Below are 230,686 nucleotides of genomic sequence, written 5' to 3'. Positions count from 1 at the left end.
GTGAACCGATCTACGAGGAAATTCCTCAAGGGTTGCATGATCCCAACGAAACTCTCTGGAATGACAACGATGTACGTCGTTATGCTTACTGGTCGGTTTTTGCCGGTTCATTCGGACATACATACGGTCACAATTCCATTATGCAGTTTATCCGTCCGGGTGTGGGTGGTGCTTACGGAGCCAAGAAACCTTGGTACGAAGCGTTGAACGATCCCGGCTTTAACCAGATGAAATACATCAAGAACCTGATGCTTAGCTTCCCGTTCTTCGATCGTGTACCCGATCAGAGCATCATTGCCGGAACCAATGGAGAACGTTACGATCGTGCCATTGCTACGCGTGGCAACGACTACCTGATGGTGTACAGCTACACCGGTCGCCCCATGCAGATTGACTTGAGCAAAATCAGCGGTGCCCGCAAAAATGTGTGGTGGTACGCAGCCAAAACAGGTAAGTTGGAGTATGTAGGCGAGTTCGACAGCAAGGTGGTTAACTTCCAACACGACAGCGGATACATCAGTGGCAACGATCAGGTGCTCATTGCTGTAGATGCTTCAAAAGATTATGTGCAGAAGGGGTGGACTGAGTTGCCCGATGCACAGCAAAAATGGAATAAATAAATTCTTGCTATCATGCATAACAACAAATTGATATACGCATTCCTGTTTGCCTTGTTGCTGCCTTTGGCAGCCTGGGCAAAGGTGGATGTCACCTACCTGCGCACTGAGCAGATGGTGAATCCCATGGGAATAGATGCAGAAACGCCTCGCCTTAGCTGGCGACTGGTGTCGGCCGAACGCAATGTGATGCAAACTGCTTACCACGTTCTGGTGGCTTCTTCGTTAGAGAAGCTCAACAAGAACGAGGGTGATTTATGGGATTCGGGTAAGGTAAACTCCGATGCATCCATTTGGGTCTCTTATGCGGGCAAGGCGTTGAAAAGCAACGTCAGATGCTATTGGAAGGTAAAAAGCTACACTACTCGTGGCGAAACGGGTTGGAGCGAACCGGCTCATTGGAGCATGGGACTGCTTTCCGAGAACAACTGGAAAGGTCGCTGGATTGGTTATGACGGTACGTTCCCCTGGGATAGCGACACGCAATGGAGTCGTCTCAGTGCACGTTACCTTCGCAAGGAGTTCAAGCTGGGTAAAACGGTGAAGCAAGCTACCGTTCACATCTCCGGTTTGGGGTTGTACGAGCTGTACATCAACGGGCACAAGGTGGGCGATCAGGTGTTGGCTCCTGCACCTACCGACTACCGCAAAACGGTTTTGTATAACAGCTTTGATGTAACATCTTTGCTTCAGTCTGAAAATGCGGTGGGAGTTACCTTGGGTAACGGACGCTTCTACACCATGCGTCAAAACTACAAACCTTATAAGATTCCTAACTTCGGTTATCCCAAGATGAGGTTGAACCTCATTGTGGAATACGCAGACGGAACCTCGGAAACCATTGCGAGCGATCCGTCGTGGAAACTCACTGCCGAGGGTCCCATACGCAGTAACAACGAATACGACGGTGAAGAGTATGATGCCCGTAAGGAACTAAAGGGCTGGGCTACTTATGGTTACAACGATGCTGCTTGGGTGTCTGCACAACGTGTGGGCTTGCCTATGGGAACACTTCGTGCTGCCATGTCGCCCAACATGAAAGTGGTTGACACACTGAAACCTGTATCTATCACCCAAGTGGGCAAGAAGTATATTCTTGATATGGGGCAGAACATGGTAGGATGGATCCGCCTCAAAGTGAAAGGTAATGCAGGCGATTCTATTCGTTTGCGCTTTGCCGAATTGTTGCAGAAAGACGGCGAACTGTATGTAGCCAACCTTCGTGATGCGCGCGTTACCGATACCTATATTGTGCGTGGCGATGAAGCAGGTTGTACATGGGCTCCTCGCTTTGTATACCACGGCTTCCGCTACGTGGAGGTGACGGGTTACTCCCATGCTACCGTGAATGATTTTGTGGGCGAGGTGGTGAACGACGAGATGGAAACCATCGGCTCTTTCACTACATCGAACAGCACGCTGAACCAGATATACCGCAACGCTTTCTGGGGCATACGCGGTAACTACAAAGGAATGCCGGTTGACTGTCCGCAACGCAACGAGCGCCAACCTTGGTTGGGCGACAGAACCACCGGTTCATTGGGTGAGAGCTTCCTGATGGAAAACGGTCCGCTTTATGCCAAATGGATGGACGACATCCGCGAGGCACAGCGTGAAGACGGTTGCATACCCGATGTGGCTCCTGCTTTCTGGAACTATTATTCGGATAACATGACTTGGCCGGCAGCCCTGCTATTATCGTCGGATATGCTCTACACTCAGTTTGGCAACCTCAAACCCATTGTGAAGAACTACGCAGCCATGAAGCTGTGGCTGGAGCACATGCGCAAGGAGTACATGACGGAAGAGTATATTGTTACCAAAGATACCTATGGCGACTGGTGTGTGCCACCCGAAGGACTGGACATGATTCACAGCCGCGATCCGAAACGTCAAACCGATGGTAAGCTCATCTCTACCGCTTACTATTATAAGATGCTGCAACTAATGAAACGCTTTGCCACGTTGCAAGGTTTCACCAAAGATGTAGCTGAGTTTGATGCACTGGCAACTAACATAAAGACTGCATTCAACAAGCATTTCCTTACGGTTAAAAAGGGAACTTCTAAAGTACCGGGACATACGCTGTATCCGGACAGCATTTACTACGGAAACAATACGGTAACGGCCAATCTTTTGCCTCTGGCATTCGAGCTGGTTCCGCATGAGTATGTAGAAGAAGTGGCAAAGAATGTAGTGACGACCATCATTACCACTAACAACGGGCAAATCAGCACCGGCGTAATTGGTGTGCAATGGCTCATGCGCGAGCTCAGCAAAATGGGACGTGCCGATATTGCTTATCTGTTGGCTACCAACAAGAAATATCCTAGTTGGGGTTACATGGTTGAGAACGGTGCTACTACCATTTGGGAATTATGGAATGGCAACACAGCCAATCCGCAGATGAACAGCGGCAACCACGTCATGTTGTTGGGCGACCTGATGGTGTGGTGCTACGAAAACCTGGCGGGCATCCGTTCCGACAAGCAACAGGTAGCATTCAAACACATCGTGCTTCGTCCGGATTTTGAGATTCAGGAGCTTAGCAAGGTCGATGCATCCTACATCACACCCTATGGAAAAGTGGTCAGCAAATGGAGCAAAACTCCCACTCACTTAGAATGGGATGTGGAGATTCCGGCTAATACCACAGCAGAAGTGCACTTACCCAATGGTAAGGTGGAACAAATTGGTTCGGGTACTTACCATTATAGTGTGCAAATTCCCACACGAAGCAAGGCTATCTTGTCGGATGAGTTTTTGTACGAGCAAGCATCATTCCCCGAATGTCACGGAGCAACCATCGTGGAGACTCCTCAAGGAGATTTAGTCGCTTCTTTCTTTGGCGGAACCAAAGAGCGCAATCCCGATTGTTGCATCTGGGTATGCCGCAAGGAGAAGGGAAGTGACAAGTGGACAGCCCCTCAAATGGCTGCCGATGGTGTGTTTAGTCCCACTTTCCGCAAAGCATGTTGGAATCCGGTGCTGTTTCAGGTGCCCGGAGGCGACTTATTGCTGTTCTTTAAAATAGGTCTCAAAGTATCCGACTGGAGTGGCTGGTTGGTTCGTTCTAAAGACGGTGGTAAAACATGGAGTAAGCGTGAACCGCTTCCCGAAGGTTTCCTGGGCCCGATAAAGAACAAGCCCGAATTTGTGAATGGGCGCATCATCTGTCCGTCGAGCACGGAGGGCAGTGGCGGTTGGCAGGTTCACTTTGAAATCTCCGACGACCTGGGCAAAACATGGAAAATGGTTGGCCCCATCGGAGCGACTGAAGCACTACCCACTTTGCTGCAAGGCAAAGCCAGTGGTCCCGAAGACATGGAAGCAGGTGAGAACTTCGAACAGAAAAAGCATGTGGTGCAAGCCATTCAACCCAGCATACTGAAGCACAAAAACGGCAAGCTGCAAGTACTTTGCCGTACACGTAACGGGAAAGTCGCTACGGCCTGGAGCAGTGATAACGGTGACACCTGGTCACCACTGGAACTGACTTCGGTACCCAATAATAATTCCGGTACAGATGCCGTAACATTGAAAGACGGTCGCCATCTACTTATATATAACAACTTCGGTACGTTGCCCGGCACACCGAAAGGCGTGCGCACACCGCTTAGCGTGGCCGTATCTAAAGATGGTAAGAACTGGAAAGAAGTGTTGGTGCTGGAAGACAGTCCCATTAGCCAGTACTCGTACCCGTCTATCATACAAGGTAGTGACGGCAAGGTACATGCCATTTATACGTGGCGCAGGCAGCGCATAAAATATCAATTGATTGACCCTAAAAAGTTTTAAGATAACATTCGGATAACAGAATAATGAAGAAGATACAACTCCTTTTTTTACTGTCGGCTTTTGCAGCAATAACTACTGCACAAAATAAGGGGCTGACGGATATGAGCAACAGTCGCTTTGCCAAAATGCACAACACTGAACTGGGTGCTGTGCGGTGGACAAATGGCTTCTGGGGCGACCGCTTTGCGGTGTGCAAAGATACCATGTTGCTCAGTATGTGGAACACTTGGAACAACCCCGATGTGTCACATGGTTTCCGTAACTTTGAAATAGCAGCAGGTACTTGTCCCGGCGAACACTGGGGACCTCCCTTTCACGATGGCGATTTCTATAAATGGCTGGAGGGTGTGGCATCTGTTTATGCAGTCACCAAAGACCCCAAGCTCAATACCTTAATGGATAAAGCCATTGCACAAATAACTTTGGCACAACGTGAAGACGGTTACATTCATACCCCCGTCATCATTGAGGAACGCAACAAAGGCATCGATTCACATAAGAAACACGATCATACCGTGATTGGTACCAAGGTAGGAGCCGAGGATGAGAAAGGTGCTTTTGCCAACCGCTTGAACTTTGAAACCTATAACCTGGGGCATCTGATGATGGCAGGTATTACCCATTACCGTGCTACCGGAAAGAAAACCCTGTTTGATGTAGCGGTGAAGGCTACCGATTTCCTTTGTCATTTTTATGAAACAGCATCGGCAGAACTGGCGCGCAACGCCATCTGTCCGTCGCACTACATGGGAGTTGTTGAGATGTATCGTGCCACCGGCAATCCTCGTTACCTCGATCTTTCGCAGAACCTCATTGAGATTCGTGGAATGGTGGAGCACGGAACCGATGACAACCAAGACCGTGTGCCCTTCAGTCAGCAGAAACAAGCCATGGGGCATGCTGTTCGTGCCAACTACCTCTACGCAGGAGTTGCCGACGTATATGCTGAAACAGGTGATAAGCTGCTGATGGAAAACCTGCAAAGCATCTGGAAAGACATTGTGACTCGAAAAATGTACGTTACCGGAGCTTGTGGAGCCCTTTATGACGGCACTTCACCCGATGGAACCTGCTACGAGCCCGATAGCATACAGAAGGTACACCAAAGCTACGGTCGTCCGTTTCAATTGCCCAACAGTACCGCTCACAACGAAACCTGTGCCAACATTGGTAATATGCTCTTCAACTGGCGCATGCTGCAAACTACCGGTGAAGCCAAGTATGCCGAAATAGTAGAGACCTGTTTGTATAACAGCGTGCTTAGCGGAGTCAGTTTGGATGGCAAGCGCTACTTCTATACCAACCCGTTGCGCATCAGCAACGATCTTCCTTATACCCTTCGCTGGCCGAAGGAACGTATGGAATACATCAGCTGTTTCTGTTGCCCTCCCAATACGTTGCGCACCGTTTGTCAGGCACAAAACTACGCTTACACGGTGAGCAAAGAAGGCATCTGGTGCAACCTTTACGGAGGCAGTGAGCTGGAAACAGCTCTGGCCGACGGCAGCAAGGTAAAACTCACACAAGTAACAGACTATCCGTGGGATGGTGCCGTGTTGCTCACCATCGAACAAGCTCCAAAGAAGAAAGCCTTCTCACTTTACCTGCGTGTACCTGAATGGTGCGACCATGCTACACTCAAGGTGAATGGTGAGGTAGTGAAAACCAATCTCTCAGCCGATAGCTTTGCCGAGGTAAACCGTATTTGGAAGAAAGGCGATAAAGTAGAGTTTGTGATGGACATGACCGTGAAGTTGCTTGAGTCGAACCCCTTGGTGGAAGAAACCCGTAACCAAACTGTAGTGAAACGTGGACCGCTGGTTTACTGCCTCGAAAGCATCGATATTGAAGGCGGTCAGCCTATCGACGATGTGCTTATTCCTGCCGATATACAGTTAACACCGAAGAAGATCACCATCGACGGCAGTCCGATAGTAGCCTTGGAGGGAACAGCCCGTTTGCTACCCCGCAATTCATGGAAAGATACCCTTTACCGTGAAGTGTCGCAAACCAGCAAACCGGTAAACATCCGTCTGATTCCTTACTACGCATGGGGAAACAGAGGCAAGGCCGAAATGACTGTCTGGATGCCTTTGGTACGCAAATAACTTGTCAATGTAACCATACAATATGAACCGAAACATACCATCTCTTTGTGTCATACTCTTGCTGATGATCTCAGCAAGAGTATGCGCTTTTGATATCTGGGTATCTCCTGCGGGCAGTGACCGTGCAGCAGGTACGCAGACAGCCCCTAAGAAAACGCTTACGGCAGCCCTTCGTCAGGCACGTGAGCTGAGACGTACACAGCCCGATGCCGTGAAAGGTGGCATCACCATCTACCTTGCACCGGGTGAACATGCCCTTTACGAGCCGGTATTTATCCGTCCCGAAGACAGCGGCAAACCCGATTCACCCACCGTCATTACTACGACAGGTACTTCCGTTGCAGCAACGAATGCTGCCGTGCAAACCTCTCAGGCTATATTGAGCGGAGGCGTATCGGTGAGTGGTTGGAAAAAGAGCAAAGGCAAGCTTTGGGTAGCCGATGCACCTATGTTTAACGGAACACCTCTTACGTTTCGCCAATTATGGGTAAACGGACAAAAGGCTGTTCGCGCCCGTGATGTAGCCAATTTTGAGAAGATGCACCGCATCATCAACAACGACCCCATCAACGAAATACTCTGGGTACCCTCCCAGGCAGTGGCAAGCATTCGCAAAGCCCCTTTTGCCGAGATGGTACTGCACCAGATGTGGTGTGTGGCCAACCTGCGCATCAAATCGATTGAAATTCATGGTGACTCTGCCGCTGTGCGCTTTCACAACCCCGAAAGTCGCATACAGTTTGAACACCCGTGGCCACGCCCCATGGTAACAACAGACGGTCATAATTCGGCTTTCTACCTAACCAATGCCATTGAACTGCTCGACAGTCCCGGAGAGTGGTATCACGACATTCGTTCGCACAAACTTTATTACTATCCCCGTCAGGGAGAAGACATAGCGAAGGCAACAGCCGTGGTGCCCGCAGTGGAAACGTTGGTGCAGGTAGAAGGTACGCTCGACAGACCCGTGCAGCACGTTACGTTCAGAAACGTATCGTTTCAGTACACCACTTGGACGCGTCCGTCAGAAAAGGGACACGTACCCTTGCAAGCAGGTATGTACCTCACCGACGGCTATCAGATAACTCCCAAAATGGTTCGCAATTACCAGAACCACCTGCTCGATAACCAAGGGTGGCTGGGTCGTCCAGCTGCTGCTGTGCAAGTGAATGGAGCACAAGAAATCAGCTTTCTGAACTGTAGCTTCGAACACCTTGGCTCCACGGGAGTAGACTATGTGTACGGTGTGAAAGGCGGCAAAGTAGAAGGGTGTTTGTTTCGTGACATTGCAGGTAATGGCCTGTTGGCTGGCAGTTTTTCACCGGCATCGCACGAAACCCACCTGCCTTACGACCCTGCCGATGCACGCGAGCTGTGCAGCTACCAAACCATCAGCAACAACTTTTTCACTGAAGTAGCCAATGAAGACTGGGGCTGTCTGGCTATCTGTGCCGGTTACGTGCGCGACATCAACATAGAGCACAACGAAATAAGCGAAGTTCCCTATAGCGGCATCAGTCTGGGGTGGGGATGGACCCAAACCGTGAACTGCATGCGCAATAACCGCGTGCATGCCAACCTCATTCACCATTACGCCAAACACATGTATGATGTGGCAGGCATCTATACGCTAGGTTCGCAACCCAAATCGTACGTAACGGAAAACTGCGTGCACAGCATCTACAAACCCGGTTATGTGCACGATCCCAACCACTGGTTTTACCTCTACACCGATGAAGGTTCCTCTTTCATCACCGTGAAGGACAACTGGACGGAAGGTGATAAGTACCTCAAAAACGCCAACGGTCCGGGTAACGAATGGATCAATAACGGCCCGCAGGTAAACGACAGCATTAAGAACCGTGCCGGCTTGTTGCCCGCTTACCAATACTTAAAGAAATAAACTTTTAAACCCCGATAATAGAATGAAAAGACATCTGATAAGCTTGTTGCTTCTACTGGTTTGTTCCACTCCGCTGCTGGCACAAACATGGATCTGGTATCCCGGTGATTACGAGCTGTGGCTCGGCAACAACATGAACAACCGTCGCACAGAACGAGGAGCTTTCTTCCCGCCGTTCTGGAAGATGGATAGCCATTATGTGTTGGTTGAGTTCAGTAAAAAACTCGACCTGGCTCAACCCGAAGAGATAGAAATAGCTGCCGAGGGACGCTATAACGTGAAGCTCGACGGAAAGTTACAGTTTGGCTCACCCGCTAAACTATTGCTCCCTGCCGGAAAGCACAACCTCAACATCAAAGTGCACAACCAAAGCACACCACCGACCCTGTTTGTAAAGGGCACTACGGTGAACAGTGATGCTACATGGAAAGTAACCTTCGAAGACAAAGAATGGATTGATGAGAGTGGAAAAGCCAGCGATACATCGGCTACCGTTTACCTCGATGCAGGCTGCTGGAACTTCAATGACCCCACGGAATTGCCATCCGCCTACCGCCTTCCCGTTGAAACAAAACCAGCCGCCACACGCAAACACATTCAGGGAGGTGAGCTGATCGATTTCGGTAAAGAAACTTTCGGTTACATCACGCTTCACGCCCTTCAGGGAAGCGGCACAGTGAACATCTACTACGGGGAGAGTCCCGAAGAAGCACAAGATACCGCCTATTGCGAAACACTCGATCGCCTGCGCGTACACAACGGCGTGGTGACCGACCTTGCCACGTCACACAGTCGTGCAGCACAAAGCAGCTATACCGTAGAGGGCAGCAAAGCCTTCCGTTACGTGTACATCACCCGTAGCGAAGGGGCTAACTACCGTACGGTAGACATGCAATATGAGTACATGCCCGAAGAATACCGGGGCAGCTTCCGTTGCAACGACGAAGAAATAAACCGCATCTGGGATGTAGGCGCATACACCATGCACCTCACCACCCGCGAGTTCTTCATTGACGGCATCAAGCGCGACAGATGGGTTTGGAGTGGCGATGCCATACAAAGCTACCTGATGAATTACTACCTCTTCTTCGACAATGAGGCGGTGAAACGCACCATTTGGTTGTTGCGCGGCAAAGACCCCGTGACCAGTCACACCAATACCATTATGGACTACACCTTCTTCTGGTTCCTGAGTATATACGACTACTACATGTACACAGGCGACAAGCACTTCCTGACCCAAGTGTACCCCCGCATGCAAACCCTGATGGATTACGTGTTAGGCCGTACCAATGCCTCGGGCATGGTTGAAGGCATGACAGGCGATTGGGTGTTTGTTGACTGGGCAGACGGTTACATGGATAAGAAAGGCGAGCTTTCTTTTGAACAGGTATTGTTCTGCAAAAGCCTCGAAACCATGTCGCTTTGTGCCCGTTTGGTGAACGATGGCGAGGGAGAGCATAAATACAACGGACTGGCAACCGCCTTGCGTGCCAAGTTAGAACCCGCTTTCTGGAATGAAGCCAAGAAAGCGCTGGTGCACAACCGTGTGAACGGAGCACAGAGCGAAGCCGTTACCCGTTACGCCAACATGTTTGCCGTGTTCTTCAACTACCTCAGCGCCGATAAGCAGCAAGCCATTAAGCACTCCGTGCTGTTGAATGACAGTGTGATGAAGATTACCACTCCCTACATGCGTTTTTATGAACTGGAAGCCCTTTGTGCTCTGGGTGAACAAGATGCCGTAATGAAGGAGATGAAAGCCTATTGGGGCGGTATGCTGCGCGAAGGAGCCACCTCTTTCTGGGAGAAATACAATCCCGATGACAAAGGTGCTCAACACCTGGCTATGTACGGACGTCCCTACGGCAAAAGCCTTTGCCACGCGTGGGGAGCCAGTCCCATTTACCTGCTGGGTAAATACTACCTGGGTGTTCGTCCCGTTCGTGAAGGCTACAAAGAGTTTTCCATCACCCCCGTGCTGGGCGGATTGAAGTGGATGGAAGGCGATGTTCCTACACCCGGTGGTAACATTCACGTTTACATGGATGCCCGCACCATTAAAGTGTCAGCCCCCCAAGGTAGTGGCTACCTGTACTTCAGTAGCAAGCGCAAGCCCAAAGCCAGTGTCGGTAAAGTAGAAGAGGTTTCGAAAGGCAACTACCGTCTGTTAGTTCAGTCAGGTAAAGAAATTGTGGTGAAGTATTAATTTTTCTGCTCGGATATAGTTAATGATATAAAAATTATATTTACTTTAGCCCCGTTATTATGAAGAATATACAAGTAGAGTCCAGAAACTACTATTTCTTAATTAAACGGGGCGTATCCGAAAAGCCTATGAGTAGGAACTAAAAAAACACACAATGAGAAAAACCTGTGCATTATTACTATCTGGAATCATTATTTTGGGTTCCAGTTGTGCTTCTATCGTTTCAAAAAGTAAGTATCCTATTACCATTAACAGTCGTCCGTCCGACGCTAAAATTACGATCACAGACAAAAAGGGAGTTACTGTCTTCTCGGGGCTTACTCCAGCCATGTTAAAATTAGATGCCGGTGCCGGTTTCTTCTCAAAAGCCCGCTATCAGGTTACATTTGAGAAAGACGGCTATGTATCTAGAACTGTACCGGTTAACTTTAAGCTAGACGGTTGGTACTTTGGTAACATTTTATTTGGCGGTCTGATTGGTTTGTTAATTGTCGACCCTGCTACCGGTGCCATGTATAAGATTGACACTGAGTTTTTGGACGAAACTTTAGAAAAGGAAAATGGAGGTGTTTCTGCTAAAGCAAATGAATTGCGCATTTTAGACATTAATGACATTCCTGCCGAATGGAAAGAAAAATTAGTAGCGATTAACTAACGAAAATCACTGCAAAGTATATCCGGCCTCACCCGATGAACCAAGCGTTCACTGGTGGGGCCGGACTATTTTATATAATCTATTTCATAGCTGTGCTAAATGCCTTAGGACGAGCTACGGTTTCCCTATACACCTTACCGAAAGCATCTGTAACGGTGACAGAAATGTTAGAATCAGGCTTAGAAGCCTTCACCACAAAAATATGATTCTTGAGATACTCCTCCATCATGCTGGCGGGGAATTTGTTGATCCACACTGTAGCCGGAATATCGTTCGTGATGGTGTAAAGCGGATCCTCGGTCAGCTCACGGGTAACGGTAAGCGGTTGTCCGTTTTCAGTCACCTCCACCTTCCATTTCGGTTCCCATCCCCAAACATGAATGTACACCAAGTTATCCGGCAGTTGGCGAAAATCAACCCGCTGCGGGTAATGACTTAAAAACGTTGCCACCTCCTTGGAATCCCTGTAATAACGACGCACCTCGTTCATGTCGAACACCCGGAACTGCTTTTGCGCACCATCTTCAATGCTGTTGTAATACCAGCTAAGGTTGCTACCCTGTACGTTGAATACCGCATAACCTGCCGGTCCGCCATCGGGACCCAACGCCTGCAATAAATTGCTACCGGTACGCCACCACGAGCCGCACACAGCACCAATGTTATGTTCCACCACATTCTTATACCTCACCGTATTGTTTCTGTGCGTGTGCCCGCTTAAATAATGCACCTCCTTGAAATCACGGAAACAATCTGTAATCTCCTCACTGTACTCCGGTTTGCTTAGCCAGCTCACCACTTCGGGAGATATACCCTCGTACCGATACGTAGCCGCATGCATAGCCACTACAACAGGCGTATTCTTATCCTTCACCAAAGCCAAGTCTTTCTTCAGCCAGTCGCGCTGCTCCTCAGACACCCGGGTGATGTAATTGCGCTTTCCTACCAATCCGTCGACCACCTTCCCGTTGGACTCGTTGAGATAGATGATGTTATCGAGCACCACATAGTGTACCTTACCCAGATTAAACGAATAATACGTAGGTCCCAGCGCCTTTTTGTACTTCGCAGCCGACATAAAATCTGTTGAGTCCGAAAAAGCCGTTCCCCCGTCGTGATCGTGATTACCTATCACACTAAACATCGGAGTAGGATACCTTACCACCTCCATTGTTTTGCGGTAATCGGCAATGTCATACCCCTTGAGATACCAGTAACGCTCAAAGCTCAAATCACCCAGACTGAGCGTGTACACCTTCTGTCCGGCCAACTGCTTCACCGTGTTGTTGATGCTCGGCATGAAACTCATGCACAGCTGTTCCTTGTCGTTATATACTCCGGCCAGATGCAAATCCGTGATGGCCAGCACCACATGATTGACATTATTTACCCGGCTCAACTTAAAATCATGCTGCTCCGCCTGCGTTACAGGCTTGTTGAGGCTCGTCCAGAATTTAGGCACCACACCCTCAGTAGGAACCTCGTAACCACCCGGAATACTTATAAACACATACCCGTGACGCTTGTGTGAGTTCAGCTCATAACGCCCGTCGACACCGGTTGTAGTCACCTCATATCCATCAGAAACAGGCACACCTGCCAGCGGCTTACCGTCTGCCGTAACCGTTCCGAAAATGTTTGCTTTTTGCGCATGCAGAGCCAAAGAGCCCATCAACCACACGCCAATCAAAAGAGTTTTAATTACTTTCATATTATGCTTGTTAGTTACTTTACCAATAGGTTCCGCAAAAGTAGACAAGCCATGTTACAAAGTGTTTTCTTTGGGGTTACAACTCTTCTTCCTCTCCGACTTCAAGCGGCCGCTTTTCTTCAGAGCCTCTGCAATGATCCATTGCAGTTGCCCGTTTGTGCTTCTGAACTCATCGGCAGCCCATTTTTCGAGCGCGTTCATGGTTTCCGTATCCACCCTCAGCACAAAACTTTTGATTGAAGACTCCTTCTTTGCCACTTTCCCTCCTTATCTTTTAATGATTCAGCGTACCGGTATTCACAACAGGCTGAGCCGCTTCATCGGCACAAAGCACCACCAGCAGATTGCTTACCATGGCCGCCTTCTTCTCTTCATCGAGCTCCACAACCTGATCGGCAGATAACTTATCGAGTGCCATTTTGACCATGGATACAGCCCCTTCCACAATCTTTTCCCGAGCCGATATGATAGCCGAAGCCTGTTGGCGACGCAACATCACAGCAGCAATTTCGGGCGCATAAGCCAGGTAATTGATACGCGCTTCGAGTACCTCGATGCCCGCCATTGACAAACGCTCGTTGAGTTTCAACACCAGCTCCTCATTGATTTCATCGCCACCGCCGCGAAGCGTCAGCTCGGCCGCATCCGTTTCACTGTCGTCGTATGCATACAGTCCCGCTACCTGACGCAGTGCCGCATCACTCTGTATTCTTACAAACTCTTCGAACGCATTCATTCGTCCGGCTACGGTAGCACTTACCTGATTGGGTTTGGCAGAATTATCGGCCATCGTTTGCGAATCAATCTCAAACATCGCCTTGTAAGAATCCCTCAACTTCCACACCAGCACCAAACCAATCAAAATGGGGTTGCCAATCTTGTCATTCACCTTGATGGGCGCCACGTCGAGGTTGCGTGCGCGGAACGATAGCTTCTTCTTGTTCATAAACGGATTCACCCAGAAGAACCCGGTAGAAGTAAACGTACCTTCGTACTTACCGAAGAAAACCATCACGCGCGCCTCATTAGGCTCCTGCGAGAAGTAACCCGGAGTAATCAGAATAAAGAGTATGGAGAGTAAAACAGTTGCCGCAATGGTTACAGCGCTCTCTGAACCAAATACCAGGAAACTTGATACTACGAGCGCCGGAATGACCAACAAATTGAGAAACAGCATGAGGAATCCGTTCACTAACATGCCTTGATACTGAAATTCTTTTGTATTCATAAGAAATTGATTTTAGTTATTCGTAATGATATTATTTTGATATCACAATATAACGAAGAATAATTCAGATTATCAATAGGTTAGGACTTTGATTTAAGTATAATTAACGGAGAAGTGATTTGTTTAGCCTGAAGATAAACGTTTGGCGACTTATTGTATTAACAGTTAAGTAACGTAAATGAAATATATATTTTATATTTTTGCATTTCGTTATTTCACCTAAACAATACAGAATGATAAAATTTAAACTTTGGAGTAGTGTATTTTTGCTCTTCCTGTTTGCTTGTAATCAAGAAGATAATCAGCCGATTGATAACTCAGGCCAGGCAACAGCAATTCACTTCACCTCTACCGTCAAAGGCGTTGCCCTCACTCGCGCCAATGGAGCTTCGTGGACGGTTAATGATTCCATCGGCGTATACATGAAAAAAAGCGGAGAATCTCTTTCCGCCGGTTCAATTGTCAATTCAGCTGCCAACCTTCTTTATACTACTAAGAATGGTGACGGAAATTTCGTCACGGCAGGAACCGATTTGTATTATCCGGAAGACCAAAGTCAGGTCGACTTCATTGCCTACTATCCGCAACGAACTTTAAGTGACCCATACGTTTATCCGGTCAACGTAACCGATCAGACCGACCTGGAGGCAATTGACTTGCTATACTCCAATAACCTGACCGGAATCACTAGCCGTTCCAATGCGGTAAACTTAGCATTTACCCACCAACTTTCACGTTTAATCCTGAATGTTAAGGGTACGGACAACAGCAAACTTACCGGTTTGAAACTCAAACTATCCGGTTTAAAGACCAAAGCAGCTTTCTCCCTGGCCGATGCCACGCTAACGCCCGATCAGACAGCTACAGACACCATTGTGATGCACACCAGCGTAGCAGCCGTAACAAGCACTACCGGCATTGCGCAAGCCATCTTGATACCCGAAAGCTCCATTAGCAAGATTACCCTGACTGTGGAACTGAACGGCACGAAGAAACACTATGATCTTTCGCTGACCTCTCTTGACAGAGGAACAGAATATTCGTATAACCTCAATATCACCGGTGGTGACACCAGCATAGATCCGCAGGCATCCTACAAACGCTGGACCGAAACCCCGCTGATTACCGAAAGCATGATCAATGACCCCGATTTGCTATACGTCAACCACGACATGCCCAACTCAATGGTCGATCCCGTATCAGGAAAAGAGATGCGTAACTACAGCATGCTGTACAGCAAAAGCAATAAAATAGCCTATTGGGTGGCCTATCCGCTTTTCCCGGCTTGTACCGGCAGTTCAGGGCGTACAGATGCCTGGGCTTACGACCCCAATATTGCAGAAACCTATCAAGCCAATCTATCCAGTGGCTTTGGCGGAAACGGCTATGACCGCGGACACCAAATACCTAGTGCCGACCGTACGTGCGATGTTGCGACCAACCGCACTACTTTCTACTACAGCAACATGACCCCTCAGATAGGAGTGGGGCTTAACCAAACCATCTGGGCTTCGCTGGAAACGAAAGTGCGTTCATGGATGAGTGGAACAGACACGCTATACGTGGTAACGGGTGCCATACCTCCAACCGGTACTGTAACGCAGATGAAAGGAATGACCGTGCCCGCTTATTATTTCAAGGCACTTGCCCGAAGAATAAACGGAAGCTTTACCACCATCGCTTTCAAATTTGACAATAAAGTGTACTCGGGCAATAACTATATGGAAGAAGCTATTTCGGTTCAAGACCTGGAAACAGTTACGGGATATACTTTCTTCCCTACCATTGATTCCTCTGTTAAAGCAACACTGGATACATCCAAATGGAATTAATCTTATAAAAACTATAATAGTACAAAACAGACGTTTAACATTAAAAACTTAGTAAAATGAAATTTAGAACTTTAGTTTATTTCTCTGCTTTAGTTGCTACAATCTTGTCAGGTTGCTCCAGTGACGACAAAGACTTACCAGATACCAAACAAGCGGTATCGTTCAGCACAACTATTTCATCGAATACCCGTGCTGCTAATGACGCATGGACTACCGGAGACAAAGTAGGTGTTTACATGATCCCCGAAGGAGGCACACTGGCTACAGCATTGGCTTCAAATAAAAAGTATACGGCATCTGCAACCGGCGAACTGACTTACGATGCTGAAGATCAGGCCATCTACTTCCCGTCAGACGGTAGTAAGGTGAACTTCATGGCATACTATCCTTACACAGCAACCATCAGCAACAACCAGATAGCTGTTGATGTAACGAACCAAACTTCTCAGGAAGCCATTGATTTATTATACGCAACTACAACTACCGGTTTTAACAATGCATCCGGCAAAGTTGATTTGAACTTTACCCATCAGTTAGCACGTATCGTTTTGAATATCACCAAAGCCTCTAATGTTACGTTGACTAATTTTGCAGTAAAGTTAGTAGGAACCGAAACCAAAGCAGCATTTGATTTGGCAACAGGTACCCTGACTACAACAGCCGGCAACGTGGCTTCTATAGCCTACAAGCTAACAGATAAGGGCAATGATCAGTATCAGGCAGAAGCCATTGTATTGCCTAGCAGCAAATTGGCTGACGATGTAGTTATTGAATTTACCATTGGTACACAAACCTTTAAAAGGAGTTTGTCAGTTACTTCACTCAATGCCGGTAGCAGCTATAGTTACCCTGTGAATATCTCAGACAAAGATGGCAAACCTGTAGTAGTTGTTGGTCAGGCCACCATTACCAACTGGGTAACCGTTCCCGGTAGCGATATCAACATTGATTTAGGAGAAACAACAACTCCCACAGATCCTTCAGAAGGTACTGAAACAACTATCTTTACCGAAACCTTCGGTGCTACGGTTGAGAAGGTAGATGGCTACTGGCCCGGTGTTAACCAGTTTACCGGTTGGGATAATCAAACTTTCACGTTCACTGATAATTATTTGTCGGCTGCATATAGCAATGCCAGTGTTCGTTCTACCTCAACAATGGATAATCACGTGTGGTTTGCAGCTACCAAAAACTCGGGTTTACAAATATCCGGTTTCAACACTACCGGTTACACCAACCTGAAGCTTTCTTATAGCATAACTGCTAATGTTAAATCGGTTGATCAAAATGTAATTCAGGTAAAATGTGGAAGCACGGTTATGACTGTTCCCAGCGTAGCAATACCAACAGCAAATGTCTATCAAACAGTTGAACTAAGCAATGTGCCTGAGAATATAACTTCTATCGAGTTTATTTCTACGGCAGAAACCAATACAGCAGGTTATCGCGTTGATAACGTAAAGCTGGTAGGAACCAAATAACATAAGCGCACAGCTTATCATAACGAAACTAGGGGAATTGGCAATGGCCGATTCCCCTAGTTTCGTTATGATAAGTACCTCATACTTTTGTATTAATCGCGGAGGTTATTCGTTCGCTTCTCCTTATTCGTATTTCTCGTTCTAATGATGTCCGACAACTCTTCTTCAGTGAACTCACTCTGAGGTTTCTTGAAGTAATAGTAATAACCCGTAGAGTCGAGCAGCACAAACTCCCATCCCTCATTTGCGAGGTAGTTAATGAACTCAATGTCCGTGCGGAATTTTAGAATATCACCTTTTTCGTTCATGATAGGTGTTCCTTTTCCGTCATCATAGTTGCAATGTATGATGCAATACCTTTTTGAGTTATACTCCGCCCGGGCGTAGACGTACTTTTTAGCTTGCGAAAACACCAGAATAGGCAAGCATAGCATAGTTAGCACTAGTAATAATTTTCTCATCTTTTTTGTTGTTTAGTTAATAATGTATTGTTTCATCAGAATTGAAATAGCTTTTCAAAGATATAATAATATCTCTATATTTCGGTTACTTACTCATTGTTAATTTATCAATCAGGTTTTGATAGATGAAAAGTGGTAGAAATGAACGAATAAAAAATACTAATTTCGTGCTAAAGTCCGAGGTATATCTCAATCTTGTGCTATGGCTGTTGGCAGCTTTATAAATCGTTTCAGCATCCAGTTTAGGAGAATATCCGTTTCTGTAACTTTTCATTAAATAACTATGCCACTTTGGAAATTTAGTATTGTATTCGCGAGGATATTCCTTATCGGGCAATGTCATTACAGCATTGTAGATATTTGTTTTAACCATTCCCGGCTCTACAATTTTCACTTTTACATTGAAAGATTTTAGTTCATAATACAAGCTCTCGCTAAACCCTTCTATTGCCCATTTTGATGTATGATAGATTGATTGATAGGGAAAGGTAACACGTCCCGCTATAGAAGACACATTGACAATTGTACCTCCTTTATTTTGCCTGAAATGCTTTAAAATAAACTTGCTGGTATATACAACTCCTTTGATATTTGTATCAATAATATCCTCCAGCTCTTCATCTGTGGTTACCTCAAGCGGATTGGTGGTATATATTCCGGCATTATTAACGAGAACATCAATTCTCGAAAAATCATTTATAACTTCAGCAATGCAAGCAGCTATAGCTGCTTTATCTTTTACGTTTAGAATATATGTTTTTATATTCTTATTCTGGGCAAACATATTTATGTTTCCCGCATTCCTCATTGTAGCAGCTACATTCCAACCATTGTTGGCAAATAAAATAGCCGTTTCTTTTCCTATACCGCTTGATGCGCCTGTAATTAATACTGTTTTCATCTTTTTTATTTTTCGGCAAATATAGGTAAGATGAAACCCACTAGCCCCTAACAAATGTTAGTTAATTCTTTTTTCTTATGCGGCTTAGCGATTCAGGCTGTATGCCAATGTAAGAAGCAATATATTTTACGGGTACATTCTGAATGATTTCCGGATAGCACTTCAGAAGTTTACTATATCTCATTTGTGCGGTTAAAGACAATTGATCGATGATACGTTCTTCCTTTTCAATCAGGAAACTTTCCATGAGTTTCCTGCCAAAGCTTTGCCATTTGGGACTAGTTGAATATAAATATTCCAAATCAGAGTGAGTAATACACAGCAAATCACAATCGGTTATGGTGTGCAAGTCTTCTTCCGATTTCTGTCCCAGGAAAAAGCTATTTAAAGACGTTGCAAAATGAAGAGGAGTATATAAATGAATAATTAGTTCTTCGCCCGATTCTATTATTTTGGAGTATTTCAGGTAGCCTTCATTGATAAAAAAGGCTCTGTAGCTGTGTTGTCCGGTTTCAATTAACGACACACCTTTGCTCACTTTTTGGCATTTAAATAAAGATTGAACTAAATCAATGTCAGATGAATCCAAAGGAATGAAGTCCGCTATTGTATCAATAAGCTTTGAGTGCATGGTAATACGTGTTTGATTGCAATAAATCGCAAATGAATTTACAGATACAACACATGCTCACCGTCTTTGATGTATTGGGTGAGTGATTCTCTGTTTGTACTTGCGTGTCGTTGGCTACCAGCTTCACGGAGGCTCCCCACAGAATTATATTGATGTGTTCCCACCAACTTTTGTTCACGGAGTTAATGGCGTACATTGACAACATGTTGAATACCGTGTCTCTGTTATCTGTTGTCCACAGAATGTTTAATTTGTTATTCATATTCCTGACTTGTTTAATGTTTTGTGGTATTACCCTTCAAAGGTATAAAAAATACCTCATAAACACGAAGTGAACCGAATTTATCTCAAACATTTGGTGGAAATTGACAGAATAGGCTATTTGAAATTGGTGGAAATTGACAAAAGGTGCTATTTAAATTTGGTGGGACCAAAGGAAATGCTTAATATTGCGCTACGAAACAAAAGTAATGGAGGATAATATGATCTATTTTAAACGAAAAATGTATGAACGCATGCTTCAGTGGAAAAAGGAGCGTGATGGTGCAACAGCGTTACTTATACAAGGAGCCAGACGCATTGGTAAGTCTACATTGGCAGAGGAATTTGCCCGTAACGAGTATACATCCTTCATGCTTATTGATTTTTCTATTGCGCCGGCCGAGGTTCATGACCTTTTTAAAGATGTGTCCGATCTTGATTATATTTTTCTGAGACTACAACTTATTTATCGGGTGCAGCTGATAGAACGCCAGTCTGTGATTATCTTTGATGAAGTTCAGAAAGCACCTTTGGCTCGACAGGCAATTAAACATTTGGTAAAAGACCACCGATACGATTATATTGAAACCGGTTCACTAATCTCAGTATATAAAAGCACTGTAGATATAGTGATTCCAAGTGAGGAGACAAAGGTTGATATGTTTCCTATGGATTATGAAGAGTTCAAATGGGCCATAGGCGATACCGCAACCATACCATTACTTCGCACAGCATTTGAAAAGAAAATATCTTTGGGCGATGCCGTTCACCGCAGAATGATGCGTGATTTTCGTTTGTATATGCTTGTTGGTGGAATGCCACAGGCTGTTGCAGAATATATAAAAACGAATAATTTGAGTGCTGTAGATCAGGTTAAGCGTGATATTATTTCTCTGTACGAGGAAGATTTCAGAAAAATAGATGCTTCAGGGCGGGCAACTGCAATGTTTGATGCCATACCTGCACAACTTAGCAAAAATGCGTCCCGATATAAAGTCTCTGCTGCTATACCGGGTGAGAGACAAGATAGGGTGATCAGCCTTGTGCAGGCGCTAGAAGATTCTATGACAACTAACATTGCTTATCACTCCACAGACCCTAATGTGGGCTTGGCGCTTACAAAAGATAACGAGAAATATAAAATTTACGCAGGCGATACAGGCCTTTTTATAACACTTGCATTTAAAGATAAAGATTTTACGGAAAACATCATATACAATAAATTGCTGAATGATAAACTCAGAGCAAATTTAGGCTATGTATATGAGAATGTTGTGGCTCAAATGCTTCGGGCTACAGGCAAACAACTATATTATCATACTATTCCAATAGCTGAAGGGAAAAAGTATTATGAGATTGATTTCCTGATTTCTGAATCAAACAAGGTGTCACCCATTGAAGTGAAATCATCCGGATACAAAACTCACTCATCATTGGATGCCTTTTGTGACAAGTTCTCGGATAGAATTCAAAACAAATTCCTTATATATACCAAGGACTTGAAACGAGAAAATGGAGTCAATTATATCCCTGTGTATATGACTTTGTTTTTGTAGACTAAATATCACAATATAATTAGCATAACAGCCATTTCCATACCGGAATGACCTCAATTGTTTTACCGTTTATTTCTAGCACGCGCTCTGTATCACGAGTAATAATCAGCAGTTTCTTGCATTCCAATACTTCGGTAATTTTCAGTAAGGCTTTTACTTCCCTGTCAAACGTTCCATCGTTATTGTCGAGATTGTAACATACCTGAATGGCTGTGTAATCATCGGGAATGTAGAAGTCAACTTCAATACTTTGATTATAGAAATAAACAGCATCATTTCGTCCATATTTACGAAGTAGGTTTACAGCTACCATGTTCTCCAACAAGGAAGTGTTTCCATCCAATAAAAAGAGGTTCAGAATGCCGTTATCCGTGAAATAGTACTTTGGTGAAGTTTCCTTATCGACCAATTTCCCCGCTATATTTTGCACAGGGTTGATAAGCCAGGCATCTTTGGCGTATTCCATATAATTAATAACGGTCTGCGTTCCTACCTTTGCTCCGGTCGAAGATACGATATTCGCTATACGGGTAAAGGACAATGGTTGTTTTACGCTTTCCGCCAGTTTCTTGAACATAATGCGCAATGCAAAGGTGTTATCTACCGTATGACGAGCCGCAATATCTCCCAGATAGATTTTCTGATAAACACTAGTCAGGTAATCCCGTTTTGTGGCAAATTCTGCTCCTTCCGGGAATCCACCAAAGTAGAAATAATCGTTGAACTTTCGTAATATTTCGGCTTTGCCTTCCGTAGATAGGAGATGCTTTGTTGTTGCCGGAACATTGTTTGCCGTCAAAAACTCTTTGAAAGAATACGGATAAACATCAATAGGAATATAACGCCCTCCCAAAGTTGTTTGTATATCCTGGCTTAACATTTTAGCATTGCTTCCAGTGATATAAACTCGATGTCTAGTATCAGCCATACGACGGGCAAATTTTTCCCATCCGGGAACGTTTTGCACCTCATCCAAAAACAGGATAGGTCTCTTGCCGTACATTTCTAAATGAACTTCTAATAGTAGATTCAAAACCTCCGCTTTCATTCCAGTAAGGCGTTCATCTTCAAAATTGATATAAAGCATTTCATCCCACTGTACGCCTTGTGCAAGTAACTGTTGCATCCGTTGGTATAAGAGATACGATTTTCCTGCTCGCCGGATACCAACAAAGACGTAGTTCCCAAACTCCTCAAAAGTGAAATCCCGTGAGATTACCTTATATTTTGGGACTTCCAGCTGATTGTCAGCGATAACCGTTTTCAGAATATTTTTATCCATATCTTCCTGTTTTTATTCTGTCAATAGCGCAAATATAGCATGCTTTTATTTTATCTACAAAACAAAAATAGGAATTTTTTGTTTTGTAAGCAGAATAAAAGTTTTTCTATATCTAAAGTAGATATGTCTTATCTTAAAGAGTCGTTTACCCTATGGAAAAGGACTTTAGTATGTTGCGCATGATATAATAATCAAAGAGCAACAATACACATGATGTCAACACGAAGTCATTTAGCACAAATACCTGTGTTATATGTACATATATTCCAAGCAAAACAATGATTAGCATGATATAATTTAGCAATTTCTTTTTTAGAAATTTGGAGTTGAAATTATAAAGAGCAATAAAAATGACAACCGATAATAGTGAACATAGCAACGCTGTGACGTTGAAATAATTACATAGAGAATCTAAGGTACTTTCCGGTTTCTTCTGATTTAAAGCATTAAAAACAAAGGAAAAGAACTGCACGCTAAGAACAATAACAGCAATTGTGTTGATAACTATTTTCATTCAGATAGTATTATCTTGATCCTATTCTACAAATTTGGTTGCAATATTATATTGATGTGTTTCCACCAACCTTTGCTCACGGAGTTAGTGACGTACATTGACAACATGTTCAATGCTGTGTCTTTGTCTATTTATTCTTTTTAGCAGTTAAGTAATTAATGAAAGCGCTACACGATATAATCATAAACGTAGCTTCAGCAGCTCCGGGTACGTGCGTATCATCCATAAGAGCATGCCGAATTCCGGTTGTTTTATCACAGGTGTATCCGTATAGTTTTTCGAATGCTTGTCTAAGCACTGATGGTAATTCTATGCCTTTTTGGGCTAACATATTAAATTTTAGATCTTTTTCTCCTGTTGTTTCACGTATAAATGCCTCTACAGCTGATATAGATTCTTTAATGGAGTTGCGATAGTCACCTTCCGGCCTTTGAGCTAATAGTTCCAAAGCTTTGTTTAGATGGAAACGTACACTATCATTTTCATTGGTTAATGCAACTTCGATAGCTTTAATCTCTTCTTCTGAGGTTAGTGGTATAATCTTGTTCTCAACAATCCTATAAGCATAATTAAGGCGTTCAAATTCATGGTTAATACCATCGCATAAACTCTTTGTATATTCCTTAGCTACAATATTTGCTGTACTAATAAAAAATTCTAAGTAATCTAATTTTCTATACCATTCATTTTTCTTTTCTTTGATATAAATCTCTGATAATATTGTTTCTTCTCCATAATCATAAAGGAAGTCTGTTGTAATTTTATTTAAATAGTACGTCCATATTGCTCTTTCTATTTCAATGAAAGGATTGGGAAATACTCTACCAGATATATTCTCATTCCAAGCTTCTAACTTATTGATGATCGCATTCTCTATTTCGGGAGTGATGGTTTCCTTGATTATTACGTCGGATACTTTTACATACCCGTTTCTTTCTGAAAATAGTGCCATAATATTATGATGATTAATGTTATTACAAAGAACTATCAAAGTGAACTTTTATTGGTTTATCGTCAAAATCAAAATCATTTCCTTTAATAGCTGTGATTTTATGTTCGGTGATTCTTGTGGCTCCGTTGCTTCGGTATATATTTACAATAATATCAATGCATTTTTGACTAGGTTCAATATTTGACAATTTGATTAACTCATTTCCAGCTTTTGTCAATGAGTATATTTTGATACCTCTTTGCATTATTGTATTTTTATTCCCTTCTATCTTTATTGCTTTATCTCCTAATCTAAATGAATAAGATTTTTCTTCTTTATTGGTTTCAGGATTGATTGCGAGTTCTTCATGAGGCGCAATTAAACCTGCATCGATGAGTAGTAAATAATCTGTAATTGTGATCATTCTATCTTCAGCACATAAACAGTCATCAATACAATAAGGTGCATTTCTGATAAAAGCTTCTGCTTCTTCTTTAGAAATATTCCTTAATACTTCTAGCGTTCTGAGAGAAAATGATTTAGGCTGTTTTATTTCGCCCGCTAAAATTTTCGCCCACAAATTTTGCATCTCTTCATCTGAAATATCTTCAACAATATTAAAGAAACGAGTGGCCCAGTCTTGATCAACTTTCTCAGAACTAACCTCTTCTTGATCAGTGAATTCATTGAATGCCTTTTGTGATACCTGCAAGATGTTATCTAATTTTTTATGTGCTTGGGCATATATAAATCTATCAATTGCATTATCATCTCCTTGTTTTATTGTGTTTTCAGCTTTAGCCATTAATAGACGCTTGTAGCATTCAGCATCTGCGTTTCTCTTTATGCCGGCAGCTGTTATACCTGCTGCGTTTAAGATTAATTCTCCCAGTTTGGCTATACCGTTGGTGTTAATACTTACGTCTACTAAACTTCCCATGTAGTATTTAGATTTATTATTAATAAATTATTCTAATCTTGGTGAATCTTTTTTGTGAGCTGATGTATTGAAACTGTATATTCTTTTTGCTCATCATAATTGTTTCCTCAAAGGTATAAAAAATATGAATGATAATATAATTAAAGAATCTTTTTCTTACGCAATACATTTTATCTCCTCCTTCTTTTCCTCTTCTTTTTCAAAATGATTTGCGACTCCGGATATTTTTCCAGCTCATCATCATCTACCACCATGAAAACGAGATTTTTATCCTCGCTGATTACTTTTGAAATAATGCGTGCCAATTTGTGTAAAATGAAGTCGTATTTCATTTCACTGAGGCAGCAATTTATATTTTTATGAATAGTTTTGAGGCTGGGAGATACTCCTTTCTGGGTTTTGCGTATTGATTTACTACTAGTTCCGCACCTTAGTTCTATCTCGCGCATGGAGAGTGAAGCGTGTTTTGAAAGCCTATATATTAGGTACAATGCTACATTTACCGTGTTGTTATAAAGCCTAGTCTCGAGATCTTGTTTCTTGTTCTTTTTTCTGTTAGTCATTATTATATAATTGGTTGTTTGCTGCAAAAATAATTTTTTAAAAAATGATAAGTGCCGGACTTTTGTCCGGCACTTATATGAAAATAACTTCTTTTCTTTGCGCCAATGAAAATAATTAAATCCTTTAAACATGAAAAATAGTCAATATTTCCTTCACGATTGCTGCGCGCGTAACAATGCCAAGATGCTTTCCCTTACTGCCGACAAAGGTTTGGAAGGCTACGGAGCCTACTGGGTGCTGTTGGAATATCTTCGCGAGCAAAGCGATTACTACATGCCACTGTCTTTGTTACCATCTTTGGCCAAACAATTGGGCAAATTCACTCAATGGGTGGAAGAAATAGTTTGTAATTACGGCTTATTTGTACTGACGGACGACGGACGCTTCACCTCTCAGGGCTTGCAGCAACGAATGAAGCCGTTGGAAAATAAGAGAAAGGCACGTGATGCCAAAGCGGAAAAAGAAGCCCTCAAATTGGCTGCCCAACAAGCGGGCAATGGTACCCCGCCAACAGCAAGCCGGAGAACACGTGGGTCATCTAACCCCGTTCGCCCCGTTGTTGCAAAACCGGTGGGTGAGGCTGACTGCTTTTCGGAAACCAGCGAGGCTGTTTCACCAAACGGGGAAACGGCTTCTCAACCAACCTGCGAAACTGTTTCGCCAACTCAACAAATGGTTCCACCAACTTATGAAGCCGTTCCTCAAACCCGTGAAACCGTTGCACCAACCAGCAAGGCTGTTCCTCAAACTGAAGAAACGGCTCTTCCGCCAACTAACGAAACGGTTCAGCCAACAACACAAGAATCGGTTTCGCCAACTGAAAAAACAGTTCCGCCAACCGAAAAAACGATGCCCCAAGAACCCGTTAACAACAACACAAATTCATCGTTTTCTGCTGCACAAAAAACAGAAACAAACGAAAAAAACAGTGCAAAAAACGTCGAAAATACGCCTTTGCAACTAGCTGATAATGAGCGTGTTGCAAAGGCATCTCTAGAAGAGGATAGAATAGTAGAGAAAAGGATAGTAGAAATTAAGAGAAAAGAAAAAGAAGCTACCGCTTCTGAAAAAGAAAGCAGCAGCAGCGGCAGCCAATCTTCTTCTTGGGAGGGTTGGCTGAACGAAGCGCTAGGGGAGCGTTCGTGGCTGGAGCTTCAGGCGATGCATTCGGGTTTGGGTGGTGCTTTCCTGCCGTATCTGGAAGTTATTTCCAAGACATTCAGGGAGCACGTACTCAGGCAGGGAACGGAGGTTACGATCTGTTCGCTGCGCGATGTGAAGTCGTACTTCAGCAACTACATTCGTCAGGGCAGCATCACGAACAAGCACTTGCGAGAGGTGATTGAAAAGGCCGCTGCCACGGATGTTTACCGCTTTGAGCAGCTGGTCGACGGACAGCGAACGTACTGCGGATTGACCATTCCCGAGGGAGCGCCGCCTCGTCCGGCCGTGACTTCGGTGTGGGATGAAAGAAAGCTCTGCTGGGAATATTAGCTTGCCTGCACGACAACAAATTGCTCGGGGCAATCCACCCAACTGCTCGGGGCAATTGCTTCCATTGCTCGGGGCAGATTTCAAATTGCTCGGGGCAATGGGCAGCATGGGCGAAAACATCGCTCAAACCTTTGTGAATTTAAATTTTAATACAGTAATTATGTTTGACTTTAGTAAACTCGGAATTGATGTAAATGGCCGCACAAGCGGAAAAATGAAAGTAAAATGTCCGTTTTGCCATGACAGGCGGACGAATAAACGCGACAAATCGCTCAGTGTAAATCTCGGTACAGGGCTGTATCATTGCCATTATTGTGGCACCAGTGGCAAGGCGGAAGATTTCAGTAACCGTTTCAAAATTAACAATACTTACGGTTACAACAGCGGTGCAAGTCGTGTGCCTAAGAGCCCGTGGGGTGGGCAAGTGCCGCCCCCTGCCAATAGGGTGCCGAAGAAGCAACCCACGTTTACCAGCAGACCCATTCCCGGAACGCTGCTCGTGGCTGCCAAGGCTACGGATGAAGTCGCCCCGAAAGCCCCGCTTACTCCGCCTTTTGAGGTGGCTGAAGGTACTGTTACAGGGCTTCTCAATGAGGCAGTGGCACCCGCTAACTTCGGAGCGCTGCCCGTTTCCGGTCATGCAACCGATGAAGCCCCTGTGAACGCCCCGTTAACTCCACCCTTTGCGGTGACTCAGGCTACCGATGCTGCGCCTCCCAATGGGGCGGAAACACCCGCTAACCCCGATGCAGCAAGAGATGCCGCCCTTCACTGGCTGATGCACGATCGGGGCATTCCTGCCCAGGCGGTGGCTTACATGAAAATCAGCAGTTCGCAGGAACTCATGCCGCAAACGGGCAAGAAAGAGAACTGCATCTGTTTCAATTATTTTGAAGAAAACGAGCTGATTAACACCAAATATCGCGACGGGCGCAAGAATTTCAAACTGATCACCGGTGCCGAACTCATTCCGTACAACATCGACGGCATCGCGGGCACCCCGCAGTGCATCATCACCGAAGGCGAAATCGACCTGCTCTCGTTCCTCGCCATCGACCGCACGGATGTGGTGAGCGTGCCCAACGGTGCCGGCAGCAACCTCACGTGGCTGGATCGTTTTGTGGAGACGCATTTCGAAGACAAGGAGGTGATTTTCCTGGCTGTGGATGCCGATGAAAAAGGCCGACAGCTGCAACAGGAACTTTTGCGTCGGTTGGGGTTGGAACGATGTCGCATTGTCAACTTTGGCGAGGGCTGCAAGGATGCCAACGAGCACCTGCTGAAGTTTGGTGTCGATTCGCTGGCACAGGCTTTGGAGGATGCCCCCGAGGTGCCTCTCGAAGATGTGTACACCGCACACGATGTGAGTGATGAGCTGCTGGCATTTTTTAACAACGGATTTGAGCAGGGTGCGCCTACCGGACTCACGGCACTCGACAACTTCATCACTTTCGAAACCAAGCGCCTTTGTGTGGTGACGGGTGTACCGGGACAAGGAAAATCCGAGTTTGTTGATGAAATGGTGCTTCGTCTCTGCCTGCATCACAGTTGGAAAATTGGTTACTTCAGTCCCGAAAACGTGCCGCTGGTGTACCACCTCCGCAAGCTGTTCGAGAAGGTGAGCGGCAAGCGCTTCTCGCCCCAGTGCACCGGTCCCGAGCTGTATCGCAGGGTGCAAAACTTCATGGGCAACAACGTGTGTCACATCATTCCCAAAGCCGATTTCTGTGTAGATACGGTACTCGAGAAAGCCCGTCAGCTGGTGCGTCGCAAAGGCATCCGCATCCTCGTGATCGACCCCTACAACCGCATGGAGCACCAGATTCCGCCCGGCATGAGCGAAACGCAGTACATCGACAACTTTCTTGACAAGCTCACCAACTTTGCCGTGCTCAACGACTGCCTCGTAATTCTGGTGGCGCACCCCCGCAAGATGAACCGCGATGCCCGCACGGGCAGCCCCGATCGCCCCACGCTGTACGACATCAACGGCTCGGCCGCCTTCTTCAACAAGTGCGACTTCGGCTTGGTGGTGGAGCGCATGCCCGATGTGGTGCACATCTACGTGGAGAAGGTGAAGTTCCGCAACCTCGGTCAGCCCGGCATGGTGCCGCTGGTGTTCAACCCAACCAACGGCCGCTACAGCCTGTGCGATGAAGACCCCACGGCCGGTAGCCCGGAGATGCGCGTCACTAACGTAAAGTTTAACACCGATTGTTGGCTGCCCAAAGAGGAAGATCAAGAATTATTTTGGGAAGGAAATGAATAAACATTGTTTTCAGTTCAACTGTTTTTCCTACTTTTGTAGGGATCCGTAATGTTATATCTAACTTGAAAATCGAAGTTGATCTATACTGATGCTGACTATAATGAGTGCTGCTTAATCACCTAGTTTACAAAAATAATATCGCATTAACCTTGCAAATTTAGTTTTCAATCGTAAATTTGCAAAAAACAAGATGCGTATGATAGAAAGAATATTAAAAACTAAGCTGTTAGAGATGGCAGCAAAGTACCCTATTGTGACCGTAACCGGTCCAAGACAGTCGGGCAAATCTACGTTATTGAAGGCATCATTTCCTGACTATCAGTATGTATCACTTGAAGACCCTGATATGAGATTGTTTGCAACCGATGATCCGAGAGGATTTCTTGCAACCTATCCGGACAAGACTATTATAGATGAGGTACAACGCGTTCCGTCTCTATTTTCATATATTCAGACTCACTCGGATAAAGAAAATAAGGAGGGAATGTATATGCTTGCAGGCTCGCATAACTTTCTTCTTATGGAGAATGTAAATCAATCTTTAGCAGGGAGGACAGCCGTGCTAAAGCTACTTCCATTTTCTCACCATGAGATGAGTTTGGGTAACATCCTTCCAACAGCAGTCGATGAAGAGATATTCAAAGGTGCCTACCCTCGTATTTACGACAAAGATATTGCCCCGGTAGACTACTACCCATATTATATTCAGACTTACGTTGAAAGAGACGTGCGTTTGATGAAAAACATTGGTGATTTAAGTAAATTTATTCGATTCATAAAACTCTGTGCCGGACGCATTGGTCAACTTCTAAATCTGTCATCATTGGCGAATGAGTGTGGCATTGCAGTTTCAACGATTTCCACGTGGATTTCGATTTTGGAGGCAAGTTATATTTGTTACTTGCTCAAACCAGACCATAATAACTATGCCAAACGGTTGGTAAAAACTCCAAAGCTATATTTTTACGATACAGGATTAGCCTGCTCACTTTTAGATATCCGAAGCCCTGAACAAGTTTCCACGCACTTCTTACGTGGTGGCTTATTTGAAAACCTTGTGATTAATGAGTTTATCAAAGAGGCATACAATAAAGGTGAAGAGCCAAATCTAACTTTTTGGAGAGATAGCACAGGAAATGAAGTTGATTTGTTACGCACAATGGAAGGTAAACAATACGCCTATGAAATTAAATCGGGAGCGACATACTCCTCCGATTTTTTCAAAGGAATCTCCAAGTGGGCAAAATTATCAGGTGCAACGCCTGAACAATGTTTTGCTATCTACACTGGAGATAAGAACATGAAAACTTCTCAAGGAGAGGTGTTTTGCTTTTATCAGTTTGCACAAACATTGGGTTTGAAATGTAAATCATAGCATCCGCAGAAAAAGGGTGGATGCTATGATTTGAAAAGGATGTATGGCAATTATGAAGTTCATTCATCTTTTTGCTGCTTCCATTATACGAATCATTTCTTCTGAAAACTTTAATAAGAACTTTTTTAATGGCTTTATTTCGATAGTTAGTTCAAAAGTTTTGGTGCTTTTAGTACGAGGGGGAAAGTCTTTGAATTCAATACTACCTATTTCTTCGTTTTCATTTTTTAATATCGTAAAGTTATGATGAGCAATAGAGTTTCTCAAATGACGGGTTACATTTTGTAGGTTTTTGGGCTCATCAACTAAACTTTTACTTTTGCATATAGATATCTTGGAAGGATCTATACCCCATTGTACTGAACTGATTTCTTCTTGCGGAATTCTGACATGCCATTTACTTTGTGGTAGGATTAAAAGTCCTACGCAGCAGTTTAGAAGTAGTGTAACCTCATATTTTTCTTCTTGGTTAGGTACTACCTCAAGCTTATCATATTGTTCTAATAAACTCTTGGTTCTCTCAATGAATTGAAATTCTTGCTCTTTAAAAAAGCTCATATAATTAAAAATTAAGATTAATATTTAGGCAAATATATTCATAAATGGATAGTGGGTACAAGTGTTTTATGGAAAAAGAATTTTATTTGAAATAAATAACCTCTCTCCAACAACTTGCTTAACATCTATTAGGTCGAAAAAATCGACTAAATTATCGACCTAATAAATGTTAATGAATAAATCAGCCTCTCCTCAAGGCTCCCCCAACGCCCCAACAATCAGCTTCACCTGAGCGGGCGTATATCGGCGGGCATTGGCAGCCAGTCCCGCTTGTTGCAGGGCGGTGCCCAGTCCGGGAAACCGACCGATCCAATCGTTAAACGAGGCCAGCGCACTGCGCGGATGCAGGTGTGGCAGGTACAGAGCCGCCAGCTCGCCTTTGCCGTAGCTGCGGATAAGAAATGCGGGTTCTTCAGTAGTGGTTATCATCTTCTTTATTTTCCTGTAAATGTACAAAAAATACTCTATGAAAACAAACTAGCTGCCCATTTTTTCCATGCAAAAAGGCACTGTAAACGAAGATAACGGAAGATAACACACTGTAAATCAGTCTAACTCATGCTATCTCATACGGCACCAGCTCCATGCACTACCTTCGCCGATGTAGTATTAATCTTAAAACAAAAAATTATGTCAGTAAGTGTAGTGCGCTATCAGCGCAAAAAACGCATTGGCGATGCCAGCTCGCCAAACATCTATGTGTTGAAACAAAAGCCTGGCACATCCAAGGTTCACACCATCGAGATGATTGCCAGCGACATCGAAACCATCGGTTCGCTCTCGCAGGAAGACGTAACCCACGTGATGAAGGCCTTTGTGCGACGCATGAAGAAGGTGCTCGTGGAGGGCAACCGGGTGAAGGTTGACGGACTGGGCACGTTTTACATCACCTTGAAATGTCCCGGGGTAGAGACGGAGAAAGATTGCGTGGTGAAGAACATCGCCAAGGTGAACCTCCGCTTCATGGTCGACAACGGTTTGCGGTTGGCCAACAGCTCTACCGCTACCACCCGAAGCGGTGATAACAACATCGACTTTGTGATTGACTCCGGCACTGCAGGAACGGGCGGCACAACGCCACCTGACCCCACCAATCCGGGCGGTGATGAAGATGATCCAAACGGATAAGCTGAGTTTTAACGTTAACAATGAATCATAATGAAGAAGATTGTAGAACAATTACTGGAGTGCCTTTTGGCACTCCTGCCGTTCTTCAAAAAGAAGAACGCCAAGGAAGTGAAGGAATTCAGTGACCTGATAACCGGTCAGTACGAGTTCCTGGTAACCCAGCTCGAAAAGGTGCTGAAAGATTACTTTGAGCTGAGCGCACGGGTAAAGGAGATGCACACTGAGATGTTTGGTCTGAAGGAACAACTGGCCCGTTCACTGAGCGAGCAATGTACCGTTCGCGAATGTTTATCCAGACAGTAGGGGGTATGCGAGCCATCAACCTGATTGTGGTGCACTGCTCTGCCACGCGTGAGGATCGTGATTTCACGGAACAGGATTTGGATGCCGCTCACCGGGCACGTGGTTTTCAGGGTGCGGGCTACCACTTTTACATCCGCAAAGACGGTCGCATTGTAAACACGCGTGCGGTGGAGCTTCCGGGAGCACATGCCCGAGGGCACAACACGGCCAGCATTGGTGTTTGCTACGAAGGCGGACTGGATGCCGAGGGTCGTGCCAAAGACACGCGCACGGCTGCTCAGAAGGAGTCGCTTACGACTCTGCTGCACGAGTTGCAGCGTGATTATCCGGGTAGTGTGGTGTGTGGTCATCGGGACTTGAGTCCGGACCTGAACGGCAACGGCCGCATTGAACCGCACGAATGGATGAAGGAGTGTCCTAGTTATTCAGTCAACGACGAACGGTGCTAGTTGAGCCAATAAGAAAGGGCTGTCCGTAACAAGACAGCCCTTTGTTGATTGAAAGATATAGAGTGATTTAGAAACCCGGATTTTGAGGTGTTATCCCCAAATCGGTGGTTTGGTCCTCAGCAGGTGGAATAGGGAAACGATAGAAACGACCGTTAATATTATCCACCTTGGCATGTAGGTGTTTGTGTATGCGGTTGTAAAAATCTACTCGAGTTGGGTCAGCCGGTATATTGTTATATTTTACGCTGCCGAAATGCTCTCTGTGAGCACTGCCGTAGTTGTCATTATAGTACACATATTGAGGCACTTTGGTGAGGATAGAGCTTATTAATGTGCGCCAGCGTACCAAATTGAGCCAGTGTTTCTGTTCAAAGGCCAGCTCGTTGCTCCACTCTTCCCAAATGGCCTCTTCGGTTATTTTTGTCAGCTTATAACTTTCTCCTCCGGCTCTGTTGCGTAAAGCATTGATGGCAGCCAATCCTTTGTCGCCCGTGTTGGTGTACCATTGTGCTTCTGCCTTGATGAGGTAGATTTCGGCCAAACGGAAGTCGATGTGGTCAATGCTGTTGGGTTGGCTTGACAAGGCGTAAATGATGCCGTTCTCTCTTTTGCTGGCGTGTATCCATTTGCCCGGACGAACAATGGAGAGAGGCCAAGTCAGCGTGTCGATACCTTTACCTACAGCCGATTGATCAACGTACTTCACGTACGACACGGTTTTACGGGTGTCATTATCGGGCAATAAGTTCTCTAGTGATATGTCAGCGTATTGGATGTGTGGCTCTGCACGCTCGTCACCCGGCCAAGTGTATCCGCAGTGTGTTTGGTGATTGCCTTGCGCATCGCCTTGTCCGTCACCAAAATGCTGAATGGAGAAGATGACTTCGGAATTATTCTCTTTATCCACTCCCCAAATGTCATTGAAGTTATCCTGCAACTGATAGTTTCCACTATTTAACACAGCATTGGCATATTCAATGGCTTTGGCGTATTTGGCAGCGTCAACGGCCGGTTTAATTGGGTCTACTCTTGAGGTTTTGATCGCTTCCACCTCGGCTTGGCTTAAGGGCTTAGCACCCCAGGTGAGATAGAGTTTAGCCAATACAGCGTCAACTGCGTGTTTGGATGGGATGTCTGCACGGCGTCCGTTCCCATCTTTTCCGTAATCTTGGCTAAGTGCGGCGCGGGCTTCGGTCAAATCTTTCACGGCTTGAGCATACACGTCGTCGATGCTGCGACGAACCGTTTTTTCTTCGGTACTCGGGTTAATGGCAGTAGTAATGATGGGTACTTCACCGAAGAATTGTACCAATTGAAAATAATTGTAACCACGTATGAATTTGGCACGCCCTATGAGGTCGTTTTTGCCCGGTACGTTTCCTTCACTGGCTTCGCTAATCTTTGCAATGGCGGTGTTGGCAGCCGCAATACTTTGGTAGAGTCTGTTGAATACCTTGACCGGGTACCAAAGGTCTTTACGGGTTTTTAACTGAGAGATATACGATCCGCCGCCTCCGGGCTCATCGCCGGCATCTTCGAAACAGACAGTGGTTTCAGTAGAGCTGTCGAGCAAGAAGCTGTATGACGAGCTTAAGGTCTGTAGGGGGCCGTACTGTGCGTTGACCAGTGCTGTGGCTTCGCTGGTGGAAGTAGGCACGGGAATGTTGTCTGTACTACCCGGATCGGTACTTGGATCACTGTTGTTATCTGAACATCCTACAATAAATGAGGATACAGATAGGGCCAGAAGGCCCCTCAAAAGAAGCTTTTTCATTGCTTGAAATTTTAAATTAAAAACTATAGAAATTGAAAACTTATGCTTAGAATGTAAGTCCGAATCCTCCCGAGAAACTACGTGCCATGGGGTACATGCCTGTGTCAACACCGCCGCTTACTTCGGGGTCGTAACCTTTGTAGCGGGTGATGGTGAGCAGGTTTTGTGCGGAGGCGAAGAGGCGCAACTTGAATGCTTGTTGTCCGCAGCGCACGGGGAGGGTGTAGCCTGCTGACAGGTTACGTAATTTGAGAAAGGAACCATCTTCAATAAAGCGGCTATAGACATAGGTAGATGAAACAACTTCGCCTAGAGCGGGGGTGGAGGTATGGTTGGTGGTAGTCCAGGCGTTAAGTAGCTCGGCCGAACGGTTGCGTCCGCGGCTGGCTCCTTCGCTCTCTACCAGATGACGGCGTAGTTTGTTATACACTTCATTGCCTTGTGAACCTTGCAGGGAGACGAAAAAGTCCCATCTTCCCAGGGTGAGTGAGCTTGAAATGCCGTAAATAAAGTCGGGCTGAGTGGAGCCGATAATGGTACGGTCATCGTTGGGGTTAATCTCTCCGTCTCCATCAATGTCACGCAATATGATTTTACCGGTTTCGGGATTCACTCCGTCGTAAATGTATCCGTAGAATGAGCCCACTGATTCGCCTACACGGAGTATCTGGCCGTAATCTGCCTGCAGAAGTCCTTTGGTAAGGTTCTTGTCCCAATCACCCATATCGGTCACGGTATTGATGTTCTTGGCAAAGTTGGCTGAAAAGGTCCACACCGTGTTTTTGCTGCGAATGACGTCTCCCGAAATCGACAATTCTACTCCTTTATTGGTCACGTTACCAATGTTAAACACTTGTTCGTCGTTGTTCTGACTTAGCGGAACGATGCGTTTAAGCAGCAGGTCGTTGGTTTTCTTGTGATAGATGTCGGCGGTCAACGTGAAACGGTCACCGAAGAGTCCGGCGTCAATACCTAAATTCCACTCGGTGGTGGTTTCCCACTTCAGGTTGTCATTGCCGGAGTTACTGTATATAACAGCTTGTTCGTTGCCATAGCGTCCGGCATTAAGAAGTGCGGCAAAGTCGCTGAACCCGATCTCCTGATTACCTGCCGAACCGAAAGTGGCGCGTACTTTGAATGTGTTTTTGCTCTTGAAGAACTCTTCATCACTCACGTTCCATGACACACCCACCGATGGAAAGTATCCCCATGAATGGCGAGCAGAGAAACGCGACGATTTGTCGGCACGAAAGGTACCGGTGAGGTTATATCGGTTTTTCAGCGTGTAGTTAACGCGTGTGATTAGTGAGTGTAAACTACCCGTTTCTTTTCGAGAGGTAACGTCACGTTCGGTTGGGCTGCTAAATCCGATGTTGTCGAAATTCTCCAGTTTAACGACATTGGTTAAAGCTAGTGTGGTGGTGGTTTTCTGTTGGGTGTATCCGCCCAGGAGGTCGATGAAGTGATCTTTCCCCAGTTGGCGGGTATAGGTAACCAGCAGGTCGCCTTGCTGCACGTCTGTGCGTCTGTTGCCGATAGAGCCTCTACCTTGTATGTCTTCATTGATGCCCAGGGAACTGCTGGGAGGTGCAAAGAAGTTCTGGGTAATATAGTTCACATCAGTACCGGCACTTAGTCGCAGCGATAAGCCTTTGACTTGCGGCACATTGTAGGTGGCATAGAAATTACCCAATAATGTAGATCCGATAGTTTCTCCCTTCATTTGGTTGAGGTCGGCTACGGGGTTAGCAGCAGTGCCATAGTAGTTTAGTTCACTCATCTCGAAAGGGTTGTAGTGATTGTAGTTACCATTCTCTAGCTTAACAGGAAGAACCGGAGGCATAAAGAGCGCATATACCAGTGAGTTCGTAATGCCGCTTTTGAACGGGCTCGATGAGCCTGCACCCCAGTCGCTGGCGGTCATGGCATTCAGTGCATCTTGGTTATTGCGTGCTGCGGTGGCCGTAACACCTACGGTTAGGTTGTCTGACAACTGGCGGTCCAAATTAAGTCGGATGCTGCTACGCTTGAAACCGGTGCCAATAACAAGACCTTTCTGGTCGGTAAAACTGCCCGATAGGGCGTAACGTGTACGATCATCACCACCACTAATAGAGATGTCATGCGTTTGTCGCGTACCGGTTTGCAGAACAGCATCTTGCCAGTCGGTATCAGTATCGGCAGCAATACCTTTGCCGGCACGCTCACTGTCGAATGTGCCCCATGCACCACTGTTGAATAATCCGTCGCGATCTATGGTGCGAAACTCTTTAGCATTGAGTAGCTTTAGCTTTTTGGCATTGATGTCTATCCCCAGGGTGTATTGGTAATGTACCGTGTTCTTGCCTCTTTTTCCTTTCTTGGTGGTAACAAGTACCACACCGTTTGAACCACGGCTACCATAAATGGCTTTGGCCGACACGTCTTTGAGTACCTCAATGCTTTCTATATCTTGCGGGTTAATGCCTGCCAAAGGGTTAAGTTGTCCTTCAATGTTACCGGCTCCGGCGGTAGTGGCTCCTCGCTCACTGAAATGAATAAATCCGTCAATCACATAAAGGGGTTCGTTGCTGGCGTATACAGAGTTTCCTCCACGAATGCGGATGGTAGATCCTTCACCCGGCTGCCCTGAGTTTTGTGTAACCTGCACACCCGGTATGGCGCCTGCCAGCAGTCCGTCAACAGATAGAGTGGGTTGCTCAAGTACCGATTGGTGTACCGATGACACCGAACCGGTAAGCTCTTTGCGACGCTGGGTGCCGTAGCCCACCACAACGACTTCGTTGAGCAGTTGGGCGTCTTCACTCAATAACACTTGAATACTTTTATTGGCTGATGATACAATCGCTTCTTTGCTGCGATAACCCACAAAACTAACTTGCAATGTAGCGGGAAGTTGTCCTTGAAGCTTGAATGAAAACTCACCATTGATGCCGGTGAGTGTGCCGTTTGTTGTGTTCTTTTCTACTAATGTGGCTCCTGTTATCGGTTCACCGGTTTTTTCATCTATAACATAGCCTTTGATTACAGACTGTGCATGTATAGCCCCAATGGTTGTGCCAGATAATAAGATAGTAATAAGAATAATCAAATGTTTCATTTTATAGGTATTTAAGTTTGTGAAATGACGGTGTATTTTTATCTGCTAATTTTGATAATGCAAAGATAGAGGCTTGTTTTAGGCACTACAATACCGTTAATGAGTTATATTTAATACCTTTTTTATGGTATATTATTTAAATTTTTTAGTTTGAGTTTTACTTTTTATATAACAAAAAAGCAGCGAAACTGACCGGTTAAGGTGGTTTCGCTGCTTTTTTTGTTAGATAATTGAAGGCGACTTAGCAATCTATCAGATTAAAATACTATTTTTGTTATCTATAACTAAGAGGAAGCAAAATGAAATCGTTAGAAGTCAAGAAGTACAAGAATTTTGAGCACCTGACATTGAATGATTTGGCCAACATCAATTTGATTGTTGGAAAAAACAACGTGGGTAAATCTGCTCTGCTTGAGGCAGTATCTATATTTGCGTCAAACGGAGATTTGGAGCAAGTAAAAGCTGTGTTGGCAAGTCGGGGAGAAGGTGTTGGCTTTTCGTCTTCGGTTGAGAAATCGGCTGAAAAAGAGATGGAACGATTTCTTTCTTTGTACCATCAATGGAATGTACCGGATTTTTTAAATCATCCCATTGAAATATCTGCTAACGAGAAGTTATCCGGTCGTAAAACAAAATTTTCTATGCGCTTAGCCGGGTATATCAAGAGTCTAGAAACAGATTCGCAAGGTTTTGAAAGACCGTATAAATTGCTGGAAGATAATAATGAGGCGATGTTTGAAAATCCCGATATACACATTGGGTTGTTGTTGAACTATGACGAACGTAAAACGTTTTATATGTTTAACGGGGAACGCAAAAGAAATCCGGCTGAGGGATCGAACGCTTTTGAATACGTGCGCACGAATCAAATCATGGGAGATAAGAACCCCAAATTGTATGATAAGATAGCGCTAACTCCGAATGAAAAGTATATTATTAAGGCTCTCCAAATTATTGAACCGCAAATTGAAAATATCAATTTCTTAAAAGATGACAAGGCACCCGGCCAATCGGATGAACGTGTGCCGTTTGTAGTCTTTAATAATTCTTCAAAACGATATCGGCTTAGCGCAATGGGTGATGGTATCAATCGAATTCTGACTATTATATTGGCCATGTTGAATTGCGAAAACGGAGTTTTATTGATTGACGAATTTGAGAATGGATTGCATTACTCTGTTCAGTATCAACTATGGAAGGTCATAAATGATCTTTCAACGAAACTAAATGTACAAGTGTTTGCAACGACTCACAGTATGGACACGCTTCGAAGCCTGTCTGAATTGATCAATGACTATCCAATAGAAGAAATGCAAGACAAGGTGGCTTGTTATTACTTGCAAAGAACCCAAACAAATGAAATAAAAGGTTATCGTTACAGTGCCGATAATTTTGAGTTTTTGATCAATAAAGGGGAGGATATTAGATGAGTAAGGTTTGCATCTTTATTGAGAGTGATAAGGAAACTACAAATGAAGGGCATTTTGTTCGTCACATGGCTAAACTGGTTTATGCCGGTGATTCAAAAGAAATAGAAATAGTCGGAACAGGTGGATATACAAACTTAGATCAGTTTGCTGTTCAGATGCAAAGAAATACAGATAATGGCATAAAGAATTTAGTGATTTTTGATGCTGACTTTCCCAAAGAGGGTGGATTTGAGAAGAGAAAAGCTGAACTGTTGAGTGTAAAAGCGGAGAAGGGAGTAGACTTTGAATTGTTTCTTTTCCCCAATAATAAAGATGACGGAACATTTGAGCATCTTTTGGAGCATCTTGCAACAGAAGAGCACAAAGGTTTGCTGGAATGTTTTGAGGGTTACGAAAGCTGTATAAGAGGCCGGAATAATCCTAAGTATATATCTCCTGATCAGAAGGCTAAAATGTATGCTTATGTCAGTACACAAACAGATCCGAAATATATAAAAATGTTCAAAAAAGGCGATTGGCGTTTTAACCAAACAGATTTGTGGAATTTAGATGTTGACTACTTAACACCCTTGAAAGACTTTCTTTCTTCAAATTTGGAGTAAGCGTTACCACATACTATTCAATATAACAAAAGCAGCGAAACTGACCGGTTAAGGTGGGTTCGCTGCTTTTATTGTTTAAAATGTATCCTTTATTTTTTAAGGGTCTCAAAAATCTTCTTCATCCAGGGTTGTTCTTTGGGTTGATAGGAGAGCTCCTTTTTCAGTTCCTCTACCTTGGTTATGCGGTGAGCGGTAAGCGGGTGCGTGCTCAGTATCTGGGGCATGAAACCCGATGATTCCTTCTGCAAATGCAGCAAGAGCTTGGTCATGCCGTTGGGGTCAATGTGGTTGGCAATGAGTAGCTCCACAGCACCACGGTCGGCCTCGGTTTCAAACTCGCGTGAGTAAGTGAGGCTGCTTAGTGTGTGCACGTTCTGGCTGATGACGCCCATGATGCCGTTCACATCACTCAGCACGGCGGAGAGGAAGAGGTAGCCCGATAGGTCGCGCGCCAGCATCTTCATGGAGTGGCGGTGGTTTACGTGCATGGCTTCGTGTGCCAGTACACCGGCCAGTTCCTCGTAGCTGTCCATGGCATCAAGCAATCCGGAGTACACCACAATTTCACCGTTGGGCAGCGCGTAGGCATTCACCACACTGGAGTTGACCAAGGTAAAGCGCAGCGGGCGGCTGTTGCCGAAATTCATCAGTGCGGCAAACTGCTGTAGCTGTACGGTCTTTACGCTGTCAACCTCTTCCGGACTGATGTACTTCATGATGTACATGTCGCCCAGGCGGTTGTCATAACTTTCGGGTAGCATGTTCACGGTTTTCTCGGCCATCCACGGCAGTACAAAAATATTGCACACGATAATCAGGGCAATGATTCCCACTGCAATGAGGCAGTGTATCTTCCAACCCAGATCGATAAGGCGGTGGTAGATGTCACTGTGTCCGTAGCGCCGGCGTAAACGCTTCAGCGCCTTCACAAAAGCGGTGTCACGTACCTGTAAAATCTCCATGATGGAATTCTGGCAGTGCAGCTCGGTCATGTTGCCCACGGTGTGGTAGGTAACCAGCGCTATGCGCCATTCTTTCTTACCCGTGTGGGTGGTAAACTGCAACGAGGCATCTGCTTCGTTGAGCATCACGGTTACCGGATGCGCAACGGAAGAGATGCCGTCGAAGTATGTTGCTGTGGTTTCAATCATCAGAATACAAAGTCAATGTCGAGCATATCCGAAAGATCCTCACCCGTTGCATCGGTGTAGGCATCTTCCGTTTGCTGAAGCTCTGATAAGTCAATCTCACCCTCCAATTCAATGTGTTGAACGAGGTAATTCATGGTGCGGGTTACCACAAAGGCATAACCCAGCCCGAGCGTAAAGATGAGAATGAACAGGTTAACAATGAAAAGTCCCCAGAAACCACCACCTGTTGCGGTAGATTTCATGCGCATAGGTTTATCATCTTTGTACAGCACCAAGTTGTCAACATAGTAGGCGAAAAGCTTATTCAACCACCAGGGTATGTAAATGCCCAGTGTGATTATAGAAAGAAAGTATCCTATAATATTGAGCAAAAAATAATCAAGGCCTTCGCCTTTGTATAAAAAGCGGGCATTGCCCATGCGTACATTTTCCAATACGTATTTGCGCATGTTCATCTCCATCCAAGCACCGTAAATTCCAAATGTGATGAGGGTAAGGAATAACCATTTTGCCATGTTGAGAATCAATTCTGTTTTCTGCCCGCGATAACCGAAGCGGATGCCCCTCCACGAGGTGCGCGACATGCGGTAGCGGTAAGAACCGTGTATGGCCAGCGGTATCAGTGCGATGAGTCCCGCGTAGAGGTACACAACTGCCCAGATGGGCATCTCGGCTGCTGCCAGGGCAAAGAACCCGCCGTAGATGATGGCAAAAATCAAAATAGCTTTGATGAATCCTTTGAACATTTCCTTACCGGTGCCGTGAAACGTGAAGCGATCGCCTTCCAGTTCGGTGGCACCATACAGGTATTGTAGTTGCCGTGCTTTGGCCCAAGGGTAATACAGGCCGATTGTAATAACTGTGAGGAGCCAGTTGACAATGACGATACTGAAATATTCTCCTCCTTTTCCATGAAAATTTAGTGAGTAGTTAGTAACAGATGGTTGTGTGTTCTCTGCAATAGTAGTGTTTTCTTCCATAAAAATGATTTTAATAGTTTTTGCAAATATGGCAAAAATATTTAATTACGAACCAGGAATTATTTGTTTTTTTTTGTGTCATTCTGAATTAATATTAATTTTGCGTCGAATAAACAGTTTATATTATGAAAAAGATCTTAATGGTTACTGCCATGTTGACTTTTGCATTGGCAGCTAGTGCTCAGTTTTATTTGGGCGGTTCGGTTGGTGTATCTACAAACACTGTCAGGTTTCAAGGTGAACACAGTACGCTGGCCACGTATGGTATAGTTCCCGAAATGGGATATAATATCAGTAATGTCTTTGCAGTAGGTGTTGCTGTAGGGGTTAAGTACACCGTACCGGGAGAGGAAGATGATTACACTACTTGGGATGTTAGTCCGTATTTCAGAACTACATTTGCCAATGTGAGGTCTATGAAATTCTTTGTTGACCTGAGTCCTTGTTATCAGAAATATACCAATAACACTACTGATATATCGGCTGATGGATTTGGTTTTTCTGTAAATCCTGGGTTTAGAGTGAATCTCACCGATAAACTTGAGTTTTTAGGAAGAACATCTATTTTTTCGTATCAAAAGTTAAGTCGTAAGGGCTATAAAACAACTAATACCCAATTTGCGATTCCCAGTGTAGCGCAACTAGGTTTGCAGTATAACTTCTAGCGGTCAAAATAAAAGCTACATTAATTTGATATAGATAAAGTGGGGGGCTTGTGCAATACAGCTCCCCACTTTTCCATTTTAACTCCGCAAACATTGAGTACAACGCACCATTCTTTGCGTCTTCTTAGCTGAAACATTAATTATCTAAACAATAACGAAATGGCGAACCTAAGAAGGCTCTTGTTGGGCGCATGCGTGTTTTTACTTTGTGCATGCGGCAAAACAACTGTAAACATTATCACTCCTCCCGATGCATCGGTGCGTGCGCAGTTTGGCGCGGAACAGCTCAAAACTACGCTCGAAGAAGCCGGATACAACGTCCGGATGCACACAGCCGCATCTGCCGGAAAGGTAAAGGGAAAAACTATTTTTATTCATCAAAAGAATGATGAGGCAAACCTGAAGAAAGAAGGTTTCAGTATAAAAACAACCGGCGAGCTTACCGAGCTGACCGGCTTTGATGGCAACGGGGTTATTTATGCCTGCCGCGAACTGATTGACCATGTAAACGGCAACAAAAATCTCGATTTCCCCAAACAGGTAACCGATGCTCCCGAAATGGTGTTGCGCGGTGCATGTGTGGGCTTGCAGAAAACGACTTACCTACCGGGACACAATGTGTACGAGTATCCGTACACGCCCGAGAACTTCCCTTGGTTTTACGACAAAGAGCAGTGGATTAAGTACCTCGACATGTTGGTGGAAAACCGCATGAACACGCTATATTTGTGGAACGGTCACCCGTTTGCTTCGCTGGTGAAGCTCAAGGAGTATCCGTTTGCACTAGAGGTCGATGAGGCTACCTTCAAAAAGAACGAAGAGATCTTCTCGTTCCTGACCAAGGAGGCCGACAAGCGCGGTATCTTTGTGATTCAGATGTTCTACAATATTCTCCTGTCGAAACCGTTTGCCGATCATTACGGACTGAAAACGCAGGATCGTAACCGTCCCATCACGCCGCTCATCAGCGACTACACCCGTAAGTCGGTTGCGGCATTCATCGAAAAGTACCCCAACGTGGGCTTGTTGGTGTGTCTGGGTGAAGCCATGGATACGTATGAAGATGATGTGGAGTGGTTTACCAAAACCATTATTCCGGGTGTGAAAGACGGACTCAAAGCATTGGGCCGTACCGATGAACCTCCTGTGTTGTTGCGTGCACATGACACCGACTGCAAACGGGTGATGGATGCGGCATTGCCTCTGTATAAGAACTTGTACACCATGCACAAGTACAACGGTGAGTCGCTCACTACGTACGAGCCTCGCGGACCTTGGTCTCAAATTCACAAGGATCTCAGCTCGCTGGGTAGCATTCACATCAGTAACGTGCACATTTTGGCTAATCTGGAGCCGTTCCGTTGGGGATCGCCCGACTTTACGCAGAAGGCTGTGCAGGCCATGCACGATGTGCACGGTGCCAACGCGCTTCACCTCTATCCGCAAGCTTCTTACTGGGACTGGCCTTACACGGCCGATAAGCTGAAAGACGGTAAGCGTCAGTATCAGCTGGATCGTGACTGGATTTGGTACAAGGTGTGGGGTCGCTACGCGTGGAACTGCCGCCGTGACCGTGCCGATGAGGTTGATTACTGGAAGAAGGAACTGGGTGAGTATTACGGTGCTGATAGCAATACAGCAGCTAACATATTGGAGGCTTATGAGCAGTCGGGTGAAATTGCGCCGAAGTTGCTTCGCCGTTTCGGTATCACCGAGGGTAACCGCCAGACGCTGTTGCTGGGTATGTTCATGAGTCAGCTGGTGAATCCGTATAAATACACCATCTATCCGGGCTTCTATGAGAGCTGCGGTCCCGAAGGTGAGAAGCTGATTGAATTTGTTGAGAAGGAATGGAAGAAGCAACCACACGTGGGTGAGCTTCCGCTGGATATAGTGGCACAGGTTATAGAGCATGGCGACAAGGCCATTGCGGCTATTGATCGTGCTGCGGCAAGCATCGGTAAGAACAAGGATGAGTTCGACCGTCTGCGCAACGACATGCATTGCTACCGTGAGTTTGCCTATGCTTTCAACCTCAAGGTGAAGGCTGCTAAACTGGTACTCGATTATCAGTGGGGTAAGGACATGGCCAACCTCGATGCTGCCGTGCCGTTGATGGAACAGAGCTTGGAGCATTACCGCAAGCTGGTGAGTCTGACCAAGGATGCTTATTATTATGCCAACAGCATGCAAACGGCTCAACGTCGCATCCCCATTGGTGGAGACGATGGCAAAAACAAAACTTGGGAAGAGTTGTTGGTACATTATGAAAAGGAATTGACTAACTTTAAAGCCAATTTGGCAATGTTGAAAGACAGGGCCAACGGCAAGGGGGTAGCTACAGTAAAAACCATTCAGGCACTGCCTGCTGCCAATGTGAAGTTGGCCGGTGCTACTTCGTTGGTGAAGCTCGACAAGGGTGTGCGTCTGTTCAGCAACGTTCCCGGTGCTGTAGAGGACTTGGCTCCTGAGTTGGTGGGCTTGCAGGCTTTCACGTTCAACGGCGACAAGCAGCGTGAGGTGGGTACAACCATCGAATTCGAGGCGAAAGAGCCGGTGAAGCTGTTGGTGGGTTACTTCCGCGATGACCAGAAGAAGTATGCCAAAGCGCCGAAGTTGGAAACGGATGCGGCAGCCAACGAATACGGGCAGGCCGAAGCGAAGCTGACCAATGCCATCCGCATTGACGGCATGCCGCTGGCCGATGTGCATGCGTATCATTTCCCTGCCGGCAAACACAAGCTGTTGCTGCCCAAAGGGTACTTGATGGTGTTTGGTTTCACCAGTGCCGATATAACGCCGCGCAACGCTGCGCTGGCCGGTGCAGAGGAAACAATGGACTGGTTGTTCTATTAGGATATGATGTTTTTATAACTAAATAGAGAGGAATGGAGGGTGTGCCTGGTTAGTAAAGCAGGTGCACCCTTATTACAAAAAATAGTAGGTTTATGAAGAAATTTGGTTGGTTGCTTTTCTGCTCTTTCTTTGCCTTGGCGCTCCATGCTCAACGGGAGGTGCCGCAGAAAAAGATGCAGGAGATTTACGAACAGGTGCGCACGCCGTTTAAGTACGGACTGGTACTGGCACCGCAGACGAACAATTACAAGATGGACTGTCCCACGGTATTCCGCCACGGCAACAAATGGTACATGACGTTTGTGATTTACAACGGTCGTACCGGTAAGGACGGACGTGGATACGAGACTTGGCTGGCCGAGAGTGATAATCTGCTGAACTGGGATATCAAAGGGAAACTGCTGTCTTTTCGTGACGGCATGTGGGATGCCAACCAGCGGGGTGGCTTTCCGGCGTTGCCCGATACGGAATGGGGCGGAAGCTATGCGTTGCAGCCTTACAAGGGTAACTACTGGATGACGTACATCGGGGGTGCCAATGCGGGCTACGAAACGGGACCGCTTTACATCGGTTTGTCGTGGACGAAAGAGAAGAACCTGGGTAAGGCGGTGGAGTGGACTGCTGCCGATAAACCGCTGCTTTCTGTAGAGGACAAGGATGCGCAATGGTTTGAGAACCTGACGCAATACAAGAGTACCATTTACTGGGACAAGCAGAAAACGCTGGGTTATCCGTTTGTGATGTTCTACAATGCCGGTGGCCGTCACCCTGAAACGAACCTGAAAGGGGAACGGGTGGGTATTGCGCTTTCTAAAGACATGAAGAAGTGGAAACGTTACGAGGGCAATCCGGTATTCGCACACGAATCGCAGGGTACCATCACGGGCGATGCGCACATTCAGAAGATGGGTGATGTGTATGTGATGTTTTACTTCTCGGCCTTTGAACCTTCACGCAAGTACAAGGCGTTCAATACGTTTGCGTGCAGCTACGACTTGGTGCACTGGACCGACTGGCAGGGGGAGGATCTGATCATTCCTTCTAAAAACTATGATAATTTGTTTGCGCACAAGAGTTATGTGATTTACCACGAAGGGGTGGTGTATCATTTTTATTGTGCGGTGAACAAGGATGATCAGCGTGGCATTGCGGTGGCTACGAGCAAACCGCTGGGGCGCTCTGAGGTGCGTTTTCCGCAACCGGAAACCAAAGGGCGTCGTGAACTGGTGGATTTGAATGCGGGCTGGCAAACGGCTTTGTTGCCTGAGGCAAAGGGCACGAATGTGGCTGCTCAGCAGGAAGTGAACACGGCTGCTCTGTCGTGGAAGACGGTGAACGTACCTCACAACTGGGATGATTACTACGGCTATCGTCAGCTTACTCACGGTAACTTGCACGGTACGGCTCTTTATACGAAAACATTTACGGCTCCGCAACCCCAAGCGGGCAAGCGTTATTTCCTTCGTTTCGAAGGGGTGGGCACGTATGCTGCCATTACGCTCAACGGCAAGGATTATGGTCGCCATCCGGTGGGGCGCACAACGCTTACGCTCGATGTGACCGATGCCTTGAAGCCGGGTGCAGAGAATCAGTTGGTGGTTCGTGCAGAGCATCCCGATATGATTGCCGACATGCCTTGGGTGTGCGGTGGCTGTTCGTCGGAATGGGGCTTTAGCGAAGGCTCTCAGCCGTTGGGCATTTTCCGTCCGGTAGTGCTCGAGGTAACCGATGAGGTACGTATTGAACCGTTTGGTGTGCACATCTGGAATGACGACAAGGCGCAGACGGTGTTCGTGGAAACGGAAGTGCGCAACTACACCAACCAGTCGCAGAGCATTCAGGTGGTGAACAAGCTCAGCAATGCCGATGGTCTTCAAACGTTCCGTCTGGCACAGGATGTGGTGTTGGCTCCGGGTGAAACCAAGGTGATTAAGCAATCGGCTCAGGTGGAGAATCCTGCTCTGTGGAGCGTGGAGAATCCGTATTTATACAGTCTGGCTTCCATGATTAAACGGGGCACAGCTACTACGGATGAGGTGACTACGCCTTTTGGTATTCGTACCATCAGCTGGCCGGTGAAACGTAACGATGGCGACGGACGTTTCTATCTGAACAACAAACCGGTGTTCCTGAATGGGGTTTGCGAGTACGAGCACCAGTTTGGGCAGAGTCATGCTTTCAGCAAGGAGCAGGTGGCTGCCCGTGTGAAGCAGATGAAGGCTGCGGGCTTCAATGCTTTCCGTGATGCACACCAGCCTCATAACCTCGACTATCAGAGGTATTGGGATGAGGAGGGTGTTTTGTTCTGGACTCAGCTGTCGGCCCACGTGTGGTATGACACGCCCGAGTTCCGCGAGAACTTTAAGAAATTGCTTCGCCAGTGGGTGAAGGAACGCAGAAACTCTCCGTCGGTTGTGATGTGGGGACTGCAAAACGAGAGTGTGCTGCCCAAGGATTTTGCCGAGGAGTGCAGCAACATCATACGCGAAATGGATCCTACTGCCCGCAACATGCGCGTAATTACGACGTGCAACGGGGGTAGCGGTACCGACTGGGATGTGGTGCAGAACTGGAGCGGCACCTATGGCGGAAAGCCGGAGAATTATAACCGCGAACTGGCGCAGAAGGATCAGTTGCTGAACGGTGAGTACGGGGCGTGGAGAAGCATTGACTTGCACACGGAACCGGGGGCGTTTCAACAAGACGGCGTGTGGAGTGAGGACCGCATGTGTCAGCTCATGGAGATGAAAATCCGTAAGGCGGAACAGGCTAAGGACAGTGTGTGCGGACAGTTTCAGTGGATTTACAGCAGTCACGATAATCCGGGACGCCGTCAGCCCGATGAGGCTTACCGCAAGGTCGACAAGGTGGGACCGTTTAACTACAAGGGGTTAGTCACTCCGTGGGAGGAACCGCTGGATGTGTATTACATGTATCGTGCCAACTATGTGCCTGCTGCGAAAGATCCGATGGTGTATCTGGTGTCGCACACGTGGCCCAATCGTTTTGCGCAGACGGGTCGCAGACGTACTACCATCGAGGTGTATAGCAATTGTGACTCGGTGTTGTTGTACAACGATGCGGGCAATCAGGCTTTTCTGGGTCGTAAAAAGAACAACGGGGTGGGAACGCATTTCATGTGGGAACACCGTGACATTCGCTACAACGTGCTTCGTGCAGTGGGTTACTTCCAAGGAAAGGCGGTAGCCGAAGATTTGATTGTGCTCAACGGACTGGAGACGGCTCCCGGTTTTGATGCGTTGTACCAGGATAATGAGAAGTATGGTGCACTGCTCAAAGGTGCTCAGGGATATGAGTATCTGTATCGTGTGAATTGCGGTGGCGACGAATACAAAGATGAATACGGTCAGCTGTGGATGCCGGACAACAACAGTGTGTCGCGTAGCTGGGCTGCCGATTTTGAGGGGCTGGATCCTTACCTGGCTAGTCAGCGGAAAACAAACGATCCTATTAAGGGAGTGCGTGACTGGTCGCTGTTGCAGCATTTCCGTTTCGGAAGGCACAAGCTGGCGTATCAATTCCCCTTGCCCAACGGTAAGTACCGTGTGGAGCTCTATTTTGTAGAGCCTTGGCATGGAACGGGTGGCAGTGAGAAAACGGATTGCGAGGGACTGCGCATCTTTGATGTGGCGGTGAACGGTCATACGGTGATTGATGATTTGGATATCTGGGCGGAAGCCGGACACGATGCTGCTTTGAAAAGGGTAGTGGAAGCGGAGGTGAAGGATGGCAAGCTGGTCATTGACTTCCCCGAAGTGAAAGCCGGACAGGCGGTGATATCTGCCATTGCTGTTGCCCGCATGGGTGCCGGTGGGGTTGTACCTGAACAGGTGAGTGCTACGCTACTCGAGAACAGTCGTCAGGCTGCTACGTGGAGCTGGGCTGCTGCCGATGCGGATACATTGGTCAAAACACCCAAAGAGATGTTACCCGAAGACCTGAATGTGCGTGCTACGGCTACTTACGAAGCTGAATCGGCCAAATGCAAAGGGGCTTTCACGAAGGTGGAGCACCGCAAGCAAACGGGCATTCGTTTTAACAAGGCTAAGGCGGGTAGCATTGAGTGGAATGTGTCTACCGGACTGGCGCAGGTGTACGCGCTTCGTTTCAAGTATATGAATACCAGCGGGAAACCGAAAACAGTGCGTTTACAGTTTGTAGCGGCCAACGGCACGGTGCTGAAGGATGATGAGATTTCATTCTCCGAAGCACCCGAGAAATGGAGGCTGATGAGCACCACAACGGGTACGTTCATCAACGCAGGGCATTATAGGGTGATCCTTTCTTCGCCGGATATGAACGGGTTGTGGCTGGATGCGCTCGATGTGCAATAAGGTGTAACGATTAAGACGAATGAGTATAAAATGAGGAAATTAGCTTATACAATATGGGGCGTTTGTTGTGTGCTGGGCAGTGTGGCCGGTGCACAAGTGCCCGATGATTCGGGGCGGACAGCCGACTGGGAGAATCATCATGTGTTGCAAATAAACAGGGAGCCTGCAAGGGCTGCTTTCTTTGGGTATGATAAAAAGGCGGGCGACCGTCTTTTATCGCTCAACGGTACCTGGAAGTTCCATTGGTCACCAACGCCTCAGGGGCGGGTGAAGGATTTCTACCGCTTGCCGTTCAACGATTCTTCGTGGACGGACTTTAAGGTGCCTGCCAATTGGGAGAATAACGGTTACGGAACACCCATTTATGTTTCGGCAGGTTATCCGTTCCGCATTGATCCTCCGCGGGTTATGAGCGAGCCGAAGAAGACGTACACCACGTTTGTTGAACGCAACCCGGTGGGGCAGTACAGAAGAGAATTTGCTTGTCCGGCTCACTGGCAGGGCAGCGGACAAACGTTCCTTCGTTTCGATGGTGCCATGAGTGCTTTTTATGTTTGGATAAACGGAGCCTTGGTTGGTTACAGTCAGGGCAGCATGGAGCCCAGCGAATTTAACGTTACCCGTTACCTGAACAAAGGTAAAAACCTCATTGCTGTGGAGGTGTACAAATATAGTGATGGTTCGTACCTGGAAGATCAGGATTTCTGGCGCTTCGGAGGTATTCACCGCAGCATTACGCTGTTTCACACGGCCGACGTACGTATCAATGATTTTTCGGTGCGTACGCAGCTCGATGACAGCTACACCGATGCCACGCTTCAGGTTGATCCGGAGCTGGCGGTATTTGGTAGCGAACGGGGCAAGGGTTACCGGGTGGTTGCCCGTTTGGAAGATGCGAATGGTCGTGTGATCTCTTCTGCTTGGGCAGATGCGGAGCCTATTCTCGATCTGGATCACAAGGCATCTATCATGAACGAATGGTTTCCGCAACGCGGACCTCGTAAGACGGGACGCATCAGCATGGAGGTGAAGAATCCGTTGAAGTGGACAGCCGAAACGCCTAACCTGTATAGCTTGTATCTGTGTTTGAACGACAGCAACGGGGTGACTCGTGAGCAGGTGCGCACGCAGGTGGGTTTCCGCAAGGTGGAGGTGAAGAATGGCTTGTTGCTGGTCAACGGTAAACCCATCCGCTTCCGCGGGGTGAACCGCCACGAGCACGATCCGCTTACGGCACGTGTGATGAGTGAAGAGCGCATGTTGCAAGATATTTTGCTGATGAAGCAGGCCAATGTAAATGCCGTGCGTACCAGTCATTACCCCAATGTAACCCGTTGGTATGAATTGTGCGACAGTCTGGGGCTTTATGTGATGGACGAGGCCGACATTGAGGAACATGGTTTGCGGGGTACGTTGGCTAGCACACCCGACTGGCATGCAGCGTTTCTGGATAGGGCGGTGCGCATGGCTGAACGCGATAAGAATCATCCGTCTGTTATTATGTGGAGCATGGGTAACGAAAGCGGTTACGGACCCAACTTTGCTGCTATCTCAGCATGGTTGCGCGATTTTGACTCCACTCGTCCGATACACTACGAAGGTGCACAGGGAGTCGACGGTGAACCCGATCCGGTTACGGTAGATGTGATCAGTCGTTTTTATCCGCGTGTGCAACAGGAGTACCTCAACCCGGGCATAACCGAAGGAGCCGATAAGGAACGTGCGGAAAATGCTCGTTGGGAACGACTGCTCAGCATAGCACAGCGCACGAATGATAACCGTCCGGTACTGACCAGCGAGTATGCTCATTGCATGGGCAACGCGTTGGGTAACTTCAAGGAGTATTGGGAAGAAATATACAGTCACCCGCGTATGGTGGGCGGCTTCATCTGGGATTGGGTGGATCAAGGTATCTACAAAAAACTACCCGATGGCCGAACCATGGTAGCCTATGGCGGTGATTTTGGCGACGTGCCCAACCTGAAAGCATTCTGCTTCAACGGGGTGGTACGCAGCGACCGGGAAATTACGCCCAAGTACATGGAAGTGAAAAAGGTATATGCTCCGGTTTACCTGTCGTTGAAAGACAACAGCGAATTGCAGGTTACCAATCACAACCACCACATCGGCATGGAAGGCTATCGCTGTTTGTGGAGCATCAGTGTTGACGGCAAGGTAAAGAAACAAAGTGAACTGGCGTTGCCGATGGTAGAGCCGGGTAGCACGGCTACGGTTACGCTTCCTGCCGTTATCAGCGGGTTTGCTGCTCCACAAGGCAGTGACGTTCGTTTGCTGGTGCGTGTGGTGTTGCGCAATGATTGCACATGGGCCAAAGCCGGGCACGAGGTTAGCTGGGAGCAGTTCTGCTTGCAAGCCGGTGACACCGCTTCGGCACAGCTTCTCAACAAAGGGAAACTGCTGGTAGAGGAAGCGAATGATTCACTCCTCACGGCGAAGACAAAAGGTTTTTCTGCGGGGTGGAATACCACCAACGGCCAATTGGTTTCGCTTTGCTACAACGGGAAAGAGATGCTGGCACAGGGGTTGTACACACAAGCGTTTCGTGCACCGACCGATAACGATAAAGGATTTGGCAACTGGCTGGCTAAAGATTGGGAGCAACACGGACTCAGTACGCCGCAACACGCTTTACGCTCGTTTGCACACCATCTGCGTGCCGATGGAGCCTTGTTGGTTGAAGCGGTGACCGAAAATAAATACAACCGCGGAAGCGTGGTAACTGCTACCGTTTACACCGTTACGGCACAGGGACAGGTGGATGTGAAGGCTACTTTTACTCCGGAAGGAGAACTGCCCGAATTGCCCCGTCTGGGAGTCAGCATGGCAATTACAGCCGGATACGAAAACTTTGCATGGTACGGCAGGGGACCGCTCGACAGCTATCCGGATCGTAAAACAGCTGAGACTATCGGTCTTTGGAACGGCAAGGTGGCTGCACAGTACACCTCGTATCCTCGTCCGCAAGAGAGTGGCAACAAGGAAGAGGTGCGCTACTTGCGGCTCACAGATGCCAAAGGGCAGGGCATACAGGTAGAGGCTGTAGGAAAACTGTTTGCTGCTTCGGCACTGCATTTCACCGCGCAAGATTTGGCAGGTACGGCCCACGATTGCGACTTGAAACCCCGTCAGGAAGTGATCTTGAATTTGGATGCGGCTGTACTCGGACTGGGGAACAGCAGTTGTGGTCCCGGTGTACTGAAGAAGTATGCCATTGAAAAGGTACCGCACACCTTGCATGTACGCTTTCAGAAGGTGAAATAATTCCGTAGCCCGCATGCGTGGGTTGCGCTGATCTATAAAAATAAATCCGCCTCAGAAAGGAACCCATAGCTGGCATTCTCTTCTGAGGCGGATTTATTTGTTGTATTTTATTTTATTCTGCGATTCAACTGGTTATTGGCTTTGTTGGGACGCGACTTCCCGATGCGCTTGCCGGTTGGTTGCACTTTTTTGCCATTCTTACGGGGTATTTCACGCTTGGGTTTTTCGGAGCTGTTATTCATCTTTTCTTTTTGTTTTAATGGGTCATTGCATGCACACCAGTTGGTGAGAACATGGCTCGGCAAAGGTAAACAAATAATGCCATAAATGCGTGTTTTGTGGGTACAAATACCTGCTTGCTGCGTCTTAATGAGTAGCTATAGATATAACAAATATTCGAAATATAATGATGAGACGATTGAAATGGAGCCATTTATTCTCGGCTCTGTCGCTATGGATGGCGTGTACCGCTTCGCTGGGGGCGCAAACGAAGGTACCGGTTACCACAAGACATTACCTTTCCGGTACGGGCAGTGACGACATGGTGCAATGGGATTTCTTTTGTACCGATGGTCGTAACTCCAACAAATGGACGAAGATAGGAGTACCTTCTTGCTGGGAATTGCAGGGGTTCGGTAAGTTCCAATATGGAATAGGTTTCTACGGGAAACCCTTTCCCGAGGGCATTGCCGATGAAAAGGGTATGTACAAATATGAGTTCGATGTGCCGGCTCAATGGCGCGGAAACGCAGTTGAACTGGTGTTCGAGGCTTCCATGACTGACACGGAAGTGAAGGTGAACGGACGCAAAGCCGGAAGCAAGCACCAGGGAGCGTTCTATCGTTTTACTTACAACGTAACGGATCTGCTGAAATACGGAAAGAAAAACTTGCTGGAGGTTACCGTGAGTAAGGAAAGCGAGAATGCCGGTGTGAATCTGGCCGAACGCAGAGCCGACTATTGGAACTTCGGAGGTATTTTCCGTCCGGTATTCCTTGAAGTAAGACCGGCTGTGAACATCAGCAGGGTAGCTATCAACGCTACAGCCGATGGTGCGTTTGTGACCGACTGCTACCTCAATATGGCTGCTGCCAATACCAAGGTGCGTACCGTGATTTTCGATGCCAAAGGCAAAAAGGTGGCCGAAGAGGTGACTCCTGTTAAGGCAGGGGGCGACTGGACCACGGTGAGTGCTCGTGTGCAGAAACCTTTGTTGTGGAGCGCTGAAACGCCTAACTTATACAAGGCTGAGTTTTCATTGCTGGCTGCAGACGGTAGTGTGCTGCACCGTGAAACGAAATCGTTTGGTTTCCGCACCATCGAGGTGAAGGAGAGCGATGGAATGTACATCAACGGGGTGCGGGTAAACATCCGCGGGGTGAACCGTCACAGCTTCCGTCCGGAAACTGGACGCACGCTGAGCAAAGCCAAGAACATAGAAGATGTGCTGCTGATTAAAGACATGAATATGAACTCGGTGCGCTTGTCGCACTATCCGGCCGATCCTGAATTTCTTCAGGCTTGCGACTCATTGGGACTTTACGTGATGAGTGAGCTGGGTGGCTGGCATGGCAAATACGATACGCCCACCGGTGTGAAGCTGATTAAGAGCATGGTGGAACGTGACGTGAATCATCCGTCGGTTATCTGGTGGAGCAACGGAAACGAGAAAGGCTGGAATACCGAACTGGATGGTGAGTTCCACAAGCACGATCCGCAAAAGCGTCCGGTTATACATCCGCAGGGTAATTTTGGCGGATTTGAAACCATGCACTACCGTTCTTACGGTGAGAGCCAGGAGTACATGCGTCTGCCCGAAATATTTATGCCTACGGAATTCCTTCACGGTTTGTATGACGGTGGTCACGGTGCCGGCTTGTGGGATTACTGGGAAATGATGCGTAAACATCCGCGTTGCATCGGTGGTTTTCTTTGGGTGTTGGCCGACGAAGGGGTGAAGCGTGTCGACATGAATAACTTCATCGATAATCAGGGTAATTTTGGTGCCGATGGCATTGTAGGGCCTCATCATGAAAAAGAGGGTAGCTACTTCACCATTAAACAGATATGGAATCCGGTTCAGGTGATGGACACGAAGCTGACCACTGCTTTCGACGGGGTACTTCAAGTGGAGAACCGTTACGATTTTCTGAACCTGAACACTTGTACTTTTGCTTGGAAATACGTTCGTTTCCCACAAGCTACGGATGCGCAAAAAGCAGTAAAGGTGCTGAAAAGTGGCGAGGTAAAAGGAAGCAATGTGGCACCGCATGCTGCGGGAACGTTGCAGATTGCTCCGGCGGTGAAAGATGCCGATGTGTTGCTGCTTACGGCAACAGACGCTTACGGTAAGGAGTTATTTACCTGGAGCTTTAAATTGGATAACAGCAGCGTGGCTGCCGCAGGTGTTGACCCGCAAAAAGCTTCTGCTGCTACGTACTCGGAAACGGCCGAAGCGCTGACTGTGAAGGTGGGCGACAAGGAATATACGTTCTGCAAGAAAGACGGACAGCTGAAGCAGGTGAAACTGGGTAGCAAGCTGATGAGCTTTGCCAATGGTCCGCGTTTCATCGGCGCACGTCGTGCCGACCGTTCGTTGGATCAGTTCTACAACCACGACGACGAGAAAGCGAAAGAGAAAGACCGCACGTATACGGAGTTTACAGACGCAGCCAGCTTCACCGGATTCGACGTGAAACAGGAGTCGGGTATGCTGGTGGTAACAGCCAATTATAAATTGGGCAACCTGGACAAAGCACAGTGGAGTGTGCTGGCTGATGGTACGCTGGTGCTCGATTACACGTATAACTTCAGCGGTGTAGTCGATTTGATGGGTATCCGGTTTGACTATCCCGAAGAAAAGGTGCTGAGCAAACAATGGCTGGGCGACGGTCCGTACCGGGTGTGGCAAAACCGCTTGCACGGTCCGCAATACAACTTATGGGAGAATGATTACAACGATCCCGTGCCTGGTGAGAGCTTTACTTATCCTGAGTTCAAAGGTTACTTTGCTCACGTTTCATGGATGAACATCCGCACACGCGAAGGCGTGATCAGCATCACCAACCACACACCGGATGCGTATGTGGGAGTGTATCAACCACGCGATGGCCGCGATCGTTTGCTCTATACACTGCCCGAAAGCGGAATCTCTCTGCTCAACGTGATTCCGGCTGTGCGTAACAAAGTGAATGCAACCGATCTTTGCGGTCCGTCGTCACAACCCCGTTGGGTTAGTGGGGCGCAACAGGGACAAATAGTACTTCGCTTTCAAGCAAACTAAATCATCACTTCATCTATATAGCTCACTACTCGTGAGGTATATAGATGAGCAATCATCAGGTATATAGCTGCGGCTTGCGGGCTATATAGCTTACATACATTGAGGTATATAGCTCACAACTCAGTAGCTATATACCTCTTTTTAATGGGTACAATTGCTATCTTTGTTCGTCTCCTTAGTATAATAATAGGCAAAATCATGATCAACACGAAACTTCGTATACTTTCGCTACTTGCCTGCTTCGTTGCTCTTTTGGGTAGTATAACGGCGCAGGAAGCTCTTCGTAATCATTTTCGCAACCCATCGGGCGAGGCAAAGCCCTGGACATTCTGGTACTGGATGTATGGCGCTGTTTCCAAGGAAGGCATCAAAGCCGATCTGGAAGCGATGAAGCAAGTCGGCTTGGGCGGAGCTTACCTGATGCCCATTCGTGATTCCTCACGCTTTAGTGAATACCCCAATCCGGCCAATCAGCTTACACCCCAATGGTGGGAGATGGTGCGTTATAGCATGCAGGAAGCCGACAGACTGGGATTGCAGTTGGGTATGCACATTTGTGACGGTTTTGCCTTGGCGGGTGGTCCGTGGATTACTCCTGAAGAATCTATGCAGAAGGTAGTATGGAGTGACACCATCGTGTCGGGAGGCAATTTGCGCAACGTACGCCTCAAGCAGCCCGAATCATACAAAGGATTCTATAAGGAGATTGCCTTGCTGGCTCTGCCTGCCACGCAGTGGGCGGGTGATGCCGGTACTCAACCAGTGCGTATCACTTCGGGCAATACGGATATGGGTAAGACTATTGACCCTGCCAAAGGTATTACCATTGCTGCCGACGGGGTTATTCGTTCGTCACTTCCCTGCTGGATTCAGTATGAATATGCCCGGCCGTTTACCTGCCGCAACGTGGAGGTGATTCTTAGCGGTAACAATTATCAGGCACATCGCCTGAAGGTGATGGCGAGTGATGATGGGGTAAACTTCCGCTTGGTGAAGCAGTTGATCCCTGCCCGTCAGGGATGGCAAAATACAGATGAGAACTCTACTCACAGCATACCGGCCACTACGGCTCGTTACTTTCGTTTTTACTGGGATCCGGCGGGTAGTGAGCCGGGTAGTGAAGACATGGATGCTGCCAAGTGGAAACCAAACTTAAAGATTAAGCAACTGGTGTTGCACAGCGAACCGCGTCTCAATCAGTGGGAAGGTAAAGCCGGACTGGTTTGGCGTGTTGCTGCTCGCACCACGGATAAGGAGATTGGCGCTGCCGATTGCATCAATCCAAATCAGGTTATCGACCTCACCCGTTATTTAAGGGATGGGGTGCTTACTGCGAAACTTCCCAAAGGCCAATGGAGGTTGTTGCGCATGGGGCATACGGCAACGGGGCACACCAATGCTACCGGTGGTGGGGCTATCGGACTGGAGTGCGATAAGTTTAGTGAGGCGGCTGTGCGCAAGCAGTTCAACAACTGGTTTGGTGCTGCGTTTAGCAAAACGGATCCGGCTTTGGCACGTAAAGTTCTTAAATACATGCACGTTGACAGTTGGGAGTGTGGCAGTCAGAACTGGAGCTCCAATTTTGCTGCTGAGTTCCACAAACGTAGAGGTTATTCGCTGATGCCTTACCTGCCTCTGCTGGCGGGTATTCCGATGGAGAGCGCTTCTCGTTCGGAAGATGTGCTTCGCGATGTGCGTACCACCATTAGCGAACTGGTGGTCGATGTATTCTATAAAACGCTGGCTGCCTGTGCACAATCGTACGGCTGTGAGTTCTCGGCCGAATGTGTGGCGCCTACCATGGTGAGCGACGGATTGTTGCACTATCAGGTAGCCGACAGACCCATGGGGGAATTCTGGTTGAACAGTCCCACTCACGATAAACCAAACGATATGCTCGATGCCATTAGCGGTGCACATATCTACGGAAAGAATATTATTCAGGCAGAAGGCTTTACGGAGTTGCGCGGCACATGGAACGAGCATCCGGCTATGCTGAAGACTTTGCTCGATCGCAACTATGCATTGGGTATCAACAAATTGTTTTTCCATGTGAACACGCACAACCCGTACACGGATCGTCAGCCGGGCATGACGCTGGATGGCATCGGACTGTTTTTCCAACGGGATCAAACTTGGTGGAAGGATGGCGGAAAGGCGTTTGTTGACTACATCGCTCGCTGTCAGACTTTGTTGCAATACGGACATCCGGTTGCCGATGTAGCTGTGTTTACCGGTGAAGAGATGCCTCGACGGGCTGTATTGCCCGAGCGTTTGGTTCCTTCACTTCCGGGCTTATTTGGTAGTGAACGGGTGGAGAGCGAACGGGTGCGACTGGCTAATGTGGGCCAGCCCTTGCGTGAACAACCGGTGGGTGTGAGTCATTCAGCCAACATGGCCGATCCCGATCAATGGGTGAATCCGTTGCGCGGTTACGCATACGATTCCTTTAATCGAGATGCACTGCTTCGCTTGGCTAAGGTGGAGAACGGCCGGTTAACACTACCCGGCGGAGCGTCCTATAAGGTGTTGGTGTTGCCATTGCCACGTCCCATGAGTCCCGACAGTCTGCCTCTTTCTCAGGAAGTGCAAGCCAAAGTGAACGAATGGCGTGAGGCAGGTATCATTATACCTCAACTTCCGTATATGGAAAGCGATTTCTCTGCTTACGGTTTGCAGCGTGATGTCATCGTTCCGGCCGATGTGGCGTGGACTCACCGTTGCGGTAAGGAAGCCGATATTTACTTCATCTCCAATCAACAGGATAAAGAACGTAGTTTCCCGGTAAGCATGCGTCAGAGTGGCAAGTACGTTGAACTCTGGAATCCGGTAACGGGTGAGATCACTCCCGTAGCCTGCACAGAGAGCAACGGACGTACCGAAATAACCGTGAAACTGCATGCCAATGAGTCGGTATTCGTGGTGCTGACGAAAACTCCCCGTGCAGCTGTGCAGCAGAGTGCCGAAATCAAGACCACTACTGTTCTAACATTAAACGGTAGTGAGTGGAACATTCATTTCCCTCGCATCAATCAAGAAATAAAGGATAGTAAGCTGTTTGACTGGACTACCTCGCTCAATGAAAAGGTGAAATATTACTCGGGTACGGCAACCTATCAAACAACCTTCACTTGGAGTGCCAGGAGTACTGCCAAGGGGGTAACAGGTCGTGTGTATCTTTCAGTGGGTAAGGTGGCAGATGTGGCTACGATCAAGGTTAACGGAGTAGATTGCGGTACGTTGTGGACTGCCCCTTACTGTGTCGATGTAACGCATGCCTTGAAGAAAGGACAAAATACATTGCAGATTGAAGTGACCAACACGTGGGCCAATGCCATTAATGGAGCCGACAAAGGGAAAGCTCCTTTCGAAGGTATATGGACCAATGCGAAGTACCGCATGAAGGAAGACGCTTTGATTCCGGCAGGCTTGCTCGGTCCGGTGCAGCTGCTTGAACGACAAATAAAATAACAACAATATTATAAAGGAAGACAATGAAAAAATCAGTTTTACCAAGAAAAACGCTGCTGCTTGCCTGTTTGTTGGCAACTGCGCTTGGTGTGAAGGCAGAGGTAAAGCTCCCTGCTATTTTCTCAGACGGTATGGTGATGCAACAACAAAGCAACGCTAACCTCTGGGGTACGGCTACGGCCGGTAAACAGGTGGTCATTACTACCGGATGGAACAATAAACAATACCGCACCAAAGCCGATGCTACCGGTAAGTGGCAGGTAGCTGTGGCTACTCCCAAGGCTGGCGGACCGTATACACTTACCTTTAACGATGGTCAAACAACTTCACTGAAGAATGTGTTGGTAGGTGAGGTGTGGCTTTGCTCAGGTCAAAGCAACATGGAAATGCCCATGAAGGGCTTCAAAAACCAACCGGTGGCAGGAGCCAATATGGATGTTCTGAAGAGTAAGAATCCCGCTATCCGTTTGTTTACCGTGAAGCGTACTTCTACCTTATTGCCTCAAACTGATGTGGTGGGCAGCTGGCAGGAAGCCGAACCTAAAACGGTATATGAATTCAGTGCAACGGCTTACTATTTCGGTAAACTAATACAAGAAATGCTGCAAGTTCCTGTGGGGCTGGTGGTTACTGCCTGGGGTGGATCGGCTGCCGAAGCATGGATGACGGAGGATATGCTAAAAGCATTTCCCGATGCTAAAATTCCCCGTACGGATGAGGATATCAAGTCGAAAAACCGCACGCCTACAGTGTTGTACAACGGAATGTTGAACCCGCTGATTGGTCTGACCATGAAAGGAGTTATTTGGTATCAGGGTGAAGATAATTACAACCGTGCACACACTTATGCAGATATGTTTGCCACGTTAATTAAAGGCTGGCGTGCTGCCTGGAAGCAAGGCGATTTTCCGTTCTACTATTGTCAGATTGCCCCTTACGATTACGGAATTATCACTGAAAAAGGAAAAGAAGTAATTAATTCGGCTTATCTTCGTGAGGCGCAGGCGCAAGTGGAACAACGTGTACCCCATACGGGCATGGCTGTTTTGCTCGATGCCGGGATGGAAAAAGGAATTCATCCGTCGAAGAAAAACATAGCCGGTGAGCGTTTGGCACTACTGGCGCTGAGCAAGACTTACGGTTTTGAGGGAGTAAGCGGTGAGAGTCCTTACTACAAAGCCTTCGAGGTAAAGGGTGACACAGCTATTGTGCAATTTGAACGTGCTCCGATGTGGATTACCGGCAAAGATTGCTTTGAATCGAAACTCTTCAAGGTGGCAGGAGCCGACAAAGTGTTCTATCCGGCCAAGGCTTGGATTGAACGCAGTAAAGTGTATGTAAAGAGCGAGCAGGTGCCTCATCCGGTGGCTGTGCGCTATGCATTCGATAATTATGTGGATGGCGATTTGTATGGCTGCAACGGCTTGCCTATATCGTCTTTCCGCACTGATAATTGGTAACGTCATACAAGATATATGAGGAAACTCTTTTCACTATTTTTGATGTTGATCATTGGCGTGCAGGTTCTTCGGGCCCAGCATGCCAATGTTGTTTGGAATACTCCCTCGCGTAATTCGTCGGAATCCATGCCGTGTGGTGGTGGTGACATCGGACTGAATGTATGGGTGGAAAATGGCGATTTACTTTTCTACATCAGTCGCAGCGGTACGTTCGATGAGCACAACTGTCAGCTTAAGCAGGGGCGGGTGCGTATGCGTCTGACGCCCAATCCGTTTGCTGTGAAGGATGGTTTCCGTCAGGAACTCAAACTGAATGATGGCTATGTAGAGGTTGCTTGCGGTGGTGCGGTGGTGCAGCTATGGGTAGATGTTTTCAAACCACTCATTCACGTGGAACTGAAAAGTAACACTCCGGTTACAGCCGATGTCTTCTACGAAAACTGGAGGTATCATGACCGGTTGATACGCAAGGGTGAGGGACAGCAAAATTCCTACAAATGGGTGATGAGAGAGGGCATGGCTACTACGAAAGACTCTATCAGGGCCGTGCGCAATGAGGTGGTTTTCTACCACCGTAATCCGGAACAAACTGTTTTCGATGTAGCTGTGGAACAGCAGGACATGGAGACTGTAAAAGATAAAATGATGAATCCTTTGAAGAACCTTACCTTCGGAGGAAAGCTTTGGGGCGACAACCTTACTTTTGTAGGCACTCAAGAAGGTGTTTATCCGGGAACAGATTACCGCGCCTGGCATTTGCGCACACAGAAACCTGTGCGTACTCAGCAACTTCATATAGCATTGCATACGTTGCAAACAGCTCACGTAAACGAATGGGAGCAGGGGTTGGCTGAGCTTGCAAAGCCTCGTAAACAGGCTATGCTGCAACAAGATAAGAAGAATACGCGTGATTGGTGGAACAGGTTCTGGCAACGTAGCTTTATTGTAGCTGCCAATCCGTCTTCAACTCCTGATTTGGCTAATATTACACGTAACTATACACTGTTTCGCTACATGTTGGGCTGCAATGCATACGGAACAGTACCTACTAAATTCAACGGCGGACTATTCACCTTTGACCCTTGCCATGTGGATGAGAAGCAATCGTTCACACCCGATTACAGGAAGTGGGGAGGTGGTACCATGACGGCACAAAATCAGCGACTGGTATACTGGCCCATGCTCAAAAGCGGTGATGCTGATATGATGCCTTCTCAGTTTAACTTTTACTTGCGCATGCTCGGCAATGCAGAGTTGCGCAGTAAGGTGTATTGGAATCATGCGGGTGCTTGTTTTGCCGAACAGATAGAGAACTTCGGCTTACCCAACCCGGCTGAATATGGCTTTAAGCGCCCCGCTTATTTCGATAAGGGAGTGGAGTATAACGCTTGGCTGGAGTATGAATGGGACACGGTGCTGGAGTTCTGTCAGATGATTCTGGATTCACATGATTATGCCGGTGCAAACATAGATGCTTACCTGCCCATGATAGATAGTGCACTCACGTTTTTTGATGAGCACTATCGTTACCTGGCCCGACTGCGCGGACGTAAAGATTTGGATGGTAACGGACATTTGGTGCTCTTTCCGGGTTCGGCTTGCGAAACTTATAAAATGACAAACAATGCTGCCAGCACAGTAGCAGCCTTACGCACGGTGTTGCAAAATTACGGAAAGAAACCCGAGATGCTTGCTAAAATCCCTCCATTGCCTTTGCGCGTGGTGGATGGTAAGGAGATGATAGCACCTGCCAAGACATGGGAGCGTGTGAACAATGTGGAAACCCCACAACTTTACCCCGTGTTTCCGTGGCGTATGTATGGAGTGGGAAGAGATAGTTTGCAACTAGCTCGGAATACATATCTGTATGACCCCGATGCGCTAAAATTCCGTACACACACCGGTTGGAAGCAAGATAACATTTGGGCGGCTTGTCTGGGACTTACGGAAGAAGCTCAAAGGCTGACTCTGTTGAAACTAGCCGATGGTCCGCACCGTTTCCCCGCATTCTGGGGACCCGGTTACGACTGGACGCCCGATCACAACTGGGGCGGTAGCGGCATGATTGGTTTGCAGGAAATGTTGTTGCAAACAGTGGGTGATCGTATTCTTCTCTTTCCTGCATGGCCTGTCAACTGGGATGTGCATTTCAAACTACATGCCCCCAAACAAACGGTGGTTGAAGCTGAATGGAAAGGTGGTCGACTGACTCAGTTAAAGGTTACACCCGAAAGTCGTCGCAAAGACATCGAATTAATGATTAAGTGAGATAAGTAAGTATAATACATATAAAGAAACATATTGCATGAAGAAAATTGTATCTACGCTTGTGGCTGTATTGCTCATTACATCGGTATGGGCTCAGAACTATCGTCCGGAAACCTCGGTAGCGGGCTTTATGTCGTTGCCGGGATCGGGCAGAAACGTGTATAATTTTAATCCCGGATGGCGTTTCCATAAAGGAGATGTGGCAGGTGCCGAAGCGTTAAACTTTGATGATTCTGCCTGGCAGGTGGTTTCTACTCCGCATACAGTGGAACTGGAGCCGGCTGAGGCAAGCGGTGGTCGCAATTATCAGGGAATAGCTTGGTATCGCAAACATTTTGTGGTGCCTGCTGCCATGCAGGGTCAGCTGGTTACGGTTTACTTTGAGGCGATAATGGGCAAGCAGGAAGTCTTCCTCAACGGAAAACTAGTGAGAAAACACGCAGGAGGTTATCTGCCTTTTTCGGTGAACTTAACCGATTATGGTATCAAAGCTGGTGACAAATGTGTGTTGGCCGTAATGACCGACAATAGCAACGATAAGAACTATCCTCCCGGTAAACCCCAGTACACACTCGACTTTGCTTATCACGGTGGCATCTATCGTGATGTGTGGCTCATCGGTAAATCGGATGTGAGCATAACAGATGCGCTCGAAGCCAATAAAGTGGCCGGCGGCGGAGTGTTTGTGCATTTTGATCAGATATCTGAGAAGAAGGCACAGGTGTTTGTTGATACGGAGGTAAAGAATAGCGGAACGGCACGCAGGGTGGTTACAGTAGAAACTACATTGACCAATGCATCCGGAAAGAAAGTAAAGCAGACTTCGAGCCGTGTTATGCTCAATGCTGGTGAAAGTGTAACGGTAAAACAGAAGATGCAGGTAAGCAATCCGCATCTGTGGAGCCCGGATTCTCCTTATTTGTATAGAGTGGAATCTCGTGTTGCGGAAGGCAAACTGGCACTCGACGGTGGTGTAACCCGCGTAGGTATTCGCAAAGCCGAATTTAAGGATAAAGCCGGATTTTGGCTCAACGGTAAGCCGTTTGGTCAGTTGGTAGGTGCCAATCGCCATCAGGACTTTGCTTATGTAGGCAATGCATTGCCTAATTCGCAGCAATGGAGAGATGCTAAGCGTTTGCGTGATGCCGGCTGTCGCATTGTTCGTGTGGCTCATTATCCGCAGGATCCTTCCTTTATGGATGCGTGTGACGAGTTGGGTATTTTCGTTATTGTAGCAACTCCGGGTTGGCAGTATTGGAACAAAGATCCTGAATTTGCCCGTTTAGTGCATGAAAACACCCGTATGATGATTCGTCGTGACCGTAACCATGCTTCAGTACTGATGTGGGAACCTATTTTGAATGAAACGCGTTATCCGCTCGATTTTGCATTGGAAGCTTTGCTAATCACAAAAGACGAATATCCTTATCCGGGGCGTCCGGTAGCTGCTGCCGATGTCCACTCGGAGGGAGTGAAGGAACATTACGACGTGGTGTACGGATGGCCGGGCGATGATGTAAAAGGTGTTGCACGGCAATGCATCTTTACCCGTGAGTTTGGTGAGAATGTTGACGATTGGTATGCGCACAACAATAATAACCGTGCAAGTCGCAGCTGGGGTGAGCGCCCCATGTTGGTACAAGCTTTGTCATTAGCTAAAAGCTATGACGAGATGTATCAAACCAACGGACAGTTTATCGGAGGTGCGCAATGGCATCCGTTTGATCATCAGCGGGGGTATCATCCGGATCCGTATTGGGGAGGAATCTTTGATGCTTTCCGTCAGTCCAAATACGCGTATTACATGTTTCGCAGTCAGACTGCTGCTGACCTGAATCATCCTTTGGCTGAAAGTGGACCTATGGTTTACATCGCACATGAAATGTCGCAGTTCTCAGATAAAGATGTGGTTGTGTTCAGTAATTGCGATTCAGTGCGACTGTCTATTTATGACGGTACTCGTAGCTGGACGAAACCAGTTGTGCATGCTAAAGGACACATGCCCAATGCTCCTGTTGTATTTGAAAACGTATGGGATTTCTGGGAAGCAAGAGGTTATAGCTATGTTCAGAAGAACTGGAAAAAGGTAAATTTGGTTGCTGAAGGCATTCGGAACGGAGAGGTGGTGTGTACTACCAAGAAAATGCCGTCGCGCCGGTCAACCAAGTTGCAGTTACGGGTAGATTATCAAAATTCACCTCTCGTAGCGGATGGGTCCGACTTCATTGTTGTTGTGGCCGAAGTAACGGACGATAGCGGCAATGTGCGTCGCTTGGCAAAAGAAAATGTAGTGTTCACGGTTGAAGGTGAAGGTGAAATAATAGGTGATGCAACCATCGGAGCCAATCCCCGTGCAGTGGAATTCGGTTCGGCACCGGTGCTCATTCGTTCTACTCGTAAGGCTGGTAAGATTAAAGTAAAGGCTCGTGTACAATACGAAGGTACCCATGCGCCCACACCTGCTGAGATTGAGTTTGAAAGTGTACCCTCATTACTGCCGGCATGCTTCACGGAGCAAACCCGTCAAACCGATGCTGCGAGTATAGATAAGGAACGGGCAGCCTCGTCAGAAAAGAAAATATTAAGTGAAGAAGAAAAGCAAAAATTACTTATAGAAGTTGAACGCCAGCAAACCGAATTTGGTGAAAAACACAAGGAATAGTTTTTTTTGCTACCTTTGGAGCGGTTATCACACAATTTGAACGTCTTTTTACCATGAAGAAGCTTAGCTTTATCTTTCTATTAATGGTGTACTCATGCTTATCGGTGCATGCGTACACCAATATGATTGTTGAACACTACACGGTTGATCAGGGGTTGCCCAACAACATCGTAAACTGTTCGCTCAAAGGAAGAGATGGCTTTATGTGGTTTGGTACCTGGTACGGCTTGTGCAGTTTCGACGGCAGTAAGTTCCGTGCTTATAACAATCGCGACGGCTTCTATTCAGACATTCCGCCTCGTAAAATCCAGAGTCTGCTCGAAGATAAAAACGGCTTTCTCTGGATCAAAACGGTGGATAGAAAACTCTATGTTTTCGATAAGGTCAACGAACGCTTCCATGCCGTGTATGACGACATGAAAGAGTATTCGGAAAACATTCAGATCATTAAGATACAACTTACCCCCGAAGGCGATGTACTGCTGCTGACCAAAGACAAGAGTCTGCTTCGTGCATCGACTGATAAGGAAGGTAAGATTGACATCCGTTTGCTGCACGATTCGGGCATTAATGCGGCGTTGTATGACTGGCGTTTGCGCAACAATGTGTTTTGTGAAACGCGTGAATACGTTAATTGGATAGGCATTGATTACAAGATATTTTCTTTTCGTAAGGGTAGTAAACTGCTCGATAAACCAATTGACTTTATCAGTAAAAAGATGGGCGTGAGTGCCAAAAAGGTATTTACTTGTGCCTATGGTGGTGAAAAGGCTGTGTGGCTGGGAGATGAGAATGGAAACCTTTACCGCATTGATCTGACAAGCGGTGGGGTGAACAAATACAGGCTACCGGGTATTGTAAGCAGAATAGAGAATCTGCTGGTTACCGATGCCGGAGTAGTGTATATCAGTATGGGTGGTCAGGGGTTTTATGAATACAACCTCAACAGTCGCTCGCTTCGCAAACTGCCTGTTGCAGCAGGGAAGGCAACAGTAACTCACTCTTTTGTCGATAAGTATGATAAACTGTGGTTTATTGAGGGCAACAGCGGTGCTTTGTGCTATGACCCGCTTAACGATGAGAGTGAACGGTTTACTTTTCCTTCGGGACAGGCTCTTTGTGACTTCTCGGTACAAGATGCCGGTGAACAAGGACTGTTCTTCCTCACTACTTCCGGAGAAGTGATGTCTTATGACCGTGAAACGCGAATCATGACCCGCCTCAACCAGATGAAGCAGTTCATGATTGAAGAGAAGAATCATCTCTTCTTCAATATGCTGATTGACAACGATGGCGTTTTGTGGCTAACATCAACCAGTGCCGGAGTGTATCGCATCAATTTCCCCAAAAAACAATTTCGTTTGCTGGATCCTCGCAGCTTTGGTTCGGTAGATGAGAAGCAGTCGGCTATGGGTATCAAAGCTTTGTTCCAGGCTCGTAACGGAGATATATGGATTGGTACTCGCTGGCAGCAGGTGTACCGTCTGGATCGACAGGGAAGAATCAAACAAGTTTATTCGGCAGCCAATTATCACATTGGCAATGTGTATAACATCATGGAAGATAACAAGGGAAATCTTTGGTTCTCAACCAAAGGTAACGGTTTGGTTAAGGCTGAACCGGACGCTTCTTCCAAGTTAGGCTTTAAGTTTACCCGATTTACGAATAACCCCCAACAAAGTAATTCTATCAGCGGCAACGAGGTGTACTTTACTTTTCAAGACAGTAAAGGACACATTTGGGTAGGTGTGCTGGCCGGTGGACTGAATCTATTGAGTGAGGAACACGGGCAAACGGTGTTTAAACACAAATATAACGGTTTAAAACGTTATCCGTCTTACGGATTGTACATGGATGTGCGTAACATTACCGAAGACAATGACGGACGTATCTGGGTGGGTACCATGGATGGGCTGATGTCTTTCAGCAATCGTTTCACTTCGCCCGAACAAATAGAATTTGAAACGTATCGCGGACAGAGTGTCAGCTCTAACATTGCCGATAATGATATCTATGTGCTTTACCGTGACAGGGAAGGCAGTATATGGGTGAGTGTGTTTGGCGGAGGAGTTAGTAAACTCATCGGGTATGATAAAATAACTCGCAGACCGTTGTTCAAATCATACGGTTTGCGTGAGGGACTAAACACGGATGTGGTTGTATCTATTGTAGAAGATAAGGACAAATACCTGTGGTTTGTAACGGAAGATGGCTTGTCTCGTTTTGATCGTAAAACGGAGCGTATTCGTAATTTCGACAAATATGATGGGTTCTTTAACGTGAAGATGGAAGAGAGTTCGGCCCTCAAAACATTCGACGGTGAACTGTGGTTGGGTTGTAAACAGGGCGTGCTCATTTTCTCGCCTGACAAGATTGAAACACTCAATGTAAGCTACCAAACGTACATTGTGGATTTCCAGGTGTCGAACAGGGATTTGCGTAGTTTCCGTGAAGATCCCATCCTGATGGAATCGGTGAAGTATGCCGATAACATTGAGTTGAAGCACAATCAGTCCATGTTTACCATTGAGTTTGCTGCGCTCAACTATTACAACCAAAACCGGGTGTCTTATAAATACATACTCGAAGGTTACGAAACGGAGTGGCACTTCAACGGCAAGAACCGCATTGCTTCCTACACCAATGTACCTCCGGGCGAATACGTGTTCCGTGTACAATCCATTGACGAGGCCAATCCCGAATTGCTATCGGAGAAGACACTGCACATCACCATTCTTCCTCCCTGGTGGCGCACGTGGTGGGCATACACCATTTATACGCTTATCGGATTGGCATTGTTATGGGCCATTCTGAAGCTCACGTTCTTCATGATACGCATGAAAAACGACATCTACATTGAGCAACGGTTATCGGAGCTGAAGATTAAGTTCTTCACTAACATATCACACGAATTGCGTACGCCGCTTACTTTGATCAAAGGTCCTATTCAAGAGCTTAAGGATAAGGAAAGTCTCACTGAAAAAGGGAAGCAGTACGTGGAACTGATGGAAAAGAATACCAATCAGATGCTTCAATTAGTGAATCAGATACTTGATTTCCGGAAGATACAAAGCGGTAAAATGCGTTTGCACGTATCACAAATAAACCTCAATACGTTGGTACAAAGCTTCCAGAAAGAGTTTCGTGTACTGGCCGAGGAAAACGAAATCAGTTTCAATTTCCAGTTGGCCGATGAAACCATCTACCTCTGGGCCGATAAAGAGAAGCTGGAAACGGTGATTCGGAATATCATTTCAAATGCTTTCAAGTTCACCCCTTCGGGTGGAAGCATTTTTGTGTCGACCGGTTTAGTGGAAGGAAGCGAGCGTTGCTACATCCGTGTGGAGGACAACGGGGTAGGTATACCACAAAATAAACTATCCGAAATATTTGAGCGTTTCTCGCAAGGAGAGAATGCGCGGAATGCATATTACCAAGGTACCGGCATCGGATTGGCCTTGTCGAAAGAGATTATCTCTTTGCATCACGGATTGGTGAAGGCGGAGAGTGAAGCCCAACAAGGAGCTGTGTTTACAGTAGAACTTTTGCTTGGAAAGGAACACTATAAGCCTTCTGAGGTTGATTTTTATGTGGGCGATGGTGAGGCAGAGGCTGTGGGCAGCGACTTGTCGTATGCTGAAACACAGGAGGTTGTTAACGAGGAAGAGGGTATGGATGCTTCACTACCTACTGTGTTGTTGGTTGAGGACAATAAAGATCTGGGCAATCTGCTCAAACTTCAGCTGGAAGACCGTTACAACATTTACCTAGCCGCCAATGGTGTAGAAGGTTTGAAGAAAGTACATTTGTATCATCCCGATATTGTGGTGACAGATCAGATGATGCCCGAAATGTCGGGAACGGAGATGCTGCAACGTATTCGTCAGGATTTCCAGATCAGTCACATTCCGGTGATCATCCTCACGGCTAAGAATGACGATGAGGCTAAGACCAAAGCCATCAGTATGGGAGCCAATGCTTACATAACCAAGCCATTCAGTAAAGACTATCTTATTGCGCGTATAGAGCAGTTGCTGGGTGAGCGTAAACTGTTCCGCGAACGTGTGTGGACACATACTGAAGAGGCACAGCCCGACAATTACGAGCAATACTTGGTTAAGAAAGATATTCAGTTGCTTGAGAAGATACATCAGGTGATTGAAGAGAACCTCGATAACAGCGACTTCAACATTGACACCATAGCTGCCAACGTAGGGTTGAGCCGTTCGGCTTTCTTCAAGAAGTTGAAGAGTCTTACCGGTTTGGCTCCGGTTGACCTTGTGAAAGAGATTCGTCTGAATAAGTCCATCGAACTCATCAAGAATACGGATATGAGCATTTCGGAGATTGCCTTTGCGGTAGGATTCAAGGATTCGGGTTATTACAGCAAGTGTTTCCGCAAAAAGTACGACCAGACTCCCCGCGAATACATGAATGAGTGGAGAAAAGTGTAAACCACCGATTACATAGGCTTTTCTCAATCGTCTTATTTGTAAATATGCAACATTTACAAGATGAAGAACATGAAGAAAAAACTCTCATTATGGATGTTGGCCGCCGGAATAGTTCCTTCGGTCATGGCACAATATCCAGTTATTCCTGATTCAGTAAAGGCTCGTGGCGAGCGTCAGGAGGCTGAGATTATGCGTAAATCGGATGCTGCCTGGCAGAAAGCATTGCCCGTTATTCTGGAAGAAGCTGCTAAAGGTCGTTTCTACAAACCTTGGGCTTCGAAGCCGGATGATTTGCTAAAAGTAGATATTCCTGCTTTCCCCGGTGCGGAGGGTGGTGGTGCTTATACTCCCGGTGGTCGTGGCGGTAAGGTAATTGTAGTTACCTCGTTGGCCGATGAAGGTCCCGGTACGTTTCGCGAAGCTTGTGAAACAGGCGGAGCACGCATTATCGTGTTCAATGTGTCGGGAGTTATACGCTTAAGCAGTCCCATTCATTTGCGTGCACCTTACGTAACCATTGCCGGACAAACGGCTCCGGGCGACGGTGTATGTCTTACAGGTGCTTCTTTCCTGATCGATACACATGACGTGGTTATCAGACACATGCGTTTCCGTCGTGGAGCGCAAGATGTAGCTTTCCGCGACGATGCCATCGGTGGCAATCCGGTGGGTAACATTATGATTGACCACTGTTCGGCAAGTTGGGGGTTGGACGAAAACATGTCTATCTACCGCCACGTGTACAATCGTGATGAAACCGGTCACGGTCTTAAACTGCCCACGGTGAATATTACAATTCAGAACTCGGTATTCTCCGAAGCGATGGATACCTACAACCATGCGTTTGGTGGAACCATTGGGGGACACAACTGCATGTTTGCCCGCAACCTGTTTGCCTCAAACATTAGTCGTAACTGCTCAGTAGGTATGAATGAAGGGTTCAACTTTGTGAATAATGTGACGTTTAACTGGTGGAATCGTTCGGTAGACGGTGGTGATAACACCAGCTTGTTTAACATCATCAATAACTACTTCAAACCGGGCCCTATCACTCCGCTCGATAAACCAATTTCTTACCGTATATTGAAACCAGAATCAGGTAGAGATAAAAGCAAAGCACTATCGTTTGGCAAGGCTTATGTCAACGGTAACATTGTGCATGGCAATAAGAAGGTTACTAAAGATAACTGGAACGGTGGGGTGCAGTTGGCCGATGACGTAAAGGAGGAAGAATTCCTGAGCAAAATTAGGGTTAACGAACCTTTCCCTATGCCACATGTTACTATTATGCCGGCCCAAAAGGCATATAACTTTGTCATGGAGAACGTAGGAGCCAACTTCCCTAAGCGCGATGCTGTAGATGCACGCATTGTGAAGTCGGTACAAACAGGAAAAGCCATTTATGTTGAAAATGCTCCTGAGTTTGTTTCTCCCTACATTAAGAGAAGATTGCCGGCCGACTCATACAAACAGGGTATTATTACCGATATTCGTCAGGTAGGCGGTTTGCCTGAATACAAGGGAACACCGGTGAAGGACTCTGACAATGACGGTATGCGCGATGCATGGGAAATAAAGAATGGTTTGAATCCTCATGACCCGTCGGATGCTACGCTTGACTGCAACGGCGACGGCTATACCAATATTGAAAAGTATATCAACGGAATAGATACCAAAAAGAAGGTCGACTGGAAGGATGTGAAAAACAATCACGACACGTTGGCCGGACGAAAAAGCTTGTTATAATGAAAAAGATGAATGTAAAAGTTCTCTTCCTAGGGTTGGTAAGTATAGGGTTTGTGCACGCTAGTGCGCAAACCTTTGCTTTACAGGTAAAGAACAATAAGATTACGTACGTAAACGACAGCAAGGGGAATCGTGTGCTCGATTTCTCGTACTGTGGTTACCGCAATTCGGAGCAGGATATTCCGAATGTGAATAATGCTGTGTTTGTGCCCTGCAATGAGGGTGACAACTGGGCCAATATTCAAAAGGCAATTGATTATGTGTCGTCATTGAAACCCGATAAGCAAGGGTTTCGTGGGGCAGTTTTGCTTGGAAAAGGTACATACACACTGAGTCGTGAGCTGCGCATTGCAGTATCGGGTGTGGTGTTGCGTGGAGCCGACAAGGAGCAAACGGTGTTACTTAAAACCGGTGTTGACAGGGGTGCATTGCTTTATGTGGAAGGACAGAACAATGTAATGACTACGGATACCGTAGAGGTGCAACAAGCGTATGTGCCCGTTGGCAGCAAGGAGTTGCAGGTTTCACAATCGGGTTCTTTCCGCGTGGGCGACCGTGTGTTGGTGGTTCGTCCGTCGACCAAAGAGTGGATTGCTTCGATCGGTTGTAATATTTACGGAGGAGGCATTGATGCGCTGGGTTGGAAACCCGGTGATACCGATTTGCTGTGGGACAGAACCGTAACCGCTGTGGCCGGAAACAAACTAACGGTGGATGTGCCGTTTACCGTGGCGCTGGATGCTGCTTTTGGTAAAGCTAAGGTGATTCGTTACCGGTGGACGGGCAGAATTGCTCATTCCGGTGTGGAGAACCTCACGATGGTGTCCGATTACAACAAACAATATCCCAAAGATGAAGACCATGCCTGGGTAGGAGTTTCCATCGAGAATGCCGAAAACTGCTGGGTGCGCAGGGTTAACTTCAAACATTTCAGCGGTAGTGCGGTCATTGTGCAGCGCACAGGTTCACGCATTACGGTGGAAGATTGTATTTCTCGTGAACCGATATCCGAGGTAGGAGGTATGCGTCGGTGTACCTTCTTCACACTGGGACAACTGTGTTTGTTTCAGCGTTGTTATTCCGAACAGGGAATACACGATTTTGCTGCTGGATATGCTGCTGCCGGTCCCAATGCTTTTGTGCAGTGTGACACGAAAGAGTCGTTGGGCTTTAGCGGATCTATTGATGCATGGGCCTGCGGGTTGCTTTTCGATGTGGTTAACATTGACGGACACAACTTGTCGTACAAAAACTTAGGTCAAGATAAAAACGGTGCCGGATGGAATACGGCTAATAGCTTATTCTGGCAATGCACAGCTGCTGAAATTGAGTGTTACACTGTAGCCGCCGATGCTCCAAACAGAGCTTACGGCTGTTGGGCTCAATTCTCGGGTAACGGTGAGTGGGATGAATCAAACAATCATGTGCAGCCGCGCAGCATCTTCTACGCACAGCTACAAGAAAGATTGCAGGCGTATGTAGACAAGCGTGCACGCATCTTGCCACGTAACACTAGTGCTACCAGTAGTCCGGAAGTGGAAGAAGCCATGCGTTTGGCAAAAGAATCCTTCCAACCTCGCCTTACGTTGGAGCAGTGGATAGAGCAGGGTAGTTTCTCTGCCTCGGTGAGTGCCGATAAAGTGAAATCAGTTGATCAGCTGAAATTCAACTGGCAGTTGCCTCAAAAGAGCAAACACAACATGGGACTGCAAGATGGTCGTTTGGTAACCGATGGTGCTTTGATGGTAGGTGGTCGCCAGGAAGTTCCTTGGTGGAGCGGCAAGCTGAAAACAAACTTCTTGCCTTCGGCTAAGCCCCACGTAACACGCTTTGTTCCCGGAAGAGAAGGGCAGGGGCTGACCGACCGCATCGACTCGGTGGTGAGCTACATGAAGGAAAAGAATATCTTGGTGCTCGATCATAATTACGGTTTGTGGTATGACAGAAGACGTGATGACCACGAACGCATACGTCGTCGTAACGGCGATGTGTGGGGACCGTTCTATGAACAGCCCTTTGCCCGCAGTGGTGTAAGCACCGCTTGGGAAGGTTTGAGTAAGTACGACCTCACGCATTATAATAAGTGGTATTGGTCACGCCTCAAGGAATTTGCCGATAAAGGTGAGCAAGAAGGTTTGCTGCTATTCCATCAGAACTATTTTCAGCACAACATCATTGAAGCCGGAGCACATTGGGTTGATTGCCCCTGGCGATCGGCCAACAACATAAACAGCACCGGTTTTCCGGAGCCTGTTCCTTTTGCCGGTGATAAACGCATTTTTATGGCGGAACAGTTCTATGATGTAACCGACCCCGTGCGCAGAGAACTGCACCGCAAGTACATCCGTCAGTGTTTGGATAACTTTGCCGATAACCAAAACGTGATTCAGCTGGTTAGTGCCGAGTACACCGGTCCGCTTCATTTCGTAGAGTTTTGGCTCGACGTGATTGCCCAGTGGAAGAAAGAAACCGGCAAACATCCGCTCATAGCACTTAGCACAACGAAAGATGTGCAAGATGCCATTTTGAATGATCCGGCACGTGCTGCGGTTGTCGACGTGATTGACATTCGTTATTGGCATTACAAAAACGACGGTACGGTGTATGCTCCCGAAGGTGGCAAAAACATGGCACCTCGTCAGCACATGCGCAAGATGAAAGTAGGGAAAGTAACATTCAACGAAGCCTATAAAGCAGTGAATGAATACCGCACTCGTTACCCCGAAAAAGCCGTAACGTTCTACGCACAAAACTACCCCGATATGGCTTGGGCCATCTTCATGGCGGGAGGCTCTTGTGCACAGATTCCGGTTGCCGATAAAGACTTTTTGCGTGATGCTGCTCAGATGCACACTGAAGCTACCGGAACGGACGAATATTGCAAAATGGTAAAATCTGGTACAGGAATTATCATTTATTCCAAGTATAAATCAGAAATTACCATCAGTATTCCGGCCGGTAAATACCGCATAAGCTACGTAAATCCGCGTTCCGGAGAGATTGCCACATTGGTGAAAACAACCTCCGTGAAAGCCGGAAACCCGCTGAAACTACCGTCTGGCAACGAAGGAGTTTACTGGATCAGGAACTTATAAACGAAAAGCCTGCTGCATCACGCGGCAGGCTTTTTTCTTCTTACAGCTTTTATATTACATTTATGTTATATAACACAATATCTGTTTTTTCAATCCTATAACCAAATATTCCCTAACGAGCAACAGCGTACTCCCTATTTTTGCATCATAAGAAAAACAACTCTGATTGATACCATGATGGAACAAAATTGTGATGCTAATATCAACTTGTCGAATACGTGCTTAGATCCTGAAGCGCAACTATTGGCCGATTTTCAAGCGGGCGATATGCGTGCTTTCTCGCGCTTGTATGATTCACATATTCATATTCTTTTCAATTATGGCTGCAAACTAACAACCGACCGTGAATTGCTGCGCGACTGCATTCATGATGTTTTTGTGAAAATGCACAGCCGTCGTGATTGCATTACGGATATTAATAACATCAGATCGTACCTGTTCATCTCACTCAAAAACAAATTGTGTGACGAGATGCGTAAACGTATCTATATGTCGGATACTCCGGTGGAAGAGTACAGCAGCATTTCGGGTGAAGAGGACGTGGAAGAAGATTACATCTCTTCCGAAGGCATGAAGAATGATAAATCAATGGTGAAGCGTTTGCTTTCACAGCTTTCTCCCCGCCAGCGCGAGGCACTTACTCTGTACTACATAGAAGAGAGAAAGTATGAAGATATTTGCGAAATCATGAATATGAATTACCAGTCGGTACGCAATTTGATGCACAGGGGACTCCTGAAACTCAGAACATTAGCCGGCTAAGAATATATTTTTTTAGTTTTTGTTTTTTTTGAGTACATAATATTTCCTCCTCCGTCTTAATAGAAAATACAAGGATGGATAAAAGAATATTATATACCGTAGATGATTATCTGAAAGACGATGATTTTATCATTGCCGTTTTAGATCATGATTCTGCAAAGCTTTCTCAGTGGGAGGAGTTCCTCAGGCACTGCCCCATGCAAGAAGCTTTGTTCAATGAGGCCCGCGATGTATTGCAGGGTTTGCCCAACGAGCAGTTGCTCAGCGAGGCAGAGGCAGCATCATTGAAAGACTCTATTTGGAAAAGTGTATTAGTGTAAGATATTACAAGTGTTTATAAAGTTAAGTGTAACGTTAGTGATAGGGAAGGTTTCTGTGAGAGAAAAAAGGATTAGATTCAGGATAACGTTTTCATAAGGTATACAAAAGGTAAAAGCTTGTTCATAATAAGATTAATAGATTAATGAAGGTTAGAAAAAACGTAGCGCAAGGGTTGTCTCGGTTCAAGAGATAACCCTTTTTGCATTTTTGAAAGCGACCAAACTCTGTGTACACCCCCATGTACAGGGTTTGTACACCCGGGTGTACAAATGCCATACACCCGGGTGTACAATGGCTGTACATCCGGGTGTATATGAGGTTTCTTCACTTAGTTATTATTGGGGAGCTGCATGTCTATTTTATATTTAGCACTACCATCATAGTTCTGCAGTGAATCGGCTGTAGCAGTTTGGATGGACAGCTTTGCAGCCGGAATGTTGCAGGTGTTGGTCAGATACTCTTGTACCAACTGATTGCGTTGTTGCAGCCTGTGCAGCAAGCCACTTGCAACAGAATCTGCTACGAATACAGCTTGCAGTTTCTCTTTCAGCGGAGCGTCGAGAGCAACGGTAGCACCTTTGGCGGTTAACATGCCTTGCACGTAGGTCACAAACTTTTCGTCGTTCTCTTTTAATTCCTTGGTATCTTCAAAGGTTACCACTTCCTGATTAGGCATTTGAGATTGAAGGAAGGACTGTTTGGCCAGATACAGGCTGTAATCGTTGAGCGCCTCCTCCCAGTCAACCCATTGCGTTAGAACCACAGTCATATCGGGCTTCTGACGGTACAGATTACCCAAATCGTTGAGCTGACTGTATTGTTGTGCGTTGATTCCTGTCTGCAGCGCATCAACAGGCATCGATTCCATCTTATCAGGGCTCATACCCAGCGAATTGGCCAGGAAACGAACGGGCGAAACAGCTACCTTAACCATGAGGTTTACAATGGTTTTGAAGATTATTTTCTTGTAAGAAAACTCCGGATTATCGAGGTTTCCTTTCACGGGAATATCGAAATTAATCTTTCCGTCCTTATCTTTTAAGATGTACAGCCCCAGTTTCAGCGGAACGTTATATTCCACCTCCATCTCTTTATGCTTTTTTCCTACAGTCATGTTGTACACATCCATGTTATTCAGACTGTTGATGTTATTGTTCTTGATGTGGTTGCGGGTTACGAAGTTCATGTTGCCACCGGTAATGTCATAAGCCGTGTAATCCAGGCAGTAAGGACTGAAGAGAGCCAGACTCACATTCTGAAAATTAGCCATTATTTCTTGATTCTTCAAGTCGTTCATGTTGCCCTTCCAATTGAATTCAACCCTTCCTCCTTGCGGAAGAGAGGCTTTTGCCTTGAATGCATTGGTGCCGTTGAGGTTGAAGTGTTCCGACTGAAAATCGACTCCGGATACAGGCAGGGTAAAAGTGGAAGCCTTCAACGTACGGTCGGTGTACTCTATCTGCGAGTTGGCTATATGCATTTTTTCAATCTTCACATTCATAGGAACGGACGCTGCTGAATCGGTCTGTGAAGCCCCGGCGTCTTCGGGCTTCAGTAATGCCGATACATTATCGGTTTGCGGGTGCATAATGTAATTGAGCTTCACACCCTGCGCATTCACATAGTCAAACAGATAAGTCGATGTAGGCAGGTGAATCTTATTTATTTTGACCGAAGCCTCACGTATGGCCACAATTGGTTCACCCAAGTGATTGGTCAGGTTAAAGTTCTGCGCTTCGGCTGTTCCGCTTATTGTAAATTCCATTACGTGATTGCTGTTACCGCGAATGGAGAGGTTACTGTTTACCGTGCCCTCTAGTTTATCCATATTGAGGTATTCTTTGAGGTAAGGTTTGATGATGCTGACAGGAAGCTTGCCCAGTTGCAGATTCAAATCATACTCGCTGGTTTGCATGTTCATGCTCAGTTTGCTGTTAAGCGTGGCGTCATCACCAACTTTCAGATGAATGCCGGCGTTGGTGTTTCCTTTCTCGAAAGCCAGTTCGGGGATGGCAACACCCAGATCATTCATACGGATGGTGTTATCCAATAACAAATCTGTGTACACCAGTTTGCCTTCGCCAATGTATATGTTCTTAATAACAATTGATTGGGGAAACGAAGAAGGTTCTTTTTTTACCTCAACCGAGTCTTCCTTAGGCATTAAATCGTCAAAGTTGAACTTTTCGCCCTTTTGTATGATGGCAGCATAGGGTCTTATCACTTTGAGTTGCGCAATTTCAACCTTGCTGCTTATGAGAGGCAGCAGCTGCAAGTCAACGAAAAACGTGTCAACAGAAGCAAAAACAGTGCTATCGTTTGCTTCATACATACGCAGAGAGTCGAGTCTGAGCGTGCCTGTAAACACGTTGAGCCTCAAATCCTTCATCAACACCTTGCGGCCTATGAGCTCTTTGCTGTGCTTCTCAATATAACTTTTAGCAAAAGGAGAGATTCCCAATGCGATTACTGCCACTATTATTGCCAATACGGATACAATAATAAGTGTCATTTTAATACCTTTTCTTTTCATCGTTCTGTTTGTTTGAGCACACAAATTTCTGCATTTATTTTCTGAAACGCAAATCTGTCGGTTTATGCTTGTTTTTCCTCGACGGATGGAAGTGTTTTGAGGACAAAATGTACTACATAGAAAAACCGTTCTTCTAAACAATACGTAGCAAGTTAGGAAGAACGGTTTACATTTCTTAGTGAGCTTATCTCAGCCCCAGCGTGCTGATAAGCAAGTAAATAAGTCCGGCTAATACAGCACTCACGGGAATCGTTAGAATCCATGCCCACATCAGATTGATGGTGATTCCCCAGCGCACAGCCGACAAGCGTTTTACTGCTCCCACGCCCATAATGGCACCCGTAATGGTGTGCGTAGTGCTTACAGGTATTTTTAAATGCTCGGTGATGAATAGTGTCAGTGCACCGGCTGTTTCGGCACAAACGCCTTCCAGAGAAGTTACTTTGGTGATTTTGCTTCCCATCGTCTTTACAATACGCCATCCGCCGCTCATGGTACCCAAACCGATGGCAGCAAAGCAAGAAAGAGGAACCCAGTCGGGCATGGCTTCTACGGAATCAATGCTGCCATAAGAAATCATGGCTGTGGCAATGATACCCATTACCTTTTGCGAGTCGTTCAACCCGTGCCCCAAGCTGAATAAGCCCGACGACACCAGCTGTAACTTTCGGAAAGAATTCTCGGCAGTGCGAGCATTGACCCTTTTGAAAGCCCACAACACAGATATGGTAATGATGGATGAAATGAGCAACCCAATAACAGGCGCCAAAATAATAAACGAAGCAATCTTAACGATTACGCCCACGTGAATAGATTGAAAACCGGCTGCGCTGATAGCTGCACCGGCAAATCCGCCTATGAGTGTGTGCGATGAAGATGACGGTATGCCCAGCCACCAAGTCATTAAGTTCCAAGAGATAGCTGCAAGCAGTCCCGAAAGAATAATGGGTAGAGTGATGAATTCCCTCAAGACCGTTTTTGATACCGTATCGGCAATACCAAATTCACCAATGATGTATTTGGCAACAAAGAAAGCGATGAAATTAAAAGCAGCTGCCCAGAGCACAGCCTGAAAAGGAGTGAGCACTCTCGTGGTCACTATGGTTGCAATTGAATTGGCTGCATCATGAAAGCCGTTGATGAAATCAAAGATCAGCGCCAACGCAATGACAAGTATAAGTAATGTCATATTCTTATTTTATCAGGCGTATTTGACGAGAATGGAAGTAATCACTTTGGCAGCACTGTTTATCTTATTCACGGTTTTCTCAAGCTCCTGAATAATTTCCTTCAGTTTAATCAGTTCCACCGCATTGGTTTCTTGGCTGAAAAGGTAAGTGATAGCCTCTTCGTACACCGTGTCGGCTTCTTCTTCCAGCTTCTTAATCTCCTTACAGTGCGCCCGTAACCGCAAGTCGGTCTTTTTGATGTTCGACAGCTCATTGACAGCACTCTGCAATTCATCGCTACCTTTCTTTATCACTTCAACCAGTGTAACCGTGTGTGACGGGAAACGTTGGGGTTGGTAAAGCTGTACCTTTTGTGCGCATCGGTTAATCACATCCAGCACATCATCCATCACGTCGGCCAAAGCGTGCACATCTTCCCTATCAAAAGGGGTGATGAACGTATTGTTCAGTTCGTGAATAATGTTTCCGGTAACCTTGTCACCTTTCACCTCTTCAGCCTTTATAAGCTTGCATAATTCCTCTCTGTGAGCTTTGTCATCACAAGAAAACAACTCCTGCAGATAAGCAGACGATTGAGATAAGAGCGCAGCAGTTTCTTCCAGCATGGGGAAGAACTTAACATCTTTCGGAGCAAATATGCTCAATAATGTATTGATTTTCATTCCTTATTGAAATTTTCGTGTGCAAAGATATACTATCGACTTGTTTCATGCAATAAGAAAGGATTTTAATTTTCACGAATAGGTAGCATAAAAAAAAATCTCCGGCAACCAATACAGTTACCGGAGATTATCTTTTGAGTGATCCGCCTGGGGCTCGAACCCAGGACCCCAACATTAAAAGTGTTGTGCTCTACCTGCTGAGCTAGCGAATCAATCCTTTTATTGCGGTTAAGCGGGTGCAAAGGTAAAACGAATTATCGGCACATCCAAATAAATTCAAGTGTTTTTCTTATCTTTGTCCCGAAAAGGTCGGTAACGGTCTTCTCAGATGTATTATTTACACCTTATTTTATATGGCTGACGATAAAAAGATTATTTTCTCAATGGTTGGTGTTAGCAAAGCTTTCCAACCCAACAAAAACGTATTGAAAGACATCTACCTGTCCTTCTTCTATGGTGCCAAAATTGGTATCATTGGTCTCAACGGATCGGGTAAGTCAACACTGCTAAAAATTATTGCCGGTCTTGAAAAGTCATATCAGGGCGAGGTTGTTTTCTCTCCGGGTTATTCTGTGGGATACCTGGCGCAGGAACCTTATCTGGATGACACAAAAACCGTGAAAGAAATTGTGATGGAAGGTGTGCAACCCATTGTTGATACCCTTGCCGAATACGAAGCAATCAACCTGAAGTTTGGTGAACCGGAGTATTATGAAGATTCCGAAAAGATGGACAAACTCTTTGCCCGTCAGGCCGAATTGCAGGATATTATTGATGCAACAGATGCGTGGAACCTCGACAGTAAACTAGAGCGTGCTATGGATGCCCTTCGTTGTCCGCCCGAAGATCAGTCGGTTGCCAACCTTTCGGGAGGTGAGCGTCGCAGAGTCGCTTTGTGTCGTTTGTTACTTCAGAAACCCGATATCTTGTTGCTCGATGAGCCAACCAACCACCTCGATGCTGAGTCTATTGACTGGTTGGAGCAGCACCTGCAACAATACGAAGGAACGGTAATTGCCGTAACGCACGACCGTTATTTCCTCGACCACGTAGCCGGATGGATTCTCGAACTGGATCGTGGCGAAGGTATCCCCTGGAAAGGCAACTACTCTTCTTGGTTGGATCAGAAAACCAAGCGCATGGAGATGGAAGAGAAGACAGCCAGCAAACGCCGCAAAACTTTAGAGCGCGAGTTAGAGTGGGTACGCATGGCCCCCAAAGCCCGTCAGGCCAAAGGAAAAGCCCGTTTGAATTCATACGACAAGTTGCTTAACGAAGACCAGAAAGAAAAAGAAGAAAAACTTGAAATATTCATCCCCAACGGTCCCCGTCTGGGTAATAAAGTGATTGAAGCCAAAGGCGTTGCCAAAGCCTATGGCGACAAATTGCTGTTTGACGATCTTAACTTCATGCTTCCGCCCAACGGTATAGTAGGAGTGATTGGTCCTAACGGTGCAGGTAAAACCACTCTTTTCCGCCTTATCATGGGAATTGAAAAGGTCGACAAAGGCGAGTTCGAAGTAGGTGAAACCGTGAAAGTGGCTTACGTTGATCAGCAGCATAAAGACATTGATTCCGAAAAAAGTGTGTACCAAGTGATATCCGGAGGAGCGGAATTGATACGAATGGGTGGTCGTGATGTGAATGCACGTGCCTATTTGTCACGTTTTAACTTCTCAGGCGGTGATCAGGAAAAACTTTGCGGAATGCTGTCGGGTGGAGAAAGAAACCGTTTGCATTTAGCTGTGGCTTTGAAAGAAGAAGGCAATGTGTTGCTGCTCGATGAGCCGACCAATGATATTGACGTAAATACACTTCGTGCACTCGAAGAAGGTCTGGAAGATTTTGCAGGCTGTGCCGTTGTTATATCGCATGACCGTTGGTTCCTAGATCGTATTTGTACCCACATTCTGGCCTTCGAAGGAGATTCCAATGTATTCTATTTTGAAGGATCCTATTCTGAATACGAAGAGAATAAAATGAAACGTCTTGGCAACGAAGAACCCAAGCGTGTTAGATATCGGAAACTGATGCAAGATTAAGTTTTCTACTGCTTATAAGTAACGGAGGTATGGAATTATTTTGAAATAATTTCGTAACCTCCGTTATTTTTTTTAATTATATAGCATATATTTGCTTTGAATGCTTAAAAAATGAAACAGATTTGTAATGTACATATAAAGTATATTAATTATCTTTGTGTGCTCAAGAGAGATTATATCATTAATTAACAAATTCAATTACTTAACAAAAAGAATTATGAGAAGACATCTAATTCATTTCCTGCTGGTTGCTTTGCTGTCGGTATGCTCCGCTGCTACAGCTATGGCCCAGACAACAGTGAAAGGTCAAGTTGTGGATGCAGAAAACGGTGAACCGATGATCGGTGCAGCTGTTACTGTCGTAGGCACTACTCAGGGTACAGTAACTGACGTTGATGGTCAGTTTACTCTGAATGTGGCTCCCAATTCAACTTTAGCAGTTAAATTTCTTGGTTACAAGGAGTTTAAGAAAAAGGTAACCCAAAGAGGTCAGGTAAACTTGGGAGTTATCAATTTGGAAGTTGATGCAGTGGCTCTTGCCGACGTAACAATAACCTCTTCAATTGCCGTTGCCCGCAAAACTCCGGTAGCAGTTTCTACCATTGAACCGGTATTTATTCAAGAAAGATTGGGAACTCAAGAGTTTCCTGAAATATTGAAATCAACTCCGGGTGTGTATGCAACCAAACAAGGTGGTGGTTACGGTGACTCTAAAATTAACATGCGTGGTTTCAAGAGTGAGAATATTGCAATGATGATCAACGGTGTTCCAATGAATGACATGGAATGGGGTGGCGTTTACTGGTCAAACTGGGCCGGACTTTCCGACGTAACCCGTAGCATGCAAACTCAACGTGGGTTAGGCGCTTCAAAAGTTGCTGCTCCTTCAGTGGGTGGTTCTATTAACATTGTAACAAATACTATTGAAGCTAAAAAGGGTGGAAGTGTATCTTACGGAATTGGTAATGACGGATACAACAAGATGCTCTTCACCGTTTCTTCCGGTCTTTCAAAATCAGGCTGGGCATTCACATTGCTCGGTGGAAAAACTTGGGGTGACGGATATATTCAAGGAACAGAATTTGAAGGTTACAATTGGTTTGTGAACATCACAAAACGTTTCAATGAAAATCATCAGTTATCATTAACAGCTTTCGGAGCTCCTCAATGGCACAATCAACGTAACAACAATGACGGTTTAACCATTGCAGGCTGGCAATCAGTTGCTAAAAACTACATGAACGGTGATGATCCTTACAAATACAACCCTTCTTATGGTTTTGGACCCAACGGTGAAAGAAAGAAATCAGCTTATAACGTATATAACAAACCTCAGATTTCTTTGAACCACCTTTGGCAGATTAATTCTAAATCTAGCTTGAGTACTGCTCTTTATACTTCTATTGGACGTGGATACGGCTATTCCGGTCAAGGTTTAACAAGCACTGACAGAAATAACTGGTACGGTAGTTCATACGGTACACTCAATACTACATTTAGAAATTCAGATGGAACATTTGCTTACGATCAAATATATGACCTCAATGAGGCAAGCAGCAACGGTTCCTTAATGGTGATGTCTAAATCAAAGAACTTCCATAACTGGTACGGTCTTCTTTCAACTTATACTAATAAGCTGACTGATAATATTGATTTCTACGGAGGTGTTGACTTGCGCTATTACAAAGGAGTTCATACCAATGAAATTGTTGACCTTTACGGAGGTAAGTATTATGTTGACTCTTCATCAAGAAAAGGAGTTTCGGCAACTAACAATTCTGCTGCAGCAGCCGGTTCTTCTTTTGTAAACCAGAAACTTAAAGTGGGTGATGTAGTTTACCGCGATTATGATGGTTTTGTAATGTCAGAAGGTGCGTTTGGTCAAGTTGAATACAACAAGGACAAATTAAGTGCTTTTGTTGCCGGTTCACTATCAAATACAAGTTACTGGCGTCGTGACCGTTTCTACTATGATGCAGATCATGAAAAATCAGAAACGGTAAACTTCATTGGTTGGACTGCTAAAGGAGGTTTGAACTATAACTTAACTGAGAATCACAACGTATTTGCAAACGTAGGTTACATCAGTCGTGCTCCTTTCTTCTCAGGTGGTGCATTCTTGCAAGCAACAACTAGCAACATCACTAACCCCGATGCTGTTAATGAAAAGATATTCTCTTTGGAGCTAGGTTATGGTTTCCGTTCTGAGTTCCTTACTGCTAATATCAACGCATATCATACCGAATGGAAAGATAAAACCATGTCAAAAGGTATTGATGTGAAAGACGGTGATACATTTGTTGACCGTTTGAGCCTGAACATGAGTGGCGTTAACGCTACCCACGAAGGTATTGAACTTGACTTTGTAGCTAAACCTCTTACTTGGTTAAACATCAAAGGTATGTTTTCTATCGGAGATTGGAGATGGACCAGCAATGCTAAAGGTTATTTCTATGATTCAACAGGACAGCCTGTAAAATCTTACGGAAAGAATGCAGATACAGGTAAGGTTGAAGTTGTACATGCTTCAGGTCTTCAAACAGCAGATCATGCTTCTATGAAGATCAACCTGAAAGACGTTAGAGTAGGTGGATCTGCTCAGACTACAGCTTTCTTGGGTACAGACTTCCGTGTAAGCAAAGACATTCGCTTAGGAGTTGATTATAGCTTCCAGGGAAGAAACTATGCAGACTGGGCTTTCAGCAGCAGCGACATCTTGTTAAACGGTGAAAAGAGTTATGCTTCTCCTTGGCGTATCCCATCTGCTCACCTGTTCGATTTGAACGGTAGCTATCGTTTCCGTCTTGGTTCAGTTAATGCTACACTTGTTGGTAATATCAATAATGTGTTCAATCAAGAATACATTTCTGATGCTATAGATGGTGCTAGCCATGATGACAGAACAGCTTATGGCATCTTCTACGGATTTGGTCGTACATATAGCGTTAACCTCAAACTTAACTTCTAAAGAACTGAAAATATGAAGAAGAATTTATTTATGACCGTTGCAGCTGCTGCACTTTTGTTAAGTGGTTGTGATTACAATGATAAATATTTTGATTGGTTGGACGAGGCGACTGTCCCAACTGATGTGAAGACTCTTGAATATAAACTTGAAACAGCAGATTATGCTACTATTTCAAGTAATTCAAGCAACGTAGCGATAGCGAAAGCTGCAGGTGTAAGTGCCCAGCTAACCGCTGTTAAAACAAACATGTACCTAACAGATGTTATCAATGCTGAAACTTATATTCCGGCATTCCTGGCAGCAAAATGGTACACTGCCGATGATGGCTCTTCTGTTAAAGTGACTTATCAAAAAATGGAAGGTGTACCGGCTTATGTGACTGCATTGAATGCTACATCTACATACAAAGTTTCGAATACAGATTATGCAACAGTGTGGGGTAGCTCTTCCAGCAATAAGTTCTTTACTCCTACAGTAAAGGCTTCTGCTTACATTCCTACATTTTTAAAGACAGCTTATCCTTCGGCACAGGCCGGTGCAACTGTTGCGGTTGATTACAACCAGTCAGAAAAAGAGCCCAGTGGTTCTGTGATTGGATTGAATGAAACTGTAGATGCTTATCTTACTACTAGCTCAACGAAAGCAGAACTTGCAGGTTGGTTGAACATAACAACTACCGGTACCTACTTTTGGAACGGCAAAAACTTCTCAAGCAATGGATATATCCAAGCAAGTGCTTATAAACACACTGCTGGTCCGTTAGAAACATACATGATTTCACCTAGTGTGTCAGTTAAGTCTGGTATGAAACTCTCTTTCAGCGCTTGTTATGGTAACTATACAGCTGCCGGAGGTACTTTATCAGTTCTAGTTTCTGAAAACTTCTCTGGCGAAACGGCCGAAGCTGTTACTGCAGCTACTTGGAAAGATGTAACCAGTAACTTTACAATTGAGATACCTACTGGAACTTACGGTACTTTGACCAAAGCTGGTGAAGCTGACTTGAGTTCTTATGCAGGTAAGAATGTTCGTATTGCATTCAAGTATACTGGTGACGGTACTACTGGAGCAACTACAACTATTCAAGTTGACAACATAGTTGTTAAGTCTGAAGGTGCAGGTGGTACTGATGTGTATGCAGCAACTACTGCTTTGTATGCTTTCGACGGAACTAAATGGGCTCCATATTCTGCTAATGCAAACGCATACATGATGACTAAGGCTGACTTTACTTTATTGAACAGCACTTATGACAACTTTAGCACAACAATGAATCCTGATGTATACTTACCGCTATTCTTGTCTAAGAAATACTTGCTTATTGAAGGAACTGTTGTTACTCCTGTTTACAAGTTCTACAATTCAACAACCAAAGTAACTACGGTTCGTGCTGACGAGTACACTTATACAGGCGGTGCTTGGGTTAAGAACAACGGTATTGTAACTGTTACCGATCAGTTTGTGCGTAATGCTGGAAAGTGGACATATAACCCTAGTGTGGTAATTACGTTGACTGCAGGTAAGAATCTTCCGGATGTATCTAAATACTACCAGGCAATTACAGATGCTGTAAAAGCAGAAAAGGGTAGTCAGTACGTTACTTCTTATGGTAATAATGATTATTACTATGGAGGTTCGGCTTATCAGAACAATTTCGACTTCCGTCCGTCTGCATGGAAAGCACAAACTACTGAATATGCAAATATGACAGATGAGCAATTGACTGCGTTGATGTATCAGCGCTTACCGGAAGCATTTATCTATGCTCTTAAAGCCATTCATTCGGATGCAGTTCCTGTAGCAGGTGTAGATGTAACCTATACATTTAACTTTGTGGTTTATGATGGTACTAATAATACAAACTATACCATTGTTTACAAAGTAACAGGTGTTGGTGAGTTTACATATGTTGAAGGATCTTTGGCAAAGAAGTAATCATTACCTGATTATATAAAATAAAAAAGCTGCCTCCTTACGGAGGCAGCTTTTTTTATTATGAATACATTTTATTACTATTGTTGCGGTACTCCCAGTTGCATAATAACCGGGTTATGATCACTGCATACATCTAGTTCGGGCGAATAATAATCAATGCCTTGCAAACTCTCAGAATGGAAAATATAATCAAGTCGTAGCATGTGTTTATAAAAACGGAACGTATAAGCATAACCATATCCGGCCGTTCTGAAGCCATCCTTTAAGCCCTCGTTTATTTTAAAATACGTATATACGGAAGGCGGAGAATTTAAGTCGCCACACACCAATACCGGGTAAGGACTCTCTTCCACCAGCCTGTGTAAATTGTCGGCTTGGACAATTCGTTTGTGAATGCCATCCACCAGCAAATCAAAAGTCTCTTTAAACACTTTCTTTTTCTTTTCCATCGTACTTAGTTCCGATTGAAACTCCTGTTCAATTTCCCTTCGTTTCCATGACAACCCCGTGGTTTGCAGGTGCACGTTGAATACCCTCAAACGAGTATTGTTAACCACAACATCACACCACATCATACAATTGCCGCTATCTTTGTACTTTATCAATTCACCTTTCTCAACGGGGAACTTACTGAACACAGCCAGTCGCAATAAATCAAGCGTGTCGGCCAAAATAGCATTATACGGCCAGTTGCGAAAACTCATTTTCATGCTGTCCATATTGAAATGCTCGTAATCCTGGTATTCCTGAAAACAGATCACATCAACCTGTTCTCGATTCATAAACTCCGCTATCTGCCAGCTTGCAGCTGCCTGGTCCTCGCGTCCGAACTCCTTTACGTTGTAAGTAGCAATTTTGAAACTCTTGTGCCCCGGCAACAAATCAGGCTTTGAAAACCTCAGTTGCACCACACCGCCTATGTATGAAAAGTTAAACAATATAACCCCCAAAGGCAACAGCGCCCAATATTTTCTGCGTATGCTCCAGTAAATGAGCAATAGCAAGTTGAGCGTCATGCTTGATAGCATGGGTAATGCTGCAAACGGAAAAATCACAGATACCCGCGGAGAAATATACTTGGCCAGTCCGCCTGCGAAAGCTAACAAAGCCACAAGAATGGTTATGGTAACAAGAATCCTGTGAGCTATATTTAATTTTTTAGCCATTTATTTAAAATCTGTTTAAGCTTAGCCACAGAGAGAGGTTTTGCCAGAAAATCATTGCAACCGGCCGCTAATGCCTCTTCCGTGTCCTGCTTGTAAGCATACGCACTAAGCGCTATAATCGGTATGTTGGGACTTAATTCTCGTATGATACGTGTGGCATCCAATCCGTCCATATTGGGCATTTTGATGTCCATTAAGATCAGATCCGGCTTTTTATCATTGAAGAGACTCACGGCTTCAATACCATCTCTGGCCCTGATTAAGTTGTAAGTACTACTCAATATTGCATTCAGCAACTCAAAGTTACTGTCCATATCTTCGGCTATCAGTATAGTATCTGCTTCATTTTCCTCTTTATCAACGTTTTCTTTACGTACATTCGCCCGCTCCCAATCATTATCTAGTATTGACTTTGAACTACTCATTGTAACAATTCCCTCTTCAGAAAGTTTATGTGTTTTCTTCCTAGTGAATTTGCCACAAGGCAACGTAAAAGTAAACGTTGTACCTATGCCTAAAGTTGATTCAACTGAAATATTTCCTCCTAAGCGTTCAATGATTGTTTTGCAGATAGATAACCCCAAACCAGTTCCTTGAATGCTATTTTCTCCTTTAACAAAGCGATCAAAAATTTTGTTTATTTTGTCTTCTGCAATTCCAGTTCCCGAATCTGTAACATAAAATTTGACTAATTTATTCTCTAGAGAATACCCAAACTTCACACTACCGGTCGATACGAATTTAAAAGCATTGCCTATTAAGTTAGAGTAAACCTGGAACAAACGGTTTTTATCACTGCTAATCACCAAATTGGGTTCGTACTTCTCAAAAATGAGTTCCACCCCTTGCGGACAGCGGAAAATATGCGCATTGTGTATTTCTTTACACAAATCGAACAAGTTTACCGGTCCGATGGAGAAATCTACAATGCCCGATTCAATCTTTGACAAATCGAGAATTTCGTTAATCAACCCAAGCAACCTCTCATTGTTAGCTTCAACTATGCTGTAATATTCTCTTCTTTCATCAAAATTGTCACAGTCGGCAATGATCCGTGAAAAACCTACAATGGCATTGAGCGGAGTTCTTATCTCGTGGCTCATGTTGGCCAGAAAGCTTGATTTAAACCGGTCAGACCTTTCTGCCTTTTCTTTGGCTGCCGTGAGTTCCCGTTTGGTAAGCTCCAGTTCTGTTATATCCCATTCAATGTTTAAGATGATGGGAGAGAAGTCTTTGTGCTCAATTAATACCTTCTTTCGGTCCAGAATAACCACATGCCCCTTATCATCGAGGTTCTCCAAAATATCATGAATTACCTTTTTCTGCTGATACACCTCTATGTCCAGCAAGCGTTTTTCTACAGCTTCATCATAAGGATGTACATCAAAATCAGTTTTACCGACAAACATTTTATAATCACTAATGATGTTGTAGTTAATATCGCGGTTGCGATAAATGTAGCTGAAGTTATTCAGTACATCTTTCACTACTATGCTGGCAGGCAGATTTTTCATGGTCACATCCAGAATCTGATTGGTACGTTTTATTTCCGTTTCAAATTTAATTTGGTCAGAAATATCGCGACCAAATATCCAGATGTTCTTTTCATTATTTTCATCGACTACCGTATACGTAACAATTTCTAGTGCCAATAGCTCTTTATTCTCCTTAATCGGATTTGGCACAGTGAAAGATTTATACGAGTTAACCTCCATAATGGCATACATATTTCTCCATCTTTCTTCAGGCATAGCTCCGTAAGGCAAGGTTTGAATCTTAAGTTCACTGAGCGGCACGTTCTGAGGCACCCTATGTAACTCCCTAAACTTTTTATTCACGAAAATCAGTGTACCATCTTCTTTTATAGCAAATATTTCCTCAGCTACATTGTCAATGGCATGAGTCAGCGTGTCTAAGCTTTTTTCTTTGCGCCTGATTTCAGTCATATCCTGAATGTATCCCTCTAACTCAATTTCATCACTTCCTTTTCGGGTTCTGGTGTAAGCTAGCATGCGTATATATAGCAAATCATTATCGTGATGAATGCGGTAACTTACCGGCTCAAAAGTGTCATTATTAATGCTATTGTTTAGCCAAGTAAGAAACAACTCTTTATCTTCCTTATAAATATGAGATACATAATCTGCTGTTTTAAACTGAGCCTTTCCATCTTTCTCCTCCGATTTGGGGGAGTAATCATAGCTTATGGCATCATTTAGTAAACTATACCTCCAAATGGCAATTCTGCCCAATCGTTGAATTTCTTTGAATTTCTCGTTTGCTTTCTCCAGCTCCAATCGTATGTTGCACCTTTCGGTGATATCCCTATATTGGCACAGCACCATGTCACGATAAGGCTGCATGATGCACTTGAAATAATATGTTTTATGAGTAAAAGGCAGTTTGAAGTTCTTGGTAACACTTACTTTTTCATTCAACACCCGTTTAAATTCCGGATACACCTTGTTGCGGGTGTGTTCAGGTAAAATGTCGAAAACGTTTTTTCCAAGCAAATACTTCTCTTGCATGAAGCACAAATCAGAGTGTATAGATACATCTCGGCACACTCCTTCTGCATCAACCAAAATAAGGGTATCAGCAGTGAGTTGAAGTATTTCTTGAGAATAAGATGCATCGTGTAAGATCCTATCCATGTTATTAAGGTCTATTAATTATTACTGCCCCAAATATAACAAAATAACACATTTGTCAACTAAATATCGTGTTAAATTGCCCATTTAGGCTGCTCTTTTGGCTTTTTCCCATGTCCCACTACCTTTTTTCTTCATTAAATAGGATATACCCTTCAATACATTGATGTTCATAAACAAAAAATAGTAGGGAATAAATAACAATTTGTTTTTAATTTGTCTGCTTGCCAAGTAGTACCCATAGAAACCGGCTATATAAAATAGCATCTGTAACACCAACAGTAACGTATAAAACCAGCAATTCTGTGTTACAACCAGCGCCACATTGAGCGGTAACAAAGCAAATAAAAGAAACGGTGTAACCGACCATCGCAACACCCTGTGCGAGGTGTATTGAAAACTCAGCATCCCGTACCTTAGCGGATTGAGTAAAGGCCTGAGCCGCCACACCGACTGCAGTCCGCCCGCACAGATGCGCACCTTTCGTTTCTCTTCCTCAAGCATGTTGGCCGAACCACTTTCTACAGCATAAGCGTTGCTGCAGTAATCAATCTTGTAACCCTTCATGGCAATGCGCAGCGAAAGCACAAAATCATCGAGCAAGGTGTCGCGTTGCATGGGAACATACAACTCGCGTCGCACGGCAAACAGTTCGCCTGCTGCCCCCACGGCAGAGTAAAGCCGGGCATCGAGTGCCTTGAGAGTCGATTCATATTTCCAGTAGATTCCTTCGCCACCGGCAGCTGCTCCATCTTCCGTTTTTACAGCTATGCGCTTTTCGCCCGCCACACAGCCCACCAAGGGATCACTGAACGCCCGTACTATTTCGCGCAAGGCCTCTTTGTTGAGCATGGTGTTGGCATCGGTAAACACCACGATGGGCGATGTAACCAGTGTCATGCCCCGATTCATGGCAGCCGTTTTCCCCTGCCTTTCGGGCTGAAAAAAGACGGTCGCTTGCGGCCAGTTTGCCAAACGAGCGTTGGTGCCGTCTGCACTGCCGTCGGTTACCCACACAATTTTCTTCTTCACAGCGGGATAATCCAGCGCTAGGGAGTTTAGCATCTTCTCGTCCACCACCGCTTCTTCGTTGTAAGCAGTGATGAAGAGCGTTACCTCAGGCAGCTGCTCGTCGGCCGGAAGCGTTTTTTCCTTCGGTTTGGCAAATAATTCTTTTACTTTCACCAGTAGGTAAAGCACTATGCCGTAGCCCAAGTAGGTGTAGAATACTACAAATAGGGCGATGTAGAAGAGGATTTCTAGGGTGGTCATGGGGTGTTGAATTAACGTTTTATGATATTGCTATCTTGGTCTTCGTATTTTTCTTTCTTCGTAAAAATCCCGCCAAGACCTCGACAGGCTTTTATCAATCGTTTGGTGAAACTTTTTAGTAAGGAGCCGTCGGCATTCAATGTTGAATTGCTGGTCAGTGCCCGAGCCTTACGGCTGGTGATGAACACCAACCTGCCCATGGGTTTCATGGCAAGGGCCAGTGAACCATCTTCACCTCGGATAATGTCTGTTCGGAATCCTATTTGGCGACCGTATTCTGTTTTAAAACCGAAAACCATGCCACGCACACACAATTCAGGGCGTTTGACGGCTTGAATACGCAGATGAAGATCACGTAACGATTCGTACACTCGGAGTGCCCATACCGATTCTCCTTTGCGAGGAACGAAGCTCCACAAGGCAAAGGTGCAAGCAACTTCGGGCTTTATCAGTTCCTTGAGATGCGTTTCAATGTAATGCGGTGGATACATGGTGTCAGCATCAATGCAGATGTGGTATTTTCCCTTTGCATGGTTTAGTCCGCATTGCCGGGCATGCCCCGGACCTTTCAGCTTCTCGTCAAACCAAGTAGCCCCTAGGCGGTCAAGCACTTCGGTTGTTTTGTCTGTCGAGTTATTGTTTACCGTCAATATTTCCATGGGAACAGGGCATGTATTATCACACAATGACCACAGACAAGCTAACAGATGCGTTTCTTCGTTGTGAGCAATTAATACGACAGATACCACCGGCTCTTTACTTTGCAGAGCCATTAACGTCTTCCTTACTCCGTTCACCGTCTGTTCAGAGACAGAATCAATCGGTTTCTCGAATACTTCCAGGTATTTAGTGTACCACTTTGTCATACTAATGTTTTTCTTTTTGGCTTAATAAATCTTTGAATAGGTCATCCCACTGCTTGGCGATATTCTCTATTTTAAAGCGTTCTACGTTGATACGGGCTTTTTTTCCCATTTCTTTCCTGACGTCTTCGTTCTCTATGAGGTAACATATTTTTTCAGCAAGTTGTTCTATATTCCCGTTTTCTACCAATAGACCATCTTCTCCGTCTTTAATTATATCTTTAGGGCCGCACGGACAAGCAAAAGAAACAGGAGGTACTCCGCATGACATTGCTTCTGTAATCACCAAGCCAAATCCTTCGAATCTGGATGATAAGACAAATATGGAACTTTCAAGATATTTTTCTACTATGTTTGGTGTGCTGTGTTCTAATATACAGTTATTGCTTAATTTCAATTGATTAATTAATTCTATTATTTCTTTGGTATTGCCATCTCCATATATTTTTAATATCCAATTAGGATACTTTTGGGCTATGAGATTCCAACTCTTTATCAATAAATCGAACCCTTTTTGATAGGAATGCCGTCCTACAGCAATCACCTGTGTCGAACTACAATTTGATACTTTATCAGTATTAATCACAATGGGATTTCCTATTACTTTTATATTATTTAGTTCGGGCCAATTATGCTTTTCTTCATTTGTTAATATAACGAATTTACCAAGTTTTGATATTTGATTTATGTAGTATTGATTAAACGTTTTTTTTATTAAATTAATTACTATATTGGTTGATTTGCGGCTACCTATATTATAAGAGTGTCTAGTTACATGGAATTCTGCAATTTTCACACTTCCATCTTTTATCGAATTGATAAAATATAATTCTCTTCTTAATGTTGAAATTACAATATCTGCTCTTAATTCCTTTAATTCTTTCGATAATCTATGTTTAAAAAGCATATATCTATATGGGAATTTTATAGCTTTGGTTAGCTTTGACTGATTGTATGGCTGATCGAATGGTACATTTATGTCTATATGCTTTATTTTAGGCGACAAATTGAAATAGGGCTTCTTGCCTAGTTGTTCGGAAGTTATTATTGTAATTTGGTAATCGGGATAATTTTCAACCAAATAATTAGCTTTGAAAGTAATGATACGTTCAAGGCCACCCGATATGAAAAGAGAAGGTATATAATAAACTAGTTTCATTATTACAGTATTTTAGCTATTATTTGACTTTCATATTCTTCTCCGGCAACTGAAACAATGTTTCCTCCAACCGCTTCGTTAACGTATTTGTTTTGTATTTTGACTTTTCTTTTTGCATTCATTCTCCACCATTCGTATTCAATATCTACATGCCCTATGTCAATAGCCTGATAACCTTTTTTATGTAAGTCATAGGCTAAAACTGTTGCTGTAGGTCCTAAAGCTATAAGAAAAAGAACATCCTTGCTTTGTTTAACAGCTTCGTTAATTATAGAGTCATATTTATCAAAAGCACTTGTTGGAGGGCACAATATGCGTTTAATGCTTTTCGCATTATGAAAAAGATCGTTACCTACACCCAATCTGCTTTTCTCGCCTTCTATAAATATAATATTCCTATTTTGCCAAATAGCTTGCATATCATGAAACCATTTTCCACATTGCGTTTTTTGTGCAAAATCCATGTATGGTCTCGTTACAAAAGTATTATAATATTGTTTGTTAGAGATTAAAAGATTATCCCATATATGTCCGTATATGAAAAAATGAGTTCTCCAGAACCGACGTGCTTTTCTGTTGTATCTATATATATCGGTAAATGTATCTGATAAACAGACAATATGTCCATCCGCATTACTTTGCAAGACTTCTTTTAGGCGTTCTCCCAACTTTGAATCCGCTTTCTGAAAACCAATAGCTTTGTTATTAGTTAAGAGTATTTCTCCATCACCAAATCGGCTGACAGAACATCCTTCTTTAACTATCTTTTGAATGGTCTCATCAATGCTTGCAATCTGAGGTATCTGTTTTTGTGATTTATGCAATACAATATACCAAAAATTGTACCATTCAACAATACATCCATAGCGGAGTTTGCTTTTTATTGTTTGTATGATGAGTTGTATATTCATAAGATGACTTATTTGAGGTTATATTTCATTGCTTTTTGAATAACAATGCTCATTTGGTTTTTCCATGACAATTTGTTCAGTATAGTGTTCCTGATTTCCTCTGGACACAATGTTACTGATTTATAGAATTTAATTAACTCGTCTATATTAATTGGGGAGTCGTCTGCTTTCTCCTTTTTTATGTAGGGCATATTTTCGAAATCATCATCCGTCTCAGAATAGATGAACGGAATGCCTCTGGCAGCATATTCTCTGTTTTTTAGTGTTTTAATTTTATCAATATTACTTCTATGTCTGGCTAAACTTCCTATTCCCATATCACATTTCTCGAAAATTTCATCTAACTTTTCACCAAATAATCCACCATAAAAATGAACGTAATCGCTTATATTTCCTTCTTTAATTAATCGTTTGTAATAGTCTACTACCTCAGGAACACCAAATCCTACAATATGAAATATTACTTTGTAGTTGGGATTCTTTTTATAATACTCAGCTAATCCACATAGTATTCTATCAAAGCCATGCCAAGGATGTATGGTCGCCACACCTAATAAATGAAGTTCTTTGTTCGTATCATTAATTTTTGTTTTCAGTTTGATACTTTCAAAATCAATTCCATTGGATATATTAATGGTCGGAACAGCCCAAATCTCTTTGTCATCTGAGAAGGTAACAATGTAATCAACATAGCTAACGAATTTTCTCCTAAACAATTGATCAGTCCATAGAATCCTTTTGTAGGCAAAAGGTAAAAACTGGTATTCCTTGTCATAAGGATAGGTTGGTATTTCTAGTACAATTTTACAATTTAGTCTTTTCAATTCTTTGACTAAGTGAATCGTAAAAGGGTTAGAGTTGTGATCATAACGAATATAAATAAAGGATATTTTCTCTTTTTGTACGTAGTTTATCACACTTTGAAATGATATACGTTTTTTAATTTTAGCGAAGATGCCATTACCGTAATCAGCAATAATCGTATCATCAATCATCCGAAATTTTTTATTGCTTTCTTCTAAATAACAGGTTTTTACGTCCAAACCGCATTCTTTTAATGCTTTGATCTGAGAACGTATCTTTTTGCTGATTCCGTTAAAATCTTCGAACCCATGAAATATAAGGAACAGTGCTTTCATCGTTTTAATTTTCTTTTAAGTTTACCAATTAGGTCGTACTCTTTGGTGTACTGAATGTAACAACCAAATATAACAATAAAAACAATACCTTTTATCGTTATGCTCACTAAAATAGGCATTTTATCTGCATAAATGCTTGTTGCTTGTAAGGCAATGAAAATGAGAGCACTCAGCAGTAAGGGTGACAGCAGTTGTTTGCCTATCAGTACAATCTTTCTTTTTTGCAGGGTTACGTAATACATCTGCAGGTAACACTGAATGAAGTTTATCAGGAAGGTAATGCAGATGCAAGTAGCAAGCGCTTCGAGCGTTCCGAATACAAAGATGCCTATCAGCATACCGGTTACGTTGAGTGCCGACGAAAACACTCCGCAGATAAACAAGCTGCGTGTGTCGCCCGCTGCCTGGAATATGGAACCCGAAGAGGAGAGTATAATTTGTATGCCTACCGAGAGGCTCAGTATTTGGAACACAGGCACTGAAGGCATCCATTGATCACCGAATATGATAAGGGTAATTTCTCGTGCGCCGAAAAATAGAAACATGCTGAGCGGCAACCCGATGAAAGCCAGAAAACGAATTATCTTTTCGTATGATGTAGCCAGTTGGTCGAGATCCTTCTGGTAATCACTGAAAATGGGATGCATCACGGGAGTGATTACTTGTGTAATGTTTTGCAGCGGAAGCATCATCAAACGGTATGACTTTTCGTAATATCCCAATTGGCTCATGTTCATATATTTGCCAATAAGCAGCTTGTCGAGGTTGCGACTGAAGTAGTTGATTACGTTAAAGAGAAATTGGTAGGCGGAATAGCTGAATATCTTTTTGACGGAGTGCAACCCCCATGTAAAGCTTACTTTTTGAGGATACTTGCGGTACGATATGATAAAAATAAAGATGCTCGATAAGATGGGATTTACAATCAATGCATAGAGTCCGGCACCTGCCAACGCAGCTCCAATGGCCAATATGCCGGTTGAGGTTTGAATGATAAAGCTTCGCCAGGCAATGAATTTAAACTCCTTGTTTTTAGAAATCAACGCATTGGGAACGATGTTGGCCGATGCAAACAACAGGTTGATGGAGAGTAACTGGCACAGCGTGCGTAAAATGGGACTGTTGTACCAGGCGGCAATGGGCCACGAAGCCATAAAAAACAGAAGTGATATGCTGATGCCGCTCCATAGCGTAAATGAATATAGGCTAGACAAGTCTTTCGGGGTGAGTTCTTTATTCTGAATAACCGCTGCACCAATACCCATATCGGTAAATATACTGAAAAAGCTGATGATAACGGTTGCTATGGCTACTATACCAAAATCGTCCGGACTGAGCAACCGTGACAACACGGCTGTAACAGCCAGCGAAATAACGATGCCCGAATATTTGGCTACTGCGGTGTAAAACACGCCCGAGAAGAGTTCTTTTTTTATGTTGCTCATAAATTGCTAAATCATTAAACTTTTATACACATCGATATATTGATTACAAACATTCTTTAATGCCATATTTTGTTTTGCATACTCATAGTTACAAACTCCATGTTTATTATTGTTAAGTATATATGCATTTTTAATAGCTTCAACAACACTTTTGCTATTATACGGATTAAAAGTAGGATTCTGAGTCTTCACTAATAGTTCTCCAATATTTCCTGCATTAGGTCCAATAACCACTTTCTTAAAAAGAAATGCCATAGGTATATTTCCTGAGTTTAAAATGTCTAATCTTTGAATAAATATTATATCAGAGGCAGAGAAATAAAACGGTAAGTCTTTGTTTGAGATAAGAATATCATTTGAATTAGTATAGATATTCAACATCTTCAATAAAGGGATTATAAGATAATATCCCAATATAGATAATCCTCTTTTAATTAGGTTGGCATTTTTGTTGTTTTTTGAAAATGGAAGCATTCTGGGAGCTAATAACATTTTATTGTTGATATTGCACTTCCAAAAAGCTTTTAAAACTAACATAATTTCTTGTGTATTTCTAAATTTTCCAAAAGCCGTAATAACAAATTTATTGTTTGGTATATGCAAAGCTCTTCTTGAGGAATTTTGTGTGATATCTAATTCGTAAGTACTTTCATAAATATGATGAGGAATGATTATATTAACGCTTTTTGGATATTCCTTAGCGAATTGTTTTAGACTAAAGTTTCCCATGTGAATCACTATATCACAATGACTTTCAACAATTTTATATATATCATCAACTATGTGATTGGCATAATGGGAACGTTCGTTGTGCCTTGTATATACAAATTTTGTACCTTTTGATTTTAAAATAAGAATTCGGTCCTTTATTTTGCTGGCTATATCACTATCACTATAGTTCCAATTGACTATTTCTTCAGGCCATTGAAAATGAATAATATCATATTTGTAATTATCATTCCAGAAATTATTAGCAGATACTTCTATATCAATACCTTCTTGTTTAATTCCTTTATATAAAGTTTCAACGAATAAATTATCTGTTTCGCCTTCTTTAAAAACTAATAATACTTTCATGATAGTTTTCTTTAAATAACGCTTACTTTAGTTGTTAGCATATCAATTGCTTATTACGGATTACTATAAGGCAAATATAGTAATAGAATTTTGTAATATTGTTTGTTTTTATGTTTTATTCCTTATATTTGCAATCAAAATAAGCGATATTATGGTTTCTATTGAAAAAAAGTTTTGTATCTGTTTGGGGTTATTATTATTTATATTCATAACAGCATGTGTTGATAGAGATAATGATTTATCTCAGTCGCCTGAGGAAGATTTAATTAAACTATCAGGTACTTCTTTATTTAACTGGCAAGATGCTTATGTGACTATTTCTACCAATCAATCTGTAAATTTAATAAGTGCGAATTACGCTCCATTGAAATATGATAAGCACATGGTACTTTCTTATACAATAGATGATGTGCCCATAACAGCTTATTCTCGCGCATTTGCAATTATTAATAAGCACTTTGTTGACTACATACAAAATTTCCATGTCGGCTTTAAGCATACTACTGGTATAATGCCTGAAAAAACATTGGGGTATACGGATGGCTGTGGTACAGAAATACGGTTTCCATTAGGGCTGGCTATATGGGCTACAAATAGCAATAGTGTTATTTCAGATATAATGGGGTATAGGATACCTGGAACTACTTATCCGTATTTAGTTTGGAAAGATGTTATACCTATTATCGATTTTGGAGGAGATATTTATTTTCATGATGTTAATCTCCGTTATGTTAAAGATGGTAATCTTGATAGTATTAGAACCGGATTTGATTATGCACAGGCAAGAACTACGGAACGAATTGGGCGGAAGATAAAAACATTGGTTGTACCTGGTGGAGATAAGAAATATTATCAAGCTGCGTCAGTATATAATCCGATTACCATTATGAGTGATCAAGGGGGCACAGATTTTATATACCCTAAAAAGCAGACTACAGATTTGCATAAAAAATACATGTCTCGTCAATATTTTGATAAAGATGAAAAAATAGCCGATTATTTTGATCAAATAAAAACAAATTATGAGTCAGATAATCCTTACTGGTTTCAATTCTTTAATCACGGTGCCAGCTTAACATTCATGGAATTGCTGCGCAGAATCAATGATACTTACGGCAAAGACGGTACGGACAATATTTGGTTTGCCACTATTGATGAAGTGTATGAGTACTATCATTTCAAAGCCAATTATCCCATTCAAAAAACAATAGAGGGTAATAAAGCCACTTTCCGAATTGAGGCAGCACCCGATTATAAGCTACCCGAAGAATGCACGTATCATCGTGACTTTACGCTCCTTGTTACAGGTCTTGACAGTATGAACGGTGTGACGCTTACCTTTGGTCCCAATGTATATGGATATAGTTACAAATACAGGCCTGAAGACAAAACGTTGATGATAAACCTGAATTGCAATCCTTCTTTATTGGAGCGTGCCCAACGTTACACGGACATCTATAAAGACTCTCCTTCGGATGAATCGAAGGCAGATGCTTTGTATTTCATCAACCAACTTTCGCCCGAAAGGAGAACTGTTTTTTTGAATAGTATTAATTAGTGTCACACATTCTCATTATAAAATTATAATGAAAACATAGAATGTCAGGCATTGCTACGTTGTTGTCCATGCAATAGCTTTGATAACCATATATAATTTTTAGATAGGTCTTCATGGTCATTCGCTGTTTGTTGTTTTCGTAATAACTCATTTTTCCTTTCTCAATATCTACCGCATAAGATGCTTCTTCTAGCGTCAACCCGCACGACAATCTGATTAATCTCATGTCTTTCGCTAAGCCAAGCATAAACATTTCTGTGATTTTGAACATTTTGTTGTTTGTTATTAATTGTGGCAAAGATTACTATTTTTTTTTATTATCGTGTTAACGAAAAAGGTAACAGGAAATCCATTTCTTTTTTTGAATCTTTATAATCAGATAGTTAGCGCTTTTGTTAACCAATTAATTTAATTATAAAAATGGAAAAAAACTTTTATTTTAAACACGATGCTTCGGCTTTTAGTGATGCCAAACTGATGAATTTGGTCCAAAAAGAAGGTTTGTCTGGTTATGGAATCTACTGGGCTATTCTTGAATTCTTACGTATACAACCTGAATACTCTGCTTCGCGTGTCACGCTTTCGCAACTAGCAAGAAAGACGAATACAACACAAAAAAAGATGATGAGAATTATATCCGATTATGATTTATTTGTGCTTACAGATGATCGTTTTTATTCTCCCGGTTTGTCCGAAAGAATGGCAGCGCACGACCGAGTTGTGGGCTCATGTCGGGCTAATGGACGTCTTGGAGGACTAGCTAATAGCCTGAAAATCAGCCAAAGTGACGAAGCAAACGCTATAGCATTAGTGAGAGAGAGTAATCATATAATTACTTCTTTGAAGAGTGAGAGCGAAGCGAACTCTTGCTCTTCACCGGAAGAACTGCTTCGTTCGGTGGCAGCGATGAAGCACGAAACCATCTGGCAGGAACAGATGGCCATGAAGAGTGGCATGGGGTTGAAATTCGCCGCACATTTCGACGCTTTGCTGCTGGCCTTTTCCACCTACATCAGCCTCATTGGCGAGGAAAACTCCATTCCCACGGTGAACGATGCCAAACGGCGGTTTTTCTTCTGGATGCAATCGGCCGACTGCAAGCAGCTCATGGCCCGTCTGCAAAAACAGGAGGAAGCTGCACCCGATCCGTATCGCTTCGAAACGATAGTCGACGGCCAGCGGACCTACTGCGGCATGCCCATCGTTGAAGGAGCCCCACCACGCCCTGCCATCAATGCCGTGTGGGATGACGACGGTCATTGCTGGAGACACTAGCCCCTTTCCCCGGCTATATAGACCACGCCCCCTGAGGTATATAGCCGAAGCATGCCGAGGTATATAGCCCGTGAGCATAGGCTATATAGCTCGCACCCCCTGAGGTATATAGCTCAGTTTAAACTAAAATCAAAAGAATACATGAGAAATTTTAAAGAATTTGGAATTGAAACAGGCACCCGCCACGGTGGAAAAATAAAAACCTATTGTCCGCAATGTCGCAGCACGCGTCGCAATAAACGCGATAAATCACTTTACGTTGACCTCGACGAAGGCATTTTTCGCTGCTTTCATTGCGACTGGAAGGGCGTAGTGCCCGATGATAACGATCAGTGGAAGGAAAAGAAACCCTATCGCCCTGTACCCATCGTGCCTGTTCCGCAGGCGCCCCAACCCTTTACCCTCCCCAAAGGTCACAAGCTGCTCTGTGAGGCCGGCAAAGACGATGCCGACGTAGCCTTTTGGCTCGAATGGTTGCGCACGGCACGAGGCATTTCCGCTGCCGTAGCGCAGCAGATGCACCTCACCACGGCACGCGTGCACATCGCCCAAAGTGGCAAAACGGAAAGCTGCATTTGCTTCAATTATTTGTACAATGGCGAGGTGGTGAATACCAAATACCGCACGGCCGACAAAGCGTTCAAGCTCAACGCCGGTGCACGCCTCATTCCTTACAACATCGACGGCATAGCCCGTGCAGAGCAATGCATCATCGTGGAGGGTGAACCCGATGCGCTGGCCTGCTTCACCGCCGGGCGCACAGAAGTGATCAGCGTTCCCGGTGGAGCCAACAAGAATCTTACCTGGCTGGATCCGTTTATGAAGTCGCACTTCGACAACAAAAAGATTATTTATCTGGCGGTTGATAACGACCCTGTGGGCATCGAACTGCGAAACGAGTTGCTTCGTAGGCTGGGCAAGGAGCGTTGCCGTGTGGTGGCATTTCCCGACGATTGCAAGGATGCCAACGATGTGCTGCTGAAGCATGGTGCACAGGCACTTTGCGATGCTATTGACCGCGCACCCCAGATTCCGCTCGAAGGCGTGTACACCGCCTCCGATGTGAGTGAAGACCTGCGCACGCTCTTCCTCAAAGGTCCCACACCCGGTGCCGATACGGGACTTGAGGAGCTCGATAAGTGCATCACCTTCGAGACCGGTCGTTTGTGTGTGATAACCGGCATCCCCGGTTGCGGAAAGTCCGAATTTGTTGACGAGATGGTGCTTCGCCTCTGTCTCAAACATAGCTGGATGCCCGCCTTTTTCAGTCCCGAAAACATGCCTATGAGCTACCACCTGCGCAAGCTGTGCGAGAAACTCAGCGGCAAGTACTTCAAGCCCGGCTGCATGACCGACGAGCTGTACGACCGGGTACTCGGTTACCTCGACCGCAACGTGTGCCACATCATGCCGCAAGACGATTTTACGGTAGATAACATCCTGCAAAAAGCAGCCGAGCTGGTCAACCGTCGCGGCATACGTGTGCTGGTTCTTGACCCCTTTAACCGCATGGAACACCAACACCCCGAGGGGATGAGCGAAACGCAGTACATCAGCTCCTTTCTTGACAAGCTGAGTAACTTTGCCTTGCGCTACAACTGCCTGGTGATTCTCGTTCCCCATCCGCGCAAAATGAACCGCGATGCTAACGGTCGCATGCCCGTGCCCACGCTGTATGACATCAACGGTTCGGCTGCATTCTTCAACAAATGTGATTTCGGCTTGGTCATCGAGCGAGAGCCCGATGTGGTCCGTGTGCATGTGCAGAAGGTCAAGTTCCGCCAGTTGGGTACTCCCGGCGTGGTTCCGTTTGTGTACAACACCATCAACGGTCGCTACACGCCTTGCGTGGAGAATTTGGCTGCTCATCAGGCCAGCCTTCGCCTCACCAACTTCACGTTCGACACCAATTGCTGGCTACCCGAAGAGGTGCAGGGGGAGTTGTTTTAGGAGCTGGATGTTTGACGTAAATTTTAGAATGAACAAAGATTAAAATAATAATATGCATTTTATTGGTTTCTGATGATTTTATTATACTATTTTTGTTTTTAAAATAAAGTGTATGCTTGCCTAAATTGAATGACAAAATGAGTGAAGATAATAAAAATGGCATTATCATCTATCAGGATGATAATGGTATGACAAAGATAAATGTCCGTTTTGCGGACGAAGATGTATGGCTTACTCAACAGCAATTAGCCGAAATATATGATACGACACAAGAGAATATCTCTATGCATATTTCCAACATCTTCGGGGATACTGAATTGGATCAAAATCGAACTCATAAGAAATACTTATTAGTTCGCCAGGAAGGCGGTAGAAAGGTACAACGCAACATGGATCATTATAACCTTGACATGATTATTGCTTTGGGTTACAGGGTACAATCACAGGTTGCTACGCGTTTCAGGCGATGGGCTACGGAACGGCTTCACGAGTACATCCAGAAAGGTTTTACTATGGATGATGAGCGCTTAAAACAAGGTGGCAACAGATACTTTCGTGAGTTGTTGCAACGTATCAGGGATATCCGTGCTTCTGAACGCAATTTTTATCAACAGGTGACAGATATTTATGCTACCTCCATTGATTATGACCCAAGAGACAGTATGACACGCGATTTTTTTGCTACAGTGCAAAATAAACTGCATTATGCCGTGCATGAACACACGGCGGCAGAAGTGATTTATAATCGTGTAGATAATGGCAAGCCAATGGTTGGTATGACTAACTTTAAGGGGAATTACATTACTCGCGATGATGTTAAGATAGCCAAGAACTACCTGACAGAGGGTGAACTCCAACGGCTTAATCTGCTTGTCTCTCAATTTCTTGACTTCGCAGAGTTTCAGGCTTTGGAAATGAAGGAAATGCGAATGTCAGATTGGATTGAGGCTCTTGACAACCAAATCATCATGCTCCAACGTAAGTTACTTGAGGGCAAAGGGCAAGTATCCCATAAGCAAGCGATGGAAAAGGCCGAAAAAGAGTTTAACATCTATCGTATGCGTGAAATGGCTCAATTAGAGAGTGATTTCGACAAGATGATGAAAGAACTTCCTTCAAAAGATAGAAAGAAATAGACCACATTACTACGGTTCCCCCAACGCCTGCACAATCAATCTCACCTGTGCAGGCGTATAATAATGACTCTTCGGGGCAAAGCCTATTTCAAGCAACGCATTCCACAAACCGGGGTAGTGCGCTATCCATTTATTGAGTTTGCACACGGCACTTTTGGACGTAATGTGAGGCAGGTAGAGCGATGCCAGCTCGCTCTTGCTATAGCTGCGTATGGGAAATTTATCTTCTGTTTCCATACCTCAAATATACCGAAAAAATACCAATTTACCAATCGTTTTCCTTACATTTTATTGCCGCAAACCGCTTTATTTCGCTGCTTTGCGCATAGTTTTCTTATCAGGAGCCATCAGGATGTGAAACGCCTCTGTGCCTGCCCGGGCTGTATTACCTTTGCCACTGTGATCACAAAGTAATAACCTTTAAAAAGAAAAGATTATGTCAGTAAGTGTAGTGCGCTACATGCGCAAAAAAAGATTGGGAATAGCATCTTCTCCCAACATCTACCTGCTCAAACAGGCAGCGGGTACGTCGAAAATCTATGATTTGGATGCTTTGGCAAACGACATTGAGATGGCCGGATCGCTCTCGAAGGAAGATATTCTTCACGTAATGAAATCCTTTGTGCGTAGCATTCGCAATGTGCTCAAGGAGGGCAACAAAGTGCGGGTCGACGGACTGGGTATTTTTTACATCACCCTGACTTGTCCGGGGGTAGAAGTGGAGAAAGACTGTACCATTAAAAACATCAGCAGGGTGAATCTGCGTTTCAAGGTGGCCAGTACGCTGCGCCTGGTTAATGATTCGTTGGCGACTACCCGTAGCGCTCCAAACAATGTGGAGTTTGTGTTGAAAACAGAAACGGCTGCAACGGGTGATAATACAGGCGGCACAACGCCACCTGACCCCACCAATCCGGGCGGTGATGAAGATGATCCCAACGGATAAGCTGAATATTAACGTTAACAATGAATCATAATGAAGAAGATTGTAGAACAATTATTGGAGTGCCTTTTGGCACTCCTGCCGTTCTTCAAAAAGAAGAACGCCAAGGAAGTGAAGGAATTTAGTGACCTGATAACCGGTCAGTACGAGTTCCTGGTAACCCAGCTCGAAAAGGTGCTGAAAGATTACTTCGAGCTGAGCGCACGGGTCAAGGAGATGCACACCGAGATGTTTGCACTGAAGGAACAACTGGCTCGTTCACTGAGCGAGCAATGCACCGTTCACGAATGTTTATCCAGACAGTAGGGGGTATGCGAGCCATCAACCTGATTGTGGTGCACTGCTCTGCCACGCGTGAAGATCGTGACTTCACAGAACAGGATTTGGATGCTGCTCACCGGGCACGTGGTTTTCAGGGCGCGGGCTACCACTTTTACATCCGCAAAGACGGTCGCATTGTAAACACGCGTGCGGTGGAGCTTCCGGGAGCACATGCCCGAGGGCACAACACGGCCAGCATTGGTGTTTGCTACGAAGGCGGACTAGATGCCGAGGGTCTTGCCAAAGACACGCGCACTGCTGCTCAGAAGGAGTCGCTTACGGCTCTGCTGCACGAGTTGCAGCGTGATTATCCGGGTAGTGTGGTGTGTGGTCATCGGGACTTGAGTCCGGACCTGAACGGTAACGGCCGCATTGATCCGCACGAGCGATTGAAAGAATGTCCTAGTTATTCAATAAAAGAGGAAGGCTATTAGCCTTCCTCTTTTAGCATTGCAGTAATATAATTAATGCCCGTGTTCTGTATGAATAAACTTTTTGTTTACCCCTTTTAGCTTGAAGAGATTTAGAAACATCATCCAAGCTAAAACCGGGATTTGTAGAACCGCTTTAAATAATTTACGGTTGTAAAGCCTACCGGGAATAACTAAACATAGCGTGAACAACAACCACAAAGACAGATACCACCACTTCAGGCAAGATGCGGGACTGATAACGGTGGCTGAAAGTGTAATGACACCTATTAGGAAAATTAAAATAATTCTCGGTAACATCATCCATTGAATTACTTTGTTGCAATAATCGAAGTTACCGGTAAAGAATGCCTTGGGGAAATGGGGTAGGGCATTTAGTAGCGAACCAACCTGTGATGCAAACCACCTTCTGCGCTGATTCTGAATGCCTTCTTTTTTTTGCACTTTCTCGTCAAGCACATATAAATCTTCCAGGTATTCAATATAAATACGATCTTTCAGCAGTAACATTTCCAACTCTTTATCTTCACCTGCTGTTTGCAATCTTTTTACGTTGTACCGAAACCAGTCGTTATCTAGCGCCATGCCCGATCCAATCAATGCTGATGAGAATCCCATTGCCACATGACCTTTCCGAAATAGTGAATTGTTAATTTCTTCGCTTACAGCATCGAGTAAAGCTACATCCGTATTGGTGTTTTTGGCTGTTCGATGTGCCTGTATGGCCTTTAATCCGGCGTTTCTGGCTTTATTCATTTCTTGCAGAAATTGAGGCGTAGTGAGGTTGTCGGCATCCATGACTACAACCATATCATAATGCCCATGTTCAGTTACATCCATAGCCAAAGACATTGCTTTTGCTTTAGAACTATCTGTGTATGTGGCTTTTATCAACCGAATGGGGAGTTGGCTCAATGCTTCGTTAGTAGCATCTTCCATGTGATCGGATATTACTATTACCTCGTATTTATCTTTCGGATAATCTTGCTCTAAAAAGGAAGTAACCGACTGTATAATCACTTTGTCTTCTTTATATGCGGGGAAAAGCACGGCAAACCGATTCATCTTTTCTGCTTGTGCGTACTTCCTTCTTCTATAGAATTTAGAGGCTATAGCAAACAAAAACAGGTATCCTACTGATAAGCTAAGTATGTAAAATACCACCAGTTCAATGATACGTACAGTTGAAATCATAGTATGGGTATATTTTTCTTGTTTTCTTCTTCCTCCGTTAGCTTTTTATCTATGTGCACTCCGGCAAAGCAAAGTGCAAAGCCGGTGTATACAATAATGGAGTTGGGATATTGCATCACGTCGTTGGCGTAAGCTGAAAGAAAAAAACCGGCATTACAGCATAACCAAGCTGTAAGCAAGCTTTTAAGTTGGCTATTTCTTATCCGAAAAAGTAATATCCAAGAGCACCAGGCAAATAACACTCCATGTGTGGCTAAATAAAGAATAAGTCCTATTATACCCGTATCTGTCCAGACATTAACCAGCCAAGAATCGGGAGGATAAGGCATTAATTCTCGCGGATTAAATCGTTCTGCTTTCCCCCCTAATCCGATACCGTAACCAAATGGTTTGGAAGCCATTAGCTCTTTCATCCGATCTCTATTATATACTCTTAGTATATATGATGCATCTTCTGTAGGATTAAAAGCGGAACGCATTTTTCTTATATACTCATTGCTATTCCCTATATAAGTAAATTTAAAAAAAAGGAATAATGATAAGATAGCCAATAGCGTTATTATAAAGCTTTTTGCTTTTCCTGATAATATCATTAACAGACCTAAACCTCCCAAAGGCACAACCATAGCTGCACGCGTGCCTGATATGCCCATTCCGTAAATAGCGGCTAAGGCGACTAGTACGTAGAAACATTTTAATTTGATGTTTTTCACATAAAAAGAGGCTATAGCAAATGTTATTGCTCCCATTGCCATGTGTACACCATAGTTGGCTGCATCACTGAAAAAAGAAAAATAGCGTGTGCCTGACCAAATGATGTGTGTTTTAGCTTTACCCAATACATAGAGTAAATACATTTCCCTGGAATTAAAACCAAATTCTTTTTGATAGAAACCTTTGAATGCGGCTAATAAAATAAATATGCCCCAAATAATAAATAGCCAATGCACTTTTTGCATGTTATTTACTGCCAAGGGAAGTAACAAAGCACACAATAAGGGATAGAACGCATAATGCATAATGGAAATATTCCAAGCTTCTTGTACGTGATTGGGGTTAGTCATTTCTAGTATACAATAAACAGACCACAACAAGAATATATAAAACATGGCATTGAAACTGTTTTTCCAATTGTATGATTTGTATAGATGATGAAAAGCGAGTAACACGACGTTAACTAGAGTAAACAGTAAGCTTAAGATACCCAATGGTAAGTCGGCATAACTCGATGCTATTAATAAAAAGAACTGGGATAACAGTATGATGTAAAAACAATTCTCAATATAATAAATAAACAGGTAAATAGAAAGCAATATAAAAGGAACCAATGCAAAAGCAGAGGCAACCACTATACCTGTTTTTAAAAATAAAAGAAAAAAAAGACACAAGCCACCTGAGACTAATAGTTGAATCCATCCCTTTTGGCGGATATAATGCGATAAAGCAATTAGTCCTTGAAATTTATGCCTGCTTGAATTGTCCATATTATATTAAATCACTATTTTCAGTAAGGCCTAATTGACGAATTCGATAACCCAACTTTCGGAAGCGGGTATAAGGAGGCAACATTCCGGTATAAGTTTCTAGTACATCTCTTTCAGCATAATTGAGCAAGGTGAACAAGGGCGTTTTACCTACCTGATTTTTAAGTTTTTGGTATAAAATATTATTGGTTTCTTTCCATGAACGATCTGCCCGTAATACCAGAAGGTTTACATTGGCTTCTTGCAGCAAAGCGTTGGATACGTTGTAATTTTCCATATTGGGGTATTCAACTAAAACAATATCTTCTTCATTCAGAGAATACAATTCGTTTATGCTTTTGGCTAGCATATATTGAGAAGAATTGATATTAAAGTCTGCTTCCCAATTAATCACTTTAACTTTTAAACCCAAATTTTGCCAATAAGTAGCTAATTGATCGGCTATAAATGTTTTTCCGTTTTGTTTTTCAATGCTTAGGAAATTAACGATATAGGGCAGTCTTTCTTTTTTATGAGTAAAGTATTTGAATACAGCGCTGCTTAAATATTTGGTAGCAATCAATAGGCATGCGGTTCTGTATTTTGTGTATTTTTTGCTCTCTTTTGGGAAAGATGCCAGTAACTTACTACCCGTTAATCTTTCTGTGCGTATTTTATCACGCAAAGTACGATCGAGCAATTCAATAATTAAAAACAAGCCCACGATAAAAGCAATACTACCAAGTAGAGACATTAATACAATATTTTTTCTTCCATGTGGCTCGGGTTGAATGGGGTATGCCGGCGGATTTAATACTTTTAATGTAGCCGATGTCATTTCTAGGTTTTTCTTTCTCATCAATGCATCATTATAGCTTTTTAATAATGAAAGATAATTTTGTTCCGTGAAGTTAATACCTCTTTCTCTACGTTTAATAGTAGAGCCTACAGGAGCAAAAAAAGCATATTTTTCTTTAAGCTCTTCTTTGCTTTTTTTGACTACGTTCAAGCTGGCTTTTGCTTTTTCGAGAGCTAAGGTTTGTTCCAACCATTGACTTACAATGTTTGATTTAGCAATGCCTTCTTTTGATTGCTTGTTTTCAACATATCTGTCAGTAATAGACGATAATTCTTTAGTTGTTTTGTTTAGTTGATTCTTGTATTGGCTTAATGCCGTTATGTTACTATTCTCTTTGTTAAAAGACTCCATTTCTGATATTTTCCCGGTTAGCTCAGATGCTTCTTTTAGCTTGTTAACAAAGGAGATATTATTTAATAATTGCTTCGTATTGCTATCCATTTGTTTCTCTAATTCCTGTTTCATTATAAGAGAACTACTATATGCTAAAAGTACATCTTGTTCTCTTAGTTCAAACTCTTTGTTTATTGCAGCTATTTCTTTGGTTTCATCGTAATAGTTTATAATTCCTTTTTCAGTGTTATATTGTGTTAGTGAGTCCTCTGCCATGCGTAGTTCATGACCAATGCGAGCCAGTTCACTACGGAAATATTCAATGACTTTATCAGTTTCACCATACCGAATGTCTTTATATTCATTGACGAATTCTTTCATTAATATGTCAATGGTATTGTATGCAATGCCCGGATCATTTGAAGAATAACGTATAGTAAGCAAATCACTTGAGCCTTTGCGTAGAACTTGAATTTTTTTTAAAGCTCCATAACTGTAGTGTGGGTGATTCCAATAAAACAGGCCGTAAATGAAGTTGCTTTTATCAGGTTTTTCATACTTTAGCATGTTTTCAACTGTTTTGTCTTCACTGGTTTTATCAATAAGCGCTAATAAAGCTTGTCCATCGGGCCTATTAACTGTGCGGTTATATATTTCTCGATAATCTGCTGCTGTAATGTATTCATTATCTCTGTTTAGATCACCGTGAATCATGTTACGAGCATACAAACGGTAGGATACTCTTTTTAATGTAGTTTCTGCTAAAATAATATTAATAAAATTGTCGACAGTGTTATTACCGGCTTTGATGGTACGACCTAATAATTCTCCTTCTAAAGAATAACCGGATTGTTCACCGGTGAATACCGTAGATTCAACAGTATATGTACGTGTTATATTGCGAGTGGCATATATTACGGCTAGGGTAACGAGTGCACTTCCTATAATAACCCAAAAACGAATGCGGTATAGAAACCGGAAAATATACAATAAATATTCCATAGTATTTATTTTTTTATAATGGTTGAATGGGTGATTACTTCTAATATCATTAAACTTTTATTGAGTTCAGCCTTACTGTTTTCATAATTTTCGATGGCATGACTTTGGGTGCTTTTTTGAGTCGATAAATCTTTTGATTCAATGATACCGTTTGTGAAATCTTTTTCTGTAATTTCGTATTGTGCAGTTTCTAAGACAACAGCTTCAGCTCGAAGCTTCAACGTATTAAGTTGGGCATTTGCTGTTACATATAGTTGGATGATTTCACGTTTAAGTTCTTCAAACTTCATTTCTTTCTCTAGTTGAGCAGTTTTAACTAGCAGTTTTTGTCTTCTTACTCTGGGTACCAAATCAAATAAACCATCCAGAGGAATACTAACAGCGCCTCCAACTGTATAGTTTGTTTGTGCAGCAGTAGAATAGGTGCTTATGACCGGAGTTGTAATATCTGTAAAGGTAGCATCATTACTAAAAGTTCCATATTGGTAACTGCCACGAATACTAAAAAAACTCAAGAATGCTTTCCTTTCTTTGGCCAAAATTTTCTTTTCTATTTGTTCTTTCACCGCCGCTAATTGATAAATTGGCCCTTGTTTGGCATTTTCGAACAACACATCCAAAGGTGGCAACTTTAAGTTCAAATAGTCATTGGCTTGAAGATTGGAGTAGTCACTTACGGTAATTTCTTGTGCAATAAGCTTTAATGCACCGGTTTGCAATAGTAGCAAGGTTAAAAAAGATATCAGTATTCTATGGTTCATAGAGTCAATGCTTTATTGTATAATCTGATTATTTGTTGCAAATATACGCCTTTTTTCTTATTACGTAATTTTAAGTGATATTATTTTATGCCGTATTACTACAAATTAAAAGATGAAAAATGTAATTTTGCATCTTTCTTTTTTGTATTAATCACAAACGTTATAATGAATAAACAGATTTTAATGTCAATCGTTCTGGCTGGTTTTTGCTTCCAGGCACAAGCACAGCCTGATGGAGGGAGCATTTCGCCTCAGATGCTGAAAGAGATCAAACAGAGTTACGTGGGTACGCCTGCCGATAAGGCCATCCGCAATGCCATTTGCAACAACGACATACGCAAGTTGGCGCTAAATCAGGAGAACATGGTGGCTATGGACACATATTTCTCTAATAAAGTAGAGTCGAAGGGAATCACCAATCAACAGTCGTCCGGCAGATGCTGGCTGTTCACGGGACTCAACGTGTTGCGTGCCAAGATGATTGCCAAATACAACCTGGGTAGCTTTGAGCTTTCACAGTCGTACGTGTTCTTTTGGGATCAGCTCGAGAAAGCTAATTTGTTTCTGCAGGGGGTAATTGACACCCGCACCAAGCCTCTGGACGATAAGATGGTGGAGTGGCTCTTTAAAAATCCGTTGAGTGATGGCGGACAGTTTACCGGGGTGTCCGATTTGGTTAGTAAGTACGGACTGGTGCCCAAGGAGGTGATGCCCGAAACGAATAGCAGCGAAAATACGTCGCGCATGGCCGATTTGCTTTCGCTAAAGTTACGCGAATATGGCTTGCAGCTGCGCGATGAAGCTACCAAAGGGGCGAAGCCTGCCGCATTGGCTAAGAGCAAAACGCAGATGTTGGGCACGGTGTACCGCATGCTGGTACTGAACTTAGGTGTGCCGCCCACGGAATTTACCTGGACTCGCAAAGATGCCAAGGGAAACCCTGTTGACACGCAGACTTATACGCCGCTTTCTTTCTACCAGGCGTATGTGAACGAGGATCTCACTAATAATTATGTGATGGTGATGAATGATCCGAGCCGGGAATTTTATAAATGTTACGAGATTGATTTTGACAGGCACCGGTATGACGGTCGTAACTGGACGTACGTAAATTTGCCTGTTGAGGAGATTAAGCAGATGGCCATTACGTCCATCAAAGACAGTACCATGATGTATTTCTCGTGTGATGTGGGTAAGTTCCTGAACTCGGAGCGTGGGTTGCTCGATGTGAAGAACTATGACTATGCTTCACTGATGGGTACTGATTTTGCCATGAATAAGAAGCAACGCATACAGACGTTTGCCAGCGGGTCATCTCACGCCATGACGCTGATGGCTGTAGACATCGACAAGCAGGGGAATCCGAAGAAGTGGATGGTGGAAAACAGTTGGGGAGCAACCAATGGTTATCAGGGACATCTCATTATGACCGATGAGTGGTTTAATGAATACATGTTTCGCCTGGTTGTTGAGAAAAAATATGTTCCTGCCAAGGTGCTCGATGTGTTGAAACAGAAACCTGTGCGCCTGCCGGCATGGGACCCTATGTTTGCTTCGGAGCAGTAAACAGAGTGATAACAGGTACTTGCTGATAGGTTTGTACTGACGTTTTTATAGAATTTAAGGCGTATTAAGCGAAACTTTATAATTCGTGTACGCAAACGAAAAGAATTAAGGATTTATTTCTTTAATTCTTTTTGTTTTGCTATCAAATCACATTATTATTTATTACTTTTGCGGGCAAATTTATGAAACCATTATTTTATATAGCATGGCAAATGTAATAAAGTTACGTAAAGGCCTTGACATAAACCTGAAAGGAAAAGCAACCGAAGAGTTATTCTCTGTCAAAGAACCGGGGATATACGGGCTGGTGCCCGATGACTTTCCCGGAATAACTCCCAAAGTTGTGGTGAAAGAGCAGGAGTATGTAATGGCTGGAGGACCCTTGTTTGTAGACAAGAATCATCCTGAAGTGAAGTTTGTTTCTCCGGTGAGCGGGGTGGTTACCAGCGTAGAGCGTGGCGAACGCCGCAAGGTGATGTGCATCACTGTGCAAGCTGCCGAGGAACAGGATTTTGAAGAATTTGGTGTTAAGAAGGTGGCCGAACTATCGGCCGATGCTGTGAAAGCCGCGCTTATGCAAGCCGGCTTGTTTGCTTTTATGAAGCAACGTCCGTATGACGTGATTGCTGACCCTACGGTGGCTCCTAAAGCTATCTTCGTTTCGGCATTCGACAGCAGTCCGCTGGCACCCGACTTTGAGTTTGTGTTGAAAGGGGAGGAGCAGAATTTCCAAACCGGACTGGATGCGTTGGCTAAAATGGCGAAGACGTATCTGGGCATCAGTGCCAAACAAAAAGCGGCTGCACTTACTAATGCACAGAACGTAACCGTTACTGTGTTTGACGGTCCTCATCCGGCCGGCAACGTAGGGGTGCAGATTCATCATATCGATGCGGTTAACAAGGGCGAAACGGTGTGGACCATCGGAGCGCAGGAGGTTATCTTCATCGGACGTTTATTTAATACCGGTCGGGTGAACTTTACCCGCACAGTGGCCGTTACGGGATCTGAAGTGTTGAAACCGGCATACTGCAAACTGGCTGTTGGGGCTTTGCTTACCAACGTATTTGCAGGCAATGTGAAGAAGGAACGCGAGTTGCGCTACATCAGCGGTAACGTGCTTACCGGCAAACAGGTTTCTCCAAACCAGTTCCTGGGTGCTTTCCATAGTCAGCTGACTGTGATTCCCGAAGGTTCTGAGGTGCACGAACTGGCCGGATGGATTATGCCGAGATTCAATCAGTTCAGTGTGAATCGTTCTTATTTCAGCTGGATTCTCGATGCGTTCAAGAAACGTGAGTATGTGCTCGATGCTCGTATCAAAGGGGGTGAAAGGCACATGATTATGTCAAATGAGTACGATCGCGTGTTCCCGATGGACATTTTGCCGGAGTATCTGGTAAAGGCTGTCATTGCGGGCGATATCGATCGCATGGAGCAATTGGGTATTTATGAGGTGGCACCCGAGGACTTCGCTTTGTGCGAGTTTGTGTGTTCGTCGAAAGTACCCGTACAGCGCATTGTTCGTGAGGGTCTCGATGCTCTTCGCGCTGAGATGTGCTAATCACTAATTGATAACTAACTGAAAAATTATAAATGAAAGCGTTAAGAAATTATCTCGACAAGATAAAGCCGAACTTTGAAGAGGGAGGCAAGTTCCACGCATTTCACTCGGTGTTCGACGGGTTTGAAACGTTCTTGTTCGTGCCCAACCGCACTGCGAAATCGGGAACTCATATCCATGATGCGATTGATAGCAAACGCATCATGTCGATGGTGGTAATTGCCTTGATACCGGCGCTATTGTTCGGTATGTACAACGTGGGTTACCAGCATTTTACTCATACAGGAGCTCAGGGCGGTTTCTTGGAAATGTTTGCTTACGGTGCTCTGGCTGTTTTGCCTAAACTGGTTGTATCTTATGTAGTGGGTCTGGGCATCGAATTTGTGATTGCTCAATGGAAGAAGGAGGAAATTCAGGAAGGGTTCCTGGTATCGGGTATCTTGATTCCGATGATTGTTCCGGTTGACTGTCCGCTGTGGATTTTGGCTGTGGCTACTGCATTTGCTGTTATATTCGCCAAAGAGGTATTTGGCGGTACGGGTATGAACGTGTTCAACGTGGCTTTGGTGACACGTGCGTTTTTGTTCTTCGCTTATCCGACTAAGATGTCGGGTGATGCCGTTTGGGTATCGGGCGAAAGCATCTTCGGATTGGGTAAATCGGTCGACGGACTTACTGCGGCTACTTCTCTCGGGGTGGCTTCAACAGCGGTTGATCCTAACGGTTATCCGGCTTTCTCATGGGACATGGTTACGGGTTTGATTCCGGGTTCTATCGGTGAAACAAGTGTGATAGCTATCTTACTGGGTGCGGCTGTGTTGTTGGCAACAGGCATTGCAAGCTGGAAGGTTATGTTCTCTGTTTTCGTGGGTGGATCGTTCATGGCGTTTGTGTTTAGCACCATCGGTCCTGATACGGCTATGGCCAACATGCCTTGGTATGAACACCTGGCATTGGGTGGTTTCTGCTTCGGTGCTGTGTTTATGGCTACCGATCCTGTTACTGCAGCGCGTACCGAAACGGGTAAGTATATTTATGGTTTCCTGATTGGTGCCATGGCTATCATTATTCGTGTGCTTAACCCGGGTTATCCCGAAGGTATGATGCTTGCTATCTTGTTGATGAATATTTTTGCTCCGCTCATTGATTACACGGTGGTGCAAGGTAACATCGGCCGCAGAGAGAAACGTGCAACTAAGTCAAACAACTAAAACCGGAAGATGATGAATACAAATAGTAACTCTTATACTATTATATATGCTTCGGTAATGGTTGTTATCGTAGCATTTGTGCTGGCATTTACTTCTGCATCACTCAGAGATACGCAGAATAAGAATGTGGAGCTCGATAAGATGAAGCAGATTCTGCATGCGCTGAACGTGGATACCAAAGGGCAAGATGCAGAGAAAGTGTACAAAGAATATGTGAAAGCTGATCAGATTCTGAACGCTGCCGGTGAGGTGGTTGCTCAGGAGGGTGGCTTTAAAATTGATATGAAGGCCGAGTTGGCTAAACCGCTTGAAAAGCGTCAGCTTCCGCTGTATGTTTGCCAGGTGAACGGCCAAACTAAATATGTGTTGCCGCTTTATGGCGCCGGTTTGTGGGGACCCATCTGGGGGTATGTAGGGTTGAATGACGATAAGGATTCGGTGTTCGGCGTTTACTTCTCTCACCAAGGTGAAACTCCGGGATTGGGTGCGGAAATCAGTACGTCTGCTTTCCAGGCTCAGTTTGCCGGCAAGAAGGTGATGAAGGATGGTGCTGTGGCACTGGCCGTTGAGAAGAATGGTAAGGTTACTGAACCTGATTATCAGGTTGACGGTATTTCAGGGGGTACAATTACTTCGAAGGGGGTAGATGCCATGCTGAAGGTATGCCTGAGCCAGTATGACAAGTTTTTAACTGCAAATAAATAAGGAGGGAAATAGAATATGAGCCAATTGTTTTCTAAAAAGAATAAAGAAGTATTCTCTGCCCCGATTAGCATGAACAACCCGGTTACCGTACAGGTATTGGGTATCTGCTCGGCCTTGGCTGTTACGGCCAAATTGGAGCCGGCTATCGTGATGGGTTTATCGGTAACAGTGATCGTGGCATTTGCCAATGTGATTATTTCATTGTTGCGCAACACCATACCGAACCGTATTCGTATCATTGTTCAGCTGGTGGTTGTGGCTGCGCTGGTTACTATCGTTAGTGAGGTGCTGAAGGCGTTTGCGTATGACGTAAGTGTGCAGCTTTCCGTATATGTGGGCTTGATTATTACCAACTGTATCCTGATGGGTCGTTTGGAGGCTTTTGCCATGGCCAATGGTCCTTGGGAGTCTTTCCTCGATGGTTTGGGCAACGGTTTGGGATATGCCAAGATTTTAGTGATTGTAGCTTTCTTCCGTGAGTTACTGGGTTCGGGCGCGTTGTTTAACATCCGCATCATTCCTCAGTCTTTCTACGACTTGGGCTACATTAATAATGGTTTGATGCTTATGCCGCCTATGGCACTGATTATTTGTGCCTGCATCATTTGGTATCAACGGAGTAAGAACAAAGCTTTGCAGGAAAAGTAACCTAAATTCTTGGAAATTATGAATGATTATTTGAGTTTATTTGTCAAGTCGATCTTTGTCGACAATATGATCTTCGCATACTTCCTGGGAATGTGTTCTTACCTGGCGGTTTCGAAGAATGTGAAAACAGCATTGGGATTGGGTATTGCAGTTACTTTCGTGTTGGTTGTGACGCTTCCCGTTAACTACTTGCTGGAGAATTATGTGCTGAAAGCAGATAAGATTATTGAAGGTGTTGATCTCAGCTTCCTGAGTTTTATTCTTTTCATTGCGGTGATTGCAGGTATTGTGCAGCTGGTTGAAATGGCGGTGGAGAAATTCAGTCCGTCACTGTACGCTTCACTGGGTATTTTCCTCCCTCTTATCGCTGTGAACTGTGCCATCATGGGTGCTTCTCTCTTCATGCAACAAAGACATTTTGTTGATATGGGTGAGGCGGTATCTTACTCTTTAGGTTCGGGTGTGGGCTGGCTGCTGGCAATTGTCGGTTTGGCTGCTATCCGCGAAAAAATGGCTTACTCTGATGTGCCTGCTCCGCTTAGGGGACTGGGTATTACTTTCATCACGGTAGGACTGATGGCTATGGCCTTTATGTGTTTCTCAGGATTGAAGTTATAATTAATAAAAAGGAAATATACAATGACGTCTTTAATACTTGCGAGTGTAGGGGTTTTCCTTGGAGTGATTCTCCTGCTCGTCATTATACTTCTTATTGCTAAAAGGTATCTTTCTCCTTCCGGAAAAGTAAAGGTGACCATCAACGGCGAGAAGGAAGTAGAGGTAGAAGTGGGCTCAAGTCTGCTGTCTACGCTGGCTGAAAACAAAATTTTCTTACCCTCGGCTTGTGGTGGCGGTGGTTCGTGCGCACAATGCCGTTGCCAGGTAGAAGCGGGTGGAGGTGAAATTCTGCCTACCGAGAAAGTGCATTTTTCTCGTAAAGAACAACAGGCAAACTGGCGCCTTGGATGCCAGGTGAAGGTAAAACAGGACATGGAAATCAAAGTACCCGAAGCGGTACTGGGCGTGAAGAAATGGGAGTGCGAAGTGGTGTCAAACAACAACGTAGCTACTTTCATCAAAGAGTTTGTGGTGCGTTTGCCTAAGGGTGAACACCTTAACTTTGTGTCGGGTGGTTATATTCAGATTGATATTCCGAAATATGACATCAAGTATGCTGATTATGAAATAGAAGACCGCTTCCGTGGCGATTGGGATAAGTTTAAAATGTGGGATCTTACTTGTAAAAACGAGGAAGAAACTATGCGTGCTTATTCTATGGCCAACTATCCGGCTGAAGGAGACATCGTGATGCTCAACGTGCGTATCGCTACTCCTCCGTTTGACCGTGTAAATGGTGGTTTCATGAATGTACCTCCGGGTATTTCTTCTTCATACATCTTCTCACTCAAACCGGGTGATAAGGTGATGGTATCGGGTCCGTTCGGTGAATTCCATCCGATTCTGGATTCTGGCAGAGAAATGCTTTACGTTGGTGGTGGTGCGGGTATGGCTCCGCTACGTTCGCACATTCTGCACTTGCTGAAGACTTTGAAAATCACCGATCGTAAGATTTCTTATTGGTATGGTGCCCGTTCAAAGAACGAAATCTTCTACGAGGAAGATTTCCGCGAACTGGAGAGAGAGTTCCCGAACTTCTCGTTCCACATTGCGCTGAGCGATCCGTTGCCTGAGGACAACTGGACTGGTCCGGTTGGTTTCATCCATAACGTGATTCTGAACAATTACCTCAAAGACCATGAGGCACCCGAAGATGTAGAATACTACATGTGTGGTCCCGGCCCGATGGCTAAAGCTGTTGAAAAGATGCTTTACGATTTGGGTGTACCGCGTAACATGTTGATGTTCGATGACTTCGGAGCTTAATCCGGTTATCTGAATACACACAATAGCAGAAGGCTGCTTCGTCCTTGTAACGGTTTACCTGAACAAGGAGGAGCAGCCTTTCTTCTTTTATTTTTATTCTTTTGCTTGCTCAGTATATTAGCGTATTCTTACTTAATTTAGTTCTTCCCCCTTTTTGATGCGCTTTAAAATAACCCCATCTTTTTATATTCTGCATGCTTGCGTGAATCAGCTTAATTTAGCACTTTCCCCTTTTGTGCGTACTCTCTGCTGCTCCCTTGTTCTCTATTTCTTCCCGTTTTCCCTCGTTTTGTCAAAACAATGCCGTACCTTTGTTGCGTAAAGAAATAAGGATGGAAAAGAAGACTCAAATTGTACGTGCGGCTTTGGCTGCCTTGAAAATAGAAAAACTAAACCCTATGCAGGAAGCTGCGTTGGCTTGCGCTGCAGGCGAACGCGAGGATGTTATTTTGTTGTCGCCTACGGGCACCGGCAAAACACTGGCCTATTTGCTACCGTTACTTCAGCTGTTGAAACCGACCGATGACGCTATACAGGCAATGATACTAGTTCCCTCTCGCGAATTGGCATTGCAAATTGAAACCGTTTTTAAAGACATGAATACGCCGTGGAAAGCTGTTTGCTGTTACGGTGGGCACCCTATTGCCGAAGAGAAGAAAAATATGCTGGGCAACCGTCCGGCTTTAATTATAGGTACGCCGGGACGTATCACAGACCATTTGGGGAAAGGAAATTTCAACCCCGACACCATTCATACGTTAGTGATTGATGAATTCGACAAATCACTGGAGTTTGGTTTCCAGGATGAGATGGCTGAAATTATTAACCAGTTGCCGGGTCTTGCAAAGCGCATGCTTTTATCGGCTACTGATGCTGCCGAAATTCCACAGTTTACCGGTATCGATAACCGGGTAATCAGGCTCAATTATCTTTCTCCCGATGGCGAAGAGTCTGAATCACGCCTTCGCCTGATGAAAGTGATATCTCCTGCGAAAGACAAAATTGATACGTTGTTTGCCTTGCTTTGTTCGCTGGGAAGCAGCTCGAGCATTGTGTTCTGCAACCACCGCGATGCAGCCGATAGGGTAGGTGCTTTGCTGGCTGAAAAGGGACTTTACAACGAGGTGTTTCATGGTGGCATGGAACAACCCGACCGGGAAAAGGCGCTTTATAAGTTCAGAAACGGCAGTTGTCACGTGTTGGTTTCTACAGATTTGGCTGCTCGTGGATTAGATATTCCCGAGGTGGAGCACATCATTCATTATCATTTGCCGGTCAATGAGGAAGCGTTTACCCATCGCAACGGACGAACAGCTCGTTGGGATGCCAGCGGAACGTCTTATATCATTCTGCATGCAGAAGAAGTTTGTCCGACTTATGTGCCTGAAGACACGGAGGTGTATCAATTACCCGACAATCCGGCTCGTCCGCCCCAACCGCTGTGGGCTACTATATATATAGGTAAAGGGAAAAAGGATAAGCTGAACAAAATTGATATTGTGGGTTTCCTTTATAAAAAGGGGAATTTAGGCAAGGAAGATGTGGGCCGCGTGGATGTGAAAGAGCATTATGCTTTCGTGGCAGTGCGTCGCAGCAAAATAAAGCAACTGTTTACCTTGATTCGGGGAGAAAAAATAAAGGGAATGAAGACTCTAATTGAAGAAGCAAAATAATAGCACGATGTTGTGTGCGATAACGCTCATAATAATATGCTTTGTCTGTTTTTGTTTTGTGACAAAACTGCTCTGAGGTCATCTTTTTTTTATGAAACATTATTTGGCAGCATCTTTCTCATTAATATGTCCGTCAGGTATATATTTTTGATTTGCATATTTATGTGTTTGTTCTTGTATAATAGTAATAATCAGTTTGTTATACGTGTTTCTTTGTTTTGATTAATTCATCTTTTTATGCGCATTCCATTGAGTTTACCCGACTAACAATCTGGTGTATAAATACTGTATAAACCAATAAAAAGAAAGGTAAATAGCCTTAGTGATTATAATTTTATAGAGAAACGTTTGGCGTAAGGGAAATATTTTGTAATTTCGCAGCGTCTTAAGACTTCTAATAACTGAAATTGTATAACAAAAACCAACTTTCAAATGAAAAAGCATAATTTCAATGCCGGACCTTCCATACTTCCTCGCGAAGTAATAGAGGATACTGCAAAGGCCATTTTGGATTTTAATGGGTCTGGTCTCTCTCTGATGGAAATCAGCCACCGTGCTAAAGACTTCCAACCTGTGGTTGACGAAGCGGAAGCGTTGTTTAAGGAACTACTTAACATTCCCGAGGGTTACTCGGTGCTCTTCCTGGGTGGTGGTGCCAGTTTGGAATTCTGCATGGTACCTTTCAATTTCCTTGAGAAGAAAGCAGCTTACCTCAATACCGGTACATGGGCAAAAAAAGCAATGAAGGAAGCCAAAGGCTTTGGTGAAGTTGTTGAAGTTGCCTCTTCAGCCGATGCTAATTACACATTTATCCCGAAAGACTACACAATCCCAACCGACGCAGACTACTTTCACATTACAACCAACAACACAATTTTTGGTACAGAGTTAAAGGAAGATCTTAATTCGCCGATTCCTGTCGTAGCCGACATGTCTTCGGATATTTTCTCACGCCCTATCGACGTATCTAAATACGCTTGTATTTATGGTGGTGCACAAAAGAATCTGGCTCCTGCCGGTCTTACTTTTGTTATTGTGAAGAATGACGCGCTGGGTAAGGTGTCTCGTTACATTCCTACAATGTTGAGCTATCAAACTCACATTGATAATGGTTCGATGTTTAACACACCTCCTGTAGTACCTATTTATGCTGCATTGCAAACACTGAAATGGGTTAAAGCTCAGGGTGGCGTAAAAGAGATGGAACGCCGTGCCATTGAGAAAGCCGATTTGCTGTACAATGAAATTGATCGCAACAAACTATTTGTGGGTACTGCTGCCGAAGAAGATCGTTCCAGAATGAACATCTGCTTCGTTATGACTCCCGAATACAAAGAACTGGAAGCCGATTTCTTGAAGTTCGCTACAGAAAGAGGTATGGTGGGTATCAAAGGTCACCGTTCGGTGGGCGGTTTCAGAGCTTCGTGCTACAATGCCCTCCCAAAAGAAAGTGTTCAGGCTTTAATAGATTGCATGCAGGAGTTTGAAAAACTGCACTAAGCAACCTTATTAATATAATTTTCACCACAGATTGTACGAGGGCGCAGATGAATAATAATCTGTGAAAATGCCTTGTGTAATCTGTGGTGATTTCATTTTATAAACTATCAATATTTGCTATGAAAGTACTAATTGCTACCGACAAACCGTTTGCCAAAGTGGCTGTAGACGGTATTCGTAAAGAGATTGAAGCTGCCGGATTTGAACTGGCTTTACTCGAAAAATATACTGAAAAGGCTCAATTGCTGGATGCTGTGAAAGATGCCAATGCCATCATTATACGTAGTGACATTATTGATGCTGAGGTTCTGGATGCTGCCAAGGAACTGAAAATAGTGGTTCGTGCCGGCGCCGGATATGATAACGTTGATCTGGAAGCTGCAACTGCTCACCAAGTTTGTGTGATGAATACGCCCGGACAGAATGCTAATGCTGTGGCCGAACTTGCTTTGGGTATGATGGTCTATGCTGTGCGTAACTTCTACAACGGAACTTCGGGAACGGAACTGATGGGTAAAAAACTGGGTATTCATGCTTATGGAAATGTAGGTCGCAATGTGGCCCGCATAGCCAGAGGTTTTGGTATGGAGATTTACGCATACGATGCTTTTTGCCCTAAAGAAGTGATGGAGAGCGAAGGGGTGATAGTTTGTGACTCTGCCGATGAACTTTATAAGGCTTGTGATGTTGTTTCTTTGCACATTCCGGCAACTGCCGAAACAAAGAACTCCATCAACTATGCATTGCTCAATGGCATGCCTAAAGGTGGATTGCTGGTAAACACAGCGCGCAAAGAGGTAATCAACGAAGCTGAAGTGCTGAAACTGATGGCCGACAGACCCGACTTCAAGTATGTTACTGACATTATGCCGGCTGCTCATGCAGAGTTTGCAGAAAAGTTTGCCGGTCGTTATTTTGCTACTCCGAAGAAAATGGGTGCGCAGACTGCCGAAGCAAATATCAATGCCGGAATTGCTGCTGCCAAACAAATTGTTGGCTTCCTGAAAGATGGATGCGAGAAGTTCAGAGTAAACAAATAATATTAATGAATAGAATTTATGGCAATAATAAAACCTTTTAAGGGTATTCGTCCGCCTCAGAACCTGGTGGAGCAAGTAGCATCGCGCCCTTACGACGTGTTAAACTCAGAAGAAGCCCGTGAAGAGGCTGCCGGAAACGAAAAATCTCTTTATCACATTATCAAGCCGGAAATTGATTTTCCGCAGGGCACCGACGAGCACGATGACTGTGTGTATGCCAAAGCCGCAGAGAATTTCCAATTATTCCAGGACAAAGGATGGTTGGTACAGGACGAAAAGGAATTGTACTACATCTATGCACAAACCATGAATGGCAAAACGCAGTATGGTTTGGTGGTTGGTGCTTACGTGCCCGACTATATGAATGGAATCATCAAAAAGCACGAACTAACCCGTCGCGACAAGGAGGAAGACCGCATGAAGCATGTTCGTGTGAACAATGCTAACATTGAGCCGGTATTCTTTGCCTATCCCGATAATGCAACGTTGGATGCCTTGGTGAAGAAATATACTGTTCAGGAGCCTGTTTATGATTTCATTGCTCCGGGCGATGGATTTGGACATACATTCTGGATTATTGATGATGCAAGTGACATTGCTACCGTAACGAAGGAATTTGCTGCCATGCCGGCGTTATATATTGCCGATGGCCATCACCGTTCGGCAGCTGCTGCGTTGGTGGGTGCCGAGAAAGCTAAACAGAACCCCAATCACCGTGGTGATGAGGAGTACAACTACTTCATGGCAGTGTGTTTCCCGGCCAATCAGTTGACCATTATCGACTACAACCGCGTGGTGAAGGATCTTAACGGGCTTTCAGCTGCTGAGTTTCTTGCTGCTCTCGAAAAGAGTTTTGTTGTAGAAGAGAAAGGTGCTGATATTTACAAGCCCAATGAGTTGCATAACTTCAGCTTGTATCTGGAGGGCAAATGGTACAGTTTGACTGCTAAACCGGGTACGTATGATGACAATGACCCGATTGGTGTATTGGATGTTACCATCTCTTCCAACCTCATTCTGGATGAGATTCTGGGCATCAAGGACTTGCGCTCTGATAAACGAATTGATTTTGTAGGTGGCATCCGTGGCTTAGGCGAACTGAGCAAACGTGTTGACAGCGGAGAAATGAAAGTGGCATTGGCTCTCTATCCTGTTTCCATGAAACAGCTCATGGACATTGCCGATACCGGTAATATTATGCCTCCCAAAACTACTTGGTTTGAACCCAAATTGCGTTCGGGCCTTGTGATTCACAAATTGGTATAAGCCGTAGCGTTCATGCTGTAGCGCGTGAGGCGTATGCTAACCATGAACAAATGACGCTTCTGCGTCTTAATAATAAGCACTATAGGGGCTGTCTGCAAAAGCGGGCAGCCCTTTTTAGTTATATGTAATGACTTTTTTTGTAACTTTGCGCCATGGTTCAAGATACTTATAAAACAATAGCCGATGTATCCGAAGGGTTGTACACTGAGAAGAGAAGCAAATTCATTGCTGTGGCCCTTCCGGTGAAAACCGTAGAAGAGATAAAAGAGCATTTGGAAGTGTATCAAAAGAAGTACTACGATGCTCGCCACGTGTGCTATGCGTACATGCTGGGACACGAACGCAAAGACTTTCGTGCCAATGACAACGGAGAACCATCGGGTACTGCGGGCAAACCCATTTTGGGGCAGATTAACTCGAACGAGCTGACGGATATTCTGGTGATTGTGGTGCGTTATTTTGGTGGTATCAAGTTGGGAACCAGTGGACTTATTGTGGCTTATAAAGCTGCCGCTGCCGAAGCAATTGCTGCTGCTACCATTCTGGAGAAAACCGTCGACGACGAGGTTACGGTGCTTTTTGAATACCCCTTCATTAATGATGTAATGCGCATTGTGAAGGAAGAAGAACCCGAAATTGTAGACCAGTTGTATGACATGGATTGCCGCATGACGCTTCGTATTCGCCGTTCGTGCATGCCCCGCTTACGCGAGCGCTTGTTGAAAGTTGAAACGGCTCGTTTGGCCGACCAAGATTAGTCAATTAAATATTATATATCAGATAAGATGGCATTTGAAGCAACAAAAAAAGAGTGGAGTGAGTTGTATACGTTTTTCCGCTTGCTGGCAACCGGTGTGGTACACATGGGTACTCCGCAGGGGAAAAAAGACGATGAAAAGAAGTTGAGCATTGCAATGATTCAACGCGAAGAGCACAATGGCACCCGTCGCTATTACCTAGAAGGAGAGGAAGTACATGTGGTGGGTGAAGAGATGGATGCTCGTTTCCCAAGAGAGGATTTTGCCACTGTGGCCGATCTTATTTTGGATGCGATAAAGACATCGCCCGATGATGAAGTGGCTTCACCCGATGGAGTAGAGGAGTTTCTCGATGCTGTTTCTATCTTTGACCTGGAAGCAAAAACAGAAGATCGCACAGACTTTTCTATTGCTTTCTGGCATGCCGATGCACCGCTTACGGGGCTTGTGGTACGCTCGCGCATCGGACGGATGAATCCGTTACTCGACGGTGGGCGCACGGCCAACTTGAAGTTTGAGCAAACAGGTATTAAATTTGCAACGCCCACTGTGAGCAAAGTCAATGCACTGGAATCTGCCAATGAAGTGGCCGACCGCATGATGCTGATTGACCGTTTGGGTGGAGTGCTGAAGTATGCCGATGTAGCCGACAAGGTATTTCGCAGCAATCTCCTGATGATTGACCTGCATTTTCCACGTTTGCTGGCAGAGATGCTTCGTGTGATGCAGCTCGACGGAATTACTCGTGTTTCCGAACTGACCGAGGCTATGAACTCCATCAATCCATTAAAGATAAAGGAGGAACTCATCACCAAGCACCATTATTATGAGTTCAAGATGAAGCAGTTCTTGTTGGCTTTGGCTTTGGGTATGCGCCCTGCCAAGATTTACAACGGAACCGACTCGGCTGTGGAGGGAATGCTTTTGGTTAGTGGCAACGGCGAAGTACTGTGCTACCACAAATCAGATAAAGCAGTATTCGAAGACTTTCTTTTCCTCAATACCCGCTTCGAGAAAGGAGCGGTTGAGAAAGATAAATACGGTTTCCTGGAGCGTGAAAACGGAGTGTACTACTTTAAACTAAATGCCAAAATTGGTTTGGTGAAACGCTAAACGCCTGGAGTATATAGCCAACAAGTACTGAGGTATATAGCTCATTGAAACCGGCTATATACCTCAGTGCCTATAGGCTATATAGGTGAGGACAGTTCGTCTATATAGCTCATAACTGTGACACTCCGTAGAGCGTAGGCAGTAATTTTCGATCGCCCAGCGTATTATCTACTCTTGCCACGTTTATCCAGAATTTATTGTTGCGCACACTTTCAGTGGGGTAAACAGCCTTTTGCCGTACGTAACTGTGCTCCCAATTATCGGCTACCGCTTCGTATTCAGGGTGTGGAGCGTTGATCAGCACATTATCTTCCTTGCTGGCCGTGCCGTTTTTCACCTCCTCAATTTCTTGCCAGATGCTCAACATTACCTCTACGAAATTATCTAATTCGGCCAGACTCTCACTTTCGGTCGGTTCAATCATCAGCGTGCCGTGCACAGGGAACGAAAGGGTAGGTGCATGGTATCCGTAATCCATCAGTCGCTTGGCCATATCGTTTTCAGTGATGCCAGTTTCCTGATGTATGTTACGGCATTCCAAAATCATTTCGTGTCCCACAAAACCAGTTGCCCCACGGTAAACAATGCCATAAGTGTCTCGCAAACAAGCAGCCAAGTAATTAGCGTTCAGAATAGCATCACGCGTAGCAGCCGTTAGTCCGGCTGCCCCCATCATGCGGATGTAGCCGTAAGTAACAGGTAAGATTCCTGCACTGCCATAAGGCGAAGCTGCTACCGTATGCAGTGGTAAATCATTTACACCGGCATGCACATCATCTGCTTCGTGGAGCACGTTGGCGGTGCTATTATCAGCAAAGTGCGGATGCGAGGGTAAGAACGGCACCAGATGAGCAGCCACGCAAATAGGGCCGGCACCCGGACCACCACCACCGTGAGGAATGCAGAATGTTTTATGTAAATTGAGGTGACACACATCGGCACCGATAAAGCCCGGGTTAGTCAGTCCGACCTGCGCATTCATATTGGCACCATCCATGTAAACCTGAGCCCCACAACTGTGAATGAGCTCGCATATTTCACGAATAGAAGTTTCGAATATGCCGTGTGTTGAAGGGTAGGTAATCATCAATGCAGCCAGTTCATTGCGGTTGGCTTCGGCTTTGTTGCGCAGATCGCCCATGTCGACATTTCCCTGCTCATCGCACGCACAAATCACAACGTTGAAGCCTGCCTGCACCGCCGATGCCGGATTGGTACCGTGTGCCGATGCCGGAATAAGTACTTTGTCGCGATGTCCCTGACCGATGCTTGTCAGGAAAGAACGAATCACCATGAGTCCGGTATATTCGCCCGCAGCACCCGAGTTTGGTTGGAAACTTACCCCTGCAAAGCCCGTAATGCGCTGCAAATACTGCCCCAGATTTTGAATCATTTCTAAATACCCCTGCGCTTGATCTGCCGGAACCAGCGGATGCATTCCACCAAATTCGGGACGGCTCAGCGGAAGCATCTCCGATGCTGCATTCAGCTTCATGGTGCACGAACCCAGCGAAATCATAGAGTGCGCCAACGAAATATCTTTGCGGTCCAACCGCTTGATGTAGCGCATCATTTCCGTTTCCGTGTGATACGACCGGAACACCGGGTGCATCAGGAAACTGCTTTTTCTTTGCAATGTGTCAGGGATAACACAGGCTTCACTAACAGGCTGAATGCTTTCTGAAGTTCGGTTGGCAGCGATGGCAAATACACTTATCAATGTTTTCAGCGCACAGACATCAGTTGTTTCATCGATGCTGACCCCTACATCACCGTTGTCAAAGTAGCGCAAATTGACCTCCTTGCTCAGCGCCACGCTTTGAAGATGCTGCGTGGAAACCTCTTGAGGAAGAGCTATGCGCAGCGTATCAAAATAAGCCTTGTTGAACTGGTTGTAGCCCAGAGCCTGCAATGCTTTATCAAGAAAAACCGTTGTAGCGTGAATTTTCCGGGCTATGCTTTTAATGCCTTCCTCACCATGATACACCGTATAAAATCCGGCCATGGTGGCCAGTAAGGCTTGTGCCGTGCAGATGTTTGAAGTAGCCTTCTCGCGCTTGATGTGCTGCTCACGCGTTTGCAACGCCATGCGGAAACAAGGTTTACCGTACTTATCTTTTGACCACCCAATGATTCGTCCCGGTACGTTGCGTTTGTATTCATCGCGCGTAGCAAAGTAAGCAGCCGAGGGTCCGCCATAGAACAAGGGCACGCCCAGTCGCTGTGTGCTGCCAAATACCACATCCGCATCCCATTCGCCCGGAGGAGTGAGTAGCGCCAAACTCAGTATATCGGCTGCTACAGCCACCTTGCAGTTGGCTGCATGTGCTTGGGCTGTTAACTCCCGATAATCCTCCACACTACCGTCGGCGTTAGGATACTGTATCACACAGGCAAATACATCGGGCGTAAATTCAAAAGAAGTGTACTGACCAACCCGTAGCTCAATGCCCTGAGGCAACGCCCGTGTTTGCATAACCGCCAGCGTTTGCGGAAAAATCTTTTCGTCGACCAACACCACGTTGGCATTGTTCTTTTGCTGATCACGTGGTCTAAGTCCGTGCATCATCGTTACCGCTTCGGCAGCAGCAGTCGCTTCGTCGAGCAGCGAACTGTTGGCCAGCGGCATACCTGTAAGGTCGCACACAGCCGTTTGAAAATTCATCAGTGCCTCGAGCCGCCCTTGCGAAATCTCAGCCTGATAAGGTGTATACGAAGTGTACCACACGGGGTTCTCAAATACATTGCGCTGAATGACGGCCGGCGTAATGGTGTTGTACCATCCCATACCGATGTAGGTAGCATATAACTTATTTTTAGCTGCCAGTTCTGCCATGTGTTTACCGTAAGCATATTCCGTGAGCGGTTCCGGTAACTCAATGGGTTCTTTGAGACGAATGTCAGCCGGAATAACCTGATTAATCAGCTCATCCAGCGAGTGCACACCTATCTTTTCAAGCATCTTTTTCACATCGCTCTCATCGGGACCGATGTGACGATTGCACAATGTATTTGTTTCCATGATATTTAAGGTTTTAGTTTGATTGCATTATCTGAAAAACGGATTCTCCACTTTCTCTATGCCAATGGTAGTAGGAGCACCATGCCCGGGGTAAACAATGGTTTCGTTGGGCAAAACGAACAGTCGGCTACAGATGTGTTCACGCAGATCATCGAAATTCCCGCCTGCGAGGTCGGCCCTGCCTATGCTGCCTTGAAACAGAACATCACCGGAAAACATGCAGTTATCTCCCTTGCTGTAGAATACCAAACTGCCCGGTGAGTGACCCGGCACGTGAATGGCCTCCAATTGAGTATTACCAAAGCTGATGAAGTCACCATCGTGCAGATACTTACCTAGTGGAACCGGTTCTTCCTTCAATTCAAAGCCAAACATGCGCGATTGTTTCGCGGCATTTTCCAGCCAGAATTCGTCAATCTGACAAGCCTCGGCTTTCAATCCGAACTCTTTCAGCATAAACGGGTTACCGAAGATGTGATCCAGATGCAGGTGTGTGTTGAGCAAATGTTTCACGGTAAGCTTATTGGAGAGGATAAATGTTTTGAGAGCCTGCTTTTCTTCTTCGTAATAGCATCCCGGATCAATGACTACTGCTTCGTAAGTTTCATCCCACACCACGTAGCAATTTACCGGGAACATATTAAATTCAAATCTTTTTATTTTCATCTTGTTCACTTTAAAATGATGCGGAGCGCCAAGGCGCATCCGCTTTACTCAGTATGATACGGCTTACACCGTTACGTAAACCACTTTCTTGGTTTTAAAGAACTCTTCTTCGAATTCATCGCTCAGGTTGTGCATAACCGTTTTGTGTTTAAAAGGCATGGCTTCGTGCTCCAGCTCACCGCCTTTCAGACAAATTAAACCGTTTGGCAGGGCGTTTTGTTGCTTCACCGATATGTTTTTTTTGATTATTTTAATCAGATCGGCAAGTGGCATCACAGCCCGGCTCACTACAAAATCAAACGTTTGCTTCTCTTCCTCGGCCCTTGCATGTCTGAAAGTAACATTTTTCAGGCCAATGGCACTAGCCACCTCTGTAGCCACCCGCACCTTTTTGCCGATACTGTCAACCAAGTGAAAGTGCACTTCGGGAAACAAGATAGCCAACGGTATGCCCGGAAAACCACCGCCCGTACCCAAATCCATGATGCGAGATCCGGCACGGAACTGTATGACGCGTGCAATACCCAGCGAGTGTAACACGTGGTGCTCATACAAGTTTTCAATGTCTTTGCGTGAGATAACGTTGATTTTTGCATTCCATTCCGTGTATAAATCATACAAGGCTGCAAACTGTTTTTTTTGTTCCTCTGTAATGTCGGGAAAATATTTCAATATAATATCCATGAAAATAATCGTGGTTTTATCTATTAATTTTTAAGTTCGTTGATGATCATATTATCTTTTGCCAAGATGTGCTCCATCATTTGGTAAGGAAGTTTAATGTTCACTTCACCCATGGCATAAGGTGTAAATTCATACACGTTGAAATGAAATACAATACCGTCTGGCTCCAGATAGAAATTATCCGTAGCCACCAAATCGCCGGTCGATCCATATCCTATATCTTCCAATTCCTCGCGAGTAGTCATTTTATTATCGGCCATCAGCTGATTCCACAGCAAATCGGTGAGCAACTCCTGATATTCGCCAACAAATACATCATTCAACTTAATAGGTCGAAGGGTAGCCAGGTTGATGTTCAGGTAAGTGGTTGTGTACATGCCGTGAGCACCGCCCGTATATTCGTTGTAGTTAATCCGGTAGGTAAGCAAATTGCTTTTGTAGTGCTGCACGTGTCCTTCAATGCTCTTATAATAAGAATACCACGGAGTAACCTCATCATCGTGCTTTTTCTGGTCTTCCAGATACATGGGTTCCAGATCTTTGCGGTAATCGGCCACATAGTTTTCGCTGAACTGCTTGATAACTTGCGGTGTGGGTAGTCCCACATACTTATCGCCAAAACATGCGGCTACGAAATAAGAGTTCAAGCTGTCTTTGAGTCGGTTGTCGGTTGCCTTCACCGGATAGGTATACTTAATAACTAAATTACAAGCCGGTTTGGCCGAGTCGGCAAACAAATGTTCTGTTTGGTTAATTGATATACTATCAAATTCCAACCCGCCTGTGTTTTTATCCATCTTGTTACCACACGAAAATAAAATGCCGCCAACAGAAAGTATAACGGCCAGCTGCATTACATATTGTTTTTTTATCATGGCAAATGCTTTTAAATTACATTTTAAGTGGCTTATAAAGCCTTGTCTATACGCACAAATATAGAACATATTAACGAATCGGGCACATAAAAACATAAAATTTAATATCTTCTTATACACTTAATAAGCTATCTTTGCAAAAAGCATGAAAAGACTCCGTTACATAATCGCTTGTTTGCTCTCCGTACTCATTATCTATGTGGGAGCGGGTGTGGCAGTGATGCATTATTGTTGCAATCGCTGTGAGTCTTCTCATGTAGAATCTCACCAACACGGAGACATGCCCTGTGAGGTGCAACATGCACAGCATGCTACTGCATCCTCTTGCGGATCTTGTTCTGTGCAGGAAACACAGCCTTCTTGCTGTACTTCCGCTTCGGTGAAACACCAATCTGTTGCCACTCACGGCGAACAGTTGTCTCACAGCAAAGGCTGTACGGTAAGCATCTACAAACTCGACTTGGTAAAATACTCTTTCGAGTCGGTTATTACCGTACCGGTTATAAACCTTCTGTGCCAGGAATTACCCGATTTGATGGTGTCCGTTCCGCGGATGGAAGACGCGGCTCATCACTACACGGATACCTCGCCGCCTGCCGTAGGCTCCCGGCAATATCTAGCTCTTTACTCTACCTTACTTATTTAGTCGTTCGTTATCGGTTCTTCGATGAATGAGCCGAACTCGTAGTGCCGATTTTGCACATCGGTAACCCTTGCTGTTTGTAACTCAACGGCAAGCTATTCTATTTATTAAATAACGAACGAATATCAAGTATGAAATACATCTATCTTATGCTGTTCATGATGACAGCTAATTTCACATACGCACAAGTACGCGGAACTGTAAAAGACAAACAAGGCGAACCCATTCCCGGTGCCAACGTGTTCTGGATGGGAACCACCTCGGGTGTAACCAGCTCTGCCGAAGGACGCTTTAGCATTGAGAAGCCTGCCAAGAGCCACATGCTGGTGGTTAGTTTCATTGGCTTTGTGAATGACACCATTCACGTGGAAAAGAAAAACGCTTCTATTGATGTGGTGCTCAATGAAGGAGTAGAGTTGAGTGAAGTCAACGTGGTTAGCCGCAAGTTGGGTACCATGAAGATGCGTAACAGTGTGATGAATCAGGAAATGATTAGCAGCACAGAACTCTTTCGTGCGGCATGCTGCAACTTGGGAGAAAGCTTTGTGACCAACCCATCGGTCGACGTGAGCTACTCGGACGCGGCAACAGGGGCCAAGCAGATAAGACTCTTGGGACTGTCGGGTACCTACGTGCAGATGCTTACTGAAAACATACCCAACTATCGTGGAGCTGCCGCGCCTTATGCACTGGGCTATGTACCCGGACCGTGGATGCAGAGCATTCAGGTATCCAAAGGAACATCTTCCGTTAAGAACGGCTATGAGGCTATTACCGGACAAATAAACGTTGAGTTCAAGAAACCGCAAACTCCTGAAGCTGATATTTTAACGGCCAACCTTTATGCCGACTCTGATAGTCGCTACGAAGCCAATGCCGATGTACTGGCAAAGATCAACAAGAACTGGAGCACTATGTTGCTGATGCACTATGAAAACCAAACGAAGTCGCACGACTCCAACAACGACGGTTTTCTGGACTTACCCAAAGTGGAGCAATATAATTTCCATAACCGCTGGGCATACTTTAACAGTCGCTACGAATTTCAAGTGGGTATTAAAGCGCTCAGTGAAGACCGTAACAGCGGACAAACCCTTCACGGTGGTAACATGTCAATGACGGATGACCTATATAAAATAGGTATAAAAACCAACCGTTACGAAGCCTACATGAAGAATGCTTATTTGCTTAACCCAGAGACCAATGCCAATGTGGCGTTGATGTTATCGGCTAGTCTGCACAACCAGGATGCCGCCTACGGTCGCAAGCTTTACGATGTGGACCAAAGCAACTTCTATGCTTCGTTGATGTACGAAACCAATTTGGGGAAAAGACACAGCTTGTCAACCGGACTGAGCTTTAACTATGACTCTTTTGACCAGAATTACCGTTTAACGAATCAGACTGATTTGCCCCGCACATCACGTTTTGTGAAGGAAGCCGTACCGGGTGCTTATGCACAGTATACCTATAACCTCGATGATAAGCTCGTTGTGATGGGTGGTTTGCGTGGCGACTACAGCAGCGAATACGGTTTCTTTGTCACCCCGCGTGCCCACATCAAGTACAACCCCAACGAGATAGTACATTTCCGCTTGTCGGCCGGTAAAGGCTACCGTACCAATCATGTATTGGCGGAAAATAACTATCTGCTGGCAAGCAGTCGCCAAGTGACGATTGCCAATAACTTAGATCAGGAAGAAGCATGGAACTATGGTGCCAGTGTCTCCACATACATTCCTTTGTTTGGCAAAACGTTGAATGTGAATACGGAATACTATTACACCGACTTCCGCAACCAAGTGGTGGTTGACATGGATAGCAATCCCCATGAAATAGCCTTTACGAACCTCGACGGAAAGTCGTACTCCAAGGCATTTCAGGTCGAAGCTTCGTATCCTTTCTTTGAAGGATTTACATTGCTGGCTGCCTACCGTTTAACGGATGCCAAAACCACGTACAACGGTCAATTGCTTGAGAAACCACTGACCAGTAAGTACAAAGGATTGATTACCGCTTCTTACCAAACACCGCTAGGCATCTGGCAGTTTGACACCACCTTGCAACTCAATGGAGGCGGAAGAATGCCCAATCCTTATGCGTTGGCCGACGGATCCTCATCGTGGAGCAGCCGATACGGTTCCTTTGAACAGTTAAGTGCTCAGATAACCCGTTATTTCCGGGGATGGTCGCTTTACGTAGGAGCGGAAAACCTGACCAATTTCAAACAAAAAAATCCCATTATAGCAGCTACCGAACCTTGGGGGGACAACTTTGACTCAACCATGATTTGGGGGCCTGTGCATGGAGCTAAATATTATGTAGGAGTAAGATTAAATTTAAGCAAATGATGAAAACAAAAAGAATGATGGCGGCTTTGGCCGTAGTACTGCTCAGCGCAGTAAGTGTGTACGCAAAAGATATTCGTACAGCTATTTTCAAGGTTACACAAATGGAGTGTGAAAACTGTGAACGCAAGGTGAAGAACAACATCAAGTTCGAAAAAGGACTGAAGAAGTTTACCACTGACCTGAAAGAACGTACGGTAACCATTACCTACGATGCCGAGAAAACGAACATTGAGAAAATCAAGGAAGGCTTCCGTAAGTTTGATTACGAAGCCGAACTGGTAAAAGAGACAAAAGAGGCCGATAAGAAATAAAGCCTTTTTCCCTCTGCGGATTTATTGATGTAAATCTCGTCTTTGGTTTTTGAATAACCTGACAGACAGTGTGCTTACACACTGCCTGCCGGGTTATTTGAACAATAAACCGTACCACTTGTTTACTCCTATAATACGACATATCCTAAATCACATATTCAAATGAGCAAAATAGAAAAAAAAACATTCCCGGTGCTTAACATGCATTGCGCGGGATGTGCTACCAATGTAGAACGCACTATCAAAAAACTTCCCGGTATATCCGATGCTTCAGTCAACCTGGCTGCCAATACGCTTTCTGTAGCTTATGAGAACGATAAACTGACTCCCGGTGAAATGCGGGCAGCCGTACTTGCTGCCGGTTACGACCTCATTGTGGAAGAAGAAAACAAACAGGAACGCCAACAAGAAGAGCAGCAAAAACACTACCAGAGTTTGAAAAAACGCGTAATCGGAGCATGGATCTTTTCTGTTCCGATGCTTCTGCTTGCTATGGTATTTATGCACTTGCCTTATGCCAATGTATTAATGTTAGTGCTATCCGTGCCAGTGCTGGTCCTTTTCGGCAGATCTTTCTATGTAAATGCATGGAAACAAGCCAAGTTGGGACGCAGCAATATGGATACGTTGGTGGCACTGAGTACAGCCATTGCTTTTCTTTTCAGTCTGTTCAACACCTTCTTTCCTGAGTTTTGGTATAACCGCGGACTGGAACCTCATGTGTATTATGAAGCCGCTACGGTCATTATAGCCTTTGTGCTCACGGGCAAATTAATGGAAGAACGTGCAAAAGGTAACACGTCTGCCGCCATACGCAAACTCATGGGTTTACAACCCAAAACAGCCCGGGTGTTGCGCAACGGAAAAGAAGAGGAAGTAACCATTGCCGAACTTCAGGTAAATGACCTGGTAGTGGTGCGTCCCGGAGAGCAGATTCCCGTTGACGGAATACTGACCGATGGCGACTCTTTTGTCGATGAAAGCATGATAAGTGGTGAACCCGTGCCGGTTGAAAAGAAAACAGATGATAAAGTGCTGGCAGGAACCATTAATCAAAAAGGTTCTTTTGTTATTAAAGCCTTGCAAGTAGGCAAACATACGGTACTTGCCCGCATCATCAGTATGGTGCAAGAAGCACAGGGAAGCAAAGCACCCGTGCAACGCATTGTTGACCAGATAACCGGTATTTTTGTTCCGGTTGTATTGGGCATTTCCTTGCTTACATTCATTGGATGGTTACTGATAGCCGGTCCCGATTATTTCTCCCATGCCATGTTGTCGGCCGTTTCCGTGCTGGTCATTGCTTGTCCTTGTGCACTGGGACTGGCAACTCCAACAGCTTTGATGGTGGGTATCGGTAAAGCAGCCGATTACCATATCTTGATAAAAGATGCCGTTGCATTGGAGCAAATGCGCAAGGTTGATGTGGTGGTGCTCGATAAGACCGGAACACTGACCGAAGGACATCCCACCGTTTCGACTTCCTTGTGGGAGCGTCCCGAAGAGGAGCATTTCAAAGATGTATTGCTGGCAGCCGAATTGAAGTCGGAGCATCCACTAGCCGAAGCCATTGTAGCCGAGTTGCAGGAATCGGGCATTGAACCTGCCGCCATAGAAGGTTTCAAGAGCATTACCGGAAAAGGAATTCAGGTGGTTTATAACGAACAAGTTTACTGGGCGGGCAGCCACAAACTACTGAAAGACTTTAGTGCAGGTATTTCGGATACCATGGCAGGTATGCTGGTGCAATATCAATCGGCCGGAAACAGTATTGTTTACTTTGGTCGCGAACATGAATTGCTGGCTGTTATTGCCATCACCGACCAGATTAAGGCCACTTCTGTGGAAGCCGTTAAAGAGTTGAAACGCCAAGGTGTGGAAATTTGCATGCTTACCGGTGATGGCGAGCGTACAGCATCGGCTGTGGCACGCAAACTGGGCATCACTCGTTTTATGGCCGATGCGTTGCCCGACGACAAAGAACTATTTGTGCGCGAACTGCAATTACAGGGTAAAAAAGTGGCTATGGTGGGCGACGGTATCAACGATTCACAAGCACTTGCCCGTGCCGATGTAAGTATTGCTATGGGTAAAGGAACCGATATTGCCATGGATGTAGCGATGGTAACTCTTATGACTTCAGACTTATTGTTGCTCCCCAAAGCTTTATCACTCTCTAAACAAACAGTGCGCCTCATACATCAAAATTTGTTTTGGGCATTCATCTACAACCTGATAGGTATTCCTATTGCGGCCGGATTGTTGTTCCCCGTGAACGGACTGTTGCTGAACCCCATGCTAGCTAGTGCTGCAATGGCTTTCTCAAGCGTGTCGGTCATGATTCATTCCATTAGCTTTGGTAAATACGCACTGAAGTAATCAACTACAAGTAACTAAAAAACGAGGCTGCCTTCCCTGCGGATGACAGCCTCGTTGTGCAAAATGAAAAGTAATTGTTATTGTGCTCTCAGAAAAGCCTGCTATGATTTATTTCTTCAATAGAACTTTTTCAATGGCTTCTTTAAAAGACGCTTTTGGCATAGCACCTTGAGCCATTTGCGGTTCGCCATCCATGGGGATAAACAATAGGGTAGGGATGCTTCTGATACCGAAAGCGGCAGCCAGTTCTTGTTCTTCCTCCGTGTCAACTTTATAAATGTATATCTGATCTCCATATTCGGCAGCTAACTCTTCCAATATGGGAGCAATCGTTTTGCACGGTCCGCACCACGAAGCATAGAAATCAACGATAGCGGGTTTATCGCCCAAATACTTCCACTCGTTAGGAGTTGTTTCATAATTGGCTACTTTAGTCAGGAAATCACTTTTACTTAGATGAATTGTTTTCATTTTATTTTCAGTTTTATTAGTTGCTTTTTCAGTCTCTTTCTGTTTTCCGTTACATGATGAAACAACCAGGCTCATCATAACAGCTGCAAGAATTATTTTCTTCATTGGTTCTCAGGGTTATATGAATAATTATTGTTTTTTGCTTTTATCTTTATCTTTTTGAAAGATGCTTAGTAACAATCCGCCCATTACTGCACCCCAAACGGTACTCATGAATGGCGATGATGTAATGGGGCAAGTGCCACTGGTGCATCCTACGTAAAGCCAGTAAAAGTAACCTCCGATGGCCCCTGCTACTGCTCCGATAATAAACAGTATGTTTTTGCCGATGATTTTCTTAAGTTGTTCCATAATGTATCTTGTTCTAATTTTCCCTTATAACAAGTTTCCTTTGGAAAATGATTAAGATATTAGCATTAATTAATACTTTTCATCCTTAAAACACGTATTCCTGTCCATGTTTTATTGCCGGCAAGTTGTCTGCTAAGGGCTAACTTCTCAACTACAACCTTTTTTTGTTTGGAAGAAGCATGCAACAAATGAAGCTGATCTTTAATGTAAATAGCGATTCCCAGGTGACTAATGTCCAGACCCGGCGTATTGGTGGTAATAGCTATGATATCACCGTTCTTAATCCACGGTAACCCTTGGGCGGGTAACATGTTCTTGGGTACCCAGTGAACTTGCTGACCCGATAAGCGTTGTTCAATGGATGCCATTTCGGCAACTCTTTCGGGTGAGGAGTTCAGCTGTTTGTATAATTCCGGGTGAGATGACATGAACGATAGGTTCACTGTTTGAGTAGACGGACTGTATTGTGCCGTTACATCTTCAATCAGTCCTTTTTGAACGTTATCATTAATCCAATCCGTCATGTAATGCAAACGAGAGGTATATCCGTTAATCTGACCGTTACGGTAACGAATGTTCTGCAGGTTCTTCATAAAATCGGCCTCACTCATTTGTTCGCCTTGTGTGGGACAAAGAGCCATGGCCAGTACATTTTCGACGAACGTTGTGCAGTCAACCTCATCACAGTTAACGACTAGTTCTTCTTCACTGTTTCCCTCGAGCGTATAAGCTACGTAAGGAGTGTTCAATAACTTCAATCCGTTGCTCAGCATCGGGTTGGATTCCTGCGCTCCTACTTCCGGCAAAGCCAGAAGTAGCGCACATGATAAAAGAGATGTCATCTTTTTCATAGTGTACCTATTTTAATGTCTATAATTTCACGCCGTCACGCAACCACTTCTCCAATTCATCTGTCCATTGACGCTTGTAGGTAAAGTTGTCTCTGAATCCCCATCCGTGTCCTCCGGTTGGATAAATGTGCATGGTGGCCGGAACATTGTGTTTCAGTAAAGCCAAGTAGTAGTTGATACTGTTTTGAGGCAACACAGCCTTGTCATCCGATGACAAAGCAATAAATGCCTGCGGAGTTTGCGCATTTACTTGCAACTCGTTGGAATACTTGGCAATTAAATCAGCTGAAGGATTTTTGGTGATCAGATTCTCTCTGGAGCCGGCATGCGTGAAGTTTGCATCCATTGTGATTACCGGATATAGAAGAATTTGAAAATCGGGACGAGTTTCTTTACTTGTGTAATGCGTAGCCAGTGTAGAAGCCAAGTGCCCGCCTGCCGATGCTCCCATGATACCTACCTTAGCCGGATTGATATTCCACTCCGCAGCATGTTGTCTCACCAAGCGGATGGCTTGTTCAACATCCGAGAAAGGAACCTCGTTGTGTCCGTTGGGCATTCTGTATTTCAAAACAACATACGTAATTCCCTGCGTGTTGAACCACGGAGCCATGTCGTGTCCTTCATGGTTCATGGCCAAACGGGCGTAACCGCCACCGGGACACATAATCACAGCCATTCCGTTGGGATGCTCTGCCCGGTAAACAGTAATACCGGGATTCTTGATGTTGCTTACTCTTCCGTTATCCATTTCTTGTTCGTCGCCCTTCAGCTCATTGCTGTTGGGTGCGCCATTGGGCCATAAAGGCAGTTCAATAGGCTTTTGTGCGCATAAGCTCGTTGTCATGATCAATAGAGCTGTTACTAGAATTGTTTTCATATATTGATGATTAAGTTATTTCTTCATGGCCGACTTGATGAAGTAGAGTATCAACAGAGCATAAGCGCCCAATGCCAGTACTTCTGACCAAGTGTTTTGCAACCATTGCTCCTGAACCAAGTTGATTCCGCCAAAACGCATGGCAGCACTAACCACTCCCATCAGGGCACCACCGGCAATGAATCCGGATGCAAGCAACGTTCCTTTTTCGCCACGGGCTGTATTAATGCTTTCGTCTTTACTACGTGTAGTGACGTACCAATTGATGGCTCCACCTACAACTAGGGGCACGTTAAGTTCCAGAGGGATGAACATTCCCAATGCAAAAGCCAATGCCGGTATTTTGAAGAATGTAAGTACAATGGCAAGCAAGGCACCTACGCCGTAGAGTAACCAGGGAGCACCTACGCCGTTCATCAACGGTTCAATGACAGCTGCCATGGCATTGGCCTGCGGAGCAGCGAGTTGTCCGCTTGTAAATCCGTATGTTTTATTCAGAATAATCATAACTCCACCCACTGTGGCGGCAGATACTAATGTGCCCAAAAACTTCCAAGTTTGCTGTTTGGCAGGCGTGCTACCCAACCAATAACCAATCTTCAGGTCGGTAATGAATCCGCCTGCCATGGATAGAGCCGTACAAACAACGCCTCCCATCACCAAAGCCGCTACCATTCCGCCGGGGCCTTTCAGTCCTACAGCAACCATAACGACCGATGCCAAAATAAGAGTCATCAGTGTCATTCCCGATACCGGATTGGTTCCAACAATCGCAATGGCGTTAGCCGCAACCGTTGTAAACAGGAATGCAATTCCGGCTACCAATAAGATACCAACTACGGTATAAAGCAAGTTGCCTTGCATGACATCAAAGAAGAAGAAAAGGAAAATCAATACCAATGTAAGTAAAGAACCAATGGCAATGATTTTCATAGAAAGATCACGTTGAGTTCGAGTTGTTTCTTCGTCGACAACCGGTTTGCCTTTCATCTCTTTGGCAGCTAGTCCCACAGCACCTTTTATAATTCCCCAAGAACGAATGATACCAATTACACCGGCCATGGCAATACCACCAATACCAATGCTTTTAGCATAATGTTTAAAAATCTCTTCGGGTAACATGCTGCCAACCGTTGCTGTTATTTCAGGATTCCACATGTTGAGAACACTATCGCCCCAAATGAGAGACATGCCGGGAATGATGATCCACCACACAGCCAGCGAACCTGCACAAATAATAGATGCATATTTCAAGCCGACAATGTAACCCAATCCCATAACGGCAGCTCCGGTATTGACTTTAAAAACCAGTTTGGCTTTATCGGCCAGCATTTCGCCGAAACCGCAAACACGCGTGGTGAAGTTCTCGTTCCACCAGCCGAACGTAGCCACAATGAAATCGTAAAGACCTCCTACGATACCCGCCATCAGAAGAGGTTTGGCCTGATTGCCGCCTTTCTCACCCGATACAAGCACCTGCGTGGTGGCTGTTGCTTCGGGAAAAGGATATTTACCGTGCATGTCTTTTACAAAGTATTTGCGGAAAGGAATGAGGAAGAGTATTCCCAATATACCTCCCAATAAGGAACTGATAAAGACCTGAGTAAAGGTGATGGTAATTTCTTCCGGATATGTTTCTTGTAAGATGTACAGTGCAGGCAATGTGAAAATGGCTCCCGCCACAATAACGCCCGAACTGGCACCGATTGATTGAATAATCACGTTTTCGCCTAACGCATTCTTTCTTTTGGCTGCGCCCGATACGCCTACCGCAATAATGGCAATGGGGATGGCTGCTTCAAAAACCTGTCCCACTTTTAACCCAAGGTAGGCAGCAGCGGCCGAAAATAATACAGCCATGCCGATTCCCCATAAAACAGACCATAAGTTAACTTCTGCATAGTTTTTATGAGGACTCATCAAGGGTTGATATTCTTCCTCGGGTTTCAGCTCCCGAAACGCATTTTCGGGTAGTCCTACAGGCTTCTCTTCTTCGTGTTTCATACTCTCTAAATTTGCTAATAATTAGGGTGATTAAATAAATTGCGTATATCTATTTGATAAAGCGTTTCAAAGTAAACAAAAAAAAAGGAGAATCAAAAGATTCTCCTTGGCTTGTTATTTATTATCTCTTATTTAGCATCTTTGGCTGTCATGTCACCTTCAATGTATAACCGTAGCATTTCTGTTTTAGCATTGGTGCGAAGTGTGATTGATTTTTTAAAGTGACCGGGATACTTTCCGGTTCCGTTGTAGGTTACTTTTATGGTACCTTTTTGTCCCGGTAGTATCGGTTCTTTGGTGTAATCGGGAACGGTGCATCCACAAGATGCCACTGCCTGATGAATAACCAGAGGCGCATTTCCAACGTTGCTAAAGGTAAAAGTACAACTCACTACAGGACTATTTTCTGAAAATGTTCCGAAGTCATGTGTTGTCTTATCAAATTTGATTTCTGCCTGGCTTTGAGCAGACGCATAGGCTACACCCATTACCAGCATAACAACAAAAAATAATATTTTCTTCATATTCATTTCACTTTTGGTATTTTATAATAGACAAAGGTAGACGTTTTTTTTAGAAATATTCCCGTATATTTGCGAAATTCTATTAAATATGACAAATCAGTCTGTAACAAACTTCAAACAAGAGTAAAATGATGAAAAAGATAACACTACTATCACTCATTTGCCTGAACGTGCTGGCTATGGCGTGTACGGGAAAAGACCAACAAACACTGTCGGGATTGCGTCCGGCCGACTTTCAGCGAGAGGTTAACGGCCAACTCACCAATCTCTTTGTGCTCAAGAACAGTGCCGGAATGGAAGTCTGTATAACAAATTACGGGGCACGAGTAGTTTCAGTGATGGTACCCGACAGGCATGGTAAGTTTGAAGATGTAGTCTGTGGATTTTCAAATGTAGATGACTACATGAATAAAAAACAAAACTTCGGAGCAACCATCGGACGTTACATTGGTCGTATTTTAAATGCTCGTTTTACCTTAGATTCCGTTACCTATCAGCTAAAGGCAAACACCGGTGCACATTGTGCTCATGGAGGTGAACCCGGCTTTGCTTCACGCATCTGGCAAGCCGATCGTTTGGATAACAACTCTTTAAAGTTGAGCTACTTTTCGCCCGACGGAGAGAATGGATTTCCCGGGAACCTGACTGTGGACGTTTATTTCACGGTGACCGACAAGAATGAATTAGACATACGCTACGAAGCCACCACAGATAAACCTACCGTTCTCAACCTTTCTAATCATTCATTCTTCAACATATCAGGAGATTTCAGCCATACGGTCGAGAACCAGAAGCTAATGATTGATGCCGATCGTTACACTCCTTACGATTCAACCAAATGTGTGACGGGTGAAATGCTGCCGGTGACTGCTACACCGTTCGATTTCCAATCACCCCGCTACGTTGGTGACAGCATTGATGTTAACTGTTTGCAGCTGAATGTTACCGGCGGTTATGACCACACGTGGGTGCTCAATACGCAAGGAGACGATACTCGTTTGGCAGCCCGCATAACAGATGATGCAAGCGGCCGCACCATGGAAGTTTACACCACCGAACCCGGATTGCAAATTTATACGGCCAATGGTTTGAAAGGGAATATAACAGGCAAAAAACAAACGGTTTACGGCAAGCGTTGTTCCATTTGTTTTGAAACACAGCACTTTGCCGATAGTCCCAATAAACCACAATTCCCGTCAACTGTTCTTCGTCCGGGTGATCGGTACCGGAGTCACACCGTTTATCGCTTCGGCGTTACTCCATGATTATTTTTTTTTCATGTCAAACCCAAGTAACATACCATCGTAGGTTTTAGCAATTGAACTAACAGTTTTCAGCGTAGTGTTAGTTGATTTGCCTCCCATGAAGGCCAATATCTTTAGTAGTTTATCAGCATCAAATAGCAAGGCCATTTCTCCCGACGAATAGTCGACTTTAGCACTTGTTCCCAATAGCTGTAAGTACTTTAAAGTAACCTTACCTGTCGAAGCATTATAAGAATAGCTTCCGCTCATGGTTCGTTTCCCAACAGTGCTGGTAAATGTGCTGTCAGCATTGAACGTAAAGTTCATGGTGCCTGGCTTGATTCCTACTTTGGCTAATTGTGTGTTCATTTTGTTTTCAACTGCTAATGAAGCCACTGCTCCGCCCGCCTGCCTTAATAAGTCAGATGATTCAAACTCAACAGCTGAACCAGTATAATTCCACACTCCAATTAAGTTGACTGTCTCTTTTTTACCTGTAATGCTATTTACCGCTTTACTTATATTATCCAAATTGAATATATCTGTTATGGACTGCGCTTGCAGCGGTAATACAGATGTTGCAGTAATTATTGCAGCAATCCCAATTTTTTTTAATGAATACATGTTTAATAAACTGATTTGTTGATACTTTCTATATAGTCGAGAATTTCTTTCCTTCCCATACGAGTTTCCGCTGAGGTAACGAAGTAGGGGGGGAGTTCTTCCCATTGTTTTTTGAGCTTGCTCAGGTAAGAACTTACATTGCCGTTAATTCTTCCGCCCGAAAGCTTATCTGCTTTGGTGAATACAATAGCAAAAGGAATTCCGTTCTCGCCCAGCCATTCCATAAATTCCAGGTCAATCTTTTGAGGTTCCAGTCTGCTGTCAATGAGCACAAACAGATTGGTCATCTGTTCGCGTTCCAATATATAATCTTCAATAATCGTTTTAATCTGCTCTTGACCTTTTTGTCCCCTGCGAGCATAACCGTAACCCGGCAAGTCAACCAAATACCAGCTTTTATTAATCAGGAAATGATTAATGAGCATTGTTTTTCCGGGCGTTGATGAAGCCATGGCCAACCCTTTATGCGCGGTGAGCATATTGATGAGACTAGACTTACCTACGTTTGATCGCCCGATGAAAGCATATTCCGGAAACACGCCGGCCGGACATTTCTTCACGTTGGTGTTACTGATAATAAATTCAGCGCTCGATATTTCCATTGTTCTATGTTGTTTTATTAAAATTATTATTTGACGAAAAAAACCACAAGCCTGCAAAGGTAAGCATTCCGTTTATCATAAGCATCTCATAACCAAATTTATATCCCAAAACTCTTAACGTCATGCTATCGGCCAGGTAACAAATTACCGGAGCAGCCACCGCTATGTAAGGCACATACTTATCTTTAGTATTGCGTTTAGTGAACAGTCCGAAGGCGAACATGCCCAGTAGCGGACCGTATGTATAAGAAGCAATTACGTAAATCGTATCAATCACACTGCTTTCATTGACCACACGAAAAAAGCAGATAAACAGCACCAGCAAGACAGAAAACAAAACATGCACTTTGTTCCTTTTTCGCAAAGCAACCGCTTCGACGTCTTTTCCCGTCCGCAAAATATCCACGCAAAAGCTTGTTGTCATGGCAGTCAGTGCCGAATCAGAATTGCTGAATGCAGCAGCAATAATACCGATGGTAAAAAGCACCAGAACCCCTTCGCCCAGATAACCCTGCGTAGCAAACATCGGAAGAATATCATCGTTTACCGTCGGCAAAGCAATGCCATCTTTGCCTGCAAGAGTAATGAGTAGGATGCCTAGACACATAAACAAAAAGTTAAGCGGTACAAATGAAAAACCATAGCAATACATGTTTTTCTGCGCCTCCCTGAGGTTTCTGCACGAAAGATTCTTTTGCATCATGTCCTGATCCAAACCGGTCATCACAATCACAATAAAGATTCCGCTGAAGAACTGCTTGAAAAAATTTTGTCTGGAAACCCAGTCGTCGAATACAAAGATACGACTGTAACTACTTTCAGATATGGTTTGAACAATACCGCCAAAGTTGAGTTGTAAATGGCTCACGGTCACAAAAATAATACTAACCAGTGCCGCTATCAGGCAGAATGTTTGCAAGGTATCCGTCCACACAATCGTTTTAATGCCGCTTTTGTGCGTGTAAACCCAAACCAAAGTAACCGCACCCGCAGCTATCGTCCAGAAAGGAACCCCCATAGCACTAAAAACATACGTATATAATATAAGACATACCAAATAGAGCTTGGCAGCCGTTCCCAGCATACGCGACAATAAGAAAAACAGAGAACCTGTGCGGTAAGCCCTGTTCCCGATGCGCGTTCCCAAGTACGTATAAATACTGGTGAGATTGAGTCGGTAGTACAACGGAAGAAGAAGATGCGCCACCACCAGATAACCGAAAAAGAAACCGAGTACCGTTTGCATGTACGTCATATCCATTCCTCTTACCATGCCCGGAACCGAGACGAAAGTAACTCCGGAAATGGAAGCCCCTATCATTCCAAATGAAACAACATACCAGGGAGATTTATTTTCTCCTTTGAAAAAAGCAGCATCCGAGCCGCCCTTCCTACCGGTGATACGAGCTATAATCAACAAAACGGCAAAGTAGCAAATGATGGTGATTAGTATCATAACTTCGATGTTTCGGGCAAAGATAACACTTATTTCTCAATTGGAACTTCATATTTCACTATTGATTGTTATCTTTGCGGATGGTATCAGATTGTAAACCATGATAAATAAGTAAACAAAAAAGTGAACCAACAATATTCATCCCTGCTTTTAGAAAAGGCAGTCAGCGAGTTTGCCAAACTACCCGGAATAGGAAAGAAAACAGCTATGCGACTGGTTTTGCACCTGTTGCGACAAGACACGGCAACCGTCGAAGCATTTGGTAATTCCGTTATAACACTTAAACGCGAAGTGAAGTATTGCAAGGTTTGTCACAACATCTCCGACACAGATGTGTGCCAGATATGTGCCAATACTCAAAGAGACAGTTCCACCGTTTGTGTCGTTGAAAACATACGAGACGTGATGGTCGTTGAGGCTACTCAGCAATACAAAGGCTTGTATCATGTACTGGGAGGAGTCATCTCTCCGATGGACGGAGTAGGACCGGGCGACCTTCAAATAGAAAGTTTGATTAATCGAGTAAAAGACGGCGGCGTGAAAGAAATCATTCTGGCGCTGAGCACCACCATGGAAGGCGATACAACCAATTTCTACCTGTACCGCAAACTTGAAAAGAGCGGAGTCAAACTGAGCATCATCGCAAGAGGCGTGTCTATTGGCGACGAACTGGAATACACCGATGAAATCACTTTGGGACGAAGCATCGTGAACCGCACCGCATTTAACGGCACAGTATAAATAAGTATCATAACCAAACCTTTTTTTAATAGAACACAATGGATTTGAATAGTACATCCTTATATAAAACGCTGAAAATACAGTATGTTGTTTTCTGGGCTTTACCCTTCCTTATGATGATTGGGTTTGAAACCGATTTATTGCCGGTAGGAATTTATGCCGATGATGCACGCATGCAATACTTGCTTGAAACAGTCGGCATATTGTCCGCTATTGCCATAGTACCCGTTTCGTTGAAACTGTTTGCCTACGTATTAAAGAAAAAGATTGATCCGGCCGATATGCTTCGCGCTTTTACGTTATACGCTCGTTGGAGTGCCATCAGGTTACTGCTTCTTGAAGTTGTCATTCTGATCAACCTGTTTATATATTACCTCACATTTGACAGCGTAGGCGGACTTTGTGCCTTGATTGGTGCCACAGCATCTTTTTTTTGTATGCCCGGTAAAACCAAAATACAGAAAGACTTAAATTTAGAATAGGATAACAAGCTTATAACACACCCGATGAAGAATTCTTTTTTAGTTAATGATAGAATCTATCTACGTCCGGTAGAACCCGAAGACCTGGACATTATGTATGTGATGGAGAATGACCCGGCCTTTTGGGATATTAGCTGTCTCACCGTGCCGTACTCCAGATACATTTTAAAAGAATACATTGAAAACTCGCAGAGTGACATGTACGCCGATAAACAAATCCGTTTGATGATTATTCGCCGTGACGACGAAGTAACGCTTGGAACTATAGACATTACAGACTACGCCCCCCTTCATGGAAGAGGAGCCGTAGGCATCGGTTTACTTGAACCCTATAGAGGCATGGGATATGCGGCAGACGCTCTTGCTCTTTTGTGCGAATACGCTTTTGAGTTTCTTCGCTTCAAACAACTCTACGCACACATACCCGCCGACAATGAAGCCAGCCTGAAACTCTTTGCCGGAAACGGTTTCGAGCAAAGCGGCCTGCTAAAATCATGGCTGGTATCCGGTCAAAGTTATAAAGACGTAGTTATTATGCAACGCATTGTGTAGCGAAACTTAGTTCAACGAAGGTATTTGAGGAAACCGCGCCCACGTTTCGTACTTGCTGCCGAGCTTACTCAATGCCTTTTGCCACATGCCCTCCGTGTTATAATTTAACATAGATTTCACATCGCTTTTACCAATGAGCCACGTATTATCTTGTATCTCCTGATGAAGTTGCTTCAATTCCCAACCCGAATAGCCTAGGAAAAAACGAATGGAGCCTCTTAACGGATTTCCTTTCACGATGTAATCCCTGATGACCTCAAAGTCACCATTTAAATACAGCTTACTCGAGATGGGCAAAGCGTCCGGAACATCCGGAATGGTGTGCAGATAAAACAGTGTATCGGTGGCCAAAGGCCCTCCTTTATATATAGGAATACTTTCTACGTCTTTAAAATCCTTGATAACGTCATTCAACAAAATGGGAGCCATCTTATTCAAAACAAGTCCCATACTACCATCAATTGTATGATCAATGAGCAGAACAACAGACCGCCCGAACATATTGTCAACAAGGAATGGTTCCGAAATCAGTATCTTTCCGCGTGACGGTGCCACGTTATTAGATTCTATTTTTAGTATGTCTGAGTTAATCTTCATGCCCCTAATATATACATAATTTGTTAGGAGCAAAAAGAATTACTCTTTTTTTTGATTCGCTTATTAAAAGTTTCTAATCATTGAAAGTAAAGCCGGACTTACACAACCGGATGATTTTCGGCAAAAATAGCCATTCGCTCTTCCAATTGCGTATATTGATGATCTTTGATGAACGACGTACAGGCACGCAAACCTTCCTGCTTACTGCCGGTTGTTACCAAAGAAATGGCACTAACGCCGTAATACATCAACTCTTTGGCCAGCACACCGCTTGTCATTCCCGGATAACCTATGGTGAAATAAAAACCATCCGCCACGGCATCGCCCAAATCATTGTCGTACACCAGATAAAAACCGTAGCGCAAAAAAATCTCTTTCAGCTTTTGCGCCCGCTGACCGTACACCTTCACCTCGTTGAGGAACTTGTACTCCCCGTTGCTTGCTGCTTTCATCATAGCCGCCATGGCATATTGAGCCGAGTGACTGGTGCCCGAAGATAATGCGTAAAGCACCCGGTGAATGAAAACAGTACCGAATGTACCTCCGCCGTATCGGACTTCAAAGCCGGGATAAGCACGGTGGTACAGTTTATCGGATATGCAAGTTACCCCAATTCGTTGTCCGGCATAGCTGAAAGCCTTTGAACCCGAAATCAGAAGAACATAATTATCAGTGTAATGCGCTACCGAAGGTTGGAAAGGCGCTTGGAAAGGAGTGCCCATATCACTTCTGAAATCCATGGCGAAATAAGCCAAGTCTTCTAGAACAATGACATCATATTGAGTAGCCAGCTCGCCAATAATGCGTAACTCTTCATCTTTTAAACAAATCCAGCTGGGGTTGTTCGGGTTAGAATAGACAATGGCCGAGATGTTTCCCTTTTGCAGATAACCCTCCAGCTTCGCTTTGAGTTTATCACCGCGGAAATCATAAACGTCAAACGTTTCGTATTTTTGTCCCATCACCACCAATTGCTGTTTCTGCACGGGAAATCCCGGATCGATAAAAAGAATCGTATCTTTTTGCGGATTACATTGGCTGCAAGTTAGAAAAGAAGCAAAAGTGCCCTGCATGGAACCCGTAACGGGAACACACCCTTCGGGGCTGATGTCTACGTTGATAAAAGCCTTTACAAAGCGAGCCGCTTCCTCTTTGAGGGCAGGCAATCCGTTAATGTCGGGGTACAAACTGGCAATTCCGTTTTGCAAAGCTTCAATTTCCGCCTGCACTCCAACGGCCGACGCCGGTAATCCGGGCACACCCATTTCCATTTTGATAAACTCAATGCCCGAAGCCTCTTCAGCCTCTGCTGCTATGGCTTTCACTTCACGAATAGTCGCTTTAGAAAAATCGGCAATGGCAAATTTCTCAATTGCCTTATCGATTACGCTCTTGCTGATTGGTGTATTTCTCATAATATATTTGTTCTTTGTCAGTACGAAGATGATTAAATGTGTATGCAAAAGTACACTTTAATCTTTTAATATCCATCTGGAACGATTGAAAAAGGAGATTATTTGTGTGCTTAATGGCTTGAACCGAAAAAATCTTTTTATTGTAATACCTTAGTAATCAGAGCACTTTTAAAAAAGATAAAAAATAGTTTTCTCAAGGTATTGCAGAATTCAGATAAATGTCTACCTTTGCATCCGCAATCGAGAGAGATTACGAACAAAAGAAATAATGGTGCGTTAGTTCAGTTGGTTAGAATACATGCCTGTCACGCATGGGGTCACGGGTTCGAGTCCCGTACGCACCGCAACAAAAAAGCTCCGAAGGTTTTAGACTTTCGGAGCTTTTTTGTTATAGTCTATCGCAAAAACAGTTTGAATAAACTTTCATTATTCTTCAATTTATTATTTAACTAGCTCAATATAAGCACTTTAGAACATAGATAGAAAAATTACTCAGTGTAATGAGTAAAATTACTCAATGTGTCACAACTCCCCAAGAACCTCAATCACATCTGCTTTTGACATGGCTCCGGGGTTGATTCCCGGTTCACCTTCGGGGATAGGCTCCCCCAGCTTTTTATAATACTCAACCCATTCGGGAGTGAAACCCTTGCTTCCGGGGGCTTTGAAAGTCATGGTGTTCAGCGTAAACACGGGGACGTTTTGGTTGGCCTTAAGGAAGATTTCGTATATCAGCTCGGAGCAATAATACATGTCGTTGTTGAGAATAAAGGCGCTGTCGTAGTCTTTGCCAACAAGCCGACGGGCTTCTTCAATGGCTTGCGGGATAAGTGATTGGAAACGTGGTTTCATTCGCGCTAGTACGGAGACGGGCGGACAGGCTTTCTCTGCTTCGGGATGCAGGAACTCTTTCAGCGGGGTGATGGCTACACGCGGACGGGTGGCTTCAACCACAAAGGTGTCTTTTTGATGAATCCATACGATTCCTACATGCGTAAACTGATAACCGGAAATGCTGGTGGTAACTCTTTTAATGGCATCGTTCATGGTGCCGCGACACGACTCCTGAAATATTAAATCGCCGTTGCGCAGGGGAGTCGCAGCGCGGGCAACTGAGCAGCTGATGCTTATTGCTACCAGCATAAACAGGGCTCTTATGGTTTGTTTCATGGGTGCTTTCTTTTTTTTGTTACCACAAAGTTAGCATAAATATAGTAAAGACTATGCTAATTGGGCACTAGTAGTAAGCCATTTCTTAAAGAAGACTAGTTCGTCATCGCATGCCATGCCATTCGTCACGGGTAGCGGTGACTGTTGTCCCCGCATGCGGGGCTATTCGTCACAGGTAGCGGGGACGAACTGTATATAAAGAAGAAATGGCTTAGTTTGTACGGTGTATTGCCTTAGTATAGGCGCTGTTTTTACTTAGCTTGTTTGTGGTAAAAGGAGATTTTAGGCCGGCTTTCTGTTTCTGTTGTAGGCGAAATGTGTTACCTTCGCACTGGTTTTACAAAGCGGCAAAGGTTTGTTGCGTAACGGAATGACTGGTATGGGTAAAAAGAAGAATAGCAAAGCGAAATTTGTATGGATGGTAGTTGTTGCCGGATTGTTTTATCTGGCTCAATTCGCATGGAATGAAATACCGGATGTTACCGATGGCAAGAGGGTTTCTCTGAATAAAGAGCAGGCAACAGCATCTGCTTTGCCCATGAAAGTGGATGATGTGATTGAAATTCCTGCCCGGCTCACGGATCGTCCGGAACTCATTTTGGTGCGCAAGGGTTACACGGTTTCTTACAATAAAAAGACGAAATTGCCGAATTGGGTTGCGTGGAAGCTAACACCCCAGCGGTTGGTGGACAGGGAGAGCCGGACGAATGATTTCTTGCCCGACCCGGATTTGAGTCCCAACGAGGCGGTTACCACGGATGATTATAAACGTTCAGGTTATGACCGCGGGCACATGTGTCCGGCAGGCGACAATAAATGGACGCGCATGGCTATGGTCGAGAGTTTTTATATGACTAACATTTGTCCGCAGAACAACAACCTGAACAGGGGCGACTGGAAGGAGCTGGAAGAGGCGTGCCGGGAGTGGGCAAAGGAGAGCGGGGCTGTGTACATTGTGTGCGGACCGGTTTTGTATGACCGCCCGCATAAAACCATTGGCAAGCATAAAGTGGTAGTTCCCGAAGCGTTTTTTAAGGTGGTGTTGTCTTTAGGCGACCATCCGAAGGCGATCGGTTTTATTTATAAAAACACATCGGGCAATCATCCGCTCGATGCTTATGTGAACTCGGTTGATGAGGTGGAGCGCATCACCGCCATCGATTTCTTTCCGGCTTTGCCCGATGAGGTGGAGAAGAGCATAGAAGCGCAGAAAGATATCAATGACTGGGTATTTCCCTCGAATTAACTCAACCGAGGGGTCCTTATAAGGTGTTTTGCTTGAGCTGCTCCACAAAGGCATCAATGCGATGAAGCTCTTCGGGTATCTCAATGCTTTGCGGACAGTGGGGCTTGCATATTTCGCAACCTATGCAGTGGCTGGCCTGTCGCAAGCGGGGCACCGTTCTGTCGTAGCCCACCAAGAAGGCCGTTCGCGCCTCACGATAAATAGGATCTTGCTGACTTTTGGGTACATTGCCTTCGTTCACGCATTTGTTGTAGTGCATGAATATGGTTGGTATGTCTATTCCATACGGGCAAGGCATGCAATATTTGCAGTCGGTGCAGGGTATGGTGGGGTATTTCAGCAGGATCTGCGCCGTTTCTTCGAGGAAGTCTTTCTCTTCATCGGTTAGCGGTTCCAGTGGTGAATAGGTGCGAATGTTGTCTTGCAGGTGCTCCATGTACGTCATGCCGCTCAACACGGACAGAACGTTTTCGGGCGATCCCGAGAAACGAAACGCCCAAGAGGCCACGCTGGCTTCGGGACGCCTTTCTTTGAGGCGGGCTACCAGACTGTCGCTCAGCTTCGTTAGCCGACCGCCCAGCAGCGGTTCCATAACCAAGGCTCTGATTCCTTTTTTAACCAGCTCGCCATACAAATAATCGGCGTTGACGTTGAAACCCGATGCATGCTTCCAGTCAACATAGTTGAGCTGAATGAGCACAAAATCCCACTTGATGTCCGATGCCAACAGGTAATCATACACTTCCACTTCGCCGTGAAAAGAAAAGCCGAGGTTGCGTATGCGTCCCGCTTTGCGCTCATTGAGCAAAAAATCGAGCAGGCCGTTATCAAAATACCTTTCTTTCAAAGCACTGATTCCTCCGCCGCCAACTGCATGCAGCAGGTAATAGTCAATGTAATCTGTTTGCAAGTCTTTAAACGACTGCTGGTACATGGCGATGGAATTCTCGCGGCTGTAATTCTGAAAGTTCGAGAGTTTGGTCGAGATGAAGTACTTGTTGCGCGGATGTCTTTTCAGCGCGATGCCCGTAGCCTTCTCGGACAATCCCTGCACGTAAACGGGCGATGTGTCGAAGAAGTTCACTCCGTGGGCAATGGCATAGTCAACTAATCGGTTCACCTGCTCCTGGTCTATAATTTCTCCTTTACCGTCGGGTGAAGGCATGGTGGGCCAACGCATGCAACCGTAGCCCAAAAGCGATACGCGGTCGCCCGTGCTGGGGTTGATGCGGTAGGTCATTTTATCTGTGGGCACGGGCAGTTGGGCACTGCTCTTGCTGCTTTGTTTCTTGTCTGAATGGCAACCATATAATAAGGTGGTGCCGGCTGCCGCACCTACGCCCATCATTTTTAGGAAATGGCGGCGGTTGATTTTATTTTTATCTTGTTCTTTCATGTTCAGAATCTTTCGGAAGATTATATAACTCGGTGCATTTCGTGGCCTTCCACGTAGATGGCGCTAAACGGGCGGGCGGGACATAAGTTCTCGCAGGCTCCGCAGCCGATGCAGCGCTCGGCGTTTACCACCGGTATCTCCAATGAATCGGGGGCTTTGCTCGAAGGAACCATCAAGATGGCGCCGGCCGGACAATGACGGGCGCAGTTTCCGCATTTTACTTCGTCGGTTATCACCACACAATTGGCTTTGATCCATACGGCGTGTCCTATCTGCGTAGACGATTTGTCGGCACGGCTGATCAGATCAATGGCGCCTGTGGGACAAACTTCGGAGCATTTGGTACATTCGGGGCGGCAATAGCCTCTTTCGTACGTCATCTCGGGTTGCATCCAGTTGCTGAGTTTTTGCGAAGGCAGTAATATTTCGTTGGGGCAAACCGTTACGCAGAGCTGACAGGCGGTGCAATGTTGTGCCATGTGGTGCAGGCCTCGGGAGCCGGGAGGCACAATGGGAGTGAGGCGGTTGGGCACTTTCTTGTCTTCAATGGCCGCCAGTCCGCCATCTACCTTTTTCTCTTGGGCTTTCAGAAAGGAGGTGGTGGCAATCAACGCCGTGAGCGATAGGAAATCTCTGCGGTTGTTCGGACTGCTTTCTGCCTGGGTGGCCGGCGTTTCCGCAAGAACCGGCTGGGTTGCCTTAGGGGCATGTGCGTAAGTGATGGCGCCTTTGGTGCAACTGTTCAGGCAGTCCATGCAGGTTACACAACGACTGTAATCAATGCTGTGCTCTTTGGTGTTGATGCACGAGGCTTTGCAATTGCGTGAACAAAGTCCGCACGAATTGCATTTATCGGTATTTATAATCGGTTTGAGGTAGGAGTATCTCGATAAGAAGCCCAGAAAGGTACCTACCGGACAAACGGTGTTGCAATAAGTTCTTCCGTTTCGCCAAGCCAACACGCTGACAACGACCAGTGTTACGGCGGCGGTAATGAGGACGGACAGGCTTCTGATCCATATATTTGTGTGATAGAACGCGTAGCTTTCCATCCGCTCAGCGGCATCGGCCAGCAGGTTGTTTATCCACAAATAAACAGGATTGAGGAGGTTTGACGCTATTCTTCCGAAGGCGCTGTAGGGATCGAGCAAGGCTACCAGTGAGCCGACTCCGGCTACCAGGGCAACAATAAAAAGAATCAGCACGCCATAACGCAATCGGTTCATGGCCGGCGAATAGGAGAAACGTCTTTTCTTACGCTTTCCGGCTATCCACGAAACAACATCTTGGAACACACCCAGCGGGCAGATGACGGAACAATATATTCTGCCGGCGAGCAACGTAAGCAGAACGAGGAACAAAACGACACCTACATTCATTGCCAGTATGGCAGGGAGCAGCTGTATTTTGGCAAGCCAGCCCAGCCAGGGGTGCAGCGTGCCTGTAAAATCAAGAAAAAGCAGTGTGATAAGTACAAAACACACCACGGCGGCAATAAGCCTGACAGTTCGTAGCATCATGTTTTTCTTTCTAAAAAATCAATAAGGTTGGTAACTTGTATGGAAAACCGTTATACATGGACAAAAATAAAGCTTTTTGATTGATAAATGCATCATGTAGTCATAAAAGATTTATAATTTTGTGTTTCAGGTTTATTTATCTGCAATTCATATAATTGCGTGTAACATGATGAAGTTACGGCAAGAAAACGGACTTCGCATCTTTGGAGGTTGTTGCGGCACGGACTACAGGCACATGGAAGAAGTGGCTCGTTTGCTGACTGCAGGAGCCGATTTATAGACGGTTAGCCAGCTTGTAACGGACTGCTGCCTACGATTTTTAATGTTTTTAGGGAGAATAAACTTAAATAAATAACGATTTTAAGCAAATAAGCGGATTTAAAACTATATTTGCAGCCATCTATGGTACGAGTGATAAAAGTAGCCTTGTTTATTCTGTCTGTTATAGCTGTGTGCTATGTGGACTGTTCTGTCTTGTTGCAGCCGGAAGCTGTAGCAGGCGGTGCTGCTCATGCTGTCGATCACTCTTCCGCATTTTCCTCAAAGACCTACACGATTGACATGGTGAGGCATTCAAACTTCTCGGATGCTGAACTGGGCAGTGGCTTTTGCGACGGCTATCATGCTGTTGATACCCGCCTGCAACGCGTAAATCTGGTAGAATATCACGGTTCTTTGAGGGGCATTCTTCAATGTATGTCTCTGCATAAATCGTCGGAGTTCATGCATAAATGGCCTGCGCTGCTGCATGCTCCGTATCGAACGGTATCAGGACTCACCAATTATTATGTGTATACGTTAAGACGGATCATTATTTAGCTGTTTAAATACGTGTTTTTTGTTGACCTTTCTCTTTTTAATCATTGATTAAATAACGTTTAAACAGTATTTATATGACAGATAATGTTCAGGTTGCAACTATTTTTGCATCCTCTTACGCCGATGTGGCGAAGAAAGCCAGTGCGTCAAAAATTGGAATCTCATTAACGATGTTGGCTTTAGGTGTTTTGAGTTTTGTTTCTATTCTTGGAATGGACGACAGGTCGTCAACCTTAAGCATGATGGCCATGGTGGCGGGTTCTGTTTTGTTTCTTACAGGAGTTTTTCGCTTGTTCTGGAAATCAAAACAGATGGTTTACGTGCCCACAGGTAGTGCAGTGAAAGAAAAAAGTGTGTATTTTGATTTGAAGCATCTCGATGCACTGAAAGATGGTTTGGATAAGAAGGATTTTTCTTCTTTGAAGGCTTTAAAAAGTGAAACAAGCGGAAATTTGAGAATGGATGTGCTGGTTTCTGCCGATCATCAGTTTTCAGTTGTGCAATTGTTCCAGTTTGTGCCTTACAACTACACGCCAATTACAGGTTTGTATCATTATAAAGAGCAAGAGGCTTCTGCTTTTGGAACTTTTTTAGTGAGTGCTACTACGCATTAAGAAGACTTGATTTCATAATTTAGTTATATTTAGTTGGTTGTCCGGCAAAGCATTTCAGTATGTTTTGCCGGACTTTTTTATGGTGCATCGGCACGCATTTAGTTGAGGTTGAGTATCCAACGAGCTATGGTTGCTCCTTGTGCAGTTTGCAATTGGAGGCTTTCCATCGCTTTCCGAATCAGCTCTGCATCTTTTCCTTTTGCTTTTTCTAGAACGTGTTGGGCGTATTGTTTGGTGTATTCGGGGTGTCCCTGAAAACACAAAATATGATTGCCCACCATGAAGGCCTCGTTTGGACAGAAATCACTCGTTGCAAGCAGTTCGGCTTCGGGTGGCAATTGCATGACTTGATCGTTGTGGTTGTAGTTAAGGTACATCTTTCCGTCAGGGAAGTACTTCAAGGCTTCGGGATGTATCACTTGAGACGATCGGATTCCCGTGCCCCATCCTTTACCGGAAGGGGCTACTTCGCCACCCAATGCTTGGGCGATGGCCTGATGCCCGAAACAAAATCCCACGAGCTTGGCTTTGGCCTGATGGGCGCTGCGGATAAAGTCAAGCAAAGCAGTCACCCACGGCAGGTTTTCATAGACGCCCGCTCGGCTGCCGGTAATGAGATTGATCTCATTACCGTTCAGCTGAGGGAAATTTCCTTTTTGCACATCAAACAATTCGTATTCTATTGTTGCGTCAACCTGATTGAAAAGGTTGTATATCAACGTAGGAAAGGTTGGAAGAAAAGGCGGCAGGATGTCTTCAAACCAATCACAAACTAATATATTTATTTTCATGCTCTTATTTTTTCAACCATTTATCTAACCATTCGAAGAAGGTGCGTTGCCACAAAATGCCGTTCTGTGGTTTAAGAACCCAATGGTTCTCATCCGGATAAAGAAGCAATTGGGCGGGAAGGCCTCTTAATATGGCTGCGTTAAATGCTGCCATTCCTTGCGAAGCTAGTATGCGATAATCTTTTTCGCCGTGTATGCAGAGGATGGGTGTGTCCCATTTGTCGACAAACTGATGGGGAGAATTGGCAAAGGTGCGCTGCGCAGTTGCGTTTTCTCTTTCCCAATAGGCGCCTCCCATGTCCCAGTTGGCAAACCACATCTCTTCTGTTTCGAGGTATTGCATTTCCATATTGAAAATACCGTCGTGTGCAATAAATGCTTTGAAGCGTTTGTTGTGATGACCGGCCAGCCAGTAAACTGAAAAACCGCCAAAGCTGGCACCAACACAGCCCAGTCTGTCTTTATCAACAAACGGTTCCTTAGCCATTTCGTCAATAGCGGTGAAGTAGTCGTTCATGCACTGTCCGCCGTAATCGCCACTGATTTGCTCGTTCCATTCTTTACCGAATCCGGGCAGTCCTCTGCGGTTGGGGGCAACAATAATGTAATCGTTGGAAGCCATAATCTGCAAGTTCCATCTATATGACCAGAATTGGCTGACTGCGCTTTGCGGACCTCCTTGGCAATAGAGCAGGGTGGGGTATTTTTTAGTCGGATCAAACTTAGGGGGATAGATAACCCATGTCAACATGCGCTTGCCGTCGGTTGTTGTCATCCAACGTTCTTCTACCTTGCCCATTTCAATTTGGTCGGTTATGTGCTTGTTTTCGAAGGTCAGTTGGGTTGCTTTTCCTTTTAAATCGACTGCATAAATGTCATCGGCCATGCTCATGGAGTGTCTTGTCGCAATAAGTTTCTTTCCGCAGAGTGCGATGGAAGCATAATCGTGCTGACCGCTTGTGAGTGCCTTGATGGAATTGTCTTTCAGGTTGACTGAGTAGATTTGTGAGGTGGCGTGCCAAACTCCGGTGAAATAAATACTTTTACTATCGGTGTTCCAGCAGAAACCGTCAACGTTGGATTCAAATGCCTGGCTGACAAAGCGTTTTTCTCCGGTTTCCAGGTTTATAACGAATAGACGATTGAGGTCGGCTTCGTATCCGTCGCGTTCCATGCTTAACCAAGCAATGCTCTTTCCGTCGGGCGAATATTGCGGATTGGTGTCATACCCCATCATACCTTCGGTTATGTTAACCGTCTTTTTTGTTTGCAGGTCGTACACATAGATGTCTGAATTGGTAGAAAAGGCATATTCTTTGCCTGTCTTCTTGCGACTGGTGTAAGCAATCTTGTCGGAAGTTGTGTTCCATGCCAGCTGTTCCATGCCGCCAAAGGGTTTCATGGGGCTTTCATAAGGTTCACCTTGCATGATGTCGGTTACATTGCTCAAAGAAGAGCCGTCAAAATCGGCAACGAAAGGATGCGGAGCGGTTGTAACCCATTCGTCCCAGTGCTTATACATGAGGTCGTTCACAATGATTCCCGAAGCTTTAGGCAGGTCGGGGTATTTATCGGCTGTGCTCGGAACTGTTTTTACCTGAGCAATAAAAAGAACTTTCTTCCCGTCAGGTGAGAATGAGAAGCCTTCCACATCTCCATCGTATTGAGACAATTGCTTCCGGTTCGTGCCGTCGAGGTCCATCTCCCAAAGCTGACTGCTTCCGCTCTCTGAACTGAGAAAAGCAATTTTGCTTCCTCCTTTAATAAAGGTTGCTTCGTTTTCCGAAAAAGGAGTAGCTGTGAGCTGCTGTTGCCCACTACCGTCGGCATTCATGATGAATATCTCTCGGTTACTTTTGTTTTGCGGAACGCTATAGTAAGCTACCGTATACACTACTTTTTTGTTATCGGGCGATACGGATACACCGCCCATACGGCCCATAGCCCAGAGTGCTTCGGGAGTCATACGCCCGTCGGTGATGCGGACTTCCGACTTTCCAATCAGTTCCTGACTTGCGTTCGCCGCATCAGCTGTGCTTGTGGCCAGTGCCATGGCTGCCGACATAATCATTAGGTTTGCAGATTTCATATTAATAATTCGTTTTATAATTGTCATGCCGTAAAGATACGATTATTTTTAAAGCAATAAAAAAACTCCGCCGGGCAATCATTGCGAGGCGGAGTTTATCGTTAGCTGAAAAATATCAAATCAAATTCCAAAGTTTTACTTTTTGCTTTTGGGACGGTCTTTCATCATTTGTTCCTGTTGTTTCTGCATCTGTTCCAAACGAGCTGCAAAACCTGATTTCTTTTTGGGCTTTGCTTTGTTGACTTCCAGTTGAGCCAACAGCTTGTCTTCGTTAGTTACTTTACGCAAAACAATCATGGTTACTACACTGATTAGGGTAGAGATGAAGTAGTAATAGTTCAAACCGGCGGGGTAGTCGTTCAATACGAACAGGAACATAACTGGCATAAGGTACATCATCCACTTCATCGCAGCCATTTGTTGCTGTCCGGTATCTTGTTGTGACATGGTAAACTTGGTATTCAAGATATTGGTTACCGTCATCAAAATACAGAATAAGCTCAAGTGATTGCCTAGGAACGGAATGTGGAAGGGGAACGTCACAATGGCATCATACGTTGAAAGGTCATCTGCCCAAAGGAAACTTTCCTGACGAAGCTCAATAGCACTCGGTACAAACATGAAGAGTGCCATCAAAATTGGGAATTGAAGCAACATAGGTAAGCATCCGCCCATGGGACTTACGCCGTATTGGCTATAGAGTGACATGACTTCCTGCTGTTTCTTCATGGCATCTTCCTGCTTGGGGTATTTCTTATTTATTTCTTCCACCTGAGGTCTTAGAACTCGCATCTTGGCAGATGAAATATACGTTTTCCATGTAGCAGGGAATACAACCACTTTTACAATAATTGTCATCAGTAATAACACAATGCCCATGCTTAATCCCCAGCTTGACAACCAGTCGAAGATGTTGATGGTAAACCATTTGTTTATTGATCGTACAACAGGCCATCCCAAGTAAACTAAGTTATCGAGTTCCAGCTTATCGTCTCTGTCTTTATCAAAGGCTTTAAGCGTTTTGTAGTGGTTAGGACCGTAATAAAAATGAAGAGTAGTAGGAGCAGAGCCGTTCGGATCAAAGAATGTGCTCATCTCTGAAGCATAGTTTTTGATGTATCCGCTTCCTTGTGTCTCTATCTTTGTCTTTAATACACTTTTCTCAAAATCTTTATCGGCTATCAGTACCGAAGAGAAAAACTGATTTTTATAACCGATCCAGTCAAGTCTTTCAGGAACAGACTTTTCTTCGTCTTTAGATGCCGAAAGGTAATCGGAATTACCACCCGAATACTTGAATGTAAGTTCAGATAGACGGTTTTCATACGTAAAGCCTTTCTCTAATTGACGCGCGCGCTGTGCCCACTGAATGTCGACATAGTTTGTACTGGCTAACTTTCCTTGCATGCCTGTTGCCTGAATAGAGAAATCAACCATATAGCTGTCGTTGTGTAGTTTGTACACAAAGTCTATGTAGCTTGTGCTATCAGCAGCCAAACGCATAGTAAGTGTACTATCTGTTTGGTTTACCGCTTGGAAGTAATAGTCTTTTGATTGTATAACCTCTTCCTTATTGTAGAAGTTAAAGTTAAGAGTCGCATCGTTTTCTTTAAAAAGAACCAGCGGTTGTTTGTCTTGTCCTTTGTAATTCTTCAAAAGAACCGAATTAACGTATCCTCCCTTATTAGTCACTGACAGCTTAATCAAATTATTCTCAATAGTCGTAACTTGTTCACTGCCATTGGCTGATTGAAAGAAAACGGAATTGGAATCGGCTGTATTCACCTTCTGGGTTTCATTTGCCAGAGCTGCTGTTTTTTTAGCTTCCAATGCGGCTTCCTGCTGCTTTACTACGGTGATAGAATCATTGTATCGCTGCATGGCAGCTTGTTCCTCATCACTGGGACGACTGAAATAACTGAATCCAATTAGTAATATACCTATTAAAACCAGACCTGTTACGGTGTTTTTGTCCATAAATTTGTTTATATAATAATTGTTAGAAACCTTTTATTTACCAATAGCAGCTTTGATAAAGGAAATAAATAGCGGATGCGGATTAAGCACTGTGCTACTGTATTCCGGATGGAACTGAGTACCAATGTACCATTTCAGTGCTGGAATTTCCACAATCTCAACCAAATCAGATTCCGGATTGACTCCTACACATTTCATGCCGTTGTCTTCAAATTGCTTGCGGTAGTCATTGTTAAATTCATAACGATGGCGATGGCGTTCTTGTATGTGTTCCTGTTTGTAAGCCTGATAGGCTTTGGAATTCTTATTAATGATACATTCAAAAGCTCCCAGACGCATCGTTCCTCCCATATTGGTTATGGCTTTTTGTTCTTCCATAATATCAATAATGTTGTGAGGAGTCTTTTCATTGAATTCAACGGAATTGGCATCTGGGTAACCCAATACGTTGCGGGCAAACTCAATGGCAATGCATTGCATGCCTAAACAAATACCGAAAGTGGGAATGTCATGTTCACGAGTGTATTTGGCTGCAACAAATTTTCCTTCAATACCTCTGGAACCAAAGCCCGGGCATATAACTACGCCATTAACATGGCCCAGCTTTTCATCAACATTAGCCTCTGTAAGTTGTTCGGACTGCACATATTCAATCTTCAATTTATGATCATTGTAGGTGGCAGCCTGCGAGAGTGATTCCAAAATGGATTTGTAAGCGTCTTGCAATTCAACATACTTACCGACCAAAGCTATTTTCACTTCATCTGTAGCTTGAGATCTTCTCTTCAAGAACTCTTTCCAAGGTTCCAGATTTGGCTTTTCGCCGGTTGGCAGTCCCATTTTTTTAAGAATTGTTTCGTCGAGACCTTGTTCTTGCATCAACAAGGGAACTTCATATATGGTAGAAGCATCAATGGATTGCACAACAGCTTCTTCGGCCACATTACAGAATAATGCCACTTTCTTACGCAAAGACATGTTTAAGTTGTGCTCTGTTCTAAGCACCAAAACATCCGGCTGTACGCCTAATGACTGTAGCTCTTTTACGGAGTGTTGAGTAGGTTTGGTCTTTAATTCACCGGCAGCTGCTAAGAAAGGCACGTAGGTAAGGTGTACGCATAAAGCGTTCTGACCGAGTTCCCATTTTAACTGACGGATGCTTTCAAGATATGGCAATGATTCAATATCACCCACAGTTCCACCTATCTCAGTAATAACAAAGTCAAACTTGTACTTGTTACCAAGTAATTTTACGTTGCGTTTAATTTCGTCGGTAATATGTGGTATCACTTGAATCGTTTTACCCAGAAAATCACCTCTTCGCTCTTTATCTATGACGCTTTTATAAATGCGGCCAGTAGTAATGTTGTTCGCCTTTGTTGTTTGAATGCCCAAAAAACGTTCGTAGTGTCCCAGGTCGAGGTCGGCCTCGTGACCATCTACCGTAACATAGCATTCTCCGTGCTCGTAAGGGTTCAATGTTCCTGGATCAATATTGATATACGGGTCAAACTTTTGAATGGTTACTTTGTAACCTCTTGCTTGAAGCAATTTACCGATGGAAGATGATATAATTCCTTTTCCAAGAGAAGAGGCAACACCACCGGTTACGAAAATGTACTTTGTTTCTCCCACAGTTGTACTGTTTTATATTTTAATTGTTATATACTGTAAGTTGGCTTAAAAATGCAAAATTAGAAAAAAAAGAGGAAGTACATAGGCTTTAGCTAAACAAATTATTGATTTTTGCATTTTACAGATAGAATTGCTCCGGATGTGATTTTTATTTTGTTATTCACCGGATTTTAGTGTAATTTTGCTGTTCAAACATGAATTCGTATGAAGAAACTTTATGCATTTTTGATCTTATTGGTATTATTTCTATCACCGGCAGATGCTCAAAGGTCAGCTAGAAATGGTAGAACACGTGTAAATCACAACACAGACAAAAATCATGTTGATACAGTTCCCAGCTTATTGTATCAGCATTATTTTGGGCAACTTGATTCATTGAATAATGATACGGTTCCCATGAGGTATATTGAATCTGATCCGGACTATTATCAGTTGTTTGTTCCAATAGCTTATTATTATGCTCCCATCAAACAAGCATCTGAGATGAATTGGAGTTTTCAAATGCCCGATTCGGTTCAGCCCATAGGTAGTGGATTGCTATCATACAATGATAGGTTGTTCAATAAAACAGCTCGAACGAAAAAACAGGTTAATAAAGTGCTGTTAAATCTGTATGTTAACAGGCCGGATCTTGTAGTAACAACGGAAGATCAAATAAGGAGTCGCCGTTTGTTCCGTGACGATATTCCCGTTAAAATGTCATCTGAAACGCGAGTGATGAAACTTTTCAAACCCGAGGAGGTTAAAGAAGATGTTGGGAAAGCTCAAGTGGTTATTCGTAAACCTAATTGGTGGGTTACGGGCGGTAGTGGCTCACTTCAAATAACTCAAAACTATATTTCTGATAACTGGTACAAAGGTGGCGAGAGTACTAATTCTGTTTTGGGTAACCTGCAACTCTTCGCTAATTATAATGATAAGGAGAAAGTGCAGTTCGAAAACCTGATGGAAATAAAGATGGGATTTAACACGGTTCCTTCGGATACAGTCAGAGAATATAGAATTAATACGGATGTGCTTCGCCTATATAGTAAATTAGGTATTCAGGCGGCTTCGAAGTGGTATTATACTATTTCTTCCGAGTTTAACACCCAATTTTGGAAGAATTACAAAACAAACACCAATAATGTTGTATCTTCATTCATGTCACCGGCTAATTTTATATTCAGTGTCGGTATGGACTATAAATTGAAAAATAAAAAACTAAATTTGTCTGTCTTAATGTCTCCTGTTTCATATAACCTCCGCTATGTTGGTGATAAGAAAGTTGATGAAACAAAATTTGGTTTGGATGAAGGAAAGTCGACTTTGCATGTTATCGGTTCTAAAGTTGAAACCACATTGGCCTGGACAATAATTCCTTCGATAACTCTGAATTCCCGCTTATATTATTTCTCTAATTATCAGAAGGTAGAAGCGGAATGGGAGAACACATTTAATTTTGTGTTGAACCGTTATCTTTCTACAAAGCTGTTTGTGCATGCTCGTTATGATGATGGTTCTACACGCAGTGAAGGATCTAGCTACTTTCAACTGAAAGAACTTTTAAGCTTTGGTATTAATTACACTTGGTAATTAAGTTCAGTCTCAGGCGAAGGCGTCTTCAGAAACTATATAGAAACAGTTTTCTGAAGACGCCTTCGCTTTTTGTGTATTGTTATAAATAAAGATGTTTTTCTTTTCTTTTGTATTTTATTCTGTTAGCTGAACGATAAATTGAAGTTTATACGATTTATATTCTTTTCCAATGATATAGAGGGGTGTAAAAATTGGTTCGTTTGAGCATTTAAAAAAGGCATTTTATACCATATAAAAAACAGTAGAAAGCTTCGTAGTTTATAAATTATGCTTAAATTTGCCGCAATTTGTAATGTTGAGTTTGCAAAAATGGCGGATACTATTAAACATCAAGGTATTGTGGAAAACATAATCGGTTCTCAAATCTTTGTGAGAATTGTCCAAACTACAGGTTGTGCTTCGTGCAGTGCCAGGGGGTATTGTTCTTCTTCAGAAAGCAAAGAGAAGACAATAGAGGTGACTGATTATGATTCGATGAATTATAATGTGGGCGACTTTGTAGAAATTACAGGGCAGACATCAATGGGAATGATGGCTGTGCTGTGGGCTTTCATTTTACCTTTTCTAATTCTTATAATCTCTTTATTTTCAACGATGTCTTTATCAGGTGGCAATGAACTCTTATCATCTGCCGTTTCATTCATACTTCTTCTTCCTTATTACCTTATATTATGGGTAAGCAAGGCTAAAATGAAAAAACATTTTTCATTTACTATAAAACCAATAAAATAACTAATTTATGAATTTGATTCTGATAGCAGTGATTTCTTTGGGGGCTATTGCGCTTATTTCAGCAGCAATATTATTTGTAGCTTCTAAGAAATTTGCCGTGTATGAAGATCCACGTATTGCTAAAGTTGGAGAGGTTTTACCTCAAGCTAATTGTGGAGGTTGTGGTTACCCGGGTTGTAGTGCTTTTGCTGATGCATGTGTAAAAGCAGAGACTTTAGAGGGTAAGTATTGCCCGGTTGGCGGTCAGTCGGTGATGGGACAGGTTGCGTCTATACTCGGTATGGATGCAGAGGCCTCTGATCCAATGGTAGCTGTGGTTAGATGTAACGGAAGCTGCGAACATCGCCCTCGTTTGAATACCTACGATGGTCCGATGAGTTGTGCTATTGCCGCTTCTCTTTATGGAGGGGAGACTGGTTGCAGTTACGGTTGTTTAGGTTGTGGCGATTGTGTGGAAGCTTGCCAGTTTGATGCGATACACATGAACCCTGAAACCGGACTTCCTGAAGTAGATGAGGATAAGTGTACTGCTTGTAATGCATGTGTTAAAGCTTGTCCTAAATCTATTATTGAACTTCGTGCAAAAGGCAAAAAATCACGCCGTGTGTATGTATCTTGCGTTAACAAGGATAAGGGTGCTTTAACTCGTAAAGCTTGTGATGTAGGATGTATTGGATGCAGTAAATGCGTGAAAGCTTGTCCTTACGAAGCTATCACAGTGACCAGCAATTTGGCTTACATTGATTACAACAAGTGCAAATCTTGCCGTAAGTGCGTAGAAGTCTGCCCTCAGAGTACAATCATTGAGGTAAACTTTCCTCCTCGTAAGCCTAAACAAGAGGCAGTTGAAACTGCTCCGGTAGCTGAAGCATAATAAACAGAATATAAACTGATAAAATACATAATGTATGTTGAAGACATTTTCAATTGGCGGTGTTCATCCGCAAGAAAATAAACTTTCAGCGCATCAACCCATTGTTGCAGCAGATGTTCCTGCAAAAGCAATTATTTTGCTTGGTCAACACATCGGTGCTCCTGCAAAACCAATTGTCGCAAAAGGAGATATGGTTAAAGTGGGTACAAAAATAGCAGATGCAAACGGATTTGTTTCTGCAGCTATCCATTCTTCTGTTAGTGGAAAGATTGCAAAAATAGATTCGGTTATTGATGCTAGTGGCTATGCAAAACCTGCTATTTTTATAGATGTGGAAGGTGATGAATGGGAAGAATCTATTGATCGTGACACAACACTGATAAAAGAGTGCTCACTCTCGTCTGAAGAAATTGTGAAGAAAATTGCAGATGCAGGTATTGTTGGTCTGGGCGGCGCTTGTTTCCCAACTCAGATAAAACTTTGTCCTCCTCCATCTTTTACTGCTGAATGTCTTATTATTAATGCGGTAGAGTGCGAACCTTATTTGACTGCCGACCACCAACTGATGTTGGAACATGCAGAAGAGATCATGGTTGGAATTTCTATCTTAATGAAAGCTATTAAAGTAAATAAAGCATTCATTGGAATTGAGAACAACAAACCTGACGCTATCGAGCTGATGACCAAGGTTGCATCAACCTACGCAGGAATCAGTGTAGTTCCTTTAAAGGTTAAATACCCTCAGGGAGGTGAGAAGCAACTGATTGACGCTATTATAACACGCCAGGTTCCTAGTGGAGCATTACCTATCGCAACAGGTGCAGTTGTTCAAAACGTTGGGACTGCTTTCGCTGTGTATGAAGCTGTTCAAAAGAATAAACCATTACTAGAGCGTGTTATTACAGTAACAGGGAAATCTCTTCAGAAACCTTCAAACTTCATGGCTAGAATTGGTACGCCAATGAGCCAATTAATTGACGCTTGTGGCGGATTACCTGAAGATACCGGTAAAATTATCGGTGGAGGTCCTATGATGGGTAAAGCGCTTATGAACGCAGAAGTGCCTACAGCCAAAGGAAGCTCAGGTATTCTTATAATGAATAAAAAAGAGGCCAAGCGTGGTGAAGAACGCAATTGTATTCGTTGTTCAAAATGTGTAAGTGTATGTCCGATGGGACTTGAACCTTTTTTGTTAGGAGCTTTAGCTGAGAACAAGGATTTTGAGAGAATGGAAAAGGAAAGAATTATGGATTGTATTGAATGTGGTTCGTGCCAGTTTACCTGTCCGGCTTATCGTCCTTTATTGGATTATTGTCGTTTAGGAAAATCAAAAGTTGGTGCAATGATTCGCGCACGTCAGGCTAAATAATTAAGATTTTATGGATAATAAATTATTAGTATCTCTTTCTCCGCATGTACATAGTGGTGACAGTGTTGAGAAAAATATGTATGGTGTGCTGATTGCTTTGCTACCTGCATTTGTCGTATCGCTAATCTATTTTGGTTTAGGAGCGTTAATTGTAACGCTGACCTCAGTTGCAGCTTGTTTGTTTTTTGAATGGGCCATAGCTCGTTTTATAATGAAACGTTCAGGTAATTCCATCCTTGATGGTTCTGCTGCAATAACAGGTGTTTTATTGGCATTTAATTTGCCTTCAAATTTACCGGTATGGATTATCGTCATTGGTGCTCTTTTTGCAATTGGAGTTGGAAAAATGTCTTTTGGTGGTTTAGGAAATAATCCGTTTAATCCGGCTTTGGCAGGACGCGTATTCTTATTACTCTCATTTCCTGTGCAAATGACTAGCTGGCCTAAAGTTGGTCAACTCTCTTCTTACATCGATGCAGAAACTGCCGCAACTCCGTTATCTATTATGAAAGGTGTAATCAAAGGAGCTCCCGGCTATTCTCTTGATCAACTACCCGATTCCTTTAATTTATTCATTGGTAATAATGGAGGTTGTATAGGAGAAGTAAGTGCAGCAGCCTTATTAATAGGGCTAGTTTATATGTTGATGAAGAAGATCATAACTTGGCACGTGCCGATATCGATTTTGGTAACTGTATTTGTTTTCTCAGGAGTAATGTATCTTGTTAATCCGCAAATATATGTATCACCGGTAATTCAACTAATATCGGGTGGTTTGTTACTAGGAGCTATTTTTATGGCGACAGACTACGTTACATCACCGATGAGTCACAAAGGAATGTTGATTTACGGTGTTTGTATTGGATTACTCACTGTTATTATCCGCTTGTTTGGTGCATACCCCGAAGGTATGTCTTTTGCAATTCTTATTATGAATGCATTTACACCACTAATTAATACGTATTGTAAACCAAAACGCTTCGGGGAGGTAGCTAAGAAAAAATGAAGAAGTTAGAATCATCATTAAAAAATATGTTGCTGGTGCTAACAGCTGTAACAGGAGTTTCTGTTGCTCTTTTGGCGTACGTGAATGAACTGACCAAAGAACCTATTGCTCAAGCAAATGCAAAGACTCTGAATGAAGCTTTAAAAAGTGTGGTGCCCGCGTTTACAAATAATCCTGTAGCCGAATGTGATACCATATTCAGTGAAAAGGATGGGAAAAAGATCGTTGATTTTATTATTTATCCGGCAAAGAATGGCGAAAAAACAGTAGGCACTGCTGTGGAAGCTAAATCAATGGGATTTGGTGGCGAACTGAAAATTTTGGTAGGATTTGATGCTGACGGCAAAATCTATAATTACTCATTGTTAGCACATGCTGAAACGCCGGGATTAGGCTCAAAGGCTGCTGATTGGTTCAAAGAAGGGAATAAAGGAAGTATTAAAGGGCTTAACCCGGGCGAAAAACAGTTAGCAGTAAGCAAAGACGGTGGACAAGTTGATGCTATCACGGCTTCTACTATTACATCTCGTGCCTTCTTAAATGCGGTAAATGCTGCTTATTCTGCCTACAAAGGTAATACTAAAAATGGTGATACAAATGCCACTACGGGAGCGACACAACATGTTGAATATACTGATTCTGTCAGTGCTAATTAATAAGGGGGAGATTATATGAATAACTTTAAAGTTTTAATGAATGGTATCGTAAAAGAGAACCCAACATTTGTACTCTTACTCGGTATGTGTCCTACATTAGGTACGACTTCTTCTGCAATTAATGGTATGGGAATGGGATTGGCAACAGCATTTGTTCTTATCTGCTCAAATGTCGTTATTTCAAGTATCAAGAATCTCATCCCGGACATGGTTCGTATTCCTGCTTTTGTGGTTGTGATTGCTTCTTTTGTTACGTTATTGCAAATGGTTATGCAAGCTTTTGTTCCGGCTTTATATGCCACTTTAGGTCTGTTTATCCCATTGATTGTTGTGAATTGTATATTGCTTGGCCGTGCTGAAGCTTTTGCAGCAAAAAATGATCCGTTAGCCTCTTTATTTGATGGTTTGGGTATGGGCTTAGGATTTACTATTGCGTTAACTCTTTTGGGAGCTGTTAGGGAGTTTTTAGGAACGGGTAAGATCTTTAATTTAAGTATTCTTCCAGAAGAATATGGCATGTTGGTCTTTGTATTGGCACCTGGAGCTTTTATTGCCTTAGGGTATTTAATTGCTTTGATTAATAGTTTTAAAAAAGCATAACATAAAAGGGAACGAATTATGGAATATATATTAATATTTATCTCTGCGGTATTCGTTAACAATATCGTATTGTCACAGTTCTTAGGCATTTGTCCGTTCTTAGGTGTCTCTAAAAAAGTAGAAACAGCCTTGGGTATGTCGGCAGCTGTAGCTTTTGTGCTAACAATTGCCACAATTGTTACCTTCTTGATTCAAAAATACGTGTTAGATGCATTTGGACTAGGTTATTTGCAGACAATTACTTTTATATTAGTCATTGCTGCTTTAGTTCAAATGGTTGAAATCATTTTAAAGAAAGTGTCTCCTGCCTTGTATCAGGCTTTGGGAGTTTTCTTACCCTTGATTACTACCAACTGTTGTATCTTGGGAGTTGCCATTTTGGTAATACAAAAAGATTTCAATCTTCTGACAGGAGTAGTTTATGCATTCTCAACTGCCTTAGGATTCGGTCTTGCATTAGTTTTGTTTGCTGGCTTAAGAGAGCAAATGAGTTTAATTCGTATTCCTAAAGGTATGGAAGGTACTCCGATTGCTTTGATAACTGCAGGTCTATTGGCTATGGCATTTATGGGATTCTCGGGTGTAGTATAACACATTTGTCTTTATATCATAAATAAAAAAACGCTTGGGCCTTATCTCAAGCGTTTTTTTATTTATAGAATTATTTATATGTAATAATAACACGGTTTTGAATTATTTCTCTACTTTTGTGAACGAAATCTTATTATGAATTAATTACTCAACAAAATGAAACAGAAAATATTGGTTACAGGTGGTACTGGATATATTGGTTCGCACACAGTAGTAGAATTGCAAAACAGTGGTTATGAAGTTGTTATAATTGATAACCTATCAAATTCCAGTGCCGATGTTGTTGATAATATAGAAAAAGTATCAGGAGTAAGACCTTTTTTTGAAGAACTTGATTGCTTAGATTATGAAGGTTTGAATACTGTTTTTGCCAAACACAAGGGGATTAAGGCAATTATTCATTTCGCTGCAAGTAAGGCAGTTGGTGAGTCAGTTCAAAAGCCATTATTATACTACCGCAATAATTTACTCTCTTTGATTAATATTTTGGAGTTGATGCCCCAACATGGTGTGGAAGGCATTGTTTTTTCATCTTCATGTACCGTTTATGGGCAACCGGATGAACTTCCCGTAACCGAGAAAGCTCCTATTAAAAAGGCTGAGTCACCTTACGGTAATACCAAACAAGTTAATGAAGAAATTATTTGTGACACAATAAAATCGGGTAGTCCTATTAGTGCTATTCTATTGCGTTATTTTAATCCGATAGGAGCACATCCAACTGCATTATTGGGTGAACTGCCCAATGGCGTACCTCAAAACTTGATACCTTTTCTTACTCAAACAGCCATTGGAATACGTGAGAAACTAAGTGTATTTGGAAACGATTACAATACGCCTGACGGCTCATGCATCAGAGACTTTATCAATGTAGTTGATTTAGCTAAAGCACATGTTACTGCTATTGAACGCATTCTTGATAAGAAGCAAAAACAAGCAGTTGAAACTTTCAATATAGGCACTGGAAGAGGATTATCTGTGCTTGAACTAATCAACCTATTTGAGAAATCTACGGGAGTTAAATTGAATTATGAGATTGTAGGAAGACGCGCCGGAGATATTGAAAAGGTATGGGCAAATCCTGATTATGCAAATAATGAATTGGGATGGAAAGCTGAGATATCTATTGAAGAGACTTTAAAGTCTGCATGGGCGTGGCAATTGAAACTAAGAGAAAGAGGTATTCAATAATATCAATACTAATAAAAGTTAAATGATCGTTTTCTTTCATTTTAACTCATTATATTCGAACAAATGTGAAGGTTAAGTGTTTTATAATTGCAAGTCAACCTGAACTAATTATTTGTATGTGAATATTTATGATGGTTACTTATGCCTCCCCGGCATAAACAGGTAAGATTGCATAGTAGTTTTGTCGTGTTTTATTTTGTGTTTGTGTTGTGGCGGTACAGCGATGAGAATCGAGGTGCCGTCTTTTTTTATACCTAGCCTTCAAACATTGGAAGTTTTGTTTTAAAGGAAGTTATTTGATTTAATGATGTTAGTTCTATATGCCCATGATGTAGAGCGATTATTTTTTGTGTGAGATATAAACCGATCCCGTTACCTTCTACTGATTGTTTGTTACTTCCTCGGTAAAAAGGAAAAAACACCGCGTCCTGTTCTTGTTGGGGAATTTCTAATCCTTTATTATTAATTGTAACTATACAGTATAACTCATCATAATCGAAATGGATATTACATGTTTGATCAAACGAGTATTTGCATGCGTTATCCATTAAATTAGTAAATGCCACTTCTAATAAATAGTTGTTTCCAAATGTACTTATATATTTTTCAGACTGTGGTTCATTATCAAACAATAAATGTATACTAACTCCGGGAGAGGCTTTTTGTACTTTTGTGCAGACTTCAAGCATTAGCTCGTCAAGTCTGATTTTTTGCATACTAATGGCTGATACATCATAACTAGCTCTTGCTAAATCTAGAAGACTATTAGATAATTTTGTGACCCGATGAGCATCTTTAAGTGTTTTACTTATGACTTTCTGATAATCTTGTGTACTACATTCTTTTTGCTGACACAATTCAAGTTCAGTTATAATAGCAGCCAAAGGGGTTCTTAATTCGTGCGACAAATTAAATACTAAACGTTTCTGCTCAGTAAATGCATCTTCTATCTGGTCAAGCATTCTGTTAAATGTGATAGCGAGCATAGCCAACTCATCTTTTTGATTTCCCTCATCCAGTCTGAGGCCTAAATCAGCTGGCTTACTCGATTTTACTTTATGAATCATTTTTGCAATGGGCAAAAAAGCTTGGCGGGCAAATAATTTCACTGTTATGATGATAAATATCATTGTAATTAAATAGGCTGTGAGTAATATTAACCTTAAATTAGCTAATCTGGAAAATCCATGCGTATCACAACCTGTAGCAAAGACAATATATTCTCCCTTCAGCCCTTCAATCTTAAAGCCATAGGTTTGTCGCCCTTTCTCGTCAAATAATTTAGAGAAACCGTTTTTTTTGACCTGATTTAGCTGTAAGAAGTGCTTGTTTTGCTCTAGTGCATCTTGTTTATCTTGATATATTAATTTGCCTGATTTATCATATATAGTGACTAATGGTTCATATTCACCGGGAGTGTTTTGATACAAAAGATGTAGTATATCAGGGGAAATAGCCTCGCCGTCAATCAAATCAACCTTGATTGCAGCTCTGATATGCAATCTTTCAAAATAATCATCTTTGCTTTTTTGGCTATAGTAATGGTAGACTACTAATATAAATAGGAGTAGTATTGCTCCAAAAATAATTGAAAATATGAATGATAATTTAGTCTGGATTTTCATGGCTAATTAATATATATCCCATTCCATTTTTTGTTTGAATCAATTTCTTGCTGTAATCCTTATCAATTTTACGTCGTAAATAGCTAATGTATACATCAATAAAATTAGTTCCAGTATCAAATTTGGTATCCCACACTTTCTCTGCAATCTCACTCTTTGATAACACTCTACCTTTATTGTTGAGCATATAGGTAAGCAAGTTAAATTCTTTTGGAGTCAAATCAATTGTATTACCTGCTCGCATTACTTGTTTGGTTTTAAGATTAACCTCTAAATCTTCTACTTTTAAAATATTCTCGTGAGGTGCATATTGGCTTCTTTTGTGAAGTGCTTTTATACGAGCTAACAATTCTTTCATTTCAAAGGGCTTTACCATATAATCATCGGCTCCGGCATCAAATCCTTCAACTTTTTCATTGGTAGTTCCCAATGCGGTTAACATTATTATGGGAATAAAATAATCCTGTTCTTTGATTTTCTTGCATAAATCAATTCCATTGGTTCCAGGCAACATGATATCTGTTATGATCATGTCAGGATGTATTGCTATATATTGCATATATCCGTCAATTCCATCTGTGGCCAGTCTCACACTGTGTCCGTTATCACGTAAACCGATACTGATTAGTTCAGCCATACGTAAGTCATCTTCAATAAGCAGAATATCCATTTTAAAATCTATTATATAGCCGTACAAAAGTATATATATAAAAAGAAATCACGCAAAAATTACTAAGAACTTTTGCGTGAAGGTAAACTCATTAAGGGTCTATTAAGTTTATTTATAGGTATATGCAGTTAGCATCCATACCATTTTTTCTTGTTCTTTTAAATAATCACTCATTAGGGCTACAGTAACTTCATCTTTTACATTGGATGCTAGCGATAAAATCTTTCTTTCTTCCGAAATCAAATGGCTTAATGTTTCTAAAACAACATGTAAAGATGCGTCAGCAGTATATACTCCATCTACTTCTTTCACTTTTGCAATCTTCAGGTAATCACTAAATTTATTGTAGGGCGTACCACCCAACATTAATATTCGCTCAGCTATCTCATCTATTTTTTCGGCTGCATCATTATAAATTTCTTCGAATTTAGAGTGTAGAATAAAAAATGCATGTCCTTTGATATTCCAATGAAACCCTCTTAAATTTGTGTAATAAACCTGAAAATCGGCTAATAACTGCTGCAAGGAAGCAATAACATTGTTCACTTCTTTTTCATTTAATTTGGTATAACTTAAGGTCTTCATAATAAATAATTTTATAAATTACACTTCTTTCTGTTGAATTGAAAACAAAGTTACTCCATTATATGTTTCTTGAAAATTCTATTTTTCTATCTTTGCATAGAATTTATCTATAGATTAAATCTAAATAAGCATGACGATTCAACAACTTGAATACATTTTAGCAGTGGATCAATTTCGCCACTTTGCTAAGGCTGCAGAGTATTGCAATGTAACTCAGCCTACACTCAGTGCGATGATACAAAAGCTAGAGGAAGAGCTTGGCGTTAAGCTCTTTGACAGAACTACTCAGCCAGTTTGCCCTACTGCAATAGGGATAAAGGTACTAGAGCAGGCCAGAATGATTTTAGCACAGACTACTCATGTAAAAGAAATAATCAACGAAGAACAGCATTCTTTATCGGGTACTTTTCATTTAGGCGTATTACCAACTATTGCTCCTTATTTATTGCCTCGTTTTTTCCCTCAATTAATGGAAAAATATCCCGAAATGGATATCCGCGTTACGGAAATGAAAACAACGGATATTCGAAGGTCTTTATTAAATGAAGAGCTTGATGCTGCTATTATTGCAAATCACCCTGAAGATGCTCTTTTGGTTAGTGAGACTTTATTTTATGAACAATTCTTTGCTTACGTATCTCGTAAAGAAACATTGTTTAAGCACAATTTGATTAAAACATCTGATATAACAGGAGAGAGGCTCTGGCTTCTTGATGAGGGACATTGTTTTAGAGATCAACTTATTCGTTTTTGCCAGATGGAGTCTGTAAAGTTAAACCAAATGGCATACAAACTTGGTAGTTTGGAAACTTTTATGCGAATGGTTGAAAGCGGCAAAGGAATTACTTTCATTCCGGAATTGGCAATGTTGCAGTTGGGTGAAAAGCAAAAGGAGCTTGTTCGTTCATTTGCAGTACCTCGTCCAACTCGTCAAATTGTTGTAGTGACTAAAAAAGGCTTTATCAGAAATAGTATACTCGATGTTCTTAGAAAAGAAATACTTGCAGCAGTGCCTAAAGAAATGCTAAATCTTCAAGCGTTGCAATATATTGTATAATTAGTAAGAAAGGAGGATGATTGCTTCGTAGCGTACATCCTCCTTGAATTAAGATCTAAGAAAATTATTGAGATTGTATCTTATTTTATAGGAATAGTTTGTTCTGTATATGCTTTTAATGAAGCATTTAATGCTGCTGTGCTAGTATCCATATTTATTTTATATTGCTTTATGCCATTGTATAAAGTATTAACCCGAATATTAAATCCTTTTTTGGTGGTATCAATGTTGTCAAGTTTGAAACATACAAATCCATTTCCTAAATATGCCGGAGTATCATCGTATGCATTGTGCCTAAACTCCAGATTAATATAATCGGCATCTTCTTGAGGGGCATCTTGCCTTTCATTCCTAACTAAGTTAAGCATGTGTTTCTTTTGAATGTTTTGAGTACCAAACAATTGAAACTCAATATTAAGATAGCCACCGCCTAACCACATATCAACAATATTAATCCGATCATCACCAATGCTATCGGTGGTTTGTTCATCCATTGGTATTACACTCTTAGTTAAGATGTTTTCTATATATTGAACCTTCGCATTATAATCATAGCCTTCTTTTTTTTCTTCAAGAAGATTGAAATAAACAAAAGCTCTTTGTCCATCTTTTACGAGGTAATTATTAATGGAAGTAGTATCTCCTGGTAACATCTTTTTTCCATCATCCAAAGCAAAATAATAATCTTGCCCGGCCTTCACTTTTATTGTTGTTATTGCCAGAGAATTATAATCATTATTATCATCATCGTCCAAGCACGATTGCAATAATAATGAACCACCAATCAATAGAAAACTAAATAATATCCATTTTACCTTTTTCATAACTTCTATCAATCTAATTAATACATTATTTTTTTCTTTTGTTTGTAAAATGCTCTATCTTCGGTGTTATTGCATCTGAAAATATTAAATATTGTAAAAAAGAAGAAGATATTCTATTCGCATGCAGTATTTTTAGTGAGTTGGCATTTATTTGATAAACACGTGTTTCAAGGAATGGAAGAATATGAGCTGGTAGAAAAGTGCAGGCAAGGTAATAACTTGGCTCGCAAGGAACTGTATGAGCGTTATGGAGGCAGGTTATTTGCAATCTGTTTGCGTTACGTGAATGACAGAGAAACGGCTCAGGATGTTTTGCATGACGGGTTTATTAAAATATATGGTTCATTTGATAAATTTACTTGGAGGGGAGAGGGTTCTTTAAGAGCTTGGATTGAAAGAATAATGGTTAATACCGCCCTGCAACATTTACGCAAAAATGATGTAATGAGTTTAGCAGTTAATATTGATGATGTAAATGAATCATTTGACGCAGAAGAACCAGATGTTGAAGATGTAGAGCGAATACCTAATACTGTTTTGATGAGATTCATTTCTGAATTACCTGAAGGGTATAGAACAGTATTTAATCTGTATACTTTCGAAGAAAAATCACATAAGGAAATTGCTCAGCTTTTAAGTATCAATGAGAAATCATCAGCTTCTCAATTATTTAGGGCTAAACAATCATTAGCAAAGAAAATTAAATTGTATTTAGAAAACAACGCCGAATAAATTTTGATATGGTAAAAGAAGATAAAGAGTTGTGGATGAAGAAAATGAGAGAATCTTTAAAAGATTACTCCGAACCGTTGCCTCAAGATGGTTGGCAAAGGCTCGAAAATACATTGCCCTCCTCCAAAACTGCGCCAAAAATATCGATATATGGTTGGATGAGCGTTGCAGCAGTGATAGCCCTATTTATTACTGCTGTCACGTTTCTATTTATAACTAATGATCTGGACGAGAAGGTTATGCAGCTACCAGCCCCTATTGCAAGAATTGAAAATGAAGACGATAAGACAGAGAGTGAAAGTTTGGCAAATACATCCAGCCAAGTTATAAAAAAACAGAATATAGAAGCTTTTATACGGGCAAATATTGATTCGGACCCGAAGACTTTTCAGCCCGAAGAAGAAGTGACTGAATTTAAAAATAAAAACGAAGTAGCTGCTGATACTAAAGAAGAAAGAATAAATGAAACTGAGGTAGAAGCATCTGCCAGCACTTCTGTAGAAACAAAAAAAGTGGAACGCAAGCCCTCAACGAGGGACAAACTACACATACCTTCTGCCGAAAATAAAAAGCATAAGAAATGGGGAATGGGAGTACACATTGGTAATGCCGCTGGAGCATCAGGAAATACGGAGGATGCCTTTATGTATTCTAGTTACGATAGACTTAGTTTATCGGATGTAGCCAATAGTTTTATAACTATACCATCTAATCAAAGTATCTCCTTTAAGGAAGGAGTACCTTATTTAGTAAGCGAAATTAGTGACGTGAATCATCATCAACCTATTTCGTTTGGACTTTCGCTACGTAAAGAACTTACTTCGAACCTATCTTTAGAAACTGGGTTAACCTACACATTGTTATCATCTGATATTAAATTTGTAGGGGGAAGTCAAGAATTAGAGCAGAAAATTCATTATCTGGGCATTCCCCTGAAACTAAACTGGAATTTTGCAAATAGTAAACGCTTCACATTTTATGTTACAGGAGGTGGAATGATTGAGAAAGCTGTATATGGAAAGTTGGGCGATGAGGATATAACAGTTAAGCCACTTCAATTATCTATATCGAGTGCATTGGGAGGACAATTAAATATAAATAAAAATATAGGGTTATACCTTGAACCGGGTGTAGCTTACTTCTTTGACGACGGTTCTGAAATTGAAACCATACGAAAAGAGACTCCCTTTAACTTCAATCTGCAAGCGGGAGTCCGCTTTACATATTAATGATTAGTTGATATAAACACAATTAAAAAAGCGTTTAAACAGCCCGGCAGCCTTCTCAATCTGTTCGGGCGTATTTTCTTTTATATTCTTGAGTTGATACTCTTGACCCATGATTTCGTATTTATGAACACCAAGCGTATGGTAAGGCAGAATCTCAATACGTTGAATCATCTTATAGTTGGTTAATTGCTCACCCAACATCATTATATCTTCTTCGAAGTCACTGTATCCCGGAACCAATACATATCTTAGCCAGAATGGTTTGTTGTGCTCTTCAAGCCATGCTGCGGTCTTTATTGTTTGCGAATTACTGTGCTTTGTTAGCTCTTGGTGGCGTTGACTGTTAAACTGTTTTATATCCAGCAATACAAGATCCGTTAGTTGCAACAGCTCTTCAACATCCTGATTCCATACGCTTCCGTTACTGTCTAAACAAATATGTATGCCTTCAGCTTTCAAGCGTTTGAATAGCGGAATTAATTCTTTGGCTTGTAAAGTAGGCTCTCCTCCCGAGAATGTGATACCTCCTTTTTTCCCGAAGAATGCTTTTTGGCTAAGTGCCATTCGTACAATCTCTTCAGCGTCAGTAACTGTTCCACCTTGCAAGGCTATTGTGTCTGGATTGGCACAATATAAACAACGGAAATTACATCCTTGAAGGAAAACGACGAGCCGTAAGCCCGGCCCGTCGTATGTTCCCATTGATTCATATGAATGAACTTTGATCATATTACATTCTATTGTGAAAACTGCGAGAAATAACCTCTAGCTGATGTTCACGGCTTAAGCTTACAAAATGTACAGCATATCCGGATACACGAATCGTTAATTGAGGATATTTTTCAGGATGCTCCATTGCATCTTCAAGCATTTCTCTGTTAAGTACATTCACGTTAAGGTGATGTGCTCCTTTACTGAAATATCCATCCATCATATCTACTAAGTTATCAACGCGGTCTTCTTCTGTTACTCCTAATGATTTAGGCACAATGGAGAAAGTATTACTTACCCCGTCTTGTGCATCTTCATAACTAATTTTAGCAACTGAAGTAAGTGAAGCAATAGCACCCTTGGCATCGCGTCCGTGCATGGGATTAGCACCCGGGGCAAAGGCAACACCTTTTTTACGACCATCTGGAGTAGCGCCTGTTTTTGTTCCGTACATTACGTTAGAAGTAATGGTCAGAATGGACAGGGTAGGGCGTGCATTCTTGTATATTGGAAGTTTGCTTAATTCTTCGCTAAAGTGATGAGTTAGTTCAACTGCCAAGCTATCAACTCGATCGTCATCGTTGCCATAACAAGGAAAATCGCCATCAATATCGAATGCTGTTGTTAATCCGATGTCATTTCTTTGTGCTTTTACTTTGGCAAACTTAATGGCAGAAAGTGAATCGGCTGCAATTGACAACCCGGCAGCACCATATGCCAAGTTAATTCTTGGGTTGGTATCAACAAACGCCATTTGAGCCTTTTCGTAATAGTATTTATCATGCATATAATGAATGATATTCATTGCATCATTATAAACACGAGCGATTTCTTTCAATACCTTTTTGTAATTGGCCATTACCTCGTCAAAGTTTAAAACATCACCTGTCAGTACAGGAATATCTTTAACCATTAACGTGCCGGTATTTTCGCAACGTCCTCCATTTATGGCCAATAAGAGAGCTTTTGCAAGATTAGCTCTTGCGCCGAAGAACTGAATTTGACGGCCTATATCCTGGAATGATACGCAACATGCAATTCCGTAGTCATCAGAATGGCGTACACTACGCATCAAATCATCGTTCTCATATTGAATAGAAGAAGTATCAATAGAAACTTTGGCGCAGAAACTTTTGAATCCTTCAGGAAGTTCGGGTGACCAAAGAACTGTCATGTTTGGTTCGGGTGACGGTCCTAAGTTGTACAATGTTTGAAGGAAGCGGAATGATGTCTTCGTAACTTTATGACGACCATCGTTTAAACGTCCTCCAATTGCTTCAGTTACCCATGTGGGGTCACCAGCAAATATATCATTATATGATTGCATGCGTAAGTGACGAACCATACGCAGTTTGATTACAAACTGGTCAATTAGCTCCTGAGCAAAAGTTTCATCAATTGTTCCATTGCTTAATTCATAATCAATATAGATATCTAAGAATGAAGAAACGTTTCCGAGTGACATGGCTGCACCGTCTTGCTCTTTTACCGCAGCTAAATAAGCCATATACACCCATTGAACTGCTTCTTGAGCTGTGTGAGCCGGACGGGAAAGATCTAATCCGTAGTATTCGCCCATCACTTTTATATCCTTCAATGCTTTTATCTGATCAGCAACTTCTTCACGTAAACGGATACGTGCTTCGGTCATTGGCCCCGTCAGAGTCTGCAAATCTTGTAATTTAGCTTCAATTAGTCTGTCAATACCATAAAGAGCCAGTCTGCGATAATCTCCAATAACACGACCGCGTGCATAATTATCAGGCAATCCGGTCAAGAAGCCCAATGATCTGAATGAGCGGATTTCATCAGTATACACATCAAATACTCCGTCATTATGAGTCTTTCTGTAATGAGTAAAAATGTCTTTTACTTTTTCATCAACTTCCAGACCGTTCTCCTTACATGCTCTTGCAACCACATTAATACCGCCAAAGGGTTTAATGGCACGTTTCAATAATTCATCAGTTTGTAAGCCTACGATCAGTTCGTTCTCTTTATCAATATATCCGGCTTTATGAGAAGTAATTGTTGATACTGTTTTGTTATCTAGTGAGCGAAGTCCGTTATTAGCTCTTTCCTCTTCAATTGCCTGAAGGCAAATATCCCAAATTTGTTTAGTTCTTTCTGTTGGTCCTTGTAAGAAGGAAGCATCCCCGTCATACGGTTTGATGTTATTGCTAACAAAATCCTTCACATTGATTTCTTTGCTCCAAAGACCATCTTTGAATTTCTTAACTGATTCCATAATGTTATTAGTTACTGGTTAGTTATCCTTTAGAGCGTGCAAATTTACTATCTTTTTGTGAAATACAGCTATAATAAAGGCTGTTTTTATGTTGTTCAGCATAAAAATACTAATATATAGTTATTCTACGGGTCGTGGAATGCCCGACAGCTAAAAAAAATAATTTGTTTTTAGTATATTGCTTGGAAGTTTTAAAATAGTATGTATCTTTGCACCGCTTTAAACGAAAAGCGTTATAAACTAGTATTGGGAGAGGTGGCAGAGTGGTCGATTGCGGCGGTCTTGAAAACCGTTGAACTGCGAGGTTCCCGGGGTTCGAATCCCTGTCTCTCCGCTTTATAATAGAAATTCCTTCTTTGAGAAATCGAAGAAGGAATTTTTTATGTTATTACTTTAAATAGTAATGATTAACGGGTTTCAAATCATCATTTAGTTCATATACCTGCGGTATCCCTGTTGGTATCTCCAAGCTCACAATGTTTTCATCACTAATATGCTCCAGATATTTAATTAAAGCACGCAAACTATTACCATGCGCAACAATTAGCACTGTTTTGTCATCCAAAAGCGCAGGCGCTATGGCATCGTGCCAAAAAGGAAGCACTCTATCTATTGTTAGTTTAAGAGACTCACTTAGCGGAAGTAAACTTTGATCCAATTTAGCATATTTACTTTCATGATTAGCGCAACGTTCGTCATCAGGAGAGAGTAGAGGAGGGGTTATATCAAAACTTCGTCTCCAGATATGCACCTGTTCGTCTCCGTACTTTGCAGCTGTTTCTGCCTTGTTCAGACCTTGCAAAGCTCCGTAATGCCGCTCGTTTAAACGCCAGTGATGAACTTCAGGAATCCACATCTGGTCGGCTTCTTCTTGTAACAGGTGTTGCGTTTTGATGGCTCGTTTCAACACAGAAGAAAAGGCCAAATCAATCTTAATTCCCGCATTCTTAATTAATCGGCCGGCTTCACGAGCTTCATTTTCTCCTTTTTCACTTAAAGGCACATCTGCCCATCCTGTAAACCGATTCTCTTTGTTCCATTGGCTTTCGCCATGCCTTACTAATATAAGTTTTTTCATTGTTCTACTACTTTATATTTTTGATTATATAATAACGTATCACTTTACGATAATGTTTGCTGACTCATTTCTCAATTAAGCAGCTATTATTAAATTTTAAGATGTCATTTATGTAGCTATTTGAAGGCTCATTATCTTTAATAAAAAACCTCTTTATGTTTTCAAAAAACGCCTTTATGTTTTTAAAAAAGATAAAGAGGTTTTTTATTAAGTCTAAAAGAGATTAAAAACAAAATCCCGACGAATCACTTCGGCAGGACCTGTTAATTTTACTCAAATGTGGCTACGTAATAAAATTATGACTAATTAATTAAATTCTGATACTGCAAAGATAATGGGAATCGGGTGGCTGCGCAATCACCTTTATGTGGTATATTCTTTATGAGAAGTAATTATTAATAGTGAGATAAGAAGCTATAAGCTCACTTTTTCCCATGATTGCGAAGAGAAATTATATTTTTTGATGACGCGTGCCGGAATGCCGGCACATACACAGTACGAAGGAATTGAGTGAGATACCACACTGCCAGCTGCAACAACGCTATGTTTGCCAATTACTACGCCCGGTAATACGATGCTGTTAGCTCCTATCCATACATCATCTTCTATGATGATTGGATTGGTTGATACTCCTTGTTTATCAATACATACGGTAACATCCTGATAATTATGATTCAAACCGCTAACGGTAACATTTTGTGCAGTATGCACATCGTTTCCTATTGTTACCGGACCAATAATGGTGTTTCTAAGCCCAATTCTTGAATAATCACCAATAATTAAATCGCCCACAGCATTATTTATGCATGAAAAATCTTCTATAACCGAGTATTTACCCAAATAGAATTTATTGAAAGGAGGGAGGTCTTTGCGAACACTACTATATATAACAGACCCTTTTCCTCTTTTTAAGTATAAGAAATACACGGCACGCACCCACCATCTGGGGCGAGTTTTAATAGGGTGCATAATTAAGTTATGCAGTTTTGTCTTTAGCCGAGGATGCTCGGCAATACGTTTTTTTAAGGTGCTCAGATTCATGTTTAACTCAATTTATGAGGTAATTTAATAAAGTCAACAATACCTTCCCAAGTAGCCTTTATAAGGTGATACTTTCTGGATAATAGAAATTTTAATGAATCCCTCAATGACACTACTGTGATTAGGTATAACAAAGAAACCCACTTCAATAAACCTTCTTTGTGCCGCCACGCATATAACAAGCGATTTCTTGTCATATAATAGGTTTTTAGTGGACTTGCTTCACCTGTACTCTGACTTTCCTTATGATAGATCGTGGCTGAACCGCTATACCATATTTCATAATTATTTTCCAGAGCCTTTGTGCACCAATCAAGTTCTTCATAGTACAAGAAGAAAATTTCCGGCATCAAACCAATCTTCTCAATAACCGTTTTTTTTATGAGAAGTGCGGCACCATGAGCATACCCCGTTTGATACGTTGAATCAAATTGTCCATTGTCAACTTCAGCATATCCAATGGCTTTATTTCTTAATGTGATATGACTTAATGAGGTAAACCCTGCATATTGAATGAGCTGAGGTTGAGCTGCAAAACGTATCTTAGGCGAAACAATGCCTATTCGATCATTTTCTTTTAATAGCTTAATAAGTACATCGAAGTGGTCGTCACACACATAAGTGTCATTATTCAACAGAAAGATATATTCACCATTAGCTTGTTTTATACCGAGATTATTCCCTCCTGAAAAGCCTAGGTTAACCGTGCTACAGATTACGCTTACCCAAGGATAATTTGATTTTATGAGTTCGCCTTCTTGTTGCCTCGAGGCATTATCAACTACAATAATTTCATAGCTAACAGAGTGAATATGGTGTTTTATTGAATCAATCAGTTCACAAGTATCTTTGTAGCCATTAAAGTTGATGGTTACAATGGATAAAAGCGGAGGATCAATAACGCTACACATCTTCCTTCTGAATAAATGCAGTAAATGTTTTTAGAATGATTTTCACATCCAGCCAAAAAGAAAAGTTTTTTGCATATATAATATCCAGCTGCTTTCTTTCTTCAGCAGACAATTTACCTGATTCGCCTCGTTTTTCAACTTGCCACAGTCCTGTTAGCCCGGACGGTGCCATAAAACGGTCTATGTATTCATCGCTAGTTAGAAGTTCGGCTTCATATAGAGGCAAAGGTCTGTTGCCTACAATTGACATATCTCCTTTCAATATATTAATCAATTGAGGAAGTTCATCAATGCTATATTTTCGAATAAACCGTCCCACTTTTGTGATACGCGGGTCATGCTCCAACTTTACAAAATTATTCTTTTTCTCAATGGTTTTCTGCGCCAAATAGTCTTGTTCTGATATTACAAAATCATCTGAAACTAAAATGATCTCTTCTACAGTATCTTCTTGAGCTTGATCGGGTAGTAATTCAATGGTATCTTGCTCCAATTGATATTGATTTAATTCATTAAGTTCTTTGAGTTTCTTATCGGCATCAGAATACATGGATCTGAATTTTAGGAAATCAAAAACTTGATAATTACTACCTACTCTTTTGGATTTATAGATAATCTTACCTTTGCTTTCAACGGCAATAGCACATGCAGTAACCAATAGTAGGGGAGAGAGAAACATCAGAGCAACTAATGAAAATATAATATCAAAGACTCTCTTCCACAAAGGTAATCGGAAGCTATTTACAATTTGTTTTTTTTCTTTCTTATATCGACCTTTGCTTTCACTACGAAGCAGAATATATTTATATAAATCCGTTATTGACTCCTTTTGAGCTTGTGGTATGATGGTATTGTTTATGCCAGCTTTCAAATATTTCAAGCTTTCTTCTTTAGTGAGCTCACTAGTAACTAATACCATGTAAACAGACGGATATTTTTTTCTCAGATATGCAATATCTAACAAGTCCTTTTGAATGTTTTGCCTTTCAAAAAGTACTGCAATATCATCTTTGCTTTTAATGCTATCAATTAGATTGGATGCCTTTGCCGAATTAGGCGTAGCGCAAAACACACCATCAGACAACTTTGAGAAATGATTGATAGTTTCATTGCTTACACCGACATATACCAAATATTGCATCTGCCTAAATTATTTTCTTGATACGTACTTTCAACTCCATCGGGTTAAATGGTTTGAGGATATAATCAACCGCGCCTTCTTCAAGAAGCCTAATCCTTTCTGTTGTACTTTCCTCACTAGAAAGCATAATAATGGGTATGGATTTAAAAAGTTCGTTTTTTTTCATGTAACTCAAAAACTCGTCACCTCTCATCTCTGGCATGCGAATATCTGAAATGATTAAATCGGGCATATCACCCTTTTGCAACCATTCAATAGCTTTTATAGGATTTTCAAAATATATCAGTTCGTATTCCGAACTAAGATAAATGGATACCACTTTGGCTATTGAAATCTTGTCGTCAATAAGCACTATTTTTTTCTTCATAAATAAGGAGATTTATGTTTTATGATTAACTTGCATTAATTATTTAGCAAAGATATAGTTTTTTTTATTTTATTAAAACAAAAAACATATTATTGAATATTATAATCATAAATCTATTCAACTACTCCATCACACACAACTTATTATGCAATGAATTTAGTGTTTGCTTTTGCTTATTTCACCCGCAATAGATGTTTTCATTTTATTTCTTATTTCTTTGTTGCTAAGATCATGTCCCAACAAGAACATTAGTTTGGTAACCGCCGATTCGGGTGTACTGTCATGTCCGCTAATTACTCCGGCCTCCAATAAATGAATACCCGTTTCGTAACGTTCCATTTCAACTGCACCGGAAGTACACTGAGTAATGTTGACAATGATAATGCCTCTTTCAGTAGCCTCCTTTAGTTCACGTATAAACCATTCTTTTTGAGGAGCATTGCCTGAACCAAATGTTTTTAAAACTACAGCCTTTAAGCCAGGTACATGAAGCACGGCTGAAACAATGCTTTGTTGTATACCCGGAAACAGAGTCAGAATAACCACATTGGCATCAAACAGATAATGTGGCTTTAAGGGTAGGGCCGCATCTCTCTTTAGGATGAGCGAAGGTTCATACTTAATGTGAATACCCACTCTGGCTAGTGCCGGATAATTAAATGAACGAAAAGCATTGAAGTTCTCGGCATTAATCTTGGTGGTGCGATTACCTCTCATTAAATGATTTTCAAAGAAAATGCAAACCTCAGGAACGATAGGCATTCCGTCACTGTTTTTGGCAGCAGCAATCTCTATGGCAGTAATCAGATTTTCTTTTCCGTCGGTACGCAACGTTCCAATAGGTAGCTGTGAACCGGTGAGTATAACCGGTTTATTCAAATTCTCGAGCATAAAGCTTAAGGCGGAAGCTGTATAAGCCATGGTATCGGTTCCGTGAAGAATCACAAACCCGTCGAAATAATCATAGTTATAATTGATGATCTTCACTAACTTGGCCCAATAGGAAGGTTCCATGTCAGAAGAATCGATAGGAGGATCAAACTGATAAGATGATATGCGATAGTTGAATCGTTTCAGTTCGGGAACATGTTTCATTAGATGATCGAAGTTGAAGTTCTCGAGTGCACCGGTCTCCGGGTTTTCAATCATTCCTATTGTACCGCCTGTATATATGAGCAAAACGGATGGATATTCAGTAGTGATATACATAGTTGCTGATATTTATTTTTGCAAAGATACAGCTTTAGAACAAATAAACATGAATTATAGTGTTCTAACCGAACAGTATATCGTATTTAGATATGACTTATTATGTATCTGCATATATTTCTGACAATTTGCCATAATATATGCAGATTTTAATTCAAAAATAAGTTCGTTTTATTCCTTTAAGCCGTTCAACAGACTAGTTATTGCTTGCTGTGGGTCTTTTTCTTCTTCCAGCAGTGTAACGAAACGACTTCCTATAATAGCACCCGAAGCGTGTTCGCATGCAGCTTTAAAGGTTGCTTTATTGCTAATGCCAAATCCAACCATCCTGGGGTTGCGAAGTTTCATTTCTTCAATTCTCTTAAAGTAATTACGCTTCTGAACATCAAAGTCTTGTTGTGCTCCGGTAGTGGAAGCAGATGAAACCATGTAAATAAAGCCATCGGTATGCTCATCAATTTCCCGCACTCTCTCTTCGCTTGTTTCGGGGGTAATAAGCATAATGATGCGCAGATTGTACCGTTCCGCAATAATACGGTAATGTTCTTGGTAATCTTTAAAAGGAAGATCGGGTATAATCATACCATCCACCTCACACTCTGTGCACTGTTTGCAAAAGTGCTCAAAACCAAATTGCATGATGGGATTCAAATACCCCATCAAAACAAGTGGAATAGTTACCGTTTTGCGAATGTCTTTTAGCTGTTCAAAAAGAACTTTCAAGGACATGCCGTTTCTTAAGGCCTGTGTTGCAGCATTTTGTATCACAACACCGTCGGCCATAGGATCGCTGAACGGTATACCTATTTCTACCATCTTCACACCATTGTCCTGCAAGGTTTTAATAACCTCAGCGGTACCTTCCAAGGTAGGGTGACCTGCACAAAAGTAAATAGATAACAGGTCTTTCTCTTTGCTACTGAATAAATGATTGATTCTATTCATTGTTTTTTATTTTATGACTGAAAAACGAGTTCAGTCTTGTTGCTGTAATTCTTTTAAGAAAAGTTGTATTCGCCCGATATCTTTCATTCCGGGTGCTGTTTCAAACCTACTGTTTAAATCGTAGCCTGCCAGTTGAGGATGATGGAATTCTTTTAATGCCTTTGCGCTATACAAATTAATGCCACCGCTCAACAGAAAAGGAGTGTTTCCTTTATATTCGTCGAGCAAGCTCCAGTCGAACTGATTGCCCGAGCCTCCGTATTGCTCACACTTGGTGTCAAACACAAAGTAGTCACACAATCCGTGATACTCTTCCACGCCATTCAAATCCTTGAGCTTGTCGACCGAAAAAGCTTTAAAAACCTTCATGCCGCATTGCTGCAATGACTTACAGTAAGCAGGAGATTCATTGCCGTGTAGCTGAATATAATCCAGTGCGTAGCGATCGGCAATAGTGCGTACCATTTCTTTTGTTTCGTTCACAAAAACACCAACTCTTTTGGCCTTAGTAGGTAGATAAGCCGGCATGTCAAACACGTAGCGTGGAGACTTATGATAGAAAATAAACCCCATCAAGTCAACTCCCAAAGATTCAACCTCAGCAATGTTATCGGCTACGCGCATGCCGCATACTTTAATCAGTTTACCGTTTATCATGTTCTACACTATTAATTTGTATTCAGATCTTCAATAAATGATTTCAGAGTCAGCTCGGGATTATCGGTTTTCATAAAGTTCTCACCTATAAGAAAACCTTTAAATCCGGCCTTCTGCAACCTTTTTACCGTTGCCGGATCAGAAATACCGCTTTCGGAAACCAAAACAGCATCCGATGGCAATTGTTCAGCCAGCCTGAAAGAGTTTTCCACATCCGTAAAAAACGTGCCCAGATTCCTGTTATTAATGCCAATGACATCCATGTTTGCATTGATATACTTCAACTCTTCAACACTGTGTATTTCCAGCAAAACCTCCAGTCCTAATTCATGCGCTTTGGCAGCCAAAGCGTGCAATTCCTCTTTCTTCAATGCAGCAGCAATCAACAACACGGCATCGGCACCTATTATTTTAGCTTGGTAAAGTTGGTATTCATCAACTATAAAATCTTTCCGTAAAATGGGAATATCAATTAGCGGACGAGCATCCTTAATGTCTTTCAGATTCCCTCCGAAAAACTTTTCATCCGTCAGTATGGATACAGCGGAAGCACCTGCGTTGACATATCCGGGCACAATATCTTCAGCCAGAGCCTTGCGATGGATCCACCCTTTGGAAGGCGACCGGCGTTTGAATTCAGCAATGATACCGCTTGAAGAACTCTTTAAAGCTTCTTTGAGCGACCGCTGTTTAACTGTGGTTTCCAAACTGTTTTGAAGTTGTTCCAATGATATGCTTTGTTTCTGCAAATCAACCTCAAATCGCTTATTGGCTATAATTTCAGATAGTATATCTTTCATCTTGCTTAGCTGTTGAGTTCAACAAATTTATTCAGTACCTGTAAAGCCTTGCCGCTTTCCAAAGACTCTTTGGCCATATCAATGCATTCAAAAATTGATTTCTGTGATTCAATAACTTGTATGGCAAATGCCGAGTTGGCAATCACAACATCACGTTGGGCACTTGTCGCCTTATTCTTCAATACATTATTGAATATTTTAGCTGCGTCTTCGGGAGTATCTCCTCCATACAAATCAGCTTCTTGGTAGCGCGAAAAGCCTAATGATTCCGGCGTATATATCTTTTCATTGCCGGATGTGGCTACTTTAAACTCGGTAGTCAGAGAAATTTCATCGTATCCGTCAAGGCTGTGTACTACGGCAAATTGGGTGTCGCTTTGCTGATAGGTGTAACTGTATAATCGCAACAAAGGCAAGTTATACACACCCAGTAATTGATATTTTGGAAATACAGGGTTCACCAAAGGGCCTAGCATATTAAAGAAAGTGCGTACTCCTAAGGCCTTTCTAACAGGAGCAACCGCTTTCATGGCCGAGTTAAACAAAGGTGCATGCAGATAAGCCATGTTACATTGTTCCATGCTGCGACGCAGTTTGTCATTGTCATTGGTAAACTTCACGCCGTGCTGTTCCATCACGTTACTAGCTCCGCTTACCGAGGTTGCGCCATAGTTTCCGTGCTTCACCACCGGATATCCGGCGCCTGCCAATACAAAACAAGAGGCCGTTGATATGTTAAATGTATTTTTGCCATCACCACCGGTGCCAACAATGTCGATGGGTGAAAACTCGTTGAGGTCAACGGGTATGCGCATATCAAGTAGGGCATCACGGAATCCGCAGAGCTCTTCCACCGAAATGTTACGCATCAGAAAAACGGTAATCAGAGAGGCTATTTGCGCATCACTGTATTTGCCTTGCGCTATGTTTTGCAAAATATCTCGCGCTTCGCTGCGTCCCAGATATTGGTGTTCAAACAGTTTGTATAATATTTGTTTCATAAGATTATAAATTTAAGAAATTACTGATAATGGTTTTACCTTGTGGGGTTAACACTGACTCCGGATGAAACTGTATGCCGAATACACGGTATTGTTTGTGACGCAAGGCCATGACTTCGCCTTCTTTGCTTTCGGCCGTTATTTCCAAACAATCAGGAAACTCTTGCGGACTAACAACCCAGGAGTGATACCTGCCTACTAATATTTCTCCTTCCAGTCCGCTAAACAATTCATTGCTTTTTATAATGCTGATGGGCGTTTGCACACCGTGATGCACTTCCTTCAGGTTTTCCAGTTTGCCACCAAAGGCTTCGCCTATGGCCTGATGTCCCAGGCAGACTCCTAATATGGGTTTCTTGCCGGCATATTCTTTTATAAGCGGTAGCAGGAGTCCGGCTTCTTCGGGTATTCCGGGACCGGGAGAAAGGATGATTTTATCATACTGTTCCACCTCGCTTAGCACAATTTGGTCATTCCTTACAACCGTTACATCTTCTTCACCAAGCTCTTTTACCAAATGCAATAAATTATACGTAAATGAGTCGTAATTATCTAATATAAGTATTTTCATTGTTTAAATATTGAATGATAAAACAGTGGGGTTAATTTTTCAAAGTAACTGCCAGGTCTATGGCTTTTTTCAATGCACCTAGCTTGTTGTTGACTTCTTGCAGTTCATATTCGTCTTCGCTGCGTGCCACAATACCGCCTCCGGCTTGGAACCACAATTCGTTGTTACGACTTACAAACGTACGGATGGTAATGGCCTGATTCAATTCGCCGTTGAGTCCGATAAACCCTATGCAACCTCCGTATGCACCACGGTTATGCGGTTCAATTTCACTAATCAGCTGCATGGCGCGCACTTTAGGAGCGCCGCTCAGCGTACCGGCGGGGAAAGTATCAATAAAAGATTTCATGGTATTGGCTCCTTCGTTCAATTCACCACAAACTCTGGATACCAAGTGTATGACGTGACTGTAGTACTGTGGTTCCTTGTAAAACAGAACGCGTACATCGTGGCAATTGCGACTTAAGTCATTGCGTGCCAGATCAACCAGCATCACATGCTCCGCATTTTCTTTCGGGTCGGCCAGCAAGGCCTCGGTCAGCTCTTTATCTTTCAGCGCATCTCCGGTGCGGCGAGTAGTTCCGGCAATGGGGTCGATGTATGCATTTCCGTTTTCAATCTTGCAATGCGTTTCGGGCGACGAACCAAAGATGCGATAACCACCGAAATCAAAGTAAAACAGGTAAGGAGATGGGTTGATACTCCGCAAGGCTCTGTACACTTTGAAATCATCGCCTGCGTAAGGTTGTATAAATCGCCTCGACAAGACGATTTGAAACACATCGCCTCTCAAACAGTGGGCTATTCCTTTGCGGACATTGGCTTTGTGCTGTTCATCGGTAATGGTGCTGGTTACCGGACCGGTTACTGAGAAGTTATAAGAAGCATAATTACGGTTCTCTATGGCCGATTCGAGTTGTTCCAGTCCGCTTTCTTCATCCTCACATAACATTTCCACTAAGGTGAGCTCGTTTTTAAAATGATTGAACACCAGAATATACTTATATAAAATATACAATACATCGGGAGCATCATTCAAGTCGTCGTGACTTTCTTTTACCGGAATATTTTCAAAGTACTTTACCGCATTGAATGTTGTGTAGCCATACAATCCGCAAATGTTACTATTCTCACCACTAACTTTAAACTCAGAGATAAAGCGATTGAGAGCCGTTTCTACAGTAAAAGTCTTACTCAATTTTTCTTCTACAGTTGTGTTATCCGGATAAGTCATGGTTGCTTTTCCATTGTTAATGCCCACGCTGGCCATGGGACACAATGCAATGAACGATAAACTGTTTTCTCCCGCATGATAATCGGAGCTTTCCATCAGTGCCGACTGAGGGTATAAATCTCTCACTTTTAAGTAAATGCTTACGGGTGTATGCATATCTCCCAGCACTTTCTTGCTATTGGTTTTATATGAAAATTGTTTCATGATTTCCTGTTTTTAAAGGTAATAGTGTTTATTCATTATTGAGCAGGAGCATTATCGAGATAGGTCTCTATATCTTTATCGCCTCGACCAGATACGGTAAGTACCACTACATCTTCGGGCTTAAAAGACATTTTTTTGAGTGCTCCCAAGGCATGTGCCGATTCCAATGCCGGAATAATTCCTTCAATCCGGGTTAATTCATAAGCTGCTTCAATGGCTTCATCGTCATTAATTGCAATGACAGTTGCTCTCCTTTGTGCGGCTAGATTAGCATGAATAGGGCCAATACCCGGATAATCCAATCCGGCTGAAATAGAATAAGGTTCCTCTATTTGTCCGTCTTCACTTTGAATAACATACGTACGTGCTCCGTGTATGATACCCGTTTTTCCCAATTGAATGGTAGCAGCCGTAAGCCCCGTGTCAACTCCTTTTCCTCCCGCTTCTGCTAATACAATCTTAATGCGTTCGTCATCAATAAAATGATAAATGGTTCCGGCTGCATTGCTTCCGCCTCCTACACAAGCAATCAGGTAATCAGGATAATTGCGCCCTTCTTTTTCGAGCAACTGTTTTTTTATTTCCTCGCTGATGATAGATTGCAAACGGGCTACCATGTCCGGATAGGGGTGAGGACCAACCGTAGAACCGATAATATAAAACGTATCGGCTGGATGACAACACCAGTCGCGTATGGCTTCGTTAGTGGCATCTTTCAACGTCATGTTTCCCGACGTAACAGGAACCACTGTAGCTCCCAACATTTTCATTTTTTCAACATTAATGTGTTGGCGTTCTACATCCGTTTTGCCCATGTAAACAATGCATTCAAGGTCCATTAGGGCACAAACAGTAGCAGTAGCTACTCCATGTTGTCCGGCACCGGTTTCGGCAATAATTCTTTTCTTGCCCATCCGTTTAGCCAACAAAATCTGTCCCACGGTATTGTTTATTTTATGAGCCCCGGTGTGGTTAAGATCCTCGCGTTTCAGGTAAATCTTGCATCCATATTTTTCCGAAAGACGGTTTGCCAAATACAGCGGAGAAGGGCGTCCCACATAATCTCTCAACAGTTGTTCAAACTCTTTTTTGAAGTCATCACTCTGCAAAACTTTCAGATAATTGTTCTTCAGGTCTTCCACGCATTTGTGAAGAATTTCCGGAATGTATGCTCCACCAAACTCGCCGTAATACCCATTTTGATCTACTAAAAAACTTTTCATAATGCTTTTATATATATTATAATTTTTGTCTGAAAAAAGAAAGAGCCCTGTCGTAAGTTCGACAGGGCTCTTTAACTGTAATATCTTCTTTAGTATATATACACGAGACTGCTACCTTACGACCTTATGGAGTTGTAAGTAGCGCCACCAACCTGTATTTACTAAAATTGTTCTCATTATATTTTGTTCTTATTCGGTTGCAAATGTAATCAGATTGATTTTAATACCAAACAAAATCTTACTTTTTTTTGTGTCGACCTGAAAAAAGTTTGTAGAACATTTCTTCTTCCTTGCTGTTTTATTTCAAAATGAGTATTTTTATAGCATATTAATTTAAAATCAAAAAGTGTAGCTATGTACAATTTTAGTTTTCAGAATCCCGTCAAGTTAATTATGGGCAAGGGTACCATTGCCACTCTATCAAATGAAATACCCAAAGACAAAAGTATCATGATTACCTTTGGCGGAGGTAGTGTAAAAAAGAATGGAGTTTATGATCAGGTAATAAAAGCCTTACAAGGCTATAATACCGTTGAATTTTGGGGAATTGAGCCCAATCCTTCTATTGAAACTCTGCGCAAAGCTATTGCTTTGGGTAAAGAGAAGAAAGTCGATTTTTTGTTGGCAGTAGGTGGTGGATCGGTCATTGACGGAACTAAACTGATTTCTGCCGGTTTGTTGTACGACGGTGATGCCTGGGATATGGTACTTGCTGGTAAGCCTGCTGCGGGAACAGTGCCTTTAGCAACGGTGCTTACACTACCTGCTACGGGTTCTGAGATGAATAACGGTGCTGTTATCTCTAGCTATGAAAAGAAAGAGAAGCATGCTTTTTTTGCTAATTATCCGGTGTTCTCTATTCTTGATCCGGAAGTAACCTTTACGTTGCCCGATCATCAGATTGCCTGCGGATTGGCTGATACGTTTGTGCATGTAATGGAGCAATACATGACAACTCCGGGGCAATCTCGCCTGATGGACAGGTGGGCAGAATCTATTTTGCAGACGTTGATTGAAATTGCACCTAAAATTCGTGAAAACAAAACTGATTATCAGTTGATGGCCGATTTTATGCTTTCTGCTACCATGGCCTTGAACGGATTTATTGCCATGGGTGTATCGCAAGACTGGGGCACACACATGATTGGGCATGAACTGACAGCACTTCACGGCTTGTCGCACGGACATACGCTGGCCATTGTTTATCCGGCTACGCTGCGAGTTTTAAAAGAAGATAAAGCCGGTAAGATTCTACAATATGCTGAAAGGGTATGGCAAATTAGCACCGGAAGCAATGAAGAACGTATCAACAAAGCTATTGCCAAAACTGAAGAGTTTTTCCGTTCATTAGGACTCACTACGCGCCTTAATGAAGAACAAATTGGTGAAGCTACCATCAACGAAATTGAGAAACGATTTACCGAACGTAATGTGGCTTACGGCGAAAACGGTAAGGTAACCGCCGCGGTAGCCAGGCAGATACTTGAAAGTTGTCTTTAATTGATAAATCCTTAATAACTAATGAGCATGAAAACAGTGAATAATTCTTTGATGAGAATCATATTTGCCATGATTATAGGCTTGGTATTGGTCGTTTGGCCGGATGCGGCTGCTAATTACATGGCCATAACCATAGGGATTTTATTTATTATTCCCGGAATAATAAGTACGGTGGGCTATTTTGCAAATAAAAATATGCCTGAGCTTTCTACACGTTTTCCGATTGAGGCCGTGGGAAGCATTCTCTTAGGTTTGTGGTTGGTTATTATGCCCGATTTCTTTGTCAATATACTAATGTTCCTATTGGGATTCATACTGATCATGGCCGGCATACAACAAATTGCTTCACTGTTTTCAGCTAGGAAATGGGTGAGAGTACCGGGACTGTTTTACGTGATTCCGGTACTTATACTCTTGGCAGGAATCATTATTTTATTAAATCCAGTTGAAACATTAAATACGACCTTTATCATCATTGGAATTACTTGTTTAGTCTATGCCATTGCAGAACTTATTAACTGGTTTAAATTCCTAAGATTGAAGCCTCAAAATAAAATGATTGCTCCGGTTGAAGATGCAGAAATCATTGAAGATGAAGCTTAAAAAACAACTAAAAAACATGCAAAAAATGGCTTTTGTAACACGCTGATTATCAATTGTTTGCAAGCTCATTTCTAGAAGAGAAGAGAATAGAAGAGAAAAGAAGAGTAAAGTATAGAAGAAATAAAGAAAAAACTTCTTCTGCCGAAGAAGAAAAAGAAAGCAGTAGCAGTTGTTTTTTGGGGTGTCACAGAATGTGATGCTTCTATTTCAATTTCACGTTTTTTGCTCCCTAAAAGAAAAATAAAAAAAAAGTTTGGGTGTGGACATTTGTCCTGCACCTAACTTGTTTTTTATGCTTTTCTTTGCCAAATGATTTCAGGCAAACTTGAAAGCATGCCTGTTCAGGGCCCGTACATGCATGTAATTGAGTAGAAAATTGCCACGAGCAATTGGTTCGATTGCAACGACCAATTCACTCAATTGCCCCGAGCTGTTGTCAAATTGCCCCGAGCAATTTTTTAAGTGGTTGCAATTGGCTGTCATGCCAATAAAAGAAGCTAGCAATAGGGTAGAGGAGCAAGCTTTTGGATGTAATATTAAATCTGCCGGCGTTATTTGAAATATTGATTTCTAAAAAAAGAGAAGAGGACTACCTCACGGCACCCCTCTCCTGCAAACTTAAAACAACCAACAAAAGAAATAGATAATTTTTAGATTATCTAGATTCTTATCTTTATCTGATGAACAAGAGTTCTCTGTACTTAGGCAGTGTCCACATTTGGTTGTCGACAATTAACTCAAGCTTATCAATGTGATATCTGATTTCTTCCAGCATAGGAACAATCTTATCGTGATAAACAACTGCTTTTTCACGTTCGCTCTCGATCTTGTTAGCTACTTTACGAGCTTCAATCATGGCGTCAACATGTTCTTTGATGTATGCTGTACGGTCTGCAATTTCCTCAATCAACTCAAGGTTTTTAGCAGAAAGCTTATCAGCTTTTTCACCCGGGAACAGGTTCTTCATTTTGTACACGTTGTCAATCAAATCGCTTTGATATTGCGTTGCCACGGGAATGATGTGGTTCATGGCTAAGTCGCCCAACACACGTGCTTCAATTTGAATTTTCTTAGTATATGTTTCCCATTTGACCTCGTTGCGTGCTTCGAGTTCTTTTTTGGTAAGAACACCGGTAGCCTCAAACATGGCAATGGTTTCGGGTTTCAAGTAATTATCGAAGATAACTGGAACGCTTGTTTCACAGTCCAAACCGCGTTTAGCTGCTTCAACTTTCCATTCGTCGCTGTATCCGTTACCATCGAAATGGATGTTCTTGCACTCTTTGATGTATCCGCGGATAATCTCGAGAATAGCAGAAATCTTCGGTTCACCTTTGTCAATCAAAGTATCAACGTCTTTTTTGAACTTAACCAATTGCTCAGCTAAAGCAGCATTAAGAGCAATCATGGCCGATGCACAGTTTGCTTCAGAACCTACTGCACGGAATTCAAAACGGTTACCTGTGAAAGCAAAAGGAGAAGTACGGTTACGATCAGTGTTGTCAATCAGCAATTCAGGAATTTGTGGAATATCCAACTTCAATCCTTGTTTGCCGCTTAAGCTGATCAAATCATCTTTTGTGCTTTCGGCAATGTGCTGCAAAACTTGTGTAAGCTGTTTGCCTAAGAAAGAAGAGATGATTGCGGGAGGTGCTTCGTTGGCTCCCAAACGGTGTGCATTAGTAGCACTTGAGATACTTGCTTTAAGCACTCCGTTGTGTTTGTAAACAGCCATCAGGGTGTTAACAACGAATGTAATGAAACGAAGGTTTTCTTCAGGAGTTTTGCCCGGTCCCATCAACAGTACGCCGGTATCGGTTCCCAATGACCAGTTATTGTGTTTACCTGAACCGTTTACGCCTTTGAAAGGTTTTTCGTGCAACAGCACGCGGAAACCATGACGACGTGATACTTTGCGCATAACAGACATGATAAGCATGTTGTGATCAACAGCCAGGTTACATTCTTCGTAGATTGGCGCAAGTTCAAATTGGTTTGGAGCAACTTCGTTGTGGCGGGTTTTAACAGGAATACCAAGCTTTAATGATTCAATTTCAAGGTCTTTCATGAAAGCAGCTACACGAGTAGGAATAGCACCAAAGTAGTGATCTTCCAACTGTTGATTTTTAGCACTGTCGTGACCCATTAAAGTACGTCCGGTAAGCAATAAATCGGGACGTGCAGCGTACAAGCCTTCATCAACCAAGAAGTATTCTTGTTCCCAGCCCAAATAAGCATATACTTTTTTCACTTCAGGATTGAAGTAGTGGCATACTTCAACAGCAGCTTTATCAACAGCTCTCAATGCTTTCAAAAGAGGAGCTTTATAGTCTAAAGATTCGCCGGTGTAGGCTATGAATATGGTTGGGATACACAAGGTATCGTCAACAATAAATGCAGGTGAGGAGGGATCCCAAGCAGAGTATCCTCTAGCTTCGAAAGTGTTACGGATACCACCGTTAGGGAAACTCGATGCATCTGGTTCCTGTTGAACCAACAATTTGCCCGAGAATTCTTCCATCATTCCACCTTTGCCATCATGCTCAACAAATGCATCATGCTTTTCGGCAGTGCCTTCTGTCAAAGGATGGAACCAGTGTGTGTAATGGGTAGCTCCCATTTCAATGGCCCATTTTTTCATACCGGCTGCCACATCATCGGCAATAGTGCGATCAAGTGCAGTACCGTTGTCAATAGCGTCAACTAATTTCTGGTAAACTTTGCCAGGAAGGTACTTGTACATTTTGGTGCGGTTAAACACGAATTTTCCAAAATACTCTGAAGGGCGCTCGGCCGGTACAGCTACCTCCACAGCTTTCTTTTTGAAGGCTGTTTCAACGACTCTAAATCTTAATTTTGACATAATTTGAAATTTGATTTGTTGATAAAAACTTTTAAGTAACTCTTTCTTCGTTCCCGGAAAGGCGGCCAAGCCCGTCCGGGATAATATATTTTAGTTGTAAGCGGATTCGCCATGTTCGTAAATGTCCAATCCTTCTTCTTCAATACGTGCCGTAACACGAAGACCATGTACTTTGTCGAGAACCTTAAACAGGATGAAGCCCATACCTGCTGCCCATACTCCGATAAGAACTGCACCGAATAACTGAGCCAATAAGAGTGAAGTACCACCACCAAAGAATAATCCGCCTTCGGCAGCAAATAAACCGGTCATCACTGTACCCAAAAAACCGCATACTCCGTGAACCGAAGAAGCACCAACGGGATCGTCTATTTTCAACACTTTCTCAATAAATTCAACTGAGTAAATCATAACCACTCCACAAATGGCACCAATAATTACTGCGCTAAGCGGGGAAACAAGATCACACCCTGCTGTGATACCTACTAGTCCGGCCAAAATGCCATTCAAAGTCAATGACAAAGATGGTTTACTGTATTTTACCCAGCTCAGTAACAATGAAAATACACCACCTGCACAAGCCGCCAAGTTTGTGGTAAGGAACACATGTGATATGGCAACGCGATCAGTCTCAGTTGCTGCTGCCAGCTGTGAGCCGGGGTTGAATCCAAACCATCCGAACCATAAGATAAATACACCCAATGCTGCAATAGTTAGACTGTGTCCAGGAATGGCTTTTGATTTACCGTCTTTTCCATATTTTCCAAGACGCGGACCGAGAATGGCAGCACCTACTAAAGCAATCCATCCACCTACAGAGTGTACAATAGTAGAACCTGCGAAATCGTGGAATGTAGCTCCGAAAGTAGTCATCATGAAGCTGTCTGCAGCTCCATTCATTAGCCAGCCTCCTCCCCAAGTCCAGTGACCGGATACAGGGTAAATTACAGCACTAATAAATATTGTGTAAACAATATACATGGAGAATTTTGTACGCTCAGCCATTGCTCCTGAAACGATTGTAGCAGCCGTGGCACAAAATACAGTTTGGAAAATAAGGAACCCTTCTGTGGGTAAACTACCCGAATAGAAAGACAAGTCAAAGAAGTGCGGAGCACCTACAAAACCTCCAACTCCAAACATCAATCCGAAACCAATGGCCCAATAAAGTAAAGAACCTAATAAGAAATCAACAAAGTTCTTCATCAAAATATTGGCTGTATTCTTTGACCGGGTAAAACCAGCTTCCACTAAAGCAAAACCGGGCTGCATAAAGAACACAAGGGCTGCTGCCAATAACATCCATACAGTGTTTAGTCCTAAAACCAAATCGCCCACTGTGTCGGGTGCAGCTTCAGCTGCAGGAGCTACTGCCTCAGCCACTGCCGGGGCTACCGCAGTACTATCGACTGCTGTCGTGTCTTGTGCCAGGGCACTTGTTGCGAAGAAGAATGCCATCATCATGGCGCCTGCAATCCATAGCTTCGCAATGCTATGTTTTTTATATGTATCCATAATCGTGAATCTTATATTTTATATATTATACCTATTGTCAAACCTGATTTTACTTCTCTTGTTCTGCATTATAAAGTGCAATGTCACCTCTCTCACCGGTACGGATACGAATGGAATCTTCAATGGGAATAACAAAGATTCTTCCATCTCCAATTTCACCGGTCTGAGCCGATTTGATTATCGCTTGTACAGTCTTCTCTGCATTTTTGTCGCGTACAACAATAGAAATCAAGGTTCTTTCAATAAAGCTGGTATCATATACCACTCCACGATAGATACGTCCTTGTCTTGCTTTTCCTACCCCTCTTACGTCATAATAAGAGAACCATTCAATGTCCGCTTCCAGAAGTGCGTCTTTAACCTCTTCGAACTTGGTTTTACGGATAATTGCTTCAATCTTTTTCATATGCTTTAAAATTAGTGTGTCGCTAATACTCAAAGAGGTATAAAGTGTTGGCAGCCACAGTAAGGTTACCATACAACAAACCGAAAAATCAATAAACTACGACTACCTCACTTTATACTCTCTGAATTGTTTTTTGTAGATTCTTAGAATGTCACGCCAAAAGTGAGATAAGCTCTGTCTGAACATGGATTCCAAATTGCTTTCGCAAAAACGGGTAGCGTAAATGAATCGGTTACCTTAATCTCTTTAGTTCCTTTGAAAGCTATGTTTGTCACTGCAAATCCGGATGCTCCGTAGAATGTGTTTTCCCAAGGAGTGGCACCTATTTCAGCCGAACAATCAACGCCTCCCAATTTAAAGGGAGCACTTGCTTCAAAGTAAGAAGAGTAAGCTCTGTCACCGTTTGCTTTAACTCCATCGGCACCACCTAAGTTGGTATTCCACGATAGAGCCAGCGGACCGAAGTCGTATCCGATTGTTGCTTCGAACACATGTACTGTGCTGTGAGCACCATAATCGAAATATTTGCTTTCACTTCCATAGTAATTAAACCAATAGTCAGTAAATGCTAAGCTCAGCCCTCCGGTGCTATACCCTAGAGTAAGGTCAAATTCACGTGTGTCTGTTTTTTCAAGACCAACAGATCCCCATCCGGTAAGAGATAAACCTCCTTTTGAGATAGAAATACTAGGCTGAAGACTAACACCCCCTAAATCTTGTCCTCTCCAGACATATCCACTAACTAAATCAGCACCTAAAGAAACTTCCACTTTATCTTGTGCCTTTACCTCAGAAGGCATCAGATATGTTAGTAACGCAACTGCAATTACTCCCCATTTTGTTAAATTCATTTTGCTCATCGTTTTTACATTTTAAGTTAGAAAAATTGTGGATTTGTCGTCCCAAATATATAGTAGCGCGCAATTACTATCTTTTTAAAGCTGCAATGAAAAAGAAAGGCTTTTTTATTTGATCCAGTTTCTGATTCTTCTCATTGCTTCAATACAGTTTTCTCGTTCTCCAAAAGCAGTTAACCTGATATATCCTTCACCACTTGGTCCGAATCCTACACCTGGTGTTCCTACTACATTGGCCTCATATAGCATTTGATCAAAGAAACGCCATGAGCTTGTATTATTGGGCGTTTTTACCCATAAATAAGGAGCGTTTTCGCCTCCATAAACTTTTAAGCCTGTAGCTTCGAGCCCCTCTTTCATAATTTTGGCGTTGGTCATGTAATAGTTTATGGTTTCTTTCACTTGTTCTTTTCCTTCTGGGCTATATATGGCTTCAGCTCCGCGTTGGGTTATATATGAAGTTCCATTGAACTTGGTGCACTGCCTGCGATTCCAAAGCTTATTGAGCGATATACGCTCGCCGGATAATGTAGCAGCCGTTACTTCTTTCGGCACAATAGTATAACCACATCTTACTCCTGTAAACCCTGCTGTTTTTGAAAAACTACGAAATTCAATGGCACATTTTCTAGCACCTTTAATTTCATAAATAGAGTGGGGAATTTCTGGGTCTTGAATGTAAGCCTCGTATGCTGCATCAAACAAGATTAGCGTGTCATTTGCCAACGCATAGTTTACCCACTTTTTCAGTTCTTCTTTCGTTAATGTGGTTCCCGTTGGGTTGTTGGGATAACATAAATACAAAATATCAATTCGCTTGTCGGGTATCTGAGGAATGAAGTCATTATCACTTGTACAGGGTATGTAAACCACATTGCTCCATTTTCCATCTTCTTGTAATACGCCGGCACGTCCGCTCATTACGTTACTGTCAATGTACACCGGGTAAATAGGATCCGTAACTCCCACACTATTATCATGACGAAGTATATCACCAATATTGCCGGTATCACTCTTTGCTCCATCATTTACGAAAACTTCCGTTGGACTAAGGTGTATTCCTCTCGGAGTGAAATCGTTTTTAATAATAGCGTCTATCAAAAAATCATATCCCTGTTCCGGACCATAACCACGAAAGGTTCCTTTGCTTGTTAACTCCTCAACAGCCTTGTGCATCGCTTCAATGGATGCTTGTGGCAAAGGGCGTGTTACATCTCCAATTCCTAAACGAATAATATCTTGCTTAGGGTGTGTAACTTTGAACGTATTAACTTTCTTTGCTATGTCTGAAAATAAATAACTTCCAGGCAATTTTAAAAAATGTTCGTTAACTAATGCCATACTTGTTTATTGTTTTAAGTTTGTTGTATCTGTCAATGTATAAATCTTAATCTTCAATTTCACCATCAAACACTTTTGTTGCGGGACCAGTCATAAATACATGGTTGCTTTTTTCGTCCCACTCAATGGTCAACGTTCCTCCGTCCATCACAACATTGCTTGTTCTTCCACTTTTTTTATTTATAAAAGCAGCAACCGCTGTTGCGCATGCTCCGGTTCCGCACGCTTGTGTAATACCCGATCCTCTTTCCCAAACTCGCATCCTAATATCTCCGTTTGTTTGTATCTGTGCAAATTCAACGTTTATGCGATCTTTAAAGTAAGAATGATTCTCTAAAACAGGTCCTATTGTAGGTAAATCAACTGTTGTTATATCTTCTACGAAAATTACCAAATGAGGATTTCCCATTGATATAGCCGTTGCTTTATATTCTTTTCCGTTTACTTTTATGGGCTGGGCAATCATTTCTTCTTTTATTCCACCCTCTCTATATTCAATCAATTCCATGGAAGGTTCGCCCATATCTACTGTAACAGCTTCAACTTTATCCTCTTTAATAGAAAGCTTGAGCAACTTTATGCCCGATAATGTTTCCAATGAAATTTCTCTTTTTGCAGTCAGTCCATATTCATATAAATATTTGCCGATACAACGACTGGCATTTCCGCACATCATAGCTTCCGAGCCATCGGCATTAAATATTCGCATACTGAAATCTGCTATCTTTGATTTATCAATCAGGACCAACCCGTCACTTCCAATACCAGTGTGTGGCTTACTCCAAATGATAGATTTTTCTTCTGGATTTGCAATTGGGTACTTAGTATTATCTACATATATGTAGTCATTACCGGCACCATGCATTTTCGTGAACTTAATTACCTTTACCATTTTGAGGTTTTATTCTCTTAAATTATTTCTTTTTGTTGTTTTATAATGCAAATATATATCTTTTTGATGAAATAATGCTTTAAATGCTTTCATTTATAGAAATAATTTAAAAGACTTATTATTTTAATGTAAATGAGGTATATTTAGTATCACATTAATATTTATACGATATATATAATTAAAAACTGAAAGTATATGGACTTAATTGCTCCTAATGATAGTTATAAAATAACATCATTAGGAGGTTAGTAAAGCGCAAATAGATAGCAGTTATTTGTTTTTTAAAGCATTTTGTAGAGTAATAGGCTCATTGGTTGTGATAAAATCTACTTGATTAGTTATGCACCATTGAAAATCTTCTGTATTATTAACCGTCCACACATTTACCTTTAAACCCAATTGATGGCATTCTGTTATGAGTTGAGGATTTTTTTGGAATACACTCAGGTGATAATCAGCCCCAGATGCCCCTATCTCCTTTAACTGTGCAGGCGTTAAGTCGCCCTTCAAGTAATAAACAGGTGTATTTTGTGGAGCAAGTCTAATAAACTCTTTTACTGCATGTTTTGAGAAGCTAATGTATTCTATCCTATCTTCCAGCTTCATCTCATGCACCATAGCCACTATCCTTTTAACAGCTTCGCTTTCACGTTCAGCACTACTCTGTTCTTTAAGTTCAAGTATTAATTTAGTTTTAAGTTTGCTTGCTTCAGCCAGATAGTCAGACAGGCCAGGCATCGTTTCTCCATTTTTAAGGCGTAATTTTTGTAATTGTTCGTAATTGCTGTCCTCCATTCTTTGCCCCATAAATGATGCATCGTGGTTAACAATCAGTTTATTGTCTTTAGTGAGCCAAACATCAAATTCACTACCATAACAGTTTATTGAATCTGCCTTTACTAAGGCTGCAATACTGTTCTGTGCAGAACCATCTGTTTTCCAGAAGCCTCTGTGGGCAATGACATTTGTTTGTGCGCTAATTTGGCTCACAAAAAGAGCAAACGCTCCTGCAAAAAATAATCTTTTAATATTCATAATATAGGTTTTAATGTACAGAAGCAAAGGTATAAAAAAATGGTAGCATAGAAATCACAGAGGATAATATCTTGTGATCACTATGCCACCATTGTAAAATGACAAACTAGATGTATTGTTTAATATGATTCGGCATGTACGCCTTTTACAGCTCTGCCCGAAGGGTCATTGACATTTTGAAAAGAAGCATCCCAAGCCAATGCTTCGGCTGTAGAACATGCTACGCTAGGCACACTAGGCACTGAACGAGCCGCGCTTTCACTAGGGAAATGTTCTTCAAAAATGCTTCTATAGTAATACTCTTCTTTGCTTAAAGGAGTATTTATGGGGAACCTTTCGTGAGCATGAAGCATTTGTTCGTCTGTTACAGCATTCGTTGTGACTTCTTTGAGAGTATCAATCCAATTGTAGCCAACGCCATCGCTAAATTGTTCTTTTTGACGCCATGTTACACTTTCGGGTAACATATCGGCAAATGCTTCACGAACTATTTTCTTTTCAATAACATTTCCAGGTGCCATTTTAGCTTGAGGATTCAGGCGCATTGCTACATCGAGAAACTCCTTATCAAGGAAAGGAACTCGTCCTTCAACTCCCCATGCTGCCAAACTTTTGTTTGCTCGCAAACAATCATACATGTGTAACTTGCTTAATTTTCGAACGGTTTCATCATGAAAAGCTTTCGCATCAGGAGCTTTATGAAAATATAAGTAACCTCCAAAAATTTCATCGGCACCTTCACCACTCAGTACCATCTTAATGCCCATTGATTTAATGACACGAGCCAATAAATACATCGGGGTAGAAGCACGTACGGTTGTAACATCATAGGTCTCAATGAAATAAATGACATCTCTGATGGCATCTAAACCTTCTTGAACGGTGTAGTTGATTTCATGGTGCACTGTTCCTATATAGTCAGCCACTTCACGTGCTTTTGATAAATCCGGTGCTCCCTTTAGACCTATAGCAAAAGAGTGCAACTGCGGCCACCATGCATCACTTGCGCCATCAGTTTCAATGCGTTTAGATGCGTATTTTTTAGCAACGGCAGAAATAACACTACTGTCGAGTCCTCCACTTAATAGTACTCCATAGGGAACATCACTCATCAATTGTCTTTGTACGGCATCTTCAAGCGCATCGTGTACATCAGAAACTTTGGCATCATTGTTTTTAACGGTCTCATATTCAGTCCACTCACGTTGATACCAGCGCTTCATGACCCCTTCTTTACTCCAATAATAATGTCCTGGTAAAAAAGGTTCATACTCATCGCAAAAGCCTTCAAGTGCTTTTAATTCACTTGCACAATAGATTTTACCATCTGCATCTTTACCTATATAAAGAGGTATCACACCAATAGGATCTCGGGCAATAAGAAATTCATCTTTTTCTTCGTCATACAAAGCAAAAGCGAAAATGCCACTCAAATCTTCTAGAAAATCAATGCCTTTATGTTTATACAAAGCAAGAATAACTTCACAGTCAGACCCTGTTTGGAAGTCATATTTACCGGCATATTCATTACGCAAGTCCCGATGATTATAGATCTCGCCGTTTACAGCAAGTACTTGCTTTTTATCGGCACTATAGAGCGGCTGTCCTCCACTTTGAGGATCAACTATTGACAAACGCTCATGAGCCAATATAGCCTTGGAGCCTACGTAAATTCCACTCCAATCGGGCCCGCGATGACGTATTTTCTGGGCCATTTTAAGAGCCTTTTGTCTTAACTCTTTTCTCTGCTCTTTTATATTGAATATTCCTACGATTCCGCACATAAGTTTTCTTTTTTGGGGGTGTTAATACTTCTTTAAAAGGAGTTTTATGTTTTACTTGCTTAAGTACTGGTCAACTTTGTGAACCATTTCTTTAGCAGCCGACATGGCCCTTACAACAAGACTTGGACCACTGATATAATCTCCGGCAGCAAAAACATTTTGGGCATATTGTGGTACTTCAGGTTTTAAGAATCCCATAGCCAATAAAACTAAATCGGCCTCTATTATCTCTTTTTTACCTGTAGCTTTCATGGTGGAACGACCACCATTTTCAGAAGGGATCCATTCCACTTCTTCAACCTCAACACCTGTTACTTTTCCATTTTTGCCTAAAAACTGATTAGAAGTCAGACTCCATCTTCTCAAACAGCCTTCTTCGTGACTTGAGCTGGTTTTCAAAACATTGGGCCACTGTGGCCAAGGTGTTGCGCTATTATGTCCGGCAGGAGGCTGAGGGAGAATCTCAATTTGAGTAACGCTCAGTGCACCTTGACGGATACTGGTTCCTATGCAATCTGATCCGGTATCACCACCGCCAATAACAAGCACTTTTTTACCTTTCGCATTAATTAATTTATCTTTGGGGAAAGTTTGTCCTTCCAAAATGCGATTTTGCTGGCTAAGTATCTCCATAGCAAAATGTATTCCTTTGAACTCTCTTCCGGGAACAGATAAATCTCTTGGAGTTTCTGCCCCCACACAAATACAATAAGCATCGAAGCCGGCAGGAAGGTTTTGAAGATTTACTTCAACACCCATTTCAAACTGAATACCTTCAGCTTTCAAGAAAGCCATACGACGGTCAATTATATTTTTATTCAGCTTAAAGTTAGGAATACCAAAACGCAACAAACCTCCTGGAGCTTCAGCCTTATCGAATAAAGTCACTAAATAACCTTTTTTATTCAATCGGTTGGCAGCTGTCAGTCCGGCAGGACCTGCACCAATAACGGCTACCTTTTTTCCATTTCTTTTAGGAGTAACTGCTTTAATATATCCTTCGCGAAAAGCTGCTTCAACAATTGCAGCTTCATTTTCACGAATAGTCACAGGCTCATCAGAAGATAATTTAAGCACACAACTCTTCTCGCAAGGCGCCGGACAAATTCTACCCGTAAACTCGGGAAAATCACATGTGGATGAGAGTATTTCGTATGCTTCTTTCCAGTTTCCCCTGTAAAGAGCATCTTGCCATTCAGGTTGTTTATTGCTTACAGGACAAGCCCAATGACAGAAAGGAATGCCACAGTCCATGCAGCGAGACGCCTGAAGTCGGCGATCATTCGTATTGAGGGTTTGTTCAACTTCCCCAAAGTCGGTAATACGTTCATGTACAGGTCTATAACCTGCCTCTTGTCTATGTATTTTAAGAAATGCTTTCGGATCTCCCATAATGTAACTTTTTAATAATCTTTTGTGGTGATTTGTTTTAATAATCTCTCTGCATATCGGCAATTTTCTGCTGCAATTTCTGCATTTGCTCTTCTTGCAGAACTTTTTTGTATTCAATTGGCACTACCTGAATGAATTGGTCTACATATTTATTCCAGTCATCAAGCATTGTTCTAGCCAACTTAGAACCAGTATAGAGATAATGTTGACGAATTAATTCATGTAATTCTTTCCGGTAACTAGCTTCCTCAATCAACGATAGTTCAACCATCTCCATGTTACAGAAAAAGTCAAAATTGCCATCTTTGTTCCATACATAAGCAACACCACCGCTCATACCTGCAGCAAAATTCTTTCCGGTACTTCCCAATACTACCACACGACCACCAGTCATGTATTCGCAACAATGGTCACCTGCTCCTTCAACAACGGCTATTGCCCCAGAATTACGTACTGCAAAACGTTCGCCCACCTTGCCATTAATATAAACTTCTCCAGAAGTAGCCCCATACAAAAGAGTGTTACCTGCAATGGTATTCTTTTCGGCATCAAAGTTGCTTCGAACAGGTGGTAAAACTGCTATGCGACCACCACTAAGCCCTTTGCCTAAATAGTCGTTAGCTTCTCCTTCCAATTTGAAATTGACTCCGGGAACAAGGAAAGCTCCGAAACTTTGTCCGGCAGAACCTTTAAACTTAATATTTAAGGTATGTTCCGGTAGTCCTTTTTCACCGTTTTTAGTGGCAATAGTACCAGAGAGCATTGCTCCGACAGCACGATCTGTATTGGCAATTGTATACTCCAAAGATATTTCTTTGTTATCCTCAATGGCCGCTTTAGCTGCTTGAATGATGGCAACATCTTTCACCTGATCTACTCCGTGATCTTGGTTGATAATGTGTCTTAAAGCTGCATCGTTATTTATTCTGAATAAAACTTTTGAGAAGTCAAGCAAAGCATGCTTTTCAGTTTTATTCTCCGATTTTCTGTTAATCAAATCCGTACGTCCTACTATGTCATCGAGCTTAGTGAATCCCATTTCGGCAAGATGTTCTCTAACTTCCTCTGCTAAGAAAGTAAAGAAATTAACTAGGTATTCGCTACGTCCCAAAAATCTTTTTCTTAGTTCTACATCTTGGGTTGCAACACCAACAGGACAAGTATTCATGTGGCATTTACGCATCATGACGCAACCTAACACAATTAATGCAGAAGTAGCAAAACCAAATTCTTCGGCTCCTAACATAGCCATTATGACAATGTCACGACCAGTTTTTATCTGACCATCAACTTGTAGCTTAACTTGTCCTCTTAAACTGTTCAATACCAAAGTTTGTTGAGTTTCGCTTAAGCCTAATTCCGGTGATATACCTGCATATTTAATGGAAGATGCAGGAGAAGCACCTGTTCCACCTTCTGCTCCTGAAATCACAATGAGATCTGCCTTAGCTTTTGCGACACCAGCTGCAATAGTTCCAACTCCAGTTTCAGCAACCAATTTGACACTTATTTTTGCGTTCGGATTTACATTTTTCAAATCAAAAATAAGCTGTGCTAAATCTTCTATAGAGTATATATCGTGGTGAGGTGGAGGAGATATAAGTGATATACCAGGTATGCTATGGCGTGTCTTAGCAATAACTTGATCAACTTTATATCCTGGTAATTGTCCGCCTTCACCAGGCTTAGCTCCTTGTGCTATCTTAATTTGGATTTCATCTGCATTAACTAAATATTCTGTGGTCACACCAAATCGTCCGGAAGCAACCTGTTTGATAGCACTGCGAAGACTTGTTCCATCTTCACGAGGAATAAATCTGGCAGCATCTTCACCACCTTCTCCCGTATTGCTACGACCATGTATTTTGTTCATGGCTATGGCCATTGCTTCATGAGCTTCTCTGCTAATAGAGCCGTATGACATAGCACCAGTTACGAACCGTCTCATGATATTCTCGGCGGGCTCAACCTGATCAATACTAATGGGACTACGTTTGTATTCAAAAAAATCTCTCAAGAAAATAGGAGAATCCTTACCATCAACCAAAGAAGAAAACTCTTTGAATTTTTTATAGCTTCCCAATCTTGTTGCAAGTTGCAATGTACTTATTGTTTCAGGATTCCATGCATGCTGCTCCCCATCTTTTCTATATGCATAAATACCCTTATTGATAAGTAATCCGTCAATATTTTCATTAGCAAATCCATCCTGATGAAAAGCAATCGCATCTTTAGCAATTTCTTCCAATCCAATACCGCTAATACTTGAATTAATACCGCCAAAGTATGCATTACTTAATTCTGCACTCAATCCAACCGCTTCAAAAATCTTAGCTCCACGATAGGAACGTATCGTGCTGATGCCCATCTTACTAATAACCTTCAGTAAACCTTTGCATATCGCTTTGATATAATTTTTTTCCGCTGTTGCATAGTCTAGTTGAATTTCTTTCTTTGCTACAAGATTATCCAAAACAGCAAATGCCATATATGGATTTAGTGCGCTAGCACCAAATCCTAGCAGAAGTGCTGCGTGCATTACTTCACGTATCTCTCCCGATTCAACTATCAAAGCAGTCTGTACACGTTTCCCTACAGAGATTAGATGGTGATGAACCGCACTGACAGCTAATAACGAAGGTATTGCAGCATGCTTTTCATCAACGTCTCTGTCCGACAAAATGATGTAGTTAACTCCTTCAGAGACAGATTTTTCTGCAAGTTTACACAAATCAGTTAACGATTGTTGCAACCCAGTTTTCCCTTTTTCTACTTCAAAAAGTATAGGAAGTTTAACCGTATTAAATCCTTTATATCTGATGTTACACAATAAATCCAACTGCGTATTTGTCAATATCGGATGATTAAGACGCACCATCTTACAGTGACTTTCATTAGGCGTAAGTATATTCATCCCAACAGCTCCAATGTATTCAGTCAGTGACATTACCAGCTCTTCCCTAATCGGATCAATAGGAGGATTAGTTACCTGCGCAAACTGCTGCCTAAAGTAATTATATAATAGTTGTGGTTTGTCAGATAATACAGCAAGCGGAGTATCGTTACCCATTGAATTTATAGGCTCGGCACTTGTGGTACTCATTGGAGCTATAATTTTTTCTACATCTTCTTTTGAATACCCAAATGTGTGCAACATTTGGTTGTAATTATCAACTTTATGTGAAATCTTACGACCGCTTTTAAGTTCATCAAGTTCAATACGGTTGGTAGATAGCCACGCACGATATGGTTTGGCTAAAGCTAAGTCTTGCTTTAAATCACCATCATAGTATACTTTTCCTTTTTCAGTATCAACCATCAATATTTTCCCGGGTTGCAAACGCCCTTTTTCCTTGATGTCGCCCGGCTCAAAATCCATTACTCCAACTTCAGAAGCAACCACCATCATATCATTGTGAGTAATGAGGTATCTGGCAGGTCTAAGACCATTACGATCTAACATACCTCCAGCATACCTCCCGTCGCTGAACAGCAAAGCTGCCGGACCGTCCCAAGGTTCCATCAAGATGGAATGATATTCATAAAAAGCTTTAAGATCTTCACTAATTGGGTTCTTTTCATTAAAGGATTCTGGTACTAACATTGCCATTGCATGTGGTAATGTTAATCCAGACATGACAAGGAATTCCAAAACATTATCCAGAGAAGCACTATCACTCATATTCTTTTGAATAATCGGATGAATGTTTTTGATTTCACCTAAAGCCGGAGAGGATAATACTGTTTCGCGTGCTTCCATCCAAGCCCTATTACCCCTTATAGTATTAATTTCACCATTGTGAGCTAGCAATCTGAATGGCTGTGCCAAGCTCCAAGTAGGGAAGGTATTTGTACTGAACCTAGAATGTACTAATGCTAAACCGCTAGTGAAATAATTATTTGTAAGATCAGGAAAGTAACTTCTCAATTGGAGCGAAGACAACATTCCTTTATAAATAATATTTTTAGTTGAAAGAGATACAATGTAAAAGTCCTCTTTATTATTACACTCGGAGGCCAATATCCTATTTTCAATCTTCTTGCGGATTACATATAATTGTATATCAGCCGTATCCGAATCACTAAATCCGGTCACAAATATCTGTTTAATCTCTGGCTCGCGGCTTAAAGCATCATGTCCCAAAATTGTTGAATTTGTTGGTACATTTCTTAAATGCATAAGCGTTAATCCTTCTTTCTCTATTTCCTCAATAATAACACTTAAAATATAGGCTTGAGATTGAGAATCTTTTGGTAAAAACAGTAATCCGGTTCCATACTTTCCCTTTTCAGGGACTGGAATTCCTTGAAGCAGTATAAACTCATGAGGAATTTGCAACATAATTCCCGCACCGTCACCTGTCTTATTATCAGCACCTTCCGCGCCTCTATGACGCATGTTCTCTAATACTTTTAGTGCTGACTCCACTAACTCATGTGATTTGTTTCCATGAATATTTACCAGCATACCAACACCACAGGCATCATGCTCATTGGAAGGATCATATAATCCTGTCTGACTAAAATGTTGTTGGAATGAATCGGCTTTTGTTTCGTTGTTAAAAAGTTCTTTTTCTTTCATGCATTATAACTTAATATTGTTTTATACCTACTGATACTGTCAATTTGTTCTGCAAATATAGTGTTTTGATTTCAATATGATTCTTATTATATCATTTTAATGACGCACTATTTTCCAGTTTACATATTGCTAATTTCATTCCATTATTAATAAATCTATTTATCTTTCATTTTAAAACAAATATATTGTTTTTAATTACAAAATATTACTTTTGATACTAAATAAAAAACTTATGCATATATATTCTTCTGATAATCATTTGCCGGAATTTTGGCGTTTATGTCAAATATTTATAGAGACTTGTGATATTTATGTCATTATAATGTGTATCTTTGCATGCGAAACAAATACATGATATAATAATATGTGCGGAATCGTAGGCTATATTGGAAATAAAGATGCCTACCCAATTCTTATAAAAGGATTAAAAAGGCTGGAATATAGAGGTTATGACAGTGCCGGGGTAGCATTGATAAACGAGAATCAAGATTTAAACGTATATAAAACGAAAGGTAAAGTCAGTGATCTCGAAAATTTTGTTGTTCAAAAAGACATTTCTGGTAATATTGGTATTGCCCATACGCGTTGGGCTACTCATGGGGAGCCTTGTTCTGAAAATGCTCATCCTCATTATTCTTCTTCCGAAAACTTAGCACTCATCCATAACGGCATCATTGAAAACTATGCTTCACTAAAAGAAAAACTACAAGAAAAAGGATATTCATTCAAAAGCAGCACGGATACGGAAGTATTAGTCCAACTAATTGAATATATTAAAATATCAAATAATTTAGATTTACTATCTGCAGTTCAACTTGCGCTAGGGGAAGTTATTGGCGCTTATGCTATTGCTGTTTTAGAGAAAAATCATCCTGACGAAATTATTGCAGCCCGTAAAAGTAGCCCTTTGGTTGTAGGAATTGGTCAGGATGAGTTTTTTTTAGCGTCTGATGCAACTCCAATAGTTGAATACACGGACAAAGTAGTTTATTTGGAAGATGAGGAAATAGCTTTAATTAGACGTCATAAGGATTTAAAAATTGTAAATCTGAATAATGTAGAAATGTTACACCAAGTAAAAAGCGTTAAGCTAAACTTGGGGCAATTGGAAAAAGGAGGTTATCCTCATTTTATGCTAAAAGAAATTGTGGAGCAACCCGGTTGTATTCACGATTGCATGAGAGGACGTATTAATATTGAAGGTTCAAATGTTGTTCTATCGGCAGTTATTGATTACAAAGAGAAGTTATTGAATGCGAAACGTTTTATTATAGTTGCTTGCGGTACTTCTTGGCATGCTGGTTTAATAGGCAAGCATTTAATTGAAAGTTTCTGTCGCATCCCTGTTGAGGTAGAATATGCTTCCGAATTTAGATATCGTGATCCGGTTATCAATTCTGATGATGTAATTATAGCCATATCACAATCTGGAGAAACAGCTGATACATTAGCTGCTATAGAACTAGCAAAAAGTAAAGGAGCTTTTATTTATGGAATTTGCAATGCTGTAGGATCTTCTATTCCTCGTGCAACACATACAGGTTCATATATCCATGTAGGACCAGAAATAGGTGTTGCGTCCACAAAAGCATTTACCGGACAAGTTACAGTACTCACTATGTTAGCTTTAACTCTTGCAAAAGAAAAAGGTACGATAACTCAAAATGATTTTTTGAGCATAGTAAAAGAGTTAAATATGATTCCGGAAAAGATGAAAAAGGTACTGGAATTAAATTCTAAGATAGCCGAGCTCTCTAAAATATTTACTTATGCTCATAACTTTATCTATTTAGGTCGTGGCTACAGTTACCCGGTAGCTCTAGAAGGGGCACTGAAGTTAAAAGAGATTTCATACATTCATGCAGAAGGGTATCCCGCTGCCGAAATGAAACATGGTCCGATAGCTTTGATAGATGCTGAAATGCCAGTTGTTGTAATAGCAACACATAATGGACTTTATGAGAAAGTACTGAGTAATATTCAAGAAATAAAAGCAAGAAAAGGAAAAGTAATTGCTTTAGTAACCGAAGGCGATACATACATAAGCAATATAGCAGATTATTGTATTGAATTACCGGAAACTATAGAATGCCTTGATCCGTTGATAACAACAGTACCATTGCAATTATTGGCCTATCATATAGCCGTTTGTAAAGGTATGGATGTTGATCAACCTCGTAATTTAGCTAAATCTGTTACAGTAGAATAATATTGTTTTTTAAATATTAAGATGGAAGAATTGAAACATGAATGTGGCGTAGCCATGATTCGTTTACTCAAACCTTTGGAGTACTATCAGAAAAAGTATGGTACGTGGATGTATGCACTTAATAAGTTATACTTATTAATGGAAAAACAACATAATCGTGGACAAGAAGGGGCCGGCTTAGCTTGTGTTAAACTTCAAGCCAATCCAGGTGAGGAATATATGTTCCGTGAACGTGCCTTAGGTTCCGGAGCCATTACTGAAATTTTTGGTAACATACAAAATTACTTTAAAGAAGCACCATCTGATCGATTATCTGATGTCAATTTCGCCAAGTGTTGCTTACCATTTGCCGGTGAAGTGTACATGGGGCATTTGAGATATAGCACGACTGGAAAATCGGGTATTACTTATGTACACCCTTTCTTAAGAAGGAATAACTGGAGAGCAAAAAATCTGGCATTATGTGGTAATTTTAATATGACCAATGTTGATGAGATTTTTACTAAAATAACAACTATCGGACAGCATCCAAGAAAGTATTCAGATACTTACATTATGCTTGAGCAGGTGGGGCATAGATTAGACAGAGAGGTTGAACGTCTGTATCGTGAATGTGAAGATGAAGGATTGCAGGGTATGGAAATTACCCATCAAATAGAAGAGAAAATCGATTTGTCAAATGTACTTAAAACATCTACAAAAGAGTGGGATGGGGGATATGTGGTATGCGGTATCACAGGAAGTGGAGAAGCATTTGCGGTCAGGGATCCTTGGGGTATACGTCCGGCCTTTTGGTATATGGATGATGAAATCGCAGTATTAGCTTCAGAACGCCCTGTTATTCAAACGGCATTTAATGTTCCTGCTGAATCTATTAAAGAATTAAAGCCTGGTGAAGCTGCAATTTGGAATAAAGCCGGCAAGATGCGCTTAACGCAAATCAACACTCCTAAAAATATTAAACCTTGCTCTTTTGAAAGAATTTATTTTTCTCGTGGTAGTGATATTGATATTTACAAAGAGAGAAAAAGACTGGGTGAAAAATTAGTTGATCCAATTCTTAAAACTATCAATTACGATATAGAACACACTGTGTTCTCATTTATCCCAAATACTGCTGAGGTAGCTTTTTATGGTTTATTGGAAGGTTTTGATAATTATCTCAATGAACAAAAGGTTAAACGTATTGAAGAATTAGGTCATAAACCCAATCATGACGAACTAGAAAAAATTCTTTCTATGAGGATTAGGAGCGAAAAGGTGGCCATTAAAGATATTAAACTTAGAACTTTTATAGCTGAAGGTAATAGTAGAAATGACTTAGCAGCTCACGTATACGACATTACCTATGGAAGCTTAAAACCGTACGAAGATAATTTAGTAGTCATAGACGACAGTATTGTTCGAGGAACTACGCTCAAACAAAGTATTATTGGTATATTAGATCGTTTACATCCCAAAAAAATAATAATAGTATCTTCTTCTCCCCAAGTACGATATCCTGATTATTATGGTATTGATATGGCTAGAATGAATGAATTTATTGCATTTAGAGCTGCAATTGAGCTGCTTAAGGAAAGAGAAATGAGAGACGTTATTGAACGAGCTTATAACAAAGCAAAAGAACAAGTTAACGTAGAAAAAGAAAAAATGGTTAACTATGTGAAAGATATATATGCTCCATTCACTGACGAAGAGATATCTGAAAAAATGGTAGAATTGCTAACTCCCAAAGGGACTAAGGCCAAAGTTGAGATTGTATACCAACATATTGAAGGACTACATGAAGCTTGTCCGAATCACAAAGGTGATTGGTACTTTACAGGAGATTATCCCACTCCAGGAGGAGTGAAGTTAGTAAACCAAGCCTTTATTGATTATATAGAACAAGTTTATCAATTTTAATGTTTAAGCTATAATTTAGTATATAGATAGAGTGACTGCAATGCAACAAAGAAAAGTAACATTAATCCTTGACGACGGGAGCTGTTTTCACGGCAAGTCGTTTGGTTATGAAAAGCCGGTAGCTGGTGAGGTTGTCTTTAACACTGCTATGACAGGCTATCCGGAGAGTTTAACAGATCCTTCTTATGCCGGACAGCTTATGACTCTCACTTATCCGTTAGTGGGTAACTATGGAGTTCCGCCGTTTACTTTTGAATCAAACGGATTAGCCACTTTGATGGAAAGTGAAAGAATTCATGCTGAAGCAATTATTGTTAGTGATTATTCTTATGAATATAGTCACTGGAACGCTAAAGAAAGTTTAGCAGACTGGCTTAAACGCGAAAAAGTACCAGGCATTACCGGTATTGATACTCGTGAGCTAACTAAAGCATTAAGAGAACATGGCGTTATGATGGGCAAAATCATCTTTGATGACGATGCGGAGAATACAATCGAAGCAACTTATAGTGGTGTTAACTACGTCGATCAAGTTTCATGTAAAGAGATTATCAGATATAACGAAGGAACTGATAAGAAAAAAGTAGTACTTGTAGACTGTGGAGTAAAAACAAATATAATTAGATGTTTACTTAAACGTGATGTTGAAGTTATCAGAGTTCCATGGAACTATGATTTTACAAATCTTCAATATGACGGATTGTTTATCAGTAACGGTCCTGGTGATCCAGATACATGTGATGCTGCTGTTCAAAATATCAGAAAAGCAATGCAAAACCAAAACTTACCTATTTTCGGTATATGCATGGGAAATCAATTGCTATCAAAAGCGGGAGGAGCATCAATTTATAAATTAAAATATGGACATAGAAGTCACAATCAACCTGTGAGAATGGTAGGTACTAATCGTTGTTTCATCACAAGCCAGAATCATGGTTACGCAGTTGATAACAATACCTTAACTACTGATTGGGAACCATTGTTTATAAATATGAATGATGGATCAAATGAGGGTATCAAACATAAAAAGAACCCTTGGTTCTCTGCACAGTTCCATCCAGAGGCGGCCAGTGGACCGACTGATACGGAATTTTTATTTGATGAGTTCGTTGCACTTCTAAAATAACAGAATAATGAGAAAAGATATAAAGAAAGTTTTGCTGCTAGGTTCTGGTGCCCTTAAAATTGGAGAAGCCGGTGAGTTTGATTATTCAGGCTCGCAAGCCTTAAAAGCCTTAAAAGAAGAAGGAATTGAGACTATTCTTATTAATCCTAACATAGCAACCGTACAAACGAGTGAAGGCGTAGCTGATCAAATATACTTTTTACCTGTCACTCCTTACTTTGTAGAAAAGGTCATTCAGAAAGAAAAGCCGCAAGGAGTTTTACTTGCTTTTGGTGGACAGACAGCATTAAATTGTGGAGTGGAACTTTATAAATCAGGCGTACTTGAAAAATATGATTTAGAAGTGCTAGGTACTCCTGTACAAGCAATTATAGATACTGAAGATCGTGAACTCTTTGTTAGAAAGCTCGATGAGATTAATGTTAAGACTATTAAGAGTGAAGCCGTAAAGAATATACCCGATGCTCGAAGAGCTGCTAAGGAATTAGGTTATCCGGTTATCATTCGTGCTGCTTATGCTTTAGGAGGATTAGGATCCGGATTCTGTGATAATGAAGAAGAACTCGATAAAATTGCTGAAAAGGCATTTTCATTTTCTCCTCAAGTATTAGTAGAGAAAAGTCTTAAAGGTTGGAAGGAAGTTGAATACGAAGTAGTAAGAGACTGTTATGATAACTGTATTACAGTTTGTAACATGGAGAACTTTGACCCATTGGGTATTCATACAGGAGAATCTATAGTAATCGCTCCATCACAGACATTAACTAATGCCGAATATCACAAATTGCGCGAATTGGCTATTCGTATTATTCGTCACATTGGAATTGTTGGTGAATGTAATGTACAATACGCTTTTGATCCTGAATCGGAAGATTATCGCGTCATTGAAGTAAATGCAAGATTGAGCCGTTCTTCTGCTTTAGCATCTAAAGCAACAGGTTACCCATTAGCTTTTGTCGCTGCCAAATTAGGATTGGGTTACGGTCTTTTTGATCTTAAAAATTCAGTAACTAAAACCACATCAGCTTTCTTTGAACCTGCACTTGATTATGTAGTCTGTAAGATACCTCGCTGGGATTTAGGTAAATTTCATGGTGTTGATAGAGAATTGGGCTCTTCAATGAAATCAGTAGGTGAAGTAATGGCTATTGGTAGAACATTTGAGGAAGCCATTCAAAAAGGTCTTCGAATGATTGGACAAGGTATGCATGGATTCGTTGGTAATAAAGAATTGGTAATTGAAGATATTGACAAATCTTTAAGAGAGCCAACAGACAAACGAATCTTTGTGATATCAGAAGCATTTAGAGCCGGATATACCATTGATCAAATTCGCGAGCTTACCAAAATAGATAAGTGGTTCCTTGATAAATTGATGAATATCTATCAGACTTCGAAAGAATTAAATAAATGGGGGAATAATAACAAACAAATAGCATCTCTTTCATCTGATCTTCTGATGAAAGCCAAGAAACAAGGATTTTCTGATTTCCAAATAGCTCGTGCTATAGGTTTTGACGGTGATATGGAAGAAGGAATACTTTCTGTCAGAAATTATAGAAAAAGCATTGGCATTGTGCCTGTTGTTAAACAAATAGATACGTTAGCAGCTGAATATCCTGCACAAACTAATTATTTATATCTTACGTATAATGGTGTAACTAATGACGTTAAATACTTAGGCGATCACAGATCAATAGTAGTTTTGGGATCAGGTGCTTATCGTATCGGCTCATCTGTTGAATTTGACTGGTGTGGTGTGCAAGCATTAAATACAATCCGTCAAGAAGGGTTCCGTAGTGTTATGATCAACTACAATCCGGAAACCGTTTCTACGGACTATGATATGTGCGATAGACTTTACTTCGATGAGTTGACTTTTGAAAGAGTAATGGATATTCTTGAATTAGAGAATCCTCATGGAGTCATTGTTTCTACAGGAGGGCAGATACCCAATAATCTAGCCATGCGATTGGACGAACAAAAAATCAACATTCTTGGAACAACAGCCACAAGCATTGATAATGCAGAAGACAGAGAAAAATTCTCTGCTATGCTGGACCGTATAGGGGTTGATCAACCACGTTGGAGGGAATTAACTTCACTTGAAGATATTAATTCATTCGTGGGTGAAGTTGGTTTTCCTGTGCTAGTAAGGCCTTCTTACGTACTATCTGGAGCTGCAATGAATGTTTGTTCAAACGATGAAGAACTCGAACGGTTTTTAAAACTTGCCGCTAATGTAAGTAAAAAGCATCCCGTTGTTGTAAGTCAGTTTATAGAACACGCCAAAGAGGTGGAAATGGATGCTGTAGCCAAAAATGGCGAGATAATAGCTTATGCAATCAGCGAGCATATCGAATTTGCTGGTGTACATAGTGGAGACGCCACTATTCAATTTCCTCCTCAAAAACTATATGTTGAAACAGTAAGACGCATCAAACGTATCAGCCGGGAAATTGCTAAAGAGCTTAATATCTCTGGACCTTTTAATATTCAATTTCTAGCTAAGGAAAATGATATTAAAGTAATTGAATGCAATTTACGTGCATCTAGAAGCTTTCCATTTGTAAGTAAAGTTTTGAAAATTAATTTCATAGAGTTGGCTACCAAAGTTATGTTGGGTCTTCCTGTTGAGAAACCATCAAAAAACTTATTTGAGCTTGATTATGTTGGAATTAAGGCTTCTCAGTTCTCCTTTAACCGCTTGCAAAAAGCTGACCCTGTTTTGGGAGTTGATATGGCTTCAACAGGAGAAGTAGGGTGCATCGGGTCTGACACTTCAAGTGCAGTACTTCAAGCCATGTTATCTGTGGGGCACAGAATACCTAAAAAGAATATTCTGTTATCAACGGGAACCCCGAAACAAAAAGCAGACATGATTGATGCGGCCAGACTTTTGGCTAACAAAGGATATAAAATATATGCGACAGGAGGAACACATAAATACCTTACTGAAAATAATATTGAAAGTACATTAGTCTACTGGCCTAGTGAGTCAGGAAAGCCACAAGCTCTTGATATGCTACATAAAAAAGAACTCGACATGGTTGTTAATGTTCCAAAAAATCTAACAGCAGGAGAACTTGATAATGGGTATAAAATAAGGCGAGCTGCGATAGATTTGAATATTCCGCTTATAACCAATGCACGTTTAGCAAGTTCATTTATCAATGCTTTTTGCACAATGAGCATAGATGACATAGCAATTAAGAGTTGGGAAGAATATAAATAATCAATCTATAAGTTTTTTCAATCCCAAAAAAGGAGGAATGCAGATTTATAATAGCATTCCTCCTTTTTAATTGAATAATAGCTTTGTACAAGATTATATAAAGTCCAATTCTAGGCATTTTGTTTTTTTTTATTAAAATAACTCTTTTAGCTAGAATAAGTAACATAGAGTTTTGCTAATTTTAAAGAAACGTTTAAATTTGTAGAAGTGTAGTTTACACAATTCTAATTTGAACAGTTAACAAAGTGCAAAATTACAATACCATGAAAATAACTCCGTCTGAATATAAGATACTTATTGTAGATGATGTAACATCTAATGTTTTGCTATTGAAGGTATTACTGACAAACGAAAAATTCAATGTCATTACTGCCAGCAGCGGCAAACAAGCACTTGAACTTGTTGAAAATGACCGTCCCGATTTAGTCTTGCTAGATGTGATGATGCCAGAAATGAATGGATTTGAGGTAGCACAAATATTAAAGCAAAAAACTGAAACATCAGAGATCCCCATAATATTTTTAACCGCATTAAATGGAACAACAGATGTCGTAAAGGGCTTTCAAGTAGGTGGTAATGATTTTATATCCAAACCTTTTAATAAAGAAGAACTTATAATTCGTATAACACATCAGATATCATTAGTTGCTGCAAAGAGAATTATTTTAGCACAAACAGAAGAACTTCAAAAAACTATTATTGGTCGCGATAAATTATATTCAGTTATTGCACATGATCTTCGTTCGCCCGTCGGTTCTATTAAAATGGTTCTTAATATGCTTATCCTCAATTTACCTAGTTCAAAAATAGGAGAAGAGATGTATGAATTGCTAACAATGGCTAATCAAACAACAGAAGATGTATTTTCTCTCCTTGACAACTTGTTAAAGTGGACTAAAAGCCAAATAGGTAGGATGAAAGTTGTATATCAAGATTTTGATATTGTTGAGGTTGCTCAAGGAGTAATTGAAATTTTTTCCATGGTTGCAGCCGCCAAAAAAATATCAATAAAACTGGAAACACCTGAAAAATTAATTGTCCATGGAGATATTGACATGGTTAAAACAGTTGTTCGTAATTTACTGAGTAATGCAATCAAGTTTAGTAATCAAAAATCAGAGATTCTTGTAGTTGTAACCGATAAAGAAGAGTTCTCTGTGCTCAGTGTGAAGGATTATGGCTGTGGAATTGATTCAGAAGGGCAAAAGAAACTCTTACATACTGATACACACTTCAGTACATTTGGTACAAATAATGAGGAAGGCTCTGGATTAGGTTTACTTCTTTGCAAAGACTTTGCTCAAAAAAACAGTGGAGATTTATGGTTTGAATCAGAAAAAGGAAAAGGTTCTACATTCAGTTTTTCAATACCATTAAAAAAATAAACATAAAATAGCCCGCGACATTTGATCGGGCTATTTTATTACTTCTTGCATAAAGTCTTAAAATCACAATATTCACAAAAATCAATGTCTTTGGTTTGAGTGAAAGGTATTTCCGGATTGAAAATTTCTTTTATAAGTAAGCTTAGTCTATCTCTAAATTTTTCCTCATATATTGAGAAGTCGCTAACAGGAATCTTGGCTTTCCTTGGTTCTCCTATCTCGATAATTGGAGAATATGTTTCAGATGATGCATGATGAATATAAAGTAATGACGGAGCTACTTTCAAAGATTCTTTTTTACATTGTATTGATGCATATAAAAAAGTTTGAAAAATGTGGCTCGGTCTTTTCTTCGAAGGCGTAAATAACGCTTCTAGGTTTGCTGGAGTTTCAGGCGTTCCTCCCGTTTTGTAATCAACAATACGCAACATATCCTCTTTTCTGTCTATTCGGTCAATTATTCCTCCAAATCTTAAATTCAGCTTTTTACCATTTATTATTATAGGAAAATCTTCTGATATAAATTTTTCCATGGCAATCATTTGAAAGGGAGCGTATTGTATATCATTTCTTAATAGCTGTTTGAGATATGAAACAATCACTTTTGAATTAATAAGTTGTTGTCCATTATATTCTGGTTTCAAATCATCGTTAGATTTAAATAAAATATTATTAAAAGCAAAGTCTACGTAAGATTGTAATTTGACATCTTTCTTTATTAATGATTCAAGGATATCTTTTGTGATCAAATCATCTCGTGAAGTAAGATATTCATAGGTCTTTTGTGCTGATAAATGAAATATACTACCAAATTGTGCTGCGTCAATTTCAGATGAGACTTTATTGGGCCTATTCAAACCAACCACGTATTGATAATAAAACTTCAGTGGGCAATCAAGATATGTGTTTAGAGCTGAGGGAGACAATAATGCACTATTGTTATATGATGTGTCAAACTTATATTCCAGTTCTAATAATAAATCGGGACTTTTATTAACAGTAATACTTTCAATCGTTTGTGGAGATTGCCCCGATTCAATATATTCTTTTTTTATTTCGTTTGGCCATTCCAGTAATAATTGTAACATAAATCTTGACCATTCTCCTTTGTTTAAGCTGTCAGAAGAATTATTATATAATAAAGTAACATTTTCTGCTCTTTGGATCAATCGATAAAAATAGTATGCATAAACTGCATTTTTGTGCTCTATTATTGTCATTCCAAAAGCTTTTCTTAAATTATAAGGAATAAAAGAAGCATCACCTCCAGATTTGGGCAATTGTCCTTCGTTTAATGACATTATAATTAAATTTTTAAAATCTAGATTTCGAGTTTCTAGTACTCCCATTATTTGCATTCCAATGACAGGCTCTCCATGAAAAGGAATATTTAAGGAAGATAATATTTTGTTAATTAGTTTTCTGAAAGTGTCTACCCGAACCTCCAATTTACCATTTTCTATTAGGTTGCTTATACGATTAATTGAGGTATAACTTTTAAAAAGAGATTCTCTATACAGCTGGTTGAATATATCATCAGTACTTCCCTCTTTTTCTCTGTATAAAGAAGCTGCTACAGATATTAATTCTTTTAAATATTGACACAAAGAATATAGATTAGAACAAGGGGTAAATATTAGATCTAAGATCTCATCTTTTCTTAATTCAGAAGGAAGAGGATAAAATTTATTTCTTTCTAATATACTTCTTTCCAAATCTTTTGCATTAGCAGAAAGCATTCTCGTATATGGATGTTTTAAGACAGCAAGCACTGCATCATAAATAAAACATCCTTCTTTGTGTTTGTAACCTATTATTTGTAAATCAATAAGAGCATCAATAAAACTATATACAGGTGTTTGTGATAATGGAAATCCCATCGTGATATTTAAATTATTCACATGTTTTGGGATAGAATGTAAAACAGGCAATAATAATGTCTCATTACACAATACAACAGCATTTTCTCTTTCATTATTGGAATAAACCTCACTAATCCATTCGGGCAAAAAACGTGCCTGAGCGTTTTCAGTAGGAGACGAAATGAATTTAATATTTTTAGGCTTACGCAAATTATCAAAATATTGACCTTTCAGTTCAGATTGAAAGCGTTGGATATTCCTATTAATAAACTCACCAGCTTCGTGTTTAAAACCAGTAGTCTGAGTATAATAGACATCAAAATCCCAATAGAACATAGCTTTATTATCTGCTTGAAGAGTTTCAAACAAGGAACTCTCAACTTTATTTAAAACATTAAAGCCAACAAAAACATACTTATCATACTTAAATGATTCGGATTTTATAGTTTGAATGACATCTCTGTATAACAGACCCTCATATGCTATTCCTGCAGTACGTAAGCTACAAGTAAATTGATTATAGACATTTCCAAGCTTATCCCATAGTGAAATAAACTTTTCTTTCAATTGCGTACGACGCTCAATTGAGAAATTCTGAAAAAATGCTTGTATTGCTTCTTCCTGTTCCTTATCAAGATAATCGTACCCTGACATGATATTTTTTAACTCTTGCAAATTAGAAAATAATTTCTCTGTATCAACCATGTTTTTATCTGCATCATCAAAATCACTGATAAGCAATTCACCCCAAAAATAAAATTCATCTAAAGTCTCAGAACTTTTAGTTTCTTCAATAAATACTTTATAAAGTTCACATACTAGAGTTACTGAATCGGCCAATTTTAAAACAGACAGTTGCTGAAATAATTCACTGATACTTAAATAAGCTGGAGACCAAATAGGGTTCTCACTTTGGTCTGCTAAAAACTCATTAAAAAAAAGACTTGCTCTTTTATTTGGGAATACAATCGCAACTTTTGATAAATCGTTTCCAATTTTAGTATATATATCTTTAGCTACAATATTTAAGAAAGTTTCCATATAAAATCAATTTTAGGCTTCTTTAATTTGTTCTTACTAGCTCAATTCTCTCTTCTTCAACATACCATAGGTAACCAGATATATTTTCATATCCCATTTTACTCAGTAGTTGCATATAATCAACAACTTGTTTGTTGTACTTACTGTTTGGTTTTCCAAACTTAAAATCAACAACTACAACTTCTCCATCTTTCATCATTACACGATCCGGACGACGAATCTGTAAAGCACCATTTTGTTTATATATAATAGCACATTCATTATACAAAATCCATGCTCCCGAATACCAATCTTTGATACGTTCATTTGAGAAAGCTTTCTTTGTCAATTTTCTGATCTCATCTTCAATTTCCTTATTGTCAATTACACCTTCAAATATAAGCTGTTGGATAGCTCCTTCTATATCCTGATCTGTTCGGATCACAGAGAAGAGAGAGTGTAATAATTTCCCTCGGTTGATAAAACGTTTATCAGATTTATCTTCTTCAACTCCCGATATAAAATCTGCCGATTTATTTGATTGTCTAAACTCAATGTCTGGTTTAACAGATAACATCTTCACCAATCTTTTACTAGATTTACGTAATAGTTTATTTTTTTTCTCTTTATCCACTATCATTTCTGAAGAAGATAGATTTCCATATTCGAAGCTACACAATGTATCGTCCCAATATTCTCTCATATTATCAATTTGCGGAAGACTAGATGTCAATAAATCTGATACGGAATTATTTTTTTTCTTATGCCCCCAAATAATTAGATTCTTCCCTGCTCTTGTAAATGCAACATATAATAGATTAATATTATCTACCCATTGCTGCAAACGTTCATGTAAATAATCATTTTTATAAATTGATTCAGACATCTTTCTGGAATAATTAACAGGAACAATGTCAATTTCATCAAATGGGGAAGTTTCAGGAAAACACCAAACCAATTGTCCGTGCCTTTCGTTCTCTATTGACCAATCGCAATATGGTATTAATACTGTATGAAATTCAAGCCCTTTTGATTTATGAATAGACAAGATTCTGATACCTTCTATTTCCCCTCCCGGAATTGTTTTACTACATAGTTTTTCATCCCAAAAACGAATAAAATTATCAATCTCAGAAGAATTGCTTTTCAAATATTCAATCACGGCATCAAAGAAAGCAAATACGTATGCATCTTGTTTTTCAATTAAATCCATCGAAAAAAGAGAATATAACTCTTCCAGTAATTCATATAAAGGCATAAGCCTCATTCTCTCCGAACAGCTAATAAAATCTTTTGGAAGAAATTCTTCAGTATTTTCTGTAAGTATACGATTTATATCTGTTGTCTGTTTTAAAATATCTCTTTGATATGATAAAGCAAGCAAACTCAGAGCAATTGTGTTATTTCTATCAGATAAAAAACGAAGAGCATTGATTAACATACATAATGCAAGAGATGCATCCAGTCTGAACGCTTCATCAGACACAATCTTGAAGTTCATATTCTCATCAAAATATGTAGCAATAAGAGGAATCATTTTATTTGTTCTTACTAGAATAGCAATATCATTCATCTTAACTCCACTTGCAAGCAAATATTTAACTTCTTTACCCAGCTCAGAAAGCATATTATCAGAATAGCTGTTCTCGTCATCATCTTCAATAAAAGAAACTTTCACATAACCTTTTTCTTCTTTACCATTTGGCCACTCTTGCTCAACATCAGCATAAGCTTTTACCAATGATTCACAACTCACACCTAACTCATCCTGATGTTTCTTATCTAAAACTGCAACTATTTGTTGAAAGACTGAATTATTGAAATTTATAACGTTAACTTCACTTCTTCTATTCGTTTTTAGCGTTTCTACTCTAATAGGGAAGTGGGCTATTTTTTCATTCAGGTTATTCAATATACTCCAATCACCACTTCGCCACCTATAAATTGATTGTTTCACGTCACCTACAATTAGACTATCGGCTCCTCGGGATAATCCTTCAAGCAATAATAATTTAAAATTATTCCATTGCATTCGGCTTGTATCCTGAAACTCATCAATCATAACATTACGAATACTGGTTCCTATTTTTTCAAAGACAAAAGAAGAATCATCTTCCTTTATTAAATTATGAAGTAATGCATTAGTATCCGAAAGTAAAAAACTATTTTTTTCTTTATTGATAAAGCGTACTTCTTCATCAATACTAGCTAATAGTTGCAGCTTATTAAGGTGTTGCAAAGATAGACTACAACTGTTTACAATAAGATTGTTTTGAGTACGTAGTTCTTCAGCATCTTGAAGAATTGGAATCAAAATAGAAGCTGCTAAAGATGTTATATCTGAAAATCTTGGTGAACTTTTGGCAGCCCAGTTGGCTTCGCTTTCCAAACATTTTTCGACCGTTACATTTCGTGTTTCATTACTTAAATTTCCATTGTATAACTTCTTAAAATAACTTCCTATACCCTTTGCCCCATTTTTTAAATCATTAGAACTAAGTCCATGTCTCTCTAATTCGCCTTCAAATTGATCAGAAAAGCTTTTCATCTGTTCCAAAGCTTCTTTTTGTAGTTCATTAAGATGCACTTTGTACCTTTTAATGATATTGGGATCTTTGAGCTTTTCTCTCAACTTACTGCCTTTCTCAATATACTCCTCACTAAAAATATTTTTCCCAAAACGTTTGATTTCGTAAGCAACATTCCATTTCTTGTCATCAGCAATGCGTTCATCAATGTAATCAAGTAACCAAGCTAAAATAGGAGAGTTCGGGGTTAATTTTTCTATCATGGAATCAATAGCAACATCCAGAATCTCTTCATTGTTTAATTCGATATTTAAATTAGGACTTAGCTCTAGTTCTCTAGCCAAATTTCTCATTACCGATTGAAAAAAAGAGTCGATAGTTTCAACACGAAAACGCGTGTAATCATGTAACATGTATCTTAAAGCTTGACCCGCTGCAATTCTGATTTCTTTCTCTTCCATTCCGGTTAATTGAGTAATTCTTTTCAGATAAGCATCCGAATCAGCATCTACTATCCAAATACCGTACAGCTGACTTAAAATTCTCTCTTTCATCTCAGCCGTAGCTTTATTAGTGAATGTTACAGCTAAAATTTGTTGGTAAGAACGCGGATTGAGAATAAGCTGTCTTATGTATTCAACAGCCAAAGTGAATGTCTTGCCTGAACCGGCAGACGCCTTATAAACTAAAAGTTCCATATGGTATTTATGATTACTACAGATACAAATGTAGTCTATTATTCACGAATAATGAAACATATAGCTTCATTATTCATGCACAGTAGGTAGTAATCTGAAATGTAGTCTTATTTCCTTTGGGAAGGCTTTCCGTTAAAGCGCTTCTTATTTCTTGAAGAATTATTGTGGCTATTTGATCTTGTTCTTGGCGCATATTCAGGAGATTCGCCTAATTCAACTGGAACTGGAATTTTATAAATTTCTTTTTCAAGAAAGTTTTCAAT

Annotated in this window: 175 protein-coding genes and 3 tRNA genes (2 of these 178 running past the window's edge); 87 read left to right on the top strand and 91 right to left on the bottom strand. The window is 42.6% G+C overall.

Features of this window, described 5'->3' with window-relative positions; genetic code table 11:
• The 6 genes from C511_RS0114755 to C511_RS0114730 all read left to right on the top strand — a co-directional run.
• Positions 1 to 620, top strand: the 3' end of a protein-coding gene (locus C511_RS0114755; protein ID WP_148297689.1) for a glycoside hydrolase family 140 protein. The gene continues 847 nt to the left of window position 1, outside the view; the window shows 620 of its 1,467 coding nt (coding positions 848-1,467); the start codon falls outside the window, past its left edge; it ends in the stop codon at positions 618 to 620.
• 12 nt (positions 621 to 632) lie between these two features.
• Entirely contained in the window at positions 633 to 4,415 is a 3,783-nt protein-coding gene (locus C511_RS0114750; protein ID WP_051260539.1) for a family 78 glycoside hydrolase catalytic domain, read from the top strand.
• A gap of 23 nt (positions 4,416 to 4,438) precedes the next feature.
• Positions 4,439 to 6,523 carry an aceric acid hydrolase gene (locus tag C511_RS0114745; protein ID WP_024995758.1) on the top strand — a complete coding sequence of 695 codons (2,085 nt, stop codon included), beginning with the start codon at positions 4,439 to 4,441 and terminating at the stop codon, positions 6,521 to 6,523.
• 64 nt (positions 6,524 to 6,587) lie between these two features.
• Positions 6,588 to 8,426 carry a right-handed parallel beta-helix repeat-containing protein gene (locus tag C511_RS0114740; protein ID WP_148297688.1) on the top strand — a complete coding sequence of 613 codons (1,839 nt, stop codon included), beginning with the start codon at positions 6,588 to 6,590 and terminating at the stop codon, positions 8,424 to 8,426.
• Between the two features lie 22 nt (positions 8,427 to 8,448).
• Positions 8,449 to 10,635, top strand: coding sequence for an alpha-L-rhamnosidase-related protein (locus tag C511_RS0114735; protein WP_024995756.1), 2,187 nt, complete (start codon positions 8,449 to 8,451; stop codon positions 10,633 to 10,635).
• A 154-nt stretch (positions 10,636 to 10,789) separates the two neighbouring features.
• A complete protein-coding gene (locus C511_RS0114730) occupies positions 10,790 to 11,290 on the top strand; it encodes a peptidase associated/transthyretin-like domain-containing protein (protein WP_024995755.1) in 501 nt (166 codons plus the stop codon).
• 79 nt (positions 11,291 to 11,369) lie between these two features.
• Here C511_RS0114730 and C511_RS17010 read toward each other — a convergent pair whose 3' ends face one another.
• The 3 genes from C511_RS17010 to C511_RS0114715 are packed head-to-tail and all read right to left on the bottom strand — an operon-like array spanning position 11,370 to position 14,229.
• On the bottom strand, positions 11,370 to 13,001 hold the full coding sequence (locus C511_RS17010; RefSeq protein WP_034782583.1) for a calcineurin-like phosphoesterase C-terminal domain-containing protein: 1,632 nt from the start codon (positions 12,999 to 13,001) through the stop codon (positions 11,370 to 11,372).
• A gap of 54 nt (positions 13,002 to 13,055) precedes the next feature.
• Positions 13,056 to 13,259 carry an Arc family DNA-binding protein gene (locus C511_RS0114720; RefSeq protein WP_024995752.1) on the bottom strand — a complete coding sequence of 68 codons (204 nt, stop codon included), beginning with the start codon at positions 13,257 to 13,259 and terminating at the stop codon, positions 13,056 to 13,058.
• 16 nt (positions 13,260 to 13,275) lie between these two features.
• Positions 13,276 to 14,229, bottom strand: coding sequence for an SPFH domain-containing protein (locus C511_RS0114715; protein WP_024995751.1), 954 nt, complete (start codon positions 14,227 to 14,229; stop codon positions 13,276 to 13,278).
• Between the two features lie 233 nt (positions 14,230 to 14,462).
• Here C511_RS0114715 and C511_RS17345 point away from each other — a divergent pair, with 233 nt between their 5' ends.
• Together C511_RS17345 and C511_RS0114705 are read left to right on the top strand one after the other, a co-directional pair.
• A complete protein-coding gene (locus C511_RS17345; RefSeq protein ID WP_024995750.1) occupies positions 14,463 to 16,061 on the top strand; it encodes a fimbrillin family protein in 1,599 nt (532 codons plus the stop codon).
• A gap of 56 nt (positions 16,062 to 16,117) precedes the next feature.
• Complete coding sequence (locus C511_RS0114705; protein WP_024995749.1) at positions 16,118 to 17,542, top strand: fimbrillin family protein; 1,425 nt, start codon at positions 16,118 to 16,120, stop codon at positions 17,540 to 17,542.
• A 92-nt stretch (positions 17,543 to 17,634) separates the two neighbouring features.
• Here the strand turns inward: C511_RS0114705 and C511_RS17995 are convergent, their stop codons facing one another.
• The 4 genes from C511_RS17995 to C511_RS18380 form a co-directional block, all read right to left on the bottom strand.
• On the bottom strand, positions 17,635 to 18,003 hold the full coding sequence (locus C511_RS17995; protein WP_148297682.1) for a hypothetical protein: 369 nt from the start codon (positions 18,001 to 18,003) through the stop codon (positions 17,635 to 17,637).
• An 85-nt stretch (positions 18,004 to 18,088) separates the two neighbouring features.
• The gene (locus C511_RS0114695) at positions 18,089 to 18,904 is read right to left on the bottom strand and encodes an SDR family oxidoreductase (RefSeq protein WP_027318341.1); all 816 of its coding nucleotides are present in this window, start codon (positions 18,902 to 18,904) and stop codon (positions 18,089 to 18,091) included.
• 61 nt (positions 18,905 to 18,965) lie between these two features.
• The gene (locus C511_RS0114690; RefSeq protein ID WP_024995747.1) at positions 18,966 to 19,535 is read right to left on the bottom strand and encodes a Crp/Fnr family transcriptional regulator; all 570 of its coding nucleotides are present in this window, start codon (positions 19,533 to 19,535) and stop codon (positions 18,966 to 18,968) included.
• A complete protein-coding gene (locus tag C511_RS18380) occupies positions 19,516 to 19,797 on the bottom strand; it encodes a hypothetical protein (protein WP_024995746.1) in 282 nt (93 codons plus the stop codon). Before C511_RS18380 ends, C511_RS0114690 begins: the two co-directional genes overlap by 20 nt.
• A 208-nt stretch (positions 19,798 to 20,005) precedes the next feature.
• Here C511_RS18380 and C511_RS0114680 point away from each other — a divergent pair, with 208 nt between their 5' ends.
• On the top strand, positions 20,006 to 21,352 hold the full coding sequence (locus C511_RS0114680) for an ATP-binding protein (RefSeq protein ID WP_193352423.1): 1,347 nt from the start codon (positions 20,006 to 20,008) through the stop codon (positions 21,350 to 21,352).
• 19 nt (positions 21,353 to 21,371) lie between these two features.
• On the opposite strand, the gene C511_RS0114675 is transcribed toward C511_RS0114680, so the two are convergent.
• The 4 genes from C511_RS0114675 to C511_RS0114655 form a co-directional block, all read right to left on the bottom strand.
• Complete coding sequence (locus tag C511_RS0114675; protein ID WP_024995744.1) at positions 21,372 to 22,634, bottom strand: ATP-binding protein; 1,263 nt, start codon at positions 22,632 to 22,634, stop codon at positions 21,372 to 21,374.
• Between the two features lie 641 nt (positions 22,635 to 23,275).
• Positions 23,276 to 24,100, bottom strand: coding sequence for an AbiJ-NTD4 domain-containing protein (locus tag C511_RS0114665; protein ID WP_024995742.1), 825 nt, complete (start codon positions 24,098 to 24,100; stop codon positions 23,276 to 23,278).
• A gap of 22 nt (positions 24,101 to 24,122) precedes the next feature.
• Entirely contained in the window at positions 24,123 to 25,019 is an 897-nt protein-coding gene (locus tag C511_RS16995) for a DUF2806 domain-containing protein (protein ID WP_024995741.1), read from the bottom strand.
• A gap of 170 nt (positions 25,020 to 25,189) precedes the next feature.
• Entirely contained in the window at positions 25,190 to 25,582 is a 393-nt protein-coding gene (locus C511_RS0114655; protein WP_024995740.1) for a hypothetical protein, read from the bottom strand.
• Positions 25,583 to 25,712: 130 nt separating this feature from the next.
• Here C511_RS0114655 and C511_RS0114650 point away from each other — a divergent pair, with 130 nt between their 5' ends.
• The 3 genes from C511_RS0114650 to C511_RS0114640 all read left to right on the top strand — a co-directional run bounded on the left by C511_RS0114650 (position 25,713) and on the right by C511_RS0114640 (position 30,721).
• Entirely contained in the window at positions 25,713 to 27,077 is a 1,365-nt protein-coding gene (locus C511_RS0114650; protein WP_024995739.1) for a DUF7833 domain-containing protein, read from the top strand.
• The gene (locus tag C511_RS18375) at positions 27,049 to 29,346 is read left to right on the top strand and encodes a DnaB-like helicase C-terminal domain-containing protein (protein ID WP_051260538.1); all 2,298 of its coding nucleotides are present in this window, start codon (positions 27,049 to 27,051) and stop codon (positions 29,344 to 29,346) included. Before C511_RS0114650 ends, C511_RS18375 begins: the two co-directional genes overlap by 29 nt.
• Before the next feature lie 196 nt (positions 29,347 to 29,542).
• Positions 29,543 to 30,721, top strand: a complete 1,179-nt coding sequence (locus tag C511_RS0114640; RefSeq protein WP_024995737.1) for an ATP-binding protein — start codon at positions 29,543 to 29,545, stop codon at positions 30,719 to 30,721.
• A 63-nt stretch (positions 30,722 to 30,784) separates the two neighbouring features.
• On the opposite strand, the gene C511_RS0114635 is transcribed toward C511_RS0114640, so the two are convergent.
• Positions 30,785 to 31,279 (bottom strand): HEPN family nuclease, encoded by a 495-nt coding sequence (locus tag C511_RS0114635; protein ID WP_024995736.1) that lies wholly within the window; start codon positions 31,277 to 31,279, stop codon positions 30,785 to 30,787.
• Between the two features lie 192 nt (positions 31,280 to 31,471).
• Positions 31,472 to 31,708: a DUF4248 domain-containing protein gene (locus C511_RS0114630; protein WP_034782579.1), complete on the bottom strand. Its 237-nt coding sequence runs from the start codon at positions 31,706 to 31,708 to the stop codon at positions 31,472 to 31,474.
• Between the two features lie 198 nt (positions 31,709 to 31,906).
• On the opposite strand from C511_RS0114630, the gene C511_RS0114625 reads away from it, so the two are divergent.
• Genes C511_RS0114625 through C511_RS0114615 form a run of 3 tightly spaced genes read left to right on the top strand, consistent with a single transcriptional unit; the run spans position 31,907 to position 33,159 of the window.
• Complete coding sequence (locus tag C511_RS0114625; RefSeq protein WP_024995734.1) at positions 31,907 to 32,407, top strand: HU family DNA-binding protein; 501 nt, start codon at positions 31,907 to 31,909, stop codon at positions 32,405 to 32,407.
• A 30-nt stretch (positions 32,408 to 32,437) separates the two neighbouring features.
• Positions 32,438 to 32,710, top strand: coding sequence for a hypothetical protein (locus tag C511_RS0114620; protein ID WP_034782576.1), 273 nt, complete (start codon positions 32,438 to 32,440; stop codon positions 32,708 to 32,710).
• A gap of 5 nt (positions 32,711 to 32,715) precedes the next feature.
• Positions 32,716 to 33,159, top strand: a complete 444-nt coding sequence (locus C511_RS0114615) for an N-acetylmuramoyl-L-alanine amidase (RefSeq protein WP_024995732.1) — start codon at positions 32,716 to 32,718, stop codon at positions 33,157 to 33,159.
• A gap of 67 nt (positions 33,160 to 33,226) precedes the next feature.
• Here the strand turns inward: C511_RS0114615 and C511_RS0114610 are convergent, their stop codons facing one another.
• Both C511_RS0114610 and C511_RS0114605 read right to left on the bottom strand, forming a co-directional pair.
• The gene (locus C511_RS0114610; RefSeq protein WP_024995731.1) at positions 33,227 to 34,933 is read right to left on the bottom strand and encodes a RagB/SusD family nutrient uptake outer membrane protein; all 1,707 of its coding nucleotides are present in this window, start codon (positions 34,931 to 34,933) and stop codon (positions 33,227 to 33,229) included.
• 46 nt (positions 34,934 to 34,979) lie between these two features.
• Positions 34,980 to 38,033, bottom strand: coding sequence for a SusC/RagA family TonB-linked outer membrane protein (locus C511_RS0114605; protein ID WP_051260537.1), 3,054 nt, complete (start codon positions 38,031 to 38,033; stop codon positions 34,980 to 34,982).
• Between the two features lie 299 nt (positions 38,034 to 38,332).
• Between C511_RS0114605 and C511_RS16985 the strand changes: the two genes are divergently transcribed.
• Positions 38,333 to 39,463 carry an AAA family ATPase gene (locus C511_RS16985; protein WP_024995727.1) on the top strand — a complete coding sequence of 377 codons (1,131 nt, stop codon included), beginning with the start codon at positions 38,333 to 38,335 and terminating at the stop codon, positions 39,461 to 39,463.
• Positions 39,460 to 40,065: a DUF3226 domain-containing protein gene (locus C511_RS17340; protein WP_024995726.1), complete on the top strand. Its 606-nt coding sequence runs from the start codon at positions 39,460 to 39,462 to the stop codon at positions 40,063 to 40,065. Before C511_RS16985 ends, C511_RS17340 begins: the two co-directional genes overlap by 4 nt.
• A gap of 89 nt (positions 40,066 to 40,154) precedes the next feature.
• Here C511_RS17340 and C511_RS0114590 read toward each other — a convergent pair whose 3' ends face one another.
• Both C511_RS0114590 and C511_RS0114585 read right to left on the bottom strand, forming a co-directional pair.
• Positions 40,155 to 41,216 (bottom strand): M48 family metallopeptidase, encoded by a 1,062-nt coding sequence (locus C511_RS0114590; RefSeq protein ID WP_024995725.1) that lies wholly within the window; start codon positions 41,214 to 41,216, stop codon positions 40,155 to 40,157.
• Positions 41,216 to 42,196, bottom strand: coding sequence for a YjgN family protein (locus tag C511_RS0114585; protein ID WP_051260536.1), 981 nt, complete (start codon positions 42,194 to 42,196; stop codon positions 41,216 to 41,218). The genes C511_RS0114590 and C511_RS0114585 overlap by 1 nt, the downstream gene beginning before the upstream one ends.
• A 125-nt stretch (positions 42,197 to 42,321) precedes the next feature.
• On the opposite strand from C511_RS0114585, the gene C511_RS17335 reads away from it, so the two are divergent.
• The 4 genes from C511_RS17335 to C511_RS0114565 all read left to right on the top strand — a co-directional run bounded on the left by C511_RS17335 (position 42,322) and on the right by C511_RS0114565 (position 53,354).
• Positions 42,322 to 42,861, top strand: a complete 540-nt coding sequence (locus C511_RS17335; RefSeq protein WP_027318336.1) for an outer membrane beta-barrel protein — start codon at positions 42,322 to 42,324, stop codon at positions 42,859 to 42,861.
• 159 nt (positions 42,862 to 43,020) lie between these two features.
• Positions 43,021 to 45,717: an alpha-d-galacturonidase gene (locus C511_RS0114575; RefSeq protein ID WP_024995722.1), complete on the top strand. Its 2,697-nt coding sequence runs from the start codon at positions 43,021 to 43,023 to the stop codon at positions 45,715 to 45,717.
• Positions 45,718 to 45,809: 92 nt separating this feature from the next.
• Positions 45,810 to 50,072, top strand: a complete 4,263-nt coding sequence (locus C511_RS0114570) for a beta-d-glucuronidase/beta-L-arabinofuranosidase (protein WP_027318335.1) — start codon at positions 45,810 to 45,812, stop codon at positions 50,070 to 50,072.
• A gap of 30 nt (positions 50,073 to 50,102) precedes the next feature.
• On the top strand, positions 50,103 to 53,354 hold the full coding sequence (locus tag C511_RS0114565) for a glycoside hydrolase family 2 TIM barrel-domain containing protein (RefSeq protein ID WP_051260535.1): 3,252 nt from the start codon (positions 50,103 to 50,105) through the stop codon (positions 53,352 to 53,354).
• 107 nt (positions 53,355 to 53,461) lie between these two features.
• Here the strand turns inward: C511_RS0114565 and C511_RS18460 are convergent, their stop codons facing one another.
• A complete protein-coding gene (locus tag C511_RS18460; protein WP_262482344.1) occupies positions 53,462 to 53,596 on the bottom strand; it encodes a hypothetical protein in 135 nt (44 codons plus the stop codon).
• A 215-nt stretch (positions 53,597 to 53,811) separates the two neighbouring features.
• Here C511_RS18460 and C511_RS0114555 point away from each other — a divergent pair, with 215 nt between their 5' ends.
• From C511_RS0114555 to C511_RS0114510, 10 genes are all read left to right on the top strand, one after another.
• A complete protein-coding gene (locus C511_RS0114555) occupies positions 53,812 to 56,637 on the top strand; it encodes a glycoside hydrolase family 2 protein (RefSeq protein ID WP_244877242.1) in 2,826 nt (941 codons plus the stop codon).
• Positions 56,638 to 56,835: 198 nt separating this feature from the next.
• Positions 56,836 to 60,108, top strand: a complete 3,273-nt coding sequence (locus tag C511_RS0114550) for a glycosyl hydrolase (RefSeq protein ID WP_034782663.1) — start codon at positions 56,836 to 56,838, stop codon at positions 60,106 to 60,108.
• Between the two features lie 23 nt (positions 60,109 to 60,131).
• Complete coding sequence (locus tag C511_RS0114545) at positions 60,132 to 61,568, top strand: sialate O-acetylesterase (RefSeq protein ID WP_027318331.1); 1,437 nt, start codon at positions 60,132 to 60,134, stop codon at positions 61,566 to 61,568.
• Between the two features lie 15 nt (positions 61,569 to 61,583).
• On the top strand, positions 61,584 to 63,836 hold the full coding sequence (locus C511_RS0114540) for a DUF5703 domain-containing protein (RefSeq protein WP_027318330.1): 2,253 nt from the start codon (positions 61,584 to 61,586) through the stop codon (positions 63,834 to 63,836).
• 37 nt (positions 63,837 to 63,873) lie between these two features.
• The gene (locus C511_RS0114535; RefSeq protein ID WP_024995719.1) at positions 63,874 to 66,498 is read left to right on the top strand and encodes a glycoside hydrolase family 2 protein; all 2,625 of its coding nucleotides are present in this window, start codon (positions 63,874 to 63,876) and stop codon (positions 66,496 to 66,498) included.
• 53 nt (positions 66,499 to 66,551) lie between these two features.
• Positions 66,552 to 70,952, top strand: coding sequence for a hybrid sensor histidine kinase/response regulator transcription factor (locus C511_RS0114530; RefSeq protein WP_024995718.1), 4,401 nt, complete (start codon positions 66,552 to 66,554; stop codon positions 70,950 to 70,952).
• 60 nt (positions 70,953 to 71,012) lie between these two features.
• Positions 71,013 to 72,698 carry a polysaccharide lyase gene (locus C511_RS0114525; protein ID WP_024995717.1) on the top strand — a complete coding sequence of 562 codons (1,686 nt, stop codon included), beginning with the start codon at positions 71,013 to 71,015 and terminating at the stop codon, positions 72,696 to 72,698.
• Positions 72,698 to 75,793 (top strand): DUF6298 domain-containing protein, encoded by a 3,096-nt coding sequence (locus tag C511_RS0114520; protein WP_394356863.1) that lies wholly within the window; start codon positions 72,698 to 72,700, stop codon positions 75,791 to 75,793. Before C511_RS0114525 ends, C511_RS0114520 begins: the two co-directional genes overlap by 1 nt.
• Before the next feature lie 267 nt (positions 75,794 to 76,060).
• A complete protein-coding gene (locus tag C511_RS0114515; RefSeq protein WP_148297686.1) occupies positions 76,061 to 76,555 on the top strand; it encodes an RNA polymerase sigma factor in 495 nt (164 codons plus the stop codon).
• Between the two features lie 74 nt (positions 76,556 to 76,629).
• The gene (locus C511_RS0114510; protein WP_024995714.1) at positions 76,630 to 76,875 is read left to right on the top strand and encodes a hypothetical protein; all 246 of its coding nucleotides are present in this window, start codon (positions 76,630 to 76,632) and stop codon (positions 76,873 to 76,875) included.
• Between the two features lie 329 nt (positions 76,876 to 77,204).
• Here the strand turns inward: C511_RS0114510 and C511_RS0114505 are convergent, their stop codons facing one another.
• From C511_RS0114505 to C511_RS0114490, 4 genes are all read right to left on the bottom strand, one after another.
• A complete protein-coding gene (locus tag C511_RS0114505) occupies positions 77,205 to 79,409 on the bottom strand; it encodes an AsmA family protein (protein ID WP_027318328.1) in 2,205 nt (734 codons plus the stop codon).
• Positions 79,410 to 79,593: 184 nt separating this feature from the next.
• Positions 79,594 to 80,598, bottom strand: coding sequence for an inorganic phosphate transporter (locus C511_RS0114500; protein ID WP_024995711.1), 1,005 nt, complete (start codon positions 80,596 to 80,598; stop codon positions 79,594 to 79,596).
• A 12-nt stretch (positions 80,599 to 80,610) separates the two neighbouring features.
• The gene (locus C511_RS0114495) at positions 80,611 to 81,261 is read right to left on the bottom strand and encodes a DUF47 domain-containing protein (protein WP_024995710.1); all 651 of its coding nucleotides are present in this window, start codon (positions 81,259 to 81,261) and stop codon (positions 80,611 to 80,613) included.
• A gap of 139 nt (positions 81,262 to 81,400) precedes the next feature.
• A tRNA-Lys gene (locus tag C511_RS0114490) sits at positions 81,401 to 81,473 on the bottom strand.
• A 141-nt stretch (positions 81,474 to 81,614) separates the two neighbouring features.
• Between C511_RS0114490 and ettA the strand changes: the two genes are divergently transcribed.
• The 3 genes from ettA (at position 81,615) to C511_RS0114475 (ending at position 88,206) form a co-directional block, all read left to right on the top strand.
• A complete protein-coding gene (gene ettA / locus C511_RS0114485; RefSeq protein WP_024995709.1) occupies positions 81,615 to 83,303 on the top strand; it encodes an energy-dependent translational throttle protein EttA in 1,689 nt (562 codons plus the stop codon).
• A gap of 217 nt (positions 83,304 to 83,520) precedes the next feature.
• Positions 83,521 to 86,271 (top strand): TonB-dependent receptor, encoded by a 2,751-nt coding sequence (locus tag C511_RS0114480; RefSeq protein ID WP_027318327.1) that lies wholly within the window; start codon positions 83,521 to 83,523, stop codon positions 86,269 to 86,271.
• A gap of 12 nt (positions 86,272 to 86,283) precedes the next feature.
• A complete protein-coding gene (locus C511_RS0114475; protein ID WP_024995708.1) occupies positions 86,284 to 88,206 on the top strand; it encodes a choice-of-anchor J domain-containing protein in 1,923 nt (640 codons plus the stop codon).
• A 77-nt stretch (positions 88,207 to 88,283) separates the two neighbouring features.
• Here C511_RS0114475 and C511_RS0114470 read toward each other — a convergent pair whose 3' ends face one another.
• The 9 genes from C511_RS0114470 to C511_RS0114430 all read right to left on the bottom strand — a co-directional run bounded on the left by C511_RS0114470 (position 88,284) and on the right by C511_RS0114430 (position 99,889).
• Complete coding sequence (locus C511_RS0114470; protein ID WP_024995707.1) at positions 88,284 to 89,372, bottom strand: endonuclease/exonuclease/phosphatase family protein; 1,089 nt, start codon at positions 89,370 to 89,372, stop codon at positions 88,284 to 88,286.
• Complete coding sequence (locus C511_RS0114465) at positions 89,357 to 92,026, bottom strand: response regulator (RefSeq protein ID WP_024995706.1); 2,670 nt, start codon at positions 92,024 to 92,026, stop codon at positions 89,357 to 89,359. Before C511_RS0114465 ends, C511_RS0114470 begins: the two co-directional genes overlap by 16 nt.
• A gap of 84 nt (positions 92,027 to 92,110) precedes the next feature.
• Positions 92,111 to 93,295, bottom strand: coding sequence for a glycosyltransferase family 2 protein (locus tag C511_RS0114460; RefSeq protein WP_034782570.1), 1,185 nt, complete (start codon positions 93,293 to 93,295; stop codon positions 92,111 to 92,113).
• An 11-nt stretch (positions 93,296 to 93,306) separates the two neighbouring features.
• The gene (locus tag C511_RS0114455) at positions 93,307 to 94,161 is read right to left on the bottom strand and encodes a glycosyltransferase family 2 protein (RefSeq protein WP_024995704.1); all 855 of its coding nucleotides are present in this window, start codon (positions 94,159 to 94,161) and stop codon (positions 93,307 to 93,309) included.
• A 1-nt stretch (position 94,162) separates the two neighbouring features.
• A complete protein-coding gene (locus tag C511_RS0114450) occupies positions 94,163 to 95,317 on the bottom strand; it encodes a glycosyltransferase family 4 protein (protein ID WP_024995703.1) in 1,155 nt (384 codons plus the stop codon).
• A 2-nt stretch (positions 95,318 to 95,319) separates the two neighbouring features.
• On the bottom strand, positions 95,320 to 96,228 hold the full coding sequence (locus C511_RS0114445) for an SP_1767 family glycosyltransferase (protein ID WP_024995702.1): 909 nt from the start codon (positions 96,226 to 96,228) through the stop codon (positions 95,320 to 95,322).
• A gap of 8 nt (positions 96,229 to 96,236) precedes the next feature.
• Positions 96,237 to 97,367 carry a glycosyltransferase family protein gene (locus C511_RS0114440; protein ID WP_024995701.1) on the bottom strand — a complete coding sequence of 377 codons (1,131 nt, stop codon included), beginning with the start codon at positions 97,365 to 97,367 and terminating at the stop codon, positions 96,237 to 96,239.
• Complete coding sequence (locus C511_RS0114435) at positions 97,364 to 98,812, bottom strand: lipopolysaccharide biosynthesis protein (RefSeq protein WP_024995700.1); 1,449 nt, start codon at positions 98,810 to 98,812, stop codon at positions 97,364 to 97,366. The genes C511_RS0114440 and C511_RS0114435 overlap by 4 nt, the downstream gene beginning before the upstream one ends.
• Before the next feature lie 6 nt (positions 98,813 to 98,818).
• On the bottom strand, positions 98,819 to 99,889 hold the full coding sequence (locus C511_RS0114430) for a glycosyltransferase family protein (RefSeq protein WP_024995699.1): 1,071 nt from the start codon (positions 99,887 to 99,889) through the stop codon (positions 98,819 to 98,821).
• 151 nt (positions 99,890 to 100,040) lie between these two features.
• Here C511_RS0114430 and C511_RS0114425 point away from each other — a divergent pair, with 151 nt between their 5' ends.
• A complete protein-coding gene (locus tag C511_RS0114425; protein WP_027318325.1) occupies positions 100,041 to 101,447 on the top strand; it encodes a polysaccharide deacetylase family protein in 1,407 nt (468 codons plus the stop codon).
• Here the strand turns inward: C511_RS0114425 and C511_RS0114420 are convergent.
• Positions 101,440 to 101,718 carry a helix-turn-helix domain-containing protein gene (locus C511_RS0114420; RefSeq protein ID WP_024995697.1) on the bottom strand — a complete coding sequence of 93 codons (279 nt, stop codon included), beginning with the start codon at positions 101,716 to 101,718 and terminating at the stop codon, positions 101,440 to 101,442. The two genes, C511_RS0114425 and C511_RS0114420, sit on opposite strands and share 8 nt — an antisense overlap.
• Before the next feature lie 149 nt (positions 101,719 to 101,867).
• Between C511_RS0114420 and C511_RS17330 the strand changes: the two genes are divergently transcribed.
• The 3 genes from C511_RS17330 (at position 101,868) to C511_RS0114405 (ending at position 105,808) form a co-directional block, all read left to right on the top strand.
• Positions 101,868 to 102,722: a DUF7833 domain-containing protein gene (locus C511_RS17330; RefSeq protein ID WP_024995696.1), complete on the top strand. Its 855-nt coding sequence runs from the start codon at positions 101,868 to 101,870 to the stop codon at positions 102,720 to 102,722.
• A 141-nt stretch (positions 102,723 to 102,863) separates the two neighbouring features.
• Entirely contained in the window at positions 102,864 to 104,672 is a 1,809-nt protein-coding gene (locus C511_RS0114410; RefSeq protein WP_024995695.1) for a bifunctional DNA primase/helicase, read from the top strand.
• 137 nt (positions 104,673 to 104,809) lie between these two features.
• Positions 104,810 to 105,808 carry a virulence RhuM family protein gene (locus C511_RS0114405; protein ID WP_027318324.1) on the top strand — a complete coding sequence of 333 codons (999 nt, stop codon included), beginning with the start codon at positions 104,810 to 104,812 and terminating at the stop codon, positions 105,806 to 105,808.
• 9 nt (positions 105,809 to 105,817) lie between these two features.
• On the opposite strand, the gene C511_RS0114400 is transcribed toward C511_RS0114405, so the two are convergent.
• Positions 105,818 to 106,045 carry a DUF4248 domain-containing protein gene (locus tag C511_RS0114400; protein ID WP_024995694.1) on the bottom strand — a complete coding sequence of 76 codons (228 nt, stop codon included), beginning with the start codon at positions 106,043 to 106,045 and terminating at the stop codon, positions 105,818 to 105,820.
• A 196-nt stretch (positions 106,046 to 106,241) separates the two neighbouring features.
• On the opposite strand from C511_RS0114400, the gene C511_RS0114395 reads away from it, so the two are divergent.
• Genes C511_RS0114395 through C511_RS0114385 form a run of 3 tightly spaced genes read left to right on the top strand, consistent with a single transcriptional unit; the run spans position 106,242 to position 107,506 of the window.
• Positions 106,242 to 106,754 (top strand): HU family DNA-binding protein, encoded by a 513-nt coding sequence (locus tag C511_RS0114395; protein WP_024995693.1) that lies wholly within the window; start codon positions 106,242 to 106,244, stop codon positions 106,752 to 106,754.
• Between the two features lie 30 nt (positions 106,755 to 106,784).
• On the top strand, positions 106,785 to 107,057 hold the full coding sequence (locus C511_RS0114390) for a hypothetical protein (RefSeq protein WP_034782565.1): 273 nt from the start codon (positions 106,785 to 106,787) through the stop codon (positions 107,055 to 107,057).
• Positions 107,058 to 107,062: 5 nt separating this feature from the next.
• Positions 107,063 to 107,506 carry an N-acetylmuramoyl-L-alanine amidase gene (locus C511_RS0114385; protein ID WP_024995691.1) on the top strand — a complete coding sequence of 148 codons (444 nt, stop codon included), beginning with the start codon at positions 107,063 to 107,065 and terminating at the stop codon, positions 107,504 to 107,506.
• A 30-nt stretch (positions 107,507 to 107,536) separates the two neighbouring features.
• On the opposite strand, the gene C511_RS0114380 is transcribed toward C511_RS0114385, so the two are convergent.
• Genes C511_RS0114380 through C511_RS0114365 form a run of 4 tightly spaced genes read right to left on the bottom strand, consistent with a single transcriptional unit; the run spans position 107,537 to position 113,115 of the window.
• Entirely contained in the window at positions 107,537 to 108,697 is a 1,161-nt protein-coding gene (locus C511_RS0114380; protein WP_027318323.1) for a glycosyltransferase, read from the bottom strand.
• Positions 108,694 to 110,181 (bottom strand): O-antigen ligase family protein, encoded by a 1,488-nt coding sequence (locus C511_RS0114375; protein WP_081698319.1) that lies wholly within the window; start codon positions 110,179 to 110,181, stop codon positions 108,694 to 108,696. The genes C511_RS0114380 and C511_RS0114375 overlap by 4 nt, the downstream gene beginning before the upstream one ends.
• A 1-nt stretch (position 110,182) precedes the next feature.
• On the bottom strand, positions 110,183 to 112,354 hold the full coding sequence (locus C511_RS16965) for a GumC family protein (RefSeq protein WP_034782658.1): 2,172 nt from the start codon (positions 112,352 to 112,354) through the stop codon (positions 110,183 to 110,185).
• A 5-nt stretch (positions 112,355 to 112,359) separates the two neighbouring features.
• Positions 112,360 to 113,115, bottom strand: a complete 756-nt coding sequence (locus tag C511_RS0114365) for a TolC family protein (protein WP_034782562.1) — start codon at positions 113,113 to 113,115, stop codon at positions 112,360 to 112,362.
• Between the two features lie 165 nt (positions 113,116 to 113,280).
• Here C511_RS0114365 and C511_RS0114360 point away from each other — a divergent pair, with 165 nt between their 5' ends.
• The 13 genes from C511_RS0114360 to C511_RS0114300 all read left to right on the top strand — a co-directional run bounded on the left by C511_RS0114360 (position 113,281) and on the right by C511_RS0114300 (position 128,043).
• Entirely contained in the window at positions 113,281 to 114,681 is a 1,401-nt protein-coding gene (locus tag C511_RS0114360; RefSeq protein ID WP_024995689.1) for a C1 family peptidase, read from the top strand.
• A 205-nt stretch (positions 114,682 to 114,886) separates the two neighbouring features.
• Positions 114,887 to 116,245 (top strand): Na(+)-translocating NADH-quinone reductase subunit A, encoded by a 1,359-nt coding sequence (locus C511_RS0114355; protein ID WP_024995688.1) that lies wholly within the window; start codon positions 114,887 to 114,889, stop codon positions 116,243 to 116,245.
• Positions 116,246 to 116,277: 32 nt separating this feature from the next.
• Positions 116,278 to 117,456, top strand: coding sequence for an NADH:ubiquinone reductase (Na(+)-transporting) subunit B (locus C511_RS0114350; RefSeq protein ID WP_024995687.1), 1,179 nt, complete (start codon positions 116,278 to 116,280; stop codon positions 117,454 to 117,456).
• A gap of 12 nt (positions 117,457 to 117,468) precedes the next feature.
• Positions 117,469 to 118,161, top strand: coding sequence for a Na(+)-translocating NADH-quinone reductase subunit C (locus tag C511_RS0114345; protein WP_024995686.1), 693 nt, complete (start codon positions 117,469 to 117,471; stop codon positions 118,159 to 118,161).
• Between the two features lie 15 nt (positions 118,162 to 118,176).
• Positions 118,177 to 118,809, top strand: a complete 633-nt coding sequence (locus C511_RS0114340) for an NADH:ubiquinone reductase (Na(+)-transporting) subunit D (RefSeq protein ID WP_024995685.1) — start codon at positions 118,177 to 118,179, stop codon at positions 118,807 to 118,809.
• Between the two features lie 18 nt (positions 118,810 to 118,827).
• Positions 118,828 to 119,427, top strand: a complete 600-nt coding sequence (gene nqrE / locus C511_RS0114335; RefSeq protein WP_024995684.1) for an NADH:ubiquinone reductase (Na(+)-transporting) subunit E — start codon at positions 118,828 to 118,830, stop codon at positions 119,425 to 119,427.
• Positions 119,428 to 119,448: 21 nt separating this feature from the next.
• A complete protein-coding gene (gene nqrF / locus C511_RS0114330; RefSeq protein ID WP_024995683.1) occupies positions 119,449 to 120,693 on the top strand; it encodes an NADH:ubiquinone reductase (Na(+)-transporting) subunit F in 1,245 nt (414 codons plus the stop codon).
• Positions 120,694 to 121,025: 332 nt separating this feature from the next.
• Positions 121,026 to 122,366 carry a DEAD/DEAH box helicase gene (locus C511_RS0114325; protein WP_024995682.1) on the top strand — a complete coding sequence of 447 codons (1,341 nt, stop codon included), beginning with the start codon at positions 121,026 to 121,028 and terminating at the stop codon, positions 122,364 to 122,366.
• A 432-nt stretch (positions 122,367 to 122,798) separates the two neighbouring features.
• Positions 122,799 to 123,866: a 3-phosphoserine/phosphohydroxythreonine transaminase gene (gene serC, locus C511_RS0114320; protein ID WP_024995681.1), complete on the top strand. Its 1,068-nt coding sequence runs from the start codon at positions 122,799 to 122,801 to the stop codon at positions 123,864 to 123,866.
• Positions 123,867 to 123,985: 119 nt separating this feature from the next.
• Positions 123,986 to 124,906 (top strand): NAD(P)-dependent oxidoreductase, encoded by a 921-nt coding sequence (locus C511_RS0114315; RefSeq protein WP_024995680.1) that lies wholly within the window; start codon positions 123,986 to 123,988, stop codon positions 124,904 to 124,906.
• A gap of 18 nt (positions 124,907 to 124,924) precedes the next feature.
• Positions 124,925 to 126,172: a DUF1015 domain-containing protein gene (locus C511_RS0114310; protein ID WP_024995679.1), complete on the top strand. Its 1,248-nt coding sequence runs from the start codon at positions 124,925 to 124,927 to the stop codon at positions 126,170 to 126,172.
• A gap of 152 nt (positions 126,173 to 126,324) precedes the next feature.
• A complete protein-coding gene (locus C511_RS0114305; protein ID WP_024995678.1) occupies positions 126,325 to 126,930 on the top strand; it encodes an IMPACT family protein in 606 nt (201 codons plus the stop codon).
• 27 nt (positions 126,931 to 126,957) lie between these two features.
• Positions 126,958 to 128,043 carry an HpaII family restriction endonuclease gene (locus tag C511_RS0114300; protein WP_024995677.1) on the top strand — a complete coding sequence of 362 codons (1,086 nt, stop codon included), beginning with the start codon at positions 126,958 to 126,960 and terminating at the stop codon, positions 128,041 to 128,043.
• A gap of 109 nt (positions 128,044 to 128,152) precedes the next feature.
• Here the strand turns inward: C511_RS0114300 and gcvP are convergent, their stop codons facing one another.
• From gcvP to C511_RS0114280, 4 genes are all read right to left on the bottom strand, one after another.
• On the bottom strand, positions 128,153 to 131,065 hold the full coding sequence (gene gcvP, locus C511_RS0114295) for an aminomethyl-transferring glycine dehydrogenase (protein ID WP_024995676.1): 2,913 nt from the start codon (positions 131,063 to 131,065) through the stop codon (positions 128,153 to 128,155).
• 27 nt (positions 131,066 to 131,092) lie between these two features.
• Positions 131,093 to 131,731 (bottom strand): MBL fold metallo-hydrolase, encoded by a 639-nt coding sequence (locus C511_RS0114290; RefSeq protein ID WP_024995675.1) that lies wholly within the window; start codon positions 131,729 to 131,731, stop codon positions 131,093 to 131,095.
• Between the two features lie 63 nt (positions 131,732 to 131,794).
• Entirely contained in the window at positions 131,795 to 132,415 is a 621-nt protein-coding gene (gene rsmG, locus C511_RS0114285) for a 16S rRNA (guanine(527)-N(7))-methyltransferase RsmG (RefSeq protein ID WP_024995674.1), read from the bottom strand.
• Between the two features lie 23 nt (positions 132,416 to 132,438).
• Positions 132,439 to 133,287, bottom strand: coding sequence for a DUF3298 and DUF4163 domain-containing protein (locus tag C511_RS0114280; protein WP_024995673.1), 849 nt, complete (start codon positions 133,285 to 133,287; stop codon positions 132,439 to 132,441).
• A 148-nt stretch (positions 133,288 to 133,435) separates the two neighbouring features.
• On the opposite strand from C511_RS0114280, the gene C511_RS0114275 reads away from it, so the two are divergent.
• From C511_RS0114275 to C511_RS0114260, 4 genes are all read left to right on the top strand, one after another.
• Entirely contained in the window at positions 133,436 to 133,936 is a 501-nt protein-coding gene (locus C511_RS0114275; RefSeq protein ID WP_024995672.1) for a hypothetical protein, read from the top strand.
• A 128-nt stretch (positions 133,937 to 134,064) separates the two neighbouring features.
• Positions 134,065 to 136,284, top strand: coding sequence for a TonB-dependent receptor (locus C511_RS0114270; RefSeq protein ID WP_024995671.1), 2,220 nt, complete (start codon positions 134,065 to 134,067; stop codon positions 136,282 to 136,284).
• Complete coding sequence (locus C511_RS0114265) at positions 136,284 to 136,595, top strand: heavy-metal-associated domain-containing protein (RefSeq protein ID WP_024995670.1); 312 nt, start codon at positions 136,284 to 136,286, stop codon at positions 136,593 to 136,595. The genes C511_RS0114270 and C511_RS0114265 overlap by 1 nt, the downstream gene beginning before the upstream one ends.
• A gap of 162 nt (positions 136,596 to 136,757) precedes the next feature.
• On the top strand, positions 136,758 to 138,974 hold the full coding sequence (locus C511_RS0114260) for a heavy metal translocating P-type ATPase (RefSeq protein WP_024995669.1): 2,217 nt from the start codon (positions 136,758 to 136,760) through the stop codon (positions 138,972 to 138,974).
• 108 nt (positions 138,975 to 139,082) lie between these two features.
• Here C511_RS0114260 and trxA read toward each other — a convergent pair whose 3' ends face one another.
• The 6 genes from trxA to C511_RS0114230 form a co-directional block, all read right to left on the bottom strand.
• Positions 139,083 to 139,550: a thioredoxin gene (gene trxA, locus C511_RS0114255; RefSeq protein ID WP_024995668.1), complete on the bottom strand. Its 468-nt coding sequence runs from the start codon at positions 139,548 to 139,550 to the stop codon at positions 139,083 to 139,085.
• A gap of 24 nt (positions 139,551 to 139,574) precedes the next feature.
• Entirely contained in the window at positions 139,575 to 139,796 is a 222-nt protein-coding gene (locus tag C511_RS0114250) for a DUF6132 family protein (protein WP_024995667.1), read from the bottom strand.
• A 65-nt stretch (positions 139,797 to 139,861) separates the two neighbouring features.
• The gene (locus C511_RS0114245) at positions 139,862 to 140,647 is read right to left on the bottom strand and encodes an N-acetylmuramoyl-L-alanine amidase-like domain-containing protein (protein WP_024995666.1); all 786 of its coding nucleotides are present in this window, start codon (positions 140,645 to 140,647) and stop codon (positions 139,862 to 139,864) included.
• Between the two features lie 19 nt (positions 140,648 to 140,666).
• Positions 140,667 to 141,527 (bottom strand): alpha/beta hydrolase, encoded by an 861-nt coding sequence (locus C511_RS0114240; protein ID WP_027318317.1) that lies wholly within the window; start codon positions 141,525 to 141,527, stop codon positions 140,667 to 140,669.
• Between the two features lie 15 nt (positions 141,528 to 141,542).
• The gene (locus C511_RS0114235) at positions 141,543 to 143,531 is read right to left on the bottom strand and encodes an OPT family oligopeptide transporter (protein WP_027318316.1); all 1,989 of its coding nucleotides are present in this window, start codon (positions 143,529 to 143,531) and stop codon (positions 141,543 to 141,545) included.
• 128 nt (positions 143,532 to 143,659) lie between these two features.
• A complete protein-coding gene (locus C511_RS0114230; protein WP_024995665.1) occupies positions 143,660 to 144,055 on the bottom strand; it encodes a DUF1573 domain-containing protein in 396 nt (131 codons plus the stop codon).
• 128 nt (positions 144,056 to 144,183) lie between these two features.
• Here C511_RS0114230 and C511_RS0114225 point away from each other — a divergent pair, with 128 nt between their 5' ends.
• The gene (locus C511_RS0114225) at positions 144,184 to 145,320 is read left to right on the top strand and encodes an aldose epimerase family protein (protein ID WP_024995664.1); all 1,137 of its coding nucleotides are present in this window, start codon (positions 144,184 to 144,186) and stop codon (positions 145,318 to 145,320) included.
• Here the strand turns inward: C511_RS0114225 and C511_RS0114220 are convergent, their stop codons facing one another.
• The 3 genes from C511_RS0114220 to C511_RS0114210 are packed head-to-tail and all read right to left on the bottom strand — an operon-like array spanning position 145,321 to position 147,981.
• Complete coding sequence (locus C511_RS0114220) at positions 145,321 to 145,923, bottom strand: DUF4923 family protein (protein WP_027318315.1); 603 nt, start codon at positions 145,921 to 145,923, stop codon at positions 145,321 to 145,323.
• Between the two features lie 2 nt (positions 145,924 to 145,925).
• On the bottom strand, positions 145,926 to 146,525 hold the full coding sequence (gene yihA / locus C511_RS0114215; protein WP_024995662.1) for a ribosome biogenesis GTP-binding protein YihA/YsxC: 600 nt from the start codon (positions 146,523 to 146,525) through the stop codon (positions 145,926 to 145,928).
• Positions 146,526 to 146,529: 4 nt separating this feature from the next.
• Positions 146,530 to 147,981, bottom strand: a complete 1,452-nt coding sequence (locus tag C511_RS0114210; RefSeq protein WP_024995661.1) for a sodium:solute symporter — start codon at positions 147,979 to 147,981, stop codon at positions 146,530 to 146,532.
• Between the two features lie 123 nt (positions 147,982 to 148,104).
• Between C511_RS0114210 and recR the strand changes: the two genes are divergently transcribed.
• From recR to C511_RS0114195, 3 genes are read left to right on the top strand one after another with little or no spacing between them, the layout of a single operon-like run.
• The gene (recR, locus tag C511_RS0114205) at positions 148,105 to 148,722 is read left to right on the top strand and encodes a recombination mediator RecR (protein ID WP_024995660.1); all 618 of its coding nucleotides are present in this window, start codon (positions 148,105 to 148,107) and stop codon (positions 148,720 to 148,722) included.
• A gap of 38 nt (positions 148,723 to 148,760) precedes the next feature.
• Positions 148,761 to 149,204: a hypothetical protein gene (locus C511_RS0114200; protein ID WP_024995659.1), complete on the top strand. Its 444-nt coding sequence runs from the start codon at positions 148,761 to 148,763 to the stop codon at positions 149,202 to 149,204.
• 24 nt (positions 149,205 to 149,228) lie between these two features.
• Entirely contained in the window at positions 149,229 to 149,756 is a 528-nt protein-coding gene (locus C511_RS0114195; protein WP_027318314.1) for a GNAT family N-acetyltransferase, read from the top strand.
• Between the two features lie 6 nt (positions 149,757 to 149,762).
• Here C511_RS0114195 and C511_RS0114190 read toward each other — a convergent pair whose 3' ends face one another.
• On the bottom strand, positions 149,763 to 150,353 hold the full coding sequence (locus tag C511_RS0114190; protein WP_024995658.1) for a YqgE/AlgH family protein: 591 nt from the start codon (positions 150,351 to 150,353) through the stop codon (positions 149,763 to 149,765).
• Positions 150,354 to 150,451: 98 nt separating this feature from the next.
• A complete protein-coding gene (locus C511_RS0114185) occupies positions 150,452 to 151,768 on the bottom strand; it encodes an aminotransferase class I/II-fold pyridoxal phosphate-dependent enzyme (protein WP_024995657.1) in 1,317 nt (438 codons plus the stop codon).
• 270 nt (positions 151,769 to 152,038) lie between these two features.
• Between C511_RS0114185 and C511_RS0114180 the strand changes: the two genes are divergently transcribed.
• Positions 152,039 to 152,112, top strand: a tRNA-Asp gene (locus C511_RS0114180).
• Between the two features lie 178 nt (positions 152,113 to 152,290).
• On the opposite strand, the gene C511_RS0114175 is transcribed toward C511_RS0114180, so the two are convergent.
• Positions 152,291 to 152,938, bottom strand: coding sequence for a YiiX/YebB-like N1pC/P60 family cysteine hydrolase (locus tag C511_RS0114175; RefSeq protein WP_034782554.1), 648 nt, complete (start codon positions 152,936 to 152,938; stop codon positions 152,291 to 152,293).
• 379 nt (positions 152,939 to 153,317) lie between these two features.
• On the opposite strand from C511_RS0114175, the gene C511_RS0114170 reads away from it, so the two are divergent.
• Positions 153,318 to 154,184 (top strand): DNA/RNA non-specific endonuclease, encoded by an 867-nt coding sequence (locus C511_RS0114170; protein WP_024995656.1) that lies wholly within the window; start codon positions 153,318 to 153,320, stop codon positions 154,182 to 154,184.
• A 16-nt stretch (positions 154,185 to 154,200) separates the two neighbouring features.
• Here the strand turns inward: C511_RS0114170 and C511_RS0114165 are convergent, their stop codons facing one another.
• Positions 154,201 to 155,580 carry an aldo/keto reductase gene (locus C511_RS0114165; protein ID WP_024995655.1) on the bottom strand — a complete coding sequence of 460 codons (1,380 nt, stop codon included), beginning with the start codon at positions 155,578 to 155,580 and terminating at the stop codon, positions 154,201 to 154,203.
• Positions 155,581 to 155,600: 20 nt separating this feature from the next.
• Positions 155,601 to 157,097 (bottom strand): 4Fe-4S binding protein, encoded by a 1,497-nt coding sequence (locus tag C511_RS0114160; protein ID WP_024995654.1) that lies wholly within the window; start codon positions 157,095 to 157,097, stop codon positions 155,601 to 155,603.
• Between the two features lie 169 nt (positions 157,098 to 157,266).
• Between C511_RS0114160 and C511_RS17990 the strand changes: the two genes are divergently transcribed.
• The 3 genes from C511_RS17990 to C511_RS0114145 all read left to right on the top strand — a co-directional run bounded on the left by C511_RS17990 (position 157,267) and on the right by C511_RS0114145 (position 158,533).
• The gene (locus C511_RS17990) at positions 157,267 to 157,380 is read left to right on the top strand and encodes a homocysteine S-methyltransferase family protein (protein WP_148297678.1); all 114 of its coding nucleotides are present in this window, start codon (positions 157,267 to 157,269) and stop codon (positions 157,378 to 157,380) included.
• Positions 157,381 to 157,502: 122 nt separating this feature from the next.
• The gene (locus tag C511_RS16960) at positions 157,503 to 157,919 is read left to right on the top strand and encodes a hypothetical protein (RefSeq protein ID WP_024995653.1); all 417 of its coding nucleotides are present in this window, start codon (positions 157,503 to 157,505) and stop codon (positions 157,917 to 157,919) included.
• A 74-nt stretch (positions 157,920 to 157,993) separates the two neighbouring features.
• Positions 157,994 to 158,533 (top strand): hypothetical protein, encoded by a 540-nt coding sequence (locus C511_RS0114145; protein ID WP_024995652.1) that lies wholly within the window; start codon positions 157,994 to 157,996, stop codon positions 158,531 to 158,533.
• A gap of 98 nt (positions 158,534 to 158,631) precedes the next feature.
• On the opposite strand, the gene C511_RS0114140 is transcribed toward C511_RS0114145, so the two are convergent.
• The 4 genes from C511_RS0114140 to C511_RS0114125 form a co-directional block, all read right to left on the bottom strand.
• A complete protein-coding gene (locus C511_RS0114140) occupies positions 158,632 to 159,324 on the bottom strand; it encodes a type 1 glutamine amidotransferase (RefSeq protein ID WP_024995651.1) in 693 nt (230 codons plus the stop codon).
• A 4-nt stretch (positions 159,325 to 159,328) separates the two neighbouring features.
• Positions 159,329 to 161,413 (bottom strand): S9 family peptidase, encoded by a 2,085-nt coding sequence (locus C511_RS0114135; protein WP_027318311.1) that lies wholly within the window; start codon positions 161,411 to 161,413, stop codon positions 159,329 to 159,331.
• Positions 161,414 to 161,548: 135 nt separating this feature from the next.
• Positions 161,549 to 163,390 carry a membrane protein insertase YidC gene (yidC, locus tag C511_RS0114130; protein ID WP_027318310.1) on the bottom strand — a complete coding sequence of 614 codons (1,842 nt, stop codon included), beginning with the start codon at positions 163,388 to 163,390 and terminating at the stop codon, positions 161,549 to 161,551.
• Positions 163,391 to 163,423: 33 nt separating this feature from the next.
• Complete coding sequence (locus C511_RS0114125; RefSeq protein WP_024995650.1) at positions 163,424 to 165,025, bottom strand: CTP synthase; 1,602 nt, start codon at positions 165,023 to 165,025, stop codon at positions 163,424 to 163,426.
• A gap of 204 nt (positions 165,026 to 165,229) precedes the next feature.
• On the opposite strand from C511_RS0114125, the gene C511_RS0114120 reads away from it, so the two are divergent.
• From C511_RS0114120 to galE, 9 genes are all read left to right on the top strand, one after another.
• Positions 165,230 to 166,600 (top strand): DUF3078 domain-containing protein, encoded by a 1,371-nt coding sequence (locus C511_RS0114120; RefSeq protein ID WP_034782547.1) that lies wholly within the window; start codon positions 165,230 to 165,232, stop codon positions 166,598 to 166,600.
• A gap of 312 nt (positions 166,601 to 166,912) precedes the next feature.
• Entirely contained in the window at positions 166,913 to 167,335 is a 423-nt protein-coding gene (locus C511_RS0114115) for a SoxR reducing system RseC family protein (protein WP_024995648.1), read from the top strand.
• A gap of 7 nt (positions 167,336 to 167,342) precedes the next feature.
• The gene (locus C511_RS0114110) at positions 167,343 to 168,209 is read left to right on the top strand and encodes a Fe-S cluster domain-containing protein (protein WP_024995647.1); all 867 of its coding nucleotides are present in this window, start codon (positions 167,343 to 167,345) and stop codon (positions 168,207 to 168,209) included.
• Between the two features lie 34 nt (positions 168,210 to 168,243).
• Positions 168,244 to 169,578 carry an electron transport complex subunit RsxC gene (gene rsxC, locus C511_RS0114105; RefSeq protein ID WP_027318309.1) on the top strand — a complete coding sequence of 445 codons (1,335 nt, stop codon included), beginning with the start codon at positions 168,244 to 168,246 and terminating at the stop codon, positions 169,576 to 169,578.
• 10 nt (positions 169,579 to 169,588) lie between these two features.
• On the top strand, positions 169,589 to 170,584 hold the full coding sequence (locus C511_RS0114100) for an RnfABCDGE type electron transport complex subunit D (RefSeq protein ID WP_024995646.1): 996 nt from the start codon (positions 169,589 to 169,591) through the stop codon (positions 170,582 to 170,584).
• The gene (locus C511_RS0114095; RefSeq protein WP_024995645.1) at positions 170,581 to 171,240 is read left to right on the top strand and encodes an RnfABCDGE type electron transport complex subunit G; all 660 of its coding nucleotides are present in this window, start codon (positions 170,581 to 170,583) and stop codon (positions 171,238 to 171,240) included. Before C511_RS0114100 ends, C511_RS0114095 begins: the two co-directional genes overlap by 4 nt.
• Before the next feature lie 15 nt (positions 171,241 to 171,255).
• Positions 171,256 to 171,840, top strand: a complete 585-nt coding sequence (gene rsxE, locus C511_RS0114090) for an electron transport complex subunit RsxE (RefSeq protein WP_024995644.1) — start codon at positions 171,256 to 171,258, stop codon at positions 171,838 to 171,840.
• Between the two features lie 18 nt (positions 171,841 to 171,858).
• Complete coding sequence (gene rsxA / locus C511_RS0114085; RefSeq protein WP_024995643.1) at positions 171,859 to 172,431, top strand: electron transport complex subunit RsxA; 573 nt, start codon at positions 171,859 to 171,861, stop codon at positions 172,429 to 172,431.
• Between the two features lie 156 nt (positions 172,432 to 172,587).
• Positions 172,588 to 173,622, top strand: a complete 1,035-nt coding sequence (gene galE / locus C511_RS0114080; protein ID WP_024995642.1) for a UDP-glucose 4-epimerase GalE — start codon at positions 172,588 to 172,590, stop codon at positions 173,620 to 173,622.
• A 254-nt stretch (positions 173,623 to 173,876) separates the two neighbouring features.
• Here the strand turns inward: galE and C511_RS0114075 are convergent, their stop codons facing one another.
• The 3 genes from C511_RS0114075 to C511_RS0114065 all read right to left on the bottom strand — a co-directional run bounded on the left by C511_RS0114075 (position 173,877) and on the right by C511_RS0114065 (position 176,502).
• Entirely contained in the window at positions 173,877 to 175,247 is a 1,371-nt protein-coding gene (locus C511_RS0114075; protein WP_027318308.1) for an ATP-binding protein, read from the bottom strand.
• Positions 175,231 to 175,917 carry a response regulator transcription factor gene (locus tag C511_RS0114070; protein WP_024995639.1) on the bottom strand — a complete coding sequence of 229 codons (687 nt, stop codon included), beginning with the start codon at positions 175,915 to 175,917 and terminating at the stop codon, positions 175,231 to 175,233. Before C511_RS0114070 ends, C511_RS0114075 begins: the two co-directional genes overlap by 17 nt.
• Before the next feature lie 108 nt (positions 175,918 to 176,025).
• Complete coding sequence (locus C511_RS0114065) at positions 176,026 to 176,502, bottom strand: Dps family protein (protein ID WP_024995638.1); 477 nt, start codon at positions 176,500 to 176,502, stop codon at positions 176,026 to 176,028.
• Between the two features lie 130 nt (positions 176,503 to 176,632).
• Here C511_RS0114065 and C511_RS0114060 point away from each other — a divergent pair, with 130 nt between their 5' ends.
• The gene (locus tag C511_RS0114060; RefSeq protein WP_024995637.1) at positions 176,633 to 177,559 is read left to right on the top strand and encodes a hydrogen peroxide-inducible genes activator; all 927 of its coding nucleotides are present in this window, start codon (positions 176,633 to 176,635) and stop codon (positions 177,557 to 177,559) included.
• A gap of 80 nt (positions 177,560 to 177,639) precedes the next feature.
• Here C511_RS0114060 and C511_RS16955 read toward each other — a convergent pair whose 3' ends face one another.
• Entirely contained in the window at positions 177,640 to 178,383 is a 744-nt protein-coding gene (locus tag C511_RS16955) for a NigD1/NigD2 family lipoprotein (RefSeq protein ID WP_024995636.1), read from the bottom strand.
• Positions 178,384 to 178,557: 174 nt separating this feature from the next.
• On the opposite strand from C511_RS16955, the gene C511_RS0114050 reads away from it, so the two are divergent.
• Both C511_RS0114050 and C511_RS0114045 read left to right on the top strand, forming a co-directional pair.
• A complete protein-coding gene (locus C511_RS0114050) occupies positions 178,558 to 179,115 on the top strand; it encodes an RNA polymerase sigma factor (protein ID WP_024995635.1) in 558 nt (185 codons plus the stop codon).
• 8 nt (positions 179,116 to 179,123) lie between these two features.
• Positions 179,124 to 180,344, top strand: coding sequence for an outer membrane beta-barrel protein (locus tag C511_RS0114045; protein ID WP_024995634.1), 1,221 nt, complete (start codon positions 179,124 to 179,126; stop codon positions 180,342 to 180,344).
• A 3-nt stretch (positions 180,345 to 180,347) separates the two neighbouring features.
• On the opposite strand, the gene pflA is transcribed toward C511_RS0114045, so the two are convergent.
• Together pflA and pflB are read right to left on the bottom strand one after the other, a co-directional pair.
• Positions 180,348 to 181,073, bottom strand: a complete 726-nt coding sequence (gene pflA / locus C511_RS0114040) for a pyruvate formate-lyase-activating protein (RefSeq protein ID WP_024995633.1) — start codon at positions 181,071 to 181,073, stop codon at positions 180,348 to 180,350.
• 1 nt (position 181,074) lies between these two features.
• Positions 181,075 to 183,303 carry a formate C-acetyltransferase gene (gene pflB / locus C511_RS0114035; RefSeq protein ID WP_024995632.1) on the bottom strand — a complete coding sequence of 743 codons (2,229 nt, stop codon included), beginning with the start codon at positions 183,301 to 183,303 and terminating at the stop codon, positions 181,075 to 181,077.
• A 249-nt stretch (positions 183,304 to 183,552) separates the two neighbouring features.
• Here pflB and C511_RS0114030 point away from each other — a divergent pair.
• A tRNA-Ser gene (locus C511_RS0114030) sits at positions 183,553 to 183,637 on the top strand.
• A gap of 54 nt (positions 183,638 to 183,691) precedes the next feature.
• On the opposite strand, the gene gpmA is transcribed toward C511_RS0114030, so the two are convergent.
• The 13 genes from gpmA to trpB form a co-directional block, all read right to left on the bottom strand.
• A complete protein-coding gene (gene gpmA, locus C511_RS0114025; protein WP_024995631.1) occupies positions 183,692 to 184,381 on the bottom strand; it encodes a 2,3-diphosphoglycerate-dependent phosphoglycerate mutase in 690 nt (229 codons plus the stop codon).
• Between the two features lie 414 nt (positions 184,382 to 184,795).
• Positions 184,796 to 185,422: an acyltransferase gene (locus C511_RS0114020; protein ID WP_024995630.1), complete on the bottom strand. Its 627-nt coding sequence runs from the start codon at positions 185,420 to 185,422 to the stop codon at positions 184,796 to 184,798.
• A 2-nt stretch (positions 185,423 to 185,424) separates the two neighbouring features.
• On the bottom strand, positions 185,425 to 186,333 hold the full coding sequence (locus tag C511_RS0114015) for a glycosyltransferase family 2 protein (protein ID WP_024995629.1): 909 nt from the start codon (positions 186,331 to 186,333) through the stop codon (positions 185,425 to 185,427).
• Entirely contained in the window at positions 186,326 to 187,474 is a 1,149-nt protein-coding gene (locus C511_RS0114010; protein ID WP_024995628.1) for a sugar transferase, read from the bottom strand. Before C511_RS0114010 ends, C511_RS0114015 begins: the two co-directional genes overlap by 8 nt.
• Positions 187,475 to 187,478: 4 nt before the next feature.
• A complete protein-coding gene (locus tag C511_RS0114005; RefSeq protein ID WP_024995627.1) occupies positions 187,479 to 187,841 on the bottom strand; it encodes a response regulator in 363 nt (120 codons plus the stop codon).
• 156 nt (positions 187,842 to 187,997) lie between these two features.
• Positions 187,998 to 189,044 carry an asparaginase gene (locus C511_RS0114000; protein ID WP_024995626.1) on the bottom strand — a complete coding sequence of 349 codons (1,047 nt, stop codon included), beginning with the start codon at positions 189,042 to 189,044 and terminating at the stop codon, positions 187,998 to 188,000.
• Between the two features lie 177 nt (positions 189,045 to 189,221).
• On the bottom strand, positions 189,222 to 189,995 hold the full coding sequence (gene trpA / locus C511_RS0113995; RefSeq protein WP_024995625.1) for a tryptophan synthase subunit alpha: 774 nt from the start codon (positions 189,993 to 189,995) through the stop codon (positions 189,222 to 189,224).
• Positions 189,996 to 190,025: 30 nt separating this feature from the next.
• Positions 190,026 to 190,652: a phosphoribosylanthranilate isomerase gene (locus C511_RS0113990; RefSeq protein ID WP_024995624.1), complete on the bottom strand. Its 627-nt coding sequence runs from the start codon at positions 190,650 to 190,652 to the stop codon at positions 190,026 to 190,028.
• Positions 190,653 to 190,663: 11 nt separating this feature from the next.
• A complete protein-coding gene (gene trpC / locus C511_RS0113985; RefSeq protein ID WP_024995623.1) occupies positions 190,664 to 191,452 on the bottom strand; it encodes an indole-3-glycerol phosphate synthase TrpC in 789 nt (262 codons plus the stop codon).
• Positions 191,453 to 191,457: 5 nt separating this feature from the next.
• On the bottom strand, positions 191,458 to 192,453 hold the full coding sequence (trpD, locus tag C511_RS0113980) for an anthranilate phosphoribosyltransferase (RefSeq protein WP_024995622.1): 996 nt from the start codon (positions 192,451 to 192,453) through the stop codon (positions 191,458 to 191,460).
• Between the two features lie 4 nt (positions 192,454 to 192,457).
• The gene (locus C511_RS0113975) at positions 192,458 to 193,024 is read right to left on the bottom strand and encodes an anthranilate synthase component II (RefSeq protein WP_024995621.1); all 567 of its coding nucleotides are present in this window, start codon (positions 193,022 to 193,024) and stop codon (positions 192,458 to 192,460) included.
• 31 nt (positions 193,025 to 193,055) lie between these two features.
• The gene (locus tag C511_RS0113970) at positions 193,056 to 194,462 is read right to left on the bottom strand and encodes an anthranilate synthase component I family protein (RefSeq protein ID WP_024995620.1); all 1,407 of its coding nucleotides are present in this window, start codon (positions 194,460 to 194,462) and stop codon (positions 193,056 to 193,058) included.
• A gap of 35 nt (positions 194,463 to 194,497) precedes the next feature.
• The gene (gene trpB / locus C511_RS0113965; RefSeq protein ID WP_027318307.1) at positions 194,498 to 195,685 is read right to left on the bottom strand and encodes a tryptophan synthase subunit beta; all 1,188 of its coding nucleotides are present in this window, start codon (positions 195,683 to 195,685) and stop codon (positions 194,498 to 194,500) included.
• Positions 195,686 to 196,039: 354 nt separating this feature from the next.
• Between trpB and C511_RS0113960 the strand changes: the two genes are divergently transcribed.
• On the top strand, positions 196,040 to 197,185 hold the full coding sequence (locus tag C511_RS0113960) for an iron-containing alcohol dehydrogenase (protein ID WP_027318306.1): 1,146 nt from the start codon (positions 196,040 to 196,042) through the stop codon (positions 197,183 to 197,185).
• A 27-nt stretch (positions 197,186 to 197,212) separates the two neighbouring features.
• A complete protein-coding gene (locus C511_RS0113955; RefSeq protein WP_024995618.1) occupies positions 197,213 to 197,788 on the top strand; it encodes an HdeD family acid-resistance protein in 576 nt (191 codons plus the stop codon).
• 673 nt (positions 197,789 to 198,461) lie between these two features.
• Here the strand turns inward: C511_RS0113955 and C511_RS0113950 are convergent.
• The 10 genes from C511_RS0113950 to gltB form a co-directional block, all read right to left on the bottom strand.
• Positions 198,462 to 200,651, bottom strand: a complete 2,190-nt coding sequence (locus C511_RS0113950) for a glutamine synthetase III family protein (protein WP_024995617.1) — start codon at positions 200,649 to 200,651, stop codon at positions 198,462 to 198,464.
• Positions 200,652 to 200,741: 90 nt separating this feature from the next.
• A complete protein-coding gene (locus C511_RS0113945) occupies positions 200,742 to 202,166 on the bottom strand; it encodes an ammonium transporter (protein ID WP_027318305.1) in 1,425 nt (474 codons plus the stop codon).
• A 49-nt stretch (positions 202,167 to 202,215) separates the two neighbouring features.
• Positions 202,216 to 202,572 (bottom strand): P-II family nitrogen regulator, encoded by a 357-nt coding sequence (locus C511_RS0113940; RefSeq protein ID WP_024995616.1) that lies wholly within the window; start codon positions 202,570 to 202,572, stop codon positions 202,216 to 202,218.
• A 143-nt stretch (positions 202,573 to 202,715) separates the two neighbouring features.
• Positions 202,716 to 203,432: a hypothetical protein gene (locus C511_RS0113935; RefSeq protein WP_024995615.1), complete on the bottom strand. Its 717-nt coding sequence runs from the start codon at positions 203,430 to 203,432 to the stop codon at positions 202,716 to 202,718.
• A 105-nt stretch (positions 203,433 to 203,537) separates the two neighbouring features.
• A complete protein-coding gene (locus C511_RS0113930; RefSeq protein ID WP_027318304.1) occupies positions 203,538 to 204,770 on the bottom strand; it encodes an LL-diaminopimelate aminotransferase in 1,233 nt (410 codons plus the stop codon).
• 46 nt (positions 204,771 to 204,816) lie between these two features.
• On the bottom strand, positions 204,817 to 205,662 hold the full coding sequence (gene dapF, locus C511_RS0113925; RefSeq protein WP_024995614.1) for a diaminopimelate epimerase: 846 nt from the start codon (positions 205,660 to 205,662) through the stop codon (positions 204,817 to 204,819).
• Between the two features lie 270 nt (positions 205,663 to 205,932).
• On the bottom strand, positions 205,933 to 206,697 hold the full coding sequence (locus C511_RS0113920) for a glycerophosphodiester phosphodiesterase family protein (protein WP_024995613.1): 765 nt from the start codon (positions 206,695 to 206,697) through the stop codon (positions 205,933 to 205,935).
• Between the two features lie 119 nt (positions 206,698 to 206,816).
• Entirely contained in the window at positions 206,817 to 208,481 is a 1,665-nt protein-coding gene (gene asnB, locus C511_RS0113915) for an asparagine synthase B (protein WP_024995612.1), read from the bottom strand.
• Between the two features lie 51 nt (positions 208,482 to 208,532).
• Positions 208,533 to 209,873, bottom strand: a complete 1,341-nt coding sequence (locus tag C511_RS0113910; RefSeq protein WP_027318303.1) for a glutamate synthase subunit beta — start codon at positions 209,871 to 209,873, stop codon at positions 208,533 to 208,535.
• Between the two features lie 37 nt (positions 209,874 to 209,910).
• The gene (gltB, locus tag C511_RS0113905; protein WP_027318302.1) at positions 209,911 to 214,455 is read right to left on the bottom strand and encodes a glutamate synthase large subunit; all 4,545 of its coding nucleotides are present in this window, start codon (positions 214,453 to 214,455) and stop codon (positions 209,911 to 209,913) included.
• A gap of 364 nt (positions 214,456 to 214,819) precedes the next feature.
• Between gltB and glmS the strand changes: the two genes are divergently transcribed.
• From glmS to C511_RS0113880, 5 genes are all read left to right on the top strand, one after another.
• The gene (glmS, locus tag C511_RS0113900) at positions 214,820 to 216,664 is read left to right on the top strand and encodes a glutamine--fructose-6-phosphate transaminase (isomerizing) (protein WP_024995611.1); all 1,845 of its coding nucleotides are present in this window, start codon (positions 214,820 to 214,822) and stop codon (positions 216,662 to 216,664) included.
• Between the two features lie 21 nt (positions 216,665 to 216,685).
• On the top strand, positions 216,686 to 218,569 hold the full coding sequence (locus tag C511_RS0113895; protein ID WP_024995610.1) for an amidophosphoribosyltransferase: 1,884 nt from the start codon (positions 216,686 to 216,688) through the stop codon (positions 218,567 to 218,569).
• A 40-nt stretch (positions 218,570 to 218,609) separates the two neighbouring features.
• Positions 218,610 to 219,695 (top strand): glutamine-hydrolyzing carbamoyl-phosphate synthase small subunit, encoded by a 1,086-nt coding sequence (carA, locus tag C511_RS0113890; protein ID WP_034782536.1) that lies wholly within the window; start codon positions 218,610 to 218,612, stop codon positions 219,693 to 219,695.
• A 7-nt stretch (positions 219,696 to 219,702) separates the two neighbouring features.
• A complete protein-coding gene (carB, locus tag C511_RS0113885; RefSeq protein WP_024995608.1) occupies positions 219,703 to 222,930 on the top strand; it encodes a carbamoyl-phosphate synthase (glutamine-hydrolyzing) large subunit in 3,228 nt (1,075 codons plus the stop codon).
• 263 nt (positions 222,931 to 223,193) lie between these two features.
• Positions 223,194 to 224,315, top strand: a complete 1,122-nt coding sequence (locus C511_RS0113880; RefSeq protein WP_034782530.1) for an ATP-binding response regulator — start codon at positions 223,194 to 223,196, stop codon at positions 224,313 to 224,315.
• 38 nt (positions 224,316 to 224,353) lie between these two features.
• On the opposite strand, the gene C511_RS0113875 is transcribed toward C511_RS0113880, so the two are convergent.
• The 3 genes from C511_RS0113875 to C511_RS0113865 all read right to left on the bottom strand — a co-directional run.
• Positions 224,354 to 227,218, bottom strand: a complete 2,865-nt coding sequence (locus C511_RS0113875; protein ID WP_027318299.1) for a PD-(D/E)XK nuclease family protein — start codon at positions 227,216 to 227,218, stop codon at positions 224,354 to 224,356.
• Positions 227,219 to 227,240: 22 nt separating this feature from the next.
• The gene (locus C511_RS0113870) at positions 227,241 to 230,423 is read right to left on the bottom strand and encodes a UvrD-helicase domain-containing protein (protein WP_024995607.1); all 3,183 of its coding nucleotides are present in this window, start codon (positions 230,421 to 230,423) and stop codon (positions 227,241 to 227,243) included.
• Between the two features lie 107 nt (positions 230,424 to 230,530).
• On the bottom strand, positions 230,531 to 230,686 hold the end of the coding sequence (locus tag C511_RS0113865; protein WP_024995606.1) for a DEAD/DEAH box helicase. 1,074 nt of this gene lie beyond the right edge of the window; the window shows 156 of its 1,230 coding nt (coding positions 1,075-1,230); the start codon falls outside the window, past its right edge — the gene reads right to left on this strand; it ends in the stop codon at positions 230,531 to 230,533.

It is taken from the genome of Bacteroides graminisolvens DSM 19988 = JCM 15093, from assembly GCF_000428125.1.
Taxonomy (GTDB): Bacteria; Bacteroidota; Bacteroidia; order Bacteroidales; family Bacteroidaceae; genus Bacteroides; species Bacteroides graminisolvens.
The sequence above is the reverse complement of the archived record's forward strand: the minus strand, read 5'-3'. Positions and strand labels throughout refer to the sequence as shown.

Excerpts from the sequence above, each read along its gene's own strand:
- C511_RS0114750 (WP_051260539.1), top strand. The coding sequence starts at position 633 with ATGCATAACAACAAATTGATATACGCATTCCTGTTTGCCTTGTTGCTG.
- C511_RS0114745 (WP_024995758.1), top strand. The coding sequence starts at position 4,439 with ATGAAGAAGATACAACTCCTTTTTTTACTGTCGGCTTTTGCAGCAATA.
- C511_RS0114740 (WP_148297688.1), top strand. The coding sequence starts at position 6,588 with ATGATCTCAGCAAGAGTATGCGCTTTTGATATCTGGGTATCTCCTGCG.
- C511_RS0114735 (WP_024995756.1), top strand. The coding sequence starts at position 8,449 with ATGAAAAGACATCTGATAAGCTTGTTGCTTCTACTGGTTTGTTCCACT.
- C511_RS0114730 (WP_024995755.1), top strand. The coding sequence starts at position 10,790 with ATGAGAAAAACCTGTGCATTATTACTATCTGGAATCATTATTTTGGGT.
- C511_RS17010 (WP_034782583.1), bottom strand. The coding sequence starts at position 13,001 with ATGAAAGTAATTAAAACTCTTTTGATTGGCGTGTGGTTGATGGGCTCT.
- C511_RS0114715 (WP_024995751.1), bottom strand. The coding sequence starts at position 14,229 with ATGAATACAAAAGAATTTCAGTATCAAGGCATGTTAGTGAACGGATTC.
- C511_RS17345 (WP_024995750.1), top strand. The coding sequence starts at position 14,463 with ATGATAAAATTTAAACTTTGGAGTAGTGTATTTTTGCTCTTCCTGTTT.
- C511_RS0114705 (WP_024995749.1), top strand. The coding sequence starts at position 16,118 with ATGAAATTTAGAACTTTAGTTTATTTCTCTGCTTTAGTTGCTACAATC.
- C511_RS17995 (WP_148297682.1), bottom strand. The coding sequence starts at position 18,003 with ATGAGAAAATTATTACTAGTGCTAACTATGCTATGCTTGCCTATTCTG.
- C511_RS0114695 (WP_027318341.1), bottom strand. The coding sequence starts at position 18,904 with ATGAAAACAGTATTAATTACAGGCGCATCAAGCGGTATAGGAAAAGAA.
- C511_RS0114690 (WP_024995747.1), bottom strand. The coding sequence starts at position 19,535 with ATGCACTCAAAGCTTATTGATACAATAGCGGACTTCATTCCTTTGGAT.
- C511_RS18380 (WP_024995746.1), bottom strand. The coding sequence starts at position 19,797 with ATGAATAACAAATTAAACATTCTGTGGACAACAGATAACAGAGACACG.
- C511_RS0114680 (WP_193352423.1), top strand. The coding sequence starts at position 20,006 with ATGGAGGATAATATGATCTATTTTAAACGAAAAATGTATGAACGCATG.
- C511_RS0114675 (WP_024995744.1), bottom strand. The coding sequence starts at position 22,634 with ATGGATAAAAATATTCTGAAAACGGTTATCGCTGACAATCAGCTGGAA.
- C511_RS0114665 (WP_024995742.1), bottom strand. The coding sequence starts at position 24,100 with ATGGCACTATTTTCAGAAAGAAACGGGTATGTAAAAGTATCCGACGTA.
- C511_RS16995 (WP_024995741.1), bottom strand. The coding sequence starts at position 25,019 with ATGGGAAGTTTAGTAGACGTAAGTATTAACACCAACGGTATAGCCAAA.
- C511_RS0114655 (WP_024995740.1), bottom strand. The coding sequence starts at position 25,582 with ATGACTAACAGAAAAAAGAACAAGAAACAAGATCTCGAGACTAGGCTT.
- C511_RS0114650 (WP_024995739.1), top strand. The coding sequence starts at position 25,713 with ATGAAAAATAGTCAATATTTCCTTCACGATTGCTGCGCGCGTAACAAT.
- C511_RS18375 (WP_051260538.1), top strand. The coding sequence starts at position 27,049 with ATGAAAGAAAGCTCTGCTGGGAATATTAGCTTGCCTGCACGACAACAA.
- C511_RS0114640 (WP_024995737.1), top strand. The coding sequence starts at position 29,543 with ATGATAGAAAGAATATTAAAAACTAAGCTGTTAGAGATGGCAGCAAAG.
- C511_RS0114635 (WP_024995736.1), bottom strand. The coding sequence starts at position 31,279 with ATGAGCTTTTTTAAAGAGCAAGAATTTCAATTCATTGAGAGAACCAAG.
- C511_RS0114630 (WP_034782579.1), bottom strand. The coding sequence starts at position 31,708 with ATGATAACCACTACTGAAGAACCCGCATTTCTTATCCGCAGCTACGGC.
- C511_RS0114620 (WP_034782576.1), top strand. The coding sequence starts at position 32,438 with ATGAAGAAGATTGTAGAACAATTACTGGAGTGCCTTTTGGCACTCCTG.
- C511_RS0114615 (WP_024995732.1), top strand. The coding sequence starts at position 32,716 with ATGCGAGCCATCAACCTGATTGTGGTGCACTGCTCTGCCACGCGTGAG.
- C511_RS0114610 (WP_024995731.1), bottom strand. The coding sequence starts at position 34,933 with ATGAAAAAGCTTCTTTTGAGGGGCCTTCTGGCCCTATCTGTATCCTCA.
- C511_RS0114605 (WP_051260537.1), bottom strand. The coding sequence starts at position 38,033 with ATGAAACATTTGATTATTCTTATTACTATCTTATTATCTGGCACAACC.
- C511_RS16985 (WP_024995727.1), top strand. The coding sequence starts at position 38,333 with ATGAAATCGTTAGAAGTCAAGAAGTACAAGAATTTTGAGCACCTGACA.
- C511_RS17340 (WP_024995726.1), top strand. The coding sequence starts at position 39,460 with ATGAGTAAGGTTTGCATCTTTATTGAGAGTGATAAGGAAACTACAAAT.
- C511_RS0114590 (WP_024995725.1), bottom strand. The coding sequence starts at position 41,216 with ATGATTGAAACCACAGCAACATACTTCGACGGCATCTCTTCCGTTGCG.
- C511_RS0114585 (WP_051260536.1), bottom strand. The coding sequence starts at position 42,196 with ATGGAAGAAAACACTACTATTGCAGAGAACACACAACCATCTGTTACT.
- C511_RS17335 (WP_027318336.1), top strand. The coding sequence starts at position 42,322 with ATGAAAAAGATCTTAATGGTTACTGCCATGTTGACTTTTGCATTGGCA.
- C511_RS0114575 (WP_024995722.1), top strand. The coding sequence starts at position 43,021 with ATGGCGAACCTAAGAAGGCTCTTGTTGGGCGCATGCGTGTTTTTACTT.
- C511_RS0114570 (WP_027318335.1), top strand. The coding sequence starts at position 45,810 with ATGAAGAAATTTGGTTGGTTGCTTTTCTGCTCTTTCTTTGCCTTGGCG.
- C511_RS0114565 (WP_051260535.1), top strand. The coding sequence starts at position 50,103 with ATGAGGAAATTAGCTTATACAATATGGGGCGTTTGTTGTGTGCTGGGC.
- C511_RS18460 (WP_262482344.1), bottom strand. The coding sequence starts at position 53,596 with ATGAATAACAGCTCCGAAAAACCCAAGCGTGAAATACCCCGTAAGAAT.
- C511_RS0114555 (WP_244877242.1), top strand. The coding sequence starts at position 53,812 with ATGGCGTGTACCGCTTCGCTGGGGGCGCAAACGAAGGTACCGGTTACC.
- C511_RS0114550 (WP_034782663.1), top strand. The coding sequence starts at position 56,836 with ATGATCAACACGAAACTTCGTATACTTTCGCTACTTGCCTGCTTCGTT.
- C511_RS0114545 (WP_027318331.1), top strand. The coding sequence starts at position 60,132 with ATGAAAAAATCAGTTTTACCAAGAAAAACGCTGCTGCTTGCCTGTTTG.
- C511_RS0114540 (WP_027318330.1), top strand. The coding sequence starts at position 61,584 with ATGAGGAAACTCTTTTCACTATTTTTGATGTTGATCATTGGCGTGCAG.
- C511_RS0114535 (WP_024995719.1), top strand. The coding sequence starts at position 63,874 with ATGAAGAAAATTGTATCTACGCTTGTGGCTGTATTGCTCATTACATCG.
- C511_RS0114530 (WP_024995718.1), top strand. The coding sequence starts at position 66,552 with ATGAAGAAGCTTAGCTTTATCTTTCTATTAATGGTGTACTCATGCTTA.
- C511_RS0114525 (WP_024995717.1), top strand. The coding sequence starts at position 71,013 with ATGAAGAACATGAAGAAAAAACTCTCATTATGGATGTTGGCCGCCGGA.
- C511_RS0114520 (WP_394356863.1), top strand. The coding sequence starts at position 72,698 with ATGAAAAAGATGAATGTAAAAGTTCTCTTCCTAGGGTTGGTAAGTATA.
- C511_RS0114515 (WP_148297686.1), top strand. The coding sequence starts at position 76,061 with ATGCGTGCTTTCTCGCGCTTGTATGATTCACATATTCATATTCTTTTC.
- C511_RS0114510 (WP_024995714.1), top strand. The coding sequence starts at position 76,630 with ATGGATAAAAGAATATTATATACCGTAGATGATTATCTGAAAGACGAT.
- C511_RS0114505 (WP_027318328.1), bottom strand. The coding sequence starts at position 79,409 with ATGAAAAGAAAAGGTATTAAAATGACACTTATTATTGTATCCGTATTG.
- C511_RS0114500 (WP_024995711.1), bottom strand. The coding sequence starts at position 80,598 with ATGACATTACTTATACTTGTCATTGCGTTGGCGCTGATCTTTGATTTC.
- C511_RS0114495 (WP_024995710.1), bottom strand. The coding sequence starts at position 81,261 with ATGAAAATCAATACATTATTGAGCATATTTGCTCCGAAAGATGTTAAG.
- ettA (WP_024995709.1), top strand. The coding sequence starts at position 81,615 with ATGGCTGACGATAAAAAGATTATTTTCTCAATGGTTGGTGTTAGCAAA.
- C511_RS0114480 (WP_027318327.1), top strand. The coding sequence starts at position 83,521 with ATGAGAAGACATCTAATTCATTTCCTGCTGGTTGCTTTGCTGTCGGTA.
- C511_RS0114475 (WP_024995708.1), top strand. The coding sequence starts at position 86,284 with ATGAAGAAGAATTTATTTATGACCGTTGCAGCTGCTGCACTTTTGTTA.
- C511_RS0114470 (WP_024995707.1), bottom strand. The coding sequence starts at position 89,372 with ATGGCTAAAAAATTAAATATAGCTCACAGGATTCTTGTTACCATAACC.
- C511_RS0114465 (WP_024995706.1), bottom strand. The coding sequence starts at position 92,026 with ATGGATAGGATCTTACACGATGCATCTTATTCTCAAGAAATACTTCAA.
- C511_RS0114460 (WP_034782570.1), bottom strand. The coding sequence starts at position 93,295 with ATGACCACCCTAGAAATCCTCTTCTACATCGCCCTATTTGTAGTATTC.
- C511_RS0114455 (WP_024995704.1), bottom strand. The coding sequence starts at position 94,161 with ATGACAAAGTGGTACACTAAATACCTGGAAGTATTCGAGAAACCGATT.
- C511_RS0114450 (WP_024995703.1), bottom strand. The coding sequence starts at position 95,317 with ATGAAACTAGTTTATTATATACCTTCTCTTTTCATATCGGGTGGCCTT.
- C511_RS0114445 (WP_024995702.1), bottom strand. The coding sequence starts at position 96,228 with ATGAATATACAACTCATCATACAAACAATAAAAAGCAAACTCCGCTAT.
- C511_RS0114440 (WP_024995701.1), bottom strand. The coding sequence starts at position 97,367 with ATGAAAGCACTGTTCCTTATATTTCATGGGTTCGAAGATTTTAACGGA.
- C511_RS0114435 (WP_024995700.1), bottom strand. The coding sequence starts at position 98,812 with ATGAGCAACATAAAAAAAGAACTCTTCTCGGGCGTGTTTTACACCGCA.
- C511_RS0114430 (WP_024995699.1), bottom strand. The coding sequence starts at position 99,889 with ATGAAAGTATTATTAGTTTTTAAAGAAGGCGAAACAGATAATTTATTC.
- C511_RS0114425 (WP_027318325.1), top strand. The coding sequence starts at position 100,041 with ATGGTTTCTATTGAAAAAAAGTTTTGTATCTGTTTGGGGTTATTATTA.
- C511_RS0114420 (WP_024995697.1), bottom strand. The coding sequence starts at position 101,718 with ATGTTCAAAATCACAGAAATGTTTATGCTTGGCTTAGCGAAAGACATG.
- C511_RS17330 (WP_024995696.1), top strand. The coding sequence starts at position 101,868 with ATGGAAAAAAACTTTTATTTTAAACACGATGCTTCGGCTTTTAGTGAT.
- C511_RS0114410 (WP_024995695.1), top strand. The coding sequence starts at position 102,864 with ATGAGAAATTTTAAAGAATTTGGAATTGAAACAGGCACCCGCCACGGT.
- C511_RS0114405 (WP_027318324.1), top strand. The coding sequence starts at position 104,810 with ATGAGTGAAGATAATAAAAATGGCATTATCATCTATCAGGATGATAAT.
- C511_RS0114400 (WP_024995694.1), bottom strand. The coding sequence starts at position 106,045 with ATGGAAACAGAAGATAAATTTCCCATACGCAGCTATAGCAAGAGCGAG.
- C511_RS0114390 (WP_034782565.1), top strand. The coding sequence starts at position 106,785 with ATGAAGAAGATTGTAGAACAATTATTGGAGTGCCTTTTGGCACTCCTG.
- C511_RS0114385 (WP_024995691.1), top strand. The coding sequence starts at position 107,063 with ATGCGAGCCATCAACCTGATTGTGGTGCACTGCTCTGCCACGCGTGAA.
- C511_RS0114380 (WP_027318323.1), bottom strand. The coding sequence starts at position 108,697 with ATGATTTCAACTGTACGTATCATTGAACTGGTGGTATTTTACATACTT.
- C511_RS0114375 (WP_081698319.1), bottom strand. The coding sequence starts at position 110,181 with ATGGACAATTCAAGCAGGCATAAATTTCAAGGACTAATTGCTTTATCG.
- C511_RS16965 (WP_034782658.1), bottom strand. The coding sequence starts at position 112,354 with ATGGAATATTTATTGTATATTTTCCGGTTTCTATACCGCATTCGTTTT.
- C511_RS0114365 (WP_034782562.1), bottom strand. The coding sequence starts at position 113,115 with ATGAACCATAGAATACTGATATCTTTTTTAACCTTGCTACTATTGCAA.
- C511_RS0114360 (WP_024995689.1), top strand. The coding sequence starts at position 113,281 with ATGAATAAACAGATTTTAATGTCAATCGTTCTGGCTGGTTTTTGCTTC.
- C511_RS0114355 (WP_024995688.1), top strand. The coding sequence starts at position 114,887 with ATGGCAAATGTAATAAAGTTACGTAAAGGCCTTGACATAAACCTGAAA.
- C511_RS0114350 (WP_024995687.1), top strand. The coding sequence starts at position 116,278 with ATGAAAGCGTTAAGAAATTATCTCGACAAGATAAAGCCGAACTTTGAA.
- C511_RS0114345 (WP_024995686.1), top strand. The coding sequence starts at position 117,469 with ATGAATACAAATAGTAACTCTTATACTATTATATATGCTTCGGTAATG.
- C511_RS0114340 (WP_024995685.1), top strand. The coding sequence starts at position 118,177 with ATGAGCCAATTGTTTTCTAAAAAGAATAAAGAAGTATTCTCTGCCCCG.
- nqrE (WP_024995684.1), top strand. The coding sequence starts at position 118,828 with ATGAATGATTATTTGAGTTTATTTGTCAAGTCGATCTTTGTCGACAAT.
- nqrF (WP_024995683.1), top strand. The coding sequence starts at position 119,449 with ATGACGTCTTTAATACTTGCGAGTGTAGGGGTTTTCCTTGGAGTGATT.
- C511_RS0114325 (WP_024995682.1), top strand. The coding sequence starts at position 121,026 with ATGGAAAAGAAGACTCAAATTGTACGTGCGGCTTTGGCTGCCTTGAAA.
- serC (WP_024995681.1), top strand. The coding sequence starts at position 122,799 with ATGAAAAAGCATAATTTCAATGCCGGACCTTCCATACTTCCTCGCGAA.
- C511_RS0114315 (WP_024995680.1), top strand. The coding sequence starts at position 123,986 with ATGAAAGTACTAATTGCTACCGACAAACCGTTTGCCAAAGTGGCTGTA.
- C511_RS0114310 (WP_024995679.1), top strand. The coding sequence starts at position 124,925 with ATGGCAATAATAAAACCTTTTAAGGGTATTCGTCCGCCTCAGAACCTG.
- C511_RS0114305 (WP_024995678.1), top strand. The coding sequence starts at position 126,325 with ATGGTTCAAGATACTTATAAAACAATAGCCGATGTATCCGAAGGGTTG.
- C511_RS0114300 (WP_024995677.1), top strand. The coding sequence starts at position 126,958 with ATGGCATTTGAAGCAACAAAAAAAGAGTGGAGTGAGTTGTATACGTTT.
- gcvP (WP_024995676.1), bottom strand. The coding sequence starts at position 131,065 with ATGGAAACAAATACATTGTGCAATCGTCACATCGGTCCCGATGAGAGC.
- C511_RS0114290 (WP_024995675.1), bottom strand. The coding sequence starts at position 131,731 with ATGAAAATAAAAAGATTTGAATTTAATATGTTCCCGGTAAATTGCTAC.
- rsmG (WP_024995674.1), bottom strand. The coding sequence starts at position 132,415 with ATGGATATTATATTGAAATATTTTCCCGACATTACAGAGGAACAAAAA.
- C511_RS0114275 (WP_024995672.1), top strand. The coding sequence starts at position 133,436 with ATGAAAAGACTCCGTTACATAATCGCTTGTTTGCTCTCCGTACTCATT.
- C511_RS0114270 (WP_024995671.1), top strand. The coding sequence starts at position 134,065 with ATGAAATACATCTATCTTATGCTGTTCATGATGACAGCTAATTTCACA.
- C511_RS0114265 (WP_024995670.1), top strand. The coding sequence starts at position 136,284 with ATGAAAACAAAAAGAATGATGGCGGCTTTGGCCGTAGTACTGCTCAGC.
- C511_RS0114260 (WP_024995669.1), top strand. The coding sequence starts at position 136,758 with ATGAGCAAAATAGAAAAAAAAACATTCCCGGTGCTTAACATGCATTGC.
- trxA (WP_024995668.1), bottom strand. The coding sequence starts at position 139,550 with ATGAAGAAAATAATTCTTGCAGCTGTTATGATGAGCCTGGTTGTTTCA.
- C511_RS0114250 (WP_024995667.1), bottom strand. The coding sequence starts at position 139,796 with ATGGAACAACTTAAGAAAATCATCGGCAAAAACATACTGTTTATTATC.
- C511_RS0114245 (WP_024995666.1), bottom strand. The coding sequence starts at position 140,647 with ATGAAAAAGATGACATCTCTTTTATCATGTGCGCTACTTCTGGCTTTG.
- C511_RS0114240 (WP_027318317.1), bottom strand. The coding sequence starts at position 141,527 with ATGAAAACAATTCTAGTAACAGCTCTATTGATCATGACAACGAGCTTA.
- C511_RS0114235 (WP_027318316.1), bottom strand. The coding sequence starts at position 143,531 with ATGAAACACGAAGAAGAGAAGCCTGTAGGACTACCCGAAAATGCGTTT.
- C511_RS0114230 (WP_024995665.1), bottom strand. The coding sequence starts at position 144,055 with ATGAAGAAAATATTATTTTTTGTTGTTATGCTGGTAATGGGTGTAGCC.
- C511_RS0114225 (WP_024995664.1), top strand. The coding sequence starts at position 144,184 with ATGATGAAAAAGATAACACTACTATCACTCATTTGCCTGAACGTGCTG.
- C511_RS0114220 (WP_027318315.1), bottom strand. The coding sequence starts at position 145,923 with ATGTATTCATTAAAAAAAATTGGGATTGCTGCAATAATTACTGCAACA.
- yihA (WP_024995662.1), bottom strand. The coding sequence starts at position 146,525 with ATGGAAATATCGAGCGCTGAATTTATTATCAGTAACACCAACGTGAAG.
- C511_RS0114210 (WP_024995661.1), bottom strand. The coding sequence starts at position 147,981 with ATGATACTAATCACCATCATTTGCTACTTTGCCGTTTTGTTGATTATA.
- C511_RS0114200 (WP_024995659.1), top strand. The coding sequence starts at position 148,761 with ATGGATTTGAATAGTACATCCTTATATAAAACGCTGAAAATACAGTAT.
- C511_RS0114195 (WP_027318314.1), top strand. The coding sequence starts at position 149,229 with ATGAAGAATTCTTTTTTAGTTAATGATAGAATCTATCTACGTCCGGTA.
- C511_RS0114190 (WP_024995658.1), bottom strand. The coding sequence starts at position 150,353 with ATGAAGATTAACTCAGACATACTAAAAATAGAATCTAATAACGTGGCA.
- C511_RS0114185 (WP_024995657.1), bottom strand. The coding sequence starts at position 151,768 with ATGAGAAATACACCAATCAGCAAGAGCGTAATCGATAAGGCAATTGAG.
- C511_RS0114175 (WP_034782554.1), bottom strand. The coding sequence starts at position 152,938 with ATGAAACAAACCATAAGAGCCCTGTTTATGCTGGTAGCAATAAGCATC.
- C511_RS0114170 (WP_024995656.1), top strand. The coding sequence starts at position 153,318 with ATGGGTAAAAAGAAGAATAGCAAAGCGAAATTTGTATGGATGGTAGTT.
- C511_RS0114165 (WP_024995655.1), bottom strand. The coding sequence starts at position 155,580 with ATGAAAGAACAAGATAAAAATAAAATCAACCGCCGCCATTTCCTAAAA.
- C511_RS0114160 (WP_024995654.1), bottom strand. The coding sequence starts at position 157,097 with ATGCTACGAACTGTCAGGCTTATTGCCGCCGTGGTGTGTTTTGTACTT.
- C511_RS17990 (WP_148297678.1), top strand. The coding sequence starts at position 157,267 with ATGATGAAGTTACGGCAAGAAAACGGACTTCGCATCTTTGGAGGTTGT.
- C511_RS16960 (WP_024995653.1), top strand. The coding sequence starts at position 157,503 with ATGGTACGAGTGATAAAAGTAGCCTTGTTTATTCTGTCTGTTATAGCT.
- C511_RS0114145 (WP_024995652.1), top strand. The coding sequence starts at position 157,994 with ATGACAGATAATGTTCAGGTTGCAACTATTTTTGCATCCTCTTACGCC.
- C511_RS0114140 (WP_024995651.1), bottom strand. The coding sequence starts at position 159,324 with ATGAAAATAAATATATTAGTTTGTGATTGGTTTGAAGACATCCTGCCG.
- C511_RS0114135 (WP_027318311.1), bottom strand. The coding sequence starts at position 161,413 with ATGAAATCTGCAAACCTAATGATTATGTCGGCAGCCATGGCACTGGCC.
- yidC (WP_027318310.1), bottom strand. The coding sequence starts at position 163,390 with ATGGACAAAAACACCGTAACAGGTCTGGTTTTAATAGGTATATTACTA.
- C511_RS0114120 (WP_034782547.1), top strand. The coding sequence starts at position 165,230 with ATGAAGAAACTTTATGCATTTTTGATCTTATTGGTATTATTTCTATCA.
- C511_RS0114115 (WP_024995648.1), top strand. The coding sequence starts at position 166,913 with ATGGCGGATACTATTAAACATCAAGGTATTGTGGAAAACATAATCGGT.
- C511_RS0114110 (WP_024995647.1), top strand. The coding sequence starts at position 167,343 with ATGAATTTGATTCTGATAGCAGTGATTTCTTTGGGGGCTATTGCGCTT.
- rsxC (WP_027318309.1), top strand. The coding sequence starts at position 168,244 with ATGTTGAAGACATTTTCAATTGGCGGTGTTCATCCGCAAGAAAATAAA.
- C511_RS0114100 (WP_024995646.1), top strand. The coding sequence starts at position 169,589 with ATGGATAATAAATTATTAGTATCTCTTTCTCCGCATGTACATAGTGGT.
- C511_RS0114095 (WP_024995645.1), top strand. The coding sequence starts at position 170,581 with ATGAAGAAGTTAGAATCATCATTAAAAAATATGTTGCTGGTGCTAACA.
- rsxE (WP_024995644.1), top strand. The coding sequence starts at position 171,256 with ATGAATAACTTTAAAGTTTTAATGAATGGTATCGTAAAAGAGAACCCA.
- rsxA (WP_024995643.1), top strand. The coding sequence starts at position 171,859 with ATGGAATATATATTAATATTTATCTCTGCGGTATTCGTTAACAATATC.
- galE (WP_024995642.1), top strand. The coding sequence starts at position 172,588 with ATGAAACAGAAAATATTGGTTACAGGTGGTACTGGATATATTGGTTCG.
- C511_RS0114075 (WP_027318308.1), bottom strand. The coding sequence starts at position 175,247 with ATGAAAATCCAGACTAAATTATCATTCATATTTTCAATTATTTTTGGA.
- C511_RS0114070 (WP_024995639.1), bottom strand. The coding sequence starts at position 175,917 with ATGGATATTCTGCTTATTGAAGATGACTTACGTATGGCTGAACTAATC.
- C511_RS0114065 (WP_024995638.1), bottom strand. The coding sequence starts at position 176,502 with ATGAAGACCTTAAGTTATACCAAATTAAATGAAAAAGAAGTGAACAAT.
- C511_RS0114060 (WP_024995637.1), top strand. The coding sequence starts at position 176,633 with ATGACGATTCAACAACTTGAATACATTTTAGCAGTGGATCAATTTCGC.
- C511_RS16955 (WP_024995636.1), bottom strand. The coding sequence starts at position 178,383 with ATGAAAAAGGTAAAATGGATATTATTTAGTTTTCTATTGATTGGTGGT.
- C511_RS0114050 (WP_024995635.1), top strand. The coding sequence starts at position 178,558 with ATGGAAGAATATGAGCTGGTAGAAAAGTGCAGGCAAGGTAATAACTTG.
- C511_RS0114045 (WP_024995634.1), top strand. The coding sequence starts at position 179,124 with ATGGTAAAAGAAGATAAAGAGTTGTGGATGAAGAAAATGAGAGAATCT.
- pflA (WP_024995633.1), bottom strand. The coding sequence starts at position 181,073 with ATGATCAAAGTTCATTCATATGAATCAATGGGAACATACGACGGGCCG.
- pflB (WP_024995632.1), bottom strand. The coding sequence starts at position 183,303 with ATGGAATCAGTTAAGAAATTCAAAGATGGTCTTTGGAGCAAAGAAATC.
- gpmA (WP_024995631.1), bottom strand. The coding sequence starts at position 184,381 with ATGAAAAAACTTATATTAGTAAGGCATGGCGAAAGCCAATGGAACAAA.
- C511_RS0114020 (WP_024995630.1), bottom strand. The coding sequence starts at position 185,422 with ATGAATCTGAGCACCTTAAAAAAACGTATTGCCGAGCATCCTCGGCTA.
- C511_RS0114015 (WP_024995629.1), bottom strand. The coding sequence starts at position 186,333 with ATGTGTAGCGTTATTGATCCTCCGCTTTTATCCATTGTAACCATCAAC.
- C511_RS0114010 (WP_024995628.1), bottom strand. The coding sequence starts at position 187,474 with ATGCAATATTTGGTATATGTCGGTGTAAGCAATGAAACTATCAATCAT.
- C511_RS0114005 (WP_024995627.1), bottom strand. The coding sequence starts at position 187,841 with ATGAAGAAAAAAATAGTGCTTATTGACGACAAGATTTCAATAGCCAAA.
- trpA (WP_024995625.1), bottom strand. The coding sequence starts at position 189,995 with ATGAATAGAATCAATCATTTATTCAGTAGCAAAGAGAAAGACCTGTTA.
- C511_RS0113990 (WP_024995624.1), bottom strand. The coding sequence starts at position 190,652 with ATGATAAACGGTAAACTGATTAAAGTATGCGGCATGCGCGTAGCCGAT.
- trpC (WP_024995623.1), bottom strand. The coding sequence starts at position 191,452 with ATGAAAGATATACTATCTGAAATTATAGCCAATAAGCGATTTGAGGTT.
- trpD (WP_024995622.1), bottom strand. The coding sequence starts at position 192,453 with ATGAAACAAATATTATACAAACTGTTTGAACACCAATATCTGGGACGC.
- C511_RS0113975 (WP_024995621.1), bottom strand. The coding sequence starts at position 193,024 with ATGAAAATACTTATATTAGATAATTACGACTCATTTACGTATAATTTA.
- C511_RS0113970 (WP_024995620.1), bottom strand. The coding sequence starts at position 194,462 with ATGAAACAATTTTCATATAAAACCAATAGCAAGAAAGTGCTGGGAGAT.
- trpB (WP_027318307.1), bottom strand. The coding sequence starts at position 195,685 with ATGAAAAGTTTTTTAGTAGATCAAAATGGGTATTACGGCGAGTTTGGT.
- C511_RS0113960 (WP_027318306.1), top strand. The coding sequence starts at position 196,040 with ATGTACAATTTTAGTTTTCAGAATCCCGTCAAGTTAATTATGGGCAAG.
- C511_RS0113955 (WP_024995618.1), top strand. The coding sequence starts at position 197,213 with ATGAAAACAGTGAATAATTCTTTGATGAGAATCATATTTGCCATGATT.
- C511_RS0113950 (WP_024995617.1), bottom strand. The coding sequence starts at position 200,651 with ATGTCAAAATTAAGATTTAGAGTCGTTGAAACAGCCTTCAAAAAGAAA.
- C511_RS0113945 (WP_027318305.1), bottom strand. The coding sequence starts at position 202,166 with ATGGATACATATAAAAAACATAGCATTGCGAAGCTATGGATTGCAGGC.
- C511_RS0113940 (WP_024995616.1), bottom strand. The coding sequence starts at position 202,572 with ATGAAAAAGATTGAAGCAATTATCCGTAAAACCAAGTTCGAAGAGGTT.
- C511_RS0113935 (WP_024995615.1), bottom strand. The coding sequence starts at position 203,432 with ATGAGCAAAATGAATTTAACAAAATGGGGAGTAATTGCAGTTGCGTTA.
- C511_RS0113930 (WP_027318304.1), bottom strand. The coding sequence starts at position 204,770 with ATGGCATTAGTTAACGAACATTTTTTAAAATTGCCTGGAAGTTATTTA.
- dapF (WP_024995614.1), bottom strand. The coding sequence starts at position 205,662 with ATGGTAAAGGTAATTAAGTTCACGAAAATGCATGGTGCCGGTAATGAC.
- C511_RS0113920 (WP_024995613.1), bottom strand. The coding sequence starts at position 206,697 with ATGAATATTAAAAGATTATTTTTTGCAGGAGCGTTTGCTCTTTTTGTG.
- asnB (WP_024995612.1), bottom strand. The coding sequence starts at position 208,481 with ATGTGCGGAATCGTAGGAATATTCAATATAAAAGAGCAGAGAAAAGAG.
- C511_RS0113910 (WP_027318303.1), bottom strand. The coding sequence starts at position 209,873 with ATGGGAGATCCGAAAGCATTTCTTAAAATACATAGACAAGAGGCAGGT.
- gltB (WP_027318302.1), bottom strand. The coding sequence starts at position 214,455 with ATGAAAGAAAAAGAACTTTTTAACAACGAAACAAAAGCCGATTCATTC.
- glmS (WP_024995611.1), top strand. The coding sequence starts at position 214,820 with ATGTGCGGAATCGTAGGCTATATTGGAAATAAAGATGCCTACCCAATT.
- C511_RS0113895 (WP_024995610.1), top strand. The coding sequence starts at position 216,686 with ATGGAAGAATTGAAACATGAATGTGGCGTAGCCATGATTCGTTTACTC.
- carA (WP_034782536.1), top strand. The coding sequence starts at position 218,610 with ATGCAACAAAGAAAAGTAACATTAATCCTTGACGACGGGAGCTGTTTT.
- carB (WP_024995608.1), top strand. The coding sequence starts at position 219,703 with ATGAGAAAAGATATAAAGAAAGTTTTGCTGCTAGGTTCTGGTGCCCTT.
- C511_RS0113880 (WP_034782530.1), top strand. The coding sequence starts at position 223,194 with ATGAAAATAACTCCGTCTGAATATAAGATACTTATTGTAGATGATGTA.
- C511_RS0113875 (WP_027318299.1), bottom strand. The coding sequence starts at position 227,218 with ATGGAAACTTTCTTAAATATTGTAGCTAAAGATATATATACTAAAATT.
- C511_RS0113870 (WP_024995607.1), bottom strand. The coding sequence starts at position 230,423 with ATGGAACTTTTAGTTTATAAGGCGTCTGCCGGTTCAGGCAAGACATTC.